This is a genomic window from Sphingomonas sp., from assembly GCF_004799495.1.
Lineage (GTDB): Bacteria > Pseudomonadota > Alphaproteobacteria > Sphingomonadales > Sphingomonadaceae > Sphingomonas.
Genome location: NZ_SSMY01000004.1, coordinates 56312 through 280176, shown reverse-complemented (window position 1 = coordinate 280176; position 223865 = coordinate 56312). Strand labels below are relative to the sequence as shown.

Annotated in this window: 220 protein-coding genes and 4 tRNA genes (1 of these 224 cut by a window edge); 130 read left to right on the top strand and 94 right to left on the bottom strand. The window is 66.4% G+C overall.

The window, feature by feature from the left end:
• The first annotated feature begins 34 nt into the window (after positions 1 to 34).
• The gene (locus tag E7773_RS05150; protein WP_293989006.1) at positions 35 to 481 is read left to right on the top strand and encodes a DUF6265 family protein; all 447 of its coding nucleotides are present in this window, start codon (positions 35 to 37) and stop codon (positions 479 to 481) included.
• An 89-nt stretch (positions 482 to 570) separates the two neighbouring features.
• On the opposite strand, the gene E7773_RS05145 is transcribed toward E7773_RS05150, so the two are convergent.
• Genes E7773_RS05145 through E7773_RS05125 form a run of 5 tightly spaced genes read right to left on the bottom strand, consistent with a single transcriptional unit; the run spans position 571 to position 5362 of the window.
• Complete coding sequence (locus tag E7773_RS05145) at positions 571 to 825, bottom strand: ATP synthase F1 subunit epsilon (RefSeq protein WP_293989003.1); 255 nt, start codon at positions 823 to 825, stop codon at positions 571 to 573.
• The gene (atpD, locus tag E7773_RS05140; RefSeq protein WP_293989000.1) at positions 825 to 2357 is read right to left on the bottom strand and encodes a F0F1 ATP synthase subunit beta; all 1533 of its coding nucleotides are present in this window, start codon (positions 2355 to 2357) and stop codon (positions 825 to 827) included. Before atpD ends, E7773_RS05145 begins: the two co-directional genes overlap by 1 nt.
• A 24-nt stretch (positions 2358 to 2381) precedes the next feature.
• A complete protein-coding gene (locus E7773_RS05135) occupies positions 2382 to 3254 on the bottom strand; it encodes a F0F1 ATP synthase subunit gamma (RefSeq protein ID WP_293988997.1) in 873 nt (290 codons plus the stop codon).
• 12 nt (positions 3255 to 3266) lie between these two features.
• Positions 3267 to 4796, bottom strand: a complete 1530-nt coding sequence (gene atpA / locus E7773_RS05130; protein ID WP_293988994.1) for a F0F1 ATP synthase subunit alpha — start codon at positions 4794 to 4796, stop codon at positions 3267 to 3269.
• A gap of 11 nt (positions 4797 to 4807) precedes the next feature.
• Positions 4808 to 5362 carry a F0F1 ATP synthase subunit delta gene (locus E7773_RS05125; protein ID WP_293988991.1) on the bottom strand — a complete coding sequence of 185 codons (555 nt, stop codon included), beginning with the start codon at positions 5360 to 5362 and terminating at the stop codon, positions 4808 to 4810.
• A gap of 255 nt (positions 5363 to 5617) precedes the next feature.
• On the opposite strand from E7773_RS05125, the gene E7773_RS05120 reads away from it, so the two are divergent.
• The 4 genes from E7773_RS05120 to ada are packed head-to-tail and all read left to right on the top strand — an operon-like array spanning position 5618 to position 8286.
• Positions 5618 to 6253: a hypothetical protein gene (locus tag E7773_RS05120; RefSeq protein WP_293988988.1), complete on the top strand. Its 636-nt coding sequence runs from the start codon at positions 5618 to 5620 to the stop codon at positions 6251 to 6253.
• Positions 6250 to 6681, top strand: coding sequence for a hypothetical protein (locus E7773_RS05115; RefSeq protein WP_293988985.1), 432 nt, complete (start codon positions 6250 to 6252; stop codon positions 6679 to 6681). The genes E7773_RS05120 and E7773_RS05115 overlap by 4 nt, the downstream gene beginning before the upstream one ends.
• Positions 6682 to 6683: 2 nt before the next feature.
• Positions 6684 to 7199: a GNAT family N-acetyltransferase gene (locus E7773_RS05110; protein ID WP_293988982.1), complete on the top strand. Its 516-nt coding sequence runs from the start codon at positions 6684 to 6686 to the stop codon at positions 7197 to 7199.
• Between the two features lie 49 nt (positions 7200 to 7248).
• On the top strand, positions 7249 to 8286 hold the full coding sequence (gene ada / locus E7773_RS05105) for a bifunctional DNA-binding transcriptional regulator/O6-methylguanine-DNA methyltransferase Ada (RefSeq protein WP_293988979.1): 1038 nt from the start codon (positions 7249 to 7251) through the stop codon (positions 8284 to 8286).
• 6 nt (positions 8287 to 8292) lie between these two features.
• On the opposite strand, the gene E7773_RS05100 is transcribed toward ada, so the two are convergent.
• From E7773_RS05100 to E7773_RS05090, 3 genes are all read right to left on the bottom strand, one after another.
• Positions 8293 to 8610, bottom strand: coding sequence for a hypothetical protein (locus E7773_RS05100; RefSeq protein WP_293988976.1), 318 nt, complete (start codon positions 8608 to 8610; stop codon positions 8293 to 8295).
• Positions 8607 to 8888: a hypothetical protein gene (locus E7773_RS05095; protein WP_293988973.1), complete on the bottom strand. Its 282-nt coding sequence runs from the start codon at positions 8886 to 8888 to the stop codon at positions 8607 to 8609. The genes E7773_RS05100 and E7773_RS05095 overlap by 4 nt, the downstream gene beginning before the upstream one ends.
• A 94-nt stretch (positions 8889 to 8982) precedes the next feature.
• A complete protein-coding gene (locus tag E7773_RS05090) occupies positions 8983 to 10518 on the bottom strand; it encodes an alpha/beta hydrolase-fold protein (RefSeq protein WP_293988970.1) in 1536 nt (511 codons plus the stop codon).
• 112 nt (positions 10519 to 10630) lie between these two features.
• Between E7773_RS05090 and E7773_RS05085 the strand changes: the two genes are divergently transcribed.
• Positions 10631 to 11530, top strand: coding sequence for a type II CAAX endopeptidase family protein (locus E7773_RS05085; RefSeq protein WP_293988967.1), 900 nt, complete (start codon positions 10631 to 10633; stop codon positions 11528 to 11530).
• Here the strand turns inward: E7773_RS05085 and E7773_RS05080 are convergent.
• The 4 genes from E7773_RS05080 to E7773_RS05065 form a co-directional block, all read right to left on the bottom strand.
• Positions 11506 to 13038, bottom strand: a complete 1533-nt coding sequence (locus tag E7773_RS05080; RefSeq protein WP_293988964.1) for a serine protease — start codon at positions 13036 to 13038, stop codon at positions 11506 to 11508. The two genes, E7773_RS05085 and E7773_RS05080, sit on opposite strands and share 25 nt — an antisense overlap.
• A gap of 59 nt (positions 13039 to 13097) precedes the next feature.
• Positions 13098 to 14648 (bottom strand): hypothetical protein, encoded by a 1551-nt coding sequence (locus tag E7773_RS05075; RefSeq protein ID WP_293988962.1) that lies wholly within the window; start codon positions 14646 to 14648, stop codon positions 13098 to 13100.
• An 83-nt stretch (positions 14649 to 14731) separates the two neighbouring features.
• Complete coding sequence (locus E7773_RS05070) at positions 14732 to 16300, bottom strand: hypothetical protein (protein ID WP_293988959.1); 1569 nt, start codon at positions 16298 to 16300, stop codon at positions 14732 to 14734.
• Positions 16301 to 16359: 59 nt separating this feature from the next.
• Positions 16360 to 18528 (bottom strand): primosomal protein N', encoded by a 2169-nt coding sequence (locus E7773_RS05065; protein ID WP_293989054.1) that lies wholly within the window; start codon positions 18526 to 18528, stop codon positions 16360 to 16362.
• 41 nt (positions 18529 to 18569) lie between these two features.
• Here E7773_RS05065 and E7773_RS05060 point away from each other — a divergent pair, with 41 nt between their 5' ends.
• A complete protein-coding gene (locus E7773_RS05060; RefSeq protein ID WP_293988957.1) occupies positions 18570 to 19013 on the top strand; it encodes a hypothetical protein in 444 nt (147 codons plus the stop codon).
• Positions 19010 to 19894, top strand: coding sequence for a tyrosine recombinase XerC (locus E7773_RS05055; protein WP_293988954.1), 885 nt, complete (start codon positions 19010 to 19012; stop codon positions 19892 to 19894). Before E7773_RS05060 ends, E7773_RS05055 begins: the two co-directional genes overlap by 4 nt.
• Here the strand turns inward: E7773_RS05055 and E7773_RS05050 are convergent.
• From E7773_RS05050 to rsmI, 4 genes are read right to left on the bottom strand one after another with little or no spacing between them, the layout of a single operon-like run.
• Positions 19891 to 20490, bottom strand: coding sequence for a DedA family protein (locus E7773_RS05050; protein WP_293988951.1), 600 nt, complete (start codon positions 20488 to 20490; stop codon positions 19891 to 19893). The genes E7773_RS05055 and E7773_RS05050 overlap by 4 nt on opposite strands.
• Positions 20491 to 20520: 30 nt before the next feature.
• Positions 20521 to 21477, bottom strand: coding sequence for a glutathione synthase (gshB, locus tag E7773_RS05045; RefSeq protein WP_293988949.1), 957 nt, complete (start codon positions 21475 to 21477; stop codon positions 20521 to 20523).
• 43 nt (positions 21478 to 21520) lie between these two features.
• Positions 21521 to 21874, bottom strand: coding sequence for a YraN family protein (locus E7773_RS05040; RefSeq protein WP_293988946.1), 354 nt, complete (start codon positions 21872 to 21874; stop codon positions 21521 to 21523).
• Positions 21871 to 22704: a 16S rRNA (cytidine(1402)-2'-O)-methyltransferase gene (gene rsmI / locus E7773_RS05035; protein ID WP_293988944.1), complete on the bottom strand. Its 834-nt coding sequence runs from the start codon at positions 22702 to 22704 to the stop codon at positions 21871 to 21873. Before rsmI ends, E7773_RS05040 begins: the two co-directional genes overlap by 4 nt.
• A gap of 13 nt (positions 22705 to 22717) precedes the next feature.
• Here rsmI and E7773_RS05030 point away from each other — a divergent pair, with 13 nt between their 5' ends.
• Complete coding sequence (locus E7773_RS05030) at positions 22718 to 23899, top strand: penicillin-binding protein activator (RefSeq protein WP_293988941.1); 1182 nt, start codon at positions 22718 to 22720, stop codon at positions 23897 to 23899.
• Here the strand turns inward: E7773_RS05030 and hemW are convergent.
• Positions 23896 to 25050 carry a radical SAM family heme chaperone HemW gene (gene hemW / locus E7773_RS05025; protein ID WP_293988936.1) on the bottom strand — a complete coding sequence of 385 codons (1155 nt, stop codon included), beginning with the start codon at positions 25048 to 25050 and terminating at the stop codon, positions 23896 to 23898. The genes E7773_RS05030 and hemW overlap by 4 nt on opposite strands.
• A gap of 190 nt (positions 25051 to 25240) precedes the next feature.
• Between hemW and E7773_RS05020 the strand changes: the two genes are divergently transcribed.
• Positions 25241 to 25765 carry a CAP family protein gene (locus E7773_RS05020; protein WP_293988933.1) on the top strand — a complete coding sequence of 175 codons (525 nt, stop codon included), beginning with the start codon at positions 25241 to 25243 and terminating at the stop codon, positions 25763 to 25765.
• A gap of 3 nt (positions 25766 to 25768) precedes the next feature.
• On the opposite strand, the gene rdgB is transcribed toward E7773_RS05020, so the two are convergent.
• Both rdgB and rph read right to left on the bottom strand, forming a co-directional pair.
• A complete protein-coding gene (gene rdgB / locus E7773_RS05015; protein WP_293988930.1) occupies positions 25769 to 26413 on the bottom strand; it encodes an RdgB/HAM1 family non-canonical purine NTP pyrophosphatase in 645 nt (214 codons plus the stop codon).
• Complete coding sequence (rph, locus tag E7773_RS05010) at positions 26410 to 27123, bottom strand: ribonuclease PH (protein ID WP_293988928.1); 714 nt, start codon at positions 27121 to 27123, stop codon at positions 26410 to 26412. Before rph ends, rdgB begins: the two co-directional genes overlap by 4 nt.
• 156 nt (positions 27124 to 27279) lie before the next feature.
• Between rph and hrcA the strand changes: the two genes are divergently transcribed.
• From hrcA to E7773_RS04995, 3 genes are read left to right on the top strand one after another with little or no spacing between them, the layout of a single operon-like run.
• Complete coding sequence (gene hrcA / locus E7773_RS05005; RefSeq protein ID WP_293988925.1) at positions 27280 to 28320, top strand: heat-inducible transcriptional repressor HrcA; 1041 nt, start codon at positions 27280 to 27282, stop codon at positions 28318 to 28320.
• A gap of 27 nt (positions 28321 to 28347) precedes the next feature.
• Positions 28348 to 28893 (top strand): nucleotide exchange factor GrpE, encoded by a 546-nt coding sequence (grpE, locus tag E7773_RS05000; RefSeq protein ID WP_293989051.1) that lies wholly within the window; start codon positions 28348 to 28350, stop codon positions 28891 to 28893.
• 33 nt (positions 28894 to 28926) lie between these two features.
• On the top strand, positions 28927 to 30153 hold the full coding sequence (locus tag E7773_RS04995; RefSeq protein WP_293988923.1) for a threonine synthase: 1227 nt from the start codon (positions 28927 to 28929) through the stop codon (positions 30151 to 30153).
• A gap of 4 nt (positions 30154 to 30157) precedes the next feature.
• Here E7773_RS04995 and E7773_RS04990 read toward each other — a convergent pair whose 3' ends face one another.
• The 5 genes from E7773_RS04990 to E7773_RS04970 form a co-directional block, all read right to left on the bottom strand.
• The gene (locus E7773_RS04990) at positions 30158 to 30661 is read right to left on the bottom strand and encodes a PH domain-containing protein (RefSeq protein ID WP_293988921.1); all 504 of its coding nucleotides are present in this window, start codon (positions 30659 to 30661) and stop codon (positions 30158 to 30160) included.
• Positions 30662 to 30774: 113 nt separating this feature from the next.
• Positions 30775 to 31941: an indoleamine 2,3-dioxygenase gene (locus E7773_RS04985; protein WP_293988918.1), complete on the bottom strand. Its 1167-nt coding sequence runs from the start codon at positions 31939 to 31941 to the stop codon at positions 30775 to 30777.
• A 62-nt stretch (positions 31942 to 32003) separates the two neighbouring features.
• The gene (locus E7773_RS04980) at positions 32004 to 32468 is read right to left on the bottom strand and encodes a vgr related protein (RefSeq protein WP_293988915.1); all 465 of its coding nucleotides are present in this window, start codon (positions 32466 to 32468) and stop codon (positions 32004 to 32006) included.
• Complete coding sequence (locus E7773_RS04975; protein WP_293988912.1) at positions 32465 to 32905, bottom strand: copper chaperone PCu(A)C; 441 nt, start codon at positions 32903 to 32905, stop codon at positions 32465 to 32467. The genes E7773_RS04980 and E7773_RS04975 overlap by 4 nt, the downstream gene beginning before the upstream one ends.
• A gap of 58 nt (positions 32906 to 32963) precedes the next feature.
• Positions 32964 to 34790, bottom strand: coding sequence for a hypothetical protein (locus E7773_RS04970; RefSeq protein ID WP_293988909.1), 1827 nt, complete (start codon positions 34788 to 34790; stop codon positions 32964 to 32966).
• Positions 34791 to 34952: 162 nt separating this feature from the next.
• Between E7773_RS04970 and dnaK the strand changes: the two genes are divergently transcribed.
• Both dnaK and dnaJ read left to right on the top strand, forming a co-directional pair.
• The gene (gene dnaK / locus E7773_RS04965) at positions 34953 to 36866 is read left to right on the top strand and encodes a molecular chaperone DnaK (RefSeq protein ID WP_293988906.1); all 1914 of its coding nucleotides are present in this window, start codon (positions 34953 to 34955) and stop codon (positions 36864 to 36866) included.
• Between the two features lie 60 nt (positions 36867 to 36926).
• Positions 36927 to 38039: a molecular chaperone DnaJ gene (gene dnaJ / locus E7773_RS04960; protein ID WP_293988903.1), complete on the top strand. Its 1113-nt coding sequence runs from the start codon at positions 36927 to 36929 to the stop codon at positions 38037 to 38039.
• 16 nt (positions 38040 to 38055) lie between these two features.
• On the opposite strand, the gene E7773_RS04955 is transcribed toward dnaJ, so the two are convergent.
• The 5 genes from E7773_RS04955 to purB form a co-directional block, all read right to left on the bottom strand.
• Complete coding sequence (locus E7773_RS04955) at positions 38056 to 38721, bottom strand: Fe2+-dependent dioxygenase (protein WP_293988900.1); 666 nt, start codon at positions 38719 to 38721, stop codon at positions 38056 to 38058.
• 102 nt (positions 38722 to 38823) lie between these two features.
• Positions 38824 to 39000, bottom strand: coding sequence for a hypothetical protein (locus E7773_RS04950; RefSeq protein ID WP_293988897.1), 177 nt, complete (start codon positions 38998 to 39000; stop codon positions 38824 to 38826).
• Positions 39001 to 39032: 32 nt separating this feature from the next.
• On the bottom strand, positions 39033 to 40421 hold the full coding sequence (locus E7773_RS04945; RefSeq protein WP_293988894.1) for a DUF1501 domain-containing protein: 1389 nt from the start codon (positions 40419 to 40421) through the stop codon (positions 39033 to 39035).
• A gap of 1 nt (position 40422) precedes the next feature.
• The gene (locus E7773_RS04940) at positions 40423 to 42135 is read right to left on the bottom strand and encodes a DUF1800 domain-containing protein (RefSeq protein WP_293988891.1); all 1713 of its coding nucleotides are present in this window, start codon (positions 42133 to 42135) and stop codon (positions 40423 to 40425) included.
• A 142-nt stretch (positions 42136 to 42277) separates the two neighbouring features.
• Positions 42278 to 43594 carry an adenylosuccinate lyase gene (gene purB, locus E7773_RS04935; protein ID WP_293988888.1) on the bottom strand — a complete coding sequence of 439 codons (1317 nt, stop codon included), beginning with the start codon at positions 43592 to 43594 and terminating at the stop codon, positions 42278 to 42280.
• A gap of 290 nt (positions 43595 to 43884) precedes the next feature.
• Here purB and E7773_RS04930 point away from each other — a divergent pair, with 290 nt between their 5' ends.
• On the top strand, positions 43885 to 44493 hold the full coding sequence (locus E7773_RS04930) for an EF-hand domain-containing protein (RefSeq protein ID WP_293988885.1): 609 nt from the start codon (positions 43885 to 43887) through the stop codon (positions 44491 to 44493).
• Positions 44494 to 44676: 183 nt separating this feature from the next.
• Here E7773_RS04930 and radC read toward each other — a convergent pair whose 3' ends face one another.
• Positions 44677 to 45357 (bottom strand): DNA repair protein RadC, encoded by a 681-nt coding sequence (gene radC / locus E7773_RS04925; protein WP_293988882.1) that lies wholly within the window; start codon positions 45355 to 45357, stop codon positions 44677 to 44679.
• A gap of 192 nt (positions 45358 to 45549) precedes the next feature.
• On the opposite strand from radC, the gene E7773_RS04920 reads away from it, so the two are divergent.
• From E7773_RS04920 to E7773_RS04855, 14 genes are all read left to right on the top strand, one after another.
• Positions 45550 to 45870, top strand: a complete 321-nt coding sequence (locus tag E7773_RS04920) for an AtpZ/AtpI family protein (protein ID WP_293988879.1) — start codon at positions 45550 to 45552, stop codon at positions 45868 to 45870.
• Between the two features lie 48 nt (positions 45871 to 45918).
• Positions 45919 to 46695: a F0F1 ATP synthase subunit A gene (locus tag E7773_RS04915; RefSeq protein WP_293988876.1), complete on the top strand. Its 777-nt coding sequence runs from the start codon at positions 45919 to 45921 to the stop codon at positions 46693 to 46695.
• A 43-nt stretch (positions 46696 to 46738) separates the two neighbouring features.
• A complete protein-coding gene (locus tag E7773_RS04910; protein ID WP_293988874.1) occupies positions 46739 to 46966 on the top strand; it encodes a F0F1 ATP synthase subunit C in 228 nt (75 codons plus the stop codon).
• Positions 46967 to 47013: 47 nt separating this feature from the next.
• On the top strand, positions 47014 to 47508 hold the full coding sequence (locus E7773_RS04905) for an ATPase (protein WP_293988870.1): 495 nt from the start codon (positions 47014 to 47016) through the stop codon (positions 47506 to 47508).
• Entirely contained in the window at positions 47501 to 48049 is a 549-nt protein-coding gene (locus E7773_RS04900) for a F0F1 ATP synthase subunit B (protein WP_293988867.1), read from the top strand. Before E7773_RS04905 ends, E7773_RS04900 begins: the two co-directional genes overlap by 8 nt.
• A 23-nt stretch (positions 48050 to 48072) precedes the next feature.
• The gene (locus E7773_RS04895; protein WP_293988864.1) at positions 48073 to 48372 is read left to right on the top strand and encodes a chorismate mutase; all 300 of its coding nucleotides are present in this window, start codon (positions 48073 to 48075) and stop codon (positions 48370 to 48372) included.
• A gap of 66 nt (positions 48373 to 48438) precedes the next feature.
• A complete protein-coding gene (locus tag E7773_RS04890; RefSeq protein WP_293988861.1) occupies positions 48439 to 48756 on the top strand; it encodes a hypothetical protein in 318 nt (105 codons plus the stop codon).
• 63 nt (positions 48757 to 48819) lie between these two features.
• On the top strand, positions 48820 to 49560 hold the full coding sequence (gene mddA / locus E7773_RS04885; protein ID WP_293988858.1) for a methanethiol S-methyltransferase: 741 nt from the start codon (positions 48820 to 48822) through the stop codon (positions 49558 to 49560).
• A gap of 32 nt (positions 49561 to 49592) precedes the next feature.
• Positions 49593 to 51512, top strand: coding sequence for an excinuclease ABC subunit UvrC (gene uvrC / locus E7773_RS04880; RefSeq protein ID WP_293988855.1), 1920 nt, complete (start codon positions 49593 to 49595; stop codon positions 51510 to 51512).
• A 38-nt stretch (positions 51513 to 51550) separates the two neighbouring features.
• Complete coding sequence (locus E7773_RS04875) at positions 51551 to 52501, top strand: polysaccharide deacetylase family protein (protein WP_293988854.1); 951 nt, start codon at positions 51551 to 51553, stop codon at positions 52499 to 52501.
• Positions 52498 to 53427, top strand: a complete 930-nt coding sequence (locus tag E7773_RS04870) for a GNAT family N-acetyltransferase (RefSeq protein WP_293988853.1) — start codon at positions 52498 to 52500, stop codon at positions 53425 to 53427. Before E7773_RS04875 ends, E7773_RS04870 begins: the two co-directional genes overlap by 4 nt.
• 9 nt (positions 53428 to 53436) lie before the next feature.
• Entirely contained in the window at positions 53437 to 54048 is a 612-nt protein-coding gene (locus E7773_RS04865) for a recombination protein O N-terminal domain-containing protein (RefSeq protein ID WP_293988852.1), read from the top strand.
• 43 nt (positions 54049 to 54091) lie between these two features.
• Positions 54092 to 55141 carry a 3-isopropylmalate dehydrogenase gene (leuB, locus tag E7773_RS04860; RefSeq protein WP_293988849.1) on the top strand — a complete coding sequence of 350 codons (1050 nt, stop codon included), beginning with the start codon at positions 54092 to 54094 and terminating at the stop codon, positions 55139 to 55141.
• A complete protein-coding gene (locus E7773_RS04855) occupies positions 55138 to 56253 on the top strand; it encodes a glycosyltransferase family 2 protein (RefSeq protein WP_293988846.1) in 1116 nt (371 codons plus the stop codon). Before leuB ends, E7773_RS04855 begins: the two co-directional genes overlap by 4 nt.
• Here the strand turns inward: E7773_RS04855 and E7773_RS04850 are convergent.
• The 7 genes from E7773_RS04850 to E7773_RS04815 all read right to left on the bottom strand — a co-directional run bounded on the left by E7773_RS04850 (position 56250) and on the right by E7773_RS04815 (position 61548).
• Positions 56250 to 57533 carry a phospholipid carrier-dependent glycosyltransferase gene (locus E7773_RS04850; protein ID WP_293988843.1) on the bottom strand — a complete coding sequence of 428 codons (1284 nt, stop codon included), beginning with the start codon at positions 57531 to 57533 and terminating at the stop codon, positions 56250 to 56252. The genes E7773_RS04855 and E7773_RS04850 overlap by 4 nt on opposite strands.
• A gap of 50 nt (positions 57534 to 57583) precedes the next feature.
• A complete protein-coding gene (locus E7773_RS04845; RefSeq protein WP_293988842.1) occupies positions 57584 to 58252 on the bottom strand; it encodes a dihydrofolate reductase family protein in 669 nt (222 codons plus the stop codon).
• Positions 58245 to 58742 carry a VOC family protein gene (locus E7773_RS04840; RefSeq protein WP_293988841.1) on the bottom strand — a complete coding sequence of 166 codons (498 nt, stop codon included), beginning with the start codon at positions 58740 to 58742 and terminating at the stop codon, positions 58245 to 58247. The genes E7773_RS04845 and E7773_RS04840 overlap by 8 nt, the downstream gene beginning before the upstream one ends.
• 21 nt (positions 58743 to 58763) lie before the next feature.
• Entirely contained in the window at positions 58764 to 59543 is a 780-nt protein-coding gene (locus tag E7773_RS04835) for a VOC family protein (protein WP_293988840.1), read from the bottom strand.
• 11 nt (positions 59544 to 59554) lie between these two features.
• Positions 59555 to 60274, bottom strand: a complete 720-nt coding sequence (locus E7773_RS15545) for a DUF1428 family protein (RefSeq protein ID WP_363129886.1) — start codon at positions 60272 to 60274, stop codon at positions 59555 to 59557.
• On the bottom strand, positions 60271 to 60972 hold the full coding sequence (locus tag E7773_RS04820; protein WP_293988838.1) for a glutathione S-transferase family protein: 702 nt from the start codon (positions 60970 to 60972) through the stop codon (positions 60271 to 60273). Before E7773_RS04820 ends, E7773_RS15545 begins: the two co-directional genes overlap by 4 nt.
• Before the next feature lie 141 nt (positions 60973 to 61113).
• On the bottom strand, positions 61114 to 61548 hold the full coding sequence (locus E7773_RS04815; protein WP_293988836.1) for a VOC family protein: 435 nt from the start codon (positions 61546 to 61548) through the stop codon (positions 61114 to 61116).
• An 87-nt stretch (positions 61549 to 61635) separates the two neighbouring features.
• On the opposite strand from E7773_RS04815, the gene E7773_RS04810 reads away from it, so the two are divergent.
• On the top strand, positions 61636 to 62322 hold the full coding sequence (locus E7773_RS04810; protein WP_293988835.1) for a winged helix-turn-helix transcriptional regulator: 687 nt from the start codon (positions 61636 to 61638) through the stop codon (positions 62320 to 62322).
• 74 nt (positions 62323 to 62396) lie between these two features.
• Complete coding sequence (cobS, locus tag E7773_RS04805; protein ID WP_293988834.1) at positions 62397 to 63401, top strand: cobaltochelatase subunit CobS; 1005 nt, start codon at positions 62397 to 62399, stop codon at positions 63399 to 63401.
• A 1-nt stretch (position 63402) separates the two neighbouring features.
• Here the strand turns inward: cobS and E7773_RS04800 are convergent, their stop codons facing one another.
• Positions 63403 to 64230, bottom strand: coding sequence for a hypothetical protein (locus E7773_RS04800; protein ID WP_293988833.1), 828 nt, complete (start codon positions 64228 to 64230; stop codon positions 63403 to 63405).
• A 65-nt stretch (positions 64231 to 64295) separates the two neighbouring features.
• Positions 64296 to 65552 (bottom strand): hypothetical protein, encoded by a 1257-nt coding sequence (locus E7773_RS04795; RefSeq protein WP_293988832.1) that lies wholly within the window; start codon positions 65550 to 65552, stop codon positions 64296 to 64298.
• Between the two features lie 264 nt (positions 65553 to 65816).
• Between E7773_RS04795 and cobT the strand changes: the two genes are divergently transcribed.
• The 6 genes from cobT to E7773_RS04765 are packed head-to-tail and all read left to right on the top strand — an operon-like array spanning position 65817 to position 72980.
• Positions 65817 to 67640, top strand: a complete 1824-nt coding sequence (cobT, locus tag E7773_RS04790; RefSeq protein WP_293988831.1) for a cobaltochelatase subunit CobT — start codon at positions 65817 to 65819, stop codon at positions 67638 to 67640.
• On the top strand, positions 67637 to 67900 hold the full coding sequence (locus E7773_RS04785) for a ribbon-helix-helix domain-containing protein (protein ID WP_293988830.1): 264 nt from the start codon (positions 67637 to 67639) through the stop codon (positions 67898 to 67900). Before cobT ends, E7773_RS04785 begins: the two co-directional genes overlap by 4 nt.
• Before the next feature lie 52 nt (positions 67901 to 67952).
• Positions 67953 to 70481, top strand: a complete 2529-nt coding sequence (locus E7773_RS04780; RefSeq protein WP_293988829.1) for a TonB-dependent receptor — start codon at positions 67953 to 67955, stop codon at positions 70479 to 70481.
• Positions 70478 to 71167: a tetratricopeptide repeat protein gene (locus E7773_RS04775; protein WP_363129913.1), complete on the top strand. Its 690-nt coding sequence runs from the start codon at positions 70478 to 70480 to the stop codon at positions 71165 to 71167. The genes E7773_RS04780 and E7773_RS04775 overlap by 4 nt, the downstream gene beginning before the upstream one ends.
• Entirely contained in the window at positions 71161 to 71844 is a 684-nt protein-coding gene (locus E7773_RS04770) for a Fe2+-dependent dioxygenase (protein ID WP_293988827.1), read from the top strand. Before E7773_RS04775 ends, E7773_RS04770 begins: the two co-directional genes overlap by 7 nt.
• Positions 71845 to 71852: 8 nt before the next feature.
• Positions 71853 to 72980 (top strand): PepSY-associated TM helix domain-containing protein, encoded by a 1128-nt coding sequence (locus E7773_RS04765; protein ID WP_293988825.1) that lies wholly within the window; start codon positions 71853 to 71855, stop codon positions 72978 to 72980.
• A 142-nt stretch (positions 72981 to 73122) separates the two neighbouring features.
• Here the strand turns inward: E7773_RS04765 and E7773_RS04760 are convergent, their stop codons facing one another.
• Positions 73123 to 77724: an NAD-glutamate dehydrogenase domain-containing protein gene (locus E7773_RS04760; RefSeq protein WP_293988824.1), complete on the bottom strand. Its 4602-nt coding sequence runs from the start codon at positions 77722 to 77724 to the stop codon at positions 73123 to 73125.
• A gap of 193 nt (positions 77725 to 77917) precedes the next feature.
• Positions 77918 to 79159: a hypothetical protein gene (locus E7773_RS04755; protein ID WP_293988823.1), complete on the bottom strand. Its 1242-nt coding sequence runs from the start codon at positions 79157 to 79159 to the stop codon at positions 77918 to 77920.
• A 171-nt stretch (positions 79160 to 79330) separates the two neighbouring features.
• On the opposite strand from E7773_RS04755, the gene E7773_RS04750 reads away from it, so the two are divergent.
• The 4 genes from E7773_RS04750 to E7773_RS04735 all read left to right on the top strand — a co-directional run bounded on the left by E7773_RS04750 (position 79331) and on the right by E7773_RS04735 (position 82196).
• Positions 79331 to 79406 (top strand) — tRNA-Thr (locus E7773_RS04750).
• Between the two features lie 164 nt (positions 79407 to 79570).
• On the top strand, positions 79571 to 80839 hold the full coding sequence (locus tag E7773_RS04745) for an integrase arm-type DNA-binding domain-containing protein (RefSeq protein WP_293988822.1): 1269 nt from the start codon (positions 79571 to 79573) through the stop codon (positions 80837 to 80839).
• 240 nt (positions 80840 to 81079) lie between these two features.
• The gene (locus E7773_RS04740) at positions 81080 to 81313 is read left to right on the top strand and encodes a helix-turn-helix domain-containing protein (RefSeq protein WP_293988821.1); all 234 of its coding nucleotides are present in this window, start codon (positions 81080 to 81082) and stop codon (positions 81311 to 81313) included.
• Between the two features lie 298 nt (positions 81314 to 81611).
• A complete protein-coding gene (locus E7773_RS04735; protein WP_293988819.1) occupies positions 81612 to 82196 on the top strand; it encodes a hypothetical protein in 585 nt (194 codons plus the stop codon).
• 7 nt (positions 82197 to 82203) lie between these two features.
• On the opposite strand, the gene E7773_RS15540 is transcribed toward E7773_RS04735, so the two are convergent.
• The gene (locus E7773_RS15540) at positions 82204 to 82431 is read right to left on the bottom strand and encodes a helix-turn-helix transcriptional regulator (protein ID WP_363129879.1); all 228 of its coding nucleotides are present in this window, start codon (positions 82429 to 82431) and stop codon (positions 82204 to 82206) included.
• A gap of 128 nt (positions 82432 to 82559) precedes the next feature.
• Between E7773_RS15540 and E7773_RS04730 the strand changes: the two genes are divergently transcribed.
• Positions 82560 to 82814, top strand: coding sequence for a hypothetical protein (locus E7773_RS04730; RefSeq protein ID WP_293988818.1), 255 nt, complete (start codon positions 82560 to 82562; stop codon positions 82812 to 82814).
• A 206-nt stretch (positions 82815 to 83020) separates the two neighbouring features.
• Positions 83021 to 83908: a hypothetical protein gene (locus tag E7773_RS04725; protein ID WP_293988817.1), complete on the top strand. Its 888-nt coding sequence runs from the start codon at positions 83021 to 83023 to the stop codon at positions 83906 to 83908.
• 26 nt (positions 83909 to 83934) lie between these two features.
• Here E7773_RS04725 and E7773_RS04720 read toward each other — a convergent pair whose 3' ends face one another.
• From E7773_RS04720 to E7773_RS04710, 3 genes are all read right to left on the bottom strand, one after another.
• On the bottom strand, positions 83935 to 85035 hold the full coding sequence (locus E7773_RS04720; protein ID WP_293988816.1) for a response regulator: 1101 nt from the start codon (positions 85033 to 85035) through the stop codon (positions 83935 to 83937).
• Complete coding sequence (locus E7773_RS04715) at positions 85035 to 87230, bottom strand: sensor histidine kinase (protein WP_293988815.1); 2196 nt, start codon at positions 87228 to 87230, stop codon at positions 85035 to 85037. Before E7773_RS04715 ends, E7773_RS04720 begins: the two co-directional genes overlap by 1 nt.
• Positions 87231 to 87325: 95 nt before the next feature.
• Positions 87326 to 88891: a DNA cytosine methyltransferase gene (locus E7773_RS04710; protein ID WP_293988814.1), complete on the bottom strand. Its 1566-nt coding sequence runs from the start codon at positions 88889 to 88891 to the stop codon at positions 87326 to 87328.
• Between the two features lie 36 nt (positions 88892 to 88927).
• On the opposite strand from E7773_RS04710, the gene E7773_RS04705 reads away from it, so the two are divergent.
• The gene (locus tag E7773_RS04705) at positions 88928 to 89395 is read left to right on the top strand and encodes a very short patch repair endonuclease (RefSeq protein WP_363129876.1); all 468 of its coding nucleotides are present in this window, start codon (positions 88928 to 88930) and stop codon (positions 89393 to 89395) included.
• Positions 89396 to 89873: 478 nt separating this feature from the next.
• Here the strand turns inward: E7773_RS04705 and E7773_RS04700 are convergent, their stop codons facing one another.
• The 3 genes from E7773_RS04700 to E7773_RS04690 all read right to left on the bottom strand — a co-directional run bounded on the left by E7773_RS04700 (position 89874) and on the right by E7773_RS04690 (position 92065).
• Positions 89874 to 90059, bottom strand: a complete 186-nt coding sequence (locus E7773_RS04700; RefSeq protein WP_293988812.1) for a hypothetical protein — start codon at positions 90057 to 90059, stop codon at positions 89874 to 89876.
• A 78-nt stretch (positions 90060 to 90137) separates the two neighbouring features.
• Positions 90138 to 91289 carry a glycosidase gene (locus tag E7773_RS04695; protein WP_293989045.1) on the bottom strand — a complete coding sequence of 384 codons (1152 nt, stop codon included), beginning with the start codon at positions 91287 to 91289 and terminating at the stop codon, positions 90138 to 90140.
• Entirely contained in the window at positions 91289 to 92065 is a 777-nt protein-coding gene (locus tag E7773_RS04690) for an SDR family oxidoreductase (protein WP_293988810.1), read from the bottom strand. Before E7773_RS04690 ends, E7773_RS04695 begins: the two co-directional genes overlap by 1 nt.
• 181 nt (positions 92066 to 92246) lie before the next feature.
• Here E7773_RS04690 and E7773_RS04685 point away from each other — a divergent pair, with 181 nt between their 5' ends.
• Positions 92247 to 94460, top strand: a complete 2214-nt coding sequence (locus E7773_RS04685) for a hypothetical protein (RefSeq protein WP_293988809.1) — start codon at positions 92247 to 92249, stop codon at positions 94458 to 94460.
• A 96-nt stretch (positions 94461 to 94556) separates the two neighbouring features.
• Positions 94557 to 95333: a transglutaminase family protein gene (locus tag E7773_RS04680; RefSeq protein ID WP_293988808.1), complete on the top strand. Its 777-nt coding sequence runs from the start codon at positions 94557 to 94559 to the stop codon at positions 95331 to 95333.
• On the opposite strand, the gene E7773_RS04675 is transcribed toward E7773_RS04680, so the two are convergent.
• Entirely contained in the window at positions 95322 to 96395 is a 1074-nt protein-coding gene (locus E7773_RS04675; protein WP_293988807.1) for an acyltransferase family protein, read from the bottom strand. The genes E7773_RS04680 and E7773_RS04675 overlap by 12 nt on opposite strands.
• 67 nt (positions 96396 to 96462) lie before the next feature.
• Between E7773_RS04675 and E7773_RS04670 the strand changes: the two genes are divergently transcribed.
• The gene (locus E7773_RS04670; RefSeq protein WP_293988805.1) at positions 96463 to 97686 is read left to right on the top strand and encodes an FAD-dependent oxidoreductase; all 1224 of its coding nucleotides are present in this window, start codon (positions 96463 to 96465) and stop codon (positions 97684 to 97686) included.
• A gap of 10 nt (positions 97687 to 97696) precedes the next feature.
• Here E7773_RS04670 and E7773_RS04665 read toward each other — a convergent pair whose 3' ends face one another.
• Together E7773_RS04665 and E7773_RS04660 are read right to left on the bottom strand one after the other, a co-directional pair.
• Positions 97697 to 98569, bottom strand: a complete 873-nt coding sequence (locus E7773_RS04665) for a hypothetical protein (RefSeq protein ID WP_293988803.1) — start codon at positions 98567 to 98569, stop codon at positions 97697 to 97699.
• Between the two features lie 91 nt (positions 98570 to 98660).
• Positions 98661 to 99935 carry an amidohydrolase family protein gene (locus E7773_RS04660; RefSeq protein ID WP_293988802.1) on the bottom strand — a complete coding sequence of 425 codons (1275 nt, stop codon included), beginning with the start codon at positions 99933 to 99935 and terminating at the stop codon, positions 98661 to 98663.
• A 35-nt stretch (positions 99936 to 99970) separates the two neighbouring features.
• Here E7773_RS04660 and E7773_RS04655 point away from each other — a divergent pair, with 35 nt between their 5' ends.
• Complete coding sequence (locus tag E7773_RS04655; RefSeq protein WP_293988801.1) at positions 99971 to 102112, top strand: penicillin acylase family protein; 2142 nt, start codon at positions 99971 to 99973, stop codon at positions 102110 to 102112.
• A gap of 112 nt (positions 102113 to 102224) precedes the next feature.
• On the opposite strand, the gene E7773_RS04650 is transcribed toward E7773_RS04655, so the two are convergent.
• The 5 genes from E7773_RS04650 to infA all read right to left on the bottom strand — a co-directional run bounded on the left by E7773_RS04650 (position 102225) and on the right by infA (position 104281).
• A tRNA-Phe gene (locus E7773_RS04650) sits at positions 102225 to 102300 on the bottom strand.
• A 30-nt stretch (positions 102301 to 102330) separates the two neighbouring features.
• On the bottom strand, positions 102331 to 102513 hold the full coding sequence (yacG, locus tag E7773_RS04645; RefSeq protein WP_293988800.1) for a DNA gyrase inhibitor YacG: 183 nt from the start codon (positions 102511 to 102513) through the stop codon (positions 102331 to 102333).
• Positions 102510 to 103445: a ribonuclease E/G gene (locus E7773_RS04640; RefSeq protein WP_293988798.1), complete on the bottom strand. Its 936-nt coding sequence runs from the start codon at positions 103443 to 103445 to the stop codon at positions 102510 to 102512. The genes yacG and E7773_RS04640 overlap by 4 nt, the downstream gene beginning before the upstream one ends.
• Positions 103438 to 104034, bottom strand: a complete 597-nt coding sequence (locus E7773_RS04635) for a Maf family protein (RefSeq protein WP_293988796.1) — start codon at positions 104032 to 104034, stop codon at positions 103438 to 103440. Before E7773_RS04635 ends, E7773_RS04640 begins: the two co-directional genes overlap by 8 nt.
• A 1-nt stretch (position 104035) precedes the next feature.
• A complete protein-coding gene (gene infA, locus E7773_RS04630) occupies positions 104036 to 104281 on the bottom strand; it encodes a translation initiation factor IF-1 (RefSeq protein WP_293988794.1) in 246 nt (81 codons plus the stop codon).
• A gap of 420 nt (positions 104282 to 104701) precedes the next feature.
• On the opposite strand from infA, the gene E7773_RS04625 reads away from it, so the two are divergent.
• Positions 104702 to 104872, top strand: a complete 171-nt coding sequence (locus E7773_RS04625) for a hypothetical protein (protein ID WP_293988792.1) — start codon at positions 104702 to 104704, stop codon at positions 104870 to 104872.
• A 3-nt stretch (positions 104873 to 104875) separates the two neighbouring features.
• On the opposite strand, the gene E7773_RS04620 is transcribed toward E7773_RS04625, so the two are convergent.
• Together E7773_RS04620 and E7773_RS04615 are read right to left on the bottom strand one after the other, a co-directional pair.
• Positions 104876 to 105160 carry a DUF3297 family protein gene (locus E7773_RS04620; protein ID WP_293988790.1) on the bottom strand — a complete coding sequence of 95 codons (285 nt, stop codon included), beginning with the start codon at positions 105158 to 105160 and terminating at the stop codon, positions 104876 to 104878.
• Between the two features lie 166 nt (positions 105161 to 105326).
• Positions 105327 to 105674: a hypothetical protein gene (locus tag E7773_RS04615; protein WP_293988788.1), complete on the bottom strand. Its 348-nt coding sequence runs from the start codon at positions 105672 to 105674 to the stop codon at positions 105327 to 105329.
• Positions 105675 to 105814: 140 nt separating this feature from the next.
• Here E7773_RS04615 and E7773_RS04610 point away from each other — a divergent pair, with 140 nt between their 5' ends.
• Both E7773_RS04610 and E7773_RS04605 read left to right on the top strand, forming a co-directional pair.
• Positions 105815 to 106216: an EVE domain-containing protein gene (locus E7773_RS04610; RefSeq protein WP_293988786.1), complete on the top strand. Its 402-nt coding sequence runs from the start codon at positions 105815 to 105817 to the stop codon at positions 106214 to 106216.
• Positions 106213 to 106692 (top strand): ATP-binding protein, encoded by a 480-nt coding sequence (locus tag E7773_RS04605; RefSeq protein ID WP_293988784.1) that lies wholly within the window; start codon positions 106213 to 106215, stop codon positions 106690 to 106692. Before E7773_RS04610 ends, E7773_RS04605 begins: the two co-directional genes overlap by 4 nt.
• Here E7773_RS04605 and E7773_RS04600 read toward each other — a convergent pair.
• Positions 106683 to 106991 (bottom strand): hypothetical protein, encoded by a 309-nt coding sequence (locus E7773_RS04600; protein ID WP_293988782.1) that lies wholly within the window; start codon positions 106989 to 106991, stop codon positions 106683 to 106685. The two genes, E7773_RS04605 and E7773_RS04600, sit on opposite strands and share 10 nt — an antisense overlap.
• A gap of 95 nt (positions 106992 to 107086) precedes the next feature.
• On the opposite strand from E7773_RS04600, the gene E7773_RS04595 reads away from it, so the two are divergent.
• From E7773_RS04595 to E7773_RS04580, 4 genes are all read left to right on the top strand, one after another.
• Positions 107087 to 107683 (top strand): sigma-70 family RNA polymerase sigma factor, encoded by a 597-nt coding sequence (locus E7773_RS04595; RefSeq protein WP_293988780.1) that lies wholly within the window; start codon positions 107087 to 107089, stop codon positions 107681 to 107683.
• A complete protein-coding gene (locus tag E7773_RS04590; RefSeq protein WP_293988778.1) occupies positions 107680 to 108600 on the top strand; it encodes a hypothetical protein in 921 nt (306 codons plus the stop codon). Before E7773_RS04595 ends, E7773_RS04590 begins: the two co-directional genes overlap by 4 nt.
• 181 nt (positions 108601 to 108781) lie before the next feature.
• Entirely contained in the window at positions 108782 to 110263 is a 1482-nt protein-coding gene (locus E7773_RS04585) for an ATPase domain-containing protein (RefSeq protein ID WP_293988777.1), read from the top strand.
• A gap of 6 nt (positions 110264 to 110269) precedes the next feature.
• Entirely contained in the window at positions 110270 to 112792 is a 2523-nt protein-coding gene (locus E7773_RS04580) for an ATP-binding protein (RefSeq protein ID WP_293988776.1), read from the top strand.
• Here the strand turns inward: E7773_RS04580 and typA are convergent.
• The gene (gene typA / locus E7773_RS04575) at positions 112789 to 114612 is read right to left on the bottom strand and encodes a translational GTPase TypA (RefSeq protein WP_293988775.1); all 1824 of its coding nucleotides are present in this window, start codon (positions 114610 to 114612) and stop codon (positions 112789 to 112791) included. The genes E7773_RS04580 and typA overlap by 4 nt on opposite strands.
• Positions 114613 to 114779: 167 nt before the next feature.
• Between typA and E7773_RS04570 the strand changes: the two genes are divergently transcribed.
• Together E7773_RS04570 and E7773_RS04565 are read left to right on the top strand one after the other, a co-directional pair.
• Positions 114780 to 116006 carry a toxic anion resistance protein gene (locus E7773_RS04570; protein WP_293988774.1) on the top strand — a complete coding sequence of 409 codons (1227 nt, stop codon included), beginning with the start codon at positions 114780 to 114782 and terminating at the stop codon, positions 116004 to 116006.
• Between the two features lie 4 nt (positions 116007 to 116010).
• Positions 116011 to 116715 (top strand): hypothetical protein, encoded by a 705-nt coding sequence (locus E7773_RS04565; RefSeq protein WP_293988773.1) that lies wholly within the window; start codon positions 116011 to 116013, stop codon positions 116713 to 116715.
• A gap of 6 nt (positions 116716 to 116721) precedes the next feature.
• Here E7773_RS04565 and E7773_RS04560 read toward each other — a convergent pair whose 3' ends face one another.
• From E7773_RS04560 to ubiA, 4 genes are read right to left on the bottom strand one after another with little or no spacing between them, the layout of a single operon-like run.
• Positions 116722 to 117192 (bottom strand): MAPEG family protein, encoded by a 471-nt coding sequence (locus tag E7773_RS04560; RefSeq protein ID WP_293988771.1) that lies wholly within the window; start codon positions 117190 to 117192, stop codon positions 116722 to 116724.
• Positions 117193 to 117220: 28 nt separating this feature from the next.
• The gene (locus tag E7773_RS04555; protein WP_293988769.1) at positions 117221 to 117994 is read right to left on the bottom strand and encodes a 3'(2'),5'-bisphosphate nucleotidase CysQ; all 774 of its coding nucleotides are present in this window, start codon (positions 117992 to 117994) and stop codon (positions 117221 to 117223) included.
• A 13-nt stretch (positions 117995 to 118007) separates the two neighbouring features.
• On the bottom strand, positions 118008 to 119354 hold the full coding sequence (locus tag E7773_RS04550) for a TldD/PmbA family protein (RefSeq protein WP_293988767.1): 1347 nt from the start codon (positions 119352 to 119354) through the stop codon (positions 118008 to 118010).
• 31 nt (positions 119355 to 119385) lie between these two features.
• Positions 119386 to 120318: a 4-hydroxybenzoate octaprenyltransferase gene (gene ubiA, locus E7773_RS04545; protein ID WP_293988765.1), complete on the bottom strand. Its 933-nt coding sequence runs from the start codon at positions 120316 to 120318 to the stop codon at positions 119386 to 119388.
• A 111-nt stretch (positions 120319 to 120429) separates the two neighbouring features.
• Here ubiA and E7773_RS04540 point away from each other — a divergent pair, with 111 nt between their 5' ends.
• Genes E7773_RS04540 through E7773_RS04525 form a run of 4 tightly spaced genes read left to right on the top strand, consistent with a single transcriptional unit; the run spans position 120430 to position 123197 of the window.
• Positions 120430 to 120861: a DUF2147 domain-containing protein gene (locus E7773_RS04540; RefSeq protein WP_293988762.1), complete on the top strand. Its 432-nt coding sequence runs from the start codon at positions 120430 to 120432 to the stop codon at positions 120859 to 120861.
• Positions 120862 to 120887: 26 nt separating this feature from the next.
• Positions 120888 to 121034 (top strand): hypothetical protein, encoded by a 147-nt coding sequence (locus E7773_RS04535; protein ID WP_293988760.1) that lies wholly within the window; start codon positions 120888 to 120890, stop codon positions 121032 to 121034.
• 9 nt (positions 121035 to 121043) lie between these two features.
• Positions 121044 to 121790: a 16S rRNA (uracil(1498)-N(3))-methyltransferase gene (locus tag E7773_RS04530; RefSeq protein ID WP_293988758.1), complete on the top strand. Its 747-nt coding sequence runs from the start codon at positions 121044 to 121046 to the stop codon at positions 121788 to 121790.
• Between the two features lie 33 nt (positions 121791 to 121823).
• Positions 121824 to 123197, top strand: a complete 1374-nt coding sequence (locus E7773_RS04525) for a glutamate--cysteine ligase (protein WP_293988756.1) — start codon at positions 121824 to 121826, stop codon at positions 123195 to 123197.
• Here the strand turns inward: E7773_RS04525 and E7773_RS04520 are convergent.
• Together E7773_RS04520 and E7773_RS04515 are read right to left on the bottom strand one after the other, a co-directional pair.
• A complete protein-coding gene (locus tag E7773_RS04520) occupies positions 123166 to 124521 on the bottom strand; it encodes an isoprenylcysteine carboxylmethyltransferase family protein (RefSeq protein ID WP_293988754.1) in 1356 nt (451 codons plus the stop codon). The genes E7773_RS04525 and E7773_RS04520 overlap by 32 nt on opposite strands.
• A 52-nt stretch (positions 124522 to 124573) precedes the next feature.
• Positions 124574 to 124708, bottom strand: coding sequence for a hypothetical protein (locus E7773_RS04515; RefSeq protein ID WP_293988751.1), 135 nt, complete (start codon positions 124706 to 124708; stop codon positions 124574 to 124576).
• A 208-nt stretch (positions 124709 to 124916) separates the two neighbouring features.
• Here E7773_RS04515 and E7773_RS04510 point away from each other — a divergent pair.
• Positions 124917 to 124990: transfer RNA gene (locus tag E7773_RS04510), tRNA-Gly, on the top strand.
• Positions 124991 to 125034: 44 nt separating this feature from the next.
• Here the strand turns inward: E7773_RS04510 and E7773_RS04505 are convergent.
• Both E7773_RS04505 and E7773_RS04500 read right to left on the bottom strand, forming a co-directional pair.
• Entirely contained in the window at positions 125035 to 125529 is a 495-nt protein-coding gene (locus tag E7773_RS04505; RefSeq protein WP_293988749.1) for an ureidoglycolate lyase, read from the bottom strand.
• Positions 125530 to 126717 carry a urate hydroxylase PuuD gene (locus E7773_RS04500; RefSeq protein WP_293988746.1) on the bottom strand — a complete coding sequence of 396 codons (1188 nt, stop codon included), beginning with the start codon at positions 126715 to 126717 and terminating at the stop codon, positions 125530 to 125532.
• Positions 126718 to 126865: 148 nt separating this feature from the next.
• Between E7773_RS04500 and puuE the strand changes: the two genes are divergently transcribed.
• The 14 genes from puuE to E7773_RS04430 are packed head-to-tail and all read left to right on the top strand — an operon-like array spanning position 126866 to position 141759.
• Positions 126866 to 127777 (top strand): allantoinase PuuE, encoded by a 912-nt coding sequence (gene puuE / locus E7773_RS04495; protein ID WP_293988743.1) that lies wholly within the window; start codon positions 126866 to 126868, stop codon positions 127775 to 127777.
• The gene (uraD, locus tag E7773_RS04490) at positions 127767 to 128264 is read left to right on the top strand and encodes a 2-oxo-4-hydroxy-4-carboxy-5-ureidoimidazoline decarboxylase (protein ID WP_293988741.1); all 498 of its coding nucleotides are present in this window, start codon (positions 127767 to 127769) and stop codon (positions 128262 to 128264) included. The genes puuE and uraD overlap by 11 nt, the downstream gene beginning before the upstream one ends.
• The gene (gene alc / locus E7773_RS04485) at positions 128261 to 129253 is read left to right on the top strand and encodes an allantoicase (RefSeq protein ID WP_293988739.1); all 993 of its coding nucleotides are present in this window, start codon (positions 128261 to 128263) and stop codon (positions 129251 to 129253) included. Before uraD ends, alc begins: the two co-directional genes overlap by 4 nt.
• Positions 129250 to 129585 (top strand): hydroxyisourate hydrolase, encoded by a 336-nt coding sequence (gene uraH, locus E7773_RS04480; RefSeq protein WP_293988737.1) that lies wholly within the window; start codon positions 129250 to 129252, stop codon positions 129583 to 129585. Before alc ends, uraH begins: the two co-directional genes overlap by 4 nt.
• Positions 129586 to 130983, top strand: coding sequence for a xanthine dehydrogenase small subunit (gene xdhA / locus E7773_RS04475; RefSeq protein ID WP_293988735.1), 1398 nt, complete (start codon positions 129586 to 129588; stop codon positions 130981 to 130983).
• Positions 130976 to 133240 (top strand): xanthine dehydrogenase molybdopterin binding subunit, encoded by a 2265-nt coding sequence (xdhB, locus tag E7773_RS04470; RefSeq protein WP_293988733.1) that lies wholly within the window; start codon positions 130976 to 130978, stop codon positions 133238 to 133240. The genes xdhA and xdhB overlap by 8 nt, the downstream gene beginning before the upstream one ends.
• Positions 133233 to 134123, top strand: coding sequence for a xanthine dehydrogenase accessory protein XdhC (gene xdhC, locus E7773_RS04465; RefSeq protein WP_293988730.1), 891 nt, complete (start codon positions 133233 to 133235; stop codon positions 134121 to 134123). Before xdhB ends, xdhC begins: the two co-directional genes overlap by 8 nt.
• On the top strand, positions 134120 to 135430 hold the full coding sequence (guaD, locus tag E7773_RS04460) for a guanine deaminase (RefSeq protein ID WP_293988727.1): 1311 nt from the start codon (positions 134120 to 134122) through the stop codon (positions 135428 to 135430). Before xdhC ends, guaD begins: the two co-directional genes overlap by 4 nt.
• 14 nt (positions 135431 to 135444) lie before the next feature.
• A complete protein-coding gene (locus E7773_RS04455) occupies positions 135445 to 137730 on the top strand; it encodes a bifunctional salicylyl-CoA 5-hydroxylase/oxidoreductase (RefSeq protein ID WP_293988724.1) in 2286 nt (761 codons plus the stop codon).
• Complete coding sequence (locus E7773_RS04450; protein ID WP_293988721.1) at positions 137727 to 138482, top strand: SDR family oxidoreductase; 756 nt, start codon at positions 137727 to 137729, stop codon at positions 138480 to 138482. Before E7773_RS04455 ends, E7773_RS04450 begins: the two co-directional genes overlap by 4 nt.
• On the top strand, positions 138479 to 138964 hold the full coding sequence (locus E7773_RS04445; protein WP_293988718.1) for a MarR family transcriptional regulator: 486 nt from the start codon (positions 138479 to 138481) through the stop codon (positions 138962 to 138964). Before E7773_RS04450 ends, E7773_RS04445 begins: the two co-directional genes overlap by 4 nt.
• On the top strand, positions 138961 to 139770 hold the full coding sequence (locus tag E7773_RS04440; RefSeq protein ID WP_293988715.1) for an enoyl-CoA hydratase family protein: 810 nt from the start codon (positions 138961 to 138963) through the stop codon (positions 139768 to 139770). Before E7773_RS04445 ends, E7773_RS04440 begins: the two co-directional genes overlap by 4 nt.
• 1 nt (position 139771) lies before the next feature.
• Entirely contained in the window at positions 139772 to 140170 is a 399-nt protein-coding gene (locus tag E7773_RS04435) for a RidA family protein (protein WP_293988712.1), read from the top strand.
• Positions 140167 to 141759 (top strand): AMP-binding protein, encoded by a 1593-nt coding sequence (locus E7773_RS04430; RefSeq protein WP_293988709.1) that lies wholly within the window; start codon positions 140167 to 140169, stop codon positions 141757 to 141759. The genes E7773_RS04435 and E7773_RS04430 overlap by 4 nt, the downstream gene beginning before the upstream one ends.
• Here the strand turns inward: E7773_RS04430 and E7773_RS04425 are convergent, their stop codons facing one another.
• A complete protein-coding gene (locus tag E7773_RS04425) occupies positions 141760 to 143571 on the bottom strand; it encodes an ATP-binding cassette domain-containing protein (RefSeq protein ID WP_293988706.1) in 1812 nt (603 codons plus the stop codon).
• Positions 143572 to 143870: 299 nt separating this feature from the next.
• Here E7773_RS04425 and E7773_RS04420 point away from each other — a divergent pair, with 299 nt between their 5' ends.
• The 4 genes from E7773_RS04420 to E7773_RS04405 all read left to right on the top strand — a co-directional run bounded on the left by E7773_RS04420 (position 143871) and on the right by E7773_RS04405 (position 147297).
• Positions 143871 to 144170 (top strand): hypothetical protein, encoded by a 300-nt coding sequence (locus tag E7773_RS04420; RefSeq protein ID WP_293988703.1) that lies wholly within the window; start codon positions 143871 to 143873, stop codon positions 144168 to 144170.
• A 34-nt stretch (positions 144171 to 144204) separates the two neighbouring features.
• A complete protein-coding gene (locus E7773_RS04415) occupies positions 144205 to 144885 on the top strand; it encodes a response regulator transcription factor (RefSeq protein ID WP_293988700.1) in 681 nt (226 codons plus the stop codon).
• A 217-nt stretch (positions 144886 to 145102) separates the two neighbouring features.
• Positions 145103 to 146413, top strand: coding sequence for a HAMP domain-containing sensor histidine kinase (locus E7773_RS04410; RefSeq protein WP_363129911.1), 1311 nt, complete (start codon positions 145103 to 145105; stop codon positions 146411 to 146413).
• The gene (locus tag E7773_RS04405) at positions 146413 to 147297 is read left to right on the top strand and encodes a diacylglycerol kinase family protein (RefSeq protein ID WP_293988694.1); all 885 of its coding nucleotides are present in this window, start codon (positions 146413 to 146415) and stop codon (positions 147295 to 147297) included. The genes E7773_RS04410 and E7773_RS04405 overlap by 1 nt, the downstream gene beginning before the upstream one ends.
• Here the strand turns inward: E7773_RS04405 and E7773_RS04400 are convergent.
• Positions 147294 to 148280 carry an LLM class flavin-dependent oxidoreductase gene (locus E7773_RS04400; protein WP_293988692.1) on the bottom strand — a complete coding sequence of 329 codons (987 nt, stop codon included), beginning with the start codon at positions 148278 to 148280 and terminating at the stop codon, positions 147294 to 147296. The genes E7773_RS04405 and E7773_RS04400 overlap by 4 nt on opposite strands.
• A 72-nt stretch (positions 148281 to 148352) precedes the next feature.
• On the opposite strand from E7773_RS04400, the gene E7773_RS04395 reads away from it, so the two are divergent.
• The 6 genes from E7773_RS04395 (at position 148353) to E7773_RS04370 (ending at position 154261) form a co-directional block, all read left to right on the top strand.
• Positions 148353 to 149018, top strand: coding sequence for a pyrimidine 5'-nucleotidase (locus tag E7773_RS04395; RefSeq protein ID WP_293988690.1), 666 nt, complete (start codon positions 148353 to 148355; stop codon positions 149016 to 149018).
• A complete protein-coding gene (gene dapD, locus E7773_RS04390; protein ID WP_293988688.1) occupies positions 149015 to 149836 on the top strand; it encodes a 2,3,4,5-tetrahydropyridine-2,6-dicarboxylate N-succinyltransferase in 822 nt (273 codons plus the stop codon). The genes E7773_RS04395 and dapD overlap by 4 nt, the downstream gene beginning before the upstream one ends.
• Before the next feature lie 84 nt (positions 149837 to 149920).
• A complete protein-coding gene (locus E7773_RS04385; RefSeq protein WP_293988686.1) occupies positions 149921 to 150721 on the top strand; it encodes a glutaminyl-peptide cyclotransferase in 801 nt (266 codons plus the stop codon).
• 47 nt (positions 150722 to 150768) lie between these two features.
• A complete protein-coding gene (glpX, locus tag E7773_RS04380; RefSeq protein ID WP_293988684.1) occupies positions 150769 to 151737 on the top strand; it encodes a class II fructose-bisphosphatase in 969 nt (322 codons plus the stop codon).
• A 173-nt stretch (positions 151738 to 151910) separates the two neighbouring features.
• The gene (locus tag E7773_RS04375; RefSeq protein ID WP_293988681.1) at positions 151911 to 153767 is read left to right on the top strand and encodes a CocE/NonD family hydrolase; all 1857 of its coding nucleotides are present in this window, start codon (positions 151911 to 151913) and stop codon (positions 153765 to 153767) included.
• 53 nt (positions 153768 to 153820) lie between these two features.
• Positions 153821 to 154261 carry a hypothetical protein gene (locus E7773_RS04370; RefSeq protein ID WP_293988678.1) on the top strand — a complete coding sequence of 147 codons (441 nt, stop codon included), beginning with the start codon at positions 153821 to 153823 and terminating at the stop codon, positions 154259 to 154261.
• Here the strand turns inward: E7773_RS04370 and E7773_RS04365 are convergent.
• The 5 genes from E7773_RS04365 to E7773_RS04345 all read right to left on the bottom strand — a co-directional run bounded on the left by E7773_RS04365 (position 154227) and on the right by E7773_RS04345 (position 160744).
• Positions 154227 to 154988, bottom strand: coding sequence for an ABC transporter permease (locus E7773_RS04365; protein WP_293988675.1), 762 nt, complete (start codon positions 154986 to 154988; stop codon positions 154227 to 154229). The two genes, E7773_RS04370 and E7773_RS04365, sit on opposite strands and share 35 nt — an antisense overlap.
• The gene (locus E7773_RS04360; protein ID WP_293988672.1) at positions 154985 to 155917 is read right to left on the bottom strand and encodes an ABC transporter ATP-binding protein; all 933 of its coding nucleotides are present in this window, start codon (positions 155915 to 155917) and stop codon (positions 154985 to 154987) included. Before E7773_RS04360 ends, E7773_RS04365 begins: the two co-directional genes overlap by 4 nt.
• A gap of 52 nt (positions 155918 to 155969) precedes the next feature.
• The gene (locus E7773_RS04355; protein ID WP_293988669.1) at positions 155970 to 156695 is read right to left on the bottom strand and encodes a DsbA family protein; all 726 of its coding nucleotides are present in this window, start codon (positions 156693 to 156695) and stop codon (positions 155970 to 155972) included.
• Positions 156692 to 158038 carry a M48 family metalloprotease gene (locus E7773_RS04350; RefSeq protein ID WP_293988666.1) on the bottom strand — a complete coding sequence of 449 codons (1347 nt, stop codon included), beginning with the start codon at positions 158036 to 158038 and terminating at the stop codon, positions 156692 to 156694. The genes E7773_RS04355 and E7773_RS04350 overlap by 4 nt, the downstream gene beginning before the upstream one ends.
• Positions 158039 to 158134: 96 nt before the next feature.
• The gene (locus tag E7773_RS04345; RefSeq protein ID WP_293989042.1) at positions 158135 to 160744 is read right to left on the bottom strand and encodes a ribonuclease E/G; all 2610 of its coding nucleotides are present in this window, start codon (positions 160742 to 160744) and stop codon (positions 158135 to 158137) included.
• 480 nt (positions 160745 to 161224) lie between these two features.
• Here E7773_RS04345 and E7773_RS04340 point away from each other — a divergent pair, with 480 nt between their 5' ends.
• The 4 genes from E7773_RS04340 (at position 161225) to E7773_RS04325 (ending at position 167050) form a co-directional block, all read left to right on the top strand.
• Entirely contained in the window at positions 161225 to 162475 is a 1251-nt protein-coding gene (locus E7773_RS04340) for an N-acetylmuramoyl-L-alanine amidase (protein ID WP_293988664.1), read from the top strand.
• Between the two features lie 64 nt (positions 162476 to 162539).
• Positions 162540 to 165050, top strand: coding sequence for a transglycosylase domain-containing protein (locus E7773_RS04335; protein ID WP_293988662.1), 2511 nt, complete (start codon positions 162540 to 162542; stop codon positions 165048 to 165050).
• A gap of 69 nt (positions 165051 to 165119) precedes the next feature.
• Entirely contained in the window at positions 165120 to 166247 is a 1128-nt protein-coding gene (prfB, locus tag E7773_RS04330) for a peptide chain release factor 2 (protein WP_293988660.1), read from the top strand.
• 101 nt (positions 166248 to 166348) lie between these two features.
• The gene (locus tag E7773_RS04325) at positions 166349 to 167050 is read left to right on the top strand and encodes a class I SAM-dependent methyltransferase (RefSeq protein WP_293988657.1); all 702 of its coding nucleotides are present in this window, start codon (positions 166349 to 166351) and stop codon (positions 167048 to 167050) included.
• Here the strand turns inward: E7773_RS04325 and E7773_RS04320 are convergent.
• Positions 167047 to 167439, bottom strand: coding sequence for a JAB domain-containing protein (locus E7773_RS04320; RefSeq protein ID WP_293988654.1), 393 nt, complete (start codon positions 167437 to 167439; stop codon positions 167047 to 167049). The two genes, E7773_RS04325 and E7773_RS04320, sit on opposite strands and share 4 nt — an antisense overlap.
• A gap of 107 nt (positions 167440 to 167546) precedes the next feature.
• Between E7773_RS04320 and E7773_RS04315 the strand changes: the two genes are divergently transcribed.
• From E7773_RS04315 to rpsI, 10 genes are all read left to right on the top strand, one after another.
• Complete coding sequence (locus tag E7773_RS04315; RefSeq protein ID WP_293988652.1) at positions 167547 to 168341, top strand: thymidylate synthase; 795 nt, start codon at positions 167547 to 167549, stop codon at positions 168339 to 168341.
• Positions 168338 to 169204, top strand: a complete 867-nt coding sequence (locus tag E7773_RS04310; RefSeq protein WP_293988650.1) for a hypothetical protein — start codon at positions 168338 to 168340, stop codon at positions 169202 to 169204. Before E7773_RS04315 ends, E7773_RS04310 begins: the two co-directional genes overlap by 4 nt.
• Positions 169201 to 169668 (top strand): dihydrofolate reductase, encoded by a 468-nt coding sequence (locus E7773_RS04305; RefSeq protein ID WP_293989040.1) that lies wholly within the window; start codon positions 169201 to 169203, stop codon positions 169666 to 169668. Before E7773_RS04310 ends, E7773_RS04305 begins: the two co-directional genes overlap by 4 nt.
• A gap of 32 nt (positions 169669 to 169700) precedes the next feature.
• Entirely contained in the window at positions 169701 to 170627 is a 927-nt protein-coding gene (locus E7773_RS04300; protein ID WP_293988648.1) for a bifunctional riboflavin kinase/FAD synthetase, read from the top strand.
• Between the two features lie 290 nt (positions 170628 to 170917).
• Positions 170918 to 173812, top strand: coding sequence for an isoleucine--tRNA ligase (gene ileS, locus E7773_RS04295; protein WP_293988646.1), 2895 nt, complete (start codon positions 170918 to 170920; stop codon positions 173810 to 173812).
• Positions 173812 to 174339: a signal peptidase II gene (lspA, locus tag E7773_RS04290; RefSeq protein ID WP_293988644.1), complete on the top strand. Its 528-nt coding sequence runs from the start codon at positions 173812 to 173814 to the stop codon at positions 174337 to 174339. Before ileS ends, lspA begins: the two co-directional genes overlap by 1 nt.
• Positions 174332 to 174745 carry a DUF3035 domain-containing protein gene (locus E7773_RS04285; protein ID WP_293988642.1) on the top strand — a complete coding sequence of 138 codons (414 nt, stop codon included), beginning with the start codon at positions 174332 to 174334 and terminating at the stop codon, positions 174743 to 174745. The genes lspA and E7773_RS04285 overlap by 8 nt, the downstream gene beginning before the upstream one ends.
• Before the next feature lie 101 nt (positions 174746 to 174846).
• Positions 174847 to 175881, top strand: coding sequence for a COX15/CtaA family protein (locus E7773_RS04280; protein WP_293988639.1), 1035 nt, complete (start codon positions 174847 to 174849; stop codon positions 175879 to 175881).
• A 121-nt stretch (positions 175882 to 176002) separates the two neighbouring features.
• The gene (gene rplM, locus E7773_RS04275; protein WP_293988637.1) at positions 176003 to 176482 is read left to right on the top strand and encodes a 50S ribosomal protein L13; all 480 of its coding nucleotides are present in this window, start codon (positions 176003 to 176005) and stop codon (positions 176480 to 176482) included.
• Positions 176482 to 177009, top strand: coding sequence for a 30S ribosomal protein S9 (gene rpsI, locus E7773_RS04270; RefSeq protein ID WP_293988634.1), 528 nt, complete (start codon positions 176482 to 176484; stop codon positions 177007 to 177009). The genes rplM and rpsI overlap by 1 nt, the downstream gene beginning before the upstream one ends.
• Before the next feature lie 177 nt (positions 177010 to 177186).
• Here rpsI and E7773_RS04265 read toward each other — a convergent pair whose 3' ends face one another.
• Positions 177187 to 179037 carry a hypothetical protein gene (locus tag E7773_RS04265; RefSeq protein WP_293988631.1) on the bottom strand — a complete coding sequence of 617 codons (1851 nt, stop codon included), beginning with the start codon at positions 179035 to 179037 and terminating at the stop codon, positions 177187 to 177189.
• Positions 179038 to 179306: 269 nt separating this feature from the next.
• Between E7773_RS04265 and E7773_RS04260 the strand changes: the two genes are divergently transcribed.
• The 7 genes from E7773_RS04260 to E7773_RS04230 all read left to right on the top strand — a co-directional run bounded on the left by E7773_RS04260 (position 179307) and on the right by E7773_RS04230 (position 184808).
• Positions 179307 to 179825 carry a hypothetical protein gene (locus tag E7773_RS04260; RefSeq protein ID WP_293988628.1) on the top strand — a complete coding sequence of 173 codons (519 nt, stop codon included), beginning with the start codon at positions 179307 to 179309 and terminating at the stop codon, positions 179823 to 179825.
• Between the two features lie 53 nt (positions 179826 to 179878).
• Complete coding sequence (gene dxs, locus E7773_RS04255) at positions 179879 to 181804, top strand: 1-deoxy-D-xylulose-5-phosphate synthase (protein WP_293988625.1); 1926 nt, start codon at positions 179879 to 179881, stop codon at positions 181802 to 181804.
• Positions 181801 to 182535 (top strand): TlyA family RNA methyltransferase, encoded by a 735-nt coding sequence (locus E7773_RS04250; RefSeq protein WP_293989038.1) that lies wholly within the window; start codon positions 181801 to 181803, stop codon positions 182533 to 182535. Before dxs ends, E7773_RS04250 begins: the two co-directional genes overlap by 4 nt.
• A gap of 38 nt (positions 182536 to 182573) precedes the next feature.
• Positions 182574 to 183125: a TspO/MBR family protein gene (locus tag E7773_RS04245; protein ID WP_293988622.1), complete on the top strand. Its 552-nt coding sequence runs from the start codon at positions 182574 to 182576 to the stop codon at positions 183123 to 183125.
• A 22-nt stretch (positions 183126 to 183147) separates the two neighbouring features.
• A complete protein-coding gene (locus E7773_RS04240) occupies positions 183148 to 183405 on the top strand; it encodes an accessory factor UbiK family protein (protein WP_293988620.1) in 258 nt (85 codons plus the stop codon).
• An 87-nt stretch (positions 183406 to 183492) separates the two neighbouring features.
• Positions 183493 to 183999 carry a YbjN domain-containing protein gene (locus E7773_RS04235; RefSeq protein ID WP_293988618.1) on the top strand — a complete coding sequence of 169 codons (507 nt, stop codon included), beginning with the start codon at positions 183493 to 183495 and terminating at the stop codon, positions 183997 to 183999.
• Positions 183996 to 184808, top strand: coding sequence for a pyrroline-5-carboxylate reductase dimerization domain-containing protein (locus E7773_RS04230; protein WP_293988615.1), 813 nt, complete (start codon positions 183996 to 183998; stop codon positions 184806 to 184808). The genes E7773_RS04235 and E7773_RS04230 overlap by 4 nt, the downstream gene beginning before the upstream one ends.
• On the opposite strand, the gene E7773_RS04225 is transcribed toward E7773_RS04230, so the two are convergent.
• Entirely contained in the window at positions 184805 to 185320 is a 516-nt protein-coding gene (locus tag E7773_RS04225) for a helix-turn-helix domain-containing protein (protein ID WP_293988612.1), read from the bottom strand. The genes E7773_RS04230 and E7773_RS04225 overlap by 4 nt on opposite strands.
• A gap of 79 nt (positions 185321 to 185399) precedes the next feature.
• On the opposite strand from E7773_RS04225, the gene E7773_RS04220 reads away from it, so the two are divergent.
• The 3 genes from E7773_RS04220 to E7773_RS04210 all read left to right on the top strand — a co-directional run bounded on the left by E7773_RS04220 (position 185400) and on the right by E7773_RS04210 (position 188770).
• On the top strand, positions 185400 to 186485 hold the full coding sequence (locus E7773_RS04220) for a branched-chain amino acid aminotransferase (RefSeq protein WP_293988610.1): 1086 nt from the start codon (positions 185400 to 185402) through the stop codon (positions 186483 to 186485).
• A gap of 86 nt (positions 186486 to 186571) precedes the next feature.
• Positions 186572 to 186646 (top strand) — tRNA-Gln (locus E7773_RS04215).
• 468 nt (positions 186647 to 187114) lie between these two features.
• Positions 187115 to 188770 carry an ABC transporter ATP-binding protein gene (locus E7773_RS04210; RefSeq protein WP_293988608.1) on the top strand — a complete coding sequence of 552 codons (1656 nt, stop codon included), beginning with the start codon at positions 187115 to 187117 and terminating at the stop codon, positions 188768 to 188770.
• On the opposite strand, the gene E7773_RS04205 is transcribed toward E7773_RS04210, so the two are convergent.
• Positions 188762 to 189682: a neutral zinc metallopeptidase gene (locus E7773_RS04205; protein ID WP_293988606.1), complete on the bottom strand. Its 921-nt coding sequence runs from the start codon at positions 189680 to 189682 to the stop codon at positions 188762 to 188764. The genes E7773_RS04210 and E7773_RS04205 overlap by 9 nt on opposite strands.
• A 112-nt stretch (positions 189683 to 189794) precedes the next feature.
• Here E7773_RS04205 and E7773_RS04200 point away from each other — a divergent pair, with 112 nt between their 5' ends.
• Positions 189795 to 190580, top strand: a complete 786-nt coding sequence (locus E7773_RS04200; protein ID WP_293988604.1) for a 3-hydroxybutyrate dehydrogenase — start codon at positions 189795 to 189797, stop codon at positions 190578 to 190580.
• Here E7773_RS04200 and E7773_RS04195 read toward each other — a convergent pair.
• Positions 190577 to 191158, bottom strand: a complete 582-nt coding sequence (locus E7773_RS04195) for a hypothetical protein (protein ID WP_293988602.1) — start codon at positions 191156 to 191158, stop codon at positions 190577 to 190579. The two genes, E7773_RS04200 and E7773_RS04195, sit on opposite strands and share 4 nt — an antisense overlap.
• A 146-nt stretch (positions 191159 to 191304) precedes the next feature.
• Entirely contained in the window at positions 191305 to 191460 is a 156-nt protein-coding gene (locus tag E7773_RS04190) for a hypothetical protein (RefSeq protein ID WP_293988599.1), read from the bottom strand.
• A gap of 160 nt (positions 191461 to 191620) precedes the next feature.
• Here E7773_RS04190 and E7773_RS04185 point away from each other — a divergent pair, with 160 nt between their 5' ends.
• The gene (locus E7773_RS04185; RefSeq protein ID WP_293988597.1) at positions 191621 to 193012 is read left to right on the top strand and encodes a short-chain fatty acyl-CoA regulator family protein; all 1392 of its coding nucleotides are present in this window, start codon (positions 191621 to 191623) and stop codon (positions 193010 to 193012) included.
• Between the two features lie 9 nt (positions 193013 to 193021).
• Here the strand turns inward: E7773_RS04185 and E7773_RS04180 are convergent, their stop codons facing one another.
• Together E7773_RS04180 and E7773_RS04175 are read right to left on the bottom strand one after the other, a co-directional pair.
• Positions 193022 to 193240: a hypothetical protein gene (locus E7773_RS04180; RefSeq protein ID WP_293988595.1), complete on the bottom strand. Its 219-nt coding sequence runs from the start codon at positions 193238 to 193240 to the stop codon at positions 193022 to 193024.
• 70 nt (positions 193241 to 193310) lie between these two features.
• Positions 193311 to 193523, bottom strand: a complete 213-nt coding sequence (locus E7773_RS04175; protein WP_293988593.1) for a cold-shock protein — start codon at positions 193521 to 193523, stop codon at positions 193311 to 193313.
• Positions 193524 to 193822: 299 nt separating this feature from the next.
• On the opposite strand from E7773_RS04175, the gene E7773_RS04170 reads away from it, so the two are divergent.
• Positions 193823 to 195418: an isocitrate lyase gene (locus E7773_RS04170; protein ID WP_293988591.1), complete on the top strand. Its 1596-nt coding sequence runs from the start codon at positions 193823 to 193825 to the stop codon at positions 195416 to 195418.
• A 767-nt stretch (positions 195419 to 196185) separates the two neighbouring features.
• Here the strand turns inward: E7773_RS04170 and E7773_RS04165 are convergent.
• Genes E7773_RS04165 through E7773_RS04155 form a run of 3 tightly spaced genes read right to left on the bottom strand, consistent with a single transcriptional unit; the run spans position 196186 to position 197584 of the window.
• Complete coding sequence (locus tag E7773_RS04165) at positions 196186 to 197130, bottom strand: aldo/keto reductase (RefSeq protein ID WP_293988588.1); 945 nt, start codon at positions 197128 to 197130, stop codon at positions 196186 to 196188.
• On the bottom strand, positions 197127 to 197315 hold the full coding sequence (locus tag E7773_RS04160) for a hypothetical protein (RefSeq protein WP_293988585.1): 189 nt from the start codon (positions 197313 to 197315) through the stop codon (positions 197127 to 197129). The genes E7773_RS04165 and E7773_RS04160 overlap by 4 nt, the downstream gene beginning before the upstream one ends.
• Positions 197315 to 197584, bottom strand: coding sequence for a hypothetical protein (locus E7773_RS04155; protein WP_293988581.1), 270 nt, complete (start codon positions 197582 to 197584; stop codon positions 197315 to 197317). Before E7773_RS04155 ends, E7773_RS04160 begins: the two co-directional genes overlap by 1 nt.
• Before the next feature lie 129 nt (positions 197585 to 197713).
• On the opposite strand from E7773_RS04155, the gene E7773_RS04150 reads away from it, so the two are divergent.
• The 5 genes from E7773_RS04150 (at position 197714) to E7773_RS04130 (ending at position 204668) form a co-directional block, all read left to right on the top strand.
• The gene (locus E7773_RS04150) at positions 197714 to 198673 is read left to right on the top strand and encodes a metalloregulator ArsR/SmtB family transcription factor (RefSeq protein ID WP_293988579.1); all 960 of its coding nucleotides are present in this window, start codon (positions 197714 to 197716) and stop codon (positions 198671 to 198673) included.
• Complete coding sequence (metF, locus tag E7773_RS04145; RefSeq protein WP_293988576.1) at positions 198673 to 199611, top strand: methylenetetrahydrofolate reductase [NAD(P)H]; 939 nt, start codon at positions 198673 to 198675, stop codon at positions 199609 to 199611. The genes E7773_RS04150 and metF overlap by 1 nt, the downstream gene beginning before the upstream one ends.
• Entirely contained in the window at positions 199608 to 200657 is a 1050-nt protein-coding gene (locus E7773_RS04140; protein WP_293988574.1) for a homocysteine S-methyltransferase family protein, read from the top strand. The genes metF and E7773_RS04140 overlap by 4 nt, the downstream gene beginning before the upstream one ends.
• A 143-nt stretch (positions 200658 to 200800) precedes the next feature.
• On the top strand, positions 200801 to 203458 hold the full coding sequence (gene metH / locus E7773_RS04135; protein ID WP_293988572.1) for a methionine synthase: 2658 nt from the start codon (positions 200801 to 200803) through the stop codon (positions 203456 to 203458).
• Positions 203459 to 203726: 268 nt separating this feature from the next.
• Positions 203727 to 204668 (top strand): right-handed parallel beta-helix repeat-containing protein, encoded by a 942-nt coding sequence (locus tag E7773_RS04130; RefSeq protein WP_293988570.1) that lies wholly within the window; start codon positions 203727 to 203729, stop codon positions 204666 to 204668.
• Here E7773_RS04130 and E7773_RS04125 read toward each other — a convergent pair.
• Both E7773_RS04125 and E7773_RS04120 read right to left on the bottom strand, forming a co-directional pair.
• Positions 204665 to 205018 carry a VOC family protein gene (locus E7773_RS04125; RefSeq protein WP_293988568.1) on the bottom strand — a complete coding sequence of 118 codons (354 nt, stop codon included), beginning with the start codon at positions 205016 to 205018 and terminating at the stop codon, positions 204665 to 204667. The two genes, E7773_RS04130 and E7773_RS04125, sit on opposite strands and share 4 nt — an antisense overlap.
• Positions 205015 to 206658 carry an alkaline phosphatase family protein gene (locus tag E7773_RS04120; RefSeq protein ID WP_293988566.1) on the bottom strand — a complete coding sequence of 548 codons (1644 nt, stop codon included), beginning with the start codon at positions 206656 to 206658 and terminating at the stop codon, positions 205015 to 205017. The genes E7773_RS04125 and E7773_RS04120 overlap by 4 nt, the downstream gene beginning before the upstream one ends.
• Before the next feature lie 70 nt (positions 206659 to 206728).
• Between E7773_RS04120 and E7773_RS04115 the strand changes: the two genes are divergently transcribed.
• The 5 genes from E7773_RS04115 to E7773_RS04095 all read left to right on the top strand — a co-directional run bounded on the left by E7773_RS04115 (position 206729) and on the right by E7773_RS04095 (position 212678).
• Positions 206729 to 208729 (top strand): thioredoxin family protein, encoded by a 2001-nt coding sequence (locus tag E7773_RS04115; protein ID WP_293988564.1) that lies wholly within the window; start codon positions 206729 to 206731, stop codon positions 208727 to 208729.
• Complete coding sequence (gene bla / locus E7773_RS04110) at positions 208726 to 209550, top strand: subclass B3 metallo-beta-lactamase (protein WP_293988561.1); 825 nt, start codon at positions 208726 to 208728, stop codon at positions 209548 to 209550. Before E7773_RS04115 ends, bla begins: the two co-directional genes overlap by 4 nt.
• A 67-nt stretch (positions 209551 to 209617) precedes the next feature.
• The gene (locus E7773_RS04105) at positions 209618 to 211063 is read left to right on the top strand and encodes a circularly permuted type 2 ATP-grasp protein (RefSeq protein ID WP_293988558.1); all 1446 of its coding nucleotides are present in this window, start codon (positions 209618 to 209620) and stop codon (positions 211061 to 211063) included.
• Entirely contained in the window at positions 211063 to 211998 is a 936-nt protein-coding gene (locus E7773_RS04100) for an alpha-E domain-containing protein (protein WP_293988555.1), read from the top strand. The genes E7773_RS04105 and E7773_RS04100 overlap by 1 nt, the downstream gene beginning before the upstream one ends.
• Positions 211998 to 212678 (top strand): transglutaminase domain-containing protein, encoded by a 681-nt coding sequence (locus E7773_RS04095; RefSeq protein WP_293988552.1) that lies wholly within the window; start codon positions 211998 to 212000, stop codon positions 212676 to 212678. Before E7773_RS04100 ends, E7773_RS04095 begins: the two co-directional genes overlap by 1 nt.
• Here E7773_RS04095 and E7773_RS04090 read toward each other — a convergent pair.
• Entirely contained in the window at positions 212675 to 213478 is an 804-nt protein-coding gene (locus E7773_RS04090) for an arginyltransferase (protein WP_293988550.1), read from the bottom strand. The genes E7773_RS04095 and E7773_RS04090 overlap by 4 nt on opposite strands.
• 254 nt (positions 213479 to 213732) lie before the next feature.
• On the opposite strand from E7773_RS04090, the gene E7773_RS04085 reads away from it, so the two are divergent.
• Entirely contained in the window at positions 213733 to 214221 is a 489-nt protein-coding gene (locus E7773_RS04085) for a hypothetical protein (protein ID WP_293988548.1), read from the top strand.
• On the opposite strand, the gene E7773_RS04080 is transcribed toward E7773_RS04085, so the two are convergent.
• Positions 214218 to 215441, bottom strand: a complete 1224-nt coding sequence (locus E7773_RS04080) for a threonine ammonia-lyase (protein ID WP_293988545.1) — start codon at positions 215439 to 215441, stop codon at positions 214218 to 214220. The two genes, E7773_RS04085 and E7773_RS04080, sit on opposite strands and share 4 nt — an antisense overlap.
• Positions 215442 to 215495: 54 nt before the next feature.
• Between E7773_RS04080 and E7773_RS04075 the strand changes: the two genes are divergently transcribed.
• The 3 genes from E7773_RS04075 to E7773_RS04065 are packed head-to-tail and all read left to right on the top strand — an operon-like array spanning position 215496 to position 218559.
• On the top strand, positions 215496 to 216362 hold the full coding sequence (locus E7773_RS04075) for an NAD(P)-dependent oxidoreductase (protein ID WP_293988542.1): 867 nt from the start codon (positions 215496 to 215498) through the stop codon (positions 216360 to 216362).
• A 44-nt stretch (positions 216363 to 216406) separates the two neighbouring features.
• The gene (locus E7773_RS04070; protein WP_293988539.1) at positions 216407 to 218020 is read left to right on the top strand and encodes an amidohydrolase; all 1614 of its coding nucleotides are present in this window, start codon (positions 216407 to 216409) and stop codon (positions 218018 to 218020) included.
• Positions 218021 to 218079: 59 nt separating this feature from the next.
• Positions 218080 to 218559: a hypothetical protein gene (locus tag E7773_RS04065; RefSeq protein WP_293988536.1), complete on the top strand. Its 480-nt coding sequence runs from the start codon at positions 218080 to 218082 to the stop codon at positions 218557 to 218559.
• A gap of 59 nt (positions 218560 to 218618) precedes the next feature.
• Here E7773_RS04065 and ctrA read toward each other — a convergent pair whose 3' ends face one another.
• The 3 genes from ctrA to E7773_RS04050 all read right to left on the bottom strand — a co-directional run bounded on the left by ctrA (position 218619) and on the right by E7773_RS04050 (position 221434).
• Positions 218619 to 219320, bottom strand: a complete 702-nt coding sequence (gene ctrA, locus E7773_RS04060) for a response regulator transcription factor CtrA (protein ID WP_293988534.1) — start codon at positions 219318 to 219320, stop codon at positions 218619 to 218621.
• Between the two features lie 171 nt (positions 219321 to 219491).
• Positions 219492 to 220529 (bottom strand): AI-2E family transporter, encoded by a 1038-nt coding sequence (locus E7773_RS04055; protein ID WP_293988531.1) that lies wholly within the window; start codon positions 220527 to 220529, stop codon positions 219492 to 219494.
• Positions 220526 to 221434, bottom strand: coding sequence for a LysR family transcriptional regulator (locus E7773_RS04050; RefSeq protein WP_293988529.1), 909 nt, complete (start codon positions 221432 to 221434; stop codon positions 220526 to 220528). The genes E7773_RS04055 and E7773_RS04050 overlap by 4 nt, the downstream gene beginning before the upstream one ends.
• Positions 221435 to 221530: 96 nt before the next feature.
• On the opposite strand from E7773_RS04050, the gene E7773_RS04045 reads away from it, so the two are divergent.
• Positions 221531 to 222247 carry a pirin family protein gene (locus E7773_RS04045; RefSeq protein ID WP_293988526.1) on the top strand — a complete coding sequence of 239 codons (717 nt, stop codon included), beginning with the start codon at positions 221531 to 221533 and terminating at the stop codon, positions 222245 to 222247.
• 49 nt (positions 222248 to 222296) lie between these two features.
• Positions 222297 to 222899 carry an NAD(P)H:quinone oxidoreductase gene (gene wrbA / locus E7773_RS04040; RefSeq protein WP_293988523.1) on the top strand — a complete coding sequence of 201 codons (603 nt, stop codon included), beginning with the start codon at positions 222297 to 222299 and terminating at the stop codon, positions 222897 to 222899.
• On the opposite strand, the gene E7773_RS04035 is transcribed toward wrbA, so the two are convergent.
• Positions 222896 to 223865, bottom strand: partial view of an efflux transporter outer membrane subunit gene (locus E7773_RS04035; RefSeq protein WP_293988520.1) — the 3' portion only. The gene runs 530 nt beyond the window's last position; only the last 970 of its 1500 coding nucleotides appear in the window; its start codon lies off the right edge, out of view — the gene reads right to left on this strand; the stop codon is at positions 222896 to 222898. The two genes, wrbA and E7773_RS04035, sit on opposite strands and share 4 nt — an antisense overlap.

Genomic DNA, 223865 nt, shown 5'->3' with positions numbered 1-223865 from the left:
CTACAGTCGGTCGAGAACGATCGGGAGGATAGAGATGCAGCGGATCATGGTACCGGGACTGGCGATGCTCGCGGCGGGCGCATCGAGCGCGCCGACGATGCCCGGCTGGATGAGCGGGTGCTGGCTCGAGCAGAAGAGTGCCAACTGGACCGAGGAATGCTGGACCGGCCCGCGCGCCGGCCAGATGATGGGGTCGGGCCGCAACGGCCACGGCGACCAGATCCAATCGTGGGAAACGATGCAGATCGAACGTGGGCCCGATGGCGGGCTGGTGTTCTACGGATCGGTCAAGGGCGGCGCGCGCGTCGCCTTTCCGATGGCCTCATCGGGGCCGCGCGACATCACCTTCGCCAACCCGCAGCACGACTATCCGCAGCGCATCCATTACTGGCGCGACGGAATGGGATTGAAGGCCGAGATCAGCCAGATCGACGGTAGCCAGCGCTATGGCTGGACGTATCAACGGCAGGGGGCGAACTGAACCCATCCGTCATGCCAGCGAAAGCTGGCATCTCGCGCGAGCAAATAGGGCAAGAGACCCCAGCTTTCGCTGGGGTGACGATTTATTTATCAGCCCGCCTGCTCGGCCAGCACGGTCAAGCCGGTCGCCGACACTTCGGCGAAGCCGCCTTGGATCGGCAGCAGTTCGGGATCGGCCTTCTCGGCGGTGTAGATCGCGAGGCTCCCGTCGCGGATCGTCGACATGACCGGCGCGTGGCCCTCCAGCACGCCGAAATCGCCCTCCGTTCCCGGAACGACGACCATATAAACGTCCTCCGAGCGGAGCAGCTTTTCCGGCGTGACGAGTTCGAAATGGAGCGACATTACGCCTCGGCCGCCATCTTTTCGGCCTTGGCGACGGCTTCGTCGATCCCGCCGACCATGTAGAACGCGCCTTCGGGCAGATGGTCGTACTCGCCCTCGACCACCGCCTTGAACGACTTCACCGTGTCCTCGATCGCGACGAACTTGCCCGGGATGTTGGTGAACACCTCGGCGACGTGGAACGGCTGCGATAGGAAGCGCTGGATCTTGCGTGCGCGGCTGACGGTCAGCTTATCTTCTTCCGACAGCTCGTCCATGCCCAGGATCGCAATGATGTCCTGCAGTGACTTGTACTTCTGCAGGATCGACTGGACGGCGCGCGCGGTGTCGTAATGCTCTTGGCCGACGACACGGGGTTCGAGCACGCGGCTGGTTGAATCGAGCGGGTCGACCGCCGGATAGATGCCCAGCTCCGAGATCGCGCGGTTGAGCACGGTCGTCGCGTCCAAGTGGGCGAACGACGTCGCCGGCGCCGGGTCGGTCAGATCGTCCGCGGGGACGTACACCGCCTGCACCGAGGTGATCGAGCCCTTGTTGGTCGAGGTGATGCGCTCCTGCAGCGCGCCCATGTCGGTCGACAAAGTCGGCTGATAGCCCACCGCCGACGGGATGCGCCCGAGCAAAGCCGACACTTCGGCGCCGGCTTGCGTGAAGCGGAAGATGTTGTCGACGAAGAACAGCACGTCCTGGCCTTCGACGTCGCGGAAATATTCGGCGATCGTCAGGCCCGACAGCGCGACGCGCGCGCGCGCCCCGGGCGGCTCGTTCATCTGGCCATAGACCAGCGCCACCTTCGACCCTTCGGACACGGCGTTGCCGTCCTTGTCCTTGGCGATGACGCCCGCGTCGAGGAATTCGTGATAGAGGTCGTTGCCCTCGCGCGTGCGCTCGCCGACGCCCGCGAACACCGAGGTGCCGCCATGGCCCTTCGCGATGTTGTTGATCAACTCCTGGATCAGCACGGTCTTGCCGACGCCGGCGCCGCCGAACAGGCCGATCTTGCCGCCCTTGGCATAGGGCGCGAGCAGGTCGATGACCTTGATGCCCGTGACCAGGATCGAGCTTTCGGTCGACTGGTCGACGAACTCGGGAGCCTTGGCGTGGATCGGCGCGGTCTCGGTGTTCGCGACGGGCCCGCGCTCGTCGATCGGCTCGCCGATGACGTTGAGGATGCGGCCGAGCGTCGCGGGGCCGACGGGGACGCGGATCTGCGAGCCGGTATCGGTCACGTTCTGGCCGCGGGTCAGGCCCTCGGTCGCGTCCATCGCGATCGTGCGGACGGTGTTCTCGCCCAGATGCTGCGCGACCTCAAGCACCAGCCGGTTGCCGTTGTTGTCGGTCTCGAGCGCCGAGAGGATCGCCGGAAGCTGATCCGGGAAGCTCACGTCGACGACCGCGCCGATCACCTGGCTGATGACGCCGACATTGTTGGTCGTCGCGACGGGTGCGGCGGCGGTGGGCGCCTTGGCGGCCTTCGGTGCGGCCGGCTTCTTGGCGGCGGGCTTCTTGGCGGTGGGGGCTGCGGTGGCCATTGCTTCTTCCTTGGTTCGAACGACTTAGAGCGCTTCGGCGCCCGAGATGATTTCAACGAGTTCGGTGGTGATCGCGGCCTGGCGGCTGCGGTTGTACTGGATCGTGAGCCGGTTGATCAGGTCGCCGGCGTTGCGCGTGGCATTGTCCATCGCGGTCATCTTCGACCCCTGTTCCGACGCGGCATTCTCGCGCATCGCGCGGAACAGCTGCACCGCGACGTTGCGCGGGAGCAGCTCGGCGAGAATTTCCTCCTCGTCGGGCTCGTATTCCGCCGGGGTCAGCGTGACTTCCGACGCCGCGGGGATCGCGACGGGGATCAACTGCTGCTCCGTCGGCTCCTGCGTCAGCACCGACTTGAAGTGCGAATAGAACAGGTGCGCGACGTCGAATTCGCCTGCTTCGAACCGCGCGATCAGGTCGTCGGCATAGCCGCGCGCGTCGGCGAAGGTCAGCTTGTCCAGCCCGCCCGGTTCGATCGAATGGATCATCAGGTCGCGATACTGGCGGTTGAGCACCGCGCGACCTTTTTTGCCGATCGTGTAGAACTTGACCGTCTTGCCCTCGGCGATCATTTCCGCCGCCCGGCGCCGCGCGAGGCGCGCGATGTTGGTGTTGAACGCGCCGGCCAGGCCCTTGTCGCTGGTCGCGACGATGAACAGGTGAACCTGGTCCTTGCCGGTCCCGGCGAGCAGCTTGGGCGTGCTCGGCCCGATCGTGACCTGCGACGCGAGGCTGGACACGACCGCCTCGATCCGCTGGGCATAGGGACGACCGGCCTCCGCCGCTTCCTGCGCGCGGCGCAGTTTCGCGGCGGCGACCATCTTCATCGCCTTGGTGATCTTCTGCGTCGACTTGACCGAGCCGATGCGGATCTTGAGGGCTTTAAGCGAAGCCATCTAGCTATCCGTTCAGGCGAAAGTCTTGGCGAAGGCGTCGAGCGCGGCCTTGAGCTGGTCGCGCGTCGCGTCCTTCAGATCCTTGTCATCGCGGATCGACTTCAGCACGCCCTTGTGGTTGGCGCGCAGGTCGGCGAGCATCGCCGCCTCGTAGCGCGTCACCGCCTCGACCGGCACGTCGTCGAGATAGCCTTGCGTACCCGCAAAGATCGACGCGGTCTGCTCCTCGAAGGGCAGCGGGCTGAACTGCGGCTGCTTGAGCAGCTCCGTCAGGCGCGCGCCGCGGTTGAGCAGCTTCTGCGTGGAGGCGTCGAGGTCCGAACCGAACTGCGCGAACGCCGCCATTTCGCGATACTGCGCGAGCTCGAGCTTGATCGAGCCCGAGACCTTCTTCATCGCCTTGGTCTGCGCGGCCGAGCCGACGCGGCTGACCGACAGGCCGACGTTGATGGCGGGGCGAATGCCCGCGAAGAACAAATCGGTCTCAAGGAAGATCTGGCCGTCGGTGATCGAGATCACGTTGGTCGGGATGTACGCCGACACGTCACCGGCCTGCGTTTCGATGATCGGCAGCGCGGTCAGCGAGCCGCCGCCCATCGCGTCCGACATCTTAGCGGCGCGCTCGAGCAGGCGCGAGTGGAGATAGAATACGTCGCCCGGATAGGCTTCGCGGCCCGGCGGGCGGCGCAGCAGCAGCGACATCTGGCGATAGGCGACCGCCTGCTTCGACAGATCGTCGAACACGATCAGCGCGTGCATGCCGTTGTCGCGGAAATACTCACCCATCGCGGTGCCGGTGTACGGCGCGAGAAACTGCAGCGGCGCGGGGTCCGACGCGGTCGCGGCGACCACGATCGAATATTCCATCGCGCCGTTTTCGGTCAGCGTCTTGACGAGCTGCGCGACGGTCGAGCGCTTCTGGCCGACCGCGACGTACACGCAATACAGCTTCTTCGACTCATCGTCGCCGGCGTTGACCGTCTTCTGGTTGATGAAGGTGTCGATCGCGACGGCCGACTTGCCGGTCTGGCGGTCGCCGATGATCAGTTCGCGCTGGCCGCGGCCGACGGGGACGAGCGCATCGATCGCCTTGAGGCCCGACTGCATCGGCTCGAACACCGACTGGCGCGGGATGATGCCGGGCGCCTTGACTTCGACCCGGCTGCGCTGGTCGGAAACGATCGGGCCCTTGCCGTCAATCGGGTTGCCGAGGCCGTCGACCACGCGGCCGAGCAGGCCCTTGCCGACGGGGACGTCGACGATCGTGCCGGTGCGCTTGACGGTATCGCCCTCGCGGATTTCGGCGTCCGAGCCGAAGATCACGACGCCGACGTTATCGGCTTCGAGGTTGAGCGCCATGCCCTGCACACCGTTGGCGAACTCGACCATCTCGCCCGCCTGGACGTTGTCAAGCCCGTGGATGCGCGCGATGCCGTCGCCGACCGACAGCACCTGGCCGGTTTCGGAGACTTCCGCCTCGGTGCCGAAATTGGCGATCTGGTCCTTGATGACTCGGGAAATTTCTGCGGCGCGGATGTCCATTGTGTAAGCCTTCAGCCTTTCATCGCGTGGGCGAGGGTGTTCAAACGAGTGCGGATCGACGAATCGATCATTTGCGAGCCGATGCGGACGACGAGCCCGCCCAGCAGGTTATTGTCGACGTTGAGCTCGACCGCGACGTCGCGGCCGATGCGCTGGCGGAGCTGCTGCTTGAGCGCCGCCACCTGCGCGTCGTCGAGCGGATGCGCCGAGGTGACTTCGGCCGTGGTCTCGCCGCGAAACGACGAGGCGAGGCCGCGGAACGCGCGCATGATCGCGGGCAGCTGGTTGAGCCGGCGGTTCTGCGCCAGCACGCCGAGGAACCTGGTCGTGATCGGATCGAGCTTCATCGCCTTGGCGGTGCCCGCGATCGCCTTTTCGGCGTCGGCGCGGCTGACCAGCGGGCTCATCGCGAGCGCGCGGAAGTCGGCCGATTCGGTCAGCGCCGCCTTGATCGTCGCCAGGCTGGCTTCGACCGTGTCGATCGCTTTCGATTCGCGGGCGAGCTCGAACAGCGCGGTCGCGTACCGACCGCCTAGGCTCGCTTGAATACCGCCGGATGACTCCACGCGATGAGGGTCCTTCTCAAAAGGGTATGTGGCCCCATGCGAAAAGCGGGCAGCCGAAGGGGCGCCCTTTGATGGGTTGGCGCGCGGTTAGCAAAGGGGGGCGGGGGATGCAACCCGCTTGCCCGGGGCGGACCGGGAATATCGGCGCCCCTGCGCAACGCCGCTTTCGTAATCGCATCGGCGCGGCTAGCTAGGGTCCCTAACGTAGTGGGAAGGGCGAGGATGTTGAAGTCGGCGTTGATCGTAGTCGGGGCGATGGGTTTGATCGCGGCGGAACCGGGCGCGGACGGCCGGCTCGCCGACTTCCGGGTAGGCGGTGTGTCGTTCACACTGCCGATGCCCGACGGCTATTGTCTGCCGGTGGGAGCCCAGGCGGATGTCGCCCAAGTGGTCGCGGCGGCCGATACCGAAAACGTTACCGACCTCACCCTGACCAGGTGCGGCGCCCCCATCGTGAAAGGCGCGAACGACGTCACGATCATCAAGACGCCGCGCAAAGCGCTGATGGTGCCGGTCACGCGCGCCGAATTGCTCACGCAAATCGGCAAGGAGTTCGACAACCCCGTGACCATCGCCAACGCGACGGGCGACAAGGCGCTGGGCCAGGCGTCGAAGTCGCTGACCGACACGTTCGGCGCCAAAGTCGCGCTGAGCGGAACGTTCGGCCCGCGCGGCAAGGACGAGATGTGCGGCTATATGGCCGGGGTGATGCACGTCGAGTCGCCGCTGGCGACCTACGACCAGGCGCTGGCGGCATGCCTGACTTCGGTCGGCGGACGGATGTTGTTCATCTACCGCTCGGGGCTCAAGAACGACGACGCGTCGATCCTTCAGCTGATGCGCGAAACGCGTGCGATCGCGCAGTCGATCAAGACGACGGGCGGCGCATGAAGGGGGCCACGCTCCGCCGCTTGCGCCACTGGCACCATTATATCGGCGTGTTTCTGGCGCCCGCGATCCTGTTCTTCGCATCCAGCGGGTTCCTTCAGGTCGTCGGCTGGCAGGACCAGCGCAATCCACCGCCGCCCGCCTGGGTGTCGTGGATGGCGGGAATCCACAAGAAGCAGGCGGCTCCCAAGCCGCGTCCCCCGGCGCCGGCGCGCCCGGGGGGAGCGTCGACGGCAAAGCCGGTCGACGAACACCATGATGCCGAGGCATTCGTTCCGCTCAAGGTATTTGCGTTGCTGACCGCGCTTGGGCTTTTCCTGACGACGCTGATAGGACTGGCAGTCGCGCTGGGAACGCCGATGATGCGACGGACGTCAGCGGTCGTGCTGACGGCGGGGGTCGTGGTGCCCGTCCTCCTGTTCTTGCTGTGACGATGGACCGGCAACCGCATCTCGTCGGCGAACTGGTCGAACTGCGCCCGGCGACGCCGGCAGATTTCGATACGCTGTTCGCGGTGGCGAGCGACCCGTTGATCTGGGAAGTGCACCCGGCGCACGACCGCTGGCAGGAACCGGTGTTCCGCAAGTTCTTCGACGACGGGATGGCGTCGGGCGGGATGCTGGTGGCGACCGATCGCGCGAGCGGCGCGGCGATCGGCAGTTCGCGCTACGGACTGACGCGCGCCTTGCCCGGCGAGGTCGAGATCGGCTGGACGTTTCTCGCGCGGTCGCACTGGGGCGGGCGCTACAACGGCGAGATGAAGGCGCTGATGCTCGATCATGCTTTCAAGACGATGGAGCGCGTCATCTTGCTGGTCGGCGAGAACAACGGTCGGTCGCGCCGCGCGGTCGAGAAGATCGGCGGCCACCTCACCGACCGCACGCATCACGCCGACATGGCGGGCAAGCCTGTGGTGCACGTCGTCTATGCGATCGACCGCCCGCTTTGATCGCAAGCGACGGGAAGCGGATCGCCGCGCGGGCGCCTAGATAGGCGGCATGACACACGACATTCTCATCGACCAGGACGCCGCCTGGGCCGCGTTCGAGCGCCGCGACCGCGCGTTCGACGGGCGCTTCGTCGGCGCGGTCAGGACGACTGGCATCTACTGCAAGCCGAGCTGCCCCGCGCGCCATCCCAGGCGCGAGCACGTCAGCTTCTACCGCGATGGTGCCGAAGCGCGTGCGGCCGGTTATCGCGCCTGCCTGCGCTGCAAGCCCGACGAGGTCGGGCGCGACCGGATCGCGGTGGCGGAAGCGGTCGCGTTGATCGAGGCAGCGGAGGATTCGATTGCGCTCGAAGAACTCGCTGCGCGGGTCGGCTATGCGCCGCACCATTTCCACCGGCTGTTCAAGCGCGCCACCGGGGTGACGCCGGCGGCCTACGCACGAGGTCTTCGCGCGACGCGAGTGGCGGAAGCGCTCAAATCCGAGGACAGCGTTACCGGCGCGATCTACGAGGCGGGCTATTCGGCGCCGAGCCGGTTCTACGAAGGCGGTGCGCGGCGGCTCGGCATGACCCCGAGCGCGTGGCGCAAGGGCGGGGCCGGGGTGACGGTGCGCTGGACGGTCGCCGACACCAGCCTCGGCAAGTTGCTGATCGCGGCAACCGACAAGGGCCTCTGCCGCGTCGCGTTCGACGAGGATGCGCTAAGCCTCGCGCAGCATTTCCCGAAGGCGGAAATCGTCCAGGGCGGCGCGGCGCTCGCGACTCTCGCCGCGCGCGTCGTCGAAAGCGTCGAGTCACCCGAGCGCGACCTCGATTTGCCGATCGATGTCCGGGGAACCGCCTTTCAAGAGGCAGTGTGGCAGGCGCTGCGCGAAACGCCAGCGGGCGAAACGCGGACCTATGCCGAGCTCGCCGCCGCCGCGGGCAATCCCAAGGCGGTGCGCGCCGCAGGCACCGCATGCGGCAAGAACCATGTCGCCGTCGTCGTTCCCTGTCACCGCGCGCAGCGCAGCGACGGATCGATCGGCGGCTATGCGTACGGCGTCGACCGCAAGGCTGCGCTCCGCGCGCGCGAAGGCATCAAATAGCGTCGCCTAGTCGGGATGTTTCGTATCGGGCGTCGCGTCGTCGGATGTCGTCGTATCGGGCCTTGCCGGGGGTTCGTCCGCCGCGGGCGCGGGCGCGCCGGCGTTTTCGACCGCCGGTGCCTCGGGCGCGAATGACGCTTCGGGGGTCGGCCCGGCCATCGGGGGTTCGTCGACGACATCGGCGGCATTCTCCGCGAACACCATGTTCTCCGTGCTCGCGTTCTCCGGCGACGCCTTTCCGGCTTCGAGCAGAATGAACAGCACGATGCCGATCAGCACACACACGCCGACAAAGGTAAGCCCTTGGGCGGTATGCCTTTTCACTGTTTCGTGCCTTCGCCCCGAATCGCATCGGCAATTTCCCGAAGCTCGTCGACGATTTCGGCGTGGCGGTCATGGATCGAGATGAACGTCGCCAGAATGCCGAGGAAGAGAACGACCGTCACGAGAACCGATACTATGCCGTACAGATATATTCCCATGAACGCCGGGTTGGTTCCGCCAGCCTTCATCAACTCGGCGATGACGAGCACGACGCCGATGATGATCAGCGCCAAGACGATGTAAATGATGAGCTTGTAGAGATCGACGATGAATCGCATGACATCCCCCCGGAAGACTGGCATGGGCCAGTTTCTGGAAGCTTCCCGTTTTTCTTTCTACTGACAAGCCAAAAAGATACTCGGCTTTACCCCGTTATGGCCGCTTCGACCCCGGCCGCGCGACCGCGTACATCTCCCACGCAATGTCCTTGAGCAGCGCCTCCTTGTCGGCGCCGCGCTCGTACAGATCGAAATGGGTCTTGCCGGGCAGATAGCGGAAGTCGGTTTTCGCGCCGATGTCGCGCATCGTCGCCTCCAAAAGATGCGCCGGGCCGTCGAGATAGAAGGTGTCGGCGGTGCCCACGGTCAGATGGATCTTGCCGTCGAGGTCGGGCTTCAGCGCCGCCCAGTCGCGGCGGATGATGTTGGCGATGTCGTAATTGTCGTGCCAGTAGGCGACCACCGCCGGGTCGATCCGTCCGGTCGCGCGGTCGAACAGCGGCACCGGTCGGCCGTCGATCCCGCGGGGCGAGAACACCCATTCGAACGAAGCATATTGGCCGCCGTACGCCCCGAGCACGGCCTCCGCGCGGGCGAAGTCCGACACCGTCGCTATCACCTTGCCCTTGTCACGGATCAGCGGGAACTGTTTGCCGTCGGCGCCTGCATAGAAATTGGCGTTGGGCGCGTAGAGATCGACATTGGTGAAATTGTGGAAATCGCCCGGGTCGGGCGAGGTCGGCCAGCTGCCGCCGAATATCTTCGGGTAGCGCACCTGGAGCCACAAGGTCGACCAGCCACCCGAACTGTGTCCGGTCAGGAACCGGCCCGACGGCCGCGCATCCATCCGGTAGTCGCGTTCGAGGCTCGGGATCAGCTCGCTCGTGAGCGCGGTGCCCCACGGGCCGTTGTTGGCCGAATCGGCGAATTCGTGCGTGCCCGTCCCGCCGGCATGGTCGAGATAGACCCAGATCATCGGCGGCGCTTTCCCGTCCGCCATCAGTGCCATCATGTTTGCAGCACTACGTTTCGCCGAGCCCAGCGAACTGCCGAAACCGCCGTCCGAGTAAACGGTCGGGAAGCGTTCCTTGCCGTCATAACCCGGCGGCAGCGCGATCCAGCCTCGGATGAAGGTGGGGACCCCACGGAACGCGGTCATCGCGTTGCTCTGGAAATCGACGGCGCGGAGCTGCGCGTAATATTTGGCGAGATCGGCGCGCGGCGCGGGGTCGGTCGCGGGGACGACGGTATTGAGCGTCACGGTGGGGATCGCGCCGGGCAAACTTACCGTGACGGCCGGTGAAACGAGATCGCCAGCACCGCGCCCGTTATAGGCATAGTCGTGGTTGCGATCGAGCACTGCCTGGATGCGGTACCGTCCGGGCGCGAGCTTCGAGAGCGGGGCCGGGAAAGCGTCGGTTTCCGCATCGATCAGCGCGGCGCGCGCCGGGCGCAAGTCGGTCACTTCGCGCGCGGCGATCGTCGCGCCGGTCGGCGCGAAGGGATTGAAATCGACCGCGTCGGATGGCCTGGCGCGTGGGTTCACGCGTTCGATGAAGACGATCAGTCGCCCCGATTGGTGGTCGCCGAGCGAAGCGGCGATGGTGACGGGAACTGCGGCCGGCCGCGGCGCGGGCGTCGCCGCCCCGAGAAGCAACGCAGTACCGAACAGCATCAACGCGCGGATCATCGGTCAGCCCTCCATCTTGCGGGCGCGGTCATCGCCGATCGCTGGCGTTGCGACAACTGTTTTGCTTGTATAGAACACCGGCGCGGCTAGGATCGGCGCAAGGGAGGACGACATGCTGCCGACGGAACCGAATACACCGCCCAACAGCGCGTTCTGGCGCGTCGTCCATCATCCCATGGTGCTGCTGATATTGTCGGTGCCGATGATCTTCGTCTGCGCACTTGCCAGCAGCAAGGCCGGTCGGCTGATCGGTGCGAACACGACGGGCACCGGAACGATCGCGGGCGCGGTTATCGGCGCGGCGATCTTCTTCGCTGCTTACTGGCTGTTCGTCCGCTACGTCGAGCGCCGCCCGGTCGTCGAATTCGCCCCATCGTTCGCCCCGAAGGAACTGACCATCGGCCTTGCGATCGGTGTGGCGGTACTGACCGCGGTGGTTGGCGTAACCGCCGCACTCGGCAGCTACCGCGTCATCGGAACCAACGGCGCCGGTGTCCTCCCGCTGGCGTTGGCGGTCGGCCTCTTTCCCGGATTCAGCGAGGAGATTGCGCTCCGCGCGCTATTCTTCCGCCTGTTCGAGCGGTGGTTGGGCAGTTGGGCCGCGCTGGCGCTTTCCGCCGCGTTTTTCGGCGCGGGGCATTTGTTCAATCCCGGCGCGACTTGGATCGCAGCGGTCGGCATAGCGTTCGAAGCGGGCATCATGCTTGCCGGGGTTTACATGATCACGCGGCGGCTATGGGTGGCGGTCGGGCTTCATGCCGCATGGAATTTCGCGGAAGGCGGGATTTACGGCACACCAGTGTCCGGACTGAAGATGGACGGGCTGCTACGCCCATGGATCGGCGGGTCCGACCTGATTACCGGAGGACGGTTCGGTCCCGAAGCGGGTTTGCCCGCGATGGTCGTCGCGACGGCGCTCGGCGTTTTTTTTCTGGTCGTCGCCCATCGTCAGGGCAAATTTATCGCGCCGGTATGGGTGCGCCAGCGTCAGGGCGCCGCTGAACAGGAATAGACCAGTTTCTCGCTGTAATTGGGCGGCAGCGCGGCGCGGACCGATTGCTGTTGCGTGCCGAGTTGCGCGCGTGCGCCGGCGTCGGCGGAGCATTGCTTGAGCGGGATCTGCGCACGGAGCTTGCGCACGGCGTCCATCTGCGTCGCGCTCAGGAAATATCGATAGTTGACGTAGGTCCGCGTGGCGGGATCGAATTCGAGCACTGACACGGTCTGCTCGTCGCCGGGCACCAGCACGCGAGTCCACTTTCCGTTATCGTCGGCATATTGCGTGCGGTCGTTCATGCACCCGTCCTGCCCCCAATTCAGGTTGACGTCGGCGGCGCTCGACACCGTCACGCGGCTGCGCTCGGGGACGAACTTGCATACCATCTTGCCGAGCGGATGTTCGCTCGCGGCGGCGCTCGGCGTCGCGACGGGTACGTCATAGCCCTTGGGCAGCATCGGCTTGTCGCTCGGGCGCAGGAGGAACACGATAATCGCCGCGAGCATCAGCACCCCGCCGCCCGACGCCGCCCAAACCGCCTCGCGTTGCTTGCCGCGTTGGTAGAGCATGCCGCCGCCGCCCACCGCGAGCGCGCCGAGCACGAGCAGCAACGCGGCGATCGCGATCACGTTTTCCGACCCGCGCTGCGCGTCTGCGTGCGCCTGTTCGATCGCCTGTTCGTGGGCGAGCTGGTCCTTCGACGCGGCCTCGCGTCGCGCAGCGTCGGCGGCCTCCGCGGCGGCGCGGTCGGCGGCCTGGTCGGCGCTCATCCGCGCTTCCAGGCTCATGCACGGGTTGCTGACCGCGGCGAACGGCTGTTTGGCCTGGTTGAGGAACGCTGCGACCTCGCTTTCGGCGATCGCGAAGGCGAAATTGGCGTCGCCCTCCTCGCCACGCGTGATCGCCGAATTGACCCCGAGCACGCGCCCGCAATGGTCGAGCACCGGCCCGCCCGAATTGCCGCGCGAAATGCTCGCGGTGTGGAGCAGTACGTTGACGCCCGATACCGACCGCGTCGCGGACAGCGATCCCTCGGAGCGAACCGGCGAGAGCGGCTTGATATAGTCCGCCGCCGACTGCGCGGATGCGACGTCGACATTGCCGGGATAGCCGAGCGACACCAGCCCGACGCTGTCGTCGAGCGTGCCCGAATAGAGCGTCGCCGGCGGGATGCGCGCGCCGGTGATTTCGAGCAAGGCAAGGTCGCGCTTGCTGTCGATCGCGACGACGCGCGCTTGGTACGACTTACTGCCTTCGGACGGCACGACGCCGATCACGACATTGTCGGGATATTGCTGCGCCAGTTCGACGACATGCGCGTTGGTGACGATGCGGTTCGGCCCAACCGCGAAGCCCGAGCCATGGCCGAACCCGACCACTTCCTGATCGACGATCGCGATGGTGACGACGCGCACCACGCTGCGCGAGGTCGCGGCGATGTCGTCGGCGGCAACAGGGGTCGCAAGCAACACGCTGCCCAGCGCGGCCAGCGCCGCCATCATCCAGAGCCGGAACCTCGTCATCCGCCGCGCCATGGCAGATTCGGCGCGGCGTTGACAGGGGCCCGTGCCGTCATCGGCGATCAGTTCTTCTTCTGATCGCCTTTTTTGTCCTTCTCGTCGGTCGCGGCCAGCGCCTTGATCGCCCCCGGTTTGTCGCCAGCGTCGAGCGCTTTCAACGCAGCCTGGGCGATTTTGGCCGGACCTGCCTCCTCGATATTGTACGCAACCGGATACAGCGCGATCCGCGCCGCCTTTTCCTGGTCCCGCTCGAGCAGCACGGTCGCCGCCTGCAATCGTACCCCAGGATCGTACGGCGCCAGCTGATACGCGTAGAGGATCGCGTTGTCGGCGTTCTCGGTCGGCTTTTCCTTGGCCTCGACGAAGCTGGTGTAGAACAGCACGAGCGGCTCGGGCGCCTCGGTATCCACCTTGTTGGCGGCGAGGTACCAGCGCCGTGCCGCGGCCCAGCGGTCCTTGTCGGTCACCTTGTCGCGGACCAGCATCGCCTGCTGTGCCATGCCCTTGTACATCAGCGCGTGGACCGATTTGGGATCGGTGGCGAGCGCCCGGTCGGCGGCGGCCTGCGCGGCGGCGTAATTCTTGGCGTCGAACTCGGCCTCGGCCAGTTCGTTCTGCGCCGCCGGGTCGTTGGGGAACGGCGCCGCCAGCCGTCGCGCCAGGTCGGCAACCTGCGGCGCGGTCTTTTCGTCGACGCCACGCTCCGACGCGATCAGCGCCGGCATCATCGCCGCCTCGGCGGGCGTGAGCGCGCGAACGTCGATCTGGCCGATCTTGAGTTCGGACCCGTTGATCACGTTGAACGGCATGCTCTTGCGCGCCAGCCAACCATCCAACTTGCCGTCGAGCCCGCTGAGCCCGCCGAACGCCATTGCGGCCTCCGGCACCGACTTTCCCGAGTTGATCGCGATGAGATAGGCGCCGAGCTGCTTGCGGCGCTCGGGATCGAACGTGAGATAATGCGTCAGCAACCAGCCCCGCGCGTAGAGCGCATCGCGGTTTTCTCCGTCGAGATTCCCAGGATAGGGTTGCAGCAATTGCGACGCAGGCAACAGGTTCGACCGCGCGATGGTATATTGCCGATAGCGCGGGACCGCGCCGAACTGAACGCTGCCGTCCGGCTTGATGATCGCTGTCGCGTGAAGCTCCGCGAACCCTTCGGTCAACCACGGCGGGAACGCCGCGTCGGTCAAGGTCGTGAGCATGAAATGGTGGGTATATTCGTGAAACAATATCGCCTGCGCGCTCAGGCCGTAATCGGCATCTCCGCCGGCGTTGCGCGGCGTGAACGCGACCGATCCGCTGGCGCGCGGGTCGTAGAACCCGGCGACTTCCCCTCCGCCCTTGCCGAACACCTTTGCAACCTCGTCGGTATCGCTCAGCACGAAGATCGTGACGCGCGCAGACGGCCCGCGCGTATCCTCCGGCATATGGTGCCAATACCGGATCGCCTGGTCGAAACGCTCGAGCTTCTCGGTATAGGCCTTGACCTTGTCCGGACTCTCGTTGTCGTAGACGACGAAGTGCTTCGAGCTAGCCTGATACCAGGCTGCATGGGCAGTGCCGGGCACGATTGCCAGCGCCGCGGCGGACAACAACAGCTTGCGGATCATCTTAACCCCCGACCGACTTGATTTCGCCGGTTTTATCGCGAATTGCGGACCAAGCCTAGGTCTCGATAGCGGCGATCGCGTGCTCACGCTGGCTTGGGCTTGGCGGCCGCCAGTTCACGTTCCAGCCGTTCGAGTACCTGGCGGGGCGTATCGCCGCCGACCGCCGGCTGGCCGGCCATGCGATACCGCGCCTTTTCCTTGTCGCGGCGCGCCTTTTGTGCGGGGCTCAGGTCGGCGTCGGCGCGCAACGTATAGGCGATCGGCTTGATCGTCGTGATCGCGTCCTGGAACTCGCCGCGCCGTTCGAAGTCAAGCGCCACTTCGAGCCGCAGGTCCTCGACCTCGGGCAGGAGGTCGAACGCCTGGACCAACACCCCCTGCGCACTTTCCGGCGGCAACCCGCCTTGCGCGGCGTAGACGTCGTAATAGGTGCGCAGGATGCGTGGATCGTTGGGGGTCAGCGTGTTGGCCTGGCCGAGGAGGCGGCGCAGCGCCTTCCATTTTTCCGGATCGGTCTCCTTCGCCGCGCGCAGCGCCGCCATCTCGATCGCGGCCTTGTGCATTAGCGCCAAGCCATCGTTCGGCGCGATCTGAATCCAGTGCGCGACGGTGGCCAGCGCGTCGGCATCGCGACCGGCCAGCCGTTGCGCATCGGTCAGGATGCCGAGCGCATAGGGATTGTCGGGAAACCGCTTGGCGACAGCCGCGACTTGATCGGCGAAACCCGCCACCTCGGCCGCGGGCACGCCCGAATCGAGCCGGATATCGTATCCGATCAGCGCCTGTTGCGCGGGCGTCAGCGTGGCGAGTTCGACCTTGCCGGGATCGATCTGCTTGAACGGTAGCACCATGATCTGCTGGCGGTAGTGATCCGAATAGTCGAACAACTCAGCGTTGAGCTTGCCAAGATCGCCGAACGCCAGACGCGCCGCGTCCTCGAAGCTGGTGCCGGCGTTGATCGCGGAAAGATATTTCGCGAGCTGGCCCGACCGTTTGTCGGTCGTACTCAGATAATGGACCAGCAGCCACCCTTCGGAATACAGCATCGATACGTCGCCGACGTCGCCATAGTTGCGCGCCGACAACAGCTTGGCGATCGGCATCCAGTTGTTGCCGGTGAACGCGAGGTAGCGGTTTTCGAGCGGTCGGCCGATCTCGACCCGGTCGTTCGAATCGATCGTCATCGTACCGTAGAAATCGGCGAACCCCTCGACGTACCAGGTCGGGTAGGCGGCGGGGAAAAAGCGGAACATGAACTGGTGCGACAGTTCGTGGAACAGCACCGTCTGCGCGGCGAGCCCATAGGAGTCGCCGGTGTCGGTGCGAGTCATCACCGCATAGGGGCCGCGCATGTCGCCGTCGAAATAGCCCGCTACGCCCGGCGACCCGCCGAACGGCATCGTCGCCTGCACCGCCTCGCTGTTGGGCAGCATATAGACCTTGGTGCGGATCGGGCTGCCCGCCTGCTTGACACCCGCGACCGTGCGCATGACGAATTCGAACTTTTCGAGCTTGACCGCGAGCTCCTTCGCGCTTGCTTCCGAACCCTCGGTATAGATCACGAAATGGGTCGAGGTGGCCGACCGCCACGTCGCGTGCGCCGTCGCCGGCAGGATCCCGCAAGCCGCCGAAAGTAGTATCTTTTTGAACATCTTGAGCCCCCGAACCGATGGCCACAGGCTAGCCAGCGGCCACGGCCGGGGCAAGCGTTTCAGACAAAGCTATAGGGATCGATATCGACGATCACGCGGACCTTGCTCGGCCAGTCGAGGCCGCCGAGCCAGTCGCGGATGATGTCCTGCACGTCGAGCGCGCGGCGGGCATGGACGAGCAGCCGGTAACGGTGGCGGCCGCGTAGCATCGCGAGCGGAGCGGGGGCGGGGCCATAAACCTCCATGCCGTCGATCCGGGGCGCGGTGCGGCCGACCAGCTGGGCGATGTCGTGCGCGGCGGACTGGTCCTCGGAACTGACCACGATCGCTGCGTAGCGGCCGAACGGCGGCGCCCCGGCTTCACGGCGTTCGTGCGTTTCGGCGGCGGTGAACGCGTCGGCATCGCCGGAAATGAGCGCGGCCATCACCGGGTGCGAGGGGTCGTGCGTCTGGATATAGACATGGCCCGGCTTCTCGCCGCGCCCCGCGCGACCGGCGACCTGCATGATCTGCTGGAAAGTGCGCTCCGCCGCGCGCAAATCGCCGCCGCCGAGCCCGAGATCGGCGTCGATCACCCCGACCAGCGTCAGGTTCGGGAAATGATAACCCTTCGTTACCAGCTGCGTGCCGATGACAATGTCGATCTCGCCCGCTTCCATCCGGTTGACGAATTCGGCGGCCTTGGCGGGGGACCAGATTGTGTCGCTCGTTACAATTGCGGTGCTCGCCTCCGGCCACAGCGCGGCCGCTTCGTCGGCGATGCGTTCGACTCCGGGGCCGCACGCGACGAGCGAATCCTCGGCATGGCATTCGGGGCATTCGTGCGGGGTCGGCATGATGTGCCCGCAATGGTGGCACGACAGGCGGCGGACGAGGCGGTGCTCGACCATCCATGCGGTGCAATTCGGGCATTGGAAACGGTGCCCGCACGCGCGGCAGAGCGTCAACGGGGCATAGCCGCGGCGGTTGAGGAACAGCAGCGCCTGTTCGCCGCGCTCGAGCGTCTCGTCGATCGCCGCGATCAGCGTGGGCGCGATCCAGCGTCCGCGCTCGGGCGGGTTCTGGAGCAGATCGATCGCCGCGATCTCGGGCATTTCCGCCGCGCCATAGCGGCCGGGGAGCTTGAGCTCCGCGTAGTTGCCGATCTCGACCTGCTGGCGCGTCTCGATCGCGGGCGTGGCGGTGGCGAGGATGACCGGCACGCCCTCGAACTTGCCGCGCATCACCGCGACGTCGCGCGCGTGGTAATGGACGCCTTCTTCCTGCTTGAAGCTCGTCTCGTGCGCCTCGTCGACCACGATCAGGCCGAGGTTGCTATACGGCAGGAACAGCGCCGAGCGCGCGCCGACCGTGACGAGCGCTTGCCCCGTCGCGATCGCGCGCCACGCGCGGCGGCGTTGCGACTGGCGCAGACCGGAGTGCCACGCCACCGGCTCGCACCCGAACCGCGCGGTGAAGCGCTGGAGGAACGGCTCGGTCAGCGCGATTTCGGGGAGCAGGACGAGCGTCTGGCGCCCGGCGCGGATCGCCGCGGCGATCGCCTCGAAATAGACCTCGGTCTTGCCCGATCCGGTGACGCCGTCGAGCAGGGTCGGCTGAAAGTCGTGCGCCGCGACGCCAGCCACCAGCGCGTCCGCCGCCGCCTGCTGTTCGACCGACAGCTTCGGCACGGCATGATCGGGGTCGGGAAGCGGGAAGGGGCTGTCGATATCGACCTCGACCGCTTCGATCGCGCCGGCCTTGCACAGCCCGCGGATCACGCCGTCGCTGACATCGGCGATGGTCGCCAATTCGCGCACCAGCCCCTGCCGGTCGCCGATCCGCTCGAGCGCTTGCGCGCGCTGCGGGGTCAGCCGCTCGGGTAGGTTGCCGGTCGCGCGATATTCGGTGACGGTGCGCGCGCCCTCCAGCGCCGAGGTCGAGGGCAGCGCCATCCGCGCGACCGACGCGGGGGCAGCAAGATAATAGTCCGACGTCCACTCGATCAGCCGCCGCATCGCGTCGGTCAGCGGCGGGACGGGAAGCACGCCCATCAGGTTGCGAAGGCGGTTGTCCCCGACCTCCGCGTCGCTCGGCATCCGCTCGGGCTCCCACACCACGCCGAGCAATTGCCGCGGACCGAGCGGCGCGACGACGAGCGACCCCGGCTCGACCTCCATCCCGTGCGGGACACGATAATCGAGCGGGCCGAGCGCGGAATTCATGACGAGGACGCGGGCGCGGGACATTGGCATGCGACTAATATAGGAATCGCGGCAAGGGCACCCCAATGACACCGCAAGAACAACTCGACGGCTTTATCGACAAGTTCACGCCCGAGGTGGCGGCGCGAGCGCGCGAGGCGATCGCGGCGGTCAAGGCGCGGCTGCCGGGCGCGACAATGCTGGTCTACGACAATTACAACGCGCTCGCGATCGGCTTCGGCGCGACCGACAAGGTCAGCGGGATCGTCTGCTCGATTGCGCTCTATCCGCGTTGGGTCAGCCTGTTCCTGACCAATGGACCGAGTTTGTCCGATCCGGCGGGTTTGCTCGAAGGCGGCGGCAGCGTGGTACGGCACGTCAAGCTGATCGGTAATCGGCTGGACGATCCGGCGGTGTGGGCGTTGCTCGACGCGGCGCATGCAATCGTTGCGGTGCCGATCGATCCGGCGGGTGGGGGCGGACTGATCATCAAATCGATCTCCGCCAAGCAACGGTCGCGGCGCCCGTGAACGATTTACCCGGCGAATTCGGCCGGCATCTGGCGCGCGACCGGCGGCGTTCGGCGCATACCGTGCGCGCGTACGAGGCGACGGCGGTTCGGCTGATCCAGTTTCTCGGCGAGCACTGGGGTGAGGCAATTGCGCCCGCCGCGCTCGGCAAGGTGAGCGCGGCTGATCTGCGCGCCTATCTGGCGCATCGGCGCGGGCAAGGGCTGGGCAATGCCTCCGCCGCGCGTGAGTTGTCGGCGGTGCGAACCTTCCTCAAGTGGGTGGGCGGCGACGACGCCTCGCCGCGCATCAAGGGGCCGCGCGTCAAGAAGGGCGTGCCGCGCCCGGTCGCGCCCGCCGACGCGGTCGCACTGGCCGAGGAGGTGGCGGAGGATGCCGCCGAACCGTGGATCGGCGCGCGCGACTGGGCGATCCTGTTGCTGCTCTACGGTGCGGGGTTGCGAATCGGCGAGGCGGTGGGGCTGACCGGTGCGGTTCTGCCGCTCGGCGAGACGATGGCGGTGACGGGGAAGCGCGACAAGACGCGGATCGTGCCGCTGCTGCCGCAAGTGCGCGACGCGATCGACGATTACGTCGCTGCGTCGCCATGGCCGGTGGATCGCGGCGAGGCGCTTTTCCGCGGCGCGAAGGGCGGGCCGCTATCGGCGGGTGTCGTGCGCAAGTCGGTGCAGGCCGCGCGTACGCGGCTCGGCCTCACCGACCGCACCACGCCGCACGCGCTGCGCCACAGCTTCGCGACGCACCTGCTCGGGCGCGGGGCGGACTTGCGCCAACTACAGGAACTGCTCGGCCATGCGAGCCTCAGCTCGACCCAGATCTACACCGCCGTCGACGCCGCGCACTTGCTCGACGTCTATCGCAACGCGCACCCGCGCGCTTAGCCTTTCGGCTTCCACTTCACGACGCGCCAGACGTACCAAACGACTACGGCCGCGCAGATCGCGACCGCCGCCGGGCCTGTCCAACCCTCGGCCTCGCGAAAATTGCTGCCGAGGTACCATCCCGCGCCGGTCAGGAATGCGTTCCAGATCGTCGTCCCCGCCAGCGTCCAGACGATGAACTTCCAGCGCGGCATCTTCGATACGCCCGCCGGCAGCGACACGATCGAGCGCCCGAACGGCGCGAAGCGCAGCACGAACACCAGCCACTGGCCGTGGCGGAAGAAGAAATTGTCGATCCGCTCCACATCGCGCCATTCGACCGTCAGCCAGCGACCGTTGCGCTCGACGAACGGCTTGAGGCGCTGGAGCGGCACGTTGCGGCCGATCCAGTACCAGAAGTAATTGCCCGCGGTGGAACCGAGCGTGCCCGACACCATCACGCCCCAGTAGCTGAGCTTGCCGTGCGCGACCGCGATCCCGGCGAAGCCCATGATGACTTCGGACGGCACCGGCGGGATGATGTTTTCGAGCGCCATCCACAGGAAGATCGCGAGATAGCCCCATTGCTCGAGGCCATCGAGGAACCATTGGGTCATTCGTCGCGACGCCGTTTACGGCCAAAGCGTTCAAGCACGCGCGCGCACCTTTGCCTCGATCGCGTCCCAGATCATTGCCGCGACATCGACCCCGTCGAGCTTCTCGATCGCGACGATCCCGGTCGGCGACGTGACGTTGATCTCGGTCAGCCATTCGCCGCCGATCACGTCGATCCCGACGAACAGCAGCCCGCGCTTCTTGAGCTCGGGGCCGAGCGCGGCGCAGATTTCGCGTTCCCTTGCAGTCAGCGCGGTCTTCGCCGCCGATCCGCCGACCGCGAGGTTGGAGCGGAATTCGCCCGCGCCGGGGATGCGGTTGATCGCGCCCGCGACCTCGCCGTCGACCAGCACGATGCGCTTGTCGCCCTCCGCCACACCGGGCAGGAACGCCTGGAGCATGTGCGGCTCGCGCCACGTCTGGTTGAACACCTCGATCAGCGCCGACAGGTTGAGCCCGTCGCGCCCGACCTTGAAGATCGCCTTGCCGCCGTTGCCGTGGATCGGCTTGACGACGATTTCGCCGTGCGCGTGAAGGAACTTGCGCGCTTCCTCCAGGCTGCGCGTCACCAGCGTCGGCGGCATGAAGCGCGCGAAATCGAGCACGAAGACTTTTTCGGGCGCGTTGCGCACGCTGACCGGATCGTTCACCACCAGCGTCCGATTGGCGATGCGTTCGAGCAGGTGCGTCGCGGTGATGTAGCCGAGGTCGAACGGCGGGTCCTGCCGCATCAGCACGACGTCGGCCTCATCGCCCAGGTCGAGATCGACCGGATCGCCGAAGCTGAAATGTTTGCCCTGAACCCGCTCGACCGTGACCGGGTGCGCCTTCGCCCAGACGCGGCCGTCGGCATAGTTCAGCGCGTCGGCGGTATAATGGAACAGCCGATGCCCGCGCGCCTGTGCCGACAGCATCAGCGCGAAGCTCGAATCGCCTGCGATGTTGATCGACTCCATGGGATCCATCTGGACGGCGACGGTCAGCGGCATGATCACTCCTTGCGAGCCGTCGTAAGTGACGTATTAGACTAAGTCACCCCATCCAGGCGTTTTCGATATGGCGGGGCACCGCGCCGGGGGCAATGAGGATCACGTCGACACGAATATCCTCCCCGGCGGTCGCGTAGCGCGGCATCAGCACTTCGGCCGCCGCGGCGACGCGCGACAGACGGCGTTCGTCGATTGCGAAATCGAGCTCGGCGTCGGTCGCGCGCGCTTTCACTTCAACGAACGCTATGAGGTTCCCGCGTTTCGCGATCAGGTCGACCTCACCCGCGGGCGTGCGAACGCGACGGTCGAGGATCCGCCAGCCCTTTAGCCGGAGCCACCACGCCGCGATCCGCTCACCACGCCGGCCTGCGGCCTCGGCGGCCTGCCGATCCCTCATTTCATCGCCAGCGCACGTGCGTAGAGCTCGCGCCGGTCGAGGTTGAGCTTCTTCGCCACCTCGCCCGCCGCTTTCGATGCGGGTAGGCGAGTCAGCGCCTCCGCAAGCGCGGCGTCGGCATCCGCCTCATTCGCTGCCTCCGGCGCACCCGGCGGCGCGACGACGACCACGATCTCGCCCTTGGGTGGCCCGGCCTCAGCGTAGCGCATGGCGAGGCTCGACAGCGTACCCGTCACCGCTTCCTCGAACTTCTTGGTGATCTCGCGCGTAACCGCCGCTTCGCGATTGCCCAGCCCCTGTTCGAGCGCGGCCAGCGTCGCGGCGAGCCGCGGCCCCGATTCGTAGAACACCAGGGTCGCGCGCACGCTCGTGATCTCGGCGATCGCTTCGGCTCGCGCGCCGGCCTTCGACGGCAGGAACCCGGCGAACAGGAAGCGGTCGGTCGGCAACCCGGCGAGCGTCAGCGCCGCGACCGCCGCACACGGGCCCGGGATCGTTACCACCGCATGCCCCGCCGCGCGGGCGTCGCGCACCAGCTTATACCCGGGATCAGAGATCAGCGGCGTCCCGGCGTCGCTGACCAGCGCGATCGCCTCGCTGCCGAGTCGCGCGATCAGACCGGGCCGGACGCGGTCGGCGTTGTGATCGTGGTACGCGATCATCGGCCGCTTCACGCCGATGTGCCGCAGCAGTCCCGCGGTGACGCGCGTATCCTCCACCGCGATCAGGTCGGCGTGGCTGAGCACCTGCGCGGCGCGCGGGGACAGGTCGCCGAGATTGCCGATCGGGGTCGCGACGATGTAGAGACCGGGCACAAGCGTATCAGTCATCAGGGGACGTGTCATGGCAGAGGGTGCAACCACAGGGCAACGCTTGTTGAAGCGAGCCGCCGTGCTGGCCATGGCGATCCTCGCATCGGCTTGCTCCACCGTCGTGCCGCGCACCGCGCCGCCGGTCTATCAGCCGGTCAACGAAGCGCCACGCCCGTACGAGCCGGTGATTACCCCCGGCCTGCCGACCGACAACGAGCACCATATGGTGGCGCTGCTGGTGCCACTGACCGGGACCAACGGCGCGGTCGGGCGCAGCATCGCCAACGCGACTCAGCTCGCGTTGCTCGACACCGACAATGCCGAGCTGCGCGTGACCTCCTACGACACCGCGACCGGGCCGGCGGCCGCGGCGCAGAAGGCGATCGACGATGGCGCGCGGCTGATCCTCGGGCCGTTGCTCGCCGACGACGTCCGCGCCGTGCTGCCGGTCGCCAAGCGCGCCGGGGTGCCGGTGATCGGTTTCTCGAACGACACGAGTCTCGCCGGCAGCGGCGCGTATCTGATGGGCTATTCGCCCGCGCAATCGATCGAACGCGTCGTCGATTATGCGCGCGGGCAGGGTGTCACGACCTATGGCGCGCTGGTCGCCAATGGCGTGTATGGCCAGCGCGCGTCGACCGCTTTCCTGCGCGCGGTGGAAGGCGCCAAGGGGCAAGTGGTTTCGCTCCAGAACTACGATCGGACGGCGGCGTCGATCGCCGGTGCGGCGGCGCGGCTCGGCCGGGCGGGGTCGGTCGGCGCGGTGCTGATCGTCGACGATGGCGCGGCGGCGGCCGGCGTCGTCACGCTGATGCGCAAGGGCGAGCCGGGCGCGCGCGTGCTCGGTACCGAGCGCTGGAACAACGAGGCGTCGGTCCTCACCAAGCCGTCGCTCAACGGCGCGTGGTTCGCAAGCGTCCCCGACAACCTCTATCGTCAGTATGCAACCAAATACCGCACTCGCTTCGGCGCCGCGCCGTACCGGCTGTCGAGCATGGGCTATGACGCCGTGCTGCTGACGATTCGCATCGCGCGCGACTGGCCGATCGGGCGGCCGTTTCCGGAGGACCGGCTGCGCGACAAGGGCGGGTTCGCCGGGATCGACGGCGCGTTCCGCTTCGGCCGCGACGGCTTCGCCGAGCGCGCGCTCGAGGTGCAGGAAGTGCGCGGCGGAACGACGGTGACGGTGTCGCCGGCGCCGACCGGCTTCTAGGCCGCCTCGCGCACCGACACGACTTCCGCCAGGATCGCGTTGAGGACTGGCATGCCCGCGTCGGTCGCGCGCAGTCGGTTGCCCTCGCGCGCGACCAGTCCCTGATCGGCCAGCCGGTCGGTCGCACGGGTATCGACCAGCATGTCGAGCGGGCGTTCGCCGAGCGTCACGATCCGTGCGAGGTCGATTCCTTCGGCCAGCCGCAGTCCCATCAGCATCGCCTCGGTCGCGCGCTCGCCGGACGTCAGCCGATCTTCGACCTCGATGCCGTGGCTATTGCGCGCGACCGCCTCGATCCAGTTCTCGGGTTTCCGGCGCCGCCGCGTCGCGAACCCGCCGCGCCGCCCGTGTGCGCCGGGGCCGATCCCGGCATAATCGCGGTAGCGCCAATAGGTCAGGTTATGGCGGCTCTCCGCGCCGGGCCTGGCGTGGTTGGAGATTTCGTATGCCGGGAGTCCGGCGCGCGCCGTGGTCTCGCGCGTCAACTCGAACAAGTCGGCGCCACGATCCGCATCGGGCAGGATGAGACGCCCTTCGCGCTCCTCGGTGGCGAAGCGCGTGCCCGGCTCGACGGTCAGCTGATAGAGCGACAGATGCTCGGTGCCGAACGCGAGCGCGCGGGTCAATTCGGCGTGCCAGTCGCCGAGCGATTGATCGGGGCGGGCATAGATCAGGTCGAAGCTGACGCGGTCGAACACGCGCTGCGCTACGTCGAGCGCGCCCAATCCTTCGGCCACGTCGTGCGCGCGGCCGAGGAACGCGAGCGCCGCGTCGTCGAGCGCCTGTAGCCCCAGGCTCACCCGGTTAACCCCCGCGGCCGCGAGGTCGGCGAACCGCGCCGCCTCGACCGACGAGGGATTGGCCTCCAGCGTGATTTCGATATCGGGCGCGAACCCCCATGCGTTTTCCGCCGCGTTCAGCACCGCCGCGACCGTCTCGGGCGGCATCAGCGAAGGCGTGCCGCCGCCGAAGAAGATCGACCCCAGCGTCCGCCCCGGCAGCTCGCGCGCTTCGTGCGCCAGGTCGGCGAGCATCGCGTCGCGCCACGCCGCCTGATCGACGCTGTCGCGGACATGGCTGTTGAAGTCGCAATACGGGCATTTCGACACGCAGAACGGCCAATGGACGTAGAGGGCGAGCGGCTCGGTCATCGGACCGCGCATATGGCGGCGGCGGCACGATTAGGAAAGCGGCCACGTGTCGTACGGTATGGGCCGAACGGCGGCATTATCGGGGTTAAAGCCTTCTGAACCATTGGCTTTTCACGGCGTGGCCGGGTATGTCGATGGCTCGCGCGCGGGGCGCGAAGGGGATCGGCGTGCGGCCGATCGGGGTAGGGATATGAAAAATCACGGATTGGCCGCGCTGGCGATGTTCGCGCTTACCGCTGCCGCGCCGGCACCGGGCGAACGCGGCGCCGGCGCGTTCGAGCGCGCGATGCTCGACGGACAGAACGAAGCGCGCGCCGCTGCCGGGGTGCCGCCGCTCACATGGGACGATCGGCTAGCGGCCGACGCGGCGGTCTGGGCGGACCATATCGCCGAAACCGGGCGCTTCGAGCATTCGACCTGGCCGCGGGGCGGCGATCCCGCGGGCGAGGGCGAGAACCTCTGGATGGGGTCGCGCGGCTATTTCAGCTACGCGCAGATGGTCGATACCTGGGTCGACGAGCAACGTTACTTCGTCGACGGTGCGATGCCTAACCTAAGCACGACCGGGAATTGGCGCGATGTCGGCCACTATACCCAGATCATCTGGCGCGGCACGACGCGCGTCGGCTGCGCGCTCGCCAGCGGCGGCGACAATGATTTTGTGGTCTGCCGCTATTCGTCGCCGGGGAACGTGATGGGCAGCCGTGCGCGCTAGCGACTAGAGCACCGCCGCGACCAGCTGCCGGAACGCGTCGGCGCGGTGGGTGAGCGGGGTCTTCTCGTCCGCCGCCATCTCCCCGAACGTGCGGTCGTGCCCGTCGGGCAGGAACATCGCGTCATAGCCGAAGCCGTTCTTCCCGCGCGGCGGCCACACCAGCACGCCGTCGACGCGCCCCTCGAACCATTCGACGTGCCCGTCGGGCCATGCCAGCGCGAGCGCGCAGACGAAATGCGCGTCGCGGTCGACCGACGGCTCGAGCTTCTGGAGATTGTCCTCGACCAGCTGCATCGCGAGGCCGAAGTCCTTGCTCTCGCCGGCCCAGCGCGCGGAGAAGATGCCGGGGTCGCCGTTGAGCGCCTCGACGCATAGCCCGCTGTCGTCGGCCAGCGCGGGCAGGCCCGACAGATCGGCCGCCTGCATCGCCTTCAGCTCGGCATTGGCGACGAAGGTGGTCCCGGTTTCCTCGGGCTCGGGCAGGTCGAGCGACTTTGCCGAGACCGGCTCGATCCCGTAGGGCGCGAGCAGCGCGCGGATTTCGCGAACCTTGCCCTCGTTATGGCTGGCGATGACCAGCTTGCCGGGCTGAAGCTTGCGGATCGCCTGGGGGGCGTCGCCCCCAATTCCTTCATCCGGTCCGCTCATGCCGTCGCCTTCGCTTGCGCTGCGAAAATATCGTTGCAGCCGATGCGAGCCAAACGCAGCAAGCGCAAAAGGGCTTCCTCGTCGTACGTCGCGTGCTCGGCGGTGGCCTGCGCCTCGGCGATATGGCCGTTTTCGAGGAGGACGAAATTGGCGTCGGCATCGGCGCTCGAATCCTCGTCGTAGTCGAGATCGAGCACCGGTGTGCCCTGATAGATGCCGCACGACACCGCCGCGACCTTCTGCGTCAGCGGGTCGGCGGCGATCTTGCCGTCCTTGAGCAGCCCGTTGACCGCGAGCCGCAGCGCGACCCACGCGCCCGAAATCGCCGCGGTGCGGGTGCCGCCGTCGGCCTGGATCACATCGCAATCGAGCGTGATCTGATGCTCGCCGAGCAGCTTGAGGTCGGTGACAGCACGGAGCGAGCGTCCGATCAGCCGCTGGATCTCCTGCGTCCGCCCCGATTGCTTGCCCTTCGCGGCCTCGCGCGACCCTCGCGTGTGCGTGGCACGCGGCAGCATGCCGTATTCGGCGGTGACCCAGCCCTGCCCCTTGCCGCGCAGCCACGGCGGCAGGCGATCCTCGACGCTGGCGGTGACCAGCACACGCGTGTCGCCGAACCCGATTAGCACCGATCCCTCGGCATGGCGGGTGAAGTGCGGTTCGATGGTGATGGCGCGCATCTGATCGGGCGCGCGACCGCTGGGGCGCATTCTATCTTCCTTACTTAGCACCCCTACGAAAGCAGGGGTCCAGGGGCCACGATCGAGTCGCTTGGCGCCCTGGGCTCCTGCTTTCGCAGGAGCACGGTGACTGTCAGCGGCGTGCCTAGTCTTTGACTCGCCGCGACGCCAGCCTACATCGCAGTCATGACCACCCCCGTCACCGAGCTCAGCGACCGCGCGCGCGATATCTTTCGCGCGGTGGTGGAGGGGTATCTGGAGACCGGGCAGCCGGTCGGGTCGCGCACGCTCGCCGATGCGGGGGCTTTCGCGCTGTCGCCGGCGTCGATCCGCAACGTGATGCACGAGCTGGAGGGGCTGGGGCTGCTCGCCGCGCCGCATACCTCGGCGGGGCGGTTGCCGACCGATCTGGGTCTGCGCATGTTCGTCGACGGGATGATGCGGGTGGCGGAGCCGTCGGCGGAGGAGCGCGCCGCGATCGAGGGGCGCGCGGTGCGCGCCGGGCCGGTCGAGGAGGCGCTGGCGGCGACCACCGCGGCGCTCAGCGGGCTGTCGGCGTGCGCCGGGCTGGTGCTGGTGCCCAAGGCCGAGCTCGTGCTGCGCTCGATCAGCTTCGTGCCTCTATCGCCGACCCGCGCGCTCGCGGTGATCGTCGGCGATGACGGGCAGGTCGAGAACCGCGTCGTCGATCTCGCGCCCGGCACGACCGCATCGACGCTGGTCGAGGCGGGCAATTACATGAGCGCCACCTTGTCGGGGCTGACGCTGGCCGAGGCGCGGGCACGGCTTGACCGCCAGCTCGCCGCCGACCGCGCCGCGCTCGACAGGGCGGCGGCGGTGCTGGTCGAACAGGGTATCGCGGTGTGGAGCGAGGATGGCAATCGACGTCCCGTCCTGATCGTGCGCGGGCAGGGGCGGCTGATCGACGCCGCCGCCGCCGAGGATCTCGAGCGCGTTCGCGACTTGCTCGACGATCTGGAGGGCAAGCAGGAGATCGCGACTTTGCTCGACAGCGCCCGCACCGGCGATTCGACGCGCATCTTCATCGGCGCCGAGAACAAATTGTTCGCGCTCAGCGGCTCCTCCGTCATTGCGCGACCCTTCCGCGGGATCGACGGCCGCGTGGTCGGCGTGGTCGGCGTGATTGGCCCGACACGGTTGAACTATGCGCGCGTCGTGCCCATGGTGGATTTCACCGCCGCAACCCTCTCCCGCCTGATCGGTTGAGCGGGTTCCAACGAAACGAAGAGAATGATGACCGAAGACACGACCCCCGAAACCGAAGACCTGCGCGCTGAGACTGCCGAGGCCGCGCCCGAACTGGCCGAGCACGACCGCGTCGCTGCATTGGAGGCCGAACTGGCCGAGGCCAAGTCGCAGGTGATGTACGCTCACGCCGAGGCGCAGAACGTCCGCCGCCGCGCCGAGAAGGAAGCGAGCGACGCGCGTGCTTACGCCGTCACCGGCTTCGCGCGCGACGTGCTGTCGGTCGCGGACAATCTGGAGCGCGGGCTGTCGGCGATCCCCGACGACCTGCGTAACGATGAGCGACTCAAGGGGCTGATTACCGGGCTGGAGGCGACCAAGCGCGAGCTCGACGCAGTGTTCCAGCGCAACGGCATCACCCGCATCGCCGCGATGGGCCTGCCGCTCGACCCGAACCAGCACCAGGCGATGCTCGAGCTGCCGAGCGCCGACGCCGAGCCGGGGACGATCGTCCAGGAAATGCAGGCGGGGTATATGCTGCGCGACCGGCTGTTGCGGCCCGCGCTGGTGGGTGTGGCGAAGAAGGCGGAGTGACGAACAGGATCGGGCAGCGCTAAACCCGTTCGCATGAACCCCAACCTCACCGCCGATCGTCCGACCTTCGTCACGCACCTTGAATGCTCGCTGACCGGCGAGCGCTACGAGGCCGACCAGCTCCACGGCCTGTCGAGCGCCGGGCGCCCGTTGCTCGTGCGCTACGATCTCGGTGCCGTCCGTAGCTTCCTCCCCCGCGCGATGGTCGAGGCGCGGGCGACCGATTTGTGGCGGTGGCGCGAATTGCTGCCGGTTCGGCACACCGAGAATATCGTCAGCCTGGGCGAGATCGAGACGCCGCTGGTCGCGATCCCCAAATCGAGCGGGTCGCCCAGCGTGCTGGTCAAGGACGAAGGCCGTCTTCCCACCGGCAGCTTCAAGGCGCGCGGGCTCGTCATGGCGGTGGCGATGGCGAAGGAACTCGGCGTCAGGCGAATCGCGATGCCGACCAACGGCAATGCCGGCGCGGCGCTCGCGGCATACGCCAGCCGCGCGGGGATCGAGACGATCATCCTGTGCCCCGACGACACGCCCGAAGTGAACGTGCGCGAGATCGCGTTGCAGGGCGGGCGAGTCTACCGCGTCAATGGGCTGATCGACGAATGCGGCGCGATCGTCGGCAAGGGCGCGGCGGAAGGGCGCTGGTTCGACTTTTCGACGCTCAAGGAGCCCTACCGGATCGAGGGCAAGAAGACGATGGGGCTGGAGCTCGCCGCGCAGCTCGGCTGGCGGCTGCCCAACGCGATCTTCTACCCCACCGGCGGCGGCACTGGCCTCATCGGCATGTGGAAGGCGTTCGCCGAGATGGAAGAGCTCGGTTGGATCGGCGCCGAGCGGCCCAGGATGTTCGCGGTGCAGGCAAGCGGCTGCGCACCGATCGTCCGCGCGTTCGAGGCGGGCGAGGAACATGCCGAGCGCTGGGAGGACGCGCACACGGTCGCGGCGGGCATCCGCGTGCCCAAGGCGGTTGGCGACTTCCTGATTCTGCGCGCGGTGCGCGAAAGCGGCGGCCGCGCGCTCGCGGTGGGCGATCCGGCGATCCTGCAGGCGGTCGACGATTGCTCGAAGCAAGACGGGTTGCTGCTCTGCCCCGAAGGCGGCGCGACGCTCGCGGCGTACCGTCAGGCGCTGCGCGACGGGCTGGTCGACGAGGACGACGAGGTCGTGCTGTTCAACTGCGCGACGGGGTTGAAATATCCGATGCCTGAGGCGGGGCAGGAGCTCCACAAGGACAAGGTCGGGAACCTGGGGAAGCTGTAGCCGCTTACTGCGGCATCGTCGCTTCCTGTACCATGTCGAACTCGCGCACACCTCTTACACGACGCGCGGCGTTGACGAGGTCGCGAAGTTTCTCGCGGCGTTCGCGGGCATTCTCGATATCGCGGATCACGAACGGTTGCGCACCGGTGGTTTCGTCGCTCGACAGCAAGGTGATCGTGCCGATCCCGGCCCATTGGTTGATCAGGCTGAAATCGATGCGGATGTCCTTGATGCGGTAGAGCTCGATCTCGTCGATCGACTTGTTGAGGATGCCCTTGTGCAGGATCAGCCGGTCCTCGGTCACTTCGTAGGTGGTGGCGAGGTTGCCGAGCCATTTAACCGCGACGATCACCAGCGCGGCGGCGACGGCCAATAACGGATACCAGGTCGCAGTCATCAGCCAGCCGATTAGCCCGATCGGCACCAGCAGGATCGTGCCCCATCCGGCTAGCGTCCCGCGCAGCCATCCCAAGGTCGATGAGCGAAAGCGGTCGAGCGTTTGCGGCATGTTGAGTCCCCTCGGTCAGATCATCCTACTACCGTATTCCCGCGAAAGCGGGAATCCAGAGTCACGAACGATCCGCTTGCCGCCCTGGGCTCCTGCTTTCGCAGGAGCGCGCGCTAGATCGTCTGCGCGCGGTTCTCGTCGCGGTGCTTTTTCAGGTATTTCATGAACGGCGTGCCGCCGGTGCCGACGTCAGGGTCGTTGCCGGCGCCTGACGACGCCTGTTTATTGATGTAGCTCGCGGCATATTCGAGGTGCCGAGTGCGGAACCGCGCGACTTGTTCGACGCAGGCGTTGAACGCCTCCTTGAGGCTCTGCGACTGGTTGACCGAAAACTCGCGCAAATGGCTCGAAGCCTGCAGATCCTCGATGAACTCGCGGTGCTTGCGCGGGCGGTATTGGTGGAGGTCCGCCAGGAACTCGCGCAATTCGTCGTTGGTGTGGACGACCTGGAACAGCGCATCCATCGCGGGGACGATCGAGCTTTGCGATCCGGTCTGCCCGCGGAACGGCTGCGGCTTGCCGGCAAATTTTTCGACGCCCTCGTAGATCAGCCCCTCGGGCATCGCCGGGTTGTTCTTCCAGCCGTGGATGTAGGGGCGGACGCGGTTGTAATAGATGTACGGGTCGCACTTCTCGACCATGCGGTCGAAAATCGCGTTGGCCTCGTCCCACACCGAATTCATCTCGACCAGCATCGCCTCGACCGCCGCAGCGTCACCGGCGTCCGACGCGCGGAGCAGCTTGACCGCGAGGTCGAGCGCGCGGCCGGCGACCGCCTCGATCGCGACATGGACGAGCACGAACCAATTCTCGTCCTGCCCGCCGAAGAAATTCTGGTCCATCGCGATATTGTCGAGGGTGACGCCGCCCGCCTTGTCGATGCGGTACCAGTTGTCGAGGACGTAGCCGGCATAGTTCATCACCGGCGGGAAGCCGATATGGTCGCTGAGCTTGACCAGCGGCCCGGCGAGCGTGACCGGCAGGTAAGCGGGCGGGGTGGCCTCGCCCCAGACATAGGCTTGCGCGAGGAACGAATAGCGCACCATCGCGACGCCGATCTCGGCTTCACTCGCGGTCGCGAGGAAGCCGTCGATATCGGGGATCGGCAGCGCGGCGAGCCACTTGCGGACGCGGCCGGTGGTCAACAGTTCGGACAAGGTCGCCGCCGCATCCTCGACCTCGGCGAAATCGTCGGGCAGCGTCACCGCGTCGATCTCGGTCTGCGCCAGATAGCCGCGCTCGGCCGACAGGCCGTAATGGGCCAGATCGTGGATAGGCATGTGTGCGTCGTCCCTGCGAAACTAGTTTCTTGTGAAACCAGTCCCTAGCCGCGCGCGCCGCGTTACGCCACCCCGTCGAACGGCAGGATGGTCTTCAACTGCGACAGCGGCGGTGAACCGGGGAAGCCGCCGCCACGCCCGATCAAAAAGGCGTGGCGGACGATCTCGGCCTGTTGCTCGAGGCCGTATTTGTGGAGCGGCCAGCCTGGCTTCACCGCATAATCGTAGCGCGCCCAGGGTACACGCTTGAGCGGGAGGAAGATGCCCGACTGATATTGCCAGACGTGCGTCATCTCGTGGACGAACAGCCCTTGCTCGCCCAACCCCGCATGGCTGAAGTCGTCGCGATAGGCGGTGCCGTGCGGATGGAAATGGAGCCGTCCTGTGGGCGTCATGACGACATCCCTGGGCTGAAAGAACGCCCATTTGCCGAGCACGACGCGCACGGGCGCGTAATCGATCGCATCGCCGAATATGCCGCGCGCGAGGTCGGTTTCGCCCGGCGTCAGCGGGCGGGCGTCGCTCAATCGCCTGGCGCCGAATCGCCCGCGCCCACAACGCGCGCGCTGACGGTGATTTTCGGCCCGCTGGCGAAGGTGAGGGTCAGCAACGTGTTCGTGCCGGGTTGCACCTGGGGCTTGAGGCCGAACAGCATGACGTGCTTGCCGCCCGGCGCGAAGCTGACGCTATCCCCCGCGCGCACCGAGACCAGCTTGAGCGGGGCCATCGTCATCATCCCGCCCTGGCCCATGCTTTCGTGCATTTCGGTGCGGACCGCGGCGGGGGCGGACACGCCGGTCAGCGTCTCGTCCCGCGGGCCGCCCTTCAGCGTGAAATAGGCGGCGGAGGGGTTGGACGGCACCGCCGCCAGCCGGACCCACGGCCGGTCGACCGCGATTTCGGACCGTTGCTGGCACCCCGCAATCAGCGCGATGGCGATCGCCACGCCCGCTATTCGATGCATTCGCTTCTCCTTCCGCCTGCGTCTTGATCAGATCGCGGGCGACCGCGCAAGCCGGTGGTCAGGACGTGCGGATCGCGACCGAAGCGCCATAATAAGCGTCATAATAGTTGGTCCCCGGATCGACGCATTGGCGGCACGAGCGCAGCCTGAAGCTAGCGCCAAGCTCGCCCGCCGCCGTGCCATAGAGCCGCGCCGAAAAGCTGCCGGACGAGTGCACGAAGGTCGGCGTCGCCGGAGGGGCCAACGACCCCGTGATCGTTCCGTCGGCGGCCATCGTCCCGGTCAGCGTGAAGGTCCCGTGATTGGTCGCACCGATGAATTGCACCGTGCCGATGACGGCGCGCGTCGCGAAATTGATCGTCAGATCGACCGCGCCGGTGGTCAGTTCGGCCGCCGCGCCGCCGCCCCCCTCGACCGGCACATACTGGCCAAGCATCTGCCCCTGATAGCGTCCAGTGCCCGTCGCCGGGACGACGCCGGCCGGGCTGGCCATGCCCGACGCGAAGAAGATGTTGGTGCGCTGCGCGGTCGCGACGGCGCGCCGTTCGAATCGGCCAAGCTGGACGGAATGCAGCGTCAGGATCGGGTCGAGCGCGGTGGAATTGTAGAGATACAGCCGCTGGTCGGTCGCATCCGCATTAGCGGTCGCCGCGAGCGAATAGCCGTAGACGTTTGCCTGCGAGGTCGTTTCCGCGCTGATCAGCGACGCGAACGAAAAGGGATTTTCGCGGTACAATCCGGTCCGCGTGCTGATGTTGGTGCTCAGGTAATAGAGTGCCGTGGCGGTGCTGTAGCGGTTGCCCGTCGTCAGCGCCGCGCCATCGCGGATGTCATAGTTGAACTGGCCTGGCTGGTACGACGCGCCTGCGCTCAGGCTGGTCTGCGCGTTGCTGAAATCGGTGTCGGTCACGTCATGGTCGAACAAGCCGCGCATATGGCCGATCAGCACGCCGGTGGCGCGCGGGCCTGTCGTCCCCTTGGCATAGGTCAGCGCGATCTCCTCCGCGGCGGGACCGTACAGTTTACCCGACAGGTGCGCCGGCGTGCTGCATCCACCACAATCGAAATCGCCGGCGAACGATCCGTCGGCGGCCAGCGTTCCGGTCGCCGTGTAAGTCGGCGGCGCGATCGACGTCGTCGCTTCGGTGTCGGTCGGCGAGTGCGGAACGAACTGGATGGACACTGTCTTCGCGCCGAAATCGACGGAGATGGCGCCCTCGCCGATGATCCGCATCATCCCGCTTCCGACCGGGTTGATGTTGAGTTTGAATGGGTCGAACGCCAGCGCGTCCACCGCATAGCGACGCGTGCCGGTGATCGGTACCGCCGTCGTCGCGGTGGGAAAGCCGTAATTGAACGCGTCGGCGGTGGTGGTCGGGCCAGCGCCCGCCACCGTCTGGACTCGCTGCCACGCGCCGCCGCCGACATAATAGGTCGGGACCGATGTCGCGGTACCGGGGCGCAATCGCGACAAGGTATCGGTCAACCCCGTGCCGCTGTTCTTCGCATAAACCACGATGCCGGGATAGGAATGCGCCGAATCCACGTCGCCGGGCAGGAAGGTCGCCGTGTCGCTGCCGTCGGTCAGCGTATAGCCCTGGGTCGATGCTGTATAATGCAGCGACAGCGTCGTAAAATCGCTCGTCACCGAGGACGAGATCGAGCTGCCCGCGGCAAAGGTTTCGACGCTGCGGCCGGCGATGTTGGGCAGGTCGCCGTCGAAGGTCAGGTTGCTGAGCGCGGTGTTGGCCGGAGTCGGGGTCGGCGTGCCTGGTGTCGGCGTCGGGGTTCCGGTGGCGCCGCCGCCCCCAGAACCACTCCCGTCGCAGGCCACCAACAGGCTCGCCAAGGCGAGCAGTCCCATCGTCGTACCGATACGCAACATACAGCCCCTTTCCCGATGCGGGAAACAGGTCAACATCACTACCCAACTGAAAATCTTGCGGCAAGCAAAAGCCCACCTATATCGCGCTGTGATGAACGCTCGCGCAGCCTCCTGAAGGGGCGCGGGCTTGGATTGTTTTATTGAGGGGCCACGGAAGCATCAATGGCAAAAGTAATCGGTATCGATCTCGGCACGACCAACAGCTGCGTCGCGGTGATGGAGGGCGGGAAGCCCAAGGTGATCGAGAATGCGGAAGGCGCGCGCACCACGCCGTCGATCGTCGCCTTCGCCAAGGACGGCGAGCGGCTGATCGGCCAACCGGCCAAGCGCCAGGCGGTGACCAACCCCGACAACACGATCTTCGCGGTGAAGCGCTTGATCGGCCGCCGCTTCGACGATCCGATTACCAAGAAGGACACCGAGCTGGTGCCCTATCACATCGTGAAGGGCCAGAATGGCGACGCATGGGTCAAGGCGGGCGGCACCGATTATTCGCCATCGCAGATCTCCGCCTTCATCCTGCAGAAGATGAAGGAAACCGCGGAAAGCTATCTCGGCGAGACCGTGACTCAGGCGGTGATCACCGTTCCGGCGTACTTCAACGACGCGCAGCGCCAGGCCACCAAGGACGCCGGCCAGATCGCGGGCCTCGAAGTGCTGCGTATCATCAACGAGCCGACCGCGGCGGCGCTCGCTTACGGGCTGGAGAAGCAGGACGGCAAGACGATCGCGGTCTATGACCTGGGCGGCGGCACGTTCGACATTTCGGTGCTCGAAATCGGCGACGGCGTGTTCGAGGTGAAGGCCACCAACGGCGACACCTTCCTGGGCGGCGAGGATTTCGACAACAAGGTGCTCAACTTCCTCGCGGAAGACTTCAAGAAGGCTGAGGGCATCGACCTGACGAAGGACAAGCTCGCGCTCCAGCGGCTCAAGGAAGCCGCCGAAAAGGCGAAGATCGAGCTGTCGTCGGCGGCGTCGACCGAGGTGAACCTGCCCTTCATCACCGCCGACGCCAACGGGCCGAAGCATCTGGTCAAGACGATCACGCGCGCCGACCTCGAGAAGCTGGTCGAGGATTTGATCAAGCGCACGCTCGAGCCGTGCAAGAAGGCGTTGGCCGATGCCGGGGTGAAGGCGAGCGACATCGCTGAGGTCGTGCTGGTCGGCGGCATGACGCGCATGCCGCGCGTGCGCGAAATCGTGAAGGACTTCTTCGGCAAGGAGCCGCACACGGGCGTCAACCCGGACGAAGTCGTCGCGATGGGCGCCGCGATCCAGGCCGGCGTGCTGCAGGGCGACGTCAAGGACGTGTTGCTGCTCGACGTGACTCCGCTGTCGCTCGGCATCGAGACGCTGGGCGGCGTGTTCACGCGCATGATCGATCGCAATACGACGATCCCGACCAAGAAGGCGCAGACCTATTCGACCGCCGACGACAACCAGCAAGCGGTGACGATCCGCGTGTTCCAGGGCGAGCGCGAGATGGCGGCGGACAACAAGCTGCTCGGCCAGTTCGACCTGGTGGGCATCCCGCCCGCACCGCGCGGCGTGCCGCAGATCGAGGTCACGTTCGACATCGACGCCAACGGCCTCGTCAACGTGTCGGCCAAGGACAAGGGCACCGGCAAGGAGCAGCAGATCCGCATCCAGGCGTCGGGTGGTCTGTCGGACAGCGACATCGAGCAGATGGTCCGCGATGCCGAGCAGTTCGCCGAGGACGACAAGAAGCGGCGCGACGCGGCGGAAGCCAAGAACAACGCCGAATCGCTGATCCACACCACCGAGCGCCAGCTCGCCGACAATGGCGACAAGGTCGACGAGGCGTTGAAGGGCGAGATCGAGGCGGCGATCGCCGAGACCAAGACCGCGGTCGAGGGCGGCGATCCCGAAGCGATGAAGGAAAAGGCGTCGGCGCTCGCGCAAGTTGCGATGAAGATGGGCCAGGCGATCTACGAGAAGCAGGCGGCCGAGGAAGCCTCGCCCGCGGCCGACGGCGCCGCTGCGGGATCGGAAGCCGGCGGCGAGGACGTGGTCGACGCCGAATTCTCGGAAGTCGACGACACCAAGGCTTGATGTGATGCGTACCCCCCGTCATTCCGGAGCAGTTCGGCGTGACGGGGGCGGGGGCCGACGATGAGTACCGAAACCGATTATTACGAGCTGCTGGAGGTCGAGCGCACCGCCGACGACGCGACGATCAAGTCCGCGTACCGCAAGCTCGCGATGAAATTCCACCCCGACCGCAACGCGGGATGCAAGGAAAACGAAGCCAGGTTCAAGGCGGTCAATGAAGCCTATGATTGCCTGAAGGACCCGCAGAAGCGCGCGGCCTACGACCGCTTCGGCCATGCCGCGTTCCGCCAGGGCGGCGGCGCCGGTCCGCAGGATTTCAGCGGCTTTTCCGACATTTTCGAAAGCGTGTTCGGCGAGTTCATGGGTGGTCGCCAGGGCGGCCAGCGCCAGCAACGGCGCGGCGCCGACTTGCGCTACGACATGGAAATCACGCTCGAGGAAGCGTTCCATGGCAAGTCCGAGGCGATCACGGTCGACGTCGCGGGCGAATGCGACGCGTGCCACGGCACCGGCGCCAGGCCTGGCACCAGCGCGAAAACCTGCGGCACCTGCGCCGGCCACGGCAAGGTCCGCGCGCAGCAGGGTTTCTTCGTGGTCGAGCGTACCTGCCACACCTGCCACGGCGCGGGCGAGGTAATCGCCGATCCATGCCGCGACTGCCGCGGCGAGGGGCGCGTCGAAAAGACCAAGACGCTGACCGTCAACATCCCCGCGGGGGTCGACGAGGGCACGCGCGTCCGCCTGTCGGGCGAGGGCGAGGCGGGTCCGCGCGGCGCGCCGGCGGGCGACCTCTACATTTTCCTGCATGTGAAACGCCACGCGATCTTCGAGCGTGAAGGGACGACGCTTTACGCGCACGCGCCGATCAGCTTCACGACGGCGGCGCTCGGCGGTTCGATCACGATCCCCGGGCCCGATGGCGAGCGCCACGAGATCAAGCTGCCCGCCGGCATCCAGTCGGGCCGCGAAGTGCGTCAGCGTGGTGCTGGCATGCCGGTGCTCCAGGGCAGGGGCCGCGGCGACTTGGTGGTGCGCATCGCGGTCGAAACCCCGACCAAATTGACCACGAAGCAGCGTGAGTTGCTCGAGGAATTCCGCTGCACCGAAACGGGCGACGAATGCCCGCAATCGCAGGGTTTCTTCCAGAAAGTGAAGAAGGCGGTCGGCGGGTAAACGATCCGCGTTGGCGTTAGTCGGGATCGGCCCAGTAGCGCAACAGATTCTCCTGCACGCGCTGCAGCCGCGTATAGGTGTCGAGGTCCATCTTCTCGCCGGCGATCGCGCCGATCTCGTTCAATTCGAACAGCCATTCGCGGAATTCCGAATTGGCGATCCGGCTCTCGATGAAGGTCAGCGCGATCAGCCGCGACCCCGAAGTGACGGGGAGCACCTGATGGATCGTCGTCGATGGATAGACGATCGCGCTGCCGGCCTTGCCCTTGACCGAAATGTCGCTGGTGCCGAGCCGGATCTGCAATTCCCCTCCCTCATATTCGTTCGGTTCGCTGATGAAGATCGTGCACGACAGATCGGTGCGCAGCGACTTCTGCCCCATCGGCATGAATGCGGAATCGATGTGGATGCCGTAATGCATGCCGGTGTCGTAGCGGGTGAGCAGCGGCGGGGTCATCGTCTTGGGGAAGGCAAAGACGCGGAAATCCTCGCTGCGGACCAGCGCCTGGCCGACGATCTGTGCCGATTGCTGGAGCGCGGCATCGTCACCGACGCGGACGTTGTTCTTCACCGGGGAGCCGACCGCGCTCATCTTGCCGTCGATGAAGGGCGAGCGCGCGGCGATCGCGCGGAGCTGCTGGAGTTCCGACGGCGTCAGAACATCGGGAATGCTGCAGAACATGAGCGTCAGCGTATCAGGCCGATCGCGCGTTACCTAACACGGAATTGCGAAGCCCACCCCGGCCTGCCCGCCCTCGTTTCAGAGGGCGGTGGGGCCGATGGGTTAGAGGGAAAAGACCCCCGCCACCAGCGCGAGCGTACCGACAGTCACCACGGTGCTGGCGAGCATCTCCATATAGCGCATGGTTGCTTCTCCTTGGTCGGTCAAATCCGACTGAAGCGATATGATATTTGTTGCGTGATTGCGCAATATTGTTTCACGCCTTCGCAGTTGCAGCATTTGCAGCTGTAAAGTCCTGGTGAACGCTGGGGTCAGACGAATCCCAAGTTCCACGTCGACGGGTTGTAGTTGCCGATATTGGGCAACACCGTTGACATCTGGCCGTTGGTCACGCCGAACCAGCTCGCCAGCGTCGCGGCATATTGATCGACCGAAATCGTGGGGAGCAGCCGGCCCTGGCCGACGTCGTCGGGGGTGCCGTTACCGACCGCGGGCGGGGTGCCGTAGAATTTCTGGCCGTTGACGGCGCCCCCCATCACGAAATGCATGCTTCCCCAGCCATGATCGGAGCCGTCGTCGTTCGACTGCAGTGTGCGGCCGAAATCCGACGCGGTGAAGGTCGTCACTTTGTCCGCTACGCCGAGAGCGGCGGTGGTGTCGTAGAATGCCTTCATCGCGTTGGCGACGAGCCCGACCTGGGTCGGATGATCGCGCACGAGGAAATCGTGCATGTCGAACCCGCCGAGCGAGACGAAGAAAACTTGCCGCTTGGCACCAAGCTCCGCCGAGACCGAGATCATCCGCGCGACGATCTTGAGCTGGTCGGCCAAGCTGTTGCCGCTCGGGAAGAGCGGGAAGTTCGCGGCCGGCGCGCCGGCCAGCGCGCCGCTCAATTGCGTATAGGTGTCGAGCGCGCGCTTCGTCACGCGGGCGTGCTCGTTGGCGAGGATGTTGGTCGAACTGCCGGTGATGAGCGACTTGAGCGTGCTCATCGCGGTCGGCGAACTGTACAGCTGGCTGCTGTTGTTGATCAGCGCGATCGGGCCGCTGGTGCCGACCGCATATTGCACGGCGCTCGTGCCGGTCAGGTACACCGCATTGCCACTGGCGTTGACGCAGGTGAGCGTCGCGGAGCCGTTGCCCGACTGGAACAGGTCGCCGATCCGCCCGCCCCAGCCGGTCGTGGCGCCTTCGGGGTTGGATGCCTGGAAATAGCTTTGCTGGTCGTTGTGGCTGAACAGCTTGGGCGGCAACTTGACCGAATTGGCGGTGTATTGCGCCTTGGTCGTCGGCTGGACGAGCGTGCCGACGTTGAGCGCGACCGCGAGCTTGCCCGCGTTGAACAGCGGGAGCAGCGGCGCCATCGTCGGCGCCATCGCATATTGCCGCCCGCCGGGGAGCGCGGTGGCCGGGTTGAGCAAGGTTGCTGCCAGCGCCGCGCGGTCGGTCGCGATGTTCGAGCGCGCCGCGAAATACTGGTTGTAGCTCGCCTGGTCGTAGGGCGGCAGCGTGTTGGCGTAATCGTTCCCGCCATAGAGGAACACGCACACCAGCGCCTTGTAATCGGTCGAGACGGCCGCCGCCGCCTCGCCGATCGCGGCGAGGCTGGTGACGAACGGCGTCGCGACCCCGGCAAAGCCGAGCGCGGCGCTGCGCTTCAGGAAGGCGCGGCGCGACTGATCGTGTTCGAAACAGCTCATGTCACTTCACCGTCAGATAATCGGGGGAGGCCATCGTCAGCAGGATCGCGACGCCCACGCGGTTGATCGGGCCGTTGGTCGCGGTGGCGGAGATGCTGTCGATCGCCGCCTTGATCGAGGCCACCGTCGCGTCGCTCAACTGGCCGGCGGCGAGGACCGTGTTGACCTCGGCGATCAGCGCGGCGCTGTCCCCTGCCTTGGTCAGGATCGCGGTGTAATCGGGCTTGGCGTCGCCCGACCCGTTGGCGACGAGGTTCTGGAAATAGTTGATATACGCGACGACAGACTGCTCGTTGGTGATCTGGAATTCGGGCGCGACCAGACCCGCGCTCGATATCGCGGTGGCGGGCGGCGAATAGCCGGGGCGGAAGAAGTTGAACACGCTCGGCGCGCGGCCCGGCGATTGGCCGATCCGCGTCGACTGGCTGCTGGTGTCGCCGAACGGCCAGGTGTTGGCGGGCGAATTGACATTGAATGCGCGTGCCCAGCCGGTCAGCCGCAGGATCGGTTCGCGCAGCTTGCCGGTGCTGGTGCCGGCGAGCAGGCTGTCGTCGCGCGCTTCGGTATCGGTCAGGATCGCGCGGATCACCGCCTTCATGTCGCCGCGCACGCCCGACCCGTTGTTCGCGAACACCGCCGATACGCGTCCGACATACGCCGCCGATGGGTTGCTGGTGACGAGCCGCTGGATCAATTGCTTCGACACGAACGGCGGCACGTTGGCGTGCGCGAAGATCGTGTCGAGCGCGACCTTGATCGCCGCCATCCCGCCGCCCGACGTGCTGGTACCGAGGAAGGTCGACGTGCCGGTCTCGTTGATCGACGCCTGCATCACCAGCGGGAGCTTCAGCCGGTCGGGTGTCGTGTTGTTCGAATTGGCGTAGGTGAGCCCGGTGAACACCCGCGCCAGCCCGCTCACGTCGGCCGCGGTATAGGTCTCGATTGGGTTGCCGCCCGACATCTTCAGGCTGCCGTCCATGTTGAGTTGGTAGAGTCCGATCGTGAACAGCTGCATCAGTTCGCGCGCGTAATTCTCGTCGGGCTCGGCGCCGGTCGATGGATTGGCCTTGCGGTTGCCGAGGAAGGTCAGGAACGATCCCATCGCCGCGTTGGTGGTGATCGCGTCCAGGATGTCGCGGAAATTGCCGAACGCATTGTCGAGTAGCACGTCGACATAGGCCGCGGTCGAGAATGCCACCCAATTGGTGTTCACCCCGCTAATTCCGACCACGAGCATGTCGAGCAGCGCCATACCGACGCGCTGACGCAACTGGTCAGGCTCGACGATCAGCTGCCGCCACATCGTCGCGTCGAACCCGGCCTGGCTGTTGATGTTGCCGGCCGCGTTGTACCCGTTCGCGACCAGCCAGTCGAAATGCGAGGTTGCGCGAGTCATCGCGAACTGATCGGTCAGCCAGCCGTCGAAGCCGCGCGCGACGGTGGCGTCGACTGTGGCGCGGGTCGCGCCCATCGTCGCTTGGCCGAGGAAGCGGCTGGCCTGTTTGTCGGTCGGCGGGGTGACGACGACTGGCGGCGGGGTCGGGGCGGGGGCGACCCCGGTCGAGCCGCCGCCGCTGTCGCTGCACGCCGCGAGCGCCAGCGCCGAGCCGACGACCGCGATGGTCGGCAGGCTACCGGCCATCGTATTAGCGCCGTTCTGATTGTCCTGGTCGAACGCCCCACCGCGTTCGTCGTCGAAAAGCACAATGTCCACCGGCGCGCTCCCCTGGCGTGTCGAGGCCCTAACGTACGGTAATGGTGCACCCTTCGCCAGTCGGTCCCGATATGGCCCTATCGCGCAAACTACCTGGTTGGGCGCGTGGCGGAAGCGAGGAAAGTGGTGGCGATTCAGCTAACTATGATTGTCCGAACACGCGCGCGAAGATCGTGTCGACGTGCTTTAAATGGTAATCGAGGTCGAACTTGTCCTCGATCTCGGCCGGCGACAGCGCGGCGGTGACCTCGGGATCGGCCTTGAGCAAATCGAGCAGCGAGAGCTGGCCGTCCGATTCCCACACCTTCATCGCGTTGCGCTGGACGAGACGATACGCGTTCTCGCGGCTCACCCCCGCCTGCGTCAGCGCGAGCAGCACGCGCTGCGAATGGACGAGACCGCCCATCTTGTTGAGGTTCTTCGCCATCCGCTCGGGGTAGACGAGCAATTTGTCGACGACCCCGGTCAGCCGCGCGAGCGCGAAGTCGAGCGTGATCGTCGCGTCGGGACCGATATAGCGCTCGACCGACGAATGGCTGATGTCGCGCTCGTGCCACAGCGCTACATTCTCGAGCGCCGGGGTGACATAGCCCCGTACCATCCGGGCGAGGCCGGTGAGGTTTTCAGTCAGCACCGGGTTGCGCTTGTGCGGCATCGCCGACGATCCCTTTTGACCGGGAGCGAAATATTCCTCGGCCTCCAGCACTTCGGTACGCTGGAGGTGACGGATTTCGGTCGCGAGCCGCTCGATCGACCCCGCGATCACGCCGAGCGTCGCGAAGAACATCGCGTGGCGGTCGCGCGGGATGACCTGGGTCGATACGGGTTCGACGGTCAGACCGAGCTTCTCCGCAACATGCGCCTCTACACGCGGGTCGATATTGGCGAAGGTGCCGACCGCGCCCGAGATCGCGCAGGTCGCGATGTCGGCGCGCGCCGAGACCAGCCGCGCGCGATTGCGCGCGAACTCGGCATGGGCTTGGGCAAGCTTGAGCCCGAACGTCACCGGTTCGGCGTGGATGCCGTGGCTGCGGCCGATCGTCGGGGTGAGTTTGTGCTCCTGTGCGCGGCGTTCGAGCACGGCGAGCAACGCGTCGAGATCGGCGATCAAGAGGTCGGCGGCATCGCGCAACTGCACCGCGAGGCACGTGTCGAGCACATCGCTCGACGTCATCCCCTGATGCATGAACCGGGCGTCGTCGCCGACCTGCTCGGCGACCCAGGTCAGGAAGGCGATGACGTCGTGCTTGGTCACTGCCTCGATCGCGTCGATCGCGGCGACGTCGATCGCCGGGTTCGTCGCCCACCATTTCCACAGCGCCGCCGCGGCTTCCTTGGGCACTACGCCCAGCGCGGCCAGCGCGTCGGTCGCATGCGCCTCGATCTCGAACCAAATCCGGAAACGCGCTTCGGGCGTCCAGATCGCGGTCATGGCGGGGCGGGAATAGCGCGGGACCATCGGGAGCCTTTCGAAGGAGCGCCGCCGATAGCAAGCGTACCTTGCCGCTTCAATGCAGACGCCAGCAAGACGCGCTGCTGTGACCCCATCGCAACGGTTCCCGGAAATCGTCGTTCGGCTCGTCGCGCGAACGCCTCGATTCTGCGGCGAACCGCGCTCTGACGGGGACGAATCGATGCCCCAAATACGGTGGTTACGGACCCATATCGACGGTCGCGGGTTCATTTATCGACCCAAGTGCCGATGTGCCGTGCGCGCGTCGCCAAACCCGATAGACAAGGAGAAGAATCGTGTTGAAACACGTCCTGCTGACCGGCGCCATGCTGATGGCCGTCCCCGCGGTGGCGCAGACGGCGCCGCAGACGACGCCCGCCCCGACCACGGCGCCGAAGACGGCGACGCCGCCCGCGCCGACGACGCCGCAGCCACCCGATCCCGCCGCACCGCCGGTCGAGCCGGCAGCCGCGCCTGTCGCACCGGCGACGCCCGGCGATCCGGTCGCCGCTGCTCCGGCACCTACTGCGCCCGCCGCTCCGACGGCGCCAGCTGCTCCGGCGGCGGCCGACGCGGCACCTGCGCCCGCCCCGGCCGCGCCCGTCGCAGCGCCGGTCGCTCCCGCAGCAGCGGCGGCTCCGGCCCCCGTCGTGCCAATGGCTGAGATTATCGGCAAGGAGTTTCCGAGCTACGACAAGAACCACGACGGCAAGCTGAGCAAGGCCGAGTTCGGCGCGTGGATGTTCGCGCTGCGCAAGGCGAACGACCCGGCGCTGAAGAACGACGCGGCGAACCAGACCTACGTCGCCGGCGCGTTCAAGACCGCCGATACCGATAAATCCGGTTCTGTGTCGAAGGACGAGCTGACCAATTATCTGAGCCAGGGTCCGAACGCGGCCAAGTAAACGGCCTTTGCGTCGTCAGCACAGGGCCGCCGCGCTTCTCCCTTGGCGCGGCGGCCTTTCCTTGTTCAGCTGACGCTGAACGGGCGGTACCGGCCCGCACCCCCACCCGACCGCCCAGTTACGGTATGCTATGGGCGGTCGGGTTGGGGGTGCGGGCCGGCACCGCCCACGCGCGTGAGCGCGTCAGATCAACCCTTGGCCCCGTAAACTGGTGAACCCCTTGGCGCCGATGATGATATGATCGTGCACCGCGATGCCGAGCTTCTTGCCCGCCTCGATCACCGATCGCGTGAGGTCGATGTCCGCGCGGCTCGGGGCGGGGTCGCCGCTCGGGTGGTTGTGGACCAGGATGATCGCCGCCGATTTCAGCTCCATTGCGCGACGGATCACTTCGCGGACGTAGACCGGTGCTTCGTCGATCGATCCTTCGCTCATCTTCTCGTCGCGGATCAACATGTTGCGCGTGTTGAGGTGGAGCACGCGGACGCGCTCGTTGCCGTGATGCGCCATGTCGGCGCGCAGATAGTCGAGCAGCGCCTGCCAGTTCGCGAGCACCGGCTTTTCCGCAACCTCCGCGCGGAGCATCCGGAGTGCGGCGGCATGCGCGACCTTGATCGCGGCGACCGAGGTGTCGCCCATCCCCTTGACCTGCGCGATCGCTTCGGGCGGCGCGGTCAGCAGCCCGGCGATCCCGCCGAATTCCTTGAGCAGCGTCTTGGCGAGCGGCTTGGTGTCGCGGCGCGGGATCGCGGTCGCGAGCAGATATTCGACCAGTTCGTGATCGAGCAGCCCGTCTGGGTCGGCCAGCAGCCGCTCGCGCAATCGCGCGCGATGGCCGCTGTTGTCGATGGACTGGTCGCTCATATCGCGGGAAGGGTTATCGGCATGCCCGGACGCACGCAATCGCCGGCGAGCGTGCCCCCATGCTGCACTGCGGTTGACTTGGCGGCGCCCGGTTCCTAAACGACAGGCGCTTCGGCGGGATGGCTTGCTTTCCCGCCGGTTTGTCATTGAAATTTCAACTCCATTCCGATTCGCAAGGGACCACCTCGCTTCGTGGCGCACGATCCTAATCAGACACCGGGCGACGATCCCAAGCTCGCCTCGCTCGAGACTCGGATCGATGCCGCGCAACGGGCCGAGGACGCGCGCACCGCGACGCCGCAGGCGCCGATGGGCATGGGGAGCCCCGCGGCACGGCAGGGCCAGCGCGTGATCTCGACCTTGGTCGGCTATCCGCTCGGCGGTGGCGTGATTGGCTGGTTCCTCGACGGGTTCTTCCATACCCGCCCGTGGATCATGCTGGCGCTGCTGTTCCTGGCGTTCGCGGGAGCGTGTTTCCAGGTTTTCAGCATCTCGAAGGAGCGGTCCGAATAGGGCGCTCAAGCCCTTTCGTGTGACCGATAGAAGGACAGGGATTTAAGCGTGGCCGCGTCAGCCAAGATCGACCCGATGAGCCAGTTCGCGATCCACCCGGTCGGGTCAGGGGATCTGCACGGGCCGTTCGCGTTCACCAACTCGTCGCTGTGGATGCTGGTCGTGCTCGCCGCGATCCTGGTGTTCATGATCGGCGGCAACCGGCGCCAGCTGGTGCCGGGCCGCTGGCAGGCCGCGGTCGAGGGGTTCACCGGGTTCGTCGAGGGCATCACCCGCACCAGCATCGGGGCCGAAGGCCGCCGCTACCTGCCGTGGGTGTTCACCGCCTTCACCTTCATCCTCTTCTCCAACGTGATCGGCGCGATGCCGTTCGGGATCGTGCCCGGCGCGCATCCGTTCACCGTCACCAGCCAGTTCTCTGTCACCGGCGTGATGTCGGTCACCAGCTTTGCGATCGTGCTTGGGGTCGGCTTCTGGAAGCACGGGCTGCGTTTCTTCCTGCTGTTCTGGCCGAAGGATGCGCCGCTGGTGCTCAAGCCGCTGATCGCGATTGTCGAGCTGATCTCGTTCATGGTGCGGCCGTTCAGCCTGGGCTTGCGGCCGTTCATCGCCATGTTCGCGGGGCACATCCTGCTCGACGTGTTCGGCAATTTCATCGTCCAGGGGCTGAACGCCGGGGGCATGGTCGGCTATGGCGTGACGGGCCTCGCGTTCGTCTTCATCGTATTCGTCAACGCGCTCGAACTGCTGGTGGGTGCGATCCAGGCGTATGTGTTCGCGCTGCTGACCGCGCTCTACATCAACGACGCGGTGCATCTGCACTAAGTTTCTTTAGTATCAACGCTTTAATCTGAACGGAGTTTACAAAATGGATCTCGCTTCCGCACAAGTTCTCGGCGCCGGTCTGGCTGCCATCGGTGTCGGCGCCGCTTCGGCCGGCGTGGGCTTCGTGTTCGGGTCGTTCCTGCAGGGCGCGATGCGCAACCCGGCGGCTGCCTCGCAGCAGCAGGGCACGCTGTACATCGGCTTCGCCGCGGCCGAGCTGCTCGGCCTGATGGCGTTCGCCGTCGCGATGATCATTCTCTACGCTCGTTGATGAACGCCGCCGGCGGGCGCGTCCCGCCGGCGGGTTTTAGGTGAAGCATGCCTCAGCTAACCCAACTCGCTCTCGTCTATCAGTCGCAGTGGTTCTGGCTGCTGATCACGCTTGGCGTGATCTTCTTCGTCGTCGGCCGCGGGGTCGTCCCCAAGGTCGAGGCGACGGTCGACATGCGTGACGCGCAGATCGCCGCCGACCTCGCGGCGGCCGAGAAGGCGCGCGAGGATGCCGAGGCGACCGAGCAACGCTTCAAGGCGGAGATCGCCAAGGTTCACGCCGACGCGCAGACCGCGGCGCTGGCCGCGCGGACGAAGGCGGGCGCGGAAGCGGCGAAGCGGCTGGCCAAGGCCGATGCCGATCTGTCAGGCAAGACCGCCGAGGCCAATGCCAAGCTCAACGCGGCGCGCGACAGTGCGCTGGCGGCGGTCGAGGGCGTCGCGGCGGATGCCGCGCGCGACATCGTCGCCAAGGTGTCGGGTGCGACGGTCACGCAGGCCGAGGCGACGAACGCAGTAAAGATGGCGATGGCGAATGGCTAACACGATTGCGAGCACCGCGGCACCGGGCACGCCCGAGCCGGAACACGAAGCGACGGCGTTCGGCATAGCCGCGGGCGGCTGGGTCGCGATCGCGATGCTGGTCGTGTTCGCGATCGCGATCATCGCCAAGGTGCCGGCGATGATCGGGCGCATGCTCGACGGCAAGATCGCCGATATCCGCCAGCAACTCGACACCGCGAAGCAATTGCGCGCGGAGGCCGAGGCGCTGAAGGCCGAATACGAAGCCAAGGCACGCGACGCCGACAAGGAAGTCGAGGCCTTGCGCGTGTCGGCCGCCCAGCAGGCGGACGAGATCGTCGCCAAGGCGAAGGCCGACGCGACCGCGCTGATCGCGCGTCATTCGGCGATGGCCGAGGAAAAGATCGCCGCCGCCGAACGCGCGGTGATCGCCGAAATTCGCGCTACTGCCGCCGATGCGGCGACCAATGCGGCGCGTGCGCTGATCGCCGAAAAGCACAATGCGGGCGCCGACAAGGCGCTGGTCGACAAGACGATCGCCGCGCTGGGACGGCTCAACTGAGCGACGTACCCGCAGCGCGCGACATGATCGCGCCCGAAGATTGCGACACGATGGCGGAGGTGCGCGCCGGGATCGACGCGCTCGACCTCGATATCGTCGGCCTGCTCGCGATCCGCTTCCGCTTCATGACCGCCGCCGCGCGGATCAAGCAGGACCGGGGCGCGGTGCGCGACGAACCGCGCAAGGCCGCGGTGATCGCCAACGCCAGGGCCGAGGCCGAACGCTTGGGCGTGCCCCCGCACGTCATCGGCGATATCTGGGAACGGCTGGTCGAGGGGTCGATCGCCTACGAATTCGACCGCTGGGACGAACACCGCGCGTGATGCGCTTGCCTTAATTCGGACGCCAATCGCCGCCATGGAAGCGCGGCCTTTTGAGGGGAGTATCCAATGTCGTTCCTGTTTGCCGCTTTGATCGCCGCCCAGACCGCCGCCGCGCCGGCGCCAGCCCCCGCACCGACCGCCGCGCCCGCTGCTGCGCCGGCCGCGACCACCAAGTTCAACCTCGACACGCCGATCGAGACGCTGATGGCCGATCCCGCCGCCAAGGCGGTGCTGACCGCCGATTTCGGCGGCGACCTGAGCACCAACCCGGCGTACGAGCAGTTCAAGGGCATGAGCCTGAACCAGGTCCAGCCCTACGCGCCGGACAAGATGCCCGCCGCGCTGATGACCAAGGTCGGCGCCGACCTCGCCGCGATCAAGTAACGATCGTTTCGCTCGCGTACGTTTGATGGTACATTCCGCCCCTGACAAGTTCGGGGGCGGACGATGGCACGTGGGCTCTATGCCGCGGTTGGCGCGGCGATCTATCTGATCTTTTTCGCGACTTTCCTCTATCTCATCGCATTCGTCGGCGACATCGCGCTCGTTCCGCGCACGGTCGACTTGGGCCCGCAGGCGCAGACCGGCGTTGCGCTGGCGATCGACGCAGCGTTGATCGCGCTGTTCGGGATTCAGCATAGCGTGATGGCGCGGCGCGGGTTCAAGGCGGCGTGGACGCGGATCGTCCCGCCGGTGCTCGAACGCTCGGGTTACGTTCTCGCCTCCAGTCTTGTGCTGCTGCTGCTCTTCGCGTTCTGGCGGCCGATCCCGCAGGCCGTCTGGACGGTCACCAACCCGATCGGACGCGATATTCTCTGGGCGCTGTTCGGACTGGGCTGGGCAATCGTTCTGCTCAGCACCTTTCTGATCAACCATTTCGAACTGTTCGGGCTCCAGCAAATCTGGCGAAACCTTACCGGTAGGGGCGAAAGTCCGGCGCAATTCCGCACGCCGTTCTTGTACCGACTGGTGCGGCACCCGCTCTATTCGGGGTTCATTCTCGCCTTCTGGGCAATCCCGGTGATGACGATCGGACATTTGCTGCTGGCGCTCGGCATGACCGGCTATATCCTGATCGCGATCGGCTATGAGGAGCGCGACCTGGTCGGGACGTTCGGCGATGAGTATCGCCGCTATCGCCGCACGACGGGCATGCTGATCCCGGGGATCGGTCGCAGCAAGGCTTAACGCGGGGCGGCCTTCGCCTTACATCGGGCGTAATGTCCGACCCCAACTCGCCGACCCGATTCAACGAAGAAAAGGCCACCTACGCCGTTCGCGGCGAGGGAAGCGCGCCCGACCTCGCCGCCGGCGTGGCGGCGATCCGCAACGTGCTCAAGACGCTGCCCGCGCGGCCCGGCGTGTACCGCATGCAGGATGCGCGCGGCGACGTGCTGTATGTCGGCAAGGCGCGCGCGCTCAAGAATCGCGTGACCAATTATACGCAGGTCGAGCGGCTGCCCAAACGGCTTCAGCGGATGGTCGCGCAGACGCGGTCGATGACGATCGTAACGACGAATAACGAGGCCGAGGCGCTGCTGCTCGAAGCGCAGCTGATCAAGCGTTTCCGCCCCGCGTACAACGTGCTGCTGCGCGACGACAAAAGCTTTCCGTTCATCCTGCTGCGCGCGGATCACGATTTCCCGCGCGTCCAGAAGCACCGCGGCGCGCGGCGCGCGAAGGGCAATTATTACGGGCCGTTCGCCAGCGCCGGCAGTGTCAACAACACACTCAACGCGCTGCAGAAGCTGTTCCTGCTGCGCTCGTGCACAGACGGTTTCTTCAAGACGCGCGACCGGCCATGCCTGCTCTACCAAATCAAGCGCTGCTCGGCGCCGTGCGTCGGGCGGATCGACAAGGCGGGCTATGCCGAGCTGGTCGGCGACGCGAAGGATTTCCTGGGCGGCAAGTCGACCAAGGTGCAGACCAAGCTCGGCGCGCAGATGGAAGCCGCGGCGGAGGCGATGGATTTCGAGCTCGCCGCGGTGCTGCGCGACCGGCTCAAGGCGCTGACCTTCATCCAGGGCAGCCAGGCGATCAACGCCGAAGGCGTGGGCGACGCCGACGTATTCGCGCTCGCCTGCAAAGACGGGACGATGGGGATCCAGGCGTTCTTCATCCGCGGCGGGCAGAATTGGGGACACCGCAGTTTCTTCCCCGCGCACACCGCCGACGTGCCCGAGGATGAGGTGCTGACGCAATTCTTGACTCAATTTTACGAGGAGGTGCCGCCGGCGCGGACGGTGTTGCTCGACCGCGAATTGCCCGAAGGCGCGCTGCTGACCGAGGCGCTGGGCGAGCGCGCGGGGTATAAGGTCGCGCTGTCGGTGCCGCAGCGCGGCGACCGGCGACGGCTGATGGAACAGGCCAAGCGCAACGCGGTCGAGGCGCTCGACCGGCGGCTGGCGGAATCGACGACGCAGGCCAAATTGCTGCGCGAGGTCGCCGATTTGTTCGACCTGGGCGATCCGCCCGACCGCATCGAAATCTACGACAACAGTCATATTCAGGGTAGCGCGGCGGTCGGCGCGATGGTCGTCGCCGGGCCGGAGGGATTCCGCAAGGGTCAGTATCGCAAATTCAACATCAAGCAGGCCGCGACCGACGACGATTTCGGCATGATGCGCGAGGTGTTCCAGCGCCGCTTCGCCCGCGCGCAGGCCGAGGACCCGGATCGCGACGCGGGCGACTGGCCCGACCTTGTCCTGATCGACGGCGGGCGTGGGCAGCTGAACGCAGTGAAGGCGGTGCTCGAGGATATGGGGATCGAGGACGTCTGCCTGGTCGGCGTCGCCAAGGGGCCGCACCACGGCCGCGAGGGGCGCGAGGTGTTCCACATGCTCGACGGGCGCGAATTCCAGCTGCCGGTCAACGCGCCGGTGCTGTTCTACCTCCAGCGCTTACGCGACGAGGTGCACCGCTTCGCGATCGGCGCGCACCGCGCGAAACGCGCCAAGGCGATCGGCGCGTCACCGCTCGACGAGGTGCCGGGGATCGGCCCGGCCCGCAAGAAGGCGCTGCTGATGCATTTCGGCACCGCGCGGTCGGTGCGGGGCGCGAGCCTGGAGGATTTGCAGAAGGCGCCGGGGGTGTCGGCGGCGGTGGCGCAGCAGGTCTACGACTTCTACCACGCGCGGTGACAACGTAATCTTCACCCCCGCGCGTTATGCGCAGGCGCGTGACAACCGCGGTCTTTCTCACCATCGACACCGAGCTGATGTGGCGCCACCACTCGGCCGGGTTTCCGCTCGCCGAGCAGATCGAGCGGTCGCTCGAGCCGGCGGGGGTTGGAGTGGCGTATCAGCTCGCGATGCTCGCGCGGCACGGCCTCAAGGCGACGTTCTTCGTCGATCCGATGCCGACGATGGTGTTCGGGCTCGACGCGATCCGCCCGACGGTCGAGGCGATCGTTGCGGCGGGGCAGGAAGTCCAGCTCCACCTTCATCCCAATTGGGCCGGCGCCAAGGCGGGCGACGTCGCCCGCCACGGGCGGTTCGAACTGATCGACTATAGCCTCGACGAGCAGCGCGCGCTGATCGCCGGCGCGCGCGACCTGCTCAAGGCGTGCGGTGCGCCTGATCCGGTCGCGTTCCGCAGCGGCAGCTATGCCGCGAACGACGACACGCTGACCGCGCTCGCCGACCTCGGGTTCGCCTATGACAGCAGCCACAACGGCGCCGATGCGCCGTGGCCGAGCGCGATCGGTCTTCTGCCGCGCCAGATCGCGCCGGTCGCGCGCGGCGGCGTGGTCGAAGTGCCGGTCACGCTGATCGAGGACACGCCGGGGCATTTGCGCCAGTTCCAGATCTGCGCGCTGTCGCAGGGCGAGATGCGCGCAGCGCTCGATCATGCCGTTGCCGCGGGGCATGAGGCGGTGACGGTGGTCGGGCACAGTTTCGAACTCGCCAACCGCGCGGGAACGCGGGCCAATGGGGTGCATGTCGGCCGGTTCGAGGGGCTTTGCGCCGCCTTGGCCGATGCCCGGGATGCGCTTCCGACCACGCAGTTTCGCGATCTGCCGGCGTTCGCAGGCACGGAGGCAACGCCGCTCGCCCCCAACCGGCTCCGCACGAGCTGGCGGCAGGCGGAGCAGCTCTGGTCCAATTGGGTCGAGGAACGCGCGGCGTGACGCCTGTTGCCTCCGGCGCGCGCTCGTTGCCGCTGAAGTTCCAGGTCGGCGCGCGCACGCTCGCGTCGATCCGCCGCGACCTAGTGCGCGTGCCGCTTGGGCTCGACGATGCGATCGACGGGCAGTTGCCACATCTGCCGCCGCTCGACCCGGCGGCGGACGGGTATCTCGTCACCTCGCTTCCGGAACGGCAGTGCGATACGCTCGCCTGGACCGCGGGCGGAATGATCGCGTTCGTGCGGCAGCGTTACACGCGGCGCTACGCGGACCTTACCATCGGGTTCGAAGCCTATCTGGCGCAACTGTCGGGCAACGCGCGATCGGCGATCAAGCGCAAGGACAAGAAGGCGGCGCAAGCGTCGGGCGGGCAGCTCGACGTGCGGCGTTATACGACGCCCGAGGAACTCGCCGAATTCCACGGCATCGCGCGGCGGCTCGCGCTCGGCACGTATCAGGAGCGGCTAATGGGCGCGGGACTGCCCGACACGCCCGATTTCACGCAGCCGATGTATGCAATGGCCGCGGCGGGCAAGGTCCACGCCTGGCTGCTCTATGTCGGCGGCGAGCCGGCGGCCTATCTCTATTGCCCGATCCACGACGGCACCGCGATTTACGAATTCGTCGGGCACGATCCACGCTTCAACGACCTGTCGGTCGGCGCGGTACTGCAGGTCGAGGCGTTGCGCGACCTGGCCAACGAGCCCGGCGTGCGCCGCTTCGACTTCACCGAGGGCGACGGCCAGCACAAGCGCCAGTTCGCGACCGGCGGGGTCGAGTGCTGCGACCTGTTGCTCTTGCGGCCGAGCGTCGCGAATCGGCTGGCGGTCACCGCGCTGGCCGGGTTCGACGGCATGATGGCGTTGGCCAAGGCCGGGGTCGAGCGCCTCGGACTACAGGACGTGGCCAAGAAAGTTCGCCGCGCCTAGAGCGGCGCAATGCACTTCCGCGCGCAAGCCCTGATCCTCGGCGTTCGCCAGCATGGCGAGCACGGCGCAATCGTGCGCGCGTTGACGCGCGAGGCCGGGATGGTCGCGGGCTATGTCCGTGGCGGGCGGTCGCGGACGATCCGGCCGATCCTCCAGCCCGCGAACCTGGTTGTGGGCGAATGGCGCGCGCGGACCGACGAGCAGCTAGCTGGGCTGACCGTCGAGCTCGTCCATAGTCGCGCGCCGCTCTACGCCGAGCCGCTCGCCGCCGCCGCGCTAGAATGGGTGACGGCGCTGACCGCGATCGCGTTGCCCGAAAACCAACCGTATCCGCGCCTATATGCCGCGCTCGACGGGATGATCGGCGCGATCGAGGCGGCGCCCGCGGCGCGCGGCTGGGCCGTTGCGCTAGTGCGCTACGAGGATTTGATGCTGGCCGAGCTCGGTTACGGCCTCGACGCAGCACCGGCGGCGACGAGCGAGTCCGGCTGGCCCGACATCCTCGCCGGTTTGGCGCAGACCGGGGGCGAAATCGAGACGCATTTGCTGACCGATCGCCGTGCCGAGGCGCTGTCGGCGCGCGCGAGACTGGTCGACCGGCTCAAGCGCGCGGTTGCGTGACGCGCCAACGCTCGGCAAAGGCGGGACGAGAAGGGGAATCCGCTTGCCATTGATCGCGTTGCTGCCCGGGGACGGGATCGGGCCCGAAGTCGTCGCCGAGGCGCGCCGCGTGCTCGAAGCGCTGGCGCTCGGCGTGACGTTCGAGACGGCGCCAGTCGGGGGCGCGGCATATCTCGTGGCGGGCAATTCGCTCCCGCCCGAGACGCTCGCGCTGGCGAAGCGCGCCGACGCGGTTCTGTTCGGCGCGGTCGGCGATCCGCAATTCGACGCGCTCGAACGGCGGTTGCGCCCGGAAGCGGCGATCCTCGGACTGCGCCGCGAACTCGGGCTGTTCGCCAACCTGCGGCCGTCCTCGCTGACGCCAGGTTTGGAAGACGTTTCCCCGCTCAAGCCGGAGATCGCGCGGGGGATCGATCTGCTGATCGTTCGCGAGTTGACCGGCGACGTCTATTTCGGCGAGAAAGGCCGCCGCACCGGGCTGGGCGGGGTGCGCGAGGGCTGGGACTCGATGCGCTATGACGAGGTCGAGGTCGAGCGCATCGCGCGCGTGGGGTTCGAAACCGCGCGCCGCCGCAGGAAGAAGCTCTGCTCGGTCGACAAAGCGAACGTCCTCGAAACCTCGCAACTGTGGCGCGATGTGGTCAATGAGGTGTCGGGCGATTACGACGATGTCGACCTGACCCATATGTACGTCGACAACGCCGCGATGCAGCTGGTGCGCGACCCTGCGCAGTTCGACGTGATCGTCACGGGCAATCTGTTCGGTGACATATTGTCCGACCAAGCGAGCATGTGCGCCGGGTCGATCGGCATGCTGCCCTCCGCTTCGCTGTCGAGCTGGCGGTCGAGCCTGGGGCTGTACGAGCCGATCCATGGCTCGGCGCCCGACATTGCGGGGCAGGGGATCGCCAATCCGTGCGGCACGATCCTGTCGGCGGCGATGCTGCTCGACCATTCGCTCGACATGGCGGGCGCGGCGCGCCGGATCGAGGCGGCGGTGGCAAAGGCGATCGCGGACGGGGCGCGCACCGCCGATATCGGCGGCACCCTCTCGACAAGCGCGATGGGCGACGCGATCCTCGCCGCGCTATGACCGACACGCTCGATCTCGCCCCCCTCGACCTTGCGATCGTCATCCCGACGTTCAACGAGCGCGGCAATGTGCCGTTGCTGATCGAAAAGCTCGACGCGGCGCTGGGCGGGATCGCGTGGGAAGCGATCTTCGTCGACGACAACAGCCCGGACGGCACTGCCGATGCTGCCCGCGACCTCGCGCGGAATGACCGGCGCGTACGGGTGATCCAGCGGATCGGGCGGCGCGGGCTGTCCTCGGCGACGATCGAGGGGATGTGCGCGACCGCAGCCCCACTCGTCGCGGTGATCGACGGCGACCTGCAGCACGACGAGACGATCCTGCCGGGGATGGTCAAGGCGTTGCAAGACGATCCCGCGCTCGACTTGGTCGTCGGATCGCGCTTCGTCGACGGCGGCGGGACGGGCGATTGGGACAAGGACCGCGTCGCCAAGTCGGCCTTCGCGACCAAGCTGTCGCGCCGCGTGCTCAAGGCAGATCTCGGCGATCCGATGAGCGGGTTCTTCATGGCGCGCACCGCGATGGTGCGCGAGATCACGCCGCATCTGTCGGCGATCGGGTTCAAGATCCTGCTCGACATCATGACCACCGCGCCGCGCTCGCTCCGGTTCAAGGAACTGCCCTATACGTTCCGTGTCCGCACCGAGGGCGAGTCGAAGCTCGATCACGTCGTCGCGATGGAATTTCTGATCGCATTGTACGACCGCATCATGGGGCGGTTCATCCCGGTCCGGTTCGCGATGTTCTCCGCGATCGGCGCGGTCGGCGCGCTCGTCCATTTCCTGGTGCTGGGGCTGATGTTCAAGAATATCGGCGTGGGCTTCATCAAGTCGACCATCGCTGCCACCGCGGTCGCGATGACCTTCAACTTCTTCGTCAACAACGCGCTGACGTATCGCGACGGGCGGCTGAAGGGCGCGCGCGCATTGTTCGATGGCTGGGTGTCGTTCTGCGCGGTGTGCTCGGTCGGTGCGGTCGCCAATGTCGGGGTCGCGGCGTTCCTCTACGACGCACGGTCGGACACGTGGATCGTCTCGGCGCTCGCGGGAATCGCGGTCAGCGCGGTGTGGAACTACGCGCTATCGTCACGCTTCGTGTGGGGGCGGTACTAGGGCCAGGTGCTGAACCACATCCAATGCTGAAACGCCGCTGCATTGGCTAACGGCGCGGCGGACAGGATCGGGAAGAAATATACCGCCAACCCGAAGCACATCACCATAAAGCCTTCGTCCCAGTACATCAGCTTGCCCTTGGCGTAGCGGTCGAACGCGGCGGCGAGCGCGATCGGCAGCGCGATCGTCGGGATGTAATAATAATAGAAGAAACCGAGCGATTTGGGGATGATCACCCACGGCAAATAGCTCGCGACCCATAGCGCGCCCGCGGTGAGCAGCCGCCCGTCGCGCTCGCCCACACCCGTCCACAGACACGCCGCGACCGCGACCAGCCCGCCCCACAGGATCGCCGGGTTGCCGATCATCAATATGCCGCGCATCGCCCCGTCGGCGGGCTCGTAGAAATACCAGATCGGGCGAATCATCAGCGGCCATGTCCACCAGTTCGACTGATAGGTGTGATGCGGCAGGACCTGCGTTTGCTGCGCGTACATCTTCGCCTGAAACGGCAGCAGCTTGGTGAGCGTCATCGGGTCGTCGTGGTAGAAAAAGGCGGGCAGGAAGGTCAGAAAATAGGTCGCGACGGCAATGACGCCGAACGCGGCCAACGCCGGAATCGTCGGGAGCCCTGGCCAATGCGGCTGGTCCTTGCCCGACAGCATCGCGGTCGACGGCCGCTGCGCAGCCCGCGCGTCACGCCAACGGACGATCAGGAAGGCCAGACCCGCGAACGCCAGATACGGCAACGCGAGCCATTTGGTCCCGACCGCCAGCCCGAACAGTACCGCGCTGAGCCCCCAGCGCGACCACGCCTTTCCGACGGGCGCGCGCATCGCCCACAGCATTGCCGCGACGGCCAGCACGGTGAACGCCGCGAGGAACCCGTCAAGCATCGCGATCCGCGCCTGGACGTAGATCGTGAAATTGAGCAGCGCCAATACCGTGCCGATCACGGCAGGCCGCGTCCGCCCGAACAATTGCCACAGGATCGCGAACACGCCCATCACCGTCGCCGCGCCCGCGACCGTGGAGAAGAAGCGCCAGCCCAAAGCGTTGTCGCCGAACAGTGCGATCCCGGCAGCGATAAATTCCTTGGCGACCAGCGGATGCTCGGTGTTGAGCGGTGCGCTCAGCGACAGCATCGCGCGCGCCGCCGGGACGTAATGGATCTCGTCGAAGACCAGTTCATGGGGCGTGGCGACACCCCACAGGAACAGCGCCTCCGCCACCAGCCCGATCAGGGTCGCGACGAGAAACGGGCGGGGACGACTGGCCATCCCCGCCCGCTTACTCACTGGCGCGCGTCAGCGATAGCGCGACGTCTCGGCTACCAGCTGCCGTCGGTCATCCGGCGCTGCCGGTCCTGCTCGCGCGCGCTCGTCACCGTTTCGGGGAAATCGCCGCTCGACGGGATCGCGCCGGCGGGCTCGTAGGTCGCGATCACCGTGCCCTTGGGGGTCACCCGATGCTCCACCATTCGCAATACACCCGCCGGCGTGCCATCGCCGAACAACCGCTTGCCCTTGCCGATCGTGACCGGGAAGATCATCAGGATCAGAGTGTCGATCAACCCGGCGGCGAGCAGTTCGGGGTAGAGCGTGCTCGACCCCTGGATGATCAGATCGGGCCCGTCGCTCTGTTTGAGTTCGGCGACATCGGCGACGCTCGTCAGGCGGTGGCTGTTCTCCCAGTCGAGCGGCTGGTCGCCGTGCGTCAGGACGTGCTTGCCGGCGCGGGTGAATGCCGCGCCCATCTCCGCGCCGTCGCCTTCGACATAGGGCCAGTAGGACGCGAAGATGTCGTACGTCCGCCGCCCGAGCAGCAGGTCGTATTCGCCCGAGAACAGCGCGCCGATCGTGGGAAATGCCCCTTCGTCGGCGAAGCGGAACAGCCAGCCGCCCTCGTCGAACCCGCCGGTATAGTCCTCGGTCGGGCCGCCCGGCGCCTGCATCACCCCGTCGAGCGACAGGAAAACCGCGCCGGTGATCTTACGCATCGGCGGTTTCCCCGGCGAGCGCCGCCTCGATCCTGGCGATGTCGATCTTGTGCATGGTCATCATCGCGTCCATCGCGCGCTTGGCCGCTGCCTTGTCGGAATTGGACGTCGCGGCGAGCAAGGCGCGTGGCGTGATCTGCCACGAAAAGCCCCATTTGTCCTTGCACCAGCCGCACATGCTCTCCGCGCCGCCGTTGCCGGTGATCGCGTTCCAATAGCGGTCGGTTTCCTCCTGATTCTCGGTCAGCACCATGAAGCTGACCGCTTCGGTAGGCTTGAACATCGGGCCGCCATTCAGCCCGACGAACGACTGGCCGAGGACGGTAAACTCGACCGTCAGCTCGTCGCCCGCCCTAGCCGACGGGTTGTCGTTGGGGGACGCCATCGCCGACCCGACATGGCTGTCGGGAAAGGTTGCGGCGTAGAATTCGGCCGCCTCGCGCGCGGCGCCGTTGTCGAACCACAGGCACGTGGTCATCTTGTTCGCCATCGTCTCTCTCCTGATCCTCGCTTATTGGTTGCCGGGGCCGACCGCCCCGAACACGACGCCGTGCGCGTCCTTCGCGACGATGATGCGGTCGCCGCCGGGAACTTCCATCGGCCCAGCCAATACGGTGCCGCCGGACTCGCCGACCTTCTTCGCGGTGTCCTCGATGTCGGGGGTGCGGAAATAGAAGCGCCAGCCCTGGGTATCGCCGGGCTGGATCGTCATCGTGGCGCCGATCGTCTGGCCCGCGGCGTCGATGAAGACATAGTCGCCCATCTCGCCCATCGACATCTTGTCCGGGTAGGTCCAGCCGAACGTGTCGGCATAGAATTTGTTCGCAGCCGCCTGGTCGGGCGTGTTGAGCTCGTTCCAGTTGCACTTGCCCATGCCCATCCGGTCCCAGGCAGTGCTGTTCTCCGGGCTCGACCCGCGCATGATGTAGAACGGATTGCCCTGGGGATCCCTGACAAACGCCGCGCGACCCGCGCCGGGGATGTCGAATGGCTCCATCAGGACGCCGCCGCCATTGGCCTTTACCTTCTCAAACGAAGCATCGACATCGTCGACGCCGATATAGAACAGCCAGGTCGGGTGCGCGCCGCCGGCGGTCATCTCGTCGGTCAACTGCATCACACCGCCGACCATCGATCCGTCTGCGGTCTGGATCATGCGATAGTCCATCGGACTGTTGTCGGGCTTGCCGCCTAGCGTCCAGCCGATGACGCGATCGTAGAACTTTTTCGACGCATCATGGTCGGGCGTCAGCAGCTCGTACCAGATCGGGGTGCCTTCGGGGTTGGGCATCGTATCTCTCCTTATGCGCGATCGGTGTCGAGGATCGGTGCGAACCCGCCGAAGATCGCGCGCTGGCCGTCCCATACGGGCGGGTTCTGCTGCATCGTGCCGTCCGCCATCAGCGCGCCCCAGCCGGCATCGTGCGTGGCCTTGTCAGGCCATTCGATCCAGCCGAACGTGACCGTTTCGTCGGACTGCGCCTCGACCGCGCGTTTGAAATCGGTGGTAGTGCCGTCGGGTACGTCGGTTCCCCAGCCGTTGACGATGCGCGTCGCGCCCTTGGCCTTCAGCGCGCTTTCCATGAACGCGGCATGGTCGAGGAACGCTTGCTTCCTGTCGTTCGCGACCACGCCGACCATGCCGTCGATCCAGCCGAACGCGCCGCCGTCGCCGCTGTCGGAGGCGGTCTCGAACCCGGCGAAGATCATGCGTTTGCCGTCGAACGGAATATCCGCGGGGGGCTGCATCCGCTCGTCGGTCCGCATCCTTTCCGCGGCGGCATCGCACGTCGCCTTGTCGGGCCAGAAGACCCAGGCGAACACGATCCGCTCGCCAGCTTCGGCCTTGACCGCGCGCTTGAAGTCGGTGCGCTTGCCGTCGGGGATGTCCTCGCCCCAGCATTCGACCGTGCGTAGCGCGCCGAACTCGGCGAACATTGGCGCGACCGTCGTCGCCATGTCGATATAGGCCTGTTTGTTGCCCTCGGGCACCGCTAGCACGAAGCCTTGGATGTAGCTCACGCCGTCTCTCCTTGTTTCTGTTTTTCGGCCCAGGCGGCGTACCATTCGGGCGGCTCGCCGGTGAAGCCGGCCATCTGGTCGGCCAGCGCTTTCTGGAAGGCGGGACGGTCGATCCCGCGGTGCATGTAGGCGGTCAAATTGTCATAGGACTCGACGAATCCCTGATCGATTAGAATGCGCAGCACGCTGACCATCAGCAGGTCGCCGGCCGTGAACGTGTCGCCGTCGAGCCACGGCATCTCGCCGAGCCGCGCCGACAAATCCTTCAATCGTCCGTGGATGCGCTCTTCGACCGCGGGGCGGCGCATTGCCGACCATGGCTTGTCGGCTTCGAAGATGGTGACGAACGACAAGTCCATGATCGCCGGCTCGACGGAGTTGAGCGCGGCGAACATCCATTCGATCGCGCGCGCCCGGGCGTTGGCGTTGGCCGGGAAGAGTGTCCCATATTTCTCCGCGACGTGCTGCACGATCGCGCCCGATTCGAAGAGCGTGAGCTCGCCGTCCTCCAGCGTCGGCACTTGGCCGAACGGCTGGCGCGCGCGGTGTGGCGGCTCCTTCTGCGCGCCTTGGTTGAGGTAGCGGACCTCGTACGGCTGGCCGGCTTCCTCGAGCGCCCAGCGCACGCGGAGATCGCGGACCTGGCCTTGCGCGAACGGCGGCACCCAGTCGAACGCGGTGATGATCGGTCGAGTCATGACGGTTTCCTTCACAACGGGAACGGCAGGCCGGCCAGCGCCGGATAGTCGAGGATGACCACGCCGGTCATCGCGAACGCGACGAGAGCGGCGAGGAACGGGCGGAATCGAGCGAGCATCTTTGGTCTCCCTGGGTCGGGCTCAGCCGGCGATCGGCTCGTGTTCGGGCGGGCCGGCTTCGGCGGCAGCGGGGTCCATCCAGAACGGTCCCCAGCCGTGCCCGTCGAAATCCTCGAACGCGCGGCTGTACATGAAGCCGTGATCCTCGGGCCCGTGCGGTTCGGTCGCGCCGCCGGCAACTGCCGCCTCGACGATCTTGTCGACATCCGCCTTGCTGTCGAACGACAGCGCGAACAGCGCGCTGCTCGTCGTCTTGGCGTCGGCGATTTGCTTGGGGGTGAAAGTCGCGAAGAAAGGCTTCGACAGCAGCATGACGACGATCGAGTCGGACCACATCATCGACGATGCCTGTTCGTTGCTGAACTTGTCGTTCTTCTCGAACCCGAGCGCCTCGTACAGCGCGGTCGACCTCGCCACATCGGCGACGGGCAGGTTCACGAAAATCATCTTTGCCATCTGATCTCTCCCATAAGCCGGCTTCGCGACAGTGCGGCGACTCGGCTGCCTTGACTTGAATGCCCGACTCAGTTATAAAAAACAACCATGAAGTTAGAAAAAATAACTGGACTCGAAAAAACAGCCCAAAGACGGTGGTATGACGATGCGTGCGGTACCGCCCTCGCGCTCGAATTCGTCGGCGAGCGCTGGGCGCTGCTAATCATCCGCGAGCTGATGTTCGGCCCGCGCCGGTTCGGCGAGATCAGGTCCAACCTGCCCGGGATCAGCGCCAATGTGCTGACGCAGCGCCTCGAAAGTCTGGAAGAGGCAGGGATCGTCGTGCGCCGCCGGTTGCCATCGCCGGCCAATGTCCAGGCGTACGACCTGACCGATTGGGGCCGCGAGGCGGAGGTCGCTATCCGCGAGATGGGGCGCTGGGCGGCGCGCTCGCCGCGGCATGACCCGTTCGCGTTCATGTCGACCGCTTCGGCGATGATCTCGCTGCGCACGCTGATCGATGCCGAGCGTGCTGCGACGACGCCGATGGTCGTTGCGTTCGAATTCCCCAACGACGCCTTCGTCGCGCGCGTGGGCGAGGGCGGTATCGCGATCGCGCGCAGCGAGACGCGCGATGCCGATTTGACGCTCACCGGCGACACGATGGCGATGCGGCGCACGATTTACGGCAAGGAAGGGTTCAACGGGGACGGTTTGCTGACGCTGGCTGGCGATCCGGCGCTCGCACAACGCTTCGTCGACCTGTTCGCGCTGCCGGAGAAGATCGCTTCCTGACGCGTTGCATTGCACAACGAGTCTCGACTTCGCGGGCGCGCTGCGCGTAGGAGGGTGCGCGAAGGACGCTGCCCATGACCGACATTCCGAACACCCAGCCCGACAGCCGCGAGACGACGATCCTCGACGCGCCCGACCAGATGAAGTCGGTGCGCGAGCTGTTCGGGATCGATTCGGAGATGCAAGTGCCCGCGTTCAGCGAGGCCGACGAGCGCGTGCCCGACCTCGATCCGGCGTATGTGTTCGACGCCGACACGACGCTCGCGATCCTCGCGGGCTTCGCGCACAACCGGCGCGTGATGGTCCAGGGCTATCACGGCACCGGCAAGTCGACGCACATCGAACAGGTCGCGGCACGGCTCAACTGGCCGTGCATCCGGATCAACCTCGACGCACATATCAGCCGGATCGACCTGATCGGCCGCGACGCGATCGTGCTGCGCGACGGCCAGCAGGTGACCGAATTCCGCGAGGGATTGCTGCCGTGGGCGCTGCAGACGCCGACGGCGCTGGTGTTCGACGAATACGATGCCGGGCGTCCCGACGTGATGTTCGTGATCCAGCGCGTGCTCGAGACCGAGGGCAAGCTGACCCTGCTCGACCAGAACCGCGTGATCCGTCCGAACCCCTATTTTCGGCTGTTCTCGACCGCGAACACCGTCGGGCTGGGCGACACCAGCGGACTCTATCACGGCACGCAGGCGATCAATCAGGGCCAGATGGACCGCTGGAACATCGTCGTCACACTCAATTACCTGCCCGCGCAGGTCGAGGCGCAGATCGTGCTCGCCAAATCGGGCGAATACGACAAGCCCGAGGGCAAGGCGATCGTCGACAACATGGTCCGCGTGGCGGACCTGACGCGTAAGGGCTTCATCAACGGCGACATCTCGACCGTGATGAGCCCGCGTACCGTCATCACCTGGGCGCAGAACGCGATGATCTTCGACGATATCGGCTTCGCGTTCCGGCTGTCGTTCCTCAACAAGTGCGACGAGGCCGAGCGCGCGCTGGTGGCGGAATATTATCAGCGCGTGTTCGGCAAGGACTTGCCCGAAAGCGTGGTGGCGAAGGCATAGCTCACGGTGTCGGCATCGCCGGCAACGGCGTGCCGAATTGCGCCAGCCGGCCATGCGATCTGGCCACATAGCCGCGCCAGAATTGTTCGAGCGCATTGATTTCGCGCGGGGTGCGGATCTGGTTGTCGGGCGCCCGCCCGCCTAGCGCAGCGCCGACGATATAGACGGTCGCGTTGGCAAGATCGGCGAGTTGCCCGGTGGCGGTCGCGTTGCGCAGTTCCGCGCCGGGATCGATCGCGCGCAGGCGCCCCTTCGCATAGAAGGAATTGCCCGGCATGTTCTGGAGCATGTCCGATACCAGGACCAGCGTGCGGGAGCGCGCATGCGAAGCTGCCAGGCGCGGGCCGATCTGGCGCAAGCTGCCCATGATGTCCGAATTGGCATAGACCGCCACCGCCGCCGGGCCGACGATCTGGGAAAGGCGGTCGCCGAGCAAGCGCGCACCGACCGCGGCCTGATTGGCGAGGCATTGGCGCAGATTGCGCTGCGTTTGCACCCCGATATTCGCAGTTTCGCTCGGACTCGGCTGCGCTTCGAAAAAGTAGCTGCCGCGCGGCTGGAAATATTGGCCCGTCGTGTAGGCCGAGAAGCTGAACAGCGATATCCGTGTGCCAGGCCGGCCGACAGCGGCGACTATCGAGCGCAGATAGGCGACGACACTTGGCGGAAGCGCCGTGGTCTGGTCGACCATGACGAACACTTCCGCCGCTTCGACCTTCGCGATCGGCGCGAGCTGTGCGCCGGTGTAGCAGGTCGCCGCGCGCGACGCGCCGGGCAGGAGTGCGGCGTGAAGGAGGAGTGCCGCCAATCCGGCGTGGCGTCGCGTCATGACTGTGTCTCCGGACAATTGGATTGAGCTCAAGGTGGATTCGCGCTGGGGTAGGCGATGAAGGCTCATCCCTGTGCGGGCGGCGGCGTGCCGTCGTTGCCGGCGGATTCGACGTCGCGCGCGCATCGTTGTCGGTAGGTCAGGTCGTCGACGACCATGTCCGGGTATCGTTCGTTGAACCGCTCGACCAGGCTCTTGAGGCTTTCGTCCGCCATGTGGACGAGCGACGATTGCGCCAGCGAAAGTTCGCTATAGATCGCCGCGCCGCGCAACGCTCGGTATACCTCCACGCCGCCGCGGCCGATGAAATCGAAGCGATAGCCGATCGAAAACGCGAGCGCCTGGGTGGTGACGAAGATCAGGACCAGCACGATGTTGCCCGCGATCTGCTGGTTCTTCATCAGCGCCGCGCCCGATGCCAGCGGGCCGGCGTTTGGCTGCGCGGCGGGGGCTGGGACGACCGCCGGTGTGTCGCCATCGAGCGTGGCCGTGCTCGCTGCGGCGGCGATCGGCGCGGGAGCCGCCGCGGCGGCCTGCTCGAACGAATATTCGCGCAGCCATACCTGTCCGAACGCCAGCGCCACGACCAGCAATGCGGCGAATATCGGCAGGATATAGCTGCCGCGGTCGGATGAGTTCTTGCGAACCCTGTTCAACAGCCGCTGGGGCGAATTGTCGTAGGTTAGTGCGGCGTCCCGCTCCTGATCCTCCTCGGGATCGATCAGCGAAATCAGGCTGGTTTCCGGCTTTTCTCCCTGATCGACGCCGGGACGTGCGCGCAGCTTGGCGATGTTCTGCCGCAAGGCATGCGTGCGGCGGAACGAATGCCCCGCCTTTCCGACCATATAGGCGAGCAAGAACGCCAGCAGGAAAGCAATGACGAGGGTCAGCGCGTTAGCCTGACTTTCCGTCGGGTCCGGACTGAGCACGGTCGCGAGCACGAACGAAAAAGCTAGCGCCTCGGCGCCGAGCAGGCAAAAGATGCCGATGCTCCACGCCACCGGTGTCGGTTTGGCGTCGGCGTCGCCGGCCAGCCGAAGGAAGCTGCGCTTGTTCTTGAATTCCGGTTCGGAGATCAGATCGCCGATGAAATTGCGATAGGCGCGATACACCTGATCGAGCCGGCGATTGGCGAGCGTGAAGTCCGGGGTCTTCATGCGCGCTTTGCGCGGCAACGTGCCGATGATCCACAGATCCATCCATCGGTCCATCAGCCAGAACCGCGTCGCGCGGCTGGACAACAGCATCGTCAACAGCACGAACATAATGACCGCGACGGCGATCGCGACATGTTGCTCCAGGAACGTCGCCAACAAGTTCATTCTATCCCCCTGCCGATCCCTGCCACGCGCGACCGGTGCCCCCGGATCGGCGAATCAATCAGTCCCGTGATGCTGTATGTGTATCGCCAGCCTTCGGCGTGGCCGTGCATGCTTGATCCGAAACGGAGGGGGTGAGGCGATCGGATCGCGCATTTGGCGAAGCGAGGCTCAAGCCTTCCTCGACACGGCGCCGGGAAACTTGATCCGGCATGGCGGTAATGTTCGCCTCTTGCATGGGGAAACCGTTTTCCGCATTTGCGAGGGATGCCCGCCGACTCCCCCCTCGATCGCTTCAAGGCCGTGCTCGGCGGCGCGTCGCGCGCGCTGGCCGACGAGCCCGAGGTCGAGCTCGCCTTCACCGCCGATGCGCCGGCGCAGTCGGGCAAGCATATCAAGGTGCCGATGCCGGCGCGCACGTTGCCACCCGATCAAGTCGCGGAAGCGCGCGGGTTTGCCGACGGGTTTGCGCTGCGGCTCAGGCATCATAACGCCGCGCTGCACCTGAAGACCGCACCGTCGGACGCGGTCGCGCGCGCGGTGTTCGACGCCGCCGAAAGCGCGCGGGTCGAGGCGCTGGGGTCGCGCGGGTATCACGGAATAACCGACAATCTGCGCCAAGCGCTCGACCTTCGGCTGCGGACCGATCCGATTACGCGTGCGCGGAGCCGCGACGAAGTGCCGCTGGCGACCGCGATCGGCCTACTCGTGCGCCAGCGGCTGACCGGCGAGGAAGCGCCGGCGATCGCGCAGCCGGGTCTGGCGCTGGTGCGCGAATGGATCGAGGAGAAAGCGTCGGGCGACCTCGACGCGCTGCGGCTCGCGCTCGACGACCAGCGCGCCTTCGCCAGCCTCGCGACCAAGTTGCTCGAAGACCTCGAACTGGTCGAGGGCGATCAGCTGCCCGAGGATTCGGACGAGGGTGGCAACGAGGACGAAGGCACCGACGAGCAGGACCAGGGCGACGAGGGCGAAGACGACGGCGAGCAGGGGCAGGGCGAGGTAGAAGCGCGCGGCGAACAGTCCGACGCCGACACCGACGACGGCGAGGGCGCCGAGAGCGGCGACGACGATTTCGAGGAGTCCGAGGGCGAGGCGGGCGACGAGGGCGAGGACGGCATGATGCCGGTCCGTCCCAACCGCCCGTTCAGCGACCTGTCGCCGCACTTCGATTATAAGCCGTGGACGACGCAGTATGACGAGGTGATCGCGGCGACCGAGCTGTGCGATGCCGAGGAACTGGTACGGCTGCGCTCGTACCTCGACCAACAACTCGTCCATTTGCAAGGCGCGGTGACCAAGCTCGCCAACCGGCTGCAGCGCCGGCTGATGGCGCAGCAGAACCGCTCATGGGATTTCGACCAGGAGGAAGGGCTGCTCGACGCCGCGCGGCTGGCGCGCGTGGTGGTCTCGCCGGGACAATCGCTCAGCTACAAGGTCGAGCGCGACACCGAGTTCAAGGACACCGTCGTCACGCTGCTGATCGACAATTCGGGGTCGATGCGCGGGCGGCCGATCTCGATCGCGGCGATCAGCGCCGATATCCTCGCGCGCACGCTCGAGCGGTGCGGGGTCAAGACCGAGATCCTCGGCTTCACCACGCGCGCGTGGAAGGGTGGGCAGGCGCGCGAAAGCTGGCTCGCCGCGGGCCGTCCGCCGCAGCCGGGGCGGCTCAACGATCTGCGCCATATCGTCTACAAACAGGCCGACGAGCCGTGGCGCCGCGCGCGGCCCAGCCTCGGGCTGATGATGCGCGAGGGGCTGCTCAAGGAGAATATCGACGGCGAAGCGCTGCTCTGGGCGCACAACCGGCTGATCGCGCGGGCTGAGGAACGCAAGATCCTGATGGTGATCTCCGACGGCGCGCCGGTCGACGATTCGACCTTGAGCGTGAACAGCGGGAGCTATCTCGAACGCCATCTGCGCCAGGTGATCGGGTGGATCGAAAACCGCTCGCCGGTCGAGCTCGCCGCGATCGGGATCGGGCATGACGTGACGCGTTATTACGAGCGCGCCGTCACGATCATGGATGCCGATCAGCTCGGCGGGACGATCATCGAACAGCTCGCGGCGCTGTTCGACAAGCCGTGAGCGTCGACCCGCCGCCGGGCGGGTTCGCCGGACCGGCCAAACGGTCGATCACGATCGCCGGGCACAAGACGTCGATCACGCTCGAGCCGATCTTCTGGCGTGCGCTGGAAAGTGCCGCGGCTGCTCGGGGGCTGCCGCTAAGCGCACTCGTCGCACAGGTCGATGCGCTCCGGATCGAGACCGACGACCCGCCCAATTTGGCAAGCGCGCTCAGGAGCTGGGTGTTCAGCGAGGCGAGAAGTGAGAATTATTCGCAATAGCGTTGACACTGCGAACGACTCTCAATAGCGAACTCCCGCAAGGGAGATAAGAGTGACTCGCAACAACGCCGCCCACCGCTTCGCCAAGCCTGCTTTTCTGGCGCTGTCGTGCGTTGGCGCGTTCGCGACGCATCCGGCGTTCGCGGCGAGCGATCCCGCTCGGGTGCCGGCGAACGACGACGATGATACCGACCGCCGCGACATCGTCATCACGGGCCAGAAGCCAAAGGATCAGACGGGCCCCAAGGATGTCGCGCCGATCGTCGATACGCCCAAGTCGATCGTCATCCTCGACAAGAGCGTAATCGAGCAGACCGGGTCGAGCTCGCTGCAGGACGCGATGCGCACTGTGCCCGGCATCACCTTCGCCGCAGCCGAGGGCGGCAACCCAATCGGCGACCGCCCCTTCATTCGTGGCTTCGACGCGCAGGGATCGATCTTCGTCGACGGCGTGCGCGATCTGGCGTCGCAGAACCGCGAAGTGTTCGCGATCGATTCGGTGCAGATCATCCGCGGGTCGGATTCGGCGCTTGGCGGGCGCGGGTCGGCTGGCGGCACGATCAACATCATCTCGCGCCTGCCGGCCCCGGGCACGTTCGGCTCGATCCTCGGCAGCGCCGGCAACGGCGATTACAAGCGCGTCAGCGGTGACCTGAACGTCGCAATCACCCCGACCGTGTCGTTCCGCGTCCAGGGCGTGTGGCACGACCAGCACGTCGTCGACCGCGACGAGATCTACAATCGGCGCTGGGGCTTCGCGCCGTCGGTCACGATCGGGGTCGGCACGTCGACCCGGCTGACCGCGAGCTATTATTACCTGGAAAGCCACGAACTGCCCGACAGCGGCATGCCGTACCTCTATGCCTGCTCGGCGACGGTCTGCAACGCGCCGGTCGGCAACACCTTCACCACGCCGGCGATCGGCAAAGTGACGTTGTTCGACGGTGCGACCGGGTTCGTGAAGCGCTCGACCTTCTACGGGCTCACTGACCGCGACTTCCGCGACACCCGCGACCAGCAGGCGATGCTCCGCGTCGAGCATGATTTTGGCGGCATCACGCTGCGCAACGTCGCGCGCTTCACCGACGATTATCAGGCGTACAGCTTCCTGCTGCCCGACGACAGCAACGGCGACGTGTTCGGCTTCCCGCTGACCGGCCCGGCGGTCAACCCTGTCGACGGCGGGGCCAAGCTGACCGGTGGCGGCTATGTCTGGCGCCGCGCCAATACGCGCTACAGCCAGACCAACACGCTGACCGACCAGATCGACCTGTACGGCAAGGTCAAGGCCGGCGGGATCGAGCACAGCTTCGCGGTCGGCGCCGAATTTTCGTGGGAAAAAGCGCGACGCGGTGCGTTCGTGCTGGCGACCGGATCCACGATCAGCCCGCGCTGCGACACGTTCACCGTGGCCCGCTATTATTGCACCAGCCTGTTCAACCCGAACCCCAACGACCCGTGGGTCAATTACGCGTCGGATACGTCGGCCGTGCGGACGCCGGTCGTGAAGGGCGCGGCCAACACCGAAACGCAGAACGACGCCAACACGATCTCCTTCTATGGGTTCGATTCGATCACGATCATGCCGTCGCTGATTTTCAACCTGAGCGCGCGCTACGACCGGTTTACCTCGACGATCACGCCGCCGTTCACCGCGGGCACGAACTCGTTCCGGCTGTCGCGCACCGACCAGCTGTTCAACTGGCAGGCGGGGCTGGTGTTCAAGCCCACCGCGGACACCAGCATCTATGCGAGCTACGCGACCGCCGCGACGCCGCCCAACACGCTGCTCGGCGAGGGGCGCGAGGACAATGCGCTACCGACCACCAACACGGTGGCCAATCTGGCGATCCTCGACAGCCTGAAGGTCCAGAAGACCAAGTCGTACGAGGTCGGCGCCAAGGCCAGCCTGTTCCGTGACAAGCTGTCGCTGTCCGGGGCGGCGTTCCAAACCGACATCGCCAACGCGCGCGTGGTCGATGCCAACAACAATCCCGCCTTCATCGGCCAGACGCGGATCCGCGGATTCGAGCTCAGCGCGAGCGGCGTGATGGTCGACGGCTGGACGGTGTTCGGCGGTTACACCTACCTCGATCCCAAGGTGATCGACGGCGGGTTCACCGCGCTGACGGCGCCAGCGATCATGAACGGAAATATCGTCGTACAGGCGGCGAAGACCGTACTCGTACCCTCGGCGAGCAACGGCAAGCAGGTGCCGCTGATCGCCAGGAACAGCTTCACCTTCACCACCAATTACCAAGTGACCAAGAAGTTCTCGTTCGGCGGCAGCGCGATCTACAGCGGGCGACAATATGGCGGCTATGCCGACAACCGCACCGCGACGCAGACCACGGCGGGTGTCGTCACCGTCACGCCCGCGACCAAGACGCTGGCGCGCGGGATCGACGGTTACTGGCGGTTCGACGCGCAGGCGCGGTACCAGCTGACGAAGAACATCGGGATCAGCGTCAACGCGCAGAACCTGACCAACAAGACCTACTTCAGCTCGGCCTTCACCAACCATTACGCGACCATCGCACCGGGGCGGACGGTGTTCGGAACGGTGGAGTTCCAGTTCTGACCGCGGTCACGCTCAGCCCCAGCCACATCATCGCCTTCGCCGAGGATGGCGAGGCGGAGGCGCAGGCGCTGTACGGCCAGATGCTGCTCGACGGCGTGCATGTCGCGCGCGACGCACAGGCCGGGTTCGGCTGGTTCCTGAAGGCGGCGGCGCAGGGGCATGCGATGGGGCTCAACATGGTCGGGCGCTGTTACGACCTCGGCTGGGGCGTGCACGTCGACAAGGCGCGTGCGGCGCAATGCTATCGCGCGGCGGCCGAGCGCGGGCTCGATTGGGCGATGTACAATTACGCGACGTTGCTCGCGCTGGGGCACGGCGTGGCCGAGGACAAGGCGGCGGCGCTGGCGTGGTTTCGGAAAGCGGCGCGGATGGGCAATGCTAAAGCGATGAACTTCGTGGGCAGTTTTTACGAAGACGGCTGGGTGGTGACGCGCGACCTCGCGAAGGCGGCGACCCATTACGCGCGCGCGGCGGAGGGCGGCGATTTCCGCGGATGCTTCAACCATGCGCGCCTGCTCGGCGACAAGGGACGGACCGAAGAGGCGCTCACGTGGATCGAGCGCGCCGGCGAGACGGCGACGCCGGCGTTCGTCGCGAAGGCGGCATCATTCCTCGACGCGTCGCCGATCCCGGCGTTCCGCGCGCGGGGCCGGTCGGCGATCGAACGCGGGGCGGCGCGATGCTGATCGCGGTCCCCGACGTGCTCGGCGCAGCCGGGCTTGCCAAGGTCCGCGGCGTGATCGACGGCGCCGACTGGATCGACGGCAACGCGACCTCGGGGCATCAATCCGCGCTCGCCAAGCGGAACGAACAAGTGCCGGAGGATTCGGCCGCCGCGCGCGAAGCGGGGTCGCTTGTGCTCGACGCGCTGTCCGCGGCACCCCTGTTCGTCGCCGCGGCACTCCCGCTAAAGGTCTATCCGCCGCTGTTCAACCGCTACGCCGGCGGCGACACGTTCGGCGCCCACGTCGACAGCGCGATCCGCATCCGGCGCGGGTCGGATTTCCGCGTGCGCAGCGACCTTTCCGCGACGCTCTTCCTCGTCGATCCCGACGGCTATGACGGCGGCGAACTGGTGATCGAGGATTCGTTCGGCGAACAGCGCGTCAAGCTCCCCGCCGGGCATATGGTGCTCTATCCGGCGTCGAGCGTGCACCGCGTCGAGCCGGTGACGCGCGGGGTCCGCATCGCATCATTCTTCTGGGTCCAGTCGATGGTCCGCGACGATGGCGCGCGGCGCATCTTGTTCGAGCTCGACCAGGCCGTGCAGGACATCGCGTCGCGGCTCGGCGAGGACGACCCGGCCGCGGTGCGGCTGACTGGGACCTATCACAACCTGCTGCGCCGCTGGGCCGAGGCATAAGGACGGAAATGACGAAAATCGGCCTGCGTAACGCTTGGTTTCTGGTGCACAAATGGATCGGACTGAGCCTCGCGGTGCTGATCATCCCGCTCTGCGTCACTGGCGCGGCACTGGTGTGGGACGAAGCGCTCGACCATGTTCTCAACCCGCAGCGGTACGCGGTCGGCGCCGGCCCGTCGCTCGCCCCCGACACGCTCGCCGCGGCGGCGCAGCGCGCGGCCGGCACTGCGCGGCTGGCGACGCTGAAACTGCCGGCCGAGCCCGGCGCCCCGGCGATCGCGTCGACCGGCCCGGCGCCGAGCAAAACGCAAGGGCCAGCCCCACGGACCAACGTTTATCTCGACCCCGCGACCGGGAAGGTGCTCGACGTCGCGAACAGCCGATCGGGCGCAGTGATGGTCATGCACCAGATCCACGGCACGATGCTGATCCCGGTCTGGGGCCGTCCGCTCGTCGGCTGGCTGGGCGTCGCGATGCTTTTCTCGTGCTTCACCGGGCTGTGGCTGTGGTGGCCGACCGTGGGCAGCTGGGTGCGGGGCCTACGCTGGCGGCGGCACCGCAATCTCGACACCAATCTGCACCATCTGTTCGGCTTCTGGATCGCGTTGCCGCTCTTCGTCCTGTCGCTGACCGGGGCGTGGATCAGCTTCCCCGCGTTCTTCGGGCCGCTCGTCGGCGAAAACGGCCGCGCGATGGGATTCAGCGCCGAACGCGCGGCGATGAACCGGGCGCAGCCGCTCGCCGTTGTGCACACGCCGCTCAAAAGCGCGATCGACGGCGCGCTTGCGCTGACCCCCGGCCAGGTCACGCAGATCGGCTGGCCGACCGATTACAAGGCGGTGTGGCAAGTCGCGGTCAAGCCGGCGAAGGGCAAGCCCGCGACGGTCGCGGTCGACGACACCACCGGCCGCGCGGCACTCGCACCCGACGTCAATCGCGGCCAAGCGGGCGTGGCGCGTTTAATGCGACAGATCCACGACGGCACCGGCATGGGCATCGTGTGGCAAGTGATCATCTTCGTCGGTGGGCTGTTGCCGGCAATCCTCGCGATCACCGGGGCGATCATGTGGTGGCGCGCGCGGGGGTGGAAAGGCGAGCTCGCCGCCCGGAAGCAGCGCAAGCTGCTAACGGACTAAGCGGCGAGCGCGGCCGGCGTCGCTTTGCCACGCCGCGTTTCAACTGCTGCCCGCCGCGGCAAAGCCGCGTCGTCGGACCTCGCATTCGCGAGGCCGGCCGGACTTGCCGGTCTCGCGCGCTGCTTCGCTACGCGCGTGCCGGCTAGCGTCCCAACAGCACCCGCGCCTGCCCGGCAATCTGCGCGAGCATCGCCGCGTTCGGTGCGGCCGCGGTGCGCGCGCGGTCGACCACGCCCTTGAACTGCGCGACGCGGTCGCAATTGACGCCGAGCCATTCGCCGACCGCGCTCTCCGGATCCTTGCCGCCGGCGCGCTCGAGGAATTCGAGGCGGAGCTGCTGGAAATCGCGCGCGAGGCCCGCGATGAGCAAGCGCTCCCACGGATCGCTCGACACGATCCGCGCCGCATTGGCCTGCGCCCAGTCGAGCCCGAGCGCTTGCCCCAGATGCGTGAACGCGCGCGTCAGCACGGTTTCGTCGATTCCGGTTTCGGCGCCCAGATCGGCCAGCCCGACCGCGCCATCGAGCTCGAACAGCCGCACGACCTTCTTGGCCAGCGCCGCCGGGGCGCCCGCCGCTTGCAGGTTCGCCGAAATCCGCGCGCTCTGCGTCGAGGCTTCCTCGAGCAGCAATTGCTTGGTCTGGCGGTCGAGCGCGGTGACGCCCTTGCCCAGCCGCGCCAGCGCCGCACCGGGGCTGGTGCCCGGCTTGGTCACGCGCAACAGGTCGGCGATCTGGCTGCGCACCGCGACCGCGACCTCGTCGAACAGCGCGAGGCGCCCGGCCTCGGGCATCGCGGTGGTCTCGATCTCGGTCCACAGCGTGCCGAGGTCGTACAACCGCTCGACCACGACGAACATCGCCGCGATGTCGCCCATCGCCGCGCCTTCTTCCTCGGCCAGTTCGAACGGGTGGAGCACGCCGAGCCGGTTGATTATCCGGTTGGCGAGCTTGGTCGCGACGATCTCGCCACGCAGACGATGCTCGTCGATCGCGGTGGCGAACTTCTTGCGCATCGCGGGCGGGAAGGCGGCGTGGAGGTCGGCGCGGAGCTCGTCGTCGGTGCCCAACGTAGTGTGCTCGATCGCGTCCTGCAGCGCGAGCTTGGCGGTTGCGAGCAGCACGGCGAGCTCGGGGCGAGTCAGCCCATGCCCCTCGGCCTCGCGCCGCAACAACGTGCCGTTGTCGGCCAGCCCCTCGACCACGCGGTCGAGCCGCCCGGCGCTTTCGAAAATCTCGATCAGCCGGACATAGCTCGGCAGTGCCTGCGCGCCGTCCTGCTCCATGATCGACAGCGCGAGCGTCTGGAGGCGGTTATCCTCGAGCACCAAGTGCGCGACGTCGTCGGTCATCGACGCGAGGAAGGTGTTGCGCTTGTCGAAGGTCAGGCGTTTCTCGGCCATCTCGCGGTTGAGCGCGATCTTGATGTTGACCTCGTTGTCCGAGCAATCGACGCCCGCCGAATTGTCGATGAAGTCGGTGTTGATCCGCCCGCCGCGGCTCGCGAACGCGATGCGGCCGGCCTGCGTCACGCCGAGGTTGGCGCCTTCGCCGATCGCGGTCGCGCGCAATTCCTCGGCGTTGACGCGCAAGCGGTCGTTGGCGGGGTCGCCGACCTCGGCGTGGTTCTCCGACGCCGCCTTAACATAGGTGCCGATGCCGCCGAACCAGATCAAATCGGCGGGCGATTTGAGGATCGCGGAGATCAGCGCCGCCGGTTCGAGCTCGTCCTCGGCGATGTCGAGCGCCGCCTTGACCTCCCTCGACAGCGGAATCGTCTTGGCGGTGCGCGGGAACACGCCGCCACCCTTCGAGATCAGCGCCTTGTCGTAATCTTCCCAGCTCGACCGCGGCAGCGCGAACATGCGCGCACGCTCGGCCCAGCTCGCCGCGGGATCGGGATCGGGATCGAGGAAGATGTGGCGGTGGTCGAACGCCGCCACGACCTTGAGCGTCTGCGACAGCAACATGCCGTTGCCGAACACATCGCCCGACATGTCGCCGCACCCGACAACGCGGATCGATTGTGTCTGCACGTCGACCCCGCGTTCGGCGAAGTGACGCTGGACCGACACCCACGCGCCCTTGGCGGTGATGCCCATCGCCTTGTGGTCGTAGCCGTGGCTGCCGCCGCTCGCAAAGGCGTCGCCCAGCCAGAAGCCGCGCTCGGTCGCGATCGTGTTGGCGACGTCGCTGAACGTCGCGGTGCCCTTGTCCGCGGCGACGACGAAATAGGGATCCTCGGCGTCGTGGATCACCACGCCCGCTGGATGCACGACTTTGCCCTCGACGATATTGTCGGTGACCGACAGCAAGGTACGGATGAAGATGCGGTAGCTTTCGGTCCCTTCGGCGAACCAGGCATCGCGATCGACCGCGGGCGAGGGGAGCTGTTTGGGATAGAAACCGCCCTTGGCGCCGGTCGGCACGATCACCGCATTCTTGACGCGCTGCGCCTTCATCAGCCCGAGGATCTCGGTGCGGAAGTCGTCGCGCCGGTCGGACCAGCGCAGGCCCCCTCTGGCAACAGGCCCGGCGCGCAAATGGATGCCCTCGACGCGCGGGGAATACACCCAGATCTCGCGCCACGGTAGCGGGGCGGGGAGGCCCGGCACCTTGTGGCTGTCGAGCTTGAACGCCAACGCTTCGTCGGCGGCGGGGGTGAAGGCATTGGTGCGGAGCGTCGCCGCCACCACACCCTTGATCGCACGCAGAATACGGTCGTCGTCGATCGCCGAAACCTGGTCGAGCCCCTTGGCGATCGCCTTGTCGGCGAGCGCGACGCCGTCGCCGCGTGTCCCGTCGGGCGCGTGCGCGGCGAAGAAGCGGTCGATCAGCGCCTGCGCCACTTGCGGAGCGCGCCGCAGCGCGTCGACCACGGTCGACAGGCCGTAGCTCATCCCGCCCTGACGCAGGTAACGGAACCATGCGCGCAGCAACACGACCGCGCGCGGGTCCATCTTCGCGTCGAGGATCAGGCGGTTGAAGGCGTCGTTCTCCGCGCGCCCTTCGAGCACCGCGGCGATCGCGTCCTCGAGCACGGTCCAGTCGCTCGGCTCGACGGTCGCAGCCGCGATCGGCTCGACCATGAAGTCGTGGACGAAGCCTTCGTTCTCGTCGGCGAGCTGGGTCGGCACTTCCTCGACCACGCGGAACCCGAAATTCTCGAACACCGGCACCGCGTCCGACAACGCCACCGCGCCGCCGAAGCGATAGAGTTTGAGCCGCAGCTCATCGCCCGAGCGGAATATCCGCACCGATCGGTCGTCGTTGCCCTCCAGCCGCGCCAGCCGCAGGATGTCACGCGCGCCTTCGTCGGCCGAATTGTTGGTGCGATAGGTCTGCGGGAAGCAATTGGCGAAGCGCAGCGCGAGCCGGGTTGCGCGCGCCGGATCGGTGTCGGCCAGCGCCGCTTCGACCCCCGGGGCCCAACCGCGCATCATCCGCGCGAGGCGCAGGTCGAGCGCGGCTTCGTCGGGCATCTGCGAATTGCCACGCAGGTCGATCGTATATCGGATCATCGCGACGACATCGTCCATCGCCACCGCCCAGTTGAGCAGCCCGCCATTGGCCGCCTCGGCCAGCATCTCGCCGATCGCCCGCCGCCGCGCGGTGGTCAGCTCGTCGCGCGGCAGCCAGACGAACGCGAACAGATGCCGCCCGAGGATCGACTGCGCCAGCACCAGCTTGGGGCGCGGCCGGTCGGCGAGGCTCATCGCGGTCAGCGCGACATCCTCCAGCGCTTGCGGCGTGAACGCGATCAGGATGTCGTGCGGCAGCGTGGTCAGCGCGTGCTCGAGCGCCTTGCCGGCATGCCCCTTGGGGTCGAATCCGAACTTGGCCTGCAAATCGGACAGCCGGGTGCGCAGCAGTGGGATGTCGTCGGGCGGGGTGTTGAGCGCGCTGCTGGTCCACAGGCCGGCATGGATCGACAGTCCGCTGACCATGCCGCCGTCGCGGATCGGCACGACCACCAGGTCGAGCGGGATCTGGCGATGCACGCCCGAGATGAAGTTGGACTTGAGTAGCAACGGCGCGTCGTTGCCGCCTTCGAACCATTTGACCGCCAGCGCGCGCGACGCTTCGGCCAGGATCGGCACGTCGTGCTTGTTGCGGCAGATACCGAGCGGCGCCTTCGCCCCCGCCTCGCGCCCGAACCGCGCATGGCCGAGCAAGGTAAAGTGGCGATCTAGGAACCAGTCGAGCAACGCCGCGCCTTCGCCGCTCAGTGTCTTCGCGTCGGCGGCCATCGCGGCCTGCAACGGCACCCAGTCGTCGACCGCGGCGCGGACGTCCTTCAGGTTCGCCTCGAGCGCGGTGACCAGGCTACGCCGCTCGCGCGCGTCGGCGCGTTCCATCTCGATATAGATCATCGATTCGGCCGCGCCCTCGCCGACCGCCATCAGTCCGCCGCTCTGGTCGCGCGTGACTGGCACCACCGGATGGATGATGCGATCGACCGCGATGTCGTGCGCGGCGATCGTCGCCGCGATCGAATCGACCAGGAACGGCATGTCGTCGTTGACGATCGCGACGCGCATGCGGCGGTTGGGATCGCTCGCCGCGATCGGCTCGATCACCATCACCGGCGCGCCGGGCGGGCGGTTGTACGCCGCGGTCGCGACGAAGTTCGCCGCTTCGGTCCGTTCCGCCTTGCCGAACCCTTCTAGTTCCCCCGGCAACGCACCCTTGATCAATCGATCCGCGAGCGCGTCCGACAGCGATTTCAGCGAAGTCTTGGCCATGGCGCAGCCCTACGCCGGGGCGGCGCGAGGCTCAAGGTTCGTTTCAGATGTTACGTTTGCTTTTGACGCGCTCACGCGCGTAATGCGGCACCGGCCCACTCCCCCACCCAACCACCCAGTCAGTGTATTTTATGGGCGGTCGGGTGGGGGAGTGGGCCGGTGCCGTCTCGGCAAGCGCAGCTTGCCGCAAAGCTCAATCAGCGGCCTTGAGCGTCCTGGCCGCGAGTCCCTTGTCGTTCGCCACCGAGGCGACGATGTCGACCGTACCTTCGCCGGTAGCCCGGCCGAGCAGCACGACGAGCTCGCCCGCTTCCAGCCCCGTCGCGAACTCGACGCTCGCCAGCACCAGCCGCTCGGCGATGTCGGCCAAGGGGTCGCGTGCCTCGGGCTTGCCCGGGTTGCGCGCGGAACGCTCGGCCGCGACCACGGCCTTGATCCCGCCCTCGACGGTTTCGAGCACTTGGGTCAATTGCCCCATGGCAATGGCGTGGCGGCGCGCGTGGCTCAGCACCGCCGCGAATTCGGTCAGCCGCGCTTTGTCGTAATCGGCCCCGAACACGAGCTTCGCGACCGCGGTCATCGGCGCGCGTTCCTGAACGACGACACCCGCATCCTCGAGCAAATCGCGATAGCCATCGGCGTCCTGATCGGCGGCAAGCCCGAAATCGTGCGCGCGGCCCAGCGCGCGGTAGAGCGCGGCGCGGCTGCGCGTGTCGGCGGCGGTGGCAGCAGTGGCGGACTCGCGCGCCTGGTGGAGCTTGCCGGCGAGATCGTCGGCTTCCGGCGCCGCTTCGGCCGCGGGACCGTCGGCCCACACGGGTGCTGCGGCAACAGGCTTGGGCGCGGCGCGCAAGGCGGCGTCGACCTCGGCGTCGAGCCCGGCCTGCGTCGCGGCGTCGACCATCTCCTTCCAGTTGATCACGCCGTAGATGAAATCGATCGTGTCGTCGTTCGACGAGAATGGCATCAATATGCCGCGATACATCGTGTTGTGCCCGCGAATCCCGACGAACTCCGCCTCGAACCCGATCGGCGCGCGGTTGGCGATGATCTGGAGGTAATGATCGGTCAGCCGTGACAGCAAAGAGCGGCTCGGCACCTGGCTGATGTGCGTGATCGAACTGTCGTGCCCCGTCTCCTCCCGCAAGGCGGTGCCGAGATAGGCGATCTTGGGATCGTCGACGCCCTTGGTGAAATCGAGCAGCACCGAATGCGGCCCGAAATCGGCGATGTTGGCGGGATCGAGGTCCTCGATCGACGGATAGGCCCGGCCGCGCAGCAGCGACACCCAATGGTTGTAGGCGCGCACGTGCATGCGCCGCTCGTCGGTGCCGATCGCGGCGGGCGTCGGCTCGTCGAGCGCCGCATCCGATGCGCCGCCGGCCAGTTCTTCGGCGTCATCCCTGTCCTCGTCGAAGCCGCGCTGCGTGTCCATCCACCAGTCCCCACGGGCGTCCGTCGCCCCTTCATCCGCGCGTTCTGCGCCCGGCGTGGTAAACGTTACGTAAACCGGTTTGCCGCTTCGAACCGGGGAGCGGCAGTCGGCCTTGTCAGGTCACAACGGACCTGATAATCGCCGCCGCCTTGCCGCGCCGAAGCGCGCGGGGCCGCCTTAGCTCAGCTGGTAGAGCATCGCATTCGTAATGCGGGGGTCACAGGTTCGAGTCCTGTAGGCGGCACCACCCTTCCATTCGCCAACGTCCGCGAATGATTGAGAAAACCACGGAAATCTGCTAAAAATGGCATCGGCCTGATCGCTGGTGTTCGCATTTGTTCGCCTGCAATCAGTCGATTTTGGGGGCCACGGTGGGGGCCTCTCAAACTGACAAGAAAGGCGTGGCCCCCAATGGCTCTTACGAATGCGAATCTCCGCAACGCCAAACCAAGGGCCGCGCCCTACAAACTGTCGGACGAAAAGGGGCTATTTCTCCTTGTCCAACCGTCAGGCGGAATGCTTTGGCGCATGAAATATCGCGTCGATGGCCGCGACGCAGAGGGTAATGCGAAGCGCGTCGAGAAAAAGCTATCACTCGGCACCTATCCCGAGATTGGCCTTAAAGACGCGCGGGAGCGCAGAGACGCAGCCCGCAGTCTGCTTGCGCAGGGCAAAGACCCGGCTGATGAAAAGCGCCGCGAACAGCAGGCTAAGCGGCTTGGCGCCGTTAATACGTTCGGCGCCGTCGCCAAAGCGTGCATTGAGAAGAACCGGCGCGATGGACTGGCGGAAGCCACGATCAGGAAACGCGAGTGGTTCGCGAGTCTCGTCGGAAAGTCCCTTGGCGCTCGCCCTATCGCTGAAATCGCGCCGTTTGAAATACTCGACGCTGTGCGTCCGTTTGAAGCGGCCAGGAACGACGAGAAGGCTCACCGAACGCTGCAGTTCGTCGGGCAAGTTTTTCGCCATGCCGTTGCGAACCAATTGGCGCCTTCGGACCCAACGCGCGATTTGCGAGGCGCCTTGGCCGCTCGGAAGCCTAAGCACCACGCGGCTATCCTCGATCCTAAGAAAGCGGGCGAATTACTACGCGCGATGGACGGTTATGAAGGTCACCCGCTGACGCTTTACGCCTTGCAGCTATCGGCGATCCTGTTCGTCCGGCCGGGCGAATTGCGGCAGGCCGAATGGGCCGAGATCGACGATATTGGGGCAATATGGCGGATACCGGCGGGGAAAATGAAAAGTCGCGTCGAACACGTAGTGCCGCTGCCTAAACAGGCTATCGGTCTTCTTAGAAAGGCGCGGGAGCTAAGCGGGAATGGGCGCTACGTGTTCCCTTCGATGCGCTCTGGCCTCCGCCCTATGTCAGAAAACACCATCAACGGTGCCTTGCGGCGACTAGGCTTTACCGGCGACGAAATGACGGCTCATGGCTTTAGAGCGATGGCAAGCACATTGCTCAACGAAAGCGGCAAATGGTCGTCAGACGCCATCGAACGCGCGCTTGCTCATAAGGACCGCGACGCGATCCGTGCGGCCTATCACCGAGGCGCTCATTGGGCCGAGCGGGTGGAAATGGCGCAGTGGTGGGCAAATTACCTTGAGCGTTTGCGTGTCGGAGCCGAGATCGTCCCCATTCGAGCGAACAAAGCGCACCGCCAATTTGCGCCCAAGTGAACGCATCAGGACGACTGCAATCTTTTGCGATTGACACCAACTCAGGACGATCGCACGTTACACCAACCTCCGGGGAGGATACCCCCGACCGTTCCCGAGAAAACGAAACTCGGGTGCATGTCGAGATAGGCTCGGGCTGCTGCTCGAAAACTCGTCTTACCGAACGGAAGCGGCCACCGCTCGGGACATGAATTGCTGCGAGGGTTTCGCCCTCTGACGTGACGCAGCCTCGTCCACTGCATGAACCAGCAATCACAGAGCCCGCTTGCGATGACTATCCCGCTGCGGCGCTTCTCGGAGGCGAAAATGGATCAATTGCTTGCACTGCGGATTAATGATGCCGCTCGCGCGTTGGGGGTCGGGCGTACCCACCTCTACCGACTGATCAACGAAGGAAAAATCGAAACTATCCAACTTGGCCGGCGCCGCTTGGTGAAAGCGGCTTCGCTGAGAAAGCTTATCGAGGAAGGATAAGCTCCTTTCGCATAAGATTGTTCGCCGAGCACCTGGCTTAGCGCGGGTGGCATTCTTAAGCGTCTGAAAGCCACGTCGCGCTACCCAGCCGGCAAATATTCGATTTTTTTCATAGTCGGCCCGGCGGAAAAATTTTTGGGCTTCTGACAAGCCGATCACACTCGTCAGCGCCCATTTTCTTGGTGAGCAACTCCGACATCGTGACAGGCTGCTCAAGCTCTCAACCAAGCAGATGCCTATTCGCGCAGACACGTTGGGGTGCTCGGGCTGACCCTTTCCTAGCAAATTCGAGGATCAGATGGATATTTACGAGTGCAACGAGCGCTTCGGCATCACCCTAAAAAAACTCCGGCTCATGCGCAGCGAGGGCATACTCAAACTTGAAGGAGACAAGACGCCGAAATATTGGCGCCAGGTAGTTTACGACATCAAGAAAGGAAAAATGTCAGCGCGATCCATAGCGTTGGCCTATCGTTATCCCGGTCAGCTCGAAAAAATTGTGAAGCTGACGTTGCGTGACCGTGGCGTCATTGCAGATCACTTTGCGGATGTCGAATTTCCGCCTGACGCTCTCCAGATAGACATGAATTTTCCCGCTCCGATAGGCGCTATCGAAAAACACGTGATGCTGACCGGGCAATTCATAAGGGCGGTTCAGCAAATTATCCCTAACCATCATGTGAGCTATTACTACGTGGCCGCGAGATTACTGCTTTTCACATGCGATACGGATTTTCGCATCAATCTGATGTCTGAACAGTTGGCGCGTGCGTTTGCTAGCATCAGAGACGAAGAGGCTATGCGAGGCTGGTGGCATACCGAGCCGGGTAAATACCACCAAGAGTCGACCATCTACCATCGACCCGCGCACTACGATCTCTAGATAGGTGTTAGGACGCCATTACCGGAATTCCAGCGGTGAGAGTTGCGACGTCGCATTTCATGGCTCGACATAATTTCACCAACGCCACGAAGGTGAGATTATGCTCTCCGCGTTCAATTCGGCCCACGTAGCTTCGATCCAATCCGGCTTCGTGGGCCAAACCCTCCTGTGACATGCCAAGCTCTCGCCGCTTTGCACGAATTCGCTTTCCGAGAATGTCGAGATAAGGGTCCACCTGCCCATCTCACGGGCATGGTGATTATCGATCCACGGCGTATTAATCCCCTTGTTAACAATTTGGCTTATTTTTCTGGACGGTGGAAATCAATGGGATTTCTACGTTGATGTGACTGGAATGCCGAAATGCTGGAAATCGCCGGTGGAATTTTGCTCGCCGTAGCTGTGTTGGCGGTGCTTATGGTGGCGTTTCGGTATGTCGTCCTAGCGCTGTCAGCCGGATTTTGCATAACACTCGTTGTTGGGGCTTGGCTGCTACTCTCTTCAGAAATGGGCGGATGGTGGGCGACGATATTGCTTTCTACCGGGTTCGGCGTTTGGTTCTGGATGGTCAATCACGACAGACGAATTGAGCGCCTCGGTGAGGCCAGCCCCGACTGATCTGCGCGAGCAACCCGCACTGCCCGTTATCTTACGGCGACCCCCACTGCCTATGTGCTAGACGTTGGGCGTCAACATCGGCGTATCGCCCAGCACGCGGCGAAAACTCCGATTAGTAGTGTGTGGGGGGGGGCTGGGCGCCTAGCCTCGTGCTCTACTGCTGGGTAGGTAGCTAAGGCACTCTAGTTGAAAGTTGTTGTGGGCCGGTGCCCGAGCAAGAACACATTTTTCAGGCGCAGAGAGCGTGGGCCGAAAAAAGCCTGTTCACGCTTCGAAGCTTTTTGCCGCTAATGGCGCCAGTTGGCGGCTATGCTTGGGGGAATGCGGAACGCCGAACGATTGGCGAGCTTGCATCCGCGACGGCGCGTGCATCTGAAAGTGCGTTACTCCTATGTGCCTATGGTCAGCTGTGGGACGCCGAGGTGCTTGTCCGCTCGGTTTTGGAGGGGACGCTTAAATTTGCTTACTTACTTCAGTCGCACGAGACCTTCGCCGTCCGACATCGCGAATATTCGCAGGATTTGTTCGAGCTCGCACTGCTGAAGGACCACCAGAAAGCGGTCTCACTACTCGCGGCAACAAGCGATCCTGACGCGCCTGACTGGCAGCCGATACGTGACCGGCTATTACCCGATGACGAGCGCGACCAGCTCAAGCAGTCGATGACACCCGCTGCGCGCCGCGATCTCGAACGGCGATGGGGATTTACTGGCCTTGTCGGTGAACTGGAGCGCTCCAATGATCCGCTGTTCAGACACATAGGAGCTACCGCCTTCGCATATGCGATGGCGAGCCATATACAGCACGTCGATGCGATAGGATCGTCTATCCCCCTCGAACGCGACCTGCGCGGAGAAGAGAGAAGAGAGACAATCCAGATGGCGCATGTCGGCCGGCTTGCTGGCGACCCACTGCGATTTATGTTTTTGCGGCTTGCTGTCGGCTATCGTTTCACCGGCGCTGACCGGTCGCCCCTTGTTGAGGTGAAGGCGGCAATTGACCGTGAGGCGGCGCAATTCCAGCAAGCATATCGAGAATGGATGACGACAGAATATCCTGACGCTGATTTTTACACCGGTCCTTCGCCAGAATGAATAGCTAATTGGAGCCTTCTGCGTCGTTACGATGCGAAATGTGCGATATCCAGATTGGGCTGGCCTGCGCGACTAATGTAGGCTCCAAATCGCTGCACTAGGTTGGAAAGAAACGCAGCGGAAAGCGATGCCAGCCGTTTGTCCAGTGCGGCTTGCAGGTCGCCGATCGGCATCGACTGAAGCTGCCCGAACTCCACGAGCAACGGTTTTTTTTCACCAGGCAGCGGTGGCAGAAAATGCTGCGATACGCCCCGATTCTGATTGATCAGGCTCGCAAAAAATTTGCCTGCCGCCTCCTTTTTGTTTTTGCTCGCCTCTCCACTGACGGCTTCCAAGTGGGCCTCCCAGTCCGTGATGCCCTCACTAATTTTGCAAAGCAGAACGTTGGGTATTTTCCCGGTCGCCATATCGCACTGCGGCGAAAGAACGATCCATACCCCATCGTCAAACCGGAAAATATCTCCCGTGTGCGCGCGCTTGTCATAGACCGCGGGCTTCACATAAGTTTCGAACGGATGCCATAATATGCTGCCCTCGCCATCGGCGCCGAGCAATTCGGCCATATGGCTAACATATTGCCGGGCCACCATCTTGGATAGCTGGTCGCCATCGACTTTGTTTAGCGCTGCAAACTGACCCCATTGCGGCCATAGACGTTTGAGAAATACGTCAGCCGCCGAAGCTTCGATTTCGGCTTTCGCGTGCGCGAGCACCTCCATCATCGCCCATTGCTCGCCGAGCCATTCGATAACGGTTTTATAGACGTTGTCGTCACCCTTGTCGAATTGTCTGACTAGCTCGATCCCACGAAGATCGTCCGAAACCTCTGCTTGGTTGGCTGTCACGAGTGCGACAGGAACGCCGCGGTTGCGCATCGTGGCGAGGGCTAGGCTGTTGCCAACCGTTGCTGACGGCTTTCCCCCGGCGCCACGTGGAAGGCGCAAATCGAACAGCGCGCAGTCAAATCGACGGCTCTCCAGCGCGGACTTGACTTCGGCTTCAGACTTGACGGCCTCGATAGCAAATTCTTTGCCGTTCGCTTTTTCTGCTTCATTCCAGTCGCCGACGGCTGTTTCCATGCGGTCGCGTGACCCTTCGTCATCCTCAGCAAACAGGATTCTACGCATCAGGATTTCCCCCCTGTCACTAAGCTAGGAAACCGGATTTCGAAGCGTGCTCCGGTTTCATGTTCCAAATCGTAGGCCAGCGTCGCGCCCGACCTCGCCAAAGCTTCGCGAGCGATGTTTAGACCCAGCCCGGTGCCACCTTCCTTCAAGGTGAAGCCTACGTCGAAAATCGATTCCACGAATTCTCGCGAGATGCCCGGACCATTATCTTCAATGCCGAACACAACAACGCCTTCACCGGGCGACAGTGTAGTCAGGACATGTGGGTCTTTGACGCGCGCATCGTCCAGCCAATGTACGGCGTTTCCAAAAAGGTTGACGAGGGCGGTGGCGAGATCATCCTTATACCCTACAACCTCCGTGATTTTCTCGGGATTTTGCACTTCGAATTCGACCTCACTTGAGGAGAAAATGTCGCGTGCAGCGTGGATTACATTGACCGGATTGAACGTTTCCGGCGCCCCCCGCTTGCCACCGGAAAGCGGTCGGAGACTGGCGAATAGATTTGCTAGTTTCTCGCCAGAGGTCACCATTAGCGGGAGTTTTTTGTCGAACTCTCCTTTGGCCTTATCGAACCTCTCGCCTCGCACGCCAAACAGGTCTGGATAGAAGCTTTTTAGGCGGGCGGCCGTTTCCGCGAGATAGCGCGCCGGGGGTGATCCTTCGTGCAGGACCTCGCCCAAAATGGCGCCAAGTGATGAGCTGGCCTCCAGCAGGCGCTGTCGTTCTTCGAGCTGACCTAGCTTGTCCGAAAGTAAGTTTTCTTGGCGATCTATCAGCTTTTCAGCAACTTCGAGTTCTGCCGGCTGAAGCGATCCCAAGGCTTCCCGGATGCTTTTTAGACTGGTCAGTTGCCGCACTTCGTCAAAAGTAGTCGATCGCGCTCGCGATAGCCCGGCTTTCTCCCTGAATTGCTGTCGGCGGGGCTCCACGACGCGCGCAAGCAGCTTCGTTATCAGGCGCCCGAGTCTGACAAATGCGCCGTTCTGTTCGAAACCCTCCCGGCTGCTGCGTTCGATGAGATTGGACGATTTTTCATCGCCAACCGTCACATAACCTGCGATCTGATTGTGGCCGATCCGAAGCGATGGGTCTTGGACGCGGCGACGATCAAGGGTTAGCCAGTCGTTCTCAGCGTCCCCGTATGGCCGCACTCTAAATCCGGTCCGATAGATCGCAACTCCTGCGATGCTATCGAGAATCTGGCGAGCTTGGCCCGCAGTGAGGTCACCTAAACCGGCAGCGCGAAGATTGTTTTTTAGCGCATCGGCTTCTCGATCGAATATGAATAGCCTTACATCGACGTCGCCGGTGGGCGCCTCGTCTTTCTCAAGAGGAATCGATAGTTCGACATCGACTGGGCCTTGACCCCCTCGCCGTATCTGGAAGGTGCCGCGAAACTTTCCTTCAGCGTCAAAATGGCCTGCAAGTTCATAGTCACAAGCTGAAAGAAGCGGGACCGGCTCAATTCGGACCGGCTCGCCTGCAAGGGCATTAACACCGCCAACGATCGCTGACCCGTTGAAACCGCATGTCTCTTCGGTGCAGGCGGAAAGGTCCAAAAACACCTCAAACGCCGACACGGCATCGCCTGTCATAATCGGTGATATCAACCGCCGTAGTTCGAGGTGCAGTCGCTCCATTTTCGTCTGCGACCACGTCTCGTTGAGATCCATAATCTCGATCAGCGTTCCGGTCGGACCGTCCGTCTGCCTTTCGAGATAGTCGATCTTGACGTCCGACAGGTATCGGTCCGCAGTGAAGATTGACCAGTCAATTTCGGGAATAAGTATTTCGGTGCGCGTTCCCTCCCGTTCGCTGACGGAATTTAGAGCCATCCGCTGACCAAGCTTGGCAGCAGCAAAACGCCCGATGCCCTTCGAACCCATCATTCGCCGGTTGCGCGCAGGCGAAATCCTCACTTCGAGTTTGGACGCGGTGGCGGGCTCCATCCATTTGTCCCGAATATCCGACAACGCCATCCCGTGTCCGTCGTCTGATATTTCGATCCGGCCGTGTCCCTCGGACAGTGGGGGTACAAATTTGATGGTGACCTTGCTGGCGTCGGCATCATAGGCGTTTTTTACGAGTTCGATGACGGCCGCTTCGGGGCCGCTGATAAGCTGGTCGCCGATGGTCCGAATGATGCGCGCTCTGGGTCTGAATTCCAGAATGTTGGCGGCATCGTCAGTCATAGCGGGTGGGCTTCGTCAGCCGGAAAACTAGGTTCAAGGCCGAGATACGACAGGCGATGAGCTTACTCCACAGAACTTGGTCAAAAAAGCCAATCCTATGCATACGCGATTTCCTCATGTTCATTTGAGGCGCTATCGTTACCTATACCCGCCGCAGCGGTCGGCAAAACACGTGATTCATTTAGTAGCAGCTTGGCAAGAGCGTCGCCAATTTGTTTGGCTAGCAGTGGTGGTACCGCATTTCCCACCTGAGAATATTGCTGCGTGCGGTTTCCCTTGAAATAATAGTTATCGGGAAATGTCTGCAAGCGCGCCGCTTCGCGGACCGTCAAGCTGCGACATTGCTCCGGATCGGGGTGAATGAAATAATGCCCGTCCTTCGCGATGTGGCTTGTAATCGTTGTGGAAGGCTCGCCTTCGAGCTGAACGCGAAAGCGGTCACTGAAATTGCCTGAGGCCCAATTCGCGTGCGCCGGAGCGAGGTGCTGAGGAAAATCGGCCGCCTTTGGCGATCTCCCCTCAGCACGCGCAAAGCGTGCCGCAAATTTATATCGCAGCAGGTCTGACCGGATATGGCTCCGAGTTTCGTGGTTAGTCACTACGAGCAATTGCGGGTCGGAGAGCCACTTTTGCAGGGCAGGCGGACAATCTTTGCCGTAGCCATTAGGAGTGACAGCCGACCGGCCTAAAGCCATGTAAGCTTCGCCTAAGTCCGACGGATTTTGCTGTCCTACGATATCGTTTGTTGCATCAATCCAGGATGCCAGCGTGTCAGGCTCTTTGCTCAAGCCGCTACGAAGTTTTGGCATCCCATCGATGACATCGCCCACCGTTGAGCGGCGTGGCCACGCCGCCAGGCTCAGCGTGTTCTGCCCGTCAGCAAGCACCTTTCCGGCGATGTCCTTGCGAACACCTACTACGATAAGGCGATGCCGCATCTGAGGTACGCCGAAGGATTCCGATCTCACGATAAAATCTTTTGGATCGAGCTTGGCGCGGGCCTTCTCGCTGGCCGGACGGACGGCAAGCAGCACGTATTCACAATCGGCCGCAGGATTTTTCAGGTCAGCGAGTATGCGGGGGAACACCTTCTGTTTGCCAAGTTTTGCAGAAAGTAGGCCCTTTACGTTTTCCATCACGAACGCTGCCGGCCGTAGAGCGGTCAGCACTCGGACGTATTCCTTGTAAAGTTTGTATCGCTCGTCCTTGCTCGCCGTGTACCCGGACTTGCTGGCATTTCTCACCCGACCGACTAGGGAATATGCTTGGCAAGGCGGCCCGCCGATGACCACAATTTTGTCGCTGTGCTCAGCGCTTATCTCGGCAAGGCGATTTTTCAGATGCTTGTTGTCTTTGGCACTGCCTAGACGAAGTTGCAACGACTCGCGCTCGGCCGCAGCCCACTGTTCTGGATAGAGGCTTTTCCAGTCAGGCTCTGGCGTATTTTCGTTCAGAAAAGCATAGTACTCGCGCGGCAATGACTTGCCGAACTGTCGCAGAAAACTTCGCAATGTGAGTGTGGCGTGTGCGGCGGGGTCGCACTCAACGGAAAGCGCTACCTTGAAAGGTGCTTCTTGCGTTTTCGTCGCCGCTGACGAAAATCCTTCGGCGAGCCCCCCCGGCCCTGCAAACAAATCTACGACTGCAAAACCTGTTTTCATGCGCGCATTTTCGAATCATTCTCCACCCCGCGGGCTTTGCCCGGTGGGAGGATAGCGGCGTTGGCGGACGTTGTAGATAGCAAAACCCGCTCGCGGATGATGGCCGGAATTCGAGGAAAGGACACGAAGCCAGAGCTGCTAATCCGGCGTGCGCTGCACCGCTCTGGTTTCAGATTTAGGCTTCATGACAGCCGATTGCCCGGCCGGCCGGACCTCGTATTTCCAAAATATCGGGCCGTCCTTTTTGTGCACGGATGCTACTGGCATCGCCATCAGGCTTGCAGGCTGACAACGACGCCCGCCACCAATTCTGATTTTTGGAAAAGCAAATTCGAAGGCAACGTCGAGCGGGATGCGCGAAAGCGCGCATTGTTGTTGGGGGCAGGATGGCGCGTAGGCGTGGTTTGGGAATGTGCGACACGCCGATCGCCGACGACGGACATAGTTAAATCGATATCCGATTGGCTGGTGTCGCATGATCCCATTTTCAGCTTTCCAGATTAGGCGCGTGAGACGCCCGCCCGCGTTTTTTCATCTCGCGACACGCGGCGAAACGCAGACATAAAGGTCATTCTACCGTCCAGATGAGCGATAGGCTGGATTAAACTCAGCCAACGAAACGCTAGCGTGAAAAATTGGATCTCGCTCATGCGCCCACTCGGCCGAGGGATGAAGCAAATCTATCGAAGGCTAGCCCCCGCCACGTCCGTTTTGGCGGCGGGTCCGCGGGGTGTCGCCTATCAGGCATTGCTTTGTGATATTTGCCAGCGAATCGCGGCGTGTACCTGACCCGAGAGACGAGGCGAGAATTCGAAATTCGAGAAATATTTTTTCTCATGGGGGCCAGATTGGGGGCCATTCAGTTTTCACCGAGAATAATATTAATAAAATTCAGATTGTTATTGAAGAGTTGCGAGTCCTGTAGGCGCACCATTTCTTGTTACTCCGTCAGCGCCCCGTGCATCGCAAAGGCCGGCGGCGGCTATCCCTTCGCGCGTTGGTCGGGCGGATAGTCCTCGGGCTTGACCATGCCTACGTTCGGCCGGTCCTCGACATCCTCGACCGGCTGGCCGCCGGGGGTCGCATTGCCGGGTTTACGCTCGGTCTTCTCGTTCGACGTGATCGGCTGGTCTTCGTCGGAGCGGGCGGGGGACTGGGGACCTGACATGACAATCCTTTCGGATGTTCAAGCGCCGGACGACCGACCCGGTTCCATCCTTAGTGGCTCAATGCACCCCGTCGTTGTTCAGACCTCAGGCGCGGCAAACACGCTCTTGGCGATGTGCGTGATTCGGCACGCCAGATCCGCCTCACCCGAGGCGACGACATAGCGATCGCCCGCGTCGACGATCCCCGTCGTGAAAACCACGTCGCGCAAATACATTTTGTCCTCGATCGGCCGCGTCAGGTCGGGTGCGGCTTCGAGGAGCGGCGTGTGGCTGGTGCGGACCAGCTTCGACGGGTCGTCCCTGTCGAGGATCGACCAATAGGTCCGATAGATACCGACTATCTCCTTCGGTTCGACGCCGTGCCACAGGGTCAGCCAGCCGTCGTCGGTGAGGATCGGCGGCGTCCCGCCCCCCATCCTCGCCGTCGCGACCGTGTCGACATGCGCGCGAATGCCCGGCTCGCGATAGGGTTTCCAGTGCAGCGCGTCGGGCGACGTGGCGAGGTTGATCGATGGGCCACTGCGCCACTCGCTGCCGGGCGGATAGGCGAAGTACAGGTCGCCGAGCGGTCGGGTCTGCGCCCAATACTGACCGCCAATCAGCCCTTCGAAAATGAGCATATCCTTGTTCTGATGGTCGAGCACGATGTCCTCAAACGTCCAGTCGAGCCCGTTGTCCGAGCTGTAGAGCGTGGTCGAATGCCGTTCCGGGCTGACCGAGCAGGTCGTCATCAGCCAGCGGTCGCGGACCTTGGACACGCGCGCATCCTCGATTCCGTAGCATTGGAAGCTCGCGTGCGGCGCGATCGCCTTGTCGTAATGGACCGTCACGACCGCCAGGCCGTCGGGCGACAGTTCGACTGGCAGGATCCACGACAGCGAGGTCAGCGCCATCACCTTCCAGCGCCCGCCGCGGATCAGGAACTTGCGCGGATCGGCGGTGTCGACCAGGTCGAGCGGCCAGGCGTCGAGCACGTAGCGACCACGCGCCGTGTCCGACGATCCGCCGCCGTCCCAGCGGATCGCGTGAACGTTGCCGTCGCGGATCGGCCGCCGCAACGCCTCCGCGACGCGAACGTGCATCGCCAGATTGCCGTTGGGGAGCCGCGTCAGCGCCGGGTTGAACGCCCCGAGCACGTAGGTTTCGGCGTCGAACTGCCCGGCGAGCGGCGAACGCGCCAGATCGACGTCGTCGGGCCCGAATATGAGCCGGTCGACCGCATGCGCCATCATTCCTTGTCCTGCATGCGCGGGGCGATGGTGATCTGCTGGACGACCGCGCGGCGGGGTTGAGTCAGCAGATACTGGACCGCGACCGCGATGTCTTCGGCGCGGAGCATGGTCTCCTTGTTGATTTCTTCCGCCTGTTCCTCGGCGGTGAACGAGGGGTATTGGAAATCGGCGCCAGTCTTGCCCGGCTCGATCAACGCGACCTTGATCCCCTTCGGCCCGAGCTCCTTGCGCAGCGCCTCGGCGAAGCCCGCGATCCCCGCCTTCATCCCGGCATAGACGGTCGAGCCGGGCCCGAGAATGTGCGCGCTCATCGATCCGATCAGGACGATGTCGCCCTCATCCCCCAGCGCATCGACCGCGGCATGCGCGCTCGTCAGATAGGCAGTGAAATCGGTGGCAATGGCGTAGCGGACCTCCGCGTCGGTCATGTCGCTCAGCCCTTTCGCGGGGATCGCCGCGTTGACGACGGCAATGTCGTAATCGCCCAGATAATCCTTCGCCGCGGAGAAGAACCGGGCGACGCCGTCGGCTTCGGCGAGGTCGACGCTGATCCCGCTACCTTCGCCGACTTCCCCGATGCGGTCGAGCGCATCCTGCAAATGCTGCGGATCGCGCCCGCAGACGAAGACCTTCACCCCCTCGGACGCCAACAGGACGGCAATCGCCCGGCCGATCCCCGTCGTGCCGCCGGTGATGACCGCCTTGCGCCCGGCAAGCGCCGGCATCGCAGTGTGGGCGTCGGAAACATCTATCGGTTCGATCACATTGGACATCGGCGGACTCCGTAACGGTTCGCTCCGTCAAGCGACGGTGGGCCGATAGGTTCCTGCCCCGTACCGATAAATGACCATCCGGCAGGTGCGTGACGCAAAGTCTCTAACCAAGGTTGGTGCGGCGAAACCCGCCGGCACTTCCTTCGTTGCCGGATACACTGGGGAGTACAAAGGATTGCCAATGCCCACGGTTCCGCAGCCCACCGATCGCCCGGTCGGACCTTCAGTGCTTGCGTTGCGCGCTGAGCTAGCGGCCGGCATGCGCCCGGTGGCGACCTTTTCGTTGGGCGAATTGTCGGTCGACCTTGCGGCGGGCGCTGACGCGGTGTGGGCACTGATCCGGCGCGGCGGCAGCGGCGGCCTGGCACTGCGCATCGCGCACTGCCCGGGCGGCTGCGGGGCGGTGCGGCGCAAACGCCGCGCGGACGACGAAGAGCTTCACCTGGAAGTGGAGACCGTGATCGGCCTGCAAGAGGTGGTTCTGGCCACCGACCTCAACGAACTGACCGTGCTGCGCGCGACGCTGACCTTGACGCCGTCGGCACCGCTGCTGATCCCGTTCCTGCCGCGCGACGTCTATCCGCTGGGGCGTGGCGACGATCCGGCCACGGCGAAAGGCAAGGTCGAAGCCGCGCAACGCGGGCTCAACGTCGGGATCAGTTATTTCCACCTCGACGAGCCGGACTTCGGGTCGGTGCTCTATTTCCAGAACCTCACCGCGATGAACGACTACTATCGCGCGACCAATACCAGGCCCGACGGCGCGGTCGGTGGGGAATGGCCGGAGATCGGTTACCTTCCCCCGACGCCGCCGCAAAGCGGCACGCCGCCGACTGATCCGTTGCCGGCGGGCAAGCCGGTAACGGTGTCGGACGCGATCCTGGTGTTTCAAAAGGAGGGGGCGTCCGACGAACAGGAATCGGCGCTGCAGTTTCTGCAAATGCTGGGGGCCGCGTATCGCCAGCTCGATCCGGTGCCGACCGAGTATCGCGACTGGGCCGGCCGTGCCGAGCGGACGCTGCGCGACCTGGAAACCGCGCCCGAAGCAACGATCCGCCACTACGGTCAAACCTATGTCCACCCCTACACCGCGTCCGAATATCCGGACATCATGGTCCAGATGATGACCATCGCGACGCTGCGCGATTATGCGGCGTGGCTGCAAAAGCCGATCTCATTCGAAGCCGAATTGTCGAAGGGCGTGGGACGTTTCTACGACCGCAAGCTTGGCACGATGCGGCGCTACCTGCCCAACGTCGGCAAGGACAAGGACGCCGACGCGGTCGACAGCTGGTATCTCTACCATCCGCTGCTCAATCTCGGGCGGCTGGCGATCGAGGGCGACAAGAAGGCCCGGCGCTTTTTCACCGCGTCGCTCGACTACGCGATCAAGGCGGCGCGAAATTTCAACTACGCCTGGCCGATCCAGTTCAAGATCGACAGCTTCGACGTCATCACCGAAGCGCGCAACGATGATGGCCTGGGGCAGACCGATGTCGGCGGCCTGTACGCCTATGTCATGCTCCAGGCGTTCGAGCTCACCAAGGACGGGCGGTATCTCGACGAAGCCTGCGCCGCGATCGAGGCCGCGAAGGACATGCGGTTCGAGCTCAATTATCAGGCGAACCTGACCGCCTGGGGCGCGGCCGCGTGCCTGCGGTTATGGCGCGTGACCGACAACCCATATTTTCTACAGCAAAGCTACGTCTATCTGGCGAGCTTCTTTCACAACACGGTGATCTGGGAATCCGAGATCGGGCGGGCGGCGAACTACCGCGTGTTCCTCGGCGCGACCTGCCTGCACGACGCGCCGTACATGGCGATCTACGAATGTTTCGACAGCCTCGCCGCGTTCGAACGCTACATCAAGGACAGCGGCCCCGATCTCGATCCGGCGGTGCGCCTGCTGCTCAGCGAATATTGCAAATATGCGCTCGACCGGGCGTGGTTCTATTATCCCGATGCGCTGCCCGCCGACGCGCTCGCGGCCGAGAATCGCAACGGGCACATCGACCGCAAACTGTCTTTCCCGGTCGAAGACCTTTACGTCGGCGGAGACCAGGCCGGGCAAGTCGGACAGGAGATCTACGGCGCGGGTGCGGCGTTCGTGTTCACGAGCCGCGCTTTCCATCGCGTGGAGGGCGCCCCGTTCCGGTTTTTCTGCGACCACTTTCCCGTCAACAGCGAGCGCACCTCCGAACGGTCGCTCAATTTCGAGTTGAACGGGGGCGACGATCGGCAGGCCGCGCTGAGTGTCGTCCGGTTGCCCCGGCACACGCTTCCCAAAATCGTCGTTGCGACATCAGCAGGTGAACGCATCGCGCCGCGGCGCGTCTCGGACGATCGGATCGACTATACGATCCCGGCGAACGGCCGAGTGCTCCTCAGCTGGTGAATGGGCGCGGCGCGGGGGCTGAAGCCGAACAGGCTATGTCTTTCCCGCTGCCGTGCGTTAGGGACCGTCGTCTGCCAATCGAGTAACGCCGCCGACATGCGCCTCTCCATCCACGCCTGGCTCGATTATTCGCTGCCCGAGCCCGCCGACCTGCTGTTCGCGCTCGAGGTCGCGCAGACCCCCGATCAGCGGCTGGTCGAGGATTTGCTGGAGGTTGGCGGAACGGGGCCGCTGACGCCGATCGCCGCCGATGACGGGGTAGGGCGGAGGACCTGGGCGCGAGGCGCGGGGCGGGTGACCGCGCGCTATACCGCGACGGTCGAAATCGAGCGGCCCGCGACGACGCTACGCGGCCTGAATGCGGACGACATGAAGACGCTGCCGGCGAACGTCGTGCCGTATCTCTTCCCCAGCCGCTATTGCGAGTCCGACCGGCTCGACACGATGGTGCGCCGCGAGTTCGCCAACGGAACGAGCGGCGATCGCGTCGCGGCGATGGTCGACTGGATTCGCAACCATTTGACCTACGAGCCCGGCGAGATCGGCACGACCGCGGTCGACACGCTCGTCGCGCGGCGCGGGGTGTGCCGCGACTACGCGCATCTGCTGATCGCACTCGCGCGCGCAGCTGACATCCCCGCGCGAATGGTCGGCGCCTATGCCTGGGCGCTCGAGCCCGAGGATTTCCATGCGGTGGTCGAAGTGTGGCTCGATGGCGCGTGGCGGCTGGTCGACCCGACGGGCCTCGCGCCGGAGGAAGGGATTGCGCGGATCGGCGTCGGGCGCGACGCCACCGACATCAGCTTCCTGACGATCTTCGGCCGCGCCGACCTGGTCGACCAAAACGTGACGGTGAGGCGACTAGACACGTAGCACCCAGCCGCGCTTCGCCAGCGCCAGCGTGATGAGGACGGAGAGCGTGCCGGCGATTACCGCGTACAGCAATGAGGTCCAGTCGAGCGGCAAACCGAGCTTCGCGAACGCATCGAACGTGAGCGCCCAGAGCCGCTCGCCGCCGACACGGATCACGAGGACAGCGGTTAGCAGCGCGTGGACGACGTAGAGCGTCAGCGCGACCGTGCCGAGCTTGGTGGCGAGCCTTACCGGTCCCCAGCTGCCGACCCGCGGCCAGAACGATTTGAGCAGGCAGAGCATCCCCAGCCCGATCGCAGCGTTGACCAGCACGAAGGTCGGCGTCCACAGCGCCTTGTTGATCGGCCAGAGGAACCACGCGCCGATTGCGGCGACGAGGCACAACATGGCCGTCCTGAACAACACCTTCGATCGCCCGACCACCAGCCGCTGGACCGCGACACCGATCATCGCGGTGGCGATCGCCGATAGCGTCGACAGCGGCCCTTCGGGGTCGAACACCTTGCCGTACAGCCGTGTGCCGCCGAGCACTGCGCGGTCCAGCCAGCCGCTGAACCCGCCGCCCGGTGCCATGCTCGCGACCCCGTCGGGCGGCGGCGCGTAGAGCAGCAGACCGTGCACCACCATCAACGCCACCGCAACAATCGCCGGCGCCTTCCAGCCGGTCGTCGCACGCGTCGTCAGTGCGCACATCAGATAGACGATCGCGATCCGCGCCAGCACGCCGGTGAAGCGGATATCGATCAGGTGCGTGCTGGCATGGACGATCCAGCCGATCGAGAAGCCCATCAGGTAGAGCAGCACCGATCGCCGCACGATCCGGCCGACGCTCGCCCGCGGCTCGCGCCCGTCCATTGCCAGCGGGAGCGACAGCCCGGCGCACAGCAGGAACAGCGGGAACACCAGGTCGGCGATGGTCAGCCCGTTCCATGGCGCGTGCGCGAGGATCGGGAAGACGTGCGCGTCGGACCCTTGCAGGTTGACCAGTACCATCCCGAAGATCGCGAGGCCACGCAGCGCGTCGAGCGCATCGTCCCGTTTTCTGATCGGCGGCTCGGTCATCGCTTCCCCCGGACCGCTTCTTGCGGCGATGCGCGAAGACAGGCAAGCGTATCCGACGGAGGCTTGGGTGGCAGATCATTACGACGTCCTGATCGTCGGCGCGGGGCATGGCGGCGCCCAGGCAGCGATCGCGCTCCGGCAGGGCAAGTTCGCCGGGTTGATCGGCGTGATCGGCGACGAGCCGGAGCTGCCGTACGAGCGCCCGCCCTTGTCGAAGGAATATCTGGCCGGCGACAAAAGCTTCGACCGCATCCTTATCCGCCAGCCGGCCTTCTGGGAGGAGCGCGACGTCGCCATGCTGCTCGGCCGCACCGTCGTCACCGTCGATCCGGCGGCGCACACCGTGACGACCGATGACGGCGCAACGATCGGTTACGGCAGCCTGGTGTGGGCCGCGGGCGGGCACGCGCGAAAACTGGCGTGCGAGGGACGCGATCTCGCCGGCGTTCATACCGTGCGCAACCGCGTCGATGCCGATCGGATGATCGCTGAGATGCCCAAAGTAACGAACGCGGTCGTCGTGGGTGGCGGGTTCATCGGACTCGAGGCGGCGGCGGTGCTCAGCAAGTTCGGCAAGCGCGTCGTCCTGCTCGAAGCGCTAGATCGCGTGATGGCGCGCGTCGCGGGACCGGACCTGTCGCATTTCTTCGAGGCCGAGCATCGCGCGCACGGGGTCGACGTGCGGACCGGTGTGTCGGTCGACCGCTTGCTCGGCGAAGGCAAGGTGAGTGGCGTGCATTTGGCCGACGGCACGACCGTGCCCGCCGACATGGTAGTGGTCGGGATTGGGATCGTCCCGACAGTCGAGGCTCTGCTGGCGGCAGGCGCAGTCGGGGGCAACGGCGTCTATGTCGACGCCCAGTGCCGCACCTCGCTGCCCGACATCTACGCGGTCGGCGATTGCGCGCTCCACGCCAATGGCTTCGCGGGCGGGGCGGAGCTGCGGCTCGAATCGGTCCAGAACGCGACCGACCAGGCCAATGTCGCGGCGAAGGCGATCCTGGGCGAGGACGTCGCCTATACCGCGACGCCGTGGTTCTGGTCGAACCAGTACGACCTCAAATTGCAGACCGTCGGGCTGTCGATCGGTTACGACCAAGCGGTGCTACGCGGAGACCCCGCGGCGCGCAGCTTCTCCATGATCCACCTGAAAGCCGGCCGCGTCATCGCGCTCGACTGTATCAACGCGACGCGCGATTACGTTCAGGGCCGCAAGCTGGTCGAGGCGGGCGCCACGGTCGACCCGGCGCGCCTCGCCGATACGACCGTTCCGCTCAAGGACCTGCTCTAGCGCCGAGCCTTTACTTCGCAGCGGGAGCCGTTGCGGCGGCAGGGGCCGCGGCGGCGAATCCGCACTGCTTCTGCTCCATCGAAATCTGCTTGGTGATCCGCGTGGCGTTCTGCGCATAGGCGTCGGCTACCGACCCGTGATTGACCGTCTTGCCACGCAGCGGGGTCACGCCTTCGCACAGGTGGAATACGTGCGGATCGGCGGATTTCTTCGCCCCGCCCTCGGGCGCGATCCAGTATACGACATCCTGCCCCGCCGGGTTCGCCGCGCTCTTCGTGGCGTCGGCGACCGTGCTCGTGTCGGCGGCGATCGCCTTCGCCTGGTCGGCGACTTCGGGCGAGCAGGCCGTGGTGGGCTGGCCGGCTTTGATTTGCGCCGCGCACTGATTCATGTCCTGCGTGTATTTTTCGGTCGAGGGCGGGTTGAAATCGACCCCGATGAACGTCGCGATCAGCGCGAGGACGACGCCCACGCCGCCCGCGATCTGCTTGTTCTTGGGGTCCATGTCCTTGTCCATGAAGATCAGGACGATCAGCGGCAGGAACGCGATCAGCGTGATGATCGCGCCGAGCTGGTTCTGGAACAGGAACCGCGCCTTGTCGGCCTGGCTTGCAGGGTCCTGCCTGTTGGCGGACTTCCAACACACGTTGCCCGCGATCGCGAACACCGCGATCACGACCAGCAGGCCGATCAGCAGTGCCATGTTGCCATGGTCGAACTTGTGCTGCTTGAGCATGACGACGCCGGCGATTTCGCTGCCGATCGCGACGACCCAGGCGATAATGGCAAAAAGGCGGAGCCGCCCCGCGGCCGATTTCTGGCCCTGCGATGCGTGCCAAGCCTTCGTGACGTCGACGTCGTCGGTCGGTTTATCGTCGGCCATGCTCAATCCCCTCATCGCCCGTTCTATGGGCATCATCAAACACCAGCGTGCGTTCGTCCGTCAAGCGCGCACATGGCCGCGTCGTGCCTATTCAGCGGCGCATCACCGTGCCACCCTTCATCACGAGCGCGATGCGGCGCACCGCGGCAATATCGGCGGTCGGATCGCCTTCGACCGCGACCAGGTCGGCGAGCAGCCCGACCTTCACCGCGCCCAGCTTGCCGTCCATCCTGAGCCATCGCGCGTTGCCCCAGGTCGCGGCGATCAGCACTTGCGGCGCCGGCATCCCGGCGGCGGCCATCAATTCCATTTCGCGCGCGTTCTGGCCGTGCGCGAACACCCCGACATCGCCGCCCATGCAGATGTGGACGCCCGCCTTCATCGCCAGCGCGAAGCTCGACCGGTTAAGCAGCACGCTGGCGGGCGCGGGCTCAGCGCCGTTCCACCCGCGATAGCGTGCGACCGCGTCCGGAGCGGCGAGCGTGGGACACAGCGCGATCCCCTTCGCCGCCATCGCCGCGAAAATCTCCGGCGTGCCGCCATAGCCATGCTCGATCGTGTCGACCCCGGCGGCAACCGCGCGGCGCATGCCCTCGGCGGTGGCGGCATGGACCGCGACCGGGCGCCCGGCGTCATGCGCGGCGGCGACCGCGGCCTTCATTTCCTCGAGGCTCAGCGTCGGCTTGCTCTCCTCGCCCGGGCGCCAGCGGTAATCGGCGTAGAGCTTCACCCAATCCGCCCCCGCCGCGATCTGGCGGCGCACCGCGGCGACGATCGAATCGACGCCGGACACTTCCTCCGCGCCTTGCGGTATCTCGACCCCCGGCTCGAAACCCTTGGGGCCATAAGCCCCGAGCGCGACGATCGCGCGCGTCGCGACGTTGAGCCGCGGCCCCGGCACGATCCCCTGCTCGATCGCCTGGCGCAAGCCGACGTCGGCGTACCCCGCGCCCTCGGTGCCCAAGTCGCGCTCGCTGGTGAACCCGGCCATCAGCGTCGCGCGCGCGCTGGCGACGGCACGTGCCGTGCGCAGTGCGAGCGGCTCGTGGAGCACCTGATCGTCCCACGGCGTCTCGTTGTACGGATGCAGGAACAGATGCCCGTGCCCCTCGATCATCCCGGGCATCAGCGTGTCGCCGGGCAGGTCGATGACTTGCGCGCCGGCGGGGGCGGCGAGGGCAGGGCCGACCGCGGCGATCTTGTCGCCCTCGACCAGCACTTGCCAACCGGGATGCACCTTGCCGTCCAGCCCGTCGAATACGCCCGCCGGCTTGATCAGGATCGCACCCGCCGGCGCGGGCTCCGCGGCGGGGAGCGCGGTCGTGGGGCCGATCAACGCCGCCATCAGCAAGGCTAGCCACCGCATGGTCATCTCCCCGTTCGCGCGTTACGCTCGCGGGCATGAATAGCCTCGCCCGCCTGCCGCTCCTAGCCCTTGCGCTGCTCGCCACTGCGCCCAGCGCGCGCGCCGCTGATCCCGAGATGATGCGCTGGCGAGCGGAAGCCGCCAACGTCACGATCACGCGCGACGATTGGGGGATCGCGCATATCGCGGGGAAGACCGACGCGAACGCGGTGTTCGGGATGATCTACGCCCAGGCCGAGGACGATTTTTCGCGGATCGAGGCCAATTACCTCACAGCGCTCGGGCGGAGGGCGGAAGCGCCGGGGGCGGGGGAGGACGCGGTCTGGGCCGATCTGCGCCAGCGGCTGTTCGTCGATCCGGTCGAGTTGAAGAAGGACTATGCCGGCGCGCAGCCGTGGCTCAAGAAACTGATGAATGCTTGGGCCGACGGGCTCAATTTCTACTTGGCGACGCACCCCGGGACCAAGCCCAGGGTGCTGACCCGGTTCGAGCCGTGGATGGCGCTGAGCTTCACCGAAGGGAGCATCGGGGGCGACATCGAGCGGATCTCGCTCTCCGAACTAAAGACGTTCTACGGCAAGCCGACGCCCAGAACCGCGATGGAGCTGGGCAAGATTCCGCGCGAGCCATCGGGCTCAAACGGAATCGCGATCGCGCCCAAGCTGACGAAGGACGGCCACGCACTCCTGCTGATCAATCCGCACACCAGTTTCTACTTTCGCGCCGAACAGCAAGTGACGAGCGGCGAGGGGCTCAACGCCTATGGCGCCGCGACCTGGGGGCAGTTCTTCGTCTACCAGGGTTTCAACGCAAAGGCGGGGTGGATGCACACCTCGTCGGGGGTCGATAACGTCGATGAATTTGCCGAACCTGTGGGCAGTGCGATCGCCACACCGGTGACGATCGCGTTCCGTCGGGCCGACGGGTCGCTCGGCGAACGGACGTTCGACACGTATCGTACGAAACATGGCCCGATCGTCGCCGAGCGGAACGGCAAGTGGCTCGCAACCGCCCTCATGTGGAAGCCGGTCCCGGCGCTCGAACAAAGTTTCCTGCGCACCAAGGCGACCGATCTCGCCAGCTATCTTCGGGTCGCGGAGCGCAAGGCCAATTCGTCGAACGACACGTTGTTCGCCGACAGCAAGGGCGAGATCGCGTTCCTGATGCCGCAGTTCATGCCGGTGCGCGACGATCGCTTCGACTATACGCGCCCGGTCGACGGGGCGAACGCGGCGGCGGACTGGAAGGGACTGCATAGCCTCGCAAGCTTGCCGAGCGTGCTCAACCCGCGCGTCGGCTGGGTGCGTAACTCCAACGACTGGCCGTGGGACGCGGCGGGACCGGACAGCCCGAAGGCGGCGGACTTCCCCAAATACATGGACCAAGCCGGCTGGAATTATCGCGGCGTCCATGCCGACAATTTGTTGACCGGCCACGCGGGATGGACGCTCGACGGCCTGCGCGCGGCGGCGTTCGACAGCGACCTGCCGGCGTTTCGCGCGCTGCTGCCCGGACTGTTCGCGGCATACGATGCGCTGCCCGGCGACGACCCGCGCCGTGCCAAACTCGCCGAGCCTGTCGCGCTGCTGCACGCATGGGATTTCCGCTGGGGCCTCGATTCGCGCCCGACCAGCCTCGCCGTATTCTGGGGCGACACCTTGTGGCGCGAAGTCGGCAGCTTCGCGCAGGCCGAGCGGATGAACGTGCCCGACTATATCGAAAAGCGCGTATCGCCGGCGGCCAAGCTCGACGCGCTGTCGGCGGCGGTCGACCGGCTGCAGCGCGATTTCGGCAGCTGGCGGATTCCGTGGGGCCAAATCAACCGCTGGCAACGGTTGGACGATTCGATCGTGCCGCATTTCGACGATGCCGCGCAGTCGATCCCGGTCGGCTTCGCCTCCGCGCAATGGGGCAGCCTCGCGTCGTTTGGCGCCAAGCCGTGGCCGGGGACGAAACGCTATTATGGCACCAGCGGCAACAGCTTCGTCGCGGTGGTCGAGTTCGGTCCGCGCGTTCGCGCGCTGGCGGTTACGGCAGGCGGGGAGAGCGGCAATCCGCGCTCGAAGCATTTTGCGGATCAGGCAGAGCGGTACGCGACGGGCAATTTGCGGCCGGTGTATTTCTATCCGGACGAGCTGGCGGGGCATGTCGAGCGGCGGTATCGGCCGGGGGAATAGGGATTAACCAGCGCGCCGCGGCAAAGCCGCGTCGTCGGTCGTCAGCGGTGCCGACGCCGGCCGCGCTGGCGCGTGGTGCATTTAGCTGCGCTAAATTTCCCGCGCTCAGCGGTGGTGCCCAGGGACGGGATCGAACCGCCGACACTGCGATTTTCAGTCGCATGCTCTACCAACTGAGCTACCTGGGCCTGCGCGGGTACCGCGAGAGAGCGGGCCTCTTAGTCGCGGGTTTCGGGCGTGTCTAGTGTAGGTCTTGGGGCTTCCGGATCGACCGGCGCGCCAGGAATGGCATAGCCTTCGCCGAGCCATTTGAGCAGGTCGCGATCCTTGCAGCCGCGGCTGCAGAACGGCTTGTGCTCGGGCATCGTCGGCTTGCCGCAGAGCGGACAGGTGTCGGTCATCGCAAGGAAATGGGGACGCCGGTGCGACGCGACAACTCGGCGATCAGGTGCGGGCGGTCGTCGAGCCAGCGGCGAACCGGCGTGGGGACATCGTGTACCGCCGCGACCGGCGGCGGAATGCGTGCGATCCGGCGGAGCAGGGCCAGCGCCTCGGTCGCGACCGGATCGGCGCGTAGCAATTCGGGGAGCGAGGCGCGCGGGCGGGGGCGAACGATCTGCAGGAACCCGAAACCGTTGAGCGCGGTGCGCTCGAACGGTTGCGGCAGCGCGGCGTCGATTGCTTCGGCGACCGCGCGGCGCTCGGCCTTGCCCGTCACGGTCGGGAAGTCGATGCCGATCGACCCGCCGATATCGTGGCGCATGATCGCCTCCGCCGCCGCGGTCGCTGCCGTCACCGCCAGTGCCGCGGTCGCGCCGGGGCCGTCGACGTCGAACAGCGTCATCGCCGGGGTCGGCGACAGGCGCAGGCTCCCGCCGGCAAAGGCGATCTCGCCGGTGAGCGCTTCGTCGAGTACCTCGGACCAGTCCGCCGCTTCGAGCGCGTCGGGCTCGTGCGCATGGAGCATCCGCACCGCGTGGCCGCTCGCCCGGCAACGCGTAAGCAGATCGGGGCCTTCCGCCGGCGCGGCGTCGGTCGCGATCACTTTGGCGAGCTTGACTCGTCCTGCCTCGGGCAGTGCTTCGCGCACTACCTCGACCCGCAGCCGCGCGCCCTCGGTCACGCCCGGCGGTACCTGCGCGATGACCGCCGCGCCCGCATCGCCCTCGACTCGCGACAAGCCCACCGCGACGCGCTCGACCAGCCGCGCCTCGAACACCGTCCCAACCCGCAACCCACCCGGCCGTTCGATCCGCGCCGCGACGATCCGCCCGCCCTCGACCAACGCGGCGCGCGCCTCGCCGATCCCGGCCTCGTACAGCCACTCAGCCAAGCGGCAGGCCCGCGCTGCGCAGCATCCCCAGCGTCTCGAACACCGGCAGCCCGACGACGTTCGAATGGCTCCCCGCGAGGTAGCGCACGAAACCCTCGGCGCGGCCTTGGATCGCATAGCCGCCGGCCTTGCCCATCCCTTCGCCGCTCGCGACGTACCAGTCGATTTCGACGGGCGAGAGCGGCTTGAACCCGACGATCGTGTCGACCACGCGCGTGCGCGGCTTGCCGTCCGGCCCGACCACGCAGACGCCAGAATAGACGTGATGCCGCCGCCCCGACAGCAGCCCGAGCATGCGGCGTAGGTCCGTCTCGTCCGCAGGCTTTTCGAGGATGCGGCGCCCCACTGCCACGGTGGTGTCGCCCGCGAGCACGATCTCTTCCGGCGCTCGCGCGACCGCGAGCGCTTTCGCCTCGGCGAGTCGCGCGACATAGGCGCGCGGCACTTCGCCCTTCAACGGGGTCTCATCGATCTCTGGAGCGGCGATCCGGCTCGGTACCACCCCAATCCGCGCGAGCAACTCGCGGCGGCGCGGGGAGGTGGAGGCGAGAACGAGGGTAGGCGCAGGCGCCTTCGCGCCTGGCGGCATGTTATCGCGGCCCCGGCCCGTCGCGGCCCGGCATGAAGCGATAGGTGATGCGGCCCTTGGTCAGATCATATGGCGTGAGCTCGACCAGCACTTCGTCGCCGACCAGCACGCGGATGCGGTTCTTGCGCATCTTGCCGGCGGTGTGGCCGAGAATTTCATGGTCGTTTTCCAGCCGGACGCGGAACATGGCGTTGGGGAGGAGCTCCACCACCTGGCCGCGCATTTCGAGAAGTTCTTCTTTTGCCAAACAAGCCTCTGGGTAAATCGTGGGAAATTCGCGATGGGCGCCCTTAGCGGAAAGCCGCACGCCGCACAACGCCGGCCCATGTCGGGGAAAGGCAGGCCGGCCCCGTGGGGCGAATGTTCCCAATGTTCGCACTGGCCATGGACGGCGACGGCGGCGCGACCAGCCCGCCGGCAAGCGCGGAAGATTACAAGGATTACACCGATGGTGGAGCGGGACGGCAGGGGACCGGCGAACGTCGCGCCTGCGCCTCGCGCGCGAAGCGACAATCGAGGGAATATGCAAACGATCAAAGAGCGCGGCCCCACAAGCGACTGGCCCCCGGATCATACCATGGTTCAGCCTCTGTAGGAAAACGAAACCGGGAACAGAGCATGAATCCAATGCGTTAGGGGCGCATCTTTCCAACAGGAGCGCGATACCATGACCGAACGCCACATCATCGAGCCGCACCCCGACGACAAACGCTATGTCCGCCGCGACAAGGACGGGCAGTTCAGCGACGAGGTCGACGTCGGCAAGAGCCTTGCCGCCGACGAGCGCCAGCATTCAGGGCACAAGAAGCCGCGGAACGAAGGGGATCGGGGCGATTGAGGCCTAGTTCGCTTCGGCGTCGGCGTCTTCGCCCCGATCGCCCCCGCTTTCAAACCAAGCCTCTACCGGCCCGCTCAGCTTAAGCGTCAGCGGGTTGCCGTGGCGATCGACCTTCTTGCCTAGCGCGACGCGGATCCAGCCTTCGGAGATGCTGTATTCCTCGACGTCGTGGCGCTCGCTGCCTTTGAAGCGGATACCGATGCCGCGTTGCAGCTTTTCCTGGTCGAAATGCGGGCTGGCGGGGTTGGTCGACAGGCGGTCGGGCGGGGTGTCGCTGGGCTTGGTCATGGTGCGCGGCCTTGCCGCCGGTTGACGGAAAAAGCAACGGCGCGGGAGTCGCCTCCCGCGCCGTTCTTTCGGGTGGCGCCACGCCGTCGGACGAAGCCGCTGCGCGGCCTCGCCGCCCGCCGCGGCGTCTCAGGGATTAGCTTGCGCTAATCCCTGTGCGCCCGCGTCAGTAACACACCCGCACGCGGACGCTGCGGCCGTAATACGGGTCGTAGCGGCGCTCGATGCGGCACGCGCGATAATTGTAGCGGTAGTCGTTGTTATAATAATTGTACCGCGGGTAAGTGTTGTAATTGTTGTAATAATAATCGTCGCGATAATAGCGGTCGCGATTGGCGCTCGACGCCAGCGCCGCGCCGATCGCGAGGCCGGCGACGCCCGCGACGATCGCCGCGCCGTCGTTGTTGCGGTGATAACGGCCGCGGTAATATTGCGCGTCGGCCGGCGCTGCCGCGGTCAGCGCGGTCGCGCCCAGGCTGGCAGCGAGCACGGTCTTGGTCAGAAAATTGGTCATCTCGAACCTCCTTCTAAGAGCCCGGTTCCGCATTGCCTATCAACGCAGAACTGTCCGAGCTTGTTGCAAGCTTGTAGGCGATTCGGTCTGAATGGCCGCTGAGACGGGCGTTCAGTTAACGTTTAGATAGGGAAGCAGCTATGGCGTATTGGTTCTTGCGGTCGGAGCCGGAGGTCTACGGCTGGGGCCATCTCGTCCGCGATGGTGTGACCGAATGGGACGGCATCCGCAATTACACCGCGCGCAACTTCCTGAAGGACATGGCGGTCGGCGACCGCGCGATCCTGTACCATTCGAACACCGAGAAAGCGTGCGCGGGGGTGATGGAAGTCACGCGGACGTGGCGTCCCGACGGCGAGAAGGGCGATTGGGCGAGCGTTGAGGTCAAGCCGGTCGCGTCATTGCAGCACCATGTCACGCTGGCCGAAATGAAGGCCGAGCCGCGGCTCGCCAAGATCGAGGTGCTGCGCCAGTCGCGGCTGTCGGTGACTCCGGTGCGCGACGACGAATGGGCGGTGCTGATGGAGATGGCGAAAGGATGACCGGCGCGCTCCACCTGCTGTGCGGCAAGATCGCGGCGGGGAAGTCGACGCTGTCGGTGCGGCTGGCGGCGAAGGCGGGCGGGGTGGTGATCGCGGAGGATCACTGGCTGTCGACGCTCTATCCGGGCGAGATCGCGGACCTTGCCGATTATCTGCGCTCGAGCGAGCGGCTACGCGCGGCGATCTCACCCTTGATCGTCGCGATGGTGCGCGGCGGGCAGGCGGTGGTGCTCGATTTCCCCGCGAACACGGTCGCGAGCCGCGCGTGGATGAAGGAACTCGCGGATGCGGCGGGGGTGACCGCGACGTTGCACTTCCTCGATCCGCCCGACGACGTGTGCCGCGCGCGGATGCATGCGCGCAACGCGAGCGGCACGCATCCATACCAGGTCGACGACGCGACCTTCGACCAGTTCACCGCGCATTTCGTCGCGCCGACCGATGCCGAGGGGTTCGCGATCGCCCGCTACGGCTGATCGCTGCCCTTGCCGGTCTGCGGGAAGCCGTCGCCCGCCGCCGCGTCGCTGTCGTAATCCTCGCCCGGATTGCCCCCGCCGGCGCCCGCGCCGCTGCCGCGAACTTCGCCGGTCCTGGGGTCGAAGAAAGCGCGGCGGCCGGCATCGGGCGGCAAGTCCTCGTCGGGCGGTGCGGCGTCGTCGGGGCGCTGCGCGACGGTGCCGGCCGGCAGCTTCGCGCCCTCCGCCGCCTCGCGGGTCCGGTCGTAGTCCTGCCCCGAATAGCCGTCGCCGCGATCGAATGCGTTGCCGCCGGTCATGCTGCATCTCCTTCGCCGGATAGAAACGCAGCACACCGCAAAGGGTATCCCGGCTTCACCCGTTAATCGGCGAGGAGTAACATAGCGGCGTGTTGATGCGGCAGATGACGCCCGCGCGGGAGACCGCGGCGGCGGACAGCGACGATGCGGTGATGGTGCGCGTTGCCGCGCGCGATGCGCTGGCGTTTTCGCGCGTAGTCGAAGCGCAGCTTGGGCTGGTGCACCGCGTGGCCTACCGCATGTTGGGTGATGCGGCCGAGGCCGAGGATGTCGCGCAGGAGGCGCTGCTCAGGTTGTGGGCATCGGCGGCCCGCTGGCGGCCGGGACAGGCGGGGATCGCGGCGTGGCTGACGCGAGTCGCGGTCAACCTGTGCCTCGATCGCCTCAGGCGGCGGCGCTTTTCGAGCGATGCCGAGGTGCCGGAGCGCGCTGACGAGCGGCCGCGGGCAGACGCGGCGATGGCGGAGGAACAATTGCGCGCGGCGGCGCTCGCCGCGCTGGGCGACCTGACCGAGCGGCACCGCGCCGCGATCGTGCTGACGTATTACGAGGAGCTGCCCAATGCCGCGGCGGCCGAGGTGCTTGAGATGAAGCTGAAGGCGTTCGAATCTTTGCTCCTGCGCGCGCGGGGCGCGATGCGTGTCGCGCTGGCGGCGCGCGGATTGACCACGCTGGCGGGGGACACGGCATGACCGCGTTTTCGGCCAGCGAGCAAGCAGCGCTCGACCGAGTCACCGTGCCGCCGATCCGCGCGGGCCTGGCGGGGGACGTAGTCGCGGCGGCACGTAGCGGTGCGGCACTCCCGCGGCGTTCGGCGCGCAGCGGGTGGCGGCGGCACGGGCGGCTGTTGCTGGGTGCCGGCGCGCTCGTCATCGCCAGCGCGACCGCGGCGGCGACCGGGCTGCTCGACCATTTGCCGATCCGCATTCCGGGGATCACGCGCGTCGCCGCGGCACCCGCGCCCAAGCCCAAACATGTCGTTCGCGTCGAAGAGCCGCGGGCCGAAGCCGGCAAGCCGGTCGCGCTCGCCGCGCTGCCGCTCGCCGATCCCACGCCCATCGCCCCCGCCCCGGAGGAGCAATGGCGCGAGCGCCGCGCGGCGCGGATCGCCGCCGGCTTGCCGGTCGCTCGTCCGCTGATCCAGCGCGCGATGGCGGCGAAGCTGCGCGCACTCCCGCCCGATCAGCGCGCGGCCGCGATCGCCGAATGGCGGCGGATCAAGGCGCTGCCGCCGGCCGAGCGCAAGCTCGCGGTCGCGAAGATCAAGGCCGATTTCCTCGCGCAGCATCCGAAGATGGCGGCGCGCTACGAAGCACGGCTGGAGGCGCGCTCCGCGGCCGCCGCCGACGGCAACAAGCCGCAGATTGGGCCGCCGCTCCCCGCCGCGGCACCACGGCCCGGCGCGCTCACCCCTGACCAACGGGCCGAGCGCCGCGCACGGCGCCAGGCGATGCTCGCCGGCCTGACGCCCGAACAGCGCGCCGAGCGCCAGCAGCAGTGGCGCGCATGGCGGCAACAGCGCCGCGCGATGGGTCTGGGCGGAGCGATGGGCGGGGGCCGCTGGCGCCGCAATGGTGCTGCCGAAGGATCGCCGCGCCTCCAGCGTTAAGCGCCAGGACGGCGCCGTCTTTCCCATCCAATTTCGGCGGCGCCGTCGCCCCGTCGACGCCGTGCGCCCTTCGCGCCGCTTCCATCCCATCGGATCAAAATCGTCGTTGCGGCATTGAGCCAAGTTAGGTTGTAACGGTCGCGTACCTGTTAGCCGTAATCAATCGCGCGACGGAGTGACGATGGATAACTACGAAACCGGCGTTGCCGGACTGGACGAAATACTGGCGGGGGGCTTGGCGAAGGGCCGGCTATACTTGCTCGAGGGTAGCCCTGGCACCGGCAAGACCACGATCGCCACGCAATTCCTGATGGCGGGCGCGGCAGCGGGCGAGACCGTTCTGTACATTACCCTGTCGGAAACCGAGCAGGAGTTGCGCGACGGCGCGGCGTCGCACGGCTGGACCTTCCCCGATAACTTCAAAGTGTTCGAACTGATCCCGCCGGAGAGCCTCCTCGACGAGGACCAGCAGCAAAGCCTGCTTTATTCGTCCGATCTCGAACTCGGCGAAACCACCAAGCGCATCTTCGAAGCGTTCGAGCGCGTGAAGCCGTCACGGGTGGTGCTCGACAGCCTGTCCGAAATCCGCCTGCTCGCGCAAAGCTCGCTGCGCTATCGCCGCCAGATCCTCGCGCTCAAGCACTATTTCGCGAAACACGACGCGACCGTGCTGATGCTCGACGATTTGACCGCGGACGTGATGGACAAGACCGTGCACAGCGTCGCGCATGCGGTGATCCGGCTGGAGGAATTGTCCCCCAGTTACGGCGCCGAACGGCGGCGGATGCGCGTGCTCAAATATCGCGGGCGGCGCTATCGCGGTGGCTTCCACGACTTCGTGATCGACACCGGGGGCGTGCGCGTGTTCCCGCGTTTGGTGTCGGCCGAGTACCGGGCGGGTTTCGCGCGCAAGACCGTGGCGAGCGACAACGAGTCGCTGAATCGGCTGCTAGGCGGCGGACTAGAGCGCGGGTCGAGCACGCTGATTCTAGGACCATCGGGCACGGGCAAGTCGCTGCTCGCGCTCAGTTTCGTGAAGTCGGCGGTAGCACGCGGTGAAAGCGCGGCGATGTTCGTATTCGACGAAGAGCTCGGGCTGTTGTTCGAACGGTCGAAGGGGCTGGGGATCGACCTGCAGGCGATGGTCGATGCCAAGAAGCTGGTGATCGAACAGATCGACGCGGCAGAGTTGACCCCGGGCGAGTTCTCGGAGCGGGTTCGCGTCTGCGTCGAAAAGCATGGCGCACGTACCGTCGTGATCGACAGCCTCAACGGTTACCAGGCGGCGATGCCCGAGGAACAGGCGCTCGTTCTGCACATGCACGAATTGCTGCAATATCTGAACCGTCAGGGCGCGACGACCTTCCTGACGGTGGCGCAGCACGGACTGGTCGGCGACATGAAGGCGCCGGTCGATGTCACCTATCTGGCCGATACCGTCATCCTCTTGCGTTATTTCGAGGCGCTCGGGCGCGTTCGTCGCGCAGTTTCGGTCGTCAAGAAACGCACGGGCACGCACGAAGACACGATCAGGGAGTATATGCTCGGCAGTCAGGGGATCACGCTGGGCGAGCCGCTCGCGGGATTCCAGGGCGTGTTGCGCGGCGTGCCGAGCCTGCTGCACGAAGGCAGTGCCACGCTGCTGGATACGAGCAAGGCGTAGCCGCGCTTGAACCGGACGACCGCCGAAAATGCGCTGATCCTGGCGCCGCGCGGCCGCGATGCGGACGTCGCGCAGGCGATGTTGCGCGAGGCGGGGCTGGAGGCAGCGGCCGTTCCCGACCTTGCGTCGTTCGTCCAGACGCTTCGCGGCGGGGCAGGGTTCGCGATCGTCACCGAGGAAACGTTGCGCGGCGCCGATCTGCGCGACCTGGCGGGGTTCCTTGCCGATCAGGAAGAATGGTCCGACTTCCCGTTCATCGTGCTGACCGCGCGCGGCGGCGGGCTCGAGCGTAACCCGGGCGCGGTGCGATTGCTCGAGACGCTGGGCAACGTCACCTTCCTCGAACGGCCGTTCCACCCGACCACGCTGATCAGCCTGGCGCGCGCGGCGCGGCGCGCGCGGTTGCGGCAATATGAGGCGCGGACGCGGCTGGTCGCCATCAACGCCGGTCAGGAACGGTTGCGCGTCGCGCTCGCGGCGGGCGGGCTGGGTGCCTGGACGATGGACCTGCGCAGCAACGATCTGCACACCTCGCCCGAGTGCAGGGCGCAATATGGCCGGGGCGCCGACGAGCCGTTCAGCTACCCGGACCTGCTCGACGCGATCCATCCCGACGACCGCGCCCACATGCGCGCCGCGGTCGACCGGTCGCTGTCGACCGGCGAGCATTACGAGGTCGAATACCGCATCGTCTGGCCCGACGGGTCGCTCCACTGGATCCAGGTCAACGGGCGGCTGGAGCACGACAGCCACGGGCGCGTCCGCCAGATGGTCGGCGTGTCGCAGGACGTCACTGCCCGGCGCCGCGTCCTGAGTCACCAGGCCGCGCTGATCGCGCTGGGTGACGGCCTGCGCGAAATGACCGACCCGGCCGAGATGTCGTATCTCGCGGCGGAGATCATCGGGACGACGCTGGGCGTCAGCCGTGCCGGCTACGGCCTGATCGACCGCGCGAACGAGACGATTACCATCGAGCGCGACTGGAACAGCCCGGGCACCGTATCGCTCGCGGGCACGCTCCAGTTCCGCGACTATGGATCGTATATCGACAATCTGAAGCGCGGCGAGGTGGTGACGATCGCCGATGCGCGCCTCGACCCGCGGACGAGCGGCGGCACGGCGGAGCTGGAAGCGATCCACGCGCGCGCATTCATCAACATGCCGGTGGTCGATCACGGCGCGTTCGTCGCGTTGCTCTACGTCAACAACAAAAGCGTGCGCGAATGGAGTCCAGAGGACATTGCGTTCATGCGCGACGTCGCCGACCGCACGCAGGCCGCGATCGAGCGGCGCAACGCCGAGGCGGCGCTCGCTGAGCTGGCGGAATCGCTCGAACGCCAGGTCGAGGAGCGCACGCGCGAGAGCGAGGCGGCGCAGGAGCAGTTGCGCCAGGCACAGAAGATGGAGGCGGTGGGTCAGCTGACCGGTGGCCTCGCGCACGATTTCAACAATTTGCTGACGGGTATTTCCGGCGGACTCGAACTGATCGAGATGCGGATCAAGCAGGGGCGATCGGGCGAGATCGGCAAATATGTCGAAATGGCGCGCACGGCGGCCAAGCGCGCAGCCTCGCTCACGCATCGCCTGCTGGCGTTCTCGCGCCGCCAGACGCTCGATCCCAAGCCGACCGATATCAACCGGCTGGTGGCGAGCATGGATGAATTCCTGCGCCGCTCGGTCGGGCCGGCGGTCGAGATCGAGGTGGTCGGCGCGGGCGGGCTGTGGACAACGCTGGTGGATGCCAACCAGCTCGAGAACGCGTTGCTCAACCTGTGCATCAACGCGCGCGATGCGATGCCTGACGGCGGGCGGATCACGATCGAGACCGCGAACAAATGGCTCGACGCAGCGGCGGCGCGCGAGCGCGACTTGCCGCCCGGCCAATATGTCTCGCTGTGCGTGACCGACACCGGTACTGGCATGTCGCCAGAAACGATCGAGCGCGCGTTCGACCCGTTCTACACGACAAAACCTATAGGCGAGGGGACGGGGCTGGGCCTGTCGATGATCTACGGCTTCGTGCGCCAGTCGGGCGGGCAGGTCCGCATATATTCGGAAATGGGCGAGGGCACGACGATGTGTCTCTATTTCCCGCGGGTTCATTCGCAAGCGCAGCCCGAGCAGGATACGGTCGGCGCCGCCCCGTTGCCGCCGTCGCTGGTCGGCGAGACCGTGCTGGTGGTCGACGACGAGCCCGCGGTCCGCGCGCTGATCGTCGATACGCTGGCCGAGCTGGGATATGATGCGATGGAGGCGGGCGACGGCGTGTCGGGGCTCGCGATGCTACGCGCGCACCCCGGGATTCAGTTGCTGGTGACCGACGTCGGGTTGCCCAAGGGCATGAACGGCCGCCAGCTCGCCGACGCTGCACGCGTCGACCGGCCGGACCTGAAAGTCCTGTTCATCACCGGCTATGCCGAGAATGCGGTGATCGGCAACGGCCAGCTCGACCCCGGCATGCACGTGCTGACCAAGCCGTTCGCGATCGACGTGCTGGCGAACCGGATCCGCGAGGTGATTGCTAGTTAGGCGGCGACCTTCGCCCGGCTCGCCCTTTTCCGCTCATGCGGGTCGAGGAAGCGCTTGCGCAGCCGAATCTTGCTCGGCGTCACTTCGACCATCTCGTCGTCGTCGATGTACGCGATCGCCTGTTCCAGCGTCATCTTCTTGGGCGGCGACAGGCGGACGGCGTCGTCCTTGCCCCCGCTCGCGCGGAAGTTGGTCAGCTGCTTCGCCTTCATCGGGTTGACCTCGAGGTCTTCCGTCTTCGCGTTCTCCCCGATGATCATGCCCTCGTAGAGCGCCTCGCCGTGCCCGACGAACAGGATGCCGCGATCCTCGAGCGGGCCGAGCGCGTAGCTCTGCGCCTCGCCCGAGCCGTTGGAGATCAGCACGCCGTTCTTGCGGCCCTCGATATTGCCTTTGTGCGGCCCGTACTTCTCGAACAGCCGGTTCATGATCCCGGTGCCGCGCGTGTCCGACAGGAATTCGCCGTGATAGCCGATCAGGCCGCGGCTGGGCGCGGAGAAGGTGATGCGCGTCTTGCCGCCGCCCGAGGGGCGCATGTCGGTCATCTCGCCCTTGCGCTGGTTCATCTTGTCGACGACCGTGCCCGAATATTCGTCATCGACGTCGATCACGACGGTCTCGTAGGGCTCGGTCTTGCCGCCATTCTCGTCCTCGCGAAACAGCACGCGCGGGCGGCTGATGCCGAGTTCGAAGCCCTCGCGGCGCATCGTCTCGATCAGCACGCCGAGCTGGAGCTCGCCGCGGCCCGCCACTTCGAAGCTGTCCTTGTCGGCGCTTTCGGTGACCTTGATCGCGACGTTCGATTCGGCCTCGCGCTCGAGCCGGTCGCGGATCATGCGCGACGTGACCTTGCTGCCCTCGCGCCCCGCCATCGGGCTGTCGTTGACGGCGAAGCGCATCGACAGCGTGGGAGGATCGATCTTCTGCGCGTGGATCGCTTCGGTGACGCTGGGGTCGGCGATCGTGTCGGCGACGGTCGCGACCGTCAGGCCGGCGAGGCTGATGATGTCACCCGCGCGCGCTTCCTCGACGGGCACGCGCTCGAGTCCGCGGAAGCTCATCAATTTGGAGGCGCGACCGGTCTCGATGATCTTGCCGTCGTCGTTCAGCGCATGGATCGGCTGGTTGACCTTCACAACCCCCGACTGGACGCGCCCCGTGAGCACTCTGCCGAGGAAATTGTCGCGGTCGAGCAGCGTCACGAGGAAACTGAACGGAGCATCCTCGTCGAGGTTCGGCGGCGGCACGTGATCGACGATCTTCTCGAACAGTGGGCGCAGCGTGCCTTCGCGCAGGTCCGGATTCTCATTGGCGTAGCCGTTGCGTCCCGAAGCGTAGAGCACCGGGAAATCGAGCTGCTCGTCGGTCGCGTCGAGCGACACGAACAGGTCGAACACTTCGTCGAGCACTTCCTGGATGCGCTCGTCGGGCCGGTCGATCTTGTTGACCACGACGATGGGGCGCAGGCCGAGCTTGAGCGCCTTGCCCGTCACGAACTTGGTCTGCGGCATCGCGCCTTCGGAAGCGTCGACCAGCAGGATCACGCCGTCGACCATCGACAGGATCCGTTCGACCTCGCCGCCGAAATCGGCGTGGCCGGGCGTGTCGACGATATTGATCCGCGTGCCTTCCCACTCGACCGAGGTCGGTTTCGCCAGGATCGTGATCCCGCGTTCCTTTTCCAGATCGTTCGAATCCATCGCGCGCTCTTCGACGCGCTGGTTGTCGCGGAACGTGCCCGATTGACGGAAGAGCTGGTCGACGAGCGTGGTCTTGCCGTGATCGACGTGGGCGATGATCGCCACGTTGCGGAGGTTCATGATCGGTCCTGATTGGGGCGCCCGAAGGCGGGTTCGAGGGCGCGCATAGCGCAATTGTTGCAATGCGGAAAGGGGCGGCCGGGGCTTGAGGGTGAATTAGTTGAATAATACACTTGGCGATGCGCTCCGCAGTGATTACTCTGGGCGCATCCGTTCAGGAGGAATTGATGGCGACGACCCCGACTGTTGGCCCGACCGAGACGACCACTGCCGAGCCCGATCTGGTGCTGACCGCGCCCGATCCCGTGCCGGTGGTGACGCCGACCAAGGCCGCCGGGCTGGTACCGGTCGACGACGCCAAGAAGACCGAGCTCGAATCGCGGGTCGAGGCGTTCGTCGAGGATCTGGTCGCGCAGGACGTCGATTCGCCCGAGTTCGGCAAACGCGTCGATGCGATCACCAGCATGGGGCAGAAGGAAATCCGCGAGGCCGCGTCGCAGTCGAACCGCTTCCTCGACCGTCCGGTGCGCGCGATGGACAAGGAGGGCGGGGTCGGCGCCGATCTGGTCCAGCTACGCCTGACGATCGAGAAGCTCGACCCGGCGAACAACGGCAAGTTCTTCGGCGGCGGGCGCGGGTTCCTCGACAAATTGTTCGGGACCAAGCTGACCGGTTATTTCGACCAGTACAAATCGTCGCAGAACCACATCTCCGCGATCCTGAAGAACCTGTCCTCGGGCAAGGACGAGCTGTTGATGGACAATGCCGCGATCGACACCGAGCGCGGCAATCTGTGGACATCGATGGGCCGGCTCGAACAGATGATCCACCTGTCGAAGGTCATGGACCAGAAGCTGGAGGACAAGGCCAACGACCTCGACGCGACCGACCCGGCCAAGGCCAAGGCGATCCGCGAGACCGCATTGTTCTACGCCCGCCAGCGCACGCAGGATTTGCTGACGCAGATGGCGGTGACGGTGCAGGGCTATCTGGCGCTCGATCTGGTCAAGAAGAACAATGTCGAGCTGGTGAAGGGGGTGGATCGCGCGAGCACGACGACGGTCGCGGCGTTGCGCACTGCCGTCACGGTGGCGCAGGCGCTGACCAACCAGAAGCTGGTATTGGAGCAAGTGACTCAGCTCAACACGACCACCGCGAACATCATCGATTCGACCGGCAAGCTCTTGAAGTCGCAGACCGCGGCGATCCACGAACAGGCGGCCGCCTCGACCATCCCCGTCGAGGTACTCCAGCGCGCGTTCCAGAACATCTACGACACGATGGACGCGATCGACGTGTTCAAGATGAAGGCGCTCGACAGCATGAAGACGACCGTCACGACGCTGTCGTCGGAAGTCGAGAAGTCGAAGGGCTATATCGCCCGCGCCGAGGGCCAGGCGCAGGCCGCGCTCGAAGGGCCGTCGGCGGATACGTTCAAGCTGGAAGCGGTGTAGGCGTATGTCATCGACTGACGAGGTTATCGCGAAAGCGCGCGAAACGCTGGAGCGTACCTCGATGCAATATCAGGCGGGGCCGGGCCGGCGCGCGCGCGAGAACGACATGGCCAAGCGCGTGACGCGCGCCGCGGTCGCCGATCTCGCGATCATCGGTGTCGCGGTGACGCTGGGGCTGGTGGTCGGGCCGATCGGAATCATCGGCTTCTTCCTGATGGTCGTCGCGATGCTGATCGCGACCGCGGTGCTGCTCGCGACCCCCGCGAGCGCCCCGCCCACGTTCGAACGGTTGCGCCAGACCGACCTCAAAGCGCTGCCCGCGCAGACCGGCCGCTGGCTCGACGCGCAGCGCCCCGCGCTCCCCGCGCCGGCGATCAGCGTGGTCGATCAGATCGGGCTGAAGCTCGACGCGCTGACCCCGCAGCTCGCGACGCTCGACGACGACGCCCCCGCGGCGGCGGAAATCCGCAAGCTGGTGGGCGAGCAACTCCCCGAGTTCATCAAGGGCTACGAGCGCGTGCCGCAGGCGCTGCGCAACGTGCCGCGCAACGGCAAGACGCCCGACCAGCAACTGGTCGATGGGCTGAAGGTGATCGGCGGCCAGATCGACGAAATGGCGGGGCAACTGGCACAGGGCGACCTCGACAGCTTGCAGACACAGGGGCGGTTTCTCGAGATCAAGTATCAGGGGGATACGGCGGGGGTTTGAGCCAATTCAGCTGCCGGTCGCGGCACGCCACAATATATCGCCCGCCATGAATATGATGATCAGCGAACCCGGCGTCCACAGCGCGGCTCGAAGGTCATGCGTCTGCGCCGACAGATAGGCCACGAAGTGCAGCAAGCGCGTGACGACGTATGCGGCGAACAGAATGATGGCGAGCGTCGGCGGTGGAGCGATCAGCACATAGAGCAAACCCGCGATTAGAAAGAAGGGCAGGTTCTCCAGATCGTTCATCTGGATGCGCCGGATGCGTTCGACGCGTTCGTTTGGCGCAAGCTGCGAGGGGTTGGGATCGCGGTTCAGCCGAGTCCGTCGAAGGTCTTCCGGACTGCGAAATCCGCCCTTTTCGCCGGTCATCCGCGCAACAGTCAGCCATGACATGGCGACGCCTTTCAGGACCATCGTTGCAGCAGCAGCGGCGTAAGCGGCGAACACCGGATTGGACAGCGTCAGTAAGTTCATCTTTTACCCCCCAAGCGACGCGGCGAGGCTAACGTGGCTTCCCCAAAGCCTCAACTGCGCGGTCATGCAGCCGCGCGAGCGCCGCCAGCTGGATCGCGGGCGCGGTCACTAGCACGCCGAACGCCTCCGCCCTTGGCGTGTTGAACCGCAATTTCCGCCCCAGCGCGTCGCTCACCGCGCAGCCGGCTTCGCGCGCGATCAGGACGGCGGCGGCGATGTCCCATTCGTTGCCCCAGCGGATCGTGGCGAGCAGGTCGGCCTCGCCCGCCGCCACCATCGCGATGCGCAGCGCGATCGAGTTGGGCTTGGCCACCGCGACCAGGTCGTGATCGACCTTGGGCAAGGTGTCGGTCGGGGTGCGTGCGCCGGGGAAGGCGGTGCGGCCGCTATGCGCCAACGCCACGCCGTTGAGCGTCGCGCCCTTCCCGGCTTCCGCACGCCACACTTCCCCGCGCGCGCCCGCGTCGAGCACGCCGATCACCGGCTGCTCGCCGTCGACCAGCGCGACCGACACCGCCCAGCCGTCGCGACCGCGAATGTAATCGCGTGTGCCGTCGATCGGATCGACCACCCAGACACGGCGCTTGCCCAGCCGCGCGGGGTCGTCGGCCGTTTCCTCCGACAGCCAGCCGGCGTCGGGGAGCAATGCGGTCAGCCGCTCGCGCAGCAAATTGTTGACCGCCAGGTCGACCTCGCACACCGGGTTGCCCGGCGCCTTTTCCCAACGCTTGAAATCGGTGCGCCACAGCCCGAGCGCATAGGCGCTCGCCTCCGCGGCGATCGCGGCTATGTCGTCCGCCAAAAAACTGTCGGCTTCAGGCACCCGCGACCGTCATCCCGTCGATACGCAGCGTCGGCACGTTGGTTGCGTAGCGGAACTCGAGGTCGTTGGCGGCGGTCAGGTTTAGGAACATGTCCTTGAGGTTGCCGGCGATGGTGAATTCGTCGACCGGCGTGGTGATAACGCCATTCTCGATCAGGAACCCCGCCGCGCCGCGGCTGTAATCGCCGGTCACGCCGTTGACGCCCATCCCGATCAGCTCGGTGACGTAGATGCCGCGCGGTATGCCGGCGAACAGATCGTCGCGGCTGACCAGCCCGGGCGCGATGTAGGTGTTGCTGCCGCCGACCCCCGGCGCGCCCGATCCGCCGCGCACCGCGTGGCCGGTCGGTTCCAGCCCCAGTTGCCGGGCGGAGGCCGATTCGAGCAGCCAGGTCTGCAAGATCCCGTCGCGGATAATATCGGTGGGCGACACGGGCAGCCCTTCGCCGTCGAACGGGCGCGAGCGCAGGCCATGCGGGCGATGCGGGTCGTCGGTGATCGTGACGCCGCTGGCGAAGACTTGCTCGCCCAATTTGCCGAGCAGGAAACTCGTCCCGCGCGCGATTGCGGCACCGGCGATCGCGCCGATCAGATGCCCGACCAGCGACGATCCGACGCGCGGGTCCATGACGATCGGCATCGGGCCGCTCGCGGGTTGGACCGGGTTGACGCGGGCGACCGCGCGCTCGCCGGCCTTGCGACCGATCGCCCTTGGCGCGTCGAGCTGCGCGCGGTGGCGGGCGGAATGGAAGGCGTAATCGCGCACCATCGCGCCGCCTTCGCCGGCGAGCACGCTCGCCTGGATGCCGTGGCTGGTGGTGGCATAGGCGCCGGCAAAGCCGTGGCTGGTGGCGAGCGCCCAGGCCATGCGGTTAGCCGACGCGCCGCCGCCTTCGGAGTTGGTCACACCGGGGACCGCGCGGGCGGCGTCCTCGGCCGCGAGTGCGGCTTCCTTCAACGCGGCGGGCGAAGGCTCGTCGCCGTCGTGCAGGTCGAGATCGGGGATTGGCCCCTTGAGCAAGCGGTCCTCGGGCGCGAGGCCGGCCCATTGGTCTTCGGGCGCCTCGCGCGCCATCGCGACGGCGCGTTCGACCAGCACGTCCATCGCCTCGCTCGACAGGTCACTGGTCGACACCGACGCCGATCGCCGCCCGACGAACACGCGCAGGCCCAGTTCCTCTTCCTCCGACCGCCCGACATCCTCGAGGCTGCCGAGCCGCACCGATACGTCGACGCTGGCCGATGCGCCGAGCACCGCGTCGGCGGCGTCGGCCCCGGCGGCGCGGGCGCGGGAAACGATATCGTGGGCGCGGTCGCGCGCAAGGTCGGGAGTCAGCATGCGCGCGACTTAGGTAGCGTGGAGGCCAAGGTCAAAAGCTGGTTTGCCCGACGACGAGGCATGCCATGAAAATGAGAAAGCCGGCGTAGCGGTTCGCGCGGAAGCGATGGAGCGCGTTGGCGCCGTCGGCGGGGACGAGCGTCGCGACCTGCCAGGCGAAATGGACCGCGGCGGGAAGCAGGGCGACGAGCACGAGCCAGTCGGGGCGCAATTGCCAGAACGCCGCCGCCCAGCAGGCGAGCGCGAGCGTGTAGAAGGTCGCGACGCCGGGTTTCACCCTTGCCCCCAACGCTCGCGCCGACGACCGCACGCCGACCAGCGCATCGTCCTCGACATCCTGCAGCGCGTAGATCGTGTCGTAACCGATCACCCAGAACACCGACCCCAAATAGAGCAGCGGCCCGGGCATCGCGAGCGACCCCATCACCTCGCTCCACCCGACCAGCGCGCCCCACGAGAACACGATACCGAGCCACGCCTGCGGCCACCAGGTGATGCGCTTCATGAAGGGGTAGGCGGCGACCGGCGCGAGGCTGACCAGCGCGACCACCGCGGCATAGGGGTGGAGCTGGAGCAGCACGACGACCCCGATCAGGCACAGCGCGACGAGCCAGACCCACGCCGCCCGGAGCGACACCGCGCCGCTCGCGAGCGGGCGGCTGCGCGTGCGCGCCACTTGCCGGTCGAGATCGCGGTCGACGATGTCGTTGTACACGCACCCCGCGCCGCGCATCGCGATGCTTCCCAATGCGAGCCACAGGATCAGGTCCCAGCGCGTTCCCTCCATCCACGGCCACGCGCCCTTCGCCAGCGCGACGCCCCACGCGCCGGGCCAGAACAGCAATTGCCACCCGATCGGCCGGTCGAACCGCGCGAGCAGCGCCAGCGCGCGCGGATAGGGTGGCAACATCCCCACCAATCCGCGATATTGCGTGTCGGGGACGATTTCGGGTTCCACAGTCATCGTGCGTTCACTAGGCGAACGGCAATTGCCGCACCAGCGCCACGCTTTGCCTCACTGTCGTCATGCTGCGACGACAGGAAGAAGGCGGGGGCGGCATGTTTGGAGTGCGTGATGAAGCTGACCGTGTCCCGATTGCTGGCCGCCGCCGCGCTGACGCTGGCGCCCGTCGCGCTTGCCACGCCCGCCGAGGCTGGCCCGGCGCGCGCGATCGTGTCGTCGTGGACCGGGGTGTGGCGCAACACCAACAATACGGTCCATATCAAGGCCGCGCCGTGCGGCGCCAACATGTGCGCCACCGTGATCTGGGCCGATGACAAGACCAAGGCGTCGGTCGCGGCGCGCGACCACAACATCATCGGCATGCAATTGCTGCGCGATTTCCGCGAATCGGGGCCGAGCGAGTGGAAGGGCACGGTCTATGTGCCCGACCGCGACATGACGATATCTGGAACGATCACGATGCTCGACCGCAACACGTTGAAGGCGGAAGGGTGTTTCCTCGGGATGTTCTGCCAGACGCGGCACTGGCAGCGGATATCCTGACGCGCCGCAACCGTTAGGGCCTTTGCATGGTCCATCTCTCCGTCGCCATCGCCCGGTTCGCCGAAACCTTGTTCTGGGGGATCGCCCAGGCAGCGGGGCTGGCGCTGATCGGCGGCGCGACGGGCATCGCGGCATTGCTGATCGGGTGGCGCATGATGCGAAGGCGGCGCTAAAGGGAGGGCATGCCTGCTACGCCCGCCTGGCCCCCGCGCTCTACGCCACGGCTGTTCGTCGAAACGCCTTTAGCAGAGGGCGGACAGGTGCGTGTCGACGGCGGGCAGGCGCATTACCTCTTATCGGTGCTGCGGTTGAAGGCGGGCGACCCGGTCAAGCTGTTCGACGATTCGACGGGGGAATGGCTCGGCGTCGCGAGCATCGTCGCCAGGCGCGACCTAATCCTCGACGTGACCGCGCACCTCCGCCCGCGCGACGCGGTGCCCGATTTGTGGCTGTGCGCCGCGCCGATCAAGAAGGGCCGGATCGACTGGGTCGCGGAGAAAGCGTGCGAACTGGGCGTCGCGCGGCTCGTCCCGGTGGTCACGCGGCGGACGGTGATCGACCGGTTGAACACCGAACGCCTGCGCGCGCACATGATCGAGGCGGCGGAGCAATGCGACCGCACGGCGCTTCCCGCGCTCGCCGAGCCGGTTAAGCTGGACGCGTTGCTGCGCGACTGGCCGGGTGACCGTGCGCTGTTCTTCGCCGACGAACTGGATGGGGCGCTCGCCGCCGAAGCGATGGCGGCGCACAACGGCCCGGCGGCGATCCTGATCGGTCCCGAGGGCGGGTTCGACGATGCCGAGCGCGAGGCGATTCGCGCGCTCCCGCAGGCCGTCGGGATCAGCCTTGGCCCGCGCATCCTGCGCGCCGACACCGCCGCCGCTGCCGCCGTCTCGATCTGGATGAGCGTCGCGGGCGATTGGGCCTAGCGCGCCGCTTCCCGCAGCCCTAAATCGCCGCGCATGACGACGAAGACCGTGACGGACACGAACGCAGCGGTCATCGAGGACCGGCAGCAGCTGATCGATTTCTTCGCGAGCGGGGAGAAGCCGGCGGAGCGCTGGCGGATTGGCACCGAGCACGAGAAGTTCGTCTATCGCACCGACGATCACCGCGCCCCCTCTTGGGACGAGCCCGGCGGGATCCGCGACCTGCTCAATGGCCTGACCGAGTTCGGGTGGAAGCCGGTCGAGGAGAATGGCAAGATCATCGCGCTGACCGGCGCCGACGGGTCGGTCAGCCTCGAGCCCGCTGGTCAGTTCGAACTGTCGGGCGCGCCGCTCGAGAACCTCCACCTGACTTGTGCCGAAACCGGACGGCACCTTCAGCAGGTCAAGGCGATCGGCGACAAGCTCGGGATCGGGTTTCTCGGCTTGGGCATGTGGCCCGACAAGACTCGCGCCGAGCTGCCGATCATGCCCAAGGGGCGCTACGCAATCATGCTGCGGCACATGCCGCGCGTCGGGTCGCTCGGACTCGACATGATGCTTCGTACCTGCACGATCCAGGTCAATCTCGATTATTCGAGCGAAGCCGACATGGTGCGGAAGTTCCGCGTCGGGCTGGCGCTGCAACCGCTCGCCACCGCGCTGTTCGCCAACTCGCCGTTCACCGAAGGCAAGCCCAACGGCATGCTGTCGTACCGCAGCCATATCTGGTCGGACACCGATCCGCACCGCACCGGCATGCTGCCGTTCGTGTTCGAGGACGGGTTCGGGTACGAGCGCTACGCCGATTACGCGCTCGATGTGCCGATGTACTTCGTCTATCGCGAGGGCCAGTATCTCGACGCGTCGGGCCTCAGCTTCCGCGATTTCCTCAAGGGCGAGCTGTCGATCCTGCCCGGCGAGAAGCCGACGATCGACGATTTCTCCGATCACCTCTCGACCGCTTTTCCTGAAGTGCGGCTCAAGACCTTCCTCGAAATGCGCGGGGCGGACGGCGGGCCGTGGAGCCGGATTTGCGCGCTGCCGGCGTTGTGGGTCGGGCTGCTCTACGACCAGGGCGCGCTCGACGCGGCGTGGGACCTCGTCAAGGACTGGTCGATGGCCGACCGCGAGGCGCTCAGGAATGCGGTGCCCGAGCTCGCGCTCGACGCGCCGTTGCCCGACGGCGGGAAGTTGCGTGATATCGCCAGCGAAGTGCTCGACATCGCGCACGCCGGGCTGACCGCCCGCGCCCGACTGGATGCCGGCGGGAGCAACGAAACGGGGTTCATCGAGCCGCTGCGCGAGGTCGTGCGCACGGGGAAGGTCCCGGCGCAGCTATTGCTCGACCGCTACAACGGCGAATGGAGCGGCGATATCAGCCGCGTTTACGGCGAGATGAGCTTTTAGCGGCCGGCGCGGGCACGGGGACCGGTAGCGCCGGGCTGCCCCGCAACCAACGGAAGAAGCGCGGCACGACGCCGTTGCGCTCCATCCACTGGTAATATTCCTCGTACGCCGGATCGGTGCGCAGGTGGCGCTCCTCGGTCCGCGCGCGCCAGTAATAGACCCCCGCGACGATCCCCATCAGCGCGGTCGCGCGCACCGCGTCGACCCAGCTCCCCGTGGTCAGGAACGGCACGGTCGAGATCATCCAGAACAGGTTCTTTGACAGATACGCCGGGTGGCGCGACCAGGCATACGGTCCGTTGGTCAGGATCCCGCGATGCGTCAGGTTGGAGAAGCGATAGCCGAACGTGACGGTCGCCCAGGCGTAAATGCCGGTCAGCCCGACCAGCACCGCGCCGATCACGCCAAGCAGGACGGGGTAACCGGCAAACCAATTCCACCACCCATCCTCGCCGAACGTCCCCGGATGGTAATCGAGCGGGCCGCCATCGCCCATCAGCACGAACGGAGGATAGCAGATCAGCGCCGCCATCCAGCCCGCCGCGTACGGATTGGCGGTGCGGATGTGCGAATCGAGCGGCTTCATCGCGAGCAGATAGCCCGCGGTCGCGAACGCCACGTCGATCACGAACATGAAGGTGATCAGCCAGTTGGCGAGCACCACCGGATTGTCGAGCACCCCGCTGATGTCGCCGCGAATGAAATCGCCGAACCCGGGCGGCACGATCGCGAGCATAAAGGCCGTGAAGAACGCCTTCACGCCCCAGCTCTTCAGGTGATTGTAGATCGCTTCTCTGTCGATCGGCTCGTTCAGCCCCATCAGCCACGCGCCGAGGCTCCAGCACCCGTCCTTGGGCTCGACCATGCGGCGGTCGAGCCAGAGCGTGTACGGGATCGACACGACGAACAGCACGGGCGCGAGCCACATGAAGCACCACATCGAAAAGGCGAAACCGCCCACCCAATAGAAGCGCCCGACCATGTAGATCGCGGCGATCGCCCCCCACGTCAGCCACAGCCCGGCGAGCTTGGTGATCGACACGTCGATCGTCTCGCGCCACGGCCGGGCGTTGGACCAGTCGATCCCGGTCGATGGGTTACGGTGCACCTTGTCGACCAGGACCGACCACAGCACCATTGGCACGCCCGCCGCCGCGACGTTCACGAGCGCGGCGTACGGCCCGTCCATCCCGAACCACCGCGCGACCGCCACCCAGCTCAGCAGTCCTGCCAGCCCGACCAGCCCAGTGGCGGTCGAGACGGCGGATTTAGGACGCGGATCGGCCTTGGCCGCAGCGGTGCCGAGTGCGGGATCGTGATACATGCGCGCATCCGTACGCGCGCAATGGTAAGCAAGCCGTGAAGGATGTTCGGGTCTAGCCCGGCTTGTTCGCCTGTCCGAGCATCGTGATCAGCAACAGGAACACCCCGATCACGATCGCCGCGAGCACGATTTGCTTCACGCTGACCTGGATAGGCCGTCGGCGACGGGTAAGGGGGCGGTGGGACATGGAGGGAAGGGGCTTTCGGTACGCGTTACTGTTGCGGCCCGAAACCGTTCAGCGGGGTGGAAGTTCCGGGCCACTTGGTAAAATATGGCGCGACAACGCCGCTCCATCGATCTTAACCGCGTTGCGGCGACCGCCGTCGCGCGACATTCGCGACGTTCAGGTTGACCGATCCGCGCTGGTCATGGCAGGGGCGAGCGATCGCCGATGGGCGGGTGTAGCTCAATGGTAGAGCAGAAGCTTCCCAAGCTTACGACGAGGGTTCGATTCCCTTCACCCGCTCCAGCGCCACGCACCTTGCCCCGCGCTAGGGCAATATTCTTAAAATTTCAGCGGCATACACGGATCTGGTCGCGTGGCATCAGCTCGACTTCGTCGCAATTGTCGCCGGGGCCGGCGCGGTCGATGACTAGGAAATCGCTTTCGGCGTCGAGCGCGAGCAGGAAGTGGTGCCACACGCCCTTGCGATACTGCACGCCCTGATCGGCCTGCGCGTAAAAAACTTCGACCGAAGCGGGGTCGAACGCATCGCCCGGCGCGACCGCGACGAGATAGGGGCGTCCGCTTAGCGGTATAAAGGCCTGGCTGCCCAGCGGGTGGCGTTCGAACACTTTCAGCACGAGCGGGTCGAGAGGGCGACCGCGGAAAATGCTGATGATGCCGACGCCGCCACCGTCCGCGACATCGATCTCCGCCAGGCGGTCATGGCGCGCGGTGTTGCCGTAGTTGATCGCCAGCGCTGCGGCGGGGTCGCCCACCTCGATCACGTCGCCGAAGGACGCGAAGGCCTGCGCAGTCAGCGGCTGGGGGACGACGTCGCGCACTCAATCGCCCTTCGAATTGGCCTGGATCCACGCGCCAAGCTTGGCGCGCTCGGCCGCGGTCATCCCGGTTTCGTTACCCAGCGGCATGTTGTCGCTCTTCACCGCGCGCTCCAGGATTTGCGGCGCGTGGGCGCGCAGCGCCGCCTCGCTGTCGAACACCGCACCGTTGGGCGGCGCGGTGATCCCCGGATGCGTCGGCTTACCGGCGTGGCACATGCTGCAATGGCGATCGACCAGCGTGCGGATCTCGGCATAGCTCGGCGCGGCGCCGGCGGGCGCGACGGGGGCCTGCCGCGCGGTCTGGTTGAGCGCGGCGACCGCAAAGAAGAGCAGAAACGCGACGAACAGGATCCAGTAACGGACCACGCCCTGGTTCTTGAGGTTGAAGAAATGCCGGATCGTCGCACCGATCACCCCCAGCGCGGCTAGCCACAGCCAGTTCAGCGGTGCCGCGAAGATAATCGGATAATGGTTGCTGATCATCACGAACAGCACTGGCAGCGTCATGTAATTGTTGTGGACCGATCGCTGCTTGGCCTGCTTGCCCAGCCGCGGGTCGGGGGTCTGGCCGGCCAGGACCTGCGCCACGACCTTCTTCTGGTTGGGGATGATGACGAAGAAGACGTTGGCCGCCATCACCGTGCCGATGATCGCGCCGACGTGCATGAACGCGCCGAGATCGGAGAAGATTCGCGTGAGTACGAACGCGGCGAGCGAGAGGTAGACCAGCCACGCGATACCGAATACCGCGAGGTTCCGGCCCACGACCGACCGGCACAGTCCTTCGTACACGATGAGCGATCCCGCGATCGCGCCGACGCCGATGAGGATCGCCTGCCCTTGGTCGAGCGGCAGTTTGGCCCGGTCGATCAGGTTGGTTTGCGCGCCGACGTAAAAAATCAGCGACAGCAGCAGGAAGCCGCTGATCCAGGTCCAATAGGCTTCCCATTTGAACCAGTGGAGCTGCTCGGGCATCTCGGCAGGCGCGACGCTGAACTTGTGCTGCTGGTAGAAACCGCCGCTGTGCACGCTCCACAGTTCGCCCGACACGCCGTCGCGTGGGGTGACGGGCGGACGCAGATGGCTGTCGAGCCACATGAAATAGAAGCTCGATCCGATCCACGCGATGCCAGCGATCAGGTGCACCCAGTGCACCGCCAGCTTCGCCCAGTCCCCCCATTCACCCATCGTGCGGCTACCTCGTTGCATGCCGGTTGAAAGGCGGGGGTCTTAAGCAATCAAACGCCGTTCGGGCAGAGTGAATCTTGCCGATGCGGCGTTCGGCGGGTTAGGCGGTGCAATTCCGCCCCGTTCGGGCGGCTGACAGGGAATGATGTTGAACGATCGATCTTACCCGCGCGATCTGGTCGGTTATGGCCCGACACCGCCGCACGCCGCCTGGCCCGGCGGTGCGCGGATCGCGGTGCAGTGCGTGCTCAATTACGAGGAGGGTGCTGAAGCCAACGTCCTCGACGGCGATCCGGCGTCCGAGACCTTCCTGTCCGACATGATCAATCCCGCGGCCGTCATGGGCGCGCGGCACATGAGCATGGAGCAGGTCTATGAATACGGGTCGCGCGCGGGGGTGTGGCGGCTGTTGCGGTTGTTCCAGCGCTACGATTTGCCGCTGACGGTGTTTGGCGTGGCGCTGGCGATGCAGCGCAACCCGGCAGTGGTCGAGGCCTTCCTCGACGCGGGGCATGAGGTCGCGTCGCACGGCTGGCGCTGGATCAACTATCAGTCGGTGCCCGAAGACGTGGAGCGCGCCGACATAGCACGCGCGATCGAGGTGCATACGCAGCTCACCGGCGAGCGCCCGCTCGGTTGGTACACAGGACGGACGAGCCCCAACACACGGCGCCTCGTCGCGGAAGAAGGCGGGTTTCTCTACGACGCCGACGATTATTCGGACGATCTGCCGTTCTGGACGAATGTCGCGGGGCGACGGCAGTTGATCGTGCCTTATTCGCTCGAAACCAACGACATGCGCTTTTCGGGGACGGGGCTGAACACCGGCGGGCAGTTCGAGGAATATCTGCGCGACACGTTCGACACGCTCTATGCCGAAGGGGCGGAACGGCCGCGGATGATGTCGGTCGGGCTGCACTGCCGGTTGGCCGGGCGGCCGGGGAAGATCGCCGGGCTGGAGCGGTTCCTGCGCTATGCACTCGGACATCAGGACGTATGGTTCTGCCGACGCATCGATATCGCACGGCACTGGCGGGCGACGCATCCTCATGCGGCCTAGCACACTCACCCATGACGCGTTCCTCGCGCGGTTCGGCCCGGTGTACGAGGAGTCGCCGTGGGTCGCGGAAGGCGTGTGGCCGGCGGTCGCGCGCGGCGAGCTCGACGATCTGCCGGCGTTGGCGGCGGCGATGCGCGAAGCGGTCGACGCCGCGCCGCACGACGCGCAACTCGCGCTGATCCGCGCGCACCCGCAGCTGGCCGTTGCGAGCAATATGGCCGAAGCGTCGGTCAAAGAGCAGCGCGGCGCGGGGCTCGACCGCTGCTCACCCGACGAGCTTGCCGACTTCCAGCGGCTCAACCTCGATTATCTCGCAAGGTTCGGGCATCCGTTCATCATCGCCGTTACCGGACTGACGCGCGGCGACATCCTCCGCGCGTTCGCCGAGCGGCTCGACAACGATCCGGCGGCGGAATTCGCTACCGCGATCGCGCAGATCCACCGTATCGCGGGGTTTCGCCTCGCCGCTCTTTTTGCTTCGGAATGACCATGTTCGACGATCTGCGCCGCCAATATATCGATCTCGCCCAGCCGCGGCTCGGCACCGAAGTCGTCTACGCGACCGACGATTTCTTCGCCGACAAGGCGCGGCTGATTTCGCCTGCCGAGCCGGTGTTCATCCCCGGCAAATACGACGAGAACGGCAAGTGGATGGACGGCTGGGAAAGCCGCCGCAAGCGCGTGTCCGGGCACGATTGGTGCGTGGTGCGGCTCGGCGTGCCCGGGCTGGTCGCGGGGTTCGAGATCGACACGCGCCATTTCACGGGCAACTACCCGCCCGGCGCCGAAATCGAGGTGTGCCGGAGCGACGAGAATGTGCCGGGAGACGATGCGGGTTGGGCAAAGGTCACGCCGCGTCTCGCACTGAACGGCAACGACCGCGTTTATGTGCCGGTCGAACATGCCGATCCGGTCAGCCATATCCGCCTCCACATCTACCCCGACGGTGGCGTCGCGCGGCTGCGCGTGTGGGGGCGGGTTGCAAAGGACTGGGCGGCCGATTTCGGCACGCCGATCGACCTGCTGGCGATGGAAAATGGCGGGCGCGGGATCATCGCCAATGACGAGCATTTCGGACGGGTCGAGAACCTGACCGCGCCGGGGCGCGGAGTCGACATGGGCGACGGCTGGGAGACTCGGCGGCGGCGTGAGCCGGGGCACGACTGGGCGGTGCTCGAGCTCGGCGCGGCGGGGCGGATCGAGGAAATCGCCGTTGATACCGCGCACTTCAAGGGTAATTACCCCGACCGCTGCTTCATCCAGGCGGCGCGGGAGGCGAGCGGATCGCCCGAGGAGATCGCCGCGCAGGCCGTCGACTGGCCAGTGCTGCTGCCCGAAGTGAAATTGCAGGCTGACCATATCCACACCTTCCGCGACGGCCTGGCCGATCTCGGTCCGATCCGCTTCGTGCGCCTCAACATCATCCCCGACGGTGGCGTCAGCCGGTTGCGGCTGGTCGGAAAGGTCGCATCGTGAGCAGCCTCAGCACGCACGTCCTCGACACCGCGCACGGCCGCCCGGCGGCGGGGATGATGGTCGAATTGTGGCGCGACGGCGCATCGCTCGGGCGCGCCACCACCAACGAGGACGGCCGCTGCCCCGCGCTGGTCAGCGACGGGGCATTCGCGCCGGGCGCCTACACGCTGCGCTTCCACGTCGCGGATTATTTTCGCGCGCAAGGGCTGGCGCTGCCCGACCCGCCGTTCCTCGATATGGTCGCGATCGACTTCGGCATAGCGGACGAAGGGCATTACCACGTGCCGCTGCTCGTCTCGCCGTTCGCCTATTCGACCTATCGGGGCAGCTGAATGAGCGCCGTGCAATTCGTGCTCGACGGCGAGATCGTCTCGCTCGACGCGGTCGAGCCGAGCGCGACCGTGCTCGACCTGTTGCGCACCCGGCTGCAACGCACCGGCACCAAGGAGGGCTGTGCCGAGGGCGATTGCGGCGCGTGTACGGTGGTGCTGGGCGAACTCGACGGTGAGCGCGTCCGCTGGCGCGCGGTCAATGCCTGCATCTTGTTCGTGCCGATGCTCCACGGCAAGGCGCTGGTCACGGTGGAGAGCCTGGCGCGCGACGGGGCGCTCCATCCGGTACAGCAGGCGATGGTCGATGGCCATGGCTCGCAATGCGGCTTCTGTACGCCGGGGTTCGTGATGTCGCTGTACGCGCGCAGCATCGGCGGCGAGGGGACCGACGGTACCCCGGTCAAGGACGTGATCGCGGGCAACTTGTGCCGGTGCACGGGCTACGGCCCAATCCTCGCGGCAGGCGAAGCCAACCCGCCGCAATCGACCGACGATAAAGCCTTTGTTGAACTGCTCCGCAAGATCGGGCCGGCGCGGAGTGGCCCGGGCTGGTTCGCGCCGCACGATGCCGACGAGCTCGCGGCGCTGCTGGTCGAGCATCCGCAAGCGCGGATCGTCGCGGGCGCGACCGATGTCGGGCTGTGGGTGACCAAGCAGCTGCGCGACCTCGGCACGATGATCTTCGTCGGCGACGTCGCGGGCTTGCGCGACGTTGTGGAGGACGAGGATGCGCTGACAATCGGCGCGGCGGTGCGCTATTCCGAGGCGCGAAACGCACTGGCGCGGTTCCATCCCGATCTCGGCGAACTCGTCCGGCGGATCGGCGGGCTGCAGGTGCGCAACGCCGGGACGATCGGCGGCAACATCGCCAACGGATCGCCGATTGGCGACATGCCGCCCGCGCTGATTGCGCTCGGCGCCGAGCTGACGTTGCGGCACGGCGGCGAGCAGCGAACGATGCCACTCGAACAGTTCTTCCTGTCTTACGGCGTGCAGGACCGTCAGCCAGGCGAGTTCGTCGAAAGCGTCCGTATCCCGCGCCCCGCGTCCGGCACGCTGATCCGCATCGTGAAGCTCTCCAAACGTTTCGACAGCGACATTTCTGCGGTGTGCGGTGCGTTCGCATTGCGGATCGACGACGGGTGCATCGCCTCGGCTCGTGTGGCGTTCGGCGGGATGGCGGGCATTCCCGCGCGCGCGCCGGGGTGCGAGGCGGTGCTGACCGGAGCAATGTGGAACGAGGAAACCGTCGAAAACGCGGCGGTGGCGCTGACGCGCGATTATACACCGCTCAGCGACCTGCGCGGATCGGCGGCGTATCGCATCGAGGCTGCCGCGAACCTGATCCGACGGATGTGGTTCGAAACGCGCGAACCGGCGAGTGTGCTCGATGGCTGACGCGTCACCTCATCTGCGCGGCGCGGTCCACGCAGCGATACCGCACGACAGCGCAGTCGGGCACGTCACCGGCGACGCGCGCTATGTCGACGACATTCCGGAAGCGCCGGGCACGCTGCACCTCGCCTTCGGTCTGGCGCGCGAGGGGCATGGCCGGATCGTCAAGCTCGACCTGACCGCGGTGCGCGGCGCGCCGGGCGTGGTCGCGGTGTACACCGCCGCCGACATTCCAGGCGTCAACGACGTCAGCCCGGTGGCCGGCGACGACCGGTTGTTCGCCGACGGCGAGGTCCTCAATCCCGGCCAGCAATTGTTCGTCGTCGCGGCGACCAGCCATCGCGCGGCGCGGGTCGCGGCGCGGCTGGCGAGCGTGACGATCGAGCCGCTTCCCGCGCTCGTCACGATCGACGCGGCGCGCGCCGCCGGCTCGCTGATCGAGGACAGCCAGGTGATGGCGCGCGGCGATGCCGACGCCGCGCTCGCCGCCGCGCCGCATCGTATCTCGGGCAAGGTCGCGATGGGCGGGCAGGAGCATTTCTACCTTGAAGGCCAGGCCGCGCGCGCGACGCCTGGCGAGCAGGGCCAGGTCCATGTCGTCAGCTCGACCCAGCACCCGAGCGAGGTCCAGCATTTGATCGCCAAGGTGCTCGGGCTTAGCCACGCCGAGGTGACCGTCGAGGTGCGTCGGATGGGCGGCGGGTTCGGCGGCAAGGAAACGCAGGCCGCCGCCTATGCCGCGGCGTGCGCGCTGGTCGCGGCGAAGACCGGGCGCCCGGCGAAGATCCGCGCCGACCGCGACGACGATTTCGTGATGACCGGCAAACGCCACGACTTCGAAATTAGCTACGAGGTCGGATTCGACGATGCCGGGCGGATCGAGGGCATCCGGTTCGACCAGGCTTCGCGCTGCGGTGCGACCGCCGACCTCAGCCCGGCGATCAACGACCGCGCGATGTTCCACGCCGACAACGCCTATTACCTGCCCGCGGTCGAGATCGTCTCGCACCGGATGAAGACTCACACCGTCTCCAACACGGCGTTCCGCGGGTTCGGCGGGCCGCAGGGGATGATGGGGATCGAGCGCGTGATGGACGCGATTGCCGCGCACCTCGACCTCGATCCGCTCGCGGTGCGCCAGGCCAATCTCTACGGTTCGGGCCGCGACGTGACGCCGTATAACATGACGGTCGAGGACAATGTCGCGCCCGAACTGATCGCTGAACTGGCTGAGCGTGCCGGCTACGATGCCCGCCGTCGGGCGGTCGCGGAATTCAATGCCGCCCACCGCGTGCTCAAGCGCGGGCTTGCGCTGACCCCGGTCAAGTTCGGCATCTCGTTCACCACGACGCACCTCAACCAGGCCGGCGCGCTGGTCCATGTCTACGCCGACGGGTCGGTCCAGCTCAACCATGGCGGGACCGAGATGGGGCAGGGGCTGATGATCAAGGTGGCGCAAGTCGTCGCCGACGTCTTCGGCGTGCCGGTCGATCGCGTGAAGGTGTCGGCGACGCGCACCGACAAGGTGCCCAACACCTCCGCCACCGCGGCGTCGTCAGGCGCCGACATGAACGGCATGGCCGCGTTCAACGCCGCGCGGACGATCAAGCAACGCCTCGACGACTTCGCCGCGACCCAGGCCAATGCCGCCAGCTGGACCTTCGCTGAACTTTGTCGCCATGCGCACATGGCGCGCATATCGCTGTCCTCGACCGGGTTCTACGCGACGCCCAAGCTGCATTACGACCGCGCGACCCACACCGGACGCCCGTTCCTCTATTTCGCCTATGGCGCGGCGCTGAGCGAAGTGGTGATCGACACGCTGACCGGCGAGCACCGCGTCGTCGCCGTCGATATCCTCCACGACGTTGGGCGCTCGCTCAACCCGGCGATCGACCTTGGTCAGGTCGAGGGCGGGTTCGTCCAGGGGATGGGCTGGCTGACCACCGAGGAACTGGTGTTCGACGACCGCGGCCGGCTGCTCACGCACGCACCGTCGACCTACAAGATCCCGACCGTCGGCGACCGGCCCGAGCGGGTGACGATCGAGCTGTGGGAACGTGGCCATAACGTCGAGCCGACGATCCATCACTCCAAAGCGGTCGGCGAGCCGCCGCTGATGCTGGCGATCTCGGTCTTCTCCGCACTGACGCAGGCGGTCGCGGCGGCGGCGCCGGGCAAGGGCCTGCCCGACCTCGACGCCCCCACGACGCCCGAACGTATCCTCGCGGCGATCGCCGAGTTGCGCGCGCGTGCGTGAATGGGCGCAACAGGCGCGCGCCGCGCTCGACCGTGCACCGACGGCGCTAGTGACGGTGCTGGCGACCGAGGGGTCGGCGCCGCGCGGGCCGGGCGCGCGGATGGTGGTGACGCCGGACGGACTGCACGGCAGCATCGGCGGCGGCGCGCTCGAATATCAGGCGGTCGAGCAAGCGCGCGCGATCCTCGGCCACGCGGTCGGCGCGTGGCGCATACAGGACTATCCGCTCGGCCCGCTGCTTGGCCAGTGCTGTGGCGGGCGCGTGCGGCTGATGATCGAGCATCTCGATCCGGGGGCGAGCCAGTGGATCGAGCGGGACGCCCCGGTCGTGACGCGATTGCTGGGCGACCGGACGGAGCGAACCGGTGATCCGGGAGAGGTGCCACCGCTCTCCGCCCGCGGCGAGCGTCCGGAGGCGTTCGTCGAGCCGTCGGACGTCGAGCGTCTGGCCGTCCTGATGTTCGGCGCCGGGCATGTCGGGCGGGCGATCGCGCGCAAGGCGGCGGATTTGCCGCTGCATTTCGGCTGGTACGATCCGCGCCCCGACGCCGCCGACACGCCCGGTGTGGTGCTCGCCGCCGACGACGCGATGGTCGCCTGCGCCGCGAGTGCGCCTAGGGATGCGGCGGTGCTGATCCTGACGCACGACCATGCGCTCGACTATCGCCTGACCGCCGCCGCGCTGGGCAGCGACGCGCGGTTCGTCGGGCTGATCGGATCGCAGACCAAGCGCGCGCGGTTCCTGTCGCGGTTGGCGCGTGACGGGATCGACGCCACGCGGCTGACGTGCCCGATCGGCGTGCCGGGCATTACCGGCAAGGAGCCCGAGATCATCGCCATCGCCACGCTCGCGCAATTGCTCACGCTGAGGGACGCCGCATGACCCGCCAGGCCTTTCGCGCCGAAATCCTCAGCGTGCCGCACGACCCGCGCACGAACCCGGAGGCGGTTCGCCATGACGCGGACGGCCTGCTGGTCGTCGAGGATGGCGTGGTCCTCGCCCGCGGCCCATACGCCGACCTGCACGCGCAATTCGTCGACGTACCCGTCGAAACCTTCCCCGGCGGGCTGATCGTCCCCGGCTTCATCGACGCGCACGTTCATTATCCGCAGACCGAGCGCATCGCCTCGCACGGCGAGCAATTGCTCGAATGGCTCGACCGCCACATCTTCCCGGCGGAGACCGCGTTCGCCGACCGGCCCCATGCCGATGCGATCGCCGCCTTCTTCCTCGACGAATTGCTGCGCAACGGCACGACCTCGGCGCTGGTCTTCGCGACGGTCCACGCTTGCTCGGTCGATGCGCTGTTCGACGCGGCGCTCGCGCGTAACATGCGGATCGTGTCGGGCAAGGTGCTGATGGACCAAGGCCCGGAAACGCTGCGCGACACACCTGCTAGCGGCCGCGCCGACACCGAGGCGCTGATCGCGCGATGGCGCGGGCGCGGGCGGCTGGGGTATGCGGTAACGCCGCGTTTCGCGCTGACATCGTCCGACGCGCAGCTCGCCGACGCGGGTGAACTGGTCGCGGTGCACCCCGACGTGCTGATGCACACACACCTCTCCGAAAACCTCGGCGAGATCGCCGCGGTCGGCGAGCGCTTCGCCGATGCGCGCGATTATCTCGACGTGTACGACCGGTTCGGGCTGGTCGGCCCGCGATCGGTGTTCGCGCATTGCGTGCACATGAGCGACGCGGCGCTCGCGCGGATGGCGGAGGCTGGATCGGGGATCGCGCTGTGCCCGACGAGCAACCTGTTCCTTGGGTCGGGACTGTTCGATCTGGCGCAGATCGACCGGCACGGAGTCGGGATCGGGATCGGCACCGATATCGGCGCGGGCACCAGCTTCTCGGTGCTCCACACGCTGGGCGAGGCGTACAAGGTCTGCCAGTTGCGCGGCGCCAGTCTCGACCCGTTCCGCGCGCTGTACCTCGCGACCGCGGGCGGCGCACGCGTCATGGGGATCGGCGACCGGGTCGGCGCGCTCGAAGTGGGACAAGAAGCCGATTTCGTCGTGCTGGATGGCGCCGCGACGCCGCTCCTCGCCCGCCGCACCGTCGGGGCGTCGCTGTTCGACAGATTGTTTGCCCTGCAAATGCTCGGCGACGACCGCGCCATCGCGTTCACCTATGTCGCCGGCCAGCGTGCGCACGCACGGTCGGCGTCATTGCGTGGGGCAACGCGATAATTTAAGCCTGAACTATGACCAGGCCCGGTTCGGCGCGCATCCTTTGCCTCGGCGGTGGCCCCGCAGGACTCTATTTCGCGATCTCGATGAAGCTGCGCGACCCGACGTGCGATATCGAGGTGGTCGAGCGCAACGCCGACGGCGATACGTTCGGCTGGGGCGTGGTCTTCTCCGATCAGACCGTCGAGAATCTGATGGCGAACGATCCGGTCAGCGGCGCGCTGATTGCCGACGCGTTCGCGCATTGGGATGATATCGCGGTGCATATCGGCGGCGAGACGATCGTGTCGTCGGGGCACGGCTTCATCGGGATCGGGCGCAAGACATTGCTCCACATCCTGCAGGACCGCGCGCGCGAACTGGGCGTCAAACTGACGTTCGACACCGAGTTCGACGCCGACCCGGCGCGCTGGGCCGACTACGACCTGGTGATCGCCGCCGACGGCGCCAACAGCAAGGTGCGGAGCGCCGACCCGGCCGCGTTCGGCGTCGACATCGACGTGCGCGCCAACAAGTTCGTGTGGCTCGGCACGCACCAGACGTTCGACGCCTTCACCTTCGCGTTCGAGGAGACCGGACACGGCTGGGTGTGGGCGCACGCCTATCGTTTCGACGACGACCTTTCGACCTTCATCATCGAATGTTCGGAAAAGACATGGGCGGGTCTCGGGCTCGACCGGATGACGCAGGACGAGACCTGCCGCTTCGGCGAGAAGCTGTTCGCCAAATATCTCGGCGGCCATGCGCTGATGTCGAACGCGGCGCACAAAATTGGGTCGGCCGCATGGCTCAATTTCCCGCGGATCATCTGCGAGCGCTGGTATGCCGGGAACGTCGTGCTGATCGGCGATGCCGCGCACACCGCGCATTTCTCGATCGGGTCGGGAACGAAACTGGCGCTCGAGGATGCCATCAAGCTCGCCGAGGTGCTCAACCGTCCCGGCCTGTCGCGTGCCGACGCGCTGGCCGAATATCAGGCCGAGCGATCGGTCGAAGTGCTCAAGCTGCAGAATTCGGCGCGCAACTCGACCGAATGGTTCGAGACGATCGAGCGTTACCTGCACTTCGCGCCGATCCAATTCGCCTATTCGCTGCTGACGCGCAGCCAGCGGATCAGCCACGAGAATTTGCGGCTGCGCGACCGGGAGTGGCTCGAAGGGGTCGAACGCTGGTTCCACGGTGGCGGCACTGCTGCACCGCCGATATTCGCACCGTTCCAGTTGCGCGAGATGGCACTCGAGAACCGCATCGTCGTATCACCGATGGCGACCTATTCGGCGAGCGACGGGACGCCCAACGACTTCCACCTCGTCCATTACGGCGCGCGGGCGGAAGGCGGCGCGGGGTTGATCTATACGGAGATGACGTGCGTGTCGGCCGAGGGGCGGATAACGCCGGGTTGCACCGGGATGTACGCGCCCGCGCATGTCACGGCATGGCGGCGGATCGTCGATTTCGTCCACGCGAACAGCCGCGCTAAATTCTGCCTCCAGCTAGGCCATAGCGGCGGCAAGGGATCGACCGGGCTCGGCTGGGAGGGGATGGATGCGCCGCTCGCCGAGGGCAACTGGCCGCTGATCGCCGCATCCGACGTGGCGTGGAACGACGCCAACCAGCGCCCGCGCCCGATGACCCGGGCTGACATGGACGCGGTGCGCGATCAATTTGTCGCCGCGACGCGGATGGCGGTCGACGCCGGGTTCGACATGATCGAACTCCACGCCGCACATGGTTACCTGCTGTCGTCGTTCATCACCCCGCTGATGAACAAGCGGACGGATGACTATGGCGGCAGTTTGGAGAACCGGCTGCGCTATCCGCTCGAAGTGTTCGTGGCGATGCGTGACGTGTGGCCAACCGAGCGGCCGATGGCGGTGCGCATTTCGGCCAACGACTGGGCGGGCGAGGATGGCGTAACGCCCGCCGAAGCGGTCGAGATCGCGCGCGCCTTCTCGCGAGCGGGCGCCGACCTGATTGACGTGTCGGCGGGTCAGACCTGGGCCGAGGCGAAGCCGGTCTACGGCCGGATGTTCCAGACTCCGTTCGCCGATCGCATCCGCAACGAGGCGCGGCTCGCGACCATGGCGGTCGGCAACATCTTCGAGGCGGACCATGCCAATTCGATCCTCGCCGCGGGCCGCGCCGACCTCGTCGCGCTGGCCCGCCCGCATCTGGTCGACCCAGCATGGACGCTGCGCCAGGCCGCCGCGGCGGGCTATACCGGCACCTTCGTCCCGCCCCCCTATCGCGCCGGACAGGAGCAGTTGACCCGCATCCTCGCACGTGAGGCGAAGGCATGAGGCTCTCCGGCTATCACGCGCTTATAACTGGCGGCGGCACCGGCATCGGTGCCGCGATCGCCCGCGCGCTGGCGGCGGAGGGCGCGGCGCTGACGCTGGTCGGGCGCCGCCGCGAACCGTTGGAAGCCGTCGCCGCCGAACTCGGCACCGCCGTCGCGGTCGCCGACGTTACCGACCGGGCCGCGGTCGATCGCGCGGTCGGCGAAGCGCGCGGCGCGCATGGCGCGGTCGATATCCTGATCGCCAACGCGGGCGCGGCGCAAAGCGCACCCTTCGCGAAAACCAGCGCGGAGCAATGGCGCGAGGCGATGGCGGTCAATCTCGATGGCGTATTCCACTGTTGTCAGGCCGCGCTGCCCGACCTGCTGGCCAGCGACGCCGGCAGGATCGTCACGATCGCCTCGACCGCGGGTCTGCAAGGCTATGCCTACACCGCCGCCTACACCGCCGCGAAGCATGGCGCGGTCGGGCTGATGCGCGCGCTCGCGGCGGAATATGCGGGCAAGGGGCTGACAGCCAACGCGGTCTGTCCGGGCTTCACCGACACCGATCTTGTCGCCGACGCCGCGGCGCAGATCCACGCGAAGACCGGACGCAGCGTTGCCGAAGCGCGCGACCAACTCGCCAGGCTCAACCCCGGCGGGCGGCTGATCCGGCCGGAGGACGTCGCCAAAAAGGTGCTCTGGCTGTGCCTGCCCGAACAGCAAAACGTCACCGGCCAAGCGATCGTCACCGACGGGAGTGACGCATGACCGCCGCCGCGATCCGCGAGAAGCACGACGGTGGGCTCGACGACCGCGACAATGTGCGGCTGTGGCTGCGGCTGCTGTCGTGCACGATGGTGATCGAAAAGCGCGTGCGGCGGCGGCTCGACGATCGGTTCGCGACGACGCTCCCCCGCTTCGACGTGCTCGCCGCGCTCGACCGTAACGGCGCGATGACGATGGGGGCACTGTCGGCGGCGCTGCTGGTGTCGAAGGGCAACGTCACCGCGCTGGTTCAGACGCTGAAGGCCGAGGGACTCGTCGTGATGACGCCCTCGCCGACCGACAAGCGCGCGTCGATTGTGCGTTTGACGCCCAAGGGCCTTACCCATTTTGCCGACATGGCCGAGGCGCATCATCGCTGGATCGACGCGATGCTGAGTGGTCTGACCCCGGAAGAGCGTGCGCAACTCTTCGCGCTGCTCGGCCGCCTCAAAACATCGATCGCCGCCGAGGAGATTCCCGCATGAACCCCGCCACCTTCGCGCCACAGCATTTCGGCTGGGCGTTCGCCGACGGCGTCGCGACGGTCACGCTCAACCGGCCCGAACGCAAGAACCCGCTGACGTTCGATTCCTATGCCGAGCTGCGCGACACGTTCCGCGCGCTGGTCGCGCTGCCCGAGGTCAAGGCGGTGGTGCTGACCGGCGCGGGCGGCAATTTCAGCTCGGGCGGCGACGTGCACGAGATCATCGGACCGCTGACCCGGATGGCGATGCCCGAACTGCTCGCCTTCACGCGGATGACGGGCGACCTGGTCAAGGCGATGCGCGGTTGCCCGCAACCGATCGTCGCGGCGATCGACGGGGTGTGCGTCGGCGCGGGCGCGATCATGGCGATGGCGTCGGACATCCGGCTCGCGACGCCCGCCACGAAGACCGCGTTCCTGTTCACGCGGGTCGGACTGGCGGGTTGCGACATGGGCGCGTGTGCGATCCTGCCGCGGCTGATCGGGCAGGGCCGCGCGTCCGAATTGCTGTTCACCGGACGCGTGATGACCGCCGAGGAGGGCGAACGCTGGGGGTTCCACAATCGCCTCGTCGCCACCGATGCTTTGCTCGACGAAGCGATGGCGGCGGCGCGCGCGATCGCGGCGGGGCCGACCTTCGCGCACGGCATCACCAAGACGCAGCTCAACATGGAATGGGCGGTGAGCCTCGACGTCGCGATCGAGATGGAGGCGCAGGCGCAGGCGATCTGCATGCAGACGCAGGATTTCACGCGGGCGTTCGAAGCCTTCGCGGCGAAGCAAACGCCCGTGTTCGAGGGCAATTGAGGTGACGCACACCACCCTGCTCCCCCCCGGCTGGCCGCGCCCAAAAGGATACGCCAACGGCATCCGTGCGGATCAGGGCTGTCTGGTCGTCACCGGCGGCGTGATCGGCTGGGATGCGGACGAGCGGCTCGTTGCCGATGACCTCGCTGGCCAGTTTCGCCAAGTGCTGGTCAACACGCTCGCCATCCTCAACGAAGGCGGTGCGAGCGCCGAGCATATCGTCCGGATGACATGGTACGTCACCGACATCACGGCGTACCGCGACAGTTTGGCCCAGATCGGCGCCGCGTATCGCGAGCTGATCGGGCGGCACTATCCCGCGATGGCGGTGGTGCAGGTGAGCGCGCTGGTCGAACCCGGCGCGCTGATCGAGATCGAGACGATGGCGGTCGTGCCGTGACGGCGCTGGTCGATCGCTTCGTGCTCGACCGGCTGCCCGCGCCCGACGCGCTGCCGGTGTTCGCGTTCGACCGGCCCGAATTGCAGTATTCCGAGCATCTCAATGCGGCAGTGGAGCTCATCGACCGCGGCGACGGCGAGCGGATCGCCGTGCGCAACGATGTCGGCGAGTGGAGCTATGCCGCGCTCGCCGACCTGTCCGACCGCATCGCGCGGGTGCTGGTCGAGGACGAGGGCTTGGTCCCCGGCAATCGCGTGCTGCTGCGCGGGCCCAATGGCGCGATGCTGTTCGCGGCGTGGCTCGGCGTGCTCAAGGCGGGCGGGGTGGTCGTGACGACGATGCCGCTGCTGCGTGCCGGCGAGATCGCGGCGGTGCTGGACAAGGCGCAGCCGAGCCATGCGATCGTCGACAGCCGTTACCTCGCCGATTTCACCGAAGCGGCGACGCGGATCGACTGCGTGCGGTCGACGCTGCGCTACGACGGCGATGCCGGGACCGGGGCGCTGGAGGCGCGGTTGGCGAATACCGCCCCGGGCTTCGCGGCGGTCACGACACGCGCTGACGGTCCCGCGCTGATCGCCTTCACCTCGGGCACGACGGGCAACCCGAAGGGCTGCGTCCACTTCCATCGCGATATTCTCGCTTGCGCCGACGCTTTCGCCGGCAATTTGGTGCGGCCGAAACCGGGCGACGTGTTCTGCACCTCGGCACCGATCGGGTTCACCTTCGGGCTCGGCGCGACGCTGATCTTCCCGTTCCGCTTCGGCGGCACCGCGGTCACGCTCGAACAGGCGACACCGCGAGCGCTGCTCGACGCGATCGCGCGGCACGGCGTCACCACTGTGTTCACCGCGCCGACCGCGTACAAGGCGATGCTCGCGCTCGGCGTCGAGGCGGGCAGCCTCCACACCTGCGTGTCTGCCGGCGAGCACCTTCCCGCCGCGACCTGGCAAGCATGGCACGACGCGACAGGCATCCGCATCATCGACGGGATCGGCGCGACCGAGATGATGCACATCTTCATCTCCGCCGCCGGCGACGATATCCACCCCGGCGCGACGGGCAAAGCAGTGCCGGGCTACACCGCGTGCGTGCTCGATCCCAACGGTCAGCCGATGAGCGAAGGCATTGGCCGCCTCGCGGTGCGCGGCCCGACCGGGTGCCGCTACCTCGCCGACGAGCGCCAGTCGGCGTACGTCGTCGATGGCTGGAACGTCACCGGCGACACCTATCGCGCCGATGCCGAGGGCTATTTCTGGTACCTCGCGCGGTCGGACGACATGATCGTGTCGTCGGGCTACAATATCGCCGCACCCGAAGTGGAGAATACGCTCTACGCGCACCCGGCAGTCGCCGAATGCGCGGTGATCGGGGTGCCGTGTCCGACGCGCGGGCAGTTGGTGAAGGCGTTCGTCGTGCTCGCGCCCGGCTACGATGCCGCACCCACCATGGCGGAGGCGCTGCAGGCACACGTCAAGGCGACCATCGCACCCTACAAATATCCGCGCGCGGTCGAATTCGTCGACGCGCTGCCGAAAACCGCGTCGGGCAAGGTGCGGCGGTTCGCCTTGCAAACACCCGCCCCCTGATCAGCCGAGCGCGTCGACCTGTTCGGCGAGGTCGAGCCAGCGCAGTTCGGCCGCGTCCTTTTCGGCACGCGCCTCCTCGATCGCCTGGGTCAGCGCGGCGAACTTGCCCGGATCGCGCGCGTACAGCGACGGGTCGTGGAGCGCCGCCTCGTCGCGCGCGATCGCGGCTTCGATCTCCTCGATCCGCCTGGGCAGCAGGTCGAAGTCGCGCTGGTCCTTGTAGCTGAGCTTCTTCCCCTCCCGCTTGCGGGAGGGGTTAGGGGTGGGCCTGTCGAAAGCAGGCGTGCCTTTGACACGCCCTCCCCCGGCCCCTCCCGCAAGCGGGAGGGGAGTTTTCCGTTTCGCCTCCCAGTCGGCATAGCCACCCGCGACGATATCGACCGTCCCCGACCCGTCGAGCCCGAGCGTCAGCGTCACCGTGCGGTCGAGGAAATCGCGGTCGTGGCTGACGATCAGCACGGTGCCCTCGTAATCGGCGATCACTTCCTGGAGCAGGTCGAGCGTTTCGAGGTCGAGGTCGTTGGTTGGCTCGTCGAGCACCAGCAGGTTCGACCGCCGCGCGAATTCGCGCGCGAGGAGCAGCCGCGAGCGCTCGCCGCCCGACAGCGTCCCGACGCGCGCCTCGACCATGTTGGGATCGAACAGGAAGTCCTTGAGGTACCCGTGGATGTGCTTCTTGACCCCCAGCACCTCGATCCAGTCGCCGCCGTCGGCCAGCACGTCGCGCACGCGCTTGTCGGGCGCCATCAGCTTGCGCTGCTGGTCGATCACCACGCCGTCGAGCGTCTTGGCGAGTTTCACCGTGCCGCTGTCGGGCGGAAACTCACCGGTCAGCAGCTTGAGCAGTGTCGTCTTGCCCGCGCCGTTGGGCCCGACCACGCCGATCCGGTCGCCGCGCGTGATGCGTAAGCTCAGGTCGCGGATGATCGTGCGCCCGTCGAACCCCTTCGACGCGTGCTTGGCGTCGATGACCACCTTGGTGCGCACGTCGTCGCTGCCGGTGACGAGCGCCGACGTTCCTTGCGGCCCGAGCATCGCGGCGCGCGCCGCGCGCATTTCCTTGAGTTTGGCAAGCCGCCCCTGGTTGCGCCGCCGCCGCCCGGTGACGCCGCGCTGGAGCCAATGCTCCTCGATCTTGAGCTTCGCATCGAGCCGCTGCGCATTGCGCTCCTCCTCGGCATAGACTTGCTCGGTCCACGCCTCGAACCCGCCATAACCGACCTCGGCGCGGCGGATCGTGCCACGGTCGAGCCACAACGTCTGCTTCGTAAGGCGCGTCAGGAACGTGCGGTCGTGACTGATCACGACGAACGCGCCGGTGAAGCGGTTGAGCCATTGTTCGAGCCATTCGATCGCGGCGATATCGAGATGGTTGGTCGGCTCGTCGAGCAGCAGCACGTCGGGGTTTTGCGCGAGCGCGCGGACGATCGCGGCACGGCGGCGCTCACCGCCCGAGGCGCTGGCGGCCTCGCGCGATAGGTCGATGCCGAGCTGGTCCGCGATCGCATCCGCCTCGTGCGGCAGCGGCGCATCGGGCGCGGCCAGCACGAAATCGGCGAGCGTCGCGAAACTGTCGACCTTGGGGTCCTGTTCGAGCAGCACGACCCGGGTCCCCGGCACGATCGACCGCCGGCCCTCGTCCGAATCGATCGTGCCCGCGATCAGCTTCATCAGCGTGGTCTTGCCCGCGCCGTTGCGCCCGATCAGCGCGAGCCGGTCGCGCTCGCCGATATACAGGTCGAGGTGGCGGAACAGCCAGCCGCTGCCCTGGACGAGGCCGAGGTCTTCATAGGAGAGGATTGGGGCTGCCATGGCGGCGCGGCCTAGCGATTTAGCGCAGCTAAATCGAGGCTAAAGCGCCGGCCCGGCGGGCCTCGCTCCACGCGAGGACCGACGGGCCCGTCCTGAGCGCCTGCCTTGCAGGCAGGCGAAGGGCGGCTTTGCCGCGGCGGGCCGGATCAACTGCAAAGGGCCGACACGGAATAAATCCGTGTCGTCGGACAGGCGCTTTACGCCTGCCGGCCGGCCTTGCGCGAGTCAGCCGGACGTGGCCGGCTGCCGCGCTGCAGCGTTCACAGCCTGTTCAAGCCCGCGCCACTATGCGACCAGCCATGTCGATGTTTGCGTTGCTTGCCCTGACCCTATCTCCGACGGCGATTCCGCCGGATGCGGCGCCGTGCCAGCGGCGCGATCAGGACCGCGCGTTCAAGGCGATGCGCGAGGGGCGCATCCTGCCGCTCCCTGAAATTGAGCGGCGCGTGATCCCGTCGATGGCGGGCGCGCAATATCTGGGGCCGGAGATCGACCCCGACACCGGCATTTACACGCTCAAGTTCCTGCGCAATGGAACGGTCATCTGGGTGCGGGTCGACGGCCGGTCGGGCCAGATCATCGGCCGCACCGGTTACTGAGCGGCACCGCCCGCTCCAAGAATAGGGGACCGACATGCGCGTTCTGATCGTCGAGGACGAACCCAATCTGGGCCAGCAGCTCAAGTCGACGCTGGAGGGCGCGGGGTACGCGATCGATCTGGCGACCGACGGCGAGGAGGGGCTCTTCCTCGGCGAGACCGAAAGCTACGATGCGATCGTGCTCGATCTGGGCTTGCCCGAGATCGACGGGCTGACCGTGCTCGACCGCTGGCGCAAGCAGGGCAAGAGTACGCCCGTACTGGTGCTGACCGCGCGCGACAGCTGGTCGGACAAGGTCGCGGGGCTGGATGCCGGGGCGGACGATTATGTCGCGAAGCCGTTCCAGACCGAGGAACTGATCGCGCGGCTGCGCGCGCTGATCCGCCGCGCGTCGGGCAATGCGTCGAGCGAGCTGATCGCGGGCGACGTGCGGCTCGACACGCGTAGCGGCAAGGTGACGCTCGCGGGCGACCCGGTGAAGCTGACCGCGCAGGAATACAAGCTGCTCAGCTATCTGCTCCACCACAAGGGCAAGATCGTCAGCCGCACCGAGCTGATCGAGCATATCTACGACCAGGACTTCGACCGCGACTCCAACACGATCGAGGTGTTTGTTACGCGCATCCGCAAGAAACTGGGGCAGGATGTCATCACCACGATCCGCGGGCTGGGCTACAGCCTCGACGATCCCGACGGCCCGCCGCGCGCGGAATGAACGCTAATTCTCTCGTCACCCCCGCGAAGGCGGGGGCCTATCTCCCGCCGTTGCATCAAGCTCGACGTGCACGAGATGGGTCCCCGCTTTCGCGGGGATGACACTATAGGCGATGGCGGAGCAAGACCCTATTAGCGGGACGATGGACCCTGGGGTGGCGGTCGATGCGCCGCAGCCACTGCCCGCGACGCGCATTACGGGGTCGCTCGGTCGCCGGATGATCGTCATCGCGGCGTTGTGGATCCTGATCCTGCTCGCGGGCGGCGGGCTGGCGCTCGACCGCGTGCTGACCAGCGCCGTTACGCGCAATTTCGATGACCAGCTCGATTACGTGCTGACCTCGCTCTTCACCTCGGCGGAGATCGGGCCCGACGGCGAGGTGATCTTCAACCGCGAGCCCGCCGACCAGCGCTTCCTCGAGCCCTATTCGGGACTCTATTGGCAAGTCTCGGCGCCGGGCAAGGAAGCGTTCCCGTCGCGCTCGCTGTGGGACCGACGCATCGCGTACGGCACCAACCACACCGATCTCGAAGTCCATGTCTACGACAGCAGTCAGTTCAAGGGCGAGCCGCCCTTGCGCGTGCTCGAACGCGACGTGAAGCTGCCCGGGTCGCCGGTGCGCTGGCGGTTCCAGGTCGCACAGAGCCGCGAGCAGCTCGACGCGCAGATCAACGCGCTGCGGCGGACGCTGGTCAGGAGTTTCCTGCTCCTCGCGCTCGGGCTGATCGTGATGGCGGGGTTGCAGACCTGGTACGGGTTGCGCCCGCTAACGCGGCTGCGGCACGAAATCGCCAAGCTGCGCGGCGGGCGGTCGGCGCGGATCGAGGGATCGATGCCCGCCGAGGTCGCGCCGATGGTAGAGGAGCTGAACGCGCTGATCGAGCATAACGACCGCCAGGCCGAGGAAGCGCGGCGCCATGCCGGCAACCTCGCGCACGCGCTCAAGACGCCGCTGACCGTGATTATGAACTCGGCCACCGCCAAGTCCGACGATCTGTCGGAAACGGTGGTGCGCGAGGCACGGACGATGCGGCGCCAGGTCGACCATCATCTCGCGCGCGCCCGCGCGGTCGGGCGGCGCGGGTCGGCGCACAGCCGCGCCGCGGTCTGGCCGAGCCTCGAGTCGGTCGAGCGCGCGGTGTCGCGGCTCTATCCCAACGTGCGGATCGACGCCGATGGGCCGAAGGACCTCCAGGTTCACGTCGAGCGCCAGGATCTCGACGAAATGCTCGGGAATCTCATCGAAAACGCCGCGAAATATGGCGGCGGCAGCGTGTTCGTGACGGTCGGCGCGCAGGCCGGATTCGTCGAATTCCAGATCGAGGACGATGGCGTCGGCATTCCCGAGGAAGAGCGGTCGCGCATCTTCGACCGCGGCGCTCGGCTCGACACCGGCAAGCCGGGCACGGGACTCGGCCTCGCGATCGTGCGCGACGTCGCGGAGATTTACGAAGGGACGGTCAGCCTGGAGGAAAGCGACGATCTCGGTGGGCTGATGGTGCGGCTCAGACTGCCGGCGGCGAGTTGATGGGGCTCGCGGTCATCGTCAACAAAAACGGCGGCACGGCGTCCAAGATGGGCGATAAGCTGGAGTCGACGCTGCAAGATGCTTTTGCGGCGGCCGGGGTCGAGGCCGACGTACAGGCGCTCGACGGCGGCGAGGTCGGCGATGCGATCACCGAGGCGGCGAAGCGCGGTCGCGTCGTCGTCGCGGGCGGTGACGGCACCGCGGCCTGCGCAGCGCAGCAACTGGCGGGCGGCGACGCCGAACTCGGCCTGCTCCCGCTCGGCACGCTCAACCATCTCGCGCGCGATCTCGGGCTGCCTGACAAATTGGAGGACGCAGCCAAGGTCGCCGCCACCGGCAAGGCGACCGCGATCGACGTCGCCGAGGTCAACGGTCACGTCTTCGTCAACAATGCCTCGATCGGGCTCTACCCACTGATGGTGCGGACCCGCGAAGGCGTGCAAGACAGCAAGGGCTGGCCCAAATGGCTGTCGACGATCCCCGCGGCCTGGGCGGCGCTCGAACGCTTTCCGCACCACCGGCTGCGGGTCGATCTGGGACAGGGCGAGCGCGCGATCGTCACGCCGCTCCTGTTTATCGGCAACAACGATTATTCGCTCGACGCCGGCGCGCTCGGCCAGCGCGAATCGCTCACCGACGGCAAGCTGTCGGTCTATGCCGTGGCGCACCGCAGCCGCGCGTCGCTGCTGTGGTTCGCTGCACGCGCATTGGTCGGCCGCGCGCGGCGCGGGGCGGATTTCGTCGCGATCGGCGAATGCGAGACGCTGACCGTCAGCGCGACCGGCGACAGCATCGAAATCGCGCTCGACGGGGAGGTGCAGCGGCTCGAGACGCCACTCGAATTCCGCATTCGCGCGGGTGCGTTGAAGGTAGTGACGGGCTAGAGCCCGCGCATCGCCTCGGCCGCGAGCGCGACGCTCCGCTGCCGCGCCGACACGTCGTAGATCGAGCTCGAGACCATCACTTCATCAACCCCCGTGCGTTCGATGAACGCGGCCAGCCCGCGCGACACGGTTTCCGGGTTGCCGATCGCCGAGCATTGCAAGACGTGATCGAGGATCGCGGCGTGGGCGGGGGGCAGGCTTTCGCGGTAACCCGCGACGGGTGGGGGGAGCTGGCGCGGGTTGCCGGTGCGCAAGGCGACGAACGACTGGGCTTGCGAGCTGGCGAGGAACTCGGCCTCCTCGTCGGTGTCGGCCGCGATCACGTTGAACCCGGCCATCGCATAGGGCCGGGCGAGCGCGGCGGACGGGCGGAAGTCGCGGCGGTAGATCGCCAGCGCTTGATCCAGCGCGTCGGGGGCGAAATGCGACGCGAACGCGAACGGCAGGCCGAGCATCGCCGCGAGCTGCGCGCCGAACAGGCTCGATCCGAGAATCCATAGATCGGGATTCGCGCCCGCGCCTGGCGTCGCGCGGATGCCGGTCTGGCCGTCGTCGGCGAAATAGCTTTGCAGTTCGAGCACGTCGCGCGGGAAGGCGTTGGGATCGCTGTCCAGCGTGCGGCGGATCGCGCGGGCGACATTCTGGTCGCTCCCCGGCGCGCGGCCGAGGCCGAGGTCGATCCGCCCCGGGAACAGCGCGTCGAGCGTGCCGAACTGTTCCGCGATCACCAGCGGCGCGTGGTTGGGCAGCATGATCCCGCCCGCGCCGATGCGGATCGTCGATGTCGCCGCGCCGACATGCGCGATCACCACCGCGGTCGCCGAACTCGCGATCCCCGCCATGCCGTGATGCTCCGCCACCCAGTAGCGCGAATAGCCGCAGCCTTCCGCATGCCGCGCCATGTCGGCGGCGTTGGCGAGCGCCTGCGCCACGCTGCCGCCTTCGACGACGGGGACGAGATCGAGCAGCGAGAATGCGGTCATGCGTGCGTAGATAGGGTGGCGCCCCCGCCGCTCAACCTTGCCCCGCCACCGGGCGCTGCCTAGAGCGCGGTCATGCTCGCGCGCCTCGCCCACATCCGCAACTGGCTGTTCGACCTCGACAACACTCTCTACCCGCACGGCGCGCGGCTGTTCGTGCAGGTTGACCGGCGGATCACCGGTTACATCGCACGGTTCTTCGACGTCGATCACGACGAAGCGTATCGCATCCAGAAGAATTATTTCCACACGCGCGGCACGACGCTCGCGGGGCTGATGGCCGAGCACGGTGTCGACCCACACGAATACTTGGCGGACGTCCACGATATCGAAATGGACATGCTCGAGGAGAACGCTCCGCTCGCCGCGGCGATCGCGAAGCTCCCCGGGCGCAAGCTGATCTTCACCAACGCCGACGAGGCCTATGCACGGCGCATCCTCGCGCAGCTCGGGCTGGGCGACAGCTTCGAGGCGATCCACGACGTCCACGCGCTCGACTACCGGCCCAAGCCCGAGCCGTCGGCCTATCGCCACATCTGCGACGCATACGGGCTCGACCCGACCGAATGCCTGTTCGCCGACGACATGGCGCGCAACCTGAAGCCGGCGAAGGACCTAGGTATGACTACCTTGTGGGTCGACAACGGCTCCGAACAGGCGGAAAGCGCCGAACGCGACCATGTCGATTTCGCGACCCGCGACATCACCCACTGGCTGCACGAGATACTGGAGGAAGCATGACCGATCTGGCCGCGACGATCGACGCCGCGTGGGAAGATCGCGCGAACGTTTCGACGAGCACGACCGGCACGGTGCGCGACGCGGTGGAGGCGGCGCTGGCGCTGCTCGATTCGGGCGAGGCGCGCGTGGCCGAGCCGTCGGGCGACGGCTGGACGGTCAATCAATGGCTCAAAAAGGCGGTGCTGCTGTCGTTCCGACTCAACGACAACGCGGTGATCGACGGCGGCGCTGCGGGCGCCCCCGCATACGACAAGGTGCCATGCAAATTCGCCGGCTGGGGCGAGAACCGCTTTCGCGACGCCGGTTTTCGCGTCGTGCCCGGCGCGGTGGTGCGGCGCGGGAGCTTCATCGGGAGGAACGCCATCCTGATGCCGAGCTTCGTCAATATCGGCGCCTATGTCGGCGAGGGGACGATGGTCGACACCTGGGCGACCGTCGGCAGCTGCGCGCAGATCGGGAAAAACGTCCATCTGTCGGGCGGCGCGGGGATCGGCGGGGTGCTCGAACCGCTTCAGGCCGACCCCGTGGTGATCGAGGACGATTGCTTCATCGGCGCGCGTAGCGAAGTGGTCGAGGGCGTGCGCGTCGGCCGCGGCGCGGTGCTGTCGATGGGGGTGTTCATCGGCAAGTCGACCAAGATCGTCGACCGCACGACCGGCGAGGTGACGATGGGTGCGGTGCCGCCCTATGCGGTGGTCGTGCCCGGATCGATCGGCGGCGGTGACGGCAAGCCGGCGCTTTACTGCGCGGTCATCATCAAGCGCGCCGACGCACAGACGCGCGCGAAGACGAGCATCAACGACCTGCTGCGGGACTAATATTCGTCATCCCAGCAAAAGCTGGGATCTTTTGCCGCATGAGATCCCAGCTTTCGCTGGGATGACGAGAGAGGAGTTGGCGGGATGACGTTCAAATCGGCGGGTCTGGCATTGCTCGCGCTCCTCGCCGGCCCGGCGGTCGCGCAGGACATCCCGACGCTCGACCCGACCAGCGTGCCGGTCGTCCCCGCGCAAGTCGTCGCGACCTACCCGCACGATCCGCAAGCCTATACCGAGGGGCTTTTCTACGAAGACGGCAAGCTGTGGGAGTCGACCGGTACCGTCGGCAAGTCAGGCATCCGGCTGGTCGACTTGCGCACCGGCAAGGTGCTCAAGAGCGTCGCGGTCGACCCGCCGCTCTACGGCGAAGGGATCGCCCCATGGCGCGACCAGATCCTGAGCCTGACGTGGAAGAACGGCATCGGTTTCCGCTGGTCCAAATCGACACTCAAGAAGCTCGGCGAGTTCAAGTACGAAGGCGAGGGCTGGGCGCTGACGAGCGACGGCACCAGCCTGATCCTGTCCGACGGCACGCCGGTGCTGCGCTTCGTCGATCCCGCGACGTTCAAGGTTCGCCGCACGCTGACCGTCGCGCATGACGGCCAGCCGCTGATCAATTTGAACGAGCTCGAATATGTCGACGGCGAGATCCTCGCCAACGTCTGGCTGACCGACCGCATCGCGCGGATCGACCCGAAGAGCGGCAAGGTGATCGGCTGGATCGACGTGAGCGAACTCCATCGTCAGGTCGGCAACACTGCCGAGAACGACGTCGCCAACGGCATCGCCTGGGACGCGAAGAAACGCCGCTTATTCGTGACCGGCAAGGACTGGGCGTACATCTTCGAGATCAAGGCGCCGAAGGACACCGTCTCGACACCGTAACGCTCGCGTCCTATCCGCGCCGCAACCAACCGAAGGACTCCCCAGACATGACCACCGCCTCCCAGGTGCTCGACCGCGTGCTCGTGCTCGAAATGGTGCGCGTCACCGAAGCCGCCGCGATCGGCGCGTCGACGCTGATCGGGCGGGGCGACGAGAAAGCGGCCGATGCCGCCGCGGTCGAGGCGATGCGCGCGGCGCTCAACGAGCTGGCGATGGATGGCACCGTGGTGATCGGCGAGGGCGAGCGCGACGAGGCGCCGATGCTGTTCATCGGCGAAAAGGTCGGGTCGGCGATCGGCACGGGTCCGAAGATCGACATCGCGCTCGATCCGCTCGAAGGCACGACGATCTGCGCCAAGGCCGGGCCGAATGCACTCGCGGTGCTGGCGATTGCGGAAGAGGGCAACCTGCTCAACGCGCCCGACGTGTACATGGACAAGCTCGCGGTCGGGCCGGGATTGCCCGAGGGCGTGATCGACCTCGACAAGTCCCCGACCGAGAACGTCAAGGCGATTGCGGCGGCGAAGGGCTGCAAGCCCAACGAAGTCATCGCCTGCGTGCTCGACCGTCCGCGGCACGAAGCGCTGATCGCCGAGCTGCGCGGGATCGGATGCGGCGTGGTGCTGATCGGCGATGGCGACGTCGCGGGGGTGATCGCGACGACCAATCCCGACACGACGATCGACGTGTACATGGGCTCCGGCGGCGCGCCCGAGGGCGTGCTCGCCTGCGCGGCGCTGCGCTGCGTCGGCGGGCAGTTCAAGGGGCGACTGTTGTTTAGGAACGATGCCGAGCGGAGCCGCGCGCACAAATGGGGCATCACCGACCTCGACAAGCAGTATGACCTCTCGGAGCTGGCCAAGGGCGACTGCATCTTCGCCGCGACCGGCGTGACCGACGGTTCGCTGCTCGACGGCGTCAAGCGGCATGGCGGCAAGATGACGACCAACTCGGTAGTGATGCGCGCGAGCTCGGGCACGGTGCGCTGGGTCAAGGGCGAGCATCGTATCGGGTAGACGGACGATCACCCTCACCCTTCCGGCGCTTCGCGCCTCCCTCCCTTTCCCAATGGGAGAGGGAAGGGGCCCGCGAGCCGAAGGCGAGTGGGAAGGGTGAGGGTGAGCGGGCCTGACCGCGATTGACCAGCCACTGCACTGTCGCCACGCTGCGGCAAAAGGAGACTCGTCCTATGCGCAAGACGTTGATCGCGGCCGCTTTGTTGATCGGGATTAGCGCCGGGGCGCTCGCGCGCCCGCAGGCGGCGGTGCCAGTGACCGCGGCGCCGAACGTTGCCGACCAATTCACCTACACCAAGGTGATGGTGCCGATGCACGACGGCGCAAAGATGGAGACCGTGATCATCGCGCCGAAAGGGGCGGCGAGGTTGCCGATCCTGTTCCAGCGCACGCCCTATGGCGTGCCCTCAGCGCTGCCGCAGCAATTGCCGGCAAGCTGGAAGCCGCTGGTCGCCGATGGCTATATCTTCGTCTTCCAGTCGATGCGCGGGCGGTTCGGGTCGGACGGGAAGTTCACGCTGTCGACCAGCGTCAAGACCAGCCCGAACGAAGCGACCGATGCCTATGACTCGATCGACTGGCTGGTGAAGCATGTGCCGAACAACAACGGCAAGGTCGGGATGTGGGGCGTGTCCTACCCCGGCTTCGCCGCCGCGGTCGCGCTCGCCAAGCCGCACCCGGCATTGAAGGCGGTCAGCCCGCAGGCGGCGTGGGTCGATTACTGGATGTCGGACGATCTCCACCGCAACGGCGCGCTGCGGCTGAGCTACGCGACCGAATGGGTCTACTCCTTGCAGAACGACAAGACCCAGAACAAGGAATTGAGTCTCGACGGGCTGGTCGACGCGTACGACTGGTACCTCAAGATGGGACGGGTCGAGAATATCGAGAAGAACGTATTCAAGGGCAGCGTGCCGCTGTTCGAATCGCTGCTCGACCATCCCAACCACGATGCTTTCTACACCGACCAGAACTGGCAGAAGTCGCTCGGCAAGACGACGGTGCCGACGCTCAACGTCGCTGGGTTCTGGGACCAGGAAGACCCGTGGGGGTCGTGGCAAATCTATGCGCAGCAGAAGAGGAACGACCCCAATAACCTGGCGCAGATGGTCGCGGGGCCGTGGAATCACGGCGGGTGGCAGGGCCGAAGCGCGACGCTCGGCCCGATCCCACTCGGCGCCGAGACCGGCACCGAGTTCCAGACGCAGATCCAGGCGCCGTTCTTCGCCTACTGGCTTCACGGGAAGAGGCCGCGGCCGGAATTCACCGCGCGGATGTTCCAGTCGGGGTCGAACGTGTGGAAGACCTATGCGTCATGGCCGCCCGCCGGCGCGAAGCCGACCGACCTTTACCTCCACGACGACGGCAGCCTGTCGTTCACCGCGCCCGCCGCGGGCGAGGGGTGCCGCGATTATGTCAGCGACCCGGCCAACCCGGTGCCGTTCCGCAAGCGCCCGATGAGCCGCACCTATGCGACCCCCGACTGGCGGCTGTGGGAAACCGACGACCAGCGCTTCGTCGATCACCGCCCCGACGTGCTCGGCTACGTCTCCGAACCGCTCGACCATGACGTGACCGTGACAGGGGAAATCGCGGCGAAGCTGATGGCATCGACCAGCGGGACCGACAGCGATTTCATCGTCAAGCTGATCGACGTGCTGCCCGCGGATTTCGTCGATACGAGCACGACCAACTGGGCGCTCGGCGATTATGCCAAGACGCTCAACGGCTACCAGCTGCCGATCGCGATGGACGTGCGGCGCGGGCGCTTCCTCGCGAGCGACATCAACCCGCAGCCGCTCACGCCGGACAAGGTGATCGCCTGGGACGTTCCGCTGCGCGACCATGACCACGTCTTCAAGCGCGGCCACCGCATCATGGTACAGATCCAGTCGAGCTGGTTCCCGGTGATCGACCGCAATCCGCAGACTTTCGTTCCGAACATCATGCGTGCGCGCCCAAGCGATTTCGTCAAGACGACGCAGCGTGTGTGTGCGGGGTCGAGGATCGTCTTGCCCGTGATGGGATAACAGCGCGCATTCACGACTCGTTAGCGAGGAACAGGTAAATTAAATTATCAGTTTTGGAGTTGGTTACGTTGCTCGACGCGCTGAAGGCGATGCACGGCGAAGTATTGACGCAGATCGCTGCGCTCGAGGCCGTCGTCGCCTGCCCGGCGCCCAACCGCGATTCGCTGTCGAATGCCCGCTGGCGACTGATGCGCGCCAGTCGTGCCCGGCTGAAGCTGCTCAACGATGGCGTCTATCCGGCACTGTGCGATACGATGCCCGGTCCGGTCGCCGCGTTTCGCGCCGACGATGCGGCGAGCCGCGCCGCGTCGGCCAAGCACATCGCTTATTGGCAGATCGACCGGATCATCGCCGATTGGCCTGGCTATCAAGCGGTCTCGGGGCAGATCACCGCACGGATGCGCCGCCGCATCGCCGACGAGCAAAGGGCGTTCTATCCCGCGCTCGGCCGGGCCGTAGCTACGCCTTCAGTCGCCAGCCGGTCCGGAAGATAATCGCAACGGTTACCAGGCACGCCGCCAGGAACCCGCCGGTTGCCGCCAGGCTGACCAGCACATTGACGTCGCCCTGGTCGAAGAACGCCCAGCGGAACCCGCTGACCAGATACACGACCGGATTGAACAGGCTGACCGTGTGCCACGGCTCGTTGAGCATGCGGATCGAATAGAAGGCGCCGCCGAGGAAGGTCAGCGGGGTGATCAGCAGCGCGGGGACGAAGTTGAGTTGCTCGAATCCCTTTGCCCACACGCCGATGATGAAGCCGAACAGGCTGAACGCCACGCTGGTGAGTAGCAGGAACGCCACCATCGCGAACGGGTGGTGGATCGGGATCGGCACGAACAGCGCCGCGGTGCCGAGGATGATCAGCCCGAGGAACACCGACTTGGTCGCCGCCGCACCGACATAGCCGAGCACCATCTCCATCGAACTGATTGGCGCCGACAGCAGCTCGAAGATCGTTCCGGTAAATTTGGGGAAATAGATCCCGATCGAAGCGTTGCTGATGCTCTGCGTGAGCAACGACATCATGATCAGCCCGGGCACGATGAAGCTGCCATACGGCACACCATCGACTTCCTTGATACGCGATCCCAGCGCGCCGCCGAACACGACGAAATAGAGGCTGGTGGTGATGACGGGGGTGACGAGGCTCTGCCACAAGGTGCGCAGCGCGCGGGCCATTTCGAAGCGGTAGATCGCCCAGATGCCGTGGAGGTTCATTTGCCGCCCTCCTTCACCAGATCGACGAAGATGTCTTCGAGGCTCGACTTCGAGGTTTCGAGGTCCTTGAAGCCGATCCCCAGCTCGCCGAGCTTGCGCAGCAGCGAGGGGATGCCGGTGCGCTCGGCCTGTGCGTCGAAGACGTAACGCAGCGTCTTGCCGTCGTTCCGCAGGCTCAAATCCCACTCGCCGAGCTCAGCGGGCAGAGCGCTCATCGCCTCGTTCAGCGACACGTCGAGCTCGCGCTTGCCGAGCTTCTTCATCAGCGCGGCCTTTTCGTCGACCACCAGCAATTTTCCGCCGGAGATCACCCCGACGCGGTCGGCCATTTCCTCGGCCTCTTCGATATAATGCGTGGTCAGGATGATCGTCGTGCCTTTCGCGCGCAGCTTGTGGACCAGTTTCCACATGTCGCGGCGCAGCTCGACATCGACGCCCGCGGTAGGCTCGTCGAGGAACAGAATGTCGGGCTCGTGGCTCAGCGCCTTGGCAATCAACACGCGGCGCTTCATCCCGCCCGACAATTCCATGATCTTGGACTTGCGCTTGTCGTAGAGCGACAGGTCCCTGAGCACTTCGTCGATATGGCTCGAATGCGGCGGGTAGCCGAACAAGCCGCGGCTGAAGCGACACGTCGCCTCGACCGTTTCGAACATGTCGGTGGCGAGTTCCTGCGGGACCAGCCCGATCTGCTTGCGTGCACGCCGGGGTGCGCGGATCGCGTCGCACCCGCCGACGGTGATTGTGCCGGTCGAGGGCGTGACGATCCCGCAGATGATGCTGATCAAAGTCGTCTTGCCCGCGCCGTTCGGCCCGAGCAGCGCGAAAATCTCGCCCTTGGCGATGTCGAGATCGACGGCGTGGAGCGCGTGGACGCCCGAGGCATAGGTTTTCGAAACGCCGCGGACGCTGAGAATCGGTTCGGTCATGCTGTCCCCTGTCGCGGGATCAGATGGGACGTCCGTTGCGCGTCCGCAACCGTCAGGTCGGGGGTTTCGCGGCGCGCGCGGCCTCGACCGCGGCGCGCATGTCCTCCAGGCTCAGCACGCTCGACACGACGCGGTCGCCGATCACCCAGCTTGGGGTGCCGGTCAGGCCGAGCGGGCGCATCATCGACAGGTTGGTCTTGATCGCGGCGTCGACCGACGCGCTTTTCGCTTCGGCCTTGACCTTCGCCGGGTCGAGCCCCGCATCGACCAGCGCCTTGTCCATGCTCGCCTCGGTCAGCGGTCCGCCGGCATAGAGCGCACGGTGAAGCGCGTTATACTTGCCCGACCGGCCTGCCACGATCGCGTAGCGCGCCGCGGTATCGCTTTCGGGGCTGAGCACGGGCAGCTCGCGATAGATCACCTTCACGCCCTTGTCGGCGGCGATCAGCTGGTCGATGGTTGCCAGACTCGCGCGGCAATAGGCGCAATTGTAATCGAGATACTCGACCACGGTGACGTCGCCGCTGGGATTCCCCGCCCACGCATCACCGACCGGGGTCAGGATGTCGGCGCGGTTCGCCGCAATCACCTTGGCGTTGTCGCGGTCGCGCAGCCGCTGGATCGCCTCCGGGATCACTTCGGGGTGTGCGAGCAGATAGTCGCGGATCTGCGATCCGCTGCCGAAATGCGATATCAGCAATGTCGCGCTCGCGCCGAGCAACGCGGCGGCGGCCGCGACGAGCAGCAACGCGCCGCGCGACGATGCAAACCCGTTCATTTCTTCTTGCGCTTCTTGTCGTCGAGCTGATTCTGCCCGGTCAGCGCGATGTCCTGCGCGCGGATCCAGTCGGGCGTGTTGGGCGGCAGGCCCGCCATCGCCGCGCGCGCGCTATAGACCGCGACGCGCGTGTCGCCGGTCATGCTCGCGCGCTCGGCGGTGGCGAGCGAGGCGCGCGCCGTGTCGCCCTTGAGCTCATAGACTGTGCCGAGCTGGAGCCAGGCGAACGGATTGTCGTCGTCCTTGTTGACCGCGATCCGCAGCACACGTTCGGCCTCGGCGTAATTGGCCGCGTCTTCGGTCGCGATCAGCGCGTGGCCATAGGTGGTGACGATCAACGGATCGTACCGCGTCAGCTCGCTCGCTTCCTTGAGCGGGGCGATCGCGTCGTTCGGTTGTCCCGCCTCGAGCAGAATCTGGCCGCGGATTTCGAGGAAATAGGGATCGTGCGGCTTGGCCGCGATCAGCGCGCGCGTTTCGGCATCGGCTTTGTCGGGATAACCCGCTTTGTGCCAGGCATAGGCGCGCGCGTAATGCGCGTAGATCGAATTGTTGGTTTCGGGATAGTCGGTCAGCGTCCGTCCGTACGGCGCGACATAGCCCTCCAGCTTGGCCTTCACGCGCTTGAACTGTTCCTCCAGCGCGGCGTCGGGCGGGGCGTTCCACGCGGGCGACGCCTTCAGGTCGGCGGTCAGCGCCTGGACGCGCTCGGTCGACAGCGGATGGGTCTGCGCATAGGGATCGATATTGGCCATGCCATAGCGATATTCCTCGTTCGCCAGTTTCTTGAAGAACTCCAGCATGCCCTTGCCGCTGATCCCGGCCTCACGCAGGAACTTGGCGCCAGTCGCATCCGCGGTCGCTTCCTGAACGCGGGTGAAGGCGAGCGCCTTGCCCATCGCGACCTGCTGGCCGGCGGCCATGATGCCGGCCCCGGCTTCGCCCGCGCCCGCTGCGACGGCGGCCAGCCCGAGCACGAGGCTCAGGAGAGAGATCCCGATCGCGGGTTTGTACCCGGCATCGGCGAGGACGACGTGGCCGTCTGCGATATGGCCGAGCTCGTGCGCGATCACGCCCTGCACCTGGTTGGCGTTGTCGGCCGCTTGGATCAGGCCCGAATTGATGTAGACCGTCTGCCCGCCCTGAACGAAGGCGTTGATCTCATCGTCGTTGATCAGCACGACCTGGACGTTCGCCGGGGACAGGCCCGCGGCGATGATCATCTTGCGCGACATGTCCTTGAACATCGCCTCGGTCTCGGCATCGCGCAGAATCGATTGCGCGCGCGCGGGCTGGACCCAGAGCAGCACGAGCGCCGCCATGATCGCGATGTAACGCTTCATATCCCCGCTATCCGCCCGTTCCTGCCCGCGATCAATCCGGCCGCGGCCCTGCGCTCCGGCGAGTGAACCCGCCATGAAGCGCAGGGCCGCGCGTCCTTACGCGCCGAAGGTGCGCTGCCACCAGCCGCCGCGGCGCGGTTGGCCGTCTTCGTCCACACCCGCCGCAGCGTCGGCAGGCGCGGCGCCATCGGCGTCGGGAGCCGGCGCGGTTTCGTCGGCGTCGTTCGCCGGAGCCGGCGCGGGTTCGGCCTTCTTGCGGCTGCGCTTGGGCTTGGCGGCCGGTTCTTCGGCAGCTGCTTCGATCGCCGGTGCCGGAGCTTCAGCGGCGGCGGGCTCGGCCTTCTTGCGCGAGCGCTTGGGCTTGGCCGGTGCCTCCGCTGCGGGCTCGGGCGCCGCTTCGGCGACCGGCTCGGGCGCGGCGGTTTCTTCGGCGGCCCGCGCGCGGGGACGGCGGCGCGAGCGCTTCGGCGCGGCATCGGCATCCGCCGCATCTGGCTCGACCGTCACGGGGACGTCGGGATTGGCGTGAGTCGCGACCACGGCACCAGCGTCGCCGGCATCGGCTTCGTCCGCCGACGGTGCGACATCGCTGTTGCTCTCACCCCCACCGTCACCACGACGGCCGCGCCGGCCGCGGCGACGCCCGCGACCACGGCGCGGTTCGCCACCTTCCTCGTCGGCGCTCCCGTGCTCGGGCGAGTCTTCGCCTTCCTCTCCGGCCTCACCCTCGGGCTGCTGCGCGACATGCTCGTCGCCGCCTTCCTCGCCCTCGGGACGGCCCCGGCCGCGCCGGCCGCGGCGGCGGCGGCGGCGCTTGCGGCCTTCGCCGTCTTCGTCCGCCGAGCGCTCGCGGCGTTCGCCGCGCTGCGGGCGATCTCCGTCTGCCTCGGCTTCGTCCTCGGCGTCGTCGATCTCGTCCTCGACGAAATCGTCTTCCTCTTCTTCGACAACCACCTCGAACTTGGGCTGGTAGGCGGGCGGCGGACCGCTCGTCTCGACCGACATGCGCGCCCCTTCGGTTTCCCCGTCGGGCAGGATCACGACCTGGACGCCGTAGCGGTCCTCGATCTCGGCGATGTCGGCGCGCTTCTTGTTGAGCACGTAGATCGTCGCTTCCTGGCTGGCGCGCAGCGTCAGGATCGACCCGCGGCCGCGCGCGGCCTCGTCCTCGATCAGCCGCAGTGCCGACAGACCGGCCGAGGATGCGGTGCGAACCAGGCCGGTGCCCTCGCAGTGCGGGCACTGGCGCGTGGAGGCTTCGAGCACGCCGGTGCGCAGCCGCTGACGGCTCATTTCCATCAGCCCGAAACTCGAAATCCGGCCGACCTGGATGCGCGCGCGATCGTTCTTCAGCGCCTCCTTCATCGCCTTCTCGACCTTCCGGACATTGGAATTGTTGTCCATGTCGATGAAGTCGATGACGACGAGGCCGGCCATGTCGCGCAGCCGCAGCTGGCGTGCGATCTCGTGCGCGGCCTCAAGGTTGGTCGCGGTCGCGGTCTGCTCAATCGAATGCTCGCGGGTCGAGCGCCCCGAGTTGATATCGATCGACACCAGCGCCTCGGTCGGGTTGATCACGAGGTAGCCGCCCGACTTGAGCTGGACGACCGGGTTGTACATCGCCGACAATTGTTCCTCGACGCCGGCGCGCTGGAACAGCGGCACTGGGTCGCTGTAATGCTTCACGCGGCGCGCGTGGCTCGGCATCAGGAGCTTCATGAACTCCTTCGCCTGGCGATAGCCCTCGTCGCCCTCGACGATCACCTCGTCGATGTCCTTGTTGTAAATGTCGCGGATCGCACGCTTGAGCAGGTCGCTGTCGCCATAGACGAGCGCGGGCGCTGCGGAGGCGAGGGTAGTTTCGCGGATACCGTCCCACAGGCGCGCGAGATAATCGAAGTCGCGCTTGATCTCGACTTTGGTGCGCTGGAGTCCCGCCGTGCGGACGATGCAACCCATCGATTGCGGCAGCTTGAGGTCGGCCATGATCGACTTCAGCCGCTTGCGGTCGCCGGCGTGCGAAATCTTGCGGCTGATCCCGCCGCCGTGCGACGTGTTGGGCATCAGCACGCAGTAACGCCCGGCGAGCGACAGATAGGTGGTCAGCGCCGCGCCCTTGTTGCCGCGCTCTTCCTTGACGACTTGGACCAGCAGCACCTGGCGGCGCTTGATCACGTCCTGGATCTTGTAGCGGCGGCGCAAGTTCATGCGGCGCTCGCGCAGCGCGTCTACCTGGTCCTCGGACCCGCCCCGGCGGCGGCGGTTGCGGCCGACGCTTTCCTTCTCGGCGGCGACGTCCTCGTCGGGCGCGCCGTCGTCGTCGAGCCGCTCGATCTCGTCCTCGCTGGGCTCATGATCGTGGTCATCGTCGTCGTGATGCTCGTCGTCTTCGGCGTCGAGCTCGGCGCGCAAGGCGGCTTCCTCGGCGGCGTGCTCGGCTTCCTCGCGGAGCAACGCGTCGCGATCCTCCTTGGGGATCTGGTAATAATCGGGGTGGATTTCCGAAAAAGCGAGGAATCCGTGACGGTTCCCGCCATAGTCGATGAACGCCGCCTGCAGCGACGGCTCGACCCGCGTGACCTTGGCTAGATAGATATTCCCCTTGAGCTGCTTGCGCTCGGCACTCTCGAAATCAAACTCCTCGATGCGGTTTCCCTTGACGACCGCCACCCGGGTTTCCTCCCGGTGGCGTGCGTCGATCAACATACGCATGGTCATTTAGTGTTCTCCGGGCGCGCCGATCCCGTGTCAGGGGAGGGGGCGCGCCGATAAGTCGCGCGCTGCCGGCAAATCGCCGGGCGGTGCGGTTGGGTGGATGTGCGTCTTTCGCTCGTCGCGCACGCCCGGGCGCGCGGCCCGGGACAACCCCGTCGACGCAGCCGCCGGCCAAGGCCGGGCGGAGCGGGAAACGGGAAAAATGCAACATTGCGAGCGTCAACCTGGATAGGCCGCCTGACCCGATAACGCCGGGGCGGCCGTTGGACCGGACCCACGCAATACGCGCGAAAGCCCGGTTGTCGGTGGAAGTAGCATCCCCGACGCTCCGCTTCAACTGGCAGCATGTTGCCGTTTTTGCCGGCAAAAATATGCCGAATTGCCGGTTAACCTCATCGCTTCACCGTGTGGCAGCGCGGCCGCGCCAATACCCCTGACCAATTCGGGAGTTCGAAAGGGGTTCTTTCGCACATGGTTTTTCGCTGGACCGGTAACAAGCCGGCGCGCCATTACGTGCGCGTGTCGTTCATCCTCTCCCTGCTGGCTCTGTGGTTCGGCGGCACCCCCGCCTGGGCAGGCACGATCCAGCGCGTCGAGGTGAAGAACGATTCGGTCGTGGTCACCTTCGACCAGCGCGTTGCCGACGCATCCAGCTTCCTGCTCGCTTCGCCGCATCGCGTCGCGCTCGACGTCAACGGCGCGAGCCCCGGCGGGACGGTCGAGGCTGGCGGTCTGATCGGCGCGGTGCGCGAGGGCGCGCGCGACGGTGGTGCTCGCGTGGTGTTCGACCTGACGCGCCCCGCGGTGATCGCCAGCGGCAAATTCGGCGCGAGCGGCCGCGTGCTGACGCTGCAGCTCAAGACGGTCGACGATTCGGATTTCGCGCGCGCGGCGGCCGAGGGCAAGCTGCGCTTCCTGCCGCCGTTCAACATGCCGGATGCAAGCCTGACCCCGGCGCGGTACCAAGTGTCGCTGCCGGTCCCGAGTCCGAGCAAGACGCTGGCGCTGCCGCGCGTCGAGGGCGACGCCGACCGGCCGCTGGTGGTGATCGATGCGGGGCACGGTGGGTTCGATCCCGGCGCCATTTCGCCAACCACCGGGCTCAAGGAAAAGGACGTGACGCTCCGCATCGCGAAGGCGATCCGCGACGAGCTGCTCAAGTCCGGCCGCGTACGCGTCGCACTGACGCGCGAGGACGACCGGTTCCTGGTCTTGCAGGAACGCTATGGGATCGCGCGCAAGCTGAAGGCCGATCTGTTCATTTCGATCCATTGCGACAGCGTCGGGACGGGCGATGCCTCGGGCGCCTCGGTCTATACTTTGTCCGAGGTCGCCTCCGACAAGGAGGCCGCCAAGCTCGCGTCGCGCGAGAACAAGGCGGACATCATCGGCGGGATCGATCTGGGCGGCGAGAATGCCGACGTGTCGTCGATCCTGATCGACTTGACCCAGCGAGAGACCATGAACGCGAGCGCGGCGTTCGCGCGGCTGCTCGGTCGCGAAGCGTCGCCGCTGATGCCGCTCCGCCCCAACTTCCACAAGATGGCGTCGCTGATGGTGCTCAAGGCACCCGACATGCCGTCGATCCTGTTCGAGACGGGATATATCTCAAATCCCAACGACGCCGCCTTCCTCGATTCGCCCGATGGCCGCCGCCGCATCGCGATAAGCGTGGAACGCGCGGTCGAGATCAATTTCGCGAAACGGCTCGCGTCGAACTGACGACGCGGCACGGTCCGTCGATCCCCGCTGGAAAGCGCTGTCGTTCCTGCTAATGCGGCGCGTGATGTCGGCGGCCAGTTCGGAAAATACCAGTACCAGGATTCGGCGCGAGGCCGGCGCGTTCGGTGCCTTCGCGCGCCGCGCGTGGAAGCGCTGGTGGGTCAAGGTGCTCGCGTTCTTTGCCGCGCTGATCGCGCTGGCGTACGTCGCCTTGCTGATCTTCGTGCTGCCCGGTCTGCCGTCGGTCGACACGCTCAAGACCTACGAGCCGCCGCTGCCGTCGAACGTCCGCGATACCAACGGCATGCCGGTCTACACCTATGCGCGCGAGCGGCGGGTGCAGCTGAGCTTCGACGAATATCCCAAGCTGCTCGTCGCCGCCTATCTGTCGGCCGAGGACAAGACCTTCTTCTCGCACCACGGCGTCGATTATCTCGGCGTCGTGTCGGCGGTGTGGGACAATATGTTCAGCAGCAAGCGCGCGCGCGGCGCCTCGACGATCACGCAGCAGGTCGCGAAGAACCTGCTGACCGGCAATGAGCACAGCTACAGCCGCAAGCTCAAGGAAGCGATCCTCGCCTATCGCATCGAGAATGTGTTGACCAAGCAGCAGATCCTCGAAATCTACCTCAACACGATCTTCCTCGGCCGCAACGCGTACGGCGTCGAGGCGGCGGCGCATGCTTATTTCGACAAGGACGTCAGCCAGCTGACGCTGCCGCAATTCGCCTATCTTGCGATCCTGCCCAAGGCGCCGTCGGGCTACGACCCCGATCGCCAGACCGCGCGCGCGCTGGCGCGGCGCAACTATGTGCTCAACGAGATGCTGGCCAATGGCTACATCACCCAGGCGCAGCACGACGCCGCCGAGGCATCGCCGCTCGGCACGGTGAACAAGCGCACCGCGTCGTTCGAATCAGTTCCCGGCTATTTCATGGAGGAAGTGCGCCGCCAGCTGATGGAGAAGTTCGGCGAAAACAGCGACGGCGGGCGTAACCCGTACAGCGTCTATGCCGGTGGTCTCTGGGTGCGCACCTCGTTCGATCCCAACCAGCAGGCGCTGGCGCAAAAGGCGCTGCGTGACGGACTGTTGCGATACGATCGCGGGCGCGGCTGGACCGGGCCGCTCGGGCATGTCGAGATCGGCCAAAGCTGGCAGAGCGCGCTGCTCGGCAGCAATATCGCGCTCGATTACGAGGATTGGCGCGCGGGAATCGTGATCGACGCGAGCGGCGATTTCCGCCTAGGCTTCGCCGACGGATCGACCGGCACGATGCCGCGCGGCGCCGCGTCTATGCCGATTCGCGGCGGCGGCGGCTCCGCGTCGGGCGCGATCAAGGTCGGCGACATCCTGGCAGTGTCGCCTTCGGGCGGGGGCTTCACGCTCCAGACGATCCCCAAGATCTCGGGCGGCTTCATGGTCGAGGAGCCGGCGACCAGTCGCGTGCTGGCGATGCAGGGCGGGTTCGACAGCCGAGTCCAGGCGTTCAACCGCGTGACACAGGCGATGCGCCAGCCGGGGTCGACGATCAAGCCGATCGTCTATGCGGCGGCGCTCGAGAACGGGCTGACCCCGGCGTCGATCATCGTCGACGGCCCGTTTTGCGTCAATCAGGGCGCGCGGCTGGGGCAGAAGTGCTTCAAGAATTTCGGCAACGAAGGTGGCTCGGGGCCGCACACATTGCGCTGGGGGCTCGAACAATCGCGCAACCTGATGACGGTGCGCGCCGCCGCGCAGATCGGGATGCCCAACGTGGTCAAGCTGATGGATGCGATCGGTGTCGGCAAATACAAGCCCTATCTCGCTTACTCGCTTGGCGCGGGCGAGACCACCGTGTCGCGGATGGTCAACGCCTACTCGATACTCGAGAATAACGGGCGCGGGCGGCCGTCGACGCTGATCGATTACGTCCAGGACCGGCATGGCAACGTGATCTGGCCGGACAATTGGCGCGCGTGCGACCGCTGCAACGCGCCCGACTGGAACGGCAAGCCGATGCCGCGCCCGGTCGTTCGCCTGAAGCAGATCGTCGAGCCGATGAGTGCGTACCAGATGGTGCACATCGCCGAGGGCGTGATCCAGCGCGGCACCGCGGTGGTGTTGCGCGACCTCGACCGGCCGATGTTCGGCAAGACCGGCACCAATACCGGGCCGAAGGACGTGTGGTTCATCGGCGGCACGCCGCAGATGATCGGCGGGGTCTATATCGGGTACGACAGCCCGGTGAACCTGGGCGGCTACGCACAGGGCGGCACGCTCGCCGCGCCGATCTTCAAGGAATGGGCGGTCAAGGCGTACGAGGGCATGCCCAAGATCCCGTTCCGCGCCCCGCCAGGCATCCGCATGGTACGGATCGACCGCACCAGCGGCCGCCCGGTGTTCGGCGCCTGGCCGAACGACAAGGATCCCAAGCCCGCGGTGATCTGGGAAGCGTTCAAGCCCGAAAGCGAGGTGCGCCGCGCGCCGATCCGCCGCGACTTGCCGACCCCGACCGCGACCAAGGCACCGCCGCCGCCCAAGCCCGCCGATTCGGGCGACGGCGATTTCTTGCAACGGCAGGGCGGTATCTACTAGGTCTGCATCCTATATTGCTGCGCGCGCGGCGGGTTTCCGTGCGCCCGTGTTCTGAATGGAGTTCTCCCGATGCGCGCCGAGGCGCAATCGCATGTCGATACGATCAACGAGGCGCTGGCGCTGCTGCGGCGGTTCCTCGACTGGGACCGTGCGCTTCGCCGGCTCGACGAACTGAACGCGCGGGTCGAGGACCAGGCGCTGTGGAACGACCCCAAGGCTGCGCAGGAGGTGATGCGCGAACGCCGCCGGCTCGACGAGGCGATCGCGGCGACGCGTGAGATCGAGAGCGAGCTCGCCGACAATATCGAGCTGGTCGAGATGGCCGAGGCCGAGGGCGATGCCGAGATGGAGAGCCAGGCGATCGACGCGCTGGCCGAGCTCGCGAAGCGCGCCGACCATGACAAAATCCAGGCGCTGTTGGCCGGGGAGGCTGACGCCAACGATACCTATGTCGAGATCAATGCCGGCGCCGGCGGGACCGAGAGCCAGGACTGGGCGGGGATGCTCAGCCGGATGTACCAGCGCTGGGGCGAACGCCATGGCCTGAAGGTCGAACTGATCGATCAGCATTCGGGCGAGCAGGCGGGGATCAAGTCGGCGACGCTGCTGCTCAAGGGCGAGAATGCCTACGGCTATGCCAAGACCGAAAGCGGCGTCCACCGCCTCGTCCGGATCAGCCCGTATGACAGCGCGGCGCGGCGCCACACCAGCTTCGCGAGCGTGTGGGTCTATCCGGTGGTCGACGAGAATATCGAGGTCAATTACAACGAAAGCGACCTGCGCATCGACACGTACCGCGCGAGCGGCGCGGGCGGGCAGCACATCAACACGACCGACTCCGCGGTGCGCATCACGCACATCCCCACCGGCATCGTCGTGCAGTGCCAGAACCAGCGCAGCCAGCACAAGAACAAGGCGGAGGCGTACAACCAGCTTCGCGCGCGCCTCTACGAACGCGAGCTCGCCGAGCGCGAGGCGGCGGCGAACGCCGAGAATGCGACCAAGACCGATATCGGCTGGGGGCACCAGATCAGGAGCTACGTGCTCCAGCCCTACCAGCTGGTGAAGGACCTGCGCACCGGCGTCACCTCGACCAGCCCGTCCGACGTGCTCGACGGCGATCTCGAACCATTCATGGCCGCCGCGCTGTCGCAGCGCGTGACCGGCGAAGCGGTCGAGGTGGAGGACGTCGATTGATGATGGCCGCCACTTCCTTCCTCCGTTCGCTTCGAGCGAAGTCGAGAAGCGGTCATCCCACCAGCGTGCCTCGACTTCGCTCGACACGAACGGGATGGGGGTTGGCTACGCTCGCCTTGCTCGCCGCATGCGACGGCGGGCCGGCGACGGTGCGCGAAAAGCCCGACGATGCGGGCCCATTTCCTGCCGCCGACCGCCCGGTCGCGCGAATCGTATCGCCGCGCTGGTCGACCGAGGAAGCGCGCGACCGCCTGAACGAATCCGGCGAGGTGATGGACAAATCGGGCGTCACCAAGGGGATGACCGTCGCCGATATCGGCGCGGGCGAGGGCTATTATACGATCCGCCTGGCGAGCCGTGTCGGCAAGGACGGCCGCGTGCTGGCCGAGGATATCGTGCCCGAAGTACGCGACGCACTGGCGCAGCGCGTCGCGCGCGACCGGCTCGACAATGTCAGCGTGAAGCTGGGCGAACCGGCCAACCCCAAACTGCCCGACAATGGCAGCTTCGATCGCGTGCTAATGGTGCACATGTACCATGAGATCGAGCAGCCGTACGAGTTCCTGTGGCGCATCCGGCCTTCGCTCAAGCCAGACGGCCAGATCGTGGTGGTCGACGCCAACCGCCCGACGCAGGACCACGGCACGCCGCCCAAGCTGCTGCAATGCGAATTCGCCGCGGTCGGCTATCAACTGGTGGCGTTCGACGAGATGCCATCGGCGGGCGGCTATATGGCGCGGTTCCGCGCGGTCGGCCCGCGTCCCGAGCCCAGGGACATCAAGGCATGCCGCCTAGGCGGCTAAAGATAGCCCTCGTCGCGCAGGCTGGTACAGCCGTCGGCCCCGAGGATCAGGTGATCGACCAGCCGCACGCCGATCGCGTCTAGCGTGCGTGCCAGTCGCACGGTGACCGCCAGATCGTCGTTGCTCGGCCGGTGGTCGCCGCTCGGATGGTTGTGCGCCATCAGCACCAAGCGCGCGTCGAGCGAGAGCACGTCGCGTGCGACTTCGCGGATCGGCACGGTGGCGGTTTCGTGATCGCCCGACGCACAATGCCGCGCGCCGAGATAGCGCCATTCCGGATCGAAATACGTGAAAGCAACGGCTTCGCGTGGTTCCTGCGCAAGGCTTGCGAACAACCCGCGCGCCCATTCGCGGTCGCGATACGTGGGTTGCTCAGGTAGCGATGCCATCCGCGGATGCTGCGCAGAGTGCCGTGCTCCGCCCAAGCGACGACCTGTCCACAACGGAGTTTCCGACCGTGCTTGGCGGCCCCGGCGGCGCAGGCTAAACGACAGGCATGCGGCAATATCTCGACTTGATGCAGCGCGCGCTCGACTATGGCGCCGAGCAAATGGACCGCACCGGCACCGGTACGCGAAGCGTGTTCGGGCACCAGATGCGCTTCGATCTGAGCCAGGGCTTCCCGGTGCTCACCACCAAGAAGCTGCACCTGCGATCGATCATCGTCGAACTGCTGTGGTTCCTGCGCGGCGACACCAACGTCCAATGGCTCAACGATCGCAAGGTCAGCATCTGGGACGAATGGGCCGACGAGAACGGCGACCTCGGCCCCGTCTACGGCAAGCAATGGCGCGACTGGGCGACGGCGGACGGTAGCCACGTCGACCAGATCGCCGAGCTGATCGAGACGCTGAAGGTCAACCCGGCGAGCCGCCGGATGGTGGTGAGCGCGTGGAACCCCGGCGAGCTCCACGCGATGGCGCTCGCGCCGTGCCACTGCCTGTTCCAATGCTATGTCGCGAACGGCAAGTTGAGCTTGCAACTCTACCAGCGCTCTGCCGATATATTCCTTGGGGTCCCGTTCAACATCGCGAGCTACGCGCTGCTTACCCACATGCTTGCGCAACAGACGGGTCTGGACGTCGGCGAGTTCGTCTGGACCGGCGGCGACTGCCACCTCTATTCGAACCATCTGGAGCAGGCGCGCGAGCAGCTCAGTCGCGAGCCTGGACCGCTCCCGAAACTCGAAATCCTGCGCAAGCCGCCGTCGATCGACGATTACGAATACGAGGATTTCCAGCTCGTCGGCTATGAGGCGCAGGCGCACATCAAGGCGCCGGTGGCGGTATGAAGAAGCTGGCGCTGCTGGCCCTGCTGCTTGCCACGCCACTGGCGGCGGCGCCTCAGGTTACCAGAGTCGTGCCGTCGGTTGCCGACCCGGCGGTCAAGCAGTTCGACGAACCATCGCTCGTGATCGCCGATCCGGCGCTGCCCGCGGATGCCGCGTTGGCGGTGTTCCTGACCGGGACCGGGGGCAAGCCCGAGAACACGACGTCGATGCTCGAGACCATAGCGGGACAAGGCTATCGCGCGATCGGCCTCGAATATAACGACGTGCCGGCGGTGATGCAGGTTTGCCCGACCGACCCCGATCCCGACTGTTCGGCCAAGTTCCGCGACGCGCGCGCCTTCGGTAGCGATTTCGCGGCGACGCCCAACGCACCGGCGGAAGCGATCGTCCCTCGGCTGGTCGCGGCGCTGCGCTGGCTCGACAAGCAGCAGCCGGGGATCGGCTGGGGGCGCTATCTCGACGGCAATACGCCGCGCTGGGACCGCATCGCGATCGGCGGATTGTCGCAAGGTGCGGGCATGGCCGCCTATATCGCCAAGAAATACCCGCTACGCCGCGTCGTGCTGTTCTCCAGCCCGTGGGACTTCACCGGCGCCGACCGCCACCCGGCGCCGTGGCTGTCGTTGCCCAGCGCAACGCCGATGGACCGTTGGCAGGCGGCGTATAACCAGCGCGAGAATACGGTGCCGCTGATCCGGGCCGCCTATCGCGCGCTGCGCATTCCGGTCGACCAGATCCACGTGTTCGATCTCGACTTGCCGGCGGGGATGCAGCCACGTGGGCCCAACCCCTATCATCCGATCGGCATCCGCGACGTGCGGTACCGTCCGCAATGGCAGGCGATGTTCGGGCGCGGGTCCTGATCACGCTGATCCTCGCGCGCGCCGACAACGGCGTGATCGGGCGCGACGGCAAGCTGCCGTGGCACCTTCCCGCCGATCTCAAGCGCTTCAAGGCGCTGACGATGGGCAAGCCGATGATCATGGGGCGCAAGACGTTCGACAGCTTCCCCGCGCCGCTCCCCGGACGACGGCACATCGTGCTGAGCCGCGACCGCGATTGGCGCGCGGACGGGGCGGAGGTAACACATTCGGTCGACGAGGCGCTAGCGCTCGCGGGCGACGATGCGGCGGTGATCGGCGGCGCGGAGATATTCGCGCTGTTCGCATCCCACGCGGATCGGGTCGAGTTGACCGAGGTGCATGCGGACGCCGTGGGCGACGTGACGGTCCCGCCCTTCGCTGGCTGGCGCGAGGTCGCGCGCGAAGATCATGCCGCAGAGGGTGACCGCCCGGCCTACAGCTTCGTCGGCCTCGAACGCGATTGAGTAACCGGCGCGGCCCGCCTAAAGGCGCCGCCATGCAGCGGCTTTCCAGCGGCTCGGCGGTGCCGGATGCGTTTCGCGGCGGGTACGTCGCGCTCGGCAATTTCGACGGGTTTCACCTCGGGCACCAGGCGGTGGTCGGCGCGGCGGTGGCGCGCGCGCGGGACGCCGGGGGGCCCGCGATCGTCGCGACGTTCGACCCGCACCCGATGCGCTACTTCCGGCCCGACAGCGATTGGTTCCGGCTGACCAGCCTCGACCAGCGCGCCGCGCTGTTCGCCGCCGCGGGCGTGGACGCGATGTACGTCTTCGAGTTCGACGCCGCCCTCGCCGCGCTGTCGGCGGAAGCGTTCGTCGCGCAATGCCTGGTCGGCGATCTCGGCGTGGCCGGGGTCGCGACGGGCGAGGACTTCACCTTCGGGAAAGGCCGGAGCGGCGACATCCCGCTGCTGCGCGCGCTGGGTGCGCTGAACGGCTTCGCGGTCGATACGATCTCGCCGGTGCAGCTCGACGGCGAGACGGTGTCGTCGACGCGCATCCGCGAGGCGCTGCGCGCCGGCGATCCGCGCGCGGCGGCGCGGCTGTTGACCCGGCCCTATACGATCGAGGGCACGGTGCAGCACGGCGACAAGGTCGGGCGCACGCTCGGCTATCCGACCGCGAATATAGACATGGCGAATTACCTGCGGCCGAGGTTCGGGATTTACGCGGTGCGCGGGCGATTAGCCGACGGCCGCGTGCTCGACGGTGCGGCGAACCTGGGTGTGCGCCCGACCTTCGACCCGCCGCGCGAATTGCTCGAGCCCTATTTCTTCGACTTCAACGGCGACCTGTACGGCCAGAGCATCGCGGTCGAGCTGATCGACTTCATCCGGCCCGAGGCGAAGTTCGACAGCCTCGACGCGCTGAAGGCGCAGATGGCGGATGACGTGGCGACGGCGAAGCGGCGCCTCCAAAGTTGACACTAGGTTGACACTATCGACGGCGTTGCGACGCCGTCGTCTTGGCTGACCGAATCCAACGAATTCAAAGAGCTGGACGACGTTGGCAGCCGAAATCCAACATTGCCAGCACAATCCTCCCCGGGACGGGGAGGGGGATCGCCGAGCGTAGCTCGGTGGTGGAGGGGGCGGACGGCAGGCGAATCGTTCGCGGCCCGCCCCCTCCGTCAGCACTTCGCGCTGCCACCTCCCCGTGAACGGGGAGGATTTGGATGACGCGCTCGGAAACCTCCGCTAATGCCCGCCAACCTATGACTGATCCGACCCCTCCCGCCGATTACCGCGACACCGTCTTCCTGCCCAAGACCGACTTTCCGATGAAGGCCGGGCTCGCGGCGAAGGAGCCGGCGATCCTCGCGCGCTGGGCGGCGATGGATCTGTACGGGAAGCTCCGCGAGCAGCGGAAAGACCGCAAACGCTTTATCCTCCACGACGGCCCCCCCTACGCCAACGGCGACATCCATATGGGCCATGCGATGAACAAGGTGCTGAAGGACATCGTCGTCCGCAGCCAGACGCTGCTCGGCAAGGACGCGCCGTACGTTCCGGGCTGGGACTGCCACGGCCTGCCGATCGAGTGGAAGGTCGAGGAAGCGTATCGCGCGAAGAAGCTGAACAAGGACGACGTGCCGGTCGCGCAGTTCCGCGCCGAATGCCGCGCCTATGCCGAGAAATGGGTCGCGGTGCAGCGCGAGCAGTTCGAGCGGCTCGGCGTGATGGGCGAATGGGACGATCCGTATCTGACGATGAACTATGCGTCGGAAGCGGTGATCGTCGGTGAATTGCTCAAGTTCGCCGAAAGCGGCCAGCTCTATCGCGGCGCCAAGCCGGTGATGTGGTCACCCGTGGAAAAGACCGCGCTGGCCGAGGCCGAGGTCGAATATGAGGATGTCGTGTCGACGCAGATCGACGTGGCGTTTGAGATAGCGGAAGCTCCTAACGCTCCGGATGGCATGTGGGATTCCGAGGTCGTCATATGGACTACGACGCCGTGGACGATCCCGGTCAATCAAGCGATCGCTTACAACCCAGATATCGAGTACGCCGTTTATCTCGTCGGCAATGGCGACGAGATGAGATCGGTTCTGATCGCCGAAAAGCTCTTCCCAGAGTTCGAGAAACGGACGGGCTGGACGAACGAAGATCCTGCCGGGCAACCCCGTTGGCGGTTGAAGCCTGAGCATTTTGTCGGATTGATTGCCCGCCACCCGATGCACCATCTCGGCGGCTTCTTCGCGCGGCCGCGCCCGTTCCTCCCTGGCGATTTCGTCACCACCGATCAGGGCACGGGCCTAGTCCACATGGCGCCCGATCACGGCGAGGACGATTTCCTGCTGTGCAGGGCGCACGGCATCGACCCGGTGTTCGCGGTCGACGGCGCGGGCTTCTATCGACCCGACTGGGCGTGGCTCGGCGGGCAGGGGAGCGTCATCAACAAGAAGTTCGTGGCGTCCGACGGGCCGATCTGCAGCGATCTGCGGAGCGTTGGCGCGTTGCTAGCGGCGAGCGACGATTTCGCGCATTCCTATCCGCATTCGTGGCGATCCAAAGCCAAGGTGATCCAGCGCGCGACGCCGCAGTGGTTCATCCCGATGGACCAGAGCCAGCGCGGCGCGGGTGCGACCCCGGCCGAGGCGCTGATGCCGCCGCTGCCACCTATGCTGGACAATACGCCCGGGTTCGATCCGATGCTCGGCCATGCGCAGGGTAACGGCCCGACGCTGCGCGAACTCGCGCTCGATGCGATCGAGCGGACGCGCTGGGTGCCCGAACGCAGCCAGAACCGCATCCGATCGATGGTCGAGGGCCGTCCGGACTGGGTGATCAGCCGCCAGCGCGCGTGGGGCGTGCCGATCGCGCTCTACGTCAACCGCGCGACGGGCGAATACCTCCGCGACACCGCGGTCAACGATCGGATCGTCGACGCCTTCAAGGCGGGCGGCGCGGATGCATGGTTCACCGCCGACCACCAGGCGCTGCTCGGCCCGAACTACGCTCTCGCCGATTACGAGCCGCAGAACGACATTCTCGACGTGTGGTTCGATTCCGGCTCCAGCCACGCCTTCACGATCGAGGCGCGCTATGGCGAGGGCGTCCGCGCGGACCTCTATCTCGAAGGCTCGGACCAGCATCGCGGCTGGTTCCAGTCCAGCTTGCTCGAAAGCTGCGGCACGCGCGGCCGCGCGCCATACGATGCCGTGCTGACACACGGCTTCGCGCTCGACGGCAACGGGCGCAAGATGTCGAAGAGTCTCGGCAACGTCGTCGATCCGCTGAAGATCATCCAGGAATCGGGCGCCGACATCCTGCGCATGTGGGTCGCGTCGACCGACTATTTCGACGACGTGCGGATCGGCAAGGAAGTGCTCGGCACCGCGTCCGACGCGTATCGCAAGCTGCGCAACACCTTCCGCTATCTGCTGGGCGCGCTCGATGGGTTCGACGAGAACGAACGAGTCGCGACGGACGACATGCCCGAGCTCGAACGCTACGTGCTCGACCTGCTCGGCCAGCTCGATGTCGAATTGAAGGCGGCGGCGGAAGGGTTCGAGTTCAACCGCTATCTCCGCCTGCTCACCGATTTCGCGCAGGACGATCTGTCGGCGTTCTTCTTCGATATCCGCAAGGACTGCCTCTATTGCGACGCGCCGACCGACCCCAAGCGGCGCGCGTATCGCACTGTGCTCGACACGCTGTTCCACGCGCTCGTCCGCTACGCCGCGCCGATCCTGTGCTTCACCGCCGAAGAGGCGTGGCAGACGCGCTTCCCGAGCGAGGCCAATGCAGCGGATGCAGGCTCGGTGCACCTCCTCGACTGGCCGGTGCTGCCCAAATTGCCCGGCGACATGCCGACCGCGACCAATTGGGACGACATCCGCCGCCTGCGCGTGCAGGTGACCGAGGCGATCGAGCCGTTCCGCCGCGACAAGGTGATCAAGTCGAGCCTCGAGGCTGAGGTGACCGTGCCCGAGCTGCCCGCCGACGCCGATGCGCTGGCCGAGACGTTCATCGTCGCGAAAGTCGCACAGGGCGACTTGTCGGTCGCGCGTACCGATTTCCATAAATGCGGCCGTTGCTGGCGCCATCTGCCCGAAGTGGCGGCGGACGGTGGCCTGTGCGACCGCTGTGCAGAGGCAGTGAAGTGATGGGGAAGGTGCCCAAGGTCGGGCTGATCGCGGCGATCGCGTTCTTCGCGGTCGATCAGGTCATCAAGTGGCTCGTCGTCGGACCGATCGGTCTGACCTATGAAGGCGCGGAGCGCGAAGTCCTGCCGATCTTCAAGCTGCAGAACGTCCACAACCCCGGCGTGTCGCTCGGTTTCCTGCGCGTCGCGCCCGAACATTCGTGGATGCTCGTCGTCCTCACCGGCGCCATCGCGCTCGCGGTGCTGGTATGGATGTGGCGCGAAGCCAACCGCACCGACCAGTTCGCGCTCGGCATGATCGCGGGTGGGGCACTCGGCAATATCGTCGATCGCGTGCGGCTCGGCTACGTGCAGGACTATGCCGATCTGCACTTCGGCACCTGGTCGCCGTTTTTGACCTTCAATCTTGCCGACACCGCGATTACGGTGGGGGTGCTCATCCTGCTCGCGCGTGCCTTGCTGGTGCGTGACAAGCCCAAGACTGTGCAGGGCATAGAGCCGAGCGAAGTGGAGAATTCGAATGCGTAAGCTTGTGTCGATCGTCGCCGTTGCGGGCGTTGCCGCGTTGCTGTCCGGATGCGCGCATCGTAGCGGGTTCGACCGGGCACGCCCCGACGAATATGCCGTCGCGCGCAGCCAGCCGCTGGTCGTGCCGCCCGATTTCTCGCTGCGCCCGCCGCAGCCCGGCGTCGCTCGCCCGCAGGACAACAACCCGTCGGCACAGGCGCTCGACGCCTTGTTCGGCGGCCCCGCGCCGCGCAGCCAGGCCGAACGCTCGACGCTCGACCAGGCCGGCGGTGATTCGGCGAGCCCGGGCGTTCGCTCGGATGCCGGCGATCCCGACACCAAGATCGTCGACAAGGGCGGCACCACGCGCGACATCGTCGCCGCGCCCGAAGGTGACGGCCAGAACGCGCGGGTCGCGGCGAACTGATTTGCCGTCACCCCAGCGAAAGCTGGGGTCTCGTGCAGCATTGCGATCCAGCCTGAGATCCCAGCTTTCGCCGGGATGACGGGATGGGTATGGGCGCGGCCATGTCATCGATCCGAACCATCCGCCCCCGCGCCATCGCCACCTGGCTCTACGCCGTCGCCGCGCTGATCGTCGCGATCGTCGTGGTGGGCGGGGTCACGCGGCTCACCGAATCGGGGCTGTCGATCACCGAGTGGAAGCCGCTGACCGGGATCGTCCCGCCGCTGACCGACGCGCAGTGGCAGGCCGAGTTCGCCAATTACCGCCGCATCCCCCAGTACGAGGCGCTCAACCACGGCATGACGCTCGCCGGGTTTCAGGCGATCTTCTTCTGGGAATATCTCCACCGCTTCCTCGGGCGGATCATCGGGATGGCGTTCCTGATTCCGTTCGTCTGGTTCGCGGTCAGGCGGCAGATTCCGCGCGGCTATTTCTGGCGGCTGTTCGCGCTGTTCGCGCTAATCTGTCTGCAAGGGACGTTCGGCTGGCTGATGGTGCGGTCGGGGCTGACGCACCGGACCGAAGTCGCGCCGGGCTGGCTCGCGACGCATCTGCTGACGGCGCTGTTCACCCTCGCCGGGATGGTGTGGACCGCGCTCGACCTTCGCAGACTGGCGCGCGATCCGGCGGCGCGGCCGGCGCGGCTGACCGGATTCGGGCTGGCGGCGGGCACCGTACTGGCGGTGCAACTCCTCTACGGCGCGCTGATGGCGGGCCTTCGCGCAGGGTTGGTCGCGAAGGACTGGCCGCTGATGAACGGACAGCTCTTCCCCGGCGCGACGCAGAGCGGTGAATCGCTCGGCATGATGCTGTTCGACGATCCGGCCATCGTCCATTTCATCCATCGCTGGTGGGCGTGGGTCGTGGTCGCGATGCTGGTGCTGCTCGCGCGCAGGGTGAAGCCGATCGACCGCTGCGCGTCGGTCGCGATCCACATCGCGTTCGGGACGCAGATCCTGCTCGGTATCTCGACGGTGATGAGCGAGGTGAACGTGACGCTCGCCGGGCTGCATCAGCTCGTCGGGGCGTTACTGGTGGTCGCAGTGACTTGGGGCATCCACGTCGTCGGACGCGGTAAACCGTCTCCGGTATCATAATACCCGTCAGCAAAAGCGCGGTTTTGCTTGACTTTGTGCGTGTCAGTCTGCATCTGGCCGCCACCGACGCGGCTGGGCAACCGGCCGCGCTTCTTATTTCATAACCAAGAGGTCACAGCCCATGAAGGCGCTGATGAAGACCACCAAGTCGGCCAAGCCGCACGAAGTGGAAAAGAAATGGCACATCGTCGATGCCGACGGCCTGGTGGTCGGTCGCGCCGCGGTGGTGATCGCCAACGTGCTGCGCGGCAAGCACAAGACCAGCTATACTCCGCACGTCGATTGCGGTGACAACGTCATCGTCATCAACGCCGACAAGGTGAAGTTCACCGGCAAGAAGCTGGCCGACAAGGTCTATTACAAGCACACCGGTTACGCCGGCGGCATCAAGGGTATCACCGCGGGCAAGGTGCTCGAGGGTCGTTTCCCGGAGCGCGTGCTGGAAAAGGCGGTCGAGCGGATGATCCCGCGCGGGCCGCTGGGCCGTCAGCAGCTGCGCAACCTGCGCATCTTCGCCGGTGCCGAGCATCCGCACGAAGCGCAGAACCCCGAAGTTTTGGATATCGCGGCGATGAGCCGCAAGAATAAGGTGGGCGCATAATGGCCGATGAACGCCAGTCCCTCGCCGATCTCGGCAACGTGATCAGCCAGACCCCGGACGCGGTCGTTGCCGCGGCGGACACCAACAACAGCGGCCCGGCGCCCGAGCCGGCCCCGCTGCGCGAGCAGGAAATCGACGCGCAGGGCCGCGCCTATGCGACCGGCCGCCGCAAGGACGCCGTCGCGCGCGTCTGGCTGAAGCCGGGCACGGGCAAGATCACGATCAACGGCCGCGATTTCGAGAATTACTTCGCGCGCCCGACGCTGCGTCTCGTCATCAACCAGGTGTTCGGCGTCGCCGAGCGCGAGGGCCAGTATGACGTCGTCGCGACCGTCAAGGGCGGTGGGCTGTCAGGCCAGGCCGGTGCGGTCAAGCACGGCATCAGCCAGGCGATCACGAAGTACGAGCCGATCCTGCGCACGCAGGTGAAGCGCGCCGGCTTCCTGACCCGCGACAGCCGCACCGTCGAGCGCAAGAAGTACGGCCGCGCCAAGGCGCGTCGCAGTTTCCAGTTCTCGAAGCGTTAAACGAGCCTGGAATAGCGCGAGCTATTCAAGGACTCGTAGCGCCGGCCGGCGGGGCAACGCCCCGTCCGACCCCCGCCTTAGCGGGGGCAGGCTCACGGATTTATTCCGTGGCGGCGCTGCAAAAAGAAAGGGCGGCCCCGCAACGGGCCGCCCTTCTTGTTTGTGGCGTCCTAAGCCCTATCCTTCCGGATGCGGCGGCGCCGGCGGGACATTGGTCGTCGTGATCGGGCCGCTGCCGCCGTCGCCACCATCAATCTGCTTGCGCCGCGGCACGCCGATGCGCGGCAGCAATGCCCACGGCGATACCGGAGTGTGGAGGACGCCGAACGACGTGAGATCGTCGACCTTGACCGTCACCGGTGACAGCTTGCCGAACGCTTCGAACACCCCCGGCGGGACCGCGACCGGCGATTTGACCAGCGACGCGCCCGCCAGCACCGTCGGCACGGCGTTGCTGAGGAAATAGGACAGCACCCCGCACACCAGATAGATCGCCATGACGACCAGCAGGTCCAGCACCACGATCACGATTGCGGCGCTAGCGAACAGGAACGCGAGCACGCCGGACAGCGCGCCGAATACGAGGATGGCAGCGATCAGCGCCCATGACGGGCTCACGCTGGCATCGACGAAGAGCGGGTCCTTGTCTTCGATCACTCGCAAGTTGGACAATGCCGCGACATCGTCCAGATCGAACGTCACCGGCAGGACGAATTCCGCGCTCAGCTTGAGGATCGACGACACGGCACTGTTGAGGAACGGGACCGGGTTGGGAATGTCCTGGACGAACTTGCCGACCAGCGAGAAGGTCTTCGCCTCGTTATCCTGGCCGTCGATGCAGACCGATATGCCGTCGGTCGGGCCTCCGCCCAGCGCGAAGGCGCCGAACGACGCGGTCACGCCGGTGAAGTTGACGCAATTGCGATGCGGCTGGTCGCGGACGTCATGGTGCGGCGTAGTCTGGATCACGCCCTTCTTGGGCAACACGAACGCCGGTAATTGCTCGACCAGGCAGACGAGGAGGTCGAGGACGAAGGCATTGCCGATCAGAACGTGGCAGCCAGTCGTCCCGACGTTCGGATTGGGCACCTGGGTCTCGATCGTGCCGGTCGATCCCGGCCGCAGAAATGCGACCTGCAGGTTATAGCCGTTCGCCGCCGACGCGGTCAGCGTGGCGTGCGCGCTCGACGGCAGCGCGCCGACATCGCACGACGTCGTGCCATCGTGCGCCGGGAAGATCACGCGGCCGGTTTCGGCGACCAGCAGCGTCAGCGCCTCGTCGAGCGCGCCGCGGACGACACCGGCGATCGGTGCGATCAGCGTATCGACCATCGCGATGTCGATCGGCACTTGCACGGGCAGGGCGAGCTGCCCGATCAGCACATCGACCGCGCTCTGCAGTTTGGGCAGCAATGTGGCGGCCAGATTGGGGTCGATCAGCGTGGGTGGCAGCACGCCGACCGGGCCTGTCACGAACATCAGCCCGGGCCGTGTGGTGATCGTGGGCGAGGAAACCGACAGGCGCGCGATCGACGACATGATTAGCGGCATGTTCGGGGTCAGGTCGAGCGGGACCGGTGCCACCGCTGGGAGCGGGATGCCGGGCACGTCGAGCGTGGCGGGCAGCCCCAGCGTTCCCGAAAGCGGCGGCAGATTGAGCGCGCCTGCACCCGTGCCGATGTTGAGCGGGCCGCTGAAGACGATGTTGGTCAAACTGCCGGTTTGCGCCGGAAGCTCGACCGGTTGCGGACCGAGCGCGATCTGCACGCCGTCGGACCTCGTTAGAACGTGGATCAGCGCTTCGGCCGTCAGTTCGATCGTCGCGACGATTTCGAGCCCGTCGGTGGGCACGGTGCCGGGAAATTCGGGGATCAGATTGGTGATCCGCATCCGCGCGTTGGCGAAGCCAGGGAGTGCGATCGGCAGCGGAGCCTGCAGCCGCTCGAGCGCAGGGCCGAAGATGCGCCACAGCCCGTCGACGAACGACTGGCCGCCGATCGTGACGACGACATCGAAGGGTACCGCCATGGCTCGCTCTCCCTTATTGTTTGATTCTCGAAACCTCCCGATGCAACACGCCATGGACCGCGCACGCCGATCCGAACTGCAATGGCCAAGAGAGAGTATCGATGGGTCGTGCGACGGTCCATCGAAAAGCTATTCGCGGCGACGAAGCGCAGCAAAAAGACGGAATTGTTGCCTATAACGACCGATAAATGGCCGATCGCGGCCTTAGGACGCACCGCAGCGACATGGCAGAACGAACCAAAGACTATCAGATATTCGAAATGGATGAGATGACAACTGACATTGGTGAGCCGTCCGTTGCACGGCCGTCCGGCGACATCGCCACCGCCATCGTGGCGTTTCTGCGGGGTATCGGCATCGCGGTCGAGGCGAGTCCGCTGGCCGAGGACGGCCAGCTCGCCGCGATGGCGGTGCGCGAGGGCGCGCTCCATTACGATCCGGCGCGGCTCACGCATCCCGGCGATCTGCTCCATGAGGCCGGACATCTCGCGGTCACCCATCCTGCCATCCGCGCGAGCGCGAGCGATACCAGCTTCGGCGCGGTCGAAACCGCCGCAGCCGACGAGATGGCAGCGATCGCCTGGTCGTATGCCGCGGCGACGGCGATCGGTATCGATCCCGCGCTGGTCTTTCACGACGACGGCTATGGCAAGGGCGGCGGCGGCTATCTGGCCGAGAATTTCGCGGCCGGATGCTATGTCGGCGTGCCGATGCTCGAATATTATGGGCTGGCGGCGCGCGAAGGCGAGGGCGAGCGCTATCCGGCGATGCAGCGGTGGCTGCGGTAGCGCGGCTAACACGGTCAATCGACAGGCGTTTCGCGCTGGGGTAAGGCGGTGCGATGGCCGACCTTCCCACGACGCCGCTGCTCGACACCGTCTCGACGCCCGCCGACCTCCGCACGCTCAAGCCTACGCAATTGCGCCAGTTGGCCGACGAATTGCGCGCTGAGGTCATTTCCGCGGTCGGCACGACCGGCGGACACCTCGGCTCGGGGCTCGGCGTGGTCGAGCTGACCACCGCGATCCATTATGTCTTCGACACCCCCGACGACCGGCTGGTGTGGGACGTCGGGCACCAATGCTATCCGCACAAGATCCTGACCGGGCGGCGCGACCGCATCCGCACCTTGCGGCAGGGCGGGGGCCTGAGCGGTTTCACCAAGCGCAGCGAGAGTGAATACGACCCGTTCGGCGCGGCGCATTCGTCGACCTCGATCTCGGCGGCGTTGGGGTTCGCGATCGCCAACAAGCTCGCGGGCAAGCCGGGCAAGGCGATCGCGGTGATCGGCGACGGCGCGATGTCGGCGGGGATGGCGTACGAGGCGATGAACAACGCCGAGGCCGCGGGCAATCGGCTGGTCGTGATCCTCAACGACAACGACATGTCGATCGCGCCGCCGGTCGGCGGGCTGTCGGCGTATCTCGCGCGGATGGTCAGCTCGAGCGAATATCTTGGCCTGCGCAGCCTCGCCAAGCGCCTCACCGCGAAAATCTCGCGCCGCATCCACAACGCCGCGCAAAAGGCCGAGGAATTTACCCGCGGCATGGTGACCGGCGGCACGCTGTTCGAGGAACTCGGCTTCTATTACGTCGGCCCGATCGACGGGCATAACCTCGACCATCTGATCCCGGTGCTCGAGAACGTCCGCGACAGCGAGCACGGCCCGATCCTGGTCCATGTCGTGACCACTAAGGGCAAGGGCTACGGCCCGGCCGAGGCGGCAGCGGACAAATATCATGGCGTGCAGAAGTTCGACGTGATCACCGGCACGCAGGCCAAGGCGCCCCCGGGGCCGCCCGCGTACCAGAACGTCTTCGCCGATCAGCTGATCAAGGATGCCGACCGCGACCCGAGCATCGTCGCGATCACCGCGGCGATGCCGAGCGGAACCGGGCTCGACCGCTTCGCCAAGGCACACCCCGACCGCACGTTCGACGTCGGCATCGCCGAGCAGCACGCAGTGACCTTTGCCGCGGGGCTGGCGGCGCAGGGGATGCGGCCGTTCTGCGCGATATATTCGACCTTCCTGCAGCGCGCGTACGATCAGGTGGTGCACGACGTTGCGATTCAGAATTTACCCGTGCGGTTCGCGATTGATCGCGCTGGTCTGGTCGGTGCCGACGGCGCTACGCACGCGGGCAGCTTCGATGTAACCTATTTGGCGACCTTGCCCAATTTTGTTGTGATGGCGGCGGCGGACGAGGCCGAGCTCGTCCACATGACGCATACCGCGGCGCTGCACGACAGCGGCCCGATCGCGGTGCGCTATCCGCGCGGCAACGGCACCGGCGTCGCGCTGCCCGAAATCGCCGAACAACTGCCGATCGGCAAAGGGCGGATCGTGCGCGAGGGGAAGAAGGTCGCGATCCTGTCGCTTGGCACCCGTCTCGCCGAGGCGCTCAAGGCCGCCGACGCGCTCGACGCGAAAGGCCTGTCGGCGACCGTCGCCGACCTTCGCTTCGCCAAGCCGCTCGACGAGGAAATGATCCGCAAGCTGCTGACCAGCCACGAAGTCGCGGTGACGATCGAGGAAGGCTCGATCGGCGGCCTCGGCGCGCATGTGCTCACGATGGCGAGCGACACCGGGCTGATCGACGCCGGCCTCAAGCTCCGCACGCTGCGCCTGCCCGATGCGTTCCAGGATCAGGACAAGCCCGAGCTGCAATATGCCGAAGCCGGGCTCGACGCCGACGCGATCGTCGAGACGGTGCTCAAGGCGTTGCGGCACAACGACGCGGGCGTGGTCGAAGGGGCGCGGGCCTGAAACAACGGATCGACCAACTGCTTGTCGATCGCGGTCTTGTCGAAAGCCGCACGCGGGCACAGGCGCTGATCATGGCGGGGCTGGTGTTTGCCGGGGGACGCAAGGTCGCCAAACCGGGCGAACAAGTAGCTGAAGACGCAGCAGTGGAGGTCAAGGGCCGCGATCATCCCTGGGTATCGCGCGGCGGGATCAAGCTGGCGCACGGGCTCGACCATTTCGGCTGGGATGTCGCGGGCGCGATGGCGATCGACGTGGGAAGCTCGACCGGCGGGTTCACCGACGTGCTGCTCTCGCGCGGCGCGGCGCGGGTTTATGCGGTTGATAGCGGAACCAATCAGCTCGCGTGGAAGCTGCGGCAGGACGAGCGCGTGATCGTCCACGAACAGACCAGCGCGCGTGTCCTGACCGACGCGCATATCCCAGAGCCCGCCGACCTGATCGTGTGTGACGCGAGCTTCATCGGGCTGGCCAAGGTGCTCGAGGTGCCGCTGCGCTTCGCCCGGCCCGGCGCGCGGTTGCTCGCGCTGATCAAGCCGCAATTCGAGGCGGGGCGCGATGAGGTGGGGAAGGGCGGCGTGGTGCGCGATCCTGTAATCCATCAGCGCGTATGCGACGAGGTCGCGGCGTGGCTGACGACGCAGGGCTGGGCGGTTGAAGGCGTCACGCAAAGCCCGATCACCGGCCCCGAAGGCAATATCGAGTTCCTGATTGGGGCACATCTCACCGCCTAGTCGCTTGCCTTCGCCGCGCGCGCTGCCAGAAGGACGATATGGAGATTGCGACCAAGGGACAGTTGCGCTGGGCCTTCCTGCGCTGGGCGGTGGTGACGGTGCCGCTGATCATCCTGCTCGGCTTCGCGTCGAGCCAGTTCGCGCCCTCGGGCGACCGGAGCCTATGGTATCGCGAGCTCGCCAAGCCCGCGCTCAACCCGCCCAGCTGGGTGTTCCCGATCGCCTGGGCCGCGCTCTATGTGATGATGGGGCTCGCGCTGGCGATGATCCTCAACGCACGCGGGTCGCGCTATCGCGGGCTGGCGATCGGGCTGTTCGCGCTTCAGATGGTGCTCAATATTGCCTGGACGCCGGTGTTCTTCGGCGCGCATCTGGTGCTCGCGGGGTTGCTGATCATCGTCGCGATGTTCGCCGTCGCGCTGATCACCACCTTCATTTTCGGCCGGATCCGCACCGCGGCGGCGTGGCTGATGGTGCCGTATCTCGCGTGGCTATGCTTCGCGGGGTGCCTCAATTTCGGGGTCCTGCAGCTCAATCCCGATGCCGAGGCGCTTGTGCCGTCGTCGTCGAGCACCCAGATGACGATCTGAGATGACTTAAAGGAACGTTCCGATGCAGTCCGAAAACCGTTTGTTCGACGATGTGGTCAAGTTCGTGAACGGCGCCGCCGGCACGCTGGCCGGGATGGGCCGCGAGGCCGAGGCCGCGACGCGCGAACGCGCGCGCGAATGGATCGGCGGGATGGACTTCGTCAGCCGCGAGGAATTCGAGGCGGTGAAGGCGATGGCCGCCGCGGCGCGCGACGAGGCCGAGGCGCTGAAGGCGCGGCTCGACAAGCTCGAGGGCGCGAAGAAGTCCACAAAGGCCTAACGCCCTATCCACAGCTTTCTCCACGCGTCCCCGTTGCGCGTTTCGGCCGCAGCGGGCAGATTCCGCGCATGAACCGCGAGACCCGCCATGCTCGATGAAAACGATCTGTCGCGCGAAGACGCGGCGCCGATCGACATGATCGAGAATTACTACGCCGCGCATGGCTGGGATCATCAGCGTCACGACGACGAAGTGGTGGCGACGGTCAAGGGCAGCTGGACGCAATACGAGCTCCGCGCGCTGTGGCGCGAGGAAGACAGCGTGCTGCAATTCCTCGCCTTCCCCGACATCCGCGTCACCGACGACGAGCGCCGCGCCGCGATCTACGAGGCGATCGGGCTGATCAACGAGCAATTGTGGATCGGCCATTTCGAACTGTGGTCGTCGAGCGGGATCGTGCTCTACCGCCACGCCGCGGTGATCGACGGGACCGACGGCGGCACGCTCAGCCTGGAAAATGCCGAGCTGATCATCGAATCCGCGATCGACGAGTGCGAGCGCTTTTACCCGGTGTTCCAGTTCGTGCTGTGGGGCGGCAAGACGCCCAGGGAAGCGCTCGCCGCATCGATGACGGAGACGCAGGGCGAGGCGTGAGCGGGGTGGCGCTCCAACGCCTCTGGCTGATCGGCTGCGGCAACATGGCCGGCGCGATGCTGTCGCGCTGGATCGATAGCGGGCGGATCGCGGCGGGCGCGGTCGACGTCGTCAACCGCAACGATCGCGCCTTGCCCGGCGGGGTGCGGCAGGCGCGGACGCTGCCCGACGGCCCGCCGCCCGACGCGATCATGCTGGGGATGAAGCCGCAACAGATCGACGAGATAGTCGCTCAGTATGGCGACGCGATCGCTAGGGCGCCGATGCTGATCTCGATCCTCGCCGGGGTCGAGGAAGCGACGCTGGCCGAACGTTTTCCCGGCCCCGCGATCGTCCGCGCGATGCCCAATTTGCCGGTCGCGCTGGGCAAGGGCGTCGTCGTGCTCCACGCGCGCGCCGCGCCACCGCCGGTCAAGGAGTCGGTCGCCGCGCTGATGGCTCCGCTCGGGCTGGTCGAATGGACCGATGACGAGGCATCGTACGGCGCGCTCGGCACGCTCGAAGGGTGCGGCCCCGCCTTCCTGTTCCGCTTCATCGATGCGCTGGCGAAGGGCGGTGAGGCGCTCGGTATTCCCGGCGATCAAGCGGCGCGGCTCGCGCTGGCGACGGTCGAGGGCGCTGCCGCGATGGCGACCGGGGCCGATGCGACGCCCGCGACGCTGGCCGACCGCGTCGCCAGTCCCGGCGGGTCGACGCGGGAGGGGCTCAACGTGCTCGACCGCGACGAGGCGCTGGTGATGTTGTTGACCGAAACGCTCGCCGCCGCCCGCAAGCGCGGCGAGGAAATGGCGGCGGAGGCGCGGCGCTAGGAGCGTTCGCCGGGCGGCACCGAATTCTCACGCCACGAATGGATCCGCGCGCGCTCGGCGTCGGGGATCAGCCCCTCGAGCACCGCCCAGAACCCGGTCACGGCCTGCTGGCCCGCCCTGGTATAGGCATTGGCCATGATCTCGCGGCTGGCGTTGAACAATTCCATGTCGAGCGCGTGCCCGCTCGCGGTCAGGCGCAGCAGCCGCTGGCGCCGGTCGCGGTCGCCGACGCGCGTTTCGACGAGGCCGCGCTGCTCCAGTTCGGTCAGCACGCGGCCGAGCGATTGCTTGGTCACGCCCAGGATCGCGAGCAGCTCGCTCACCGAAATGTCCGGATGGCGCCCGATGAAATACAGCGCGCGGTGGTGCGCCCGCCCAATGCTGTTGGCCCCGAGCCGCTCGTCAACCGCGCGAGTCACGCGGCTGTAGGCGAAAAACAGCAGTTCGGAACCGCGGCGCAGTTCCGATTCGCGCAGGAATTGGGCCGAAGCGGCTGGTGTTTGGGCAGTCATATTGTCCCGTTGTTGCCACCGTAATGACCCTACGGCAAGCCTTGGACGCGCACGCAATCGCGCCTATGGGACGGCGGCCATGACCATCGCCGCCACGTTCCCGCTCGATCCGACTGCCACTCCCACGTCCGCCGCGGAGCGCGCCGCGCGGATGGTCGATCCCGGCTTCGGACGCGTCTTCACCGACCATATGGCGATCGCGCACTACAATGCGACCGACGGTTGGCACGACATGGCGATCGCACCGCGTAGCCCCCTGACGGTCGATCCGGCATGCGCCGTGCTGCATTACGCGCAGGAGATTTTCGAAGGCCTCAAGGCGTATCGCACTGCGGGCGGACCCGCGCTGTTCCGGCCCGATGCCAACGCCCGCCGCTTCCAGGCATCGGCGCGGCGACTGGCGATGCCCGAATTGCCCGCCGACCTGTTCGTCGAATCGTGCCGCGCGTTGGTGCGAAGCGAGATCGACTGGATTCCCGACAGCGATGGCGGCGCGCTGTACCTGCGCCCGTTCATGATCGCGAGCGAGGCGTTCCTCGGGGTCAAACCGTCGGCCGATTACGTCTATATGGTGATCGCCTCGTCGGTCGGTGCGTATTTCAAGGGTGGGCCCAAGGCGGTGTCGATCTGGGCGTCGGAGAATTACACGCGCGCCGCGCCGGGCGGCACGGGAGCGGCGAAATGCGGCGGCAATTATGCCGCAAGCCTCGCGGCGCAGTCCGAGGCGATCGCGAAGGGGTGCGACCAGGTCGTGTTCCTCGATGCGGTCGAGCGGCGCTATATCGAAGAGCTCGGCGGCATGAACATCTTCTTCGTGTTCGACGACGGGTCGCTCGCCACCCCGCCATTGAGCGACACGATCCTCGCCGGCATCACGCGCGATTCGCTGATCGCGCTGGCGCGCGACCGCGGGCTGACGGTGCGCGAGGAGCGCTATGCGCTCGATCAATGGCGCGCCGACGCGGCGAGCGGTCGGCTGGTTGAGGCGTTCGCGTGCGGCACGGCGGCGGTGGTCACGCCGATCGGGTCGGTCAAGGCCGCGTCGGGCAACTTCACGATCGGCTCGGGCGGTCCCGGGCAGATGTCGCTCGCGTTGCGCGACGCGCTGGTCGCGATCCAGCGCGGCGCGGCGCCCGATCCGCACGGCTGGCTCGACCGGCTGTAGAGGGTTGGCACCGCGCGGCGCGCCGCTATAAGCGCCGCTCGCCTTTGATGGCCCCTATGCGAGCAGGCTCGCAGGGCTGGCATCGGTGGGGCGTCGCCAAGTGGTAAGGCAGCGGCTTTTGGTGCCGCCATTCGCAGGTTCGAATCCTGCCGCCCCAGCCAACCAGTCGCTCATATTTCGCAAACGCGCCGCATCAACCGCTGTCCACAACTCATTCAATCGCCGGCGTTTTAGCGCTTGACCGACTCGGGACGAATATGTCGGCGACGTGGTGCGCGGGGTGGCGTCGAACGCGATCAACCAAGGCGTGGCGGTGGCGACGCACCTGCAGGACCATTTCGACTGGACCGGGGTGGCGGTGGCGGGGATCACCGCGGGCGTGTCGGGCGCGGTCAGCCGCGCGCTGGAGGGCCCGAAGGACATCCACGGCGGGCTGATCCATCCGCTGAGCCGGCTGGAAAGCTATGGCGTTCAGCTGGTCAGCGGCATGGCGGGCGGGATCGCGGGCGCAGCGTTCAGGAACGCGGTGACACGCGACAGCGCCTTCCCCGGTGACAGTCGCCTTGTCGCCCCCTACCACTGGCGCTGTGACAGGGGAGCATCCTTCAGCGGGAACGGCGCGGACGGCGATGGCGGCGATCCGCGCGCTCGTGACCGCGCAACCGCGGCATACCGCGTTGGCACTCGTGCTCGCCTTGCTGGGGGCGTTGATCGAAGGCGCGGGCCTGTTGCTGCTCGTGCCTATTCTGGGCGTGCTGACCGGCGCGAACGAGCTGTCGTGGGTCCGCGTCGCGGCGGCGCGCTGGGGGTTCGCGACGCCGGGCGCGCTGATGGGGCTGCTGGTCGCCGGGTTTGTCGCGATGATGATCGTCCGCGCGCTGCTGCTTTACGCGCGCGACATGACATTGCAATCGCTGCAATATCGCTTCGTCGACGCGCAGCGGTTGCGCGTAATGCGCGCGCTGGCGGTGGCACCGTGGGCGAAGGTCGCCGCGCTCGACCATTCGCGTGTCACGACGTTGCTCGGGCTGGACATGACGCGGGTCGGGTCGACCGCGCAGATGATGGTGCAGGTGTGCGTCGGGCTAATCACGCTCGGCGTGCAGTTGGCGGTCGTCGCTGCCTTATCACCGGCCATGGCGGGGATCGCCGTGGCGGTGATCGTGGTGGGCGGCGGCATGCTGTTGCTGCTCCAGCGCCACGCCTTTTCCAGCGGGCACAAGGTGATGCGCGCCGGGCAATCGATGATGAGCAATGCGGCGGGGTTCCTCGGCGGGCTGAAGATCGCCGCGGCGCAGCGGATGCGCGACCGCTTCGTCGCCGAGTTCGCCGCCGCGCAGGCGCGCTCGCGCGACAGCGCGCTGACGTTCCAGCGCGGGCAGGCACGCGCACGGCTGGGCTTCGCGATCGGGTCGGCGTTCGTGCTGGCCGCCGTCGTGGTTGGCGGGGTCGGGCTGCTCGGCGTCGCGCCGGCGCGGCTGATCATCGTCGTGCTGGTGTTCGCGCGGATGGTCGGGCCGGTGCAGCAATTGCAGCAATCGATAGTGGCGATCGCGTTCGGCCTGCCGGCCTTCGCCGCGGTGACCGAGGCCGAGCGGCACTTCGCCGCCGAACCCGAACCGCGGGGCATGGCGCCCGGCAATGGACCGATCGCGCTCGACGGCGTGAGCTACATCCACGGCGACGGCGGTGGGCTGAAGACTGCGACGCTGACCATCGCCCAGGGGTCAATCACCGGGATCACCGGGCCGAGCGGCGGCGGCAAGACGACGCTGATCGATGTCGTCACCGGTTTGCTCGCGCCGCAAGCCGGGACGGTGAGCGTCGGGGGCAAGCCGCTGACCGGCGGCTGGGGCGGGGCGGTCGCTTACGTCCCGCAGGACGGCTTCATGTTCCACGACACGGTGCGGCGGAACCTCGATTGGGGCGACGACGCGATCGGCGAGGCGGCGATGCACGCGGCGATCGCGTGCGCCGGCGCGAGTGAGATCGTCGCCCGGATGCCCAGCGGTCTCGACAGCATCGTCGGCGAGCGTGGGGCATTATTATCGGGCGGCGAGCGTCAGCGCTTGGCGATCGCTCGCGCGCTGCTGCGGCGCCCGCGGCTGCTGATCCTCGACGAGGCGACCAACGCGATCGACGAAGCCGGCGAGGGTGCGCTGCTCGACCGGCTCGCCGCGCTCGATCCGCGCCCGACGATCCTGATCGTCGCGCATCGCGATTCGAGCCTCAGCCGCTGCGACGCGCGGATTCGCGTCGAGGACGGGATCGCGACTTCAGCCTAGCGCGCCTGCGAACGTGTCGCACTGTGCGGGGTCGCCACTGTCGATCCCGCGCTTGAGCCAGGTCATGCGCTGTTCCGATGTGCCGTGCGTGAAGCTGTCCGGAACGACTCGCCCCTGCATTTCGCGCTGCAATGTATCGTCGCCGATCGCCTTGGCCGCGGTCATTCCCTCTTGCAGGTCGTCGGGGTCCATCCGGTCGCGGTTCTGCGCAGCCCAGACGCCGGCGAAGCAGTCCGCCTGGAGCTCGAGCATGACCGAGAGCTTGTTCCCGTCGACCTCGCTCGACCGGCGCTGGAGCGACGAAACCCGATCGGACGTGCCGAGCAGATTCTGAATATGATGCCCGAATTCGTGCGCGATCACGTAATCCTGCGCGAAGTCGCCCGACGCGCCGAATTTCTGCGCGAGTTCCTGAAAGAAGCTGGTGTCGAGGTACACGCCCTGATCCTGCGGACAGTAAAACGGCCCCATCGCCGATTGCGCGGCGCCGCAGCCCGACTGGCCCTGACCATCATAGAACACGAGTTTGGGTTGTTCGAACCGCTGGCCGCTTTTGGCGAAGATCGCCGCCCAGGTCTTGTCTGCCGAGCTGAACGCGTTGCACGCGACCTTGCTGCCGGCGTCGAGCGTGCAGCTGGAGGCGGTGTCGCTGCCCGCGCGGCGCGCTTCAGTCGGCGCGGATGAACCTGAGATCTGCCCGCCGCCGCCGAGCATCTGCAGCCCGCCGCCGAGGAACAGGAACAGCCCGAGCGCGATCGCGACCCCGAAACAGCCGAACCGGCTGAAGATCATCGGCAGGAACGCGAAGAGCAATCCACCGCCGCCCCCGCCGCCGAAGCCACCGAACCCGCCGCCGCCCGATCCGCGCTGATCCTCGACGTTGATGTTCGGGTCGAAATCGTCGAGCCGCATCGCGCGCTATCCTGATCGTTATCGTTGCGTATCAAATGCGCCGGTCGCGCAGTGGTTGCAATCGTGTGTGCGATCGGGTCATGCGCAGATGAAGGGAGCAGGGAGTAAAGGCATGTTTCTGAAGGGCAAGAGCGCGATCGTCACCGGGTCGACCTCCGGGATTGGGCTCGCGTATGCCAAGGCGCTGGCCGCCGAGGGCGCCGCGGTGATGATCAACGGCTTGGGCGATGCGGACGCGATCGAGGCCGAGCGCGCCGAGCTGGCCACGATCAACGGTGCGAAGGCGCTGTACGACTCCGCCGACATGACCAAGCCCGACCAGATCGCCGCGATGGTCGCACGGTGCCACGACGAACTCGGCGGTCCCGACATCGTCATCAACAACGCCGGCATCCAGTTCGTCTCGCCGGTCGACGACTTCCCGACGGACAAATGGGACGCGATCATCGCGATCAACCTGTCGAGCGCGTTCCACGTGGTGCACGCCGCGATCCCGCACATGAAGGCGAAGAAGTGGGGCCGGATCATCTCCACCGCCTCCGCACACAGCCTGGTCGCCAGCCCGAACAAGTCGGCCTATGTCGCGGCCAAGCACGGCGTTGCGGGGCTGACCAAGTCGGTCGCGCTGGAAGTCGCGACGCACGGCATCACCGCGAACTGCATCTCGCCGGGCTATGTCTGGACGCCACTCGTCGAGAACCAGATCCCCGACACCATGCGCGCGCGAGGGCTAACGCGAGAGCAAGTGATGAACGACGTGCTGCTCGCGGCGCAACCAACCAAGGAATTCGTGACCCCGGAGCAGGTCGCGGCGCTCGCGCTGTTCCTGTGCCGCGACGAGGCGAAGGCAATTACCGGCGCCAACCTGTCGGTCGATGGCGGCTGGACCGCGGCCTAGGTTTCCAAGCCGAACTCGCCGACGATCCAGCGGTACATCTCGGGCAGCTTCTCGCGCACTAGCGCGCGCGTGTAGGGCGGTCGCGCCGCGTGGCCGCACAGCGCGACCGAAGCGACCATCGCGAAGAATTCCTTATCGTTGGTGTAGAGATAGGCTTGCGGCGGCCAGTCGCCGGCGGCCTTCGCGCGTTTATAGAAGTCGAGCACCGTCGCATTCGCGAACCCGTCGGGCAGCTTGAGCAGATGGTAACGGTGCAGCAGTTCGTGGAGCAGCACCGGATTTTCGGGCGGCGGCAGCGGCGAGCGTTGAAAGAACACGCCGCGTTGGCCGGCGCGCGTTTTCGTATTCGGTACCAGGTCCACGGTGATCACCTGCTCGGCGAAGAAGGCCGCGACTTCCGGCTTCACGCGCACCGACTTGACCAGCGCGATCTGCGCGTCGAGCGCAGCGAGGAGGGCGGGGGTCTGCTCACCGCCTTGCCAATCGATTGCGAACGCGGGCGTCTGCGCCAACGCGGCCCGCGGCAATAGCGCGACGGCGGCGGCACCGGCGATCAGCGAGCGGCGCGTGACGGACATGCCGCCATCCTAATCTCCCCCGCCGCCCGCTCAAACCGATCATTGTCGCAAGATGTGCACGAAAATGCCCGCCGGGCACGAACCCGACGGGCATCCTTTCCTCCCCAGGAAACTCGCCGCCCCCGGAAGGGGGGGCGGGGCCGACCTCAGCCGACGCGGCCGAGGCGGTGGTACAAGTTGGAGAATTTGACCGACTTGGGGTCGTCGGCGATCTGGCGCACATAGGCGCCGACGGCTTCCTTCATCAGCGAGAAATCCTCGGTCGAGAAGACCGCGCGGCTGCGCTGCGGTTCGCTTGGCATGTCGCTTCCTTTACAATCTGGCCGATAGCGTGGCCGGGATGAGATCGGTTAGCGCGTGGCCGCGCCGGAAGGTGCGCGTTTTATGCGGCGCCTCGGGTTTGGCTGTGCTAGCGCGCGACACGATTCGACGTGAAGTTGTAAACTATTGACCAAGGGCGAGATGGCCGAGCGTAAGATATTGGCGGGACATGCGGTGCGGCGGCTGCGGCGGCGCGAGGGGCTGACGCAGGCGGCGATGGCGGAGATGCTTGCGATCAGCCCATCGTACCTCAACCTGGTCGAAAAGAACCAGCGCCCGCTGTCGGCGGCATTGCTGGTCAAGCTGGCCGAGACGTTCGATTTCGATCCGCGCGCGCTCGCGGCGGGCGAGCCCGGCGGCGGCGCGGCGGCGATCCGGCGGCGGCTGGCCGACCCGCTGTTCGCCGACCTGGAAATCGACCGCAACGAAGTCGAGGAATGGCTGGCGGGCGCGCCGGGTGGGGCGGAAGCCTTCGCGCGCGCGTTCGACCGGATGGGGCTCGCCACTGGCACCGACGGTACAGCCGCAGCGGCGGATTCGATCGCCGAGGTGCGGCGCGAGATCGAACGCTGGCGGGGACATTTCGCCGACCTCGACGCGGTGGCGGAAACGCTGGCCGACGAGCTCCGGCTCGGCGCGGGTGACCTGTATGGCGCGATCGCCGAGCGGCTGCGCGTCAAGCACCAACTGACGATCCGCATCCTGCCGGTCGACGTGATGCCCGACCTGCTCCGCCGCACCGACCTCCATGCGCGGCAATTGCAATTGTCCGAAACGCTCGACCCGGCGAGCCGGACCTTCGCCGCGGCCTACCAGCTCGCCCAGATTGAAGCGCGCGAGGACATCGAGGCGCTGGTGCGCGGCGCCGGGATCGGCGACCGCGCCGGCGAGCGGCTCTACCGCCGGTACCTGACCAGCTATTTCGCCGCCGCGGTGATGATGCCCTATGCGCGGTTCCTGCGCGCGTGCGAGGCGACGGGATACGACCTCGAACTGCTGCAACGCCGGTTCGGCGCTGGGTTCGAACAGGTCGCGCACCGGCTGACGACGTTGCAGCGAGTCGGTGCGCGCGGTTTGCCGTTCTTCATGGTCCGGATCGACCGCGCGGGACAGGCGTCGAAACGTTTCTCGGGCGCAAGCGCATCGCCGATGACCGAGAGCGATTCGCGCTGCCCGCTATGGCGTGTGCATCATGCCTTCGACCGGCCGGGCGAGCTGACGGTGCAGCTCGTCGAGCTTGAGGATGGCGCGCGCTGGCTGACACTGTCGCGCACGGTTACGCCGCAGGGGCGGCAATACGGTTCGGTGCGGGCGCAATTCGCGGTCGGGCTGGGGTTGGCCGCCGATCTCGCCACCGGCCTCGCGGCGGTGCGCGGCATCGACCTGAAGGGCGAAGCGACCCCGATCGGCCTCGGTTGCCGCGCATGCGGGCGCAGCGCCTGCCCGCAACGCAGCGCGCCGCCCGCCGGCCGCGCGCTGCTGATCAATGAACGCGAGCGCGGGGTTTCGGCGTTTACTTTCGGGGGGGATTGAAAGCGGCGGCTATTCCGCCGCGACCAGCATTCGTGCTTCGGCGGCGCGGGCGGCGGCGTCTTCGCGTTCGCTGCGCAGCTTCGACGTGCGCTCGAGCCGTTCGGCCATTTCTTCCCACGCCATCGCGGCGCGCTCGCAGCGCGCGCGAACGTTATCGAGGCTGCTGGCGGCGGCGTTGGCGCGCTCCATGGCGGCGCGGTTACGGTAGAGTTCCGGGGTGTCGGACATTCGATTCTCCTGAAGCTACCCCAATAGCACGAAAGGGCGGTCCGACCGAGTCGAACCGCCCGGGCGTCGATTACTCGGCTGCCATCTTCACGTTGACCGCGGCCTGCTTGCCGCGGCGGTCGTTTTCCAGATCGTAGGTCACGCGATCGTTCTGGTTGAGCGTGTTGATCCCGGCGGCCTCGAGCGCGGTGACGTGGACGAATGCATCCTGTCCGCCGCCGTCGGGCGCGATGAAGCCGTACCCCTTGTCGGCGTTAAAGAATTTGACGGTGCCGGTGGTCATGCAGGTATTCCTTCTTTGTGACAGGGCGCACCCAAGAGTCGGGGAGCCCAAGGCCGCGGCTGCAGGGAAAGAAGGAGAAAGGAGCCGCAAAGCGCCGAAGACCGTCGATGTGCGACTGTAGCGCCGCTTATATGGGCGCCGGGGGACAAAATAGCAAATCGGCGGCTGAAAACTATTTACAAAAAGACATGTATGAAGCGGATGGCCTCGACGCCTCGACGCCGATATCTGCCGTATATCGGCAGCATCGATTGTAAATCCGCGTACATTCTCGGGCTAATCAACCGAGGACGACACCCGTGACCTATCAGGACGATATCGCGCAGACCGGCCAGCTGATCGCCGGGTACAACGGCACGTGGGACGGGATCAGCGCCGAAGCGGTGGCGCGGATGCGCGCGCAGAATCGCTTCCGCACGGGGCTCGACATCGCGCGCTACACCGCCGCGATCATGCGGCGCGATATGGCGGCGTACGATGCCGATCCGGCGAATTATACGCAGTCGCTCGGCTGCTGGCACGGCTTCATCGGCCAGCAGAAGATGATCAGCATCAAGAAGCATTTCGGCTCGACCGAGCGCCGCTACCTCTATCTGTCGGGCTGGATGATCGCGGCGCTGAGGAGCGAGTTCGGCCCGCTCCCCGACCAGTCGATGCACGAAAAGACCAGCGTCCCCGCGCTGATCGCGGAACTCTACACCTTCCTGCGCCAGGCCGACGCGCGCGAGCTTGGCGGGCTGTTTCGTGAACTGGACGTCGCGCGCGATTCAGGGGACGAGGTCGCCGAGCATCGCTTGCTCCATGCGATCGAGCACCACCAGACGCACGTCGTGCCGATCATCGCCGATATCGACGCGGGGTTCGGCAATGCCGAGGCGACGTACCTGCTCGCCAGGAAGATGATCGAGGCGGGCGCCTGCGCGCTCCAGATCGAGAACCAGGTCAGCGACGAGAAGCAATGCGGGCATCAGGACGGCAAGGTCACCGTGCCGCACGAGGATTTCCTCGCGAAGGTCCGCGCCTGCCGCTACGCGTTCCTCGAGCTAGGCGTCGAGGACGGGATCATCGTCACGCGCACCGATTCGCTCGGTGCGGGGCTGACCAAGCAGATCGCGGTATCGAAAGAACCGGGCGACCTGGGCGATCAGTACAATTCGTTCCTCGATTGCGAAGAGATCGATCCGGCGACCGCGCGGAACGGCGACGTCATCCTCAACCGCGACGGCAAGCTGATGCGGCCCAAGCGCTTGCCCTCGAACCTGTTCCAGTTCCGCGAAGGGACCGGCGCCGACCGCTGCGTGATGGATTGCATCGCCAGCCTCGACAACGGCGCCGACCTGCTGTGGATCGAGACCGAGAAGCCGCATATCGAACAGATCGCCTCGATGGTCGACCGCATCCGCGCGGTCCACCCGAGCGCGAAGCTGGTCTACAACAATTCGCCGAGCTTCAACTGGACGCTCAACTTCCGCCAGCAAGTGTTCGATGCCTGGGAAGCGGCGGGGCGCGACATCGCGGCATACGACCGGGCGAAGCTGATGTCGGCCGATTACGACCACACCGAACTGGCGGCGGAGGCCGACGAGCGGATTCGCACGTTCCAGCGCGACGCGGCGGCGCGGGCGGGGATCTTCCACCACCTCATCACGCTGCCGACGTACCACACCGCCGCGCTGTCGACCGACAATCTCGCAAAGGAGTATTTCGGCGACCAGGGGATGCTCGGCTACGTCAGGAACGTCCAGCGCGCCGAAATCCGCCAGGGCATCGCCGCGGTGAAGCACCAGAACATGTCGGGGTCGGACCTGGGCGACGACCACAAGGAGTATTTCGCCGGCGAGGCGGCGCTCAAGGCGGGCGGGGTGCACAACACGATGAACCAGTTCGCGGCGTAGGCGGCACGCGGCGAACGGAGTTCGCGTCGAGGCGGCCAAGCCTGGGCGGCGGTAGGGGTAGCCCTGCCGCCCGGCGACGCGGCTTCGCCGCGGCGGGCAACCGAGAGGCACCCTCTGGAGAGGATGCGGCGGGTCGGGGAAGCCTCCGGCCCGCCAACGTTTGCGAAACTTGCCGAAGGTGCCGCGTACATCAACGTCGCAAAAGTCGCACCCCTATGCGTGCGCGAGGCCACTTACCCTCGAATGTTCCCAAAGTTCGCGGTGGCCATGGAGGTCACGCGCGCATGGATCGCGGGCAAGCAACCCACGCCAAATCGCTATTCAACCTGTCAAAGAGCGGCGCGAATCATAGCACGCTTGCTAGGTTGTAGGAAAACCCGATCTCGCGAACTTACATGACTGCTATGGGTGGTTAGCTGCCATTGCCTGCGTTCCAAGCCATCGTCACAGACATCCCCTCTTTCAGAAGAAATGCATCAATGCATCTCCGGCGTCGTTCCACATCGCGAGTTCCGTCCGGAAACACGACCGAGAGTTCGCCTTGGTCCGATTGGAGGTATTGCTGCGGAACCTGACAGTTTTTCAACGCAGCGAGCACCTGTGCTCTCGAAGCGGGTTCGGATCCCTCGTTGTCGCCGAACGGAAAACACGCGCTGCTGAATAGCGCCACGACTATCAGTGCGCCCAGCCGAGTAGTTCGATGCATTATCACCCTTCAACCGGCTAAGCCCAAAGCGACGTGTCCGCTATTGGGTGGGAAAGCGGTCTCAAGCCCCCGCCGCGTCCAGCCGCTCCAACTGATCCGCGCTCAACTCGAGGTCCATCGCCGGCAGCAATTCCTCGAGTTGCCCCACGCTCGTCGCGCTCGCGATCGGCGCGGTCACGCCGGGTTGCGCGGCGAGCCACGCTAGCGAAATCTGCGCGAGCGTCGCGCCGGTCTCCGCGGCGACCGCGTCGAGTGCCGTGAGCACCGCCGGCCCCTTGCCGTCGAGATACGCCTGCATCCGGCTCCCGCGCACGCTCTTCCCGAAATCGGCAGCCGAGCGATACTTGCCGGTGAGAAACCCGGAGGCGAGCCCGTAATAGGGCAGCACGCCGATATTGTGCTCGACGCAATAGTCCTGGAGCTCGCCCTCGAACCGGTGGCGGCTGACGAGGTTGTACTCGGGTTGGAGCGCCTCGAAACGCGGCGCGCCGGCGGCATGCGCGATGTCGTTGGCGGACTTCAGCCGCGCGGCGTGGAAATTGGACGCGCCGAGCGTCGCGACCTTGCCCGCCGCGACGAGCGTGGCGAACGCTTCCATATACGCCTCCTGCGGCGTCGCATCGTCGTCCTGGTGCGCGTAATAGAGCGCGATCTGCTCGACCCCTAGCCGTCCAAGCGACGCGTCACACGCCGCGGCAATCCGCGCAGGCGCGAGCTTTTCGCCGCCCTCGCCGGGGAGCATCCCGACCTTGGTCGCGACGCCGATCTTTTTGCCGCTCGACTTGAGCCACTCGCCGATCACGGTTTCGGACTCGCCCCCCTTATGCCCCGGGACCCACGCCGAATAGACGTCGGCGGTGTCGACCAACGTGCCGCCCGCGTCGGCGAACGCGTCGAGGATCGCGAAGCTCGTCGTCTTGTCGGCGGTCCAGCCGAACACGTTGCCGCCGAGGCAGAGTTTGGGGGTGTGGAGGTGGCTCGAGCCGAGACGGCGGGTTTCGGTCATTGTGTGTTTCCCTGGTCCACAGCTTGGGCGTTGTCGGTCGGCGCGGCTGTCGCGTTGACGTCCTGCGACGCCGCCGCTTCGTTGAGCATGCGGTCTTCCTCGGGTGACACCGCGCCGGGATCGTCGGTGCGCGAATGGCACCCGGCGAGCAGCGCGACCGCGACGAGCGCGAGGGGAATGCGCATCAGTCCTGAATCTCGTTGCCGACGTCCTTCATCGCCTGACCGGCCTTGTTCCGCGCGTCCTTCGTCACGTTGCCGACCTTATCGATGCTGTTCTCGGCCGCGCCGAAAGCTTGGTTGGCGGCGGCATCGACGTCACGGTTGGCCTCCGCCATGGTCGCGTTGGCGTCGGCGGACATCGTGTTGCCGGCGGTCGCCGCTTCGTCCTGCGCCTTGTGGCTGCACGCGGCGAGGGCAAGAAAGGCGAGCGGGATGAGGGCGAGGCGACGCATTGGGGACTCTCCGATGAGTTGGGTCAGCGTAAACGTATCGGAGCGCGTCGGGGTCCGCAACGGGACCGTGGCACCCGGGAGTAATTTGCGTTGATCTGATATAAAGATATCTTTATATCTATATGCGACATGCCGAACACGCTCGACATCTTCCGCGCGCTCGCCGATTCGACGCGGCTGCGGATCGTCGCGCTGGTGCGATCGATGGAGCTGTCGGTCGGCGAACTCGCGCAAGTGCTCGGCCAGAGCCAGCCGCGCGTGTCGCGCCACGTCAAGATCTTGTCCGACGCCGGGATCGTCGAGCGCCGCAAGGAAGGCAGCTGGGTGTTCGTCGCGATGGGCGTGGCGGACGTCGCCACGCCGCTGTGCGCCGCGCTCGATTCGTGGGAAGGCGACCGCGCGCATGCCCGCGCCGAGGCCGATGCCGCGCGGCTTGCGGCGGTGCGCGCGGACCGTGCGGCACACGCGGCGGGCTGGTTCGAGGGCAATGCCGGGCAGTGGGATTCGCTCCGCTCGCTCCACATCGCCGAGGAACAGGTCGAGGCGGCGATGGCCCAGGTGCTCGGCGACGAACGCGTCGAACGGCTGGTCGATATCGGCACCGGGACCGGGCGGATGCTCGAACTGTTCGCGGGGCAGGCGGATCATGCGCTCGGTATCGATCGCAGCAGCGAGATGTTGCGGCTCGCGCGCGCCAAGCTGACCGAGCGCGGGCTCGATCACGCCGAATTGCGCCAGGCCGATCTCTACGCGCTGCCGCTCGATGCGGGCGCGGCGGATCTCGCGATCCTGCACCACGTGCTCCATTTCGCGCAGACCCCCGACGCGGCGATTGCCGAGGCGGCGCGCGTGCTCGGGCCGGGCGGGCGCTTGCTGATCGTCGATTTCGCCCCGCACGGGCGCGAGGAATTGCGGACGCGCGATGCGCATGCGCGGCTCGGCTTTTCGGACGAGCAGATGCTCGGCTGGTTCGAGGGGGCGGGGCTTACCCCGGTGCGGACCGAGACGCTGGAGGGCGGCGAATTGACGGTGAAATTGTGGCTGGCGCGCAAGAGTGGTGCGCGTGGCCTGGTAGCGGAGGCAGCGTAATGGGAACGGTCGATACGATGCCGGAGGCGCGGCGCGCGCTGGCGACGCCGATGTTCGCCGACCTCGCAGGCGATGCGGCGGTGAGCTTCGAATTCTTCCCGCCCAAGACCGAGAAGATGGAAGAAACGCTGTGGGAATCGGTCCAGACGCTCAGCCCGCTCGGCCCCCGTTTTGTGTCGGTGACCTATGGCGCGGGCGGCACGACGCGCGAGCGCACCCATGCGACGGTCGCGCGGATCGCGCGCGAAACCAGCATCCCGGCCGCGGCACACCTCACCTGCGTCGCGGCGACAAAGGACGAGATCGATGCGGTCGCCAGTGAATATTGGGACGCGGGCGTGCGCCATATCGTCGCGCTGCGCGGCGATCCGCCCGTTGCGGGGACCAAGTTCTCGTCGCCGGTCGGGGGATATGAGAATGCCGCGGCGCTGGTCGCGGGGCTGAAGAAGCTCCACCCGTTCGAAATCTCGGTCGCGGCCTATCCCGAGTGCCATCCGGACTCGCCCGATCCTGGCCACGACCTCGACAACCTCAAGCGCAAGATGGACGCGGGCGCCACGCGCGCGATCACGCAATTCTTCCATGAGGCGGACACCTTCTTCCGCTTCCGCGATGCGGCGGCGAAGGCGGGGATCGACGCGGAGATCGTGCCGGGGATCATGCCCGTCATGAACTTCGCGAGCGTCCAGCGCATGTCGGCGATGTGCGGCACCGCGGTGCCCAAATGGATGGGGACGCTATTCGAAGGGCTCGACGATCGACCCGCCGCGCGCCAGCTCGTGTCGGCGACGATCGCCGCCGAACTGTGCCGCCGGCTCTACGCGGGCGGGGTACGCAATTTCCACTTCTACACGCTCAACCGCGCCGAGCTGAGCTATGCAATCTGCCACCTGCTCGGCATCCGCCCCAAACCCGAGTTGCAGGAGAAGGCGGCATGACGTCAGTCCGCGAAAAACTGTTGGCCGAGGCCGCGCAGCGCATCCTGATCACCGACGGCGCGTTTGGCACCGAGATCCAGAACTGGAAACTGTCAGAGGCCGATTATGCCGGCGATCTCGGGCTGAGCCATGACCAGAAGGGCAACAACGACATTCTCGCACTGACCAAGCCCGAGGTACCGGAATCGATCCACCGCGCCTATTTTGAGGCGGGGGCGGACATCGCGGAGACCAACACCTTCTCGGCCAACCGCATTAGCCAGGCCGATTACGGCGCGGAAGCTCTGGTCCGCGAAATCAACGTCGAAAGCGCGAAGATGGCGCGCCGCGTCGCCGACGAGTTCGCCGCGAGGGACGGTCGGCCCCGGTTCGTCGCGGGCGCGATCGGCCCGACCAACAAGACGCTGTCGCTGTCGCCCGACGTCAACGACCCGGGCTATCGCGAGATCGACTTCGATTACCTCAAGGGCGTGTATCGCGAACAGGCCGATGCGCTGGTCGAGGGCGGGGCGGACTTCATCCTGATCGAAACGGTGTTCGATACCTTGAACGCCAAGGCCGGGGTGATGGCGGCGATCGAGGCGGGGCAGGCGCTCGGCCGCGACTTGCCGATCATGCTGTCGATGACCTTGACCGACCTCAGCGGGCGCAACCTGTCGGGGCATACGGTCGAGGCGTTCTGGCACGCGGTGCGGCACGCCAAGCCGCTGACGATCGGGCTGAATTGTTCGTTCGGTGCCGAGCAGTTGCGTCCGCATGTTAAGACACTTTCTGAGATCGCCGATACGCTGATCATGGTCTATCCGAATGCCGGGCTGCCCAACGAGTTGGGCGCGTATGACGAGCTGCCCGCGACCACTGCGGGCCTTGTTGGCGAATGGGCGCAGGCGGGCCAGGTCAACGTCCTCGGCGGCTGCTGCGGCTCGACCCCGGCGCATATCAAGGCGATCGCCGATGGTGTGCGTGGGCTGGCCCCGCGCGCGGTCGCGGCGCCCGAAGTCCGCACGCGCCTCGCTGGCCTCGAACCGATGACGATGGCGGCGTGATCCGATCCTCCCCGTTTACGGGGAGGGGAACCAGCGAAGCTGGTGGAGGGGGCTCTCCACCAGCGACACCGAAATTGGAGAGCCCCCTCCGCCGCTCTGCGAGCGGTTCCCCTCCCCGCAAGCGGGGAGGATTTGAGAGCAGAATGACCACAACCGCCTCCTCCACCAATTTCGTCAACATCGGCGAGCGCACCAACGTCACCGGATCGGCGGCGTTCAAGAAGATGATCATGGCCGGCGACTACGCCAAGGCCGTCGAGGTCGCGCGCCAGCAGGTCGAAAACGGCGCGCAAGTGGTCGACATCAACATGGACGAAGGGCTGCTCGACGCCGAGTTCGCCATGACGACCTTCCTCAAGCTGATCGCCGCCGAGCCCGATATCGCGCGCGTGCCGTTCATGATCGACAGCTCGAAATGGTCGGTGATCGAGGCGGGCCTCAAATGCGTGTCGGGCAAGCCGATCGTCAATTCGATCAGCATGAAGGAGGGCGAGGAGCAGTTCCTCGATCATGCGCGCAAGTGCATGGCATACGGCGCGGCGGTCGTGGTGATGGCGTTCGACGAGGTCGGCCAGGCCGACACCAAGGAGCGCAAGGTCGAGATTTGCGAGCGCGCCTACAAATTGCTCACCGGGATCGGCTTTCCGCCCGAGGACATCATCTTCGACCCCAATATCTTCGCGGTCGCGACGGGGATCGACGAGCACCGCAAATACGCAGTCGACTTCATCGACGCCTGCCGCGAGATCAAGGCGCGCTGCCCGCACGTCCATCTGTCGGGCGGGCTGTCGAACCTCAGCTTCTCGTTCCGCGGCAACGAGCCGGTACGCCGTGCGATGCATTCGGTGTTCCTCTATTACGCGATCCCCGCCGGGCTCGACATGGCGATCGTCAACGCCGGGCAGCTCGACATTTACGACCAGATCGACCCCGAGCTGCGCCAGGCGTGCGAGGACGTCATCTGGGATAACCGCCCCGACGCGACCGACCGGTTGATCGCGCTCGCGGAGAGGTATCGCGGCACCGATGCGGTAGCCGAAAAGGCCGCCGAGGAATGGCGCGGCTGGGACGTGGCGAAGCGGCTCGAACATGCGTTGGTCAAGGGGCTCGACCAATATGTCGTCGAGGATACCGAGGAAGCGCGCCTGCAGACCGCGCGCCCGATCGAGGTGATCGAAGGGCCGCTGATGGACGGCATGAACGTCGTCGGCGATCTCTTCGGATCGGGTAAGATGTTCCTGCCGCAAGTCGTTAAATCTGCTCGTGTTATGAAAAAGGCTGTGGCGCATTTGCTGCCCTTCATCGAGGCGCAGAAGGAACCCGGCGCGAAGGGCAAGGGCAAGGTCATCATGGCGACCGTCAAGGGCGACGTCCACGACATCGGCAAGAACATCGTCGGCGTTGTGCTGCAGTGCAACGGGTTCGAGGTGGTCGATCTGGGCGTGATGGTCCCATGGTCGCGGATCCTCGAGGCGGCGAATGAGAATGACGCCGATATGATTGGGTTATCGGGCCTGATCACCCCGAGCCTCGACGAAATGGTCACCGTCGCGGAGGAAATGAAGCGCGCCGCTATGTCGATGCCGCTCCTCATCGGCGGCGCGACGACGTCGAAGGTGCACACCGCGCTGCGTATCGCGCCGGCCTATGACGGGCCGGTCGTCCATGTGCTCGACGCGAGCCGCGCGGTCGGGGTCGCGACGACGCTCGTCAGCGACACGATCCGCGACGACTATGTGCTCAAGATTGCCGAAGAGTACGAAGACGTGCGCCAGCAACGCGCGGGCCGGGCGCAGAGCGAGTTGCTGCCGCTCGCGGTCGCACGCGACAATGCCTTCCCCGCCGACATGAGCCTCAAGCCCGCCGCACCGAACCAGCCCGGCCGCCACGTCTTCACCGACTGGGACCTGACCGACCTGCGCGCGTGCATCGACTGGACGCCGTTCTTCCGCGCGTGGGAACTGGCGGGGGTCTATCCCGCGATCCTGGAAGACAAGGTGGTCGGCGAAAGCGCGACCTCGCTGTTCGCCGACGCCAACAAGATGCTCGACCGGATCGTCGAGGAGAAATGGCTGACCGCGCGCGCCGTAGTCGGGCTGTGGCCGTGTGCGCGCTACGAGGACGATGTCGTGGTCGCGCCCGAGGGCGACTGGACCGCCGACCAGCTGCGCAGCCTCGACATGCTCAACCTGCCCGACGACGAGAGCCATGTCCGCTTGCCGTTCCTGCGCCAGCAGATCGCCAAGCGCGAAGGCCGCGCCAACATGTGCCTCGCCGATTTCATCGATCCCGCGGGCGACTGGATCGGCGGGTTCGCGGTCAGCATCCACGGCATCGAGCCGCACCTCGCGCGGTTCAAGGCTGCGATCGACGATTATTCGGACATCCTCTTGAAGGCGCTCGCCGACCGCCTCGCCGAGGCGATGGCCGAGCGGCTCCACCAGCACGTCCGCACGACTTTATGGGGCTATGCCGAGGGTGAGCAACTGACCAACGAAGCGCTGATCAAGGAGCAATATCGCGGCATCCGCCCCGCGCCGGGCTATCCCGCCTGCCCCGACCACAGTCTGAAGCCGACCCTGTTCAAACTGCTCGACGCGCACAAATCGACCGGTATTTCGCTGACCGAGAGTTATGCGATGCTGCCGACCGCGGCGGTCAGCGGCTTCTATTTCGGCCACCCGCAGTCCGAATATTTCGGTGTCGCGCGCGTCGGGATGGACCAGGCAGAGGATTACGCGTCCCGGCGTGGTGCCGACATGGACACCGTAAAACGCTGGTTGCGGCCGAACCTCGATTAAGTCTGGCAATATAGGATTTTGCCTGACACGCTGCGCGCGGGTTGAAGGAAGGCCTGCGTCCACCACTCGGTTCATCGCGTTTCGAAGGATACATGCCGTGACTTTCGTGACCTTCGACGGGGCGACTCGGCCGTCCCGGAATGGGTCGGAGGGTTGGGATGTTCATCGACGCCTGCGGTGTTCGGTGCCGAGCGACAGCAATTAACCGTCTATGCGGCTTTCGGCGCGCAGGACTCGCAGCGATGAGACGGGGCCGAGGAGACCCGAGATGCGCCGTGCCCTGATCGCCCTGCTGCCACTCATCGCCGCTCCCGCGGCGCCACTCGCCGCCCAGTCCGCGGCCGCGCCGTTCACGGTCCAGGAAACGGGGCAGGGGTTCGCCAATCTCGACGACGCGGTGCAGTCGATCCGGATGGGCACTGCGACGATCCTGATCGCGCCCGGCGTCTACAAGCAATGTACCGTCCAGGCCGGCGGCAACATCACGTTCAAGGCGGTCCAGCCCGGTACCGCGATCTTCGATGGCGAGGCGTGCGAGGGCAAGGCGGTGTTCGTCCTGCGCGGGTTGTCGTCGGTGGTCGACGGCATCGTGTTCCGCAACATCCGGGTGCCCGACGGCAACGGCGCGGGCATTCGCACCGAAATGGGCAACCTGACCGTGCGCAACTCGATGTTCCTCGACAGCCAGGAGGGAATCCTCGGCGGCCAGCCGACGGGGCAGAAGATCGTGATCGACCGCTCGACCTTCGCGGGACTCGGTACGTGCGACGATGCGACCGATTGCGCGCATTCGATCTACCTCGCCAACCAGGGGTCGGTGACGATCACCCGATCGCGGTTCGAGCGCGGGCGCGGCGGGCATTACGTCAAGCTGCGCGTGCCCAACCTGTCGATCACCGACAACAGCTTCGACGACAGCGCGGGGCGCAAGACTAATTACATGATCGACTTGTCAGAAGGCGGCACCGGCCTGATCGCGCGCAACACCTTCGCTGACGGGCCGAACAAGGAGAATTGGAGCGGCTTCATCGTCGTCGCGGCGGAAGGGCGAACCTATCCGTCGACCGGGCTCAAGGTGGTCGACAATATCGCGACACTACCACCCAATTTCGGGCACAGCCCCGCGTTCGTGGCGAATGTCGGGCGCGATCAACTCGCCGTCGGCACCAACAAGCTCGCGCCAGGCATCCGCATGTACGAGCAGCGCTAAGGGCGGTTGGAGAGCTGGAAACGGTTCTCGTCGGGGTCGTCGCCGTCGCACAGGTGGAGGTCACCGAAGACCTTGACCGGCCCCATCCGCGCGCCGCGTGAGACCAAGTCTTCGCGCGCCGCGGCGACGTCGTCGGCGTGGAATACGATCTTGTGCGGGCCTTCGTGGTCCGGCCCAACCGTGACGTGCGGGCCGGCAGCATGGATCGCGATGTTGCACCCGCCCGCCGACAAATCGGCCCAGCCGTCGTCCTCCTCGACCACGCTCAGCCCGAACATGTCGCGGTAGAAGTCGCGCATCGCCGCGAAATTGTGCGTGAAGATGATCACGCGGCGTATCTGAAAGCTCATCGGCACGTGCTCCCGGGGCCACCGTCGAGGTCGAGGCAGCGCCCGTCGACATCGCCGGGCGCCAGCGCGAAGCCCATCAGCGCGGCGAGGCTGGGCATGATGTCGACCGTCTCGACCGACAGCGGCTGCTCGAACCCGCGCATCCCCCTGCGCCAGAACAGGATCGGGACGCGGCGGTCGTAGTCCCAGATGCTGCCATGCGTCGCAACCGCGCCGGTGGCGCTGATCCGCGGCGTGATCGACGTGATATAGGGCTTGAGGAACACCAACAGGTCGCCGGAACGCTGCGGATCGAACGACGCGCGCGCGCGCTGGAGCAGCGACCATGTCTCCGGTGGCCCGGCGGGGAGCGGGGCGGCGGCGACCTCGTTCCGGGTGAACACTGCCTCGACCTGAGGATGCGCGCGATAACGGCGAACGGCTTCGGCAATTACCTTCGAACGCTGGGCGGGCGGCAGGTTCGTATCGACCCAGATGTCTCCGTTGACCCCGCCATAGAGCAACTGTCCCTCCAACCCGAGCGGCGCACCGATCGCCGGTCCCATGGTCCTGGGCAGCAGCTCGGCGGCGACACGCCCGGCGCTGGGCACACCACGTTCGCGCTCGCGCTCGGGGATGTCGTTGCCGCCATGGTCGGCGGTGAGCGCGACGACGTAATCGACCCCGGTCTTGTCGAGCATCGCGAAGAACTGGCCGAGCGTACGGTCGAGCGCGGCCAGCTGGATGCACATCTCCGACCCGCCGGTGCCATAGGCGTGCCCGACATAATCGGTCGCCGACGCGCCGATCGTCAGCACGTCGGTGGCGGGGCCGCGGCCAAGCTTCATATCGCGCACCATGTCGGTGGCGAGGCCGAAGATAGCACTGTCGAACGCGGGCGAGGATTTCCAGTCGCCTTCCTTCTTCGCCGCCCGCGCGAAACGCCCGTTGCCGACGGTACGGCCATTGGCGACGACCGGGCGGTCGATCGGCTGGCACCAGGCGGGCTCGGCGAAGGGCGCGCCGGGTTTGGCGATCTGCGCCTCGACCGCCGCATTCGCGCGCGTCACCGACGAGGGCACCGCGCGGCCAGCATAGGAAATGAAGCCCTTGCCGTCGCGCCAGAACCAGAGCTGGTCGACTCGGTGACCGCCCATCAGGATCGCCGCTCGGTCCTTGCCCGCTACCGACACGGTGCGCACGCGCGGGTCCGCCGCCTTCATCCGCTCGCCCAGCGTCGGCACGCGAAGGTGCAGGTCGGACGCGACGTAGTCGTCGTACGTCCCCTTGGCCTCGTCCTCCATGCAATAGACTTCGCCGGGGCGAGCGCCGCCAAGGTCGTACCAGTCGTTGGCGATGATCCCGGTGCGCGCCGGGCGGTCGCCGGTCATGATCGTCGAATGACCGGGGCAAGTCTCGGTCGCGGCGTGGCTCTGATAGCCCGCCGGGAACACCGCGCCGGTGAGCAACCGCGCGAAGCCGCCGGTGAAATGGCGGCGATATTGCGCGAACAGATCGGCGGAGAATTGGTCGACCGAAATCACCACGATCAGCTTCGGTGCCGGCACCTTTGCCGTCGGGCCAGCCGTGGGCACATCGCGTGCGATGCCGGGACTGGCGAGGAGCAGCAAAGCGGCGGGAAGCAATCGGGCAAGGCGCATGGGAACTCCGTAGGCGCGGGCGGCCCGCGCCGCTATGGCGCTGTCGGGGGTGAGGTGACAAGGTAGGGCGATGCGCGCGTTCGGTTTCCTTATTGTGACGATGATGGTCGCGCTCGCTGCCTGGGCGTCGTCGGCGCGCGCGCAGAACGCGCCCGAACAGCCGGGACCGCATCTGCGGATCGCGCTGGTCGCGGAAAGCGACACGCCGAAGGCGGGCGGCGAGGTCGCACTGGCGCTCGACACCAACCCTCAGCCAGGCTGGCATGGATACTGGCAGAATCCCGGTAATGCCGGGTTCGCTGCGAAGCTCGAATGGACGCTGCCGAAAGGCCTGAGCGCCGGCGCGCCGGCGTACCCGGCCCCGCAGCGGCTGCTGATATCCGGACTGATGAACTATGTGTTCGAGCGGCCCTATGCGCCGATCGTGATGTTGAAGGTTCCGGCCGGGCTGGCGGCAGGTACGACACTGCCGATCAAGCTGCACATGACGTATTTGGTCTGCACGGCGCAATTGTGCGTGCCCGAAAGCGGCGATTTCGCGATCACGCTGACGGTCGGCGACGGCGCGGTCGATCCGGCACAGCGCGCGCTGTTCGACGGCTGGCGTCGCGACTTGCCGCAGCCTCTGGGGGTGGACGCGACCTATCAAGTTGCTGGCGGTGCAGTGCATGTCGCAGTGCCGTATCCCGCATCGGCGGCAGGCGAAGGCGCCTATTTCTATCCGATTACCGCTAACGCGATCGACTATGCCGCGCCGCAGACGATCGCGCGCGATGGCGACAGCCTGATCGTCACGACCAAGGGCGCGCCGAGCGGCCCGATCGACGGCGTGCTGAGCGTCGACGGTCGTGCCTTGGGGCTCCGCGCGCTTCCCGGCAAGGTCGCTACGCCGATAGCGGTACCGAGCGGCGGGTGGCTCGCGGTGCTGTTCGCCTTCGGAAGCGCGGTGGTCGGTGGGCTGATCCTCAACGTCATGCCGTGCGTGTTCCCGATCCTCAGCCTCAAGGCGCTGAGTTTGGCGAAAGCGGGCGGCGACGAGCGCGGCGCGCGAGGCGAGGCGCTGGCCTACACGGGGGGCGCGGTGGCGATGTGCCTCGCGCTGGGCGGCGCGATCCTCGCGTTGCGCGCGGGCGGGAGCGCGGTGGGCTGGGCGTTCCAGCTGCAGGACCCGCGCGTCGTCGTGCTGCTGCTGTTGCTGACCGTCGGGATCGCGCTCAATTTCGCGGGGCTGTTCGATCTCCCCGTGCCGCGCTTCGCCACGCGGTCTGGGGCGACCGGCGCGTTCGCGACCGGTGCGCTGGCGGCGTTCGTCGCGACGCCGTGCACTGGGCCATTCATGGGCGCGGCGCTTTTCGCAGCCTTGTTCCTGCCATGGCCGGGGGCGCTAGCGGTTTTCGCCGGGCTGGGGCTGGGACTGGCGCTCCCGTTCCTGCTGCTCGGGTTCGTGCCGGCGTTGCGACGGCGATTGCCCAAGCCCGGCGCGTGGATGGACACGCTGCGGCGCATCCTGTCGATCCCGATGTGGCTGACCTCCGTCGCGCTGGCGTGGCTGCTTGGCAAGCAGGTCGGGGTGAACGGCATGGCGTTCGCGCTGCTCGTCAGCCTCGGTTTTGCGATCGTGCTGTGGGCGGTGGGACGCAAGCAAGCGCGCGGACTCGCGGTCGGCGTCGCGGCCCCCGCTATACTGCTGGCCATCGCCGTCGCCGGCGTCTGGCTGATGCGGCCCGTCCCGCACAGCGCACCCAGCGATCAAGCCTTCAGCGAAGCCAAGCTTGCCACCCTCCGCGCGCAAGGCCGCCCGGTCTTCGCCTATTTCACCGCCGACTGGTGCGTAACCTGCAAGGTCAACGAGCGAGTCGCGATCGACACCGACGGCGTGCAGGCGGCGTTCAAGCGCAAGAACGTGGCGGTGCTGGTCGGCGACTGGACCAACGGCGACCCGGTGCTCGGTCGCTTCATCGAAGCGCACAACCGGCTCGGCGTGCCGCTCTACCTCTACTACCCGCCGGGCGGGGGCGAGCCGCGCGTCCTGCCGCAGGTCCTGACGCCATCGATGCTGGAGGAATTATGATCGGCAAGCTGCTCGTTGCTTTGTCCGCATTACTCGCGGTCGGCGCCAGCGATCCGCCCGCCTGGACGAAGCCGCACGCGCCGTTCCGTATCGTCGGCAACGTTTATTACGTCGGTAGCGAGGGGCTGGCGGCGTATTTGATCACCACGCCCAAGGGCGCGATCCTGCTCGACGGGACGATGGAGGAGAACGTCCTGGCGATCGAGGCGAACATCCGGTCGCTCGGGGTCAAGCTGTCCGACGTTAAGATCCTGCTCAACAGCCATGCCCATTTCGATCACGCCGCCGGGCTCGCGCACCTCAAGCGCGACACGGGCGCGACGATGATGGCGATGAAGGGCGACGTCTGGGCGCTCGAGCACGGCCGGCATTTCGGCGACCAGAATTACGTCGCCCCGCCGTTCGCGCCGGTGAAGGTGGACCGCGTACTGACCGACGGCGCGACGGTGACGCTGGGCGGCGTGACGATGACCGCGCTGGCGACGCCGGGGCATACCGCGGGCTGCACCACCTGGGTGCTGCCGGTGCGGATCAAGGCGGGACTGAAGACGGTCGTGTTCCCGTGCAGCATGACGGTCGCGGGCAACAAGCTGGTCGGCAACCGGCAATATCCGGGGATCGTCGCCGACTTCCGCCGCACGTTCGCGCGGATGGCGACGCTGAAGGCCGATATCGTGTTGCCGGCGCATCCCGAGCTTGCGCAGGTCCTGACGCGCAAGGGCGACGAGTTCCTCCAGCCGACGCTGCTCCCCAATCTCGTCGCCGACGCGCGCGCCGCGTTCGAGCGGCAATGGCGGAAGGAAAGCGCGATCGCGAAGTGACGCTTGTGCATCGCGGCGTCCCATAGCAGCATGGAACCCTGACGCCGTACGGGGCTTTGGGGGATCGATGGCGGTAGCGAGGGCGTTCGACGAGATATTGGGGACGGGCGGAAAGGCCGCGCGTCCCGAACTTGCCGCGCTCGGCGACTGGCTCGACACGACCGATACCGCCGAGCTCCGCCGCCGCCAGAAATCGGCCGAGGCGACCTTCCGCCAGCTCGGCATCACCTTTGCGGTCTATGGCGACGAGGATGCGAGCGAGCGCATCATCCCGTTCGACATCGTCCCGCGCGTTTTCCTGGCCGACGAATGGGCGCGGCTGTCGGAAGGGCTGATCCAGCGCGTCGAGGCGATCAACACGTTCCTCGACGACATCTATGGCGAACGGAAGATCCTGAAGGACGGCATCCTTCCCGACGACCTGATCTTCTCCAATCCGCAATTCCGCCCGGAAATCGCCGGGATGCGCCCGCCGCATGGCGTGTGGGCGCATATCTGCGGGATCGACTTGGTGCGCACCGGTCCCGACGATTTCTTCGTGCTAGAGGACAATGCGCGCACGCCCTCGGGCGTCAGCTATATGCTCGAAAACCGCGAGGCGATGCTGCGGCTGTGCCCCGAACTGTTCCGCCAGTTCCGTGTCGCCGCGGTCGACAGCTATCCCGACCGCCTGCTCCAGACGATGAAGTCGGTCGCGCCGGCGCATACCGGCAACAACCCGGTGTGTGTCGTGCTGACCCCTGGCCATTACAATTCCGCTTATTACGAGCATAGCTTCCTCGCCGATTCGATGGGGGTCGAGCTGGTCGAGGCGGCCGACCTGGTGGTCGACGACGACATCGTCTGGATGCGCACGATCGCCGGGCGGGTGAAGGTCGACGTGATCTACCGCCGCATCGACGACGATTATCTCGATCCTTTGGTTTTCCGCCCGGATTCGGCGCTGGGCGTGCGCGGGCTGATCGCAGCCTATGCGGCGGGTAACGTCGCGATCATCAACGCGCCGGGCAACGGGATCGCCGACGACAAGGCGATCTACAGCTACATGCCCGAGATCGTGCGCTATTACACCGGCGCCGAGGCAAAGCTCCCCAACGTCCAGACCTTCCGCTGCCGCGAGCCCGAGGCGCTCCAGTACACGCTCGACCATCTCGGCGAACTGGTGGTGAAGCTGGTCGACGGGTCGGGCGGGTACGGGATGCTGGTCGGGCCGACCGCGTCGAAGGACGAGATCGCCAAGTTCCGCGCTGCGCTGGCCGCCGAGCCGCAGCGGTACATCGCGCAGCCGACGCTCGCGCTGTCGACCGTGCCGACGCTGGTCGAGGCGGGCCTCGCCCCGCGCCACATCGATTTCCGCCCGTTCGTGCTTACGGGCTCGAAGGGTATCCAAGTCGTGCCCGGCGGGCTCACCCGCGTCGCGCTGCGCGAAGGCTCGCTCGTGGTGAACTCGTCGCAGGGCGGCGGGACCAAGGACAGCTTCGTGCTGATGGATAACGGGGCGAAGGCCGGCTGATGCTGTCGCGCACCGCATCCTCGCTTTATTGGCTCGGCCGCTATGTCGAGCGCGCCGATTTCATCGCGCGGCTGGTCGAGGCTACCGTGCGGCTCGACGTGCTGTCGTCGCGCCCGGCGGGAGAGGTCGCGTGGGGCAGCGCGCTCGCGGTGATCGACGCGGCGGATGCGTTCAAGGCGAGCGGCGCCACCATCGGCCAGCAATCGGTTGCGCGCTTCCTGACGCTCGACACGAGTCATCCCGGCTCGATCATCCGCTGCCTCGACATGGCGCGGACCAACGCGCGTGCCGTCCGCACCGCGCTGACTCGCGACGCCTGGACCGGGATCAACCGTGCGTGGCTGTTGTTCCAGGGCCGCTCGTCGCCCGGCGGCGCGACCGCGACGATGAACCTGATAGAGGGGCTCAAGGCGGAGACGCGCGGGTTCGAGGGCGCGGTCCACCACATGCTCAAGAACCAGGCGTCGTGGTTCATCCGGCTGGGCCAGGCGGTCGAGCGGGCCGACAACACCGCGCGGCTGCTCGACGTGAAATACCATATCCTGCTGCCCGAGGGCGAACTGGTCGGCGGAGTGGTCGACCGCGACCAGTGGACCACGATCCTCCAGACGGTGTCGGCGGTGACGGCGTATCGCTGGCTGTACAACGACGGGCTGAAACCCGCGAACGTCATCGACCTGCTGATCGCGCGCCACGAATTGCCGCGCAGCCTCGCGGCGTCGGCGGAGGAAACGGTCGAACTCCTTTCGCAACTGGCCAAGCGCACCGGCCATCACGGCGAGGCGGACCGCATGGCGCGCGCGCGGCACACGCGGATCGCCAAGACGCGGTCGGCCGACATCATCGTCAGCGGACTGCATCAGTACCTCGAGCAATTCCTCGAGGAGAATGCGCGATTGCATTTCGCGATCGGGCGGCAATTCAAGTTCAGCTGATGCGGATCGCGATCGATCACACGCTGACGGTCGCTTTCCCTTTCCCCCGGTCGTCGGTCGCGCTGTCGCTTCGAGTCACGCCCGACGATCATCACGACCAGACCGTGTCGGGGTGGCGGATCGGTCCTGATTGCGACGCGCGGCTCCGCACCGGGCGCGACGGCTACGGCAACGTGCTGACGATGGTCTACGCCGAGGGGCCGATCGACGGGATCGAGTTTCACATTACCGGAGAAGTGTTCACCGGCCCGTCGAGCGGCATCCTGAGCGCGGCGCATGCGGAGCCGCTGCCGCCCGCGCTGTTCCTGCGCGGCGACGACGATATCGCGCCCGATCTGGTCGCGATGGGGATCGAGGCCGGTGCCGCGGCATCGGACGCGATCGAGCAACTGCACCTCGTCAACGTCGCGCTGCACCAGCGCGCAACCGAGGCCGACCGCGGTGCGCTGACGGCGGCGTTCGTCGCGGCGGCGCGCCGCCTGGCCTTTCCAGCGCGGTGCGTGTCGGGATATCTCGCGGCGGAAGACGGCGCGCGCCCGCACGCCTGGGCGGAGGCGCACGTCGCCGGGATCGGCTGGGTCGGGTTCGATCCGGCGCTTGGGCTGTCGGCGGGCGAGGACCACGCCCGCGTGGCGAGCGCGCTCGATCTGGCCGGGGTCGCGATGGTGAGTGGCGGCTAGGCCAACTCGCCCGACAGCGCGAGTGCCTGCTCGACCGGGTGGACCGGCGGCGAATAGGTCGCGTTTTCGTCCTGCAGCAGCGTCCAGCCGTTCGGCCCGAGCACTTCCAGCGGCCGATAGCGCGTTTTGTACGCCATCCGCGCCGATCCCTTCACCCAGTAACCGAGATAGACGTACGATAGCCCCGCCGCGCGCGCGCGCAGGATGTGATCCATGATGATGAAGTTGCCGAGCCCGGGGCGGCTTTCGTCGTCGGCGAGGAAGAAGCTGTAGATCATCGACAGGCCGTCGGCCTGCTGATCGGTCAGGCACGCGCCGACCAGCCGCCCGCGCTCGCCGTGGAGACTCGGCTCGCGATATTCGACCACCACCGAATTGACCGGCGACTGTTCGACCATGTCGGCATAATCGCCGTCGTCCATCAGCGTCATGCCGCCCGAGGGATGCCGCGCCGACAGATACCGGCGGAGCAACTGGAATTGCTCGTCGGTCGCCCAGGCGTTGCACGCGGTGACTTCCAGGTCGGCATGGCGGCGGAGCACCTTGCGCTGGCTGGCGTTGGGCTTGAAATCGGGGGTCACGACGCGGACCGACACGCACGCCGAGCAGCCCGCGCAGCTCGGGCGGTACGCGACCGACTGGCTGCGGCGGAAACCGATCCGGCCAAGCGCGTCGTTCAACTCGCTCGCGTGCGCGCCGTTCAGTTCGGTGAAGACCTTGCGCTCCTGCCGGCCCGGCAGATACGGGCAGGGCGACGGCGAGGTCACGAAAAAGCGCGGAAAACGGAAAGGCGCAGTCACCGCCGGTTGGTCCCCTTCAAGCGCCGATACGTCCGGCCGTCGGAAGACACCATGAATCAAGCCGCGCATGATGAAAAGCGGCTTTACCATCAAAGAGGGTTAACGGGGTACGGGAGGCAGCGGAACGTGCCGCGGGCCGACAATGACTCGCGCGACTCGGGCGTGCAAGGGCACCGGCCGCACGCCCGATTCGCTTTGTCGCAAGCTGCCGTTCAGCCTCGCCGCGCTAGCCGTGTGGTCGAAGGAGACTCTCGATGCGCCTGATTGTCCTGGCCGCGCTGATCGCCGCCACCGCCGCGCCCGCCGTGGCGCAGCGTGCGAAGCCTGCGCTGCCCTTCCCGCCGCGCGGGGTCGATTATGTCGAGAGTGTGTGCACCGGCGGGATCGACGGGCGCTATGAAGTGGTCCGCGTGCTGGCGACCGGGCAGGTGATGAAAGCGACGCGGCGCTCGGACGGCGTGCTGCGGGCGTATGCGAACCGGCGCGAAGTGGCGAAGATCATGCGCGAGCTCGATCTGGCGCGGTTCGAGACGCGCACGGTGCCGCCCGAAAAGCCCTATATCATGGACGGCGTCGACTGCGCGCTGACGCGCGGCCGCAACGGCCGCGTCCATACCGTGGTGCTGATGCAGCAGACACGGACGAAGCCGCAATATCGCGACCTCGCTCAGGTGCTCGACGACATTGCCGCGCTCGGCCGGCGCGCGACCGGACCGATCCTGCGGCCCGCCGCCGCGCGTTAGGCGAGCTCGACCGCGCTCACCTCGTAATCGGCGGCCTTCAGCGCCGAAATCAGCCGGTCGAGATGGTCGCGGTCGCGCGCCTCGCACTCGATTTCGGTGATCAGCCCCTTGGCGGGGAGCGAGGTGAACACGCGCTGGTGGTAGACCTCGATGATGTTGATGCGCTGTTCGTGGAAAATCCGCGCGACGTTGAACAGCGCGCCCGGCTGATCCTGCAGCTTGATCTTGAGCCGCGCGAGCCGCCCCGACCGCGCGAGGTCGCGCAAGAGCACATTGGCGAGCAGCCGCGTGTCGATATTGCCGCCGCACAGCACGATCCCGACGGTCTTGCCCGCGAACCGCTCGGGATGGTCGAGCAACGCCGCGAGCCCCGCCGCGCCCGCGCCTTCGACCACCGATTTCTCGATCTGGAGCAGCAGGCTGACCGCATGCTCGAGGCTGCGCTCGCTGACCAGCACGATGTCGTCGACCAGTTCGCGGACGATGCCGGAGGTGATCCCGCCCGGCTCCTTGACCGCAATGCCCTCGGCCAGCGTATCGCCGCCGCACGGATATTGTGTGCCCTTGATGCGGTTGTACATCGACGGGAACAGCTCGGCTTCCACTCCGATCACCGACACTGGATGGTCCGCCGCCTTGGCGACGATCGCCATACCGCTGATCAGCCCGCCGCCACCGATCGGCGTGAGGAAAGTGTCGATCGCGGGCACGTCCTTCAGCATCTCGATCGCGGTGGTGCCGGCGCCCGCGACGATGCGCGGGTCGTCGAACGGGTGGACGAAGGTATAGCCGCGCTCCGCCTCCAGCTCGCGGGCATGGGCGTAGGCGGCGTCGAACGTGTCGCCAAACAAGATCACGGTCGCGCCATGGCCTTCGGTCTGGACGACCTTCACCGTTGGGGTGTTGGTCGGCATGACGATGGTCGACGGGATGCCGAGCCGGTTGGCGTGATAGGCGAGGCCCTGCGCATGGTTGCCGGCGGATGCCGCGATCACGCCTTTGCTGCGTGCCGCCTCGTCGAGCTGGAGCAGCGTGTTGAGCGCGCCGCGCTCCTTGTACGCCGCGGTGAACTGCAGGTTTTCGAACTTGAGATAAACCGTCGCCCCGGTCAGGTCGCTCAGCGTCTTGCTGACGAGCGTGGGGGTGCGGACGATGTTGGCGTGAATCCGACCGTGCGCGGCGCGGATGTCGTCGATCGTGACGGGGATGGGGGAGGTCATGGCGTGCGCCTAGACCATCTGGCGCGGCGAAGGAACAATGCTTATGCGCCGGGCATGGCAAGAGTGGCTTTCATCGGGCTGGGCGTGATGGGCGCCCCGATCGCGCGGCATCTGGCGAACGCGGGGCACGAAGTGACGGTCTATAACCGCACCGCCGACAAGGCCGCGGCATGGGTCGAAGGGCATGGCGGGCGTAGCGCAGCAACACCGGCCGAGGCGGCCAGGGATCAGGACGCGGTGCTGACGTGTGTCGGCAACGACGACGACCTCGCGACGGTTACGCTGGGGGCGGACGGCGCGTTCGGTGCGATGCGCAGTGGCGCGGTGTTCATCGATCACACGACGGTTTCCGCCGACATCGCGAGGCGGCTGGCGGACGAGGCGGAGGCACGCGGCTTCCGCGCGGTCGATGCGCCCGTGTCGGGCGGGCAGGCGGGGGCGGAGAACGGTATGCTCTCCATCATGTGCGGCGGGTCGGCGGAGGCGATGGCGCTCGCCGAACCTTTGATGCAGGCTTACGCCGCGCGGATTGTCCATATCGGTGGCTCGGGTGCCGGCCAGACAACCAAGATGGTCAATCAGATCGCAATCGCCGGGGTCTTGCAGGGCGTCAGCGAGGCGCTTCGCTTCGCGCAGGCGAGCGAGCTCGACCTAGACAAGGTGCTGGAAGCGATCTCGGGCGGCGCGGCGCAAAGCTGGCAACTGGTCAACCGCTGGCCGACGATGGCGAAGGACGAGTTTGATTTCGGGTTCGCGATCGACTGGATGCGCAAGGATCTCGGCCTCGCACTCGACGAGGGCGACCGCAACGGCGCGCTGTTGCCGATGACGGCGCTGATCGATCAATTCTACGCCGAAGTGCAGAAGATGGGAGGCGCGCGGCAGGACACCAGTGCGCTGGTCAGGAGATTGCCCAAGTGATTGGTTCTTTGCGTAAGCTGGTTGCTGCGGCAGTCGGACTATCGATGATCGCCACCCCCGCGCTGGCCGACGGGGTGATCGACAACGTCAACGGCATGACGATGGACGCGCAGGGTCAGGTGATCCACTTCACCGGGATCGTGATCGACCGCAGCGGCAAGGTCGTGCGGCTGCTGCAATCGGGCGACAAGCGCCCCGAGCGGCCCGACTGGCTGTCGAACCAGAAGGGGCGCACCTTACTTCCGGGGTTCATCGACGCGCACGGCCACGTGCTCGACCTGGGATTCCGCGCGCTCGAGCTTGACCTGTCGGGCACTACCTCGCTCGACGAGGCCAAGGCGAAGATCGCCGCCTATGTTGCCGCTAACCCAGACAAGAAATGGATCGTCGGCGGCGGCTGGAATCAGGAGAAATGGAAGCTCGGCCGCTTCCCGACCGCCGCCGATCTCGACAGCGTGGTCGGCGACCGCCCGGTGTGGCTGGAGCGTGCCGACGGGCATGCCTCCTGGGCCAACACCGCCGCGATCAGGGCGGCGGGCGTCACCGCCAAGACCGCGACACCGGCTGGCGGGCGGATCGAGAAGATCGGCCTCGAGCCCGCGGGCGTGTTCGTCGATTCCGCGCAGGAGTTGATCAACAAGGTTGTCCCGCAACCGCTTCCCAAGGAACGCGATTTCGCGCTCCAGAAGGCGCAGGAAATCCTGCTCGCATTTGGCATCACCGCGACGTCGGACATGGGCACGTCGATGGACGATTGGCTCGCGATGCGCCGGATGGGCGACCGCGGCGCGCTGGTCGTGCGGATCATGAGCTATGGCTTGGGCGTCGATACCGCGATCCGTGTCGGGGGTGCGGGGCCGACGCCGTGGCTGTACGGCGACCGGCTGCGGATGGGTGGCGTCAAGCTGTTCGCCGACGGCGCGCTCGGGTCGCGCGGGGCATGGTTGCTCAAGCCGTATAGCGACGCGCCGGGGCAGTCGGGCGCTGGGTTCATGACCGACACGGTGCTCCAAAATTACATGAGCCGCGCGGCGATGGACGGCTGGCAAGTCGCGGTCCACGCGATCGGCGACAAGGCCAATCGCCAAGTGCTCGACGCGATCGAAACGATGGAGGGGACGTACAAGGGCGACCGCCGCTGGCGCATCGAGCATGCGCAGATCGTGGATCCGGCGGACTTGCCGCGGTTCAAAACGCTGGGCGTGATCGCGTCGATGCAGCCAACGCACGCGACGTCGGATCGGACGATGGCGGAGGCCAGGCTCGGGCCGGAGCGGTTGACCGGTGCCTATGCCTGGGCGACGATGCTCCGGAACGGCGTGCCGCTCGCGTTCGGTAGCGACTATCCGGTCGAAAGCCCCGACCCCTGGGCCGGCTGGGCGGCGGCCTTCACGCGCCAGGATGCCAATGGCGAACCGTTCGGCGGTTGGCGCCCCGAAGAGAAGGTGACGCGCGAGCAGGCCTGGTGGGCGTTCACCGCGGGGGGCGCCTATGCCGGGTTCGCCGAGGACAAGTTCGGGCGGCTCGCGCCGGGGCAGGCCGCCGACTTCATCATCGTCGACCGCGACCCGTTCCTGTCTAGCCCGACCGACCTGCGCGCGACGAAAGTAGAAGAAACTTGGATCGGTGGTCAAAAAGTTTATGTTAGAAAGCCTTGAGTATCCGGTGCTGGTTAGTCGCGTTGCGTTTTTATCAACCCGATTAAAGGGAGGATGGAATGAAACGGCTGCTATTGTTGAGCGTATTTATCCCTGCCGCGCTGATTACTCCATCGGTTGATGGAATTGCGCGCGTTGCGCCTCTCCCGTCGCGAGCGCCGGGCTGCAGCTCGATTTCGATTGTCAATGACCGGCTAGAAAACAACCAGATCATCACATGGAAGGGCGGCCAGTGCGGTGGTCGCGGACGGATCAAGGTGGCATTTTCCGGGGTCGCCGAGCATCCTAACAGTGGCTCAAACTATGCTGCCGTACAAATTTTTGACAAAAACAATGCTCCCATGTGCAATGGGGCCGATCACCAAGATCATCATTTCAATACATTTCAGGTGAGGTGCCTGGTTCAGGTGCAGGTCAACCCGTACACGACGCTTCAATACCGCGTTCAATATTCCACCGACAATGTCTCCGACAATCCGCTGCCGAAGTTGGCCGTCAATGGCTTGTACACGCCACAGCCGCGGCGACGGCATCGATAAGAAAAAGGGCCGCGGCGTCCCCCGACGCCGCGGCCCGTCCCCCTTGAACTAGCCGGCGCTTACGCGGCGGTCGCTTCGACCACCTCGTCGGGCTCGCGCAGCACATAGCCGCGGCCCCACACGGTCTCGATATAATTCTCGCCGTCGGTCGCGAGGCTGAGCTTCTTGCGCAGCTTGCAGATGAAGACGTCGATGATCTTGAGCTCGGGCTCGTCCATCCCGCCATAGAGGTGGTTGAGGAACATTTCCTTGGTCAGCGTCGTGCCCTTGCGGAGCGAGAGCAGCTCCAGCATCGCATATTCCTTGCCGGTCAGGTGGACGCGGGCGCCGTCGACTTCGACCGTCTTCGCGTCGAGGTTGACCGCCAGCTTGCCGGTCTTGATCACCGACTGCGAATGGCCCTTCGAGCGGCGGACGACGGCGTGGATGCGCGCGGTCAGCTCTTCGCGGTGGAACGGCTTGGTCACGTAATCGTCGGCACCGAAGCCGAAGCTGCGCACCTTCGAATCCATCTCCGAAATGCCCGACAGGATCAGCACCGGCGTCTGGACGCGGGCGACGCGCAGCTTCTTGAGCACGTCGTACCCATGCATGTCCGGCAGGTTCAGGTCGAGCAGGATGATGTCGTAATCATAGAGCTTGCCGAGATCCAAACCCTCTTCGCCCAGGTCGGTCGAATAGACGTTGAAGCCTTCGGTGGTGAGCATGAGCTCGATGGCCTTGGCCGTCGTCGGCTCGTCCTCGATCAGCAGCACGCGCATGCGGCAATTCCCCCGTTATTCGCTTGAGCGACACCCCCGTTGGCGACGCACAGCGACACGATCCATTAACCTAAGCACGTCTGAAGGACAAAGGTTAATTCTTCGCTAACCGGCCTGACTCCACGAGTCGCGGGGAATCGATTGTTCGGAGGACTCGTTTGGGGCCACGAGTCAATCGGCAGGATCGGCCTTATCGCCGAGCGTCTCGCGCACGTAGAGCGAGCGGGTGAGCGCGAAGATCGCCACCAGCAAGGGTGCGGAGAAGACGAGGCCGGCCAGCCCGAAAATGTACCCGATCCCGACCATCGAGAAGAGCGTGATCGCGGGCGGGATCGCGATCACCTTATTCTGGATGATCGGCGTGACGATCATGTCCTGCACCAGCCGGACGATCGCATAGGTCGCGACCGCGCCGATCAGCGGGCCGGTGCCGGCATTGGCCGCGAGACCGAGCGCGGGCAGCATCGCCACGGTCGGGCCGATATAGGGGATGAACTCGCTCAACCCCGCGAGCAGCCCTAGCGCCGCCGCCGACGGCACGCCCGACAACCACAGCCCGAACCCGATCGATACGCCCATCAGCAGCATCAGGATGATCTGCGCGCGCAACCATAGCCGCAAATTATGCCCCAGATCGTCGAACGCGTCGCCGAACGCGCCGCGCTTGGCCTTGGGGATCAGCAGCAGCGACCCGTCGCGATACCGCGCCGGATCGATCGCGAAGAACATCGCGCCGACGATCAGCAGGATGACGTTGAGCACCAGATCGGCGCCGCTGCGCGCGATCTGTCCCAGATCCTGCGTCGCCTGCGCGCTCGCATAACCGGTCTGCACCGCCTCGACGACCTTGCCTCCCACCGCCGATTGCGACATCCACGTGGCAAGCCGGGCGAGCAATCGCGGCGTCTCGACGATCAGCGCGTTGATCTGCGCGCCGAACTGGACGGTCAGCAGCCATATGAGGAAGCCGACGACGGCCAGCGTCGCCGCTACCGCAAGCCCGATCGCGTGGCGTCGCGGTACGCGCAAGTGCTGGTGCAGCCGATCGGCCACGGCATGGATCGTGATCGCGCCAAGGATCGATCCGAACGCCAAGATGAGCAGCGTGCCGACGCGGTAGAGCGCGATCGTCAGCGCGGCGATCACGATGACCAGGATGACGCGGCGAATAAACCGCGCGTCGTCGGCGTCGGGGGCAAGCCGCTTCATGCGCGCCCCGCGCAGAGTTGACGGAAGCGTTCCGCGAGGAACTCGATCAGTAGTTCGACGCGCACCGGCCGCAGCGCGCTAGGCGGCGTGACGAGGTGGAGCGCGGTCGGCTGGATCGTCCAGTCGGCTAGCAGCACCGCGAGTCGCCCCGCCTTGATCTCGGCGTCGACGATGAAATCGGGCAGCCGCGCGATGCCGAGCCCGGCGCGCAGCAACGGCAGCATCGCGTCGCCGCTGTCGGTGGTGAACCGTCCGTTGGGCCGCACCGCGACTTCCTCCCCCGCGCCGTTCCGAAACAACCACGCGCTGTTCGGGACATTGGCATAAGCGAAGACATCGCGTTCGGCGAGGTCGGCGGGGTGGCGCGGGTTGCCATGCTCGGCGACGTAACCGGGCGAGGCGACGACACGGCTCTCGATCGGTGCGAGGCGGCGCGCGCGCAGACTGCTGTCCGGCAAATCGGCGATGCGCAGCGCGACATCGATCCCACTCGCGACGATATCCACGCGTGCATCGGACAGCCGCAGGTCGATCTGCACCGCCGGGTGCGCCGCCATGAAGTCGGCGATCGCGGGCGCGACATGGCTCAGCCCGAAGGTCATCGGCGCGGCGACGCGGATCAACCCGGCGGGCGCGCTGGCGGCGTCGTGCGCGGTTTCCTCGGCCGCCTGGCCCTCGGCGAGGATGCGTTGCGCGTGCTCGGACAGCGTCTGGCCGCTCTCGGTGAGCGTCAGCCGGCGCGACGTGCGGTGGAACAACGAGGTGCCGAGCGACGCTTCCAGCCGCGTGATCGCCTTCGACACCGTCGCCTTCGAGACGCCGAGCGCCTCGGCGGCACCGCTGAACGAGCGTTGCTCTGCAACGGTCGCGAAGATTGCCCAGGCTTCGAAATCGGGTAGCCGCATGCCGCGCACGCTAATTCAGGAAACAATCCGTTTCAATCGTTTCCATTTACGCGCCCGCACCACTCCCTATCTTGGCGGCAAGCAAGGAGATCTAAGATGATCGATACCGATACCAAGATCGAACGCCGCCCGTTCGCCAGCCTAGGTCATGCGAATCATGGCTGGCTCGACGCGCGGCATCATTTCAGCTTCGCGAACTATCACGATCCCGCCCGCATGGGTTGGGGCGCGATCCGCGTGTGGAACGACGACACGATCGCGCCGAACAGCGGTTTTCCGCCACATCCGCACCGCGACATGGAAATCATCACCTACGTCCGCAGCGGCGCGATCACACACCAGGATTCTATGGGCAATGTCGGCAAGACCGAGGCCGGCGACGTCCAGGTGATGAGCGCCGGGTCGGGCGTGCGGCACGCCGAATACAACCTCGAGGCCGAGCCGACGACGCTGTTCCAGATCTGGATCGAGCCGAGCAAGGTGGGCGGCCAGCCGAGCTGGGGCGCGAAGCCGTTCCCCAAGGGCGACCGCTCGGGCAAGTTCGTGACGCTCGCCAGCGGGTTCGCCGAGGACAGCGACGCGCTCCCGATCCGCGCCGATGCCCGTGTTATGGCGGCAACGGTCGCGGCGGGCGAGACGCTGACGCACAGCGTGGGCGAGGGGCGGCACGCCTATCTCGTCCCCGCGACCGGCGCGATCGCAATCGACGGCCAGCGTTTCGACGCCCGCGACGGCGCCGCGCTGTCGGGCGGGCAAACCGTCACGATCACGGCACTCGACGACGCCGAGATCGTTCTGGTCGACAGCGAATAAGCCAACTTCCCTCCCGCTTGCGGGAGGGGAACAGAAAGGAAAGTCCCCAATGCCCAAGGTCCTCGTCCTCTATTATTCGTCCTATGGCCACATGGAGCAGATGGCCGACGCGGTCGCCGAGGGCGCGCGTTCGGCCGGCGCCGAGGTCGACATCCGCCGCGTGCCCGAAACCGCGCCGCCCGAGGTCGCCAAGGCGGCGGGGTTCAAGGCCGACACCGCGCACCCGACGATCGAGGGGATCAACGCGCTGGCCGATTACGATGCGATCGTCGTGGGGTCGCCGACGCGGTTCGGGCGCATGTCGAGCCAGATGGCGTCGTTCCTCGACCAGGCCGGCGGGCTGTGGGCGTCGGGCAAGCTCAACGGCAAGGTCGGCGCGGCGTTCACCTCGACCGCGACGCAGCATGGCGGGCAGGAAACGACCTTGTTCTCGATCATCACCAACCTGCTGCATTTCGGGCTGACAATCGTCGGGCTCGATTACGGCTACGCCGGGCAGCAGGGCGTCAAGGAAGTCCACGGCAGCTCGCCCTATGGCGCGACGACGATCGCCGATGGCGACGGCAGCCGCCAGCCGAGTTCGGTCGATCTCGACGGTGCGCGCTATCAGGGTCGGCGCGTCGCGGAAGTGGCGGCGAAGCTGGCGGGCTAGGGCCGCGGCGTCGCGGTGCCGGTCGGTCTGTCGATCGGCGCCGGATCGGGCGAGAGCGGCTGCGGGCCGCTCTTGTTCGCCTCGACCAGGCTGTCGCCGCCCAGCACGCGATAGAGCGTGACGAGGTTGCTCGCCTGGATCAGTTGCGTGTTCACCAGCGTCTGCTGCGCCGAATAGAATGAGCGCTGCGCGACCAGGCTGTCGAGAAAGCTGTCGATCCCGCCGCGATAGCGCTCGTCCGACAGCTTGTAATAGTCGGCGGCGGCATCGCGCTGGTTGCGCGTCGCGGTCAGCTGCGCGCTCATCGTGCCGCGCCGCGCGAGCGCATCGGACACCTCGCGGAACGCGGTCTGGATCGCCTTTTCGTATTGCGCGAGCGCAAGGTCGCGCTGCGCCTTCGAGACCGCGACGTTCGCGCGGCCTGCCCCGGCGCGAAAGATCGGGTAGCTCGCGTTCGCGCCGGCGCTCCAGTTGAACGCGCCGCCGCCGAACAGCGCGCCGAGCGCGTTGCTGGCAAACCCGAGCAGGCCGGTCAGCGTGATCTTGGGGAACAATTCCGCGCGCGCCGCGCCGATATCGGCATTGGCGGCGCGCAGCGTGTACTCGGCTTCGACGACATCGGGACGGCGCAGCAGGACCGACGAATCCAGCCCCGCCGGCAATTCGGCGATTGTCGCCACGGCTTCGTCGATCGAATTCGGCAGCAGCGTCGGGTCGATCGGCGCGCCGACCAGCAATTGCAGCGCGTTGACGTCCTGCGCGACCGCGGTGGTCTGCTGCGCGACGTCGGCCTGCGCGGTGTCGAGCGTCAGTTGCGCCTGGCGCAGGTCGGTGCGCGGGGCGATGCCGCCGTTGAGCCGCTTTTGCGTCAGGTCGACGGTCTTCGCCGCGCTGGTAGCGGTGTCCTGCGCTATCTTGAGCAGGCTCTTGTCGGCGGCATATTGCAGCCAGCCTGTCGCGATGTCG

What these genes read in the sequence shown, in the direction of transcription:
- E7773_RS04560 (WP_293988771.1), bottom strand. Translation starts at nt 117,192, where the DNA reads ATGAACTTACTGACGCTGTCCAATCCGGTGTTCGCCGCTTACGCCGCT.
- E7773_RS04995 (WP_293988923.1), top strand. Translation starts at nt 28,927, where the DNA reads ATGAACCCCAACCTCACCGCCGATCGTCCGACCTTCGTCACGCACCTT.
- dapD (WP_293988688.1), top strand. Translation starts at nt 149,015, where the DNA reads ATGACCGATCTGGCCGCGACGATCGACGCCGCGTGGGAAGATCGCGCG.
- ctrA (WP_293988534.1), bottom strand. Translation starts at nt 219,320, where the DNA reads ATGCGCGTGCTGCTGATCGAGGACGAGCCGACGACGGCCAAGGCCATC.
- prfB (WP_293988660.1), top strand. Translation starts at nt 165,120, where the DNA reads ATGCGCGCCGAGGCGCAATCGCATGTCGATACGATCAACGAGGCGCTG.
- E7773_RS04810 (WP_293988835.1), top strand. Translation starts at nt 61,636, where the DNA reads ATGAAGTTAGAAAAAATAACTGGACTCGAAAAAACAGCCCAAAGACGG.
- xdhB (WP_293988733.1), top strand. Translation starts at nt 130,976, where the DNA reads ATGGCTGACGCGTCACCTCATCTGCGCGGCGCGGTCCACGCAGCGATA.
- uvrC (WP_293988855.1), top strand. Translation starts at nt 49,593, where the DNA reads ATGTCCGACCCCAACTCGCCGACCCGATTCAACGAAGAAAAGGCCACC.
- wrbA (WP_293988523.1), top strand. Translation starts at nt 222,297, where the DNA reads ATGCCCAAGGTCCTCGTCCTCTATTATTCGTCCTATGGCCACATGGAG.
- E7773_RS04415 (WP_293988700.1), top strand. Translation starts at nt 144,205, where the DNA reads ATGCGCGTTCTGATCGTCGAGGACGAACCCAATCTGGGCCAGCAGCTC.
- E7773_RS04765 (WP_293988825.1), top strand. Translation starts at nt 71,853, where the DNA reads ATGACGAAAATCGGCCTGCGTAACGCTTGGTTTCTGGTGCACAAATGG.
- ileS (WP_293988646.1), top strand. Translation starts at nt 170,918, where the DNA reads ATGACTGATCCGACCCCTCCCGCCGATTACCGCGACACCGTCTTCCTG.
- E7773_RS04445 (WP_293988718.1), top strand. Translation starts at nt 138,479, where the DNA reads ATGACCGCCGCCGCGATCCGCGAGAAGCACGACGGTGGGCTCGACGAC.
- E7773_RS04955 (WP_293988900.1), bottom strand. Translation starts at nt 38,721, where the DNA reads ATGTTCTGCAGCATTCCCGATGTTCTGACGCCGTCGGAACTCCAGCAG.
- E7773_RS04125 (WP_293988568.1), bottom strand. Translation starts at nt 205,018, where the DNA reads ATGAGCTTTCAGATACGCCGCGTGATCATCTTCACGCACAATTTCGCG.
- rsmI (WP_293988944.1), bottom strand. Translation starts at nt 22,704, where the DNA reads ATGACTGATACGCTTGTGCCCGGTCTCTACATCGTCGCGACCCCGATC.
- radC (WP_293988882.1), bottom strand. Translation starts at nt 45,357, where the DNA reads ATGAGCGACCAGTCCATCGACAACAGCGGCCATCGCGCGCGATTGCGC.
- E7773_RS04540 (WP_293988762.1), top strand. Translation starts at nt 120,430, where the DNA reads ATGAAGCTGACCGTGTCCCGATTGCTGGCCGCCGCCGCGCTGACGCTG.
- E7773_RS04350 (WP_293988666.1), bottom strand. Translation starts at nt 158,038, where the DNA reads ATGAAGCGTTACATCGCGATCATGGCGGCGCTCGTGCTGCTCTGGGTC.
- E7773_RS04850 (WP_293988843.1), bottom strand. Translation starts at nt 57,533, where the DNA reads ATGGCCAGTCGTCCCCGCCCGTTTCTCGTCGCGACCCTGATCGGGCTG.
- E7773_RS04280 (WP_293988639.1), top strand. Translation starts at nt 174,847, where the DNA reads ATGTCATCGATCCGAACCATCCGCCCCCGCGCCATCGCCACCTGGCTC.
- lspA (WP_293988644.1), top strand. Translation starts at nt 173,812, where the DNA reads ATGGGGAAGGTGCCCAAGGTCGGGCTGATCGCGGCGATCGCGTTCTTC.
- E7773_RS04635 (WP_293988796.1), bottom strand. Translation starts at nt 104,034, where the DNA reads ATGCCGCCAGGCGCGAAGGCGCCTGCGCCTACCCTCGTTCTCGCCTCC.
- E7773_RS04220 (WP_293988610.1), top strand. Translation starts at nt 185,400, where the DNA reads ATGACCATCGCCGCCACGTTCCCGCTCGATCCGACTGCCACTCCCACG.
- E7773_RS04795 (WP_293988832.1), bottom strand. Translation starts at nt 65,552, where the DNA reads ATGAACTTGTTGGCGACGTTCCTGGAGCAACATGTCGCGATCGCCGTC.
- E7773_RS04530 (WP_293988758.1), top strand. Translation starts at nt 121,044, where the DNA reads ATGCCTGCTACGCCCGCCTGGCCCCCGCGCTCTACGCCACGGCTGTTC.
- typA (WP_293988775.1), bottom strand. Translation starts at nt 114,612, where the DNA reads ATGAACCTCCGCAACGTGGCGATCATCGCCCACGTCGATCACGGCAAG.
- E7773_RS04185 (WP_293988597.1), top strand. Translation starts at nt 191,621, where the DNA reads ATGGCCGAGCGTAAGATATTGGCGGGACATGCGGTGCGGCGGCTGCGG.
- E7773_RS04210 (WP_293988608.1), top strand. Translation starts at nt 187,115, where the DNA reads ATGGCGGCGATCCGCGCGCTCGTGACCGCGCAACCGCGGCATACCGCG.
- E7773_RS04990 (WP_293988921.1), bottom strand. Translation starts at nt 30,661, where the DNA reads ATGCCGCAAACGCTCGACCGCTTTCGCTCATCGACCTTGGGATGGCTG.
- E7773_RS04300 (WP_293988648.1), top strand. Translation starts at nt 169,701, where the DNA reads ATGCAGCGGCTTTCCAGCGGCTCGGCGGTGCCGGATGCGTTTCGCGGC.
- E7773_RS05070 (WP_293988959.1), bottom strand. Translation starts at nt 16,300, where the DNA reads ATGTTCAAAAAGATACTACTTTCGGCGGCTTGCGGGATCCTGCCGGCG.
- xdhA (WP_293988735.1), top strand. Translation starts at nt 129,586, where the DNA reads ATGAGCGCCGTGCAATTCGTGCTCGACGGCGAGATCGTCTCGCTCGAC.
- E7773_RS04405 (WP_293988694.1), top strand. Translation starts at nt 146,413, where the DNA reads ATGGGGCTCGCGGTCATCGTCAACAAAAACGGCGGCACGGCGTCCAAG.
- E7773_RS04905 (WP_293988870.1), top strand. Translation starts at nt 47,014, where the DNA reads ATGCCTCAGCTAACCCAACTCGCTCTCGTCTATCAGTCGCAGTGGTTC.
- E7773_RS04745 (WP_293988822.1), top strand. Translation starts at nt 79,571, where the DNA reads ATGGCTCTTACGAATGCGAATCTCCGCAACGCCAAACCAAGGGCCGCG.
- E7773_RS04950 (WP_293988897.1), bottom strand. Translation starts at nt 39,000, where the DNA reads ATGCTGCAACTGCGAAGGCGTGAAACAATATTGCGCAATCACGCAACA.
- E7773_RS04685 (WP_293988809.1), top strand. Translation starts at nt 92,247, where the DNA reads ATGCCCACGGTTCCGCAGCCCACCGATCGCCCGGTCGGACCTTCAGTG.
- E7773_RS05110 (WP_293988982.1), top strand. Translation starts at nt 6,684, where the DNA reads ATGGACCGGCAACCGCATCTCGTCGGCGAACTGGTCGAACTGCGCCCG.
- metF (WP_293988576.1), top strand. Translation starts at nt 198,673, where the DNA reads ATGGGAACGGTCGATACGATGCCGGAGGCGCGGCGCGCGCTGGCGACG.
- E7773_RS04345 (WP_293989042.1), bottom strand. Translation starts at nt 160,744, where the DNA reads ATGTTGATCGACGCACGCCACCGGGAGGAAACCCGGGTGGCGGTCGTC.
- E7773_RS04525 (WP_293988756.1), top strand. Translation starts at nt 121,824, where the DNA reads ATGACGACGAAGACCGTGACGGACACGAACGCAGCGGTCATCGAGGAC.
- E7773_RS04075 (WP_293988542.1), top strand. Translation starts at nt 215,496, where the DNA reads ATGGCAAGAGTGGCTTTCATCGGGCTGGGCGTGATGGGCGCCCCGATC.
- hemW (WP_293988936.1), bottom strand. Translation starts at nt 25,050, where the DNA reads ATGACCGAGCCGCTCGCCCTCTACGTCCATTGGCCGTTCTGCGTGTCG.
- E7773_RS04180 (WP_293988595.1), bottom strand. Translation starts at nt 193,240, where the DNA reads ATGTCCGACACCCCGGAACTCTACCGTAACCGCGCCGCCATGGAGCGC.
- atpA (WP_293988994.1), bottom strand. Translation starts at nt 4,796, where the DNA reads ATGGACATCCGCGCCGCAGAAATTTCCCGAGTCATCAAGGACCAGATC.
- E7773_RS04320 (WP_293988654.1), bottom strand. Translation starts at nt 167,439, where the DNA reads ATGGCATCGCTACCTGAGCAACCCACGTATCGCGACCGCGAATGGGCG.
- E7773_RS04100 (WP_293988555.1), top strand. Translation starts at nt 211,063, where the DNA reads ATGCTGTCGCGCACCGCATCCTCGCTTTATTGGCTCGGCCGCTATGTC.
- E7773_RS04970 (WP_293988909.1), bottom strand. Translation starts at nt 34,790, where the DNA reads ATGTTGCGTATCGGTACGACGATGGGACTGCTCGCCTTGGCGAGCCTG.
- E7773_RS05065 (WP_293989054.1), bottom strand. Translation starts at nt 18,528, where the DNA reads ATGTCCCGCGCCCGCGTCCTCGTCATGAATTCCGCGCTCGGCCCGCTC.
- E7773_RS04285 (WP_293988642.1), top strand. Translation starts at nt 174,332, where the DNA reads ATGCGTAAGCTTGTGTCGATCGTCGCCGTTGCGGGCGTTGCCGCGTTG.
- rdgB (WP_293988930.1), bottom strand. Translation starts at nt 26,413, where the DNA reads ATGAGCGGACCGGATGAAGGAATTGGGGGCGACGCCCCCCAGGCGATC.
- E7773_RS04375 (WP_293988681.1), top strand. Translation starts at nt 151,911, where the DNA reads ATGCGCAAGACGTTGATCGCGGCCGCTTTGTTGATCGGGATTAGCGCC.
- E7773_RS04365 (WP_293988675.1), bottom strand. Translation starts at nt 154,988, where the DNA reads ATGAACCTCCACGGCATCTGGGCGATCTACCGCTTCGAAATGGCCCGC.
- uraD (WP_293988741.1), top strand. Translation starts at nt 127,767, where the DNA reads ATGCGGCCTAGCACACTCACCCATGACGCGTTCCTCGCGCGGTTCGGC.
- E7773_RS04515 (WP_293988751.1), bottom strand. Translation starts at nt 124,708, where the DNA reads ATGTCCCACCGCCCCCTTACCCGTCGCCGACGGCCTATCCAGGTCAGC.
- E7773_RS04680 (WP_293988808.1), top strand. Translation starts at nt 94,557, where the DNA reads ATGCGCCTCTCCATCCACGCCTGGCTCGATTATTCGCTGCCCGAGCCC.
- E7773_RS04190 (WP_293988599.1), bottom strand. Translation starts at nt 191,460, where the DNA reads ATGCCAAGCGAACCGCAGCGCAGCCGCGCGGTCTTCTCGACCGAGGAT.
- E7773_RS04710 (WP_293988814.1), bottom strand. Translation starts at nt 88,891, where the DNA reads ATGAAAACAGGTTTTGCAGTCGTAGATTTGTTTGCAGGGCCGGGGGGG.
- E7773_RS04570 (WP_293988774.1), top strand. Translation starts at nt 114,780, where the DNA reads ATGGCGACGACCCCGACTGTTGGCCCGACCGAGACGACCACTGCCGAG.
- E7773_RS04205 (WP_293988606.1), bottom strand. Translation starts at nt 189,682, where the DNA reads ATGCGGCTCGACGATTTCGACCCGAACATCAACGTCGAGGATCAGCGC.
- E7773_RS04050 (WP_293988529.1), bottom strand. Translation starts at nt 221,434, where the DNA reads ATGCGGCTACCCGATTTCGAAGCCTGGGCAATCTTCGCGACCGTTGCA.
- E7773_RS04620 (WP_293988790.1), bottom strand. Translation starts at nt 105,160, where the DNA reads ATGACCAAGCCCAGCGACACCCCGCCCGACCGCCTGTCGACCAACCCC.
- E7773_RS04340 (WP_293988664.1), top strand. Translation starts at nt 161,225, where the DNA reads ATGGTTTTTCGCTGGACCGGTAACAAGCCGGCGCGCCATTACGTGCGC.
- E7773_RS04900 (WP_293988867.1), top strand. Translation starts at nt 47,501, where the DNA reads ATGGCTAACACGATTGCGAGCACCGCGGCACCGGGCACGCCCGAGCCG.
- E7773_RS04815 (WP_293988836.1), bottom strand. Translation starts at nt 61,548, where the DNA reads ATGGCAAAGATGATTTTCGTGAACCTGCCCGTCGCCGATGTGGCGAGG.
- E7773_RS05135 (WP_293988997.1), bottom strand. Translation starts at nt 3,254, where the DNA reads ATGGCTTCGCTTAAAGCCCTCAAGATCCGCATCGGCTCGGTCAAGTCG.
- E7773_RS05150 (WP_293989006.1), top strand. Translation starts at nt 35, where the DNA reads ATGCAGCGGATCATGGTACCGGGACTGGCGATGCTCGCGGCGGGCGCA.
- E7773_RS04660 (WP_293988802.1), bottom strand. Translation starts at nt 99,935, where the DNA reads ATGCGGTGGCTAGCCTTGCTGATGGCGGCGTTGATCGGCCCCACGACC.
- E7773_RS04400 (WP_293988692.1), bottom strand. Translation starts at nt 148,280, where the DNA reads ATGACCGCATTCTCGCTGCTCGATCTCGTCCCCGTCGTCGAAGGCGGC.
- E7773_RS04175 (WP_293988593.1), bottom strand. Translation starts at nt 193,523, where the DNA reads ATGACCACCGGCACCGTCAAATTCTTTAACGCCGACAAGGGGTACGGC.
- cobT (WP_293988831.1), top strand. Translation starts at nt 65,817, where the DNA reads ATGCCCGCCGACTCCCCCCTCGATCGCTTCAAGGCCGTGCTCGGCGGC.
- E7773_RS04910 (WP_293988874.1), top strand. Translation starts at nt 46,739, where the DNA reads ATGGATCTCGCTTCCGCACAAGTTCTCGGCGCCGGTCTGGCTGCCATC.
- E7773_RS04335 (WP_293988662.1), top strand. Translation starts at nt 162,540, where the DNA reads ATGTCGGCGGCCAGTTCGGAAAATACCAGTACCAGGATTCGGCGCGAG.
- E7773_RS04520 (WP_293988754.1), bottom strand. Translation starts at nt 124,521, where the DNA reads ATGTATCACGATCCCGCACTCGGCACCGCTGCGGCCAAGGCCGATCCG.
- E7773_RS05075 (WP_293988962.1), bottom strand. Translation starts at nt 14,648, where the DNA reads ATGATCCGCAAGCTGTTGTTGTCCGCCGCGGCGCTGGCAATCGTGCCC.
- E7773_RS04425 (WP_293988706.1), bottom strand. Translation starts at nt 143,571, where the DNA reads ATGGCAGCCCCAATCCTCTCCTATGAAGACCTCGGCCTCGTCCAGGGC.
- E7773_RS04265 (WP_293988631.1), bottom strand. Translation starts at nt 179,037, where the DNA reads ATGGCGGTACCCTTCGATGTCGTCGTCACGATCGGCGGCCAGTCGTTC.
- glpX (WP_293988684.1), top strand. Translation starts at nt 150,769, where the DNA reads ATGACCACCGCCTCCCAGGTGCTCGACCGCGTGCTCGTGCTCGAAATG.
- dnaJ (WP_293988903.1), top strand. Translation starts at nt 36,927, where the DNA reads ATGAGTACCGAAACCGATTATTACGAGCTGCTGGAGGTCGAGCGCACC.
- dxs (WP_293988625.1), top strand. Translation starts at nt 179,879, where the DNA reads ATGGCCGACCTTCCCACGACGCCGCTGCTCGACACCGTCTCGACGCCC.
- E7773_RS04845 (WP_293988842.1), bottom strand. Translation starts at nt 58,252, where the DNA reads ATGCGTAAGATCACCGGCGCGGTTTTCCTGTCGCTCGACGGGGTGATG.
- E7773_RS05120 (WP_293988988.1), top strand. Translation starts at nt 5,618, where the DNA reads ATGGGTTTGATCGCGGCGGAACCGGGCGCGGACGGCCGGCTCGCCGAC.
- E7773_RS04835 (WP_293988840.1), bottom strand. Translation starts at nt 59,543, where the DNA reads ATGCCCAACCCCGAAGGCACCCCGATCTGGTACGAGCTGCTGACGCCC.
- E7773_RS04120 (WP_293988566.1), bottom strand. Translation starts at nt 206,658, where the DNA reads ATGCGCCTTGCCCGATTGCTTCCCGCCGCTTTGCTGCTCCTCGCCAGT.
- E7773_RS04695 (WP_293989045.1), bottom strand. Translation starts at nt 91,289, where the DNA reads ATGGCGCATGCGGTCGACCGGCTCATATTCGGGCCCGACGACGTCGAT.
- mddA (WP_293988858.1), top strand. Translation starts at nt 48,820, where the DNA reads ATGGCACGTGGGCTCTATGCCGCGGTTGGCGCGGCGATCTATCTGATC.
- E7773_RS04610 (WP_293988786.1), top strand. Translation starts at nt 105,815, where the DNA reads ATGGCGTATTGGTTCTTGCGGTCGGAGCCGGAGGTCTACGGCTGGGGC.
- alc (WP_293988739.1), top strand. Translation starts at nt 128,261, where the DNA reads ATGACCATGTTCGACGATCTGCGCCGCCAATATATCGATCTCGCCCAG.
- ubiA (WP_293988765.1), bottom strand. Translation starts at nt 120,318, where the DNA reads ATGACTGTGGAACCCGAAATCGTCCCCGACACGCAATATCGCGGATTG.
- E7773_RS04730 (WP_293988818.1), top strand. Translation starts at nt 82,560, where the DNA reads ATGCTGGAAATCGCCGGTGGAATTTTGCTCGCCGTAGCTGTGTTGGCG.
- E7773_RS04755 (WP_293988823.1), bottom strand. Translation starts at nt 79,159, where the DNA reads ATGGACACGCAGCGCGGCTTCGACGAGGACAGGGATGACGCCGAAGAA.
- purB (WP_293988888.1), bottom strand. Translation starts at nt 43,594, where the DNA reads ATGGTCCCGCGCTATTCCCGCCCCGCCATGACCGCGATCTGGACGCCC.
- atpD (WP_293989000.1), bottom strand. Translation starts at nt 2,357, where the DNA reads ATGGCCACCGCAGCCCCCACCGCCAAGAAGCCCGCCGCCAAGAAGCCG.
- E7773_RS04195 (WP_293988602.1), bottom strand. Translation starts at nt 191,158, where the DNA reads ATGTCCGTCACGCGCCGCTCGCTGATCGCCGGTGCCGCCGCCGTCGCG.
- E7773_RS04550 (WP_293988767.1), bottom strand. Translation starts at nt 119,354, where the DNA reads ATGCTGACTCCCGACCTTGCGCGCGACCGCGCCCACGATATCGTTTCC.
- E7773_RS05095 (WP_293988973.1), bottom strand. Translation starts at nt 8,888, where the DNA reads ATGCGATTCATCGTCGATCTCTACAAGCTCATCATTTACATCGTCTTG.
- E7773_RS04420 (WP_293988703.1), top strand. Translation starts at nt 143,871, where the DNA reads ATGTCGATGTTTGCGTTGCTTGCCCTGACCCTATCTCCGACGGCGATT.
- rplM (WP_293988637.1), top strand. Translation starts at nt 176,003, where the DNA reads ATGAAGGCGCTGATGAAGACCACCAAGTCGGCCAAGCCGCACGAAGTG.
- E7773_RS04200 (WP_293988604.1), top strand. Translation starts at nt 189,795, where the DNA reads ATGTTTCTGAAGGGCAAGAGCGCGATCGTCACCGGGTCGACCTCCGGG.
- E7773_RS04855 (WP_293988846.1), top strand. Translation starts at nt 55,138, where the DNA reads ATGACCGACACGCTCGATCTCGCCCCCCTCGACCTTGCGATCGTCATC.
- E7773_RS04600 (WP_293988782.1), bottom strand. Translation starts at nt 106,991, where the DNA reads ATGACCGGCGGCAACGCATTCGATCGCGGCGACGGCTATTCGGGGCAG.
- E7773_RS04165 (WP_293988588.1), bottom strand. Translation starts at nt 197,130, where the DNA reads ATGACCGAAACCCGCCGTCTCGGCTCGAGCCACCTCCACACCCCCAAA.
- E7773_RS04235 (WP_293988618.1), top strand. Translation starts at nt 183,493, where the DNA reads ATGCTCGATGAAAACGATCTGTCGCGCGAAGACGCGGCGCCGATCGAC.
- E7773_RS04160 (WP_293988585.1), bottom strand. Translation starts at nt 197,315, where the DNA reads ATGCGCATTCCCCTCGCGCTCGTCGCGGTCGCGCTGCTCGCCGGGTGC.
- E7773_RS04760 (WP_293988824.1), bottom strand. Translation starts at nt 77,724, where the DNA reads ATGGCCAAGACTTCGCTGAAATCGCTGTCGGACGCGCTCGCGGATCGA.
- metH (WP_293988572.1), top strand. Translation starts at nt 200,801, where the DNA reads ATGACCACAACCGCCTCCTCCACCAATTTCGTCAACATCGGCGAGCGC.
- E7773_RS05030 (WP_293988941.1), top strand. Translation starts at nt 22,718, where the DNA reads ATGGCAGAGGGTGCAACCACAGGGCAACGCTTGTTGAAGCGAGCCGCC.
- rpsI (WP_293988634.1), top strand. Translation starts at nt 176,482, where the DNA reads ATGGCCGATGAACGCCAGTCCCTCGCCGATCTCGGCAACGTGATCAGC.
- E7773_RS04245 (WP_293988622.1), top strand. Translation starts at nt 182,574, where the DNA reads ATGGAGATTGCGACCAAGGGACAGTTGCGCTGGGCCTTCCTGCGCTGG.
- E7773_RS04535 (WP_293988760.1), top strand. Translation starts at nt 120,888, where the DNA reads ATGGTCCATCTCTCCGTCGCCATCGCCCGGTTCGCCGAAACCTTGTTC.
- E7773_RS04315 (WP_293988652.1), top strand. Translation starts at nt 167,547, where the DNA reads ATGCGGCAATATCTCGACTTGATGCAGCGCGCGCTCGACTATGGCGCC.
- E7773_RS04655 (WP_293988801.1), top strand. Translation starts at nt 99,971, where the DNA reads ATGAATAGCCTCGCCCGCCTGCCGCTCCTAGCCCTTGCGCTGCTCGCC.
- E7773_RS04565 (WP_293988773.1), top strand. Translation starts at nt 116,011, where the DNA reads ATGTCATCGACTGACGAGGTTATCGCGAAAGCGCGCGAAACGCTGGAG.
- grpE (WP_293989051.1), top strand. Translation starts at nt 28,348, where the DNA reads ATGACCGAAGACACGACCCCCGAAACCGAAGACCTGCGCGCTGAGACT.
- rph (WP_293988928.1), bottom strand. Translation starts at nt 27,123, where the DNA reads ATGCGCCCCAGCGGTCGCGCGCCCGATCAGATGCGCGCCATCACCATC.
- E7773_RS04890 (WP_293988861.1), top strand. Translation starts at nt 48,439, where the DNA reads ATGTCGTTCCTGTTTGCCGCTTTGATCGCCGCCCAGACCGCCGCCGCG.
- E7773_RS04080 (WP_293988545.1), bottom strand. Translation starts at nt 215,441, where the DNA reads ATGACCTCCCCCATCCCCGTCACGATCGACGACATCCGCGCCGCGCAC.
- E7773_RS04360 (WP_293988672.1), bottom strand. Translation starts at nt 155,917, where the DNA reads ATGACCGAACCGATTCTCAGCGTCCGCGGCGTTTCGAAAACCTATGCC.
- E7773_RS05090 (WP_293988970.1), bottom strand. Translation starts at nt 10,518, where the DNA reads ATGATCCGCGCGTTGATGCTGTTCGGTACTGCGTTGCTTCTCGGGGCG.
- E7773_RS05145 (WP_293989003.1), bottom strand. Translation starts at nt 825, where the DNA reads ATGTCGCTCCATTTCGAACTCGTCACGCCGGAAAAGCTGCTCCGCTCG.
- E7773_RS05115 (WP_293988985.1), top strand. Translation starts at nt 6,250, where the DNA reads ATGAAGGGGGCCACGCTCCGCCGCTTGCGCCACTGGCACCATTATATC.
- E7773_RS04840 (WP_293988841.1), bottom strand. Translation starts at nt 58,742, where the DNA reads ATGGCGAACAAGATGACCACGTGCCTGTGGTTCGACAACGGCGCCGCG.
- E7773_RS05050 (WP_293988951.1), bottom strand. Translation starts at nt 20,490, where the DNA reads ATGACCCAATGGTTCCTCGATGGCCTCGAGCAATGGGGCTATCTCGCG.
- E7773_RS05040 (WP_293988946.1), bottom strand. Translation starts at nt 21,874, where the DNA reads ATGAGGGATCGGCAGGCCGCCGAGGCCGCAGGCCGGCGTGGTGAGCGG.
- E7773_RS04675 (WP_293988807.1), bottom strand. Translation starts at nt 96,395, where the DNA reads ATGACCGAGCCGCCGATCAGAAAACGGGACGATGCGCTCGACGCGCTG.
- E7773_RS04590 (WP_293988778.1), top strand. Translation starts at nt 107,680, where the DNA reads ATGACCGCGTTTTCGGCCAGCGAGCAAGCAGCGCTCGACCGAGTCACC.
- E7773_RS04895 (WP_293988864.1), top strand. Translation starts at nt 48,073, where the DNA reads ATGATCGCGCCCGAAGATTGCGACACGATGGCGGAGGTGCGCGCCGGG.
- E7773_RS04045 (WP_293988526.1), top strand. Translation starts at nt 221,531, where the DNA reads ATGATCGATACCGATACCAAGATCGAACGCCGCCCGTTCGCCAGCCTA.
- gshB (WP_293988949.1), bottom strand. Translation starts at nt 21,477, where the DNA reads ATGCCGCTGACCGTCGCCGTCCAGATGGATCCCATGGAGTCGATCAAC.
- E7773_RS04310 (WP_293988650.1), top strand. Translation starts at nt 168,338, where the DNA reads ATGAAGAAGCTGGCGCTGCTGGCCCTGCTGCTTGCCACGCCACTGGCG.
- yacG (WP_293988800.1), bottom strand. Translation starts at nt 102,513, where the DNA reads ATGACCGACACCTGTCCGCTCTGCGGCAAGCCGACGATGCCCGAGCAC.
- E7773_RS04975 (WP_293988912.1), bottom strand. Translation starts at nt 32,905, where the DNA reads ATGCATCGAATAGCGGGCGTGGCGATCGCCATCGCGCTGATTGCGGGG.
- E7773_RS04820 (WP_293988838.1), bottom strand. Translation starts at nt 60,972, where the DNA reads ATGACTCGACCGATCATCACCGCGTTCGACTGGGTGCCGCCGTTCGCG.
- E7773_RS04395 (WP_293988690.1), top strand. Translation starts at nt 148,353, where the DNA reads ATGCTCGCGCGCCTCGCCCACATCCGCAACTGGCTGTTCGACCTCGAC.
- E7773_RS04865 (WP_293988852.1), top strand. Translation starts at nt 53,437, where the DNA reads ATGCACTTCCGCGCGCAAGCCCTGATCCTCGGCGTTCGCCAGCATGGC.
- E7773_RS04260 (WP_293988628.1), top strand. Translation starts at nt 179,307, where the DNA reads ATGACAACTGACATTGGTGAGCCGTCCGTTGCACGGCCGTCCGGCGAC.
- E7773_RS04440 (WP_293988715.1), top strand. Translation starts at nt 138,961, where the DNA reads ATGAACCCCGCCACCTTCGCGCCACAGCATTTCGGCTGGGCGTTCGCC.
- E7773_RS04065 (WP_293988536.1), top strand. Translation starts at nt 218,080, where the DNA reads ATGAAACGGCTGCTATTGTTGAGCGTATTTATCCCTGCCGCGCTGATT.
- E7773_RS04240 (WP_293988620.1), top strand. Translation starts at nt 183,148, where the DNA reads ATGCAGTCCGAAAACCGTTTGTTCGACGATGTGGTCAAGTTCGTGAAC.
- E7773_RS04070 (WP_293988539.1), top strand. Translation starts at nt 216,407, where the DNA reads ATGATCGCCACCCCCGCGCTGGCCGACGGGGTGATCGACAACGTCAAC.
- E7773_RS04450 (WP_293988721.1), top strand. Translation starts at nt 137,727, where the DNA reads ATGAGGCTCTCCGGCTATCACGCGCTTATAACTGGCGGCGGCACCGGC.
- E7773_RS04355 (WP_293988669.1), bottom strand. Translation starts at nt 156,695, where the DNA reads ATGAACGGGTTTGCATCGTCGCGCGGCGCGTTGCTGCTCGTCGCGGCC.
- E7773_RS04385 (WP_293988686.1), top strand. Translation starts at nt 149,921, where the DNA reads ATGACGTTCAAATCGGCGGGTCTGGCATTGCTCGCGCTCCTCGCCGGC.
- bla (WP_293988561.1), top strand. Translation starts at nt 208,726, where the DNA reads ATGATCGGCAAGCTGCTCGTTGCTTTGTCCGCATTACTCGCGGTCGGC.
- E7773_RS05080 (WP_293988964.1), bottom strand. Translation starts at nt 13,038, where the DNA reads ATGACGAGGTTCCGGCTCTGGATGATGGCGGCGCTGGCCGCGCTGGGC.
- E7773_RS04605 (WP_293988784.1), top strand. Translation starts at nt 106,213, where the DNA reads ATGACCGGCGCGCTCCACCTGCTGTGCGGCAAGATCGCGGCGGGGAAG.
- E7773_RS04500 (WP_293988746.1), bottom strand. Translation starts at nt 126,717, where the DNA reads ATGGGTGAATGGGGGGACTGGGCGAAGCTGGCGGTGCACTGGGTGCAC.
- E7773_RS04585 (WP_293988777.1), top strand. Translation starts at nt 108,782, where the DNA reads ATGGATAACTACGAAACCGGCGTTGCCGGACTGGACGAAATACTGGCG.
- E7773_RS04595 (WP_293988780.1), top strand. Translation starts at nt 107,087, where the DNA reads ATGCGGCAGATGACGCCCGCGCGGGAGACCGCGGCGGCGGACAGCGAC.
- E7773_RS04105 (WP_293988558.1), top strand. Translation starts at nt 209,618, where the DNA reads ATGGCGGTAGCGAGGGCGTTCGACGAGATATTGGGGACGGGCGGAAAG.
- dnaK (WP_293988906.1), top strand. Translation starts at nt 34,953, where the DNA reads ATGGCAAAAGTAATCGGTATCGATCTCGGCACGACCAACAGCTGCGTC.
- E7773_RS04615 (WP_293988788.1), bottom strand. Translation starts at nt 105,674, where the DNA reads ATGACCAATTTTCTGACCAAGACCGTGCTCGCTGCCAGCCTGGGCGCG.
- E7773_RS04095 (WP_293988552.1), top strand. Translation starts at nt 211,998, where the DNA reads ATGCGGATCGCGATCGATCACACGCTGACGGTCGCTTTCCCTTTCCCC.
- E7773_RS04115 (WP_293988564.1), top strand. Translation starts at nt 206,729, where the DNA reads ATGCGCGCGTTCGGTTTCCTTATTGTGACGATGATGGTCGCGCTCGCT.
- E7773_RS04155 (WP_293988581.1), bottom strand. Translation starts at nt 197,584, where the DNA reads ATGCGTCGCCTCGCCCTCATCCCGCTCGCCTTTCTTGCCCTCGCCGCG.
- E7773_RS04085 (WP_293988548.1), top strand. Translation starts at nt 213,733, where the DNA reads ATGCGCCTGATTGTCCTGGCCGCGCTGATCGCCGCCACCGCCGCGCCC.
- guaD (WP_293988727.1), top strand. Translation starts at nt 134,120, where the DNA reads ATGACCCGCCAGGCCTTTCGCGCCGAAATCCTCAGCGTGCCGCACGAC.
- E7773_RS04225 (WP_293988612.1), bottom strand. Translation starts at nt 185,320, where the DNA reads ATGACTGCCCAAACACCAGCCGCTTCGGCCCAATTCCTGCGCGAATCG.
- E7773_RS04945 (WP_293988894.1), bottom strand. Translation starts at nt 40,421, where the DNA reads ATGAGCTGTTTCGAACACGATCAGTCGCGCCGCGCCTTCCTGAAGCGC.
- E7773_RS04690 (WP_293988810.1), bottom strand. Translation starts at nt 92,065, where the DNA reads ATGTCCAATGTGATCGAACCGATAGATGTTTCCGACGCCCACACTGCG.
- E7773_RS04130 (WP_293988570.1), top strand. Translation starts at nt 203,727, where the DNA reads ATGCGCCGTGCCCTGATCGCCCTGCTGCCACTCATCGCCGCTCCCGCG.
- E7773_RS04800 (WP_293988833.1), bottom strand. Translation starts at nt 64,230, where the DNA reads ATGACGCGACGCCACGCCGGATTGGCGGCACTCCTCCTTCACGCCGCA.
- E7773_RS05060 (WP_293988957.1), top strand. Translation starts at nt 18,570, where the DNA reads ATGACACCGCAAGAACAACTCGACGGCTTTATCGACAAGTTCACGCCC.
- E7773_RS04055 (WP_293988531.1), bottom strand. Translation starts at nt 220,529, where the DNA reads ATGAAGCGGCTTGCCCCCGACGCCGACGACGCGCGGTTTATTCGCCGC.
- E7773_RS05085 (WP_293988967.1), top strand. Translation starts at nt 10,631, where the DNA reads ATGCTGCCGACGGAACCGAATACACCGCCCAACAGCGCGTTCTGGCGC.
- E7773_RS04720 (WP_293988816.1), bottom strand. Translation starts at nt 85,035, where the DNA reads ATGCGTAGAATCCTGTTTGCTGAGGATGACGAAGGGTCACGCGACCGC.
- E7773_RS04140 (WP_293988574.1), top strand. Translation starts at nt 199,608, where the DNA reads ATGACGTCAGTCCGCGAAAAACTGTTGGCCGAGGCCGCGCAGCGCATC.
- E7773_RS04455 (WP_293988724.1), top strand. Translation starts at nt 135,445, where the DNA reads ATGACCAGGCCCGGTTCGGCGCGCATCCTTTGCCTCGGCGGTGGCCCC.
- E7773_RS04735 (WP_293988819.1), top strand. Translation starts at nt 81,612, where the DNA reads ATGGATATTTACGAGTGCAACGAGCGCTTCGGCATCACCCTAAAAAAA.
- hrcA (WP_293988925.1), top strand. Translation starts at nt 27,280, where the DNA reads ATGACCACCCCCGTCACCGAGCTCAGCGACCGCGCGCGCGATATCTTT.
- E7773_RS04715 (WP_293988815.1), bottom strand. Translation starts at nt 87,230, where the DNA reads ATGACTGACGATGCCGCCAACATTCTGGAATTCAGACCCAGAGCGCGC.
- ada (WP_293988979.1), top strand. Translation starts at nt 7,249, where the DNA reads ATGACACACGACATTCTCATCGACCAGGACGCCGCCTGGGCCGCGTTC.
- E7773_RS04740 (WP_293988821.1), top strand. Translation starts at nt 81,080, where the DNA reads ATGAACCAGCAATCACAGAGCCCGCTTGCGATGACTATCCCGCTGCGG.
- E7773_RS04985 (WP_293988918.1), bottom strand. Translation starts at nt 31,941, where the DNA reads ATGCCTATCCACGATCTGGCCCATTACGGCCTGTCGGCCGAGCGCGGC.
- E7773_RS04770 (WP_293988827.1), top strand. Translation starts at nt 71,161, where the DNA reads ATGCTGATCGCGGTCCCCGACGTGCTCGGCGCAGCCGGGCTTGCCAAG.
- cobS (WP_293988834.1), top strand. Translation starts at nt 62,397, where the DNA reads ATGACCGACATTCCGAACACCCAGCCCGACAGCCGCGAGACGACGATC.
- E7773_RS04410 (WP_363129911.1), top strand. Translation starts at nt 145,103, where the DNA reads ATGATCGTCATCGCGGCGTTGTGGATCCTGATCCTGCTCGCGGGCGGC.
- E7773_RS04665 (WP_293988803.1), bottom strand. Translation starts at nt 98,569, where the DNA reads ATGGCCGACGATAAACCGACCGACGACGTCGACGTCACGAAGGCTTGG.
- E7773_RS04150 (WP_293988579.1), top strand. Translation starts at nt 197,714, where the DNA reads ATGCCGAACACGCTCGACATCTTCCGCGCGCTCGCCGATTCGACGCGG.
- E7773_RS04625 (WP_293988792.1), top strand. Translation starts at nt 104,702, where the DNA reads ATGACCGAACGCCACATCATCGAGCCGCACCCCGACGACAAACGCTAT.
- E7773_RS04700 (WP_293988812.1), bottom strand. Translation starts at nt 90,059, where the DNA reads ATGTCAGGTCCCCAGTCCCCCGCCCGCTCCGACGAAGACCAGCCGATC.
- E7773_RS05020 (WP_293988933.1), top strand. Translation starts at nt 25,241, where the DNA reads ATGAAAAATCACGGATTGGCCGCGCTGGCGATGTTCGCGCTTACCGCT.